General features: G+C 70.9%; 209 protein-coding genes and 13 pseudogenes (1 of these 222 running past the window's edge). 106 read left to right on the forward strand and 116 right to left on the reverse strand.

Features of this window, described 5'->3' with window-relative positions:
* Positions 1-451, forward strand: partial view of an alpha/beta fold hydrolase gene (locus M2266_RS04880; protein WP_277437003.1) — the 3' portion only. 344 nt of this gene lie to the left of the window's left edge; 451 of the gene's 795 nt are visible here — the last part of the coding sequence; the start codon falls outside the window, past its left edge; the stop codon is at positions 449-451.
* A gap of 92 nt (positions 452-543) precedes the next feature.
* Complete coding sequence (locus M2266_RS04885) at positions 544-915, forward strand: antibiotic biosynthesis monooxygenase family protein (protein WP_277437004.1); 372 nt, start codon at positions 544-546, stop codon at positions 913-915.
* A 164-nt stretch (positions 916-1,079) separates the two neighbouring features.
* Here M2266_RS04885 and M2266_RS04890 read toward each other — a convergent pair whose 3' ends face one another.
* From M2266_RS04890 to M2266_RS04915, 6 genes are read right to left on the reverse strand one after another with little or no spacing between them, the layout of a single operon-like run.
* Positions 1,080-2,741 carry a (2,3-dihydroxybenzoyl)adenylate synthase gene (locus tag M2266_RS04890; RefSeq protein WP_277437005.1) on the reverse strand — a complete coding sequence of 554 codons (1,662 nt, stop codon included), beginning with the start codon at positions 2,739-2,741 and terminating at the stop codon, positions 1,080-1,082.
* Positions 2,731-4,788: an acetate--CoA ligase family protein gene (locus tag M2266_RS04895; protein WP_277437006.1), complete on the reverse strand. Its 2,058-nt coding sequence runs from the start codon at positions 4,786-4,788 to the stop codon at positions 2,731-2,733. Before M2266_RS04895 ends, M2266_RS04890 begins: the two co-directional genes overlap by 11 nt.
* On the reverse strand, positions 4,785-6,338 hold the full coding sequence (locus M2266_RS04900; protein ID WP_277437007.1) for an FAD-dependent monooxygenase: 1,554 nt from the start codon (positions 6,336-6,338) through the stop codon (positions 4,785-4,787). Before M2266_RS04900 ends, M2266_RS04895 begins: the two co-directional genes overlap by 4 nt.
* 16 nt (positions 6,339-6,354) lie before the next feature.
* The gene (locus tag M2266_RS04905; protein ID WP_277437008.1) at positions 6,355-7,080 is read right to left on the reverse strand and encodes a maleylpyruvate isomerase family mycothiol-dependent enzyme; all 726 of its coding nucleotides are present in this window, start codon (positions 7,078-7,080) and stop codon (positions 6,355-6,357) included.
* Positions 7,077-7,907 carry a fumarylacetoacetate hydrolase family protein gene (locus M2266_RS04910; RefSeq protein ID WP_277437009.1) on the reverse strand — a complete coding sequence of 277 codons (831 nt, stop codon included), beginning with the start codon at positions 7,905-7,907 and terminating at the stop codon, positions 7,077-7,079. Before M2266_RS04910 ends, M2266_RS04905 begins: the two co-directional genes overlap by 4 nt.
* Positions 7,904-8,980: a cupin domain-containing protein gene (locus tag M2266_RS04915; RefSeq protein WP_277437010.1), complete on the reverse strand. Its 1,077-nt coding sequence runs from the start codon at positions 8,978-8,980 to the stop codon at positions 7,904-7,906. Before M2266_RS04915 ends, M2266_RS04910 begins: the two co-directional genes overlap by 4 nt.
* Before the next feature lie 116 nt (positions 8,981-9,096).
* Between M2266_RS04915 and M2266_RS04920 the strand changes: the two genes are divergently transcribed.
* Positions 9,097-9,870: an IclR family transcriptional regulator gene (locus tag M2266_RS04920; RefSeq protein WP_277437011.1), complete on the forward strand. Its 774-nt coding sequence runs from the start codon at positions 9,097-9,099 to the stop codon at positions 9,868-9,870.
* A 140-nt stretch (positions 9,871-10,010) separates the two neighbouring features.
* Here M2266_RS04920 and M2266_RS04925 read toward each other — a convergent pair whose 3' ends face one another.
* Positions 10,011-11,093: an amidohydrolase family protein gene (locus M2266_RS04925; RefSeq protein ID WP_277437012.1), complete on the reverse strand. Its 1,083-nt coding sequence runs from the start codon at positions 11,091-11,093 to the stop codon at positions 10,011-10,013.
* Positions 11,094-11,716: 623 nt separating this feature from the next.
* Here M2266_RS04925 and M2266_RS04930 point away from each other — a divergent pair.
* Positions 11,717-12,781 (forward strand): zinc-binding dehydrogenase, encoded by a 1,065-nt coding sequence (locus M2266_RS04930; protein WP_277437013.1) that lies wholly within the window; start codon positions 11,717-11,719, stop codon positions 12,779-12,781.
* A 366-nt stretch (positions 12,782-13,147) separates the two neighbouring features.
* On the opposite strand, the gene M2266_RS04935 is transcribed toward M2266_RS04930, so the two are convergent.
* From M2266_RS04935 to M2266_RS04955, 5 genes are all read right to left on the reverse strand, one after another.
* The gene (locus M2266_RS04935) at positions 13,148-13,585 is read right to left on the reverse strand and encodes a hypothetical protein (RefSeq protein WP_277437014.1); all 438 of its coding nucleotides are present in this window, start codon (positions 13,583-13,585) and stop codon (positions 13,148-13,150) included.
* A gap of 23 nt (positions 13,586-13,608) precedes the next feature.
* On the reverse strand, positions 13,609-14,034 hold the full coding sequence (locus M2266_RS04940) for an NAD(P)H-binding protein (protein WP_277437015.1): 426 nt from the start codon (positions 14,032-14,034) through the stop codon (positions 13,609-13,611).
* A gap of 67 nt (positions 14,035-14,101) precedes the next feature.
* The gene (locus M2266_RS04945; protein WP_277437016.1) at positions 14,102-15,205 is read right to left on the reverse strand and encodes an alcohol dehydrogenase catalytic domain-containing protein; all 1,104 of its coding nucleotides are present in this window, start codon (positions 15,203-15,205) and stop codon (positions 14,102-14,104) included.
* Positions 15,205-16,194 carry a hypothetical protein gene (locus M2266_RS04950; RefSeq protein WP_277437017.1) on the reverse strand — a complete coding sequence of 330 codons (990 nt, stop codon included), beginning with the start codon at positions 16,192-16,194 and terminating at the stop codon, positions 15,205-15,207. The genes M2266_RS04945 and M2266_RS04950 overlap by 1 nt, the downstream gene beginning before the upstream one ends.
* Before the next feature lie 96 nt (positions 16,195-16,290).
* The gene (locus M2266_RS04955; RefSeq protein ID WP_277437018.1) at positions 16,291-17,034 is read right to left on the reverse strand and encodes a hypothetical protein; all 744 of its coding nucleotides are present in this window, start codon (positions 17,032-17,034) and stop codon (positions 16,291-16,293) included.
* 490 nt (positions 17,035-17,524) lie between these two features.
* Between M2266_RS04955 and M2266_RS04960 the strand changes: the two genes are divergently transcribed.
* On the forward strand, positions 17,525-19,225 hold the full coding sequence (locus M2266_RS04960; protein ID WP_277437019.1) for an FAD-dependent monooxygenase: 1,701 nt from the start codon (positions 17,525-17,527) through the stop codon (positions 19,223-19,225).
* A gap of 10 nt (positions 19,226-19,235) precedes the next feature.
* Here M2266_RS04960 and M2266_RS04965 read toward each other — a convergent pair whose 3' ends face one another.
* From M2266_RS04965 to M2266_RS05000, 8 genes are all read right to left on the reverse strand, one after another.
* The gene (locus M2266_RS04965) at positions 19,236-19,820 is read right to left on the reverse strand and encodes a TetR/AcrR family transcriptional regulator (RefSeq protein WP_277437020.1); all 585 of its coding nucleotides are present in this window, start codon (positions 19,818-19,820) and stop codon (positions 19,236-19,238) included.
* A 507-nt stretch (positions 19,821-20,327) separates the two neighbouring features.
* Entirely contained in the window at positions 20,328-20,996 is a 669-nt protein-coding gene (locus M2266_RS04970; RefSeq protein WP_277437021.1) for a response regulator transcription factor, read from the reverse strand.
* Positions 20,993-22,276: a histidine kinase gene (locus M2266_RS04975; RefSeq protein ID WP_277437022.1), complete on the reverse strand. Its 1,284-nt coding sequence runs from the start codon at positions 22,274-22,276 to the stop codon at positions 20,993-20,995. The genes M2266_RS04970 and M2266_RS04975 overlap by 4 nt, the downstream gene beginning before the upstream one ends.
* Before the next feature lie 28 nt (positions 22,277-22,304).
* On the reverse strand, positions 22,305-23,144 hold the full coding sequence (locus tag M2266_RS04980; protein WP_277437023.1) for an ABC transporter permease: 840 nt from the start codon (positions 23,142-23,144) through the stop codon (positions 22,305-22,307).
* A complete protein-coding gene (locus M2266_RS04985; RefSeq protein WP_277437024.1) occupies positions 23,141-24,088 on the reverse strand; it encodes an ATP-binding cassette domain-containing protein in 948 nt (315 codons plus the stop codon). The genes M2266_RS04980 and M2266_RS04985 overlap by 4 nt, the downstream gene beginning before the upstream one ends.
* Positions 24,089-24,302: 214 nt before the next feature.
* On the reverse strand, positions 24,303-25,799 hold the full coding sequence (locus tag M2266_RS04990) for an aldehyde dehydrogenase family protein (RefSeq protein WP_277437025.1): 1,497 nt from the start codon (positions 25,797-25,799) through the stop codon (positions 24,303-24,305).
* 429 nt (positions 25,800-26,228) lie between these two features.
* Positions 26,229-27,755: an aldehyde dehydrogenase family protein gene (locus M2266_RS04995; protein WP_277437026.1), complete on the reverse strand. Its 1,527-nt coding sequence runs from the start codon at positions 27,753-27,755 to the stop codon at positions 26,229-26,231.
* 440 nt (positions 27,756-28,195) lie between these two features.
* Positions 28,196-28,987 (reverse strand): SDR family NAD(P)-dependent oxidoreductase, encoded by a 792-nt coding sequence (locus M2266_RS05000; RefSeq protein WP_277437027.1) that lies wholly within the window; start codon positions 28,985-28,987, stop codon positions 28,196-28,198.
* Positions 28,988-29,059: 72 nt separating this feature from the next.
* Here M2266_RS05000 and M2266_RS05005 point away from each other — a divergent pair, with 72 nt between their 5' ends.
* Entirely contained in the window at positions 29,060-29,536 is a 477-nt protein-coding gene (locus tag M2266_RS05005; protein ID WP_277437028.1) for a MarR family transcriptional regulator, read from the forward strand.
* A gap of 59 nt (positions 29,537-29,595) precedes the next feature.
* Positions 29,596-30,051: a MarR family transcriptional regulator gene (locus M2266_RS05010; protein ID WP_277437029.1), complete on the forward strand. Its 456-nt coding sequence runs from the start codon at positions 29,596-29,598 to the stop codon at positions 30,049-30,051.
* 102 nt (positions 30,052-30,153) lie between these two features.
* On the opposite strand, the gene M2266_RS05015 is transcribed toward M2266_RS05010, so the two are convergent.
* From M2266_RS05015 to M2266_RS05030, 4 genes and pseudogenes are all read right to left on the reverse strand, one after another.
* A complete protein-coding gene (locus M2266_RS05015) occupies positions 30,154-31,317 on the reverse strand; it encodes an XdhC/CoxI family protein (RefSeq protein ID WP_277437030.1) in 1,164 nt (387 codons plus the stop codon).
* Positions 31,318-31,439: 122 nt separating this feature from the next.
* Positions 31,440-33,597: pseudogene (locus M2266_RS05020) on the reverse strand (xanthine dehydrogenase family protein molybdopterin-binding subunit).
* Between the two features lie 29 nt (positions 33,598-33,626).
* Positions 33,627-34,608 (reverse strand): annotated as a pseudogene (locus M2266_RS05025) (xanthine dehydrogenase family protein subunit M).
* A 4-nt stretch (positions 34,609-34,612) separates the two neighbouring features.
* Positions 34,613-35,257 (reverse strand): (2Fe-2S)-binding protein, encoded by a 645-nt coding sequence (locus M2266_RS05030; protein ID WP_277437031.1) that lies wholly within the window; start codon positions 35,255-35,257, stop codon positions 34,613-34,615.
* A gap of 784 nt (positions 35,258-36,041) precedes the next feature.
* Between M2266_RS05030 and M2266_RS05035 the strand changes: the two genes are divergently transcribed.
* The 3 genes from M2266_RS05035 to M2266_RS05045 all read left to right on the forward strand — a co-directional run bounded on the left by M2266_RS05035 (position 36,042) and on the right by M2266_RS05045 (position 38,406).
* The gene (locus tag M2266_RS05035; protein WP_277437032.1) at positions 36,042-37,238 is read left to right on the forward strand and encodes a histidine kinase; all 1,197 of its coding nucleotides are present in this window, start codon (positions 36,042-36,044) and stop codon (positions 37,236-37,238) included.
* Complete coding sequence (locus M2266_RS05040; RefSeq protein WP_277437033.1) at positions 37,222-37,914, forward strand: response regulator transcription factor; 693 nt, start codon at positions 37,222-37,224, stop codon at positions 37,912-37,914. Before M2266_RS05035 ends, M2266_RS05040 begins: the two co-directional genes overlap by 17 nt.
* 141 nt (positions 37,915-38,055) lie before the next feature.
* A complete protein-coding gene (locus tag M2266_RS05045; protein ID WP_277437034.1) occupies positions 38,056-38,406 on the forward strand; it encodes a DUF4333 domain-containing protein in 351 nt (116 codons plus the stop codon).
* Between the two features lie 73 nt (positions 38,407-38,479).
* Here the strand turns inward: M2266_RS05045 and M2266_RS05050 are convergent, their stop codons facing one another.
* Positions 38,480-38,965 (reverse strand): MarR family transcriptional regulator, encoded by a 486-nt coding sequence (locus M2266_RS05050; RefSeq protein WP_277437035.1) that lies wholly within the window; start codon positions 38,963-38,965, stop codon positions 38,480-38,482.
* Between the two features lie 83 nt (positions 38,966-39,048).
* Here M2266_RS05050 and M2266_RS05055 point away from each other — a divergent pair, with 83 nt between their 5' ends.
* From M2266_RS05055 to M2266_RS05065, 3 genes are all read left to right on the forward strand, one after another.
* Positions 39,049-40,101, forward strand: a complete 1,053-nt coding sequence (locus tag M2266_RS05055; RefSeq protein ID WP_277437036.1) for an ABC transporter permease — start codon at positions 39,049-39,051, stop codon at positions 40,099-40,101.
* A 58-nt stretch (positions 40,102-40,159) separates the two neighbouring features.
* Entirely contained in the window at positions 40,160-40,621 is a 462-nt protein-coding gene (locus M2266_RS05060) for a MarR family transcriptional regulator (RefSeq protein WP_277437037.1), read from the forward strand.
* Positions 40,622-40,720: 99 nt separating this feature from the next.
* Entirely contained in the window at positions 40,721-41,353 is a 633-nt protein-coding gene (locus M2266_RS05065; RefSeq protein WP_277437038.1) for a TetR/AcrR family transcriptional regulator, read from the forward strand.
* 204 nt (positions 41,354-41,557) lie between these two features.
* On the opposite strand, the pseudogene M2266_RS05070 reads toward M2266_RS05065, so the two are convergent.
* From M2266_RS05070 to M2266_RS05090, 5 genes and pseudogenes are all read right to left on the reverse strand, one after another.
* Positions 41,558-41,737 (reverse strand): annotated as a pseudogene (locus tag M2266_RS05070) (amidohydrolase); the annotation flags it as partial.
* A gap of 117 nt (positions 41,738-41,854) precedes the next feature.
* Positions 41,855-42,787 (reverse strand): NADP-dependent oxidoreductase, encoded by a 933-nt coding sequence (locus tag M2266_RS05075; RefSeq protein WP_277441069.1) that lies wholly within the window; start codon positions 42,785-42,787, stop codon positions 41,855-41,857.
* 307 nt (positions 42,788-43,094) lie between these two features.
* On the reverse strand, positions 43,095-43,337 hold the full coding sequence (locus M2266_RS05080) for a hypothetical protein (RefSeq protein ID WP_277437039.1): 243 nt from the start codon (positions 43,335-43,337) through the stop codon (positions 43,095-43,097).
* Between the two features lie 1,011 nt (positions 43,338-44,348).
* Positions 44,349-44,960, reverse strand: coding sequence for a hypothetical protein (locus M2266_RS05085; protein WP_277437040.1), 612 nt, complete (start codon positions 44,958-44,960; stop codon positions 44,349-44,351).
* A 27-nt stretch (positions 44,961-44,987) separates the two neighbouring features.
* Positions 44,988-45,821: an amidase family protein gene (locus tag M2266_RS05090; RefSeq protein ID WP_277437041.1), complete on the reverse strand. Its 834-nt coding sequence runs from the start codon at positions 45,819-45,821 to the stop codon at positions 44,988-44,990.
* Here M2266_RS05090 and M2266_RS05095 point away from each other — a divergent pair.
* Both M2266_RS05095 and M2266_RS05100 read left to right on the forward strand, forming a co-directional pair.
* Positions 45,790-46,194 (forward strand): hypothetical protein, encoded by a 405-nt coding sequence (locus tag M2266_RS05095; protein WP_277437042.1) that lies wholly within the window; start codon positions 45,790-45,792, stop codon positions 46,192-46,194. The genes M2266_RS05090 and M2266_RS05095 overlap by 32 nt on opposite strands.
* The gene (locus M2266_RS05100) at positions 46,184-47,665 is read left to right on the forward strand and encodes a hypothetical protein (RefSeq protein WP_277437043.1); all 1,482 of its coding nucleotides are present in this window, start codon (positions 46,184-46,186) and stop codon (positions 47,663-47,665) included. The genes M2266_RS05095 and M2266_RS05100 overlap by 11 nt, the downstream gene beginning before the upstream one ends.
* Before the next feature lie 106 nt (positions 47,666-47,771).
* Here M2266_RS05100 and M2266_RS05105 read toward each other — a convergent pair whose 3' ends face one another.
* The 13 genes from M2266_RS05105 to M2266_RS05165 form a co-directional block, all read right to left on the reverse strand.
* Positions 47,772-48,644: a DUF317 domain-containing protein gene (locus M2266_RS05105; protein ID WP_277437044.1), complete on the reverse strand. Its 873-nt coding sequence runs from the start codon at positions 48,642-48,644 to the stop codon at positions 47,772-47,774.
* Complete coding sequence (locus tag M2266_RS05110) at positions 48,641-49,870, reverse strand: ATP-grasp domain-containing protein (RefSeq protein WP_277437045.1); 1,230 nt, start codon at positions 49,868-49,870, stop codon at positions 48,641-48,643. Before M2266_RS05110 ends, M2266_RS05105 begins: the two co-directional genes overlap by 4 nt.
* Before the next feature lie 261 nt (positions 49,871-50,131).
* On the reverse strand, positions 50,132-51,367 hold the full coding sequence (locus M2266_RS05115) for an MFS transporter (protein WP_277437046.1): 1,236 nt from the start codon (positions 51,365-51,367) through the stop codon (positions 50,132-50,134).
* Complete coding sequence (locus M2266_RS05120) at positions 51,364-51,867, reverse strand: regulator (RefSeq protein WP_277437047.1); 504 nt, start codon at positions 51,865-51,867, stop codon at positions 51,364-51,366. Before M2266_RS05120 ends, M2266_RS05115 begins: the two co-directional genes overlap by 4 nt.
* A complete protein-coding gene (locus M2266_RS05125) occupies positions 51,864-52,706 on the reverse strand; it encodes a winged helix-turn-helix transcriptional regulator (RefSeq protein ID WP_277437048.1) in 843 nt (280 codons plus the stop codon). Before M2266_RS05125 ends, M2266_RS05120 begins: the two co-directional genes overlap by 4 nt.
* Before the next feature lie 42 nt (positions 52,707-52,748).
* The gene (locus tag M2266_RS05130) at positions 52,749-53,162 is read right to left on the reverse strand and encodes a hypothetical protein (protein ID WP_277437049.1); all 414 of its coding nucleotides are present in this window, start codon (positions 53,160-53,162) and stop codon (positions 52,749-52,751) included.
* Between the two features lie 10 nt (positions 53,163-53,172).
* Positions 53,173-53,616: a hypothetical protein gene (locus tag M2266_RS05135; RefSeq protein WP_277441070.1), complete on the reverse strand. Its 444-nt coding sequence runs from the start codon at positions 53,614-53,616 to the stop codon at positions 53,173-53,175.
* Positions 53,613-54,095: a hypothetical protein gene (locus M2266_RS05140; RefSeq protein ID WP_277437050.1), complete on the reverse strand. Its 483-nt coding sequence runs from the start codon at positions 54,093-54,095 to the stop codon at positions 53,613-53,615. The genes M2266_RS05135 and M2266_RS05140 overlap by 4 nt, the downstream gene beginning before the upstream one ends.
* Positions 54,096-54,190: 95 nt before the next feature.
* A complete protein-coding gene (locus tag M2266_RS05145; RefSeq protein WP_277437051.1) occupies positions 54,191-54,538 on the reverse strand; it encodes an SH3 domain-containing protein in 348 nt (115 codons plus the stop codon).
* Positions 54,539-54,685: 147 nt separating this feature from the next.
* The gene (locus M2266_RS05150; protein ID WP_277437052.1) at positions 54,686-55,429 is read right to left on the reverse strand and encodes a hypothetical protein; all 744 of its coding nucleotides are present in this window, start codon (positions 55,427-55,429) and stop codon (positions 54,686-54,688) included.
* A 500-nt stretch (positions 55,430-55,929) separates the two neighbouring features.
* Positions 55,930-56,415: a hypothetical protein gene (locus M2266_RS05155; RefSeq protein ID WP_277437053.1), complete on the reverse strand. Its 486-nt coding sequence runs from the start codon at positions 56,413-56,415 to the stop codon at positions 55,930-55,932.
* On the reverse strand, positions 56,412-56,963 hold the full coding sequence (locus M2266_RS05160; protein ID WP_277441071.1) for a DUF4913 domain-containing protein: 552 nt from the start codon (positions 56,961-56,963) through the stop codon (positions 56,412-56,414). Before M2266_RS05160 ends, M2266_RS05155 begins: the two co-directional genes overlap by 4 nt.
* A gap of 250 nt (positions 56,964-57,213) precedes the next feature.
* A complete protein-coding gene (locus M2266_RS05165; RefSeq protein WP_277437054.1) occupies positions 57,214-57,969 on the reverse strand; it encodes a site-specific DNA-methyltransferase in 756 nt (251 codons plus the stop codon).
* Positions 57,970-58,553: 584 nt separating this feature from the next.
* Between M2266_RS05165 and M2266_RS05170 the strand changes: the two genes are divergently transcribed.
* The 7 genes and pseudogenes from M2266_RS05170 to M2266_RS05200 all read left to right on the forward strand — a co-directional run bounded on the left by M2266_RS05170 (position 58,554) and on the right by M2266_RS05200 (position 65,926).
* Entirely contained in the window at positions 58,554-59,690 is a 1,137-nt protein-coding gene (locus M2266_RS05170) for a C40 family peptidase (protein WP_277437055.1), read from the forward strand.
* 137 nt (positions 59,691-59,827) lie between these two features.
* Positions 59,828-60,143, forward strand: a pseudogene (locus M2266_RS05175) (DUF6112 family protein).
* Positions 60,143-60,835 (forward strand): hypothetical protein, encoded by a 693-nt coding sequence (locus M2266_RS05180; protein WP_277437056.1) that lies wholly within the window; start codon positions 60,143-60,145, stop codon positions 60,833-60,835. Before M2266_RS05175 ends, M2266_RS05180 begins: the two are co-directional and overlap by 1 nt.
* Positions 60,836-60,871: 36 nt before the next feature.
* Positions 60,872-62,242 carry an ATP-binding protein gene (locus M2266_RS05185; RefSeq protein WP_277437057.1) on the forward strand — a complete coding sequence of 457 codons (1,371 nt, stop codon included), beginning with the start codon at positions 60,872-60,874 and terminating at the stop codon, positions 62,240-62,242.
* Positions 62,243-62,323: 81 nt separating this feature from the next.
* Positions 62,324-63,796 carry an SCO6880 family protein gene (locus M2266_RS05190; protein ID WP_277437058.1) on the forward strand — a complete coding sequence of 491 codons (1,473 nt, stop codon included), beginning with the start codon at positions 62,324-62,326 and terminating at the stop codon, positions 63,794-63,796.
* Positions 63,797-63,903: 107 nt separating this feature from the next.
* On the forward strand, positions 63,904-64,365 hold the full coding sequence (locus M2266_RS05195) for a DUF6238 family protein (protein ID WP_277437059.1): 462 nt from the start codon (positions 63,904-63,906) through the stop codon (positions 64,363-64,365).
* A gap of 28 nt (positions 64,366-64,393) precedes the next feature.
* Positions 64,394-65,926, forward strand: coding sequence for an ATP-binding protein (locus M2266_RS05200; RefSeq protein ID WP_277437060.1), 1,533 nt, complete (start codon positions 64,394-64,396; stop codon positions 65,924-65,926).
* Between the two features lie 722 nt (positions 65,927-66,648).
* Here M2266_RS05200 and M2266_RS05205 read toward each other — a convergent pair.
* The gene (locus M2266_RS05205; RefSeq protein WP_277437061.1) at positions 66,649-67,203 is read right to left on the reverse strand and encodes an ImmA/IrrE family metallo-endopeptidase; all 555 of its coding nucleotides are present in this window, start codon (positions 67,201-67,203) and stop codon (positions 66,649-66,651) included.
* Between the two features lie 10 nt (positions 67,204-67,213).
* A complete protein-coding gene (locus M2266_RS05210; RefSeq protein WP_277437062.1) occupies positions 67,214-67,585 on the reverse strand; it encodes a helix-turn-helix domain-containing protein in 372 nt (123 codons plus the stop codon).
* 143 nt (positions 67,586-67,728) lie between these two features.
* Between M2266_RS05210 and M2266_RS05215 the strand changes: the two genes are divergently transcribed.
* The 7 genes from M2266_RS05215 to M2266_RS05245 all read left to right on the forward strand — a co-directional run bounded on the left by M2266_RS05215 (position 67,729) and on the right by M2266_RS05245 (position 71,729).
* Positions 67,729-67,893 carry a hypothetical protein gene (locus tag M2266_RS05215; protein ID WP_277437063.1) on the forward strand — a complete coding sequence of 55 codons (165 nt, stop codon included), beginning with the start codon at positions 67,729-67,731 and terminating at the stop codon, positions 67,891-67,893.
* 64 nt (positions 67,894-67,957) lie between these two features.
* Positions 67,958-68,989, forward strand: a complete 1,032-nt coding sequence (locus M2266_RS05220; protein ID WP_277437064.1) for a hypothetical protein — start codon at positions 67,958-67,960, stop codon at positions 68,987-68,989.
* Positions 68,990-69,098: 109 nt separating this feature from the next.
* Positions 69,099-69,527 carry a hypothetical protein gene (locus M2266_RS05225; RefSeq protein WP_277437065.1) on the forward strand — a complete coding sequence of 143 codons (429 nt, stop codon included), beginning with the start codon at positions 69,099-69,101 and terminating at the stop codon, positions 69,525-69,527.
* The gene (locus M2266_RS05230; protein WP_277437066.1) at positions 69,461-69,967 is read left to right on the forward strand and encodes a hypothetical protein; all 507 of its coding nucleotides are present in this window, start codon (positions 69,461-69,463) and stop codon (positions 69,965-69,967) included. Before M2266_RS05225 ends, M2266_RS05230 begins: the two co-directional genes overlap by 67 nt.
* Before the next feature lie 35 nt (positions 69,968-70,002).
* Complete coding sequence (locus tag M2266_RS05235; protein WP_277437067.1) at positions 70,003-70,311, forward strand: hypothetical protein; 309 nt, start codon at positions 70,003-70,005, stop codon at positions 70,309-70,311.
* Positions 70,312-70,706: 395 nt separating this feature from the next.
* Positions 70,707-71,204 (forward strand): hypothetical protein, encoded by a 498-nt coding sequence (locus tag M2266_RS05240; RefSeq protein WP_277437068.1) that lies wholly within the window; start codon positions 70,707-70,709, stop codon positions 71,202-71,204.
* A gap of 99 nt (positions 71,205-71,303) precedes the next feature.
* The gene (locus tag M2266_RS05245) at positions 71,304-71,729 is read left to right on the forward strand and encodes a hypothetical protein (protein WP_277437069.1); all 426 of its coding nucleotides are present in this window, start codon (positions 71,304-71,306) and stop codon (positions 71,727-71,729) included.
* Between the two features lie 255 nt (positions 71,730-71,984).
* On the opposite strand, the gene M2266_RS05255 is transcribed toward M2266_RS05245, so the two are convergent.
* Positions 71,985-72,659, reverse strand: coding sequence for a hypothetical protein (locus tag M2266_RS05255; RefSeq protein ID WP_277437070.1), 675 nt, complete (start codon positions 72,657-72,659; stop codon positions 71,985-71,987).
* A gap of 164 nt (positions 72,660-72,823) precedes the next feature.
* Here M2266_RS05255 and M2266_RS05260 point away from each other — a divergent pair, with 164 nt between their 5' ends.
* From M2266_RS05260 to M2266_RS05335, 17 genes and pseudogenes are all read left to right on the forward strand, one after another.
* Complete coding sequence (locus tag M2266_RS05260) at positions 72,824-73,582, forward strand: hypothetical protein (RefSeq protein WP_277441072.1); 759 nt, start codon at positions 72,824-72,826, stop codon at positions 73,580-73,582.
* Positions 73,583-73,984: 402 nt separating this feature from the next.
* On the forward strand, positions 73,985-74,368 hold the full coding sequence (locus M2266_RS05265) for a hypothetical protein (RefSeq protein ID WP_277437071.1): 384 nt from the start codon (positions 73,985-73,987) through the stop codon (positions 74,366-74,368).
* A complete protein-coding gene (locus tag M2266_RS05270) occupies positions 74,365-75,168 on the forward strand; it encodes a DUF317 domain-containing protein (RefSeq protein ID WP_277437072.1) in 804 nt (267 codons plus the stop codon). The genes M2266_RS05265 and M2266_RS05270 overlap by 4 nt, the downstream gene beginning before the upstream one ends.
* Positions 75,169-75,196: 28 nt before the next feature.
* A complete protein-coding gene (locus M2266_RS05275) occupies positions 75,197-75,544 on the forward strand; it encodes a hypothetical protein (RefSeq protein ID WP_277437073.1) in 348 nt (115 codons plus the stop codon).
* The gene (locus M2266_RS05280) at positions 75,544-76,362 is read left to right on the forward strand and encodes a DUF317 domain-containing protein (protein ID WP_277441073.1); all 819 of its coding nucleotides are present in this window, start codon (positions 75,544-75,546) and stop codon (positions 76,360-76,362) included. Before M2266_RS05275 ends, M2266_RS05280 begins: the two co-directional genes overlap by 1 nt.
* A 19-nt stretch (positions 76,363-76,381) precedes the next feature.
* Positions 76,382-76,948 carry a hypothetical protein gene (locus tag M2266_RS05285; protein WP_277437074.1) on the forward strand — a complete coding sequence of 189 codons (567 nt, stop codon included), beginning with the start codon at positions 76,382-76,384 and terminating at the stop codon, positions 76,946-76,948.
* Between the two features lie 126 nt (positions 76,949-77,074).
* Positions 77,075-77,236 carry a DUF317 domain-containing protein gene (locus tag M2266_RS32285; protein WP_346780869.1) on the forward strand — a complete coding sequence of 54 codons (162 nt, stop codon included), beginning with the start codon at positions 77,075-77,077 and terminating at the stop codon, positions 77,234-77,236.
* Between the two features lie 84 nt (positions 77,237-77,320).
* Positions 77,321-77,563: a hypothetical protein gene (locus M2266_RS32290; protein WP_346780870.1), complete on the forward strand. Its 243-nt coding sequence runs from the start codon at positions 77,321-77,323 to the stop codon at positions 77,561-77,563.
* Positions 77,564-77,566: 3 nt separating this feature from the next.
* Complete coding sequence (locus tag M2266_RS05295) at positions 77,567-79,360, forward strand: type IV secretory system conjugative DNA transfer family protein (protein ID WP_277437075.1); 1,794 nt, start codon at positions 77,567-77,569, stop codon at positions 79,358-79,360.
* Positions 79,357-80,628, forward strand: a complete 1,272-nt coding sequence (locus tag M2266_RS05300; RefSeq protein ID WP_277437076.1) for a DNA cytosine methyltransferase — start codon at positions 79,357-79,359, stop codon at positions 80,626-80,628. The genes M2266_RS05295 and M2266_RS05300 overlap by 4 nt, the downstream gene beginning before the upstream one ends.
* Positions 80,628-81,739: pseudogene (locus tag M2266_RS05305) on the forward strand (DnaB-like helicase N-terminal domain-containing protein). The gene M2266_RS05300 and the pseudogene M2266_RS05305 overlap by 1 nt, the downstream one beginning before the upstream one ends.
* 316 nt (positions 81,740-82,055) lie before the next feature.
* Positions 82,056-83,036 carry a serine/threonine protein kinase gene (locus M2266_RS05310; RefSeq protein WP_277437077.1) on the forward strand — a complete coding sequence of 327 codons (981 nt, stop codon included), beginning with the start codon at positions 82,056-82,058 and terminating at the stop codon, positions 83,034-83,036.
* A 40-nt stretch (positions 83,037-83,076) separates the two neighbouring features.
* Positions 83,077-83,655 carry an ABC-three component system middle component 2 gene (locus tag M2266_RS05315; RefSeq protein WP_277437078.1) on the forward strand — a complete coding sequence of 193 codons (579 nt, stop codon included), beginning with the start codon at positions 83,077-83,079 and terminating at the stop codon, positions 83,653-83,655.
* On the forward strand, positions 83,652-85,667 hold the full coding sequence (locus M2266_RS05320; protein WP_277437079.1) for a DNA recombination protein RecN: 2,016 nt from the start codon (positions 83,652-83,654) through the stop codon (positions 85,665-85,667). The genes M2266_RS05315 and M2266_RS05320 overlap by 4 nt, the downstream gene beginning before the upstream one ends.
* Before the next feature lie 219 nt (positions 85,668-85,886).
* On the forward strand, positions 85,887-88,181 hold the full coding sequence (locus tag M2266_RS05325) for an AAA family ATPase (protein WP_277437080.1): 2,295 nt from the start codon (positions 85,887-85,889) through the stop codon (positions 88,179-88,181).
* Between the two features lie 41 nt (positions 88,182-88,222).
* Positions 88,223-89,415 (forward strand): IS3 family transposase gene (locus M2266_RS05330; RefSeq protein ID WP_277437081.1). Its coding sequence is split into 2 segments (ribosomal slippage): positions 88,223-88,493 and positions 88,493-89,415, totalling 1,194 coding nucleotides; the frame shifts between segments, so codons are not numbered across the junction.
* 122 nt (positions 89,416-89,537) lie between these two features.
* Complete coding sequence (locus tag M2266_RS05335; RefSeq protein ID WP_277437082.1) at positions 89,538-91,019, forward strand: UvrD-helicase domain-containing protein; 1,482 nt, start codon at positions 89,538-89,540, stop codon at positions 91,017-91,019.
* Between the two features lie 445 nt (positions 91,020-91,464).
* Here M2266_RS05335 and M2266_RS05340 read toward each other — a convergent pair whose 3' ends face one another.
* Entirely contained in the window at positions 91,465-92,637 is a 1,173-nt protein-coding gene (locus M2266_RS05340; RefSeq protein ID WP_277437083.1) for a hypothetical protein, read from the reverse strand.
* 1,459 nt (positions 92,638-94,096) lie between these two features.
* On the opposite strand from M2266_RS05340, the gene M2266_RS05345 reads away from it, so the two are divergent.
* Positions 94,097-95,485, forward strand: coding sequence for an MFS transporter (locus M2266_RS05345; protein ID WP_277437084.1), 1,389 nt, complete (start codon positions 94,097-94,099; stop codon positions 95,483-95,485).
* A gap of 45 nt (positions 95,486-95,530) precedes the next feature.
* Here M2266_RS05345 and M2266_RS05350 read toward each other — a convergent pair whose 3' ends face one another.
* The 3 genes from M2266_RS05350 to M2266_RS05360 all read right to left on the reverse strand — a co-directional run bounded on the left by M2266_RS05350 (position 95,531) and on the right by M2266_RS05360 (position 98,851).
* Positions 95,531-97,441 (reverse strand): helix-turn-helix domain-containing protein, encoded by a 1,911-nt coding sequence (locus M2266_RS05350; RefSeq protein WP_277437085.1) that lies wholly within the window; start codon positions 97,439-97,441, stop codon positions 95,531-95,533.
* A gap of 44 nt (positions 97,442-97,485) precedes the next feature.
* A complete protein-coding gene (locus M2266_RS05355; RefSeq protein WP_277437086.1) occupies positions 97,486-98,268 on the reverse strand; it encodes a 3-hydroxybutyrate dehydrogenase in 783 nt (260 codons plus the stop codon).
* 91 nt (positions 98,269-98,359) lie between these two features.
* Positions 98,360-98,851 (reverse strand): NUDIX domain-containing protein, encoded by a 492-nt coding sequence (locus tag M2266_RS05360; protein ID WP_277437087.1) that lies wholly within the window; start codon positions 98,849-98,851, stop codon positions 98,360-98,362.
* 480 nt (positions 98,852-99,331) lie between these two features.
* Here M2266_RS05360 and M2266_RS05365 point away from each other — a divergent pair.
* Positions 99,332-99,883, forward strand: a pseudogene (locus M2266_RS05365) (O-antigen ligase family protein); the annotation flags it as partial.
* A 204-nt stretch (positions 99,884-100,087) separates the two neighbouring features.
* On the opposite strand, the gene M2266_RS05370 reads toward M2266_RS05365, so the two are convergent.
* Both M2266_RS05370 and M2266_RS05375 read right to left on the reverse strand, forming a co-directional pair.
* On the reverse strand, positions 100,088-100,651 hold the full coding sequence (locus M2266_RS05370; protein ID WP_277441074.1) for a hypothetical protein: 564 nt from the start codon (positions 100,649-100,651) through the stop codon (positions 100,088-100,090).
* Positions 100,652-100,724: 73 nt separating this feature from the next.
* Positions 100,725-101,505 (reverse strand): annotated as a pseudogene (locus M2266_RS05375) (aspartate/glutamate racemase family protein).
* 86 nt (positions 101,506-101,591) lie between these two features.
* Between M2266_RS05375 and M2266_RS05380 the strand changes: the two are divergent.
* Complete coding sequence (locus M2266_RS05380) at positions 101,592-102,764, forward strand: glycosyltransferase (protein ID WP_277437088.1); 1,173 nt, start codon at positions 101,592-101,594, stop codon at positions 102,762-102,764.
* Here M2266_RS05380 and M2266_RS05385 read toward each other — a convergent pair.
* Both M2266_RS05385 and M2266_RS05390 read right to left on the reverse strand, forming a co-directional pair.
* Positions 102,737-103,885: a glycosyltransferase gene (locus M2266_RS05385; protein ID WP_277437089.1), complete on the reverse strand. Its 1,149-nt coding sequence runs from the start codon at positions 103,883-103,885 to the stop codon at positions 102,737-102,739. The two genes, M2266_RS05380 and M2266_RS05385, sit on opposite strands and share 28 nt — an antisense overlap.
* 125 nt (positions 103,886-104,010) lie before the next feature.
* The gene (locus M2266_RS05390) at positions 104,011-105,462 is read right to left on the reverse strand and encodes a TerD family protein (protein WP_277441075.1); all 1,452 of its coding nucleotides are present in this window, start codon (positions 105,460-105,462) and stop codon (positions 104,011-104,013) included.
* A 258-nt stretch (positions 105,463-105,720) separates the two neighbouring features.
* Here M2266_RS05390 and M2266_RS05395 point away from each other — a divergent pair, with 258 nt between their 5' ends.
* The 4 genes from M2266_RS05395 to M2266_RS05410 all read left to right on the forward strand — a co-directional run bounded on the left by M2266_RS05395 (position 105,721) and on the right by M2266_RS05410 (position 110,383).
* Entirely contained in the window at positions 105,721-106,317 is a 597-nt protein-coding gene (locus M2266_RS05395) for a DUF6643 family protein (RefSeq protein WP_277437090.1), read from the forward strand.
* Between the two features lie 53 nt (positions 106,318-106,370).
* Complete coding sequence (locus M2266_RS05400; protein WP_277437091.1) at positions 106,371-107,198, forward strand: MOSC N-terminal beta barrel domain-containing protein; 828 nt, start codon at positions 106,371-106,373, stop codon at positions 107,196-107,198.
* 105 nt (positions 107,199-107,303) lie between these two features.
* Positions 107,304-107,906 carry a hypothetical protein gene (locus M2266_RS05405; protein WP_277437092.1) on the forward strand — a complete coding sequence of 201 codons (603 nt, stop codon included), beginning with the start codon at positions 107,304-107,306 and terminating at the stop codon, positions 107,904-107,906.
* 86 nt (positions 107,907-107,992) lie between these two features.
* The gene (locus M2266_RS05410; protein ID WP_277437093.1) at positions 107,993-110,383 is read left to right on the forward strand and encodes a right-handed parallel beta-helix repeat-containing protein; all 2,391 of its coding nucleotides are present in this window, start codon (positions 107,993-107,995) and stop codon (positions 110,381-110,383) included.
* Here the strand turns inward: M2266_RS05410 and M2266_RS05415 are convergent.
* Positions 110,353-112,718, reverse strand: a pseudogene (locus M2266_RS05415) (hypothetical protein). The gene M2266_RS05410 and the pseudogene M2266_RS05415 overlap by 31 nt on opposite strands.
* A 206-nt stretch (positions 112,719-112,924) precedes the next feature.
* Here M2266_RS05415 and M2266_RS05420 point away from each other — a divergent pair.
* Positions 112,925-113,767, forward strand: a complete 843-nt coding sequence (locus M2266_RS05420) for a DeoR/GlpR family DNA-binding transcription regulator (protein ID WP_277437094.1) — start codon at positions 112,925-112,927, stop codon at positions 113,765-113,767.
* 24 nt (positions 113,768-113,791) lie between these two features.
* The gene (locus M2266_RS05425) at positions 113,792-114,280 is read left to right on the forward strand and encodes an SRPBCC family protein (RefSeq protein WP_277437095.1); all 489 of its coding nucleotides are present in this window, start codon (positions 113,792-113,794) and stop codon (positions 114,278-114,280) included.
* A 191-nt stretch (positions 114,281-114,471) separates the two neighbouring features.
* Here the strand turns inward: M2266_RS05425 and M2266_RS05430 are convergent, their stop codons facing one another.
* Positions 114,472-115,029: a DoxX family protein gene (locus tag M2266_RS05430; RefSeq protein WP_277437096.1), complete on the reverse strand. Its 558-nt coding sequence runs from the start codon at positions 115,027-115,029 to the stop codon at positions 114,472-114,474.
* Positions 115,030-115,135: 106 nt separating this feature from the next.
* Between M2266_RS05430 and M2266_RS05435 the strand changes: the two genes are divergently transcribed.
* Positions 115,136-115,603, forward strand: coding sequence for a MarR family transcriptional regulator (locus tag M2266_RS05435; protein ID WP_277437097.1), 468 nt, complete (start codon positions 115,136-115,138; stop codon positions 115,601-115,603).
* 105 nt (positions 115,604-115,708) lie between these two features.
* On the opposite strand, the gene M2266_RS05440 is transcribed toward M2266_RS05435, so the two are convergent.
* The 5 genes from M2266_RS05440 to M2266_RS05460 form a co-directional block, all read right to left on the reverse strand.
* On the reverse strand, positions 115,709-118,762 hold the full coding sequence (locus M2266_RS05440) for a glycoside hydrolase family 38 C-terminal domain-containing protein (RefSeq protein ID WP_277437098.1): 3,054 nt from the start codon (positions 118,760-118,762) through the stop codon (positions 115,709-115,711).
* A 127-nt stretch (positions 118,763-118,889) separates the two neighbouring features.
* Positions 118,890-120,158 carry a glycosyl hydrolase gene (locus M2266_RS05445; protein WP_277437099.1) on the reverse strand — a complete coding sequence of 423 codons (1,269 nt, stop codon included), beginning with the start codon at positions 120,156-120,158 and terminating at the stop codon, positions 118,890-118,892.
* A gap of 41 nt (positions 120,159-120,199) precedes the next feature.
* The gene (locus M2266_RS05450; RefSeq protein WP_346780871.1) at positions 120,200-121,033 is read right to left on the reverse strand and encodes a carbohydrate ABC transporter permease; all 834 of its coding nucleotides are present in this window, start codon (positions 121,031-121,033) and stop codon (positions 120,200-120,202) included.
* Position 121,034: 1 nt separating this feature from the next.
* Complete coding sequence (locus M2266_RS05455; protein ID WP_277437101.1) at positions 121,035-121,910, reverse strand: sugar ABC transporter permease; 876 nt, start codon at positions 121,908-121,910, stop codon at positions 121,035-121,037.
* 15 nt (positions 121,911-121,925) lie between these two features.
* On the reverse strand, positions 121,926-123,233 hold the full coding sequence (locus M2266_RS05460) for an extracellular solute-binding protein (protein ID WP_277437102.1): 1,308 nt from the start codon (positions 123,231-123,233) through the stop codon (positions 121,926-121,928).
* 234 nt (positions 123,234-123,467) lie between these two features.
* On the opposite strand from M2266_RS05460, the gene M2266_RS05465 reads away from it, so the two are divergent.
* Positions 123,468-124,523: a LacI family DNA-binding transcriptional regulator gene (locus M2266_RS05465; protein ID WP_277437103.1), complete on the forward strand. Its 1,056-nt coding sequence runs from the start codon at positions 123,468-123,470 to the stop codon at positions 124,521-124,523.
* 158 nt (positions 124,524-124,681) lie between these two features.
* On the opposite strand, the gene M2266_RS05470 is transcribed toward M2266_RS05465, so the two are convergent.
* The 4 genes from M2266_RS05470 to M2266_RS05485 all read right to left on the reverse strand — a co-directional run bounded on the left by M2266_RS05470 (position 124,682) and on the right by M2266_RS05485 (position 128,477).
* Positions 124,682-126,106: a hypothetical protein gene (locus M2266_RS05470; protein ID WP_277437104.1), complete on the reverse strand. Its 1,425-nt coding sequence runs from the start codon at positions 126,104-126,106 to the stop codon at positions 124,682-124,684.
* A 110-nt stretch (positions 126,107-126,216) separates the two neighbouring features.
* A complete protein-coding gene (locus M2266_RS05475; protein ID WP_277437105.1) occupies positions 126,217-126,870 on the reverse strand; it encodes a cytochrome b/b6 domain-containing protein in 654 nt (217 codons plus the stop codon).
* Positions 126,854-127,612 carry a molybdopterin-dependent oxidoreductase gene (locus M2266_RS05480; protein WP_277437106.1) on the reverse strand — a complete coding sequence of 253 codons (759 nt, stop codon included), beginning with the start codon at positions 127,610-127,612 and terminating at the stop codon, positions 126,854-126,856. Before M2266_RS05480 ends, M2266_RS05475 begins: the two co-directional genes overlap by 17 nt.
* A gap of 52 nt (positions 127,613-127,664) precedes the next feature.
* Entirely contained in the window at positions 127,665-128,477 is an 813-nt protein-coding gene (locus M2266_RS05485) for an alpha/beta fold hydrolase (protein ID WP_277437107.1), read from the reverse strand.
* 139 nt (positions 128,478-128,616) lie between these two features.
* Here M2266_RS05485 and M2266_RS05490 point away from each other — a divergent pair, with 139 nt between their 5' ends.
* A complete protein-coding gene (locus tag M2266_RS05490; RefSeq protein ID WP_277437108.1) occupies positions 128,617-129,954 on the forward strand; it encodes a PLP-dependent aminotransferase family protein in 1,338 nt (445 codons plus the stop codon).
* 12 nt (positions 129,955-129,966) lie between these two features.
* Here M2266_RS05490 and M2266_RS05495 read toward each other — a convergent pair whose 3' ends face one another.
* Positions 129,967-131,100, reverse strand: a complete 1,134-nt coding sequence (locus tag M2266_RS05495) for a PLP-dependent cysteine synthase family protein (protein ID WP_277437109.1) — start codon at positions 131,098-131,100, stop codon at positions 129,967-129,969.
* Between the two features lie 406 nt (positions 131,101-131,506).
* Here M2266_RS05495 and M2266_RS05500 point away from each other — a divergent pair, with 406 nt between their 5' ends.
* Positions 131,507-131,965 carry an ATP-binding protein gene (locus M2266_RS05500; RefSeq protein ID WP_277437110.1) on the forward strand — a complete coding sequence of 153 codons (459 nt, stop codon included), beginning with the start codon at positions 131,507-131,509 and terminating at the stop codon, positions 131,963-131,965.
* 63 nt (positions 131,966-132,028) lie between these two features.
* Here M2266_RS05500 and M2266_RS05505 read toward each other — a convergent pair whose 3' ends face one another.
* Together M2266_RS05505 and M2266_RS05510 are read right to left on the reverse strand one after the other, a co-directional pair.
* Complete coding sequence (locus M2266_RS05505; RefSeq protein ID WP_277437111.1) at positions 132,029-132,388, reverse strand: SHOCT domain-containing protein; 360 nt, start codon at positions 132,386-132,388, stop codon at positions 132,029-132,031.
* Between the two features lie 152 nt (positions 132,389-132,540).
* On the reverse strand, positions 132,541-132,921 hold the full coding sequence (locus M2266_RS05510; RefSeq protein WP_277437112.1) for a PPOX class F420-dependent oxidoreductase: 381 nt from the start codon (positions 132,919-132,921) through the stop codon (positions 132,541-132,543).
* 59 nt (positions 132,922-132,980) lie between these two features.
* Here M2266_RS05510 and M2266_RS05515 point away from each other — a divergent pair, with 59 nt between their 5' ends.
* Positions 132,981-133,880 (forward strand): DUF2797 domain-containing protein, encoded by a 900-nt coding sequence (locus tag M2266_RS05515; RefSeq protein ID WP_277437113.1) that lies wholly within the window; start codon positions 132,981-132,983, stop codon positions 133,878-133,880.
* Positions 133,881-133,899: 19 nt separating this feature from the next.
* On the opposite strand, the gene M2266_RS05520 is transcribed toward M2266_RS05515, so the two are convergent.
* Positions 133,900-135,561, reverse strand: a complete 1,662-nt coding sequence (locus tag M2266_RS05520) for a DUF2142 domain-containing protein (RefSeq protein ID WP_277437114.1) — start codon at positions 135,559-135,561, stop codon at positions 133,900-133,902.
* 450 nt (positions 135,562-136,011) lie between these two features.
* On the reverse strand, positions 136,012-137,235 hold the full coding sequence (locus M2266_RS05525; protein ID WP_277437115.1) for an ROK family protein: 1,224 nt from the start codon (positions 137,233-137,235) through the stop codon (positions 136,012-136,014).
* Positions 137,236-137,276: 41 nt separating this feature from the next.
* Between M2266_RS05525 and M2266_RS05530 the strand changes: the two genes are divergently transcribed.
* Together M2266_RS05530 and M2266_RS05535 are read left to right on the forward strand one after the other, a co-directional pair.
* A complete protein-coding gene (locus M2266_RS05530; RefSeq protein ID WP_277437116.1) occupies positions 137,277-138,485 on the forward strand; it encodes an MFS transporter in 1,209 nt (402 codons plus the stop codon).
* 36 nt (positions 138,486-138,521) lie between these two features.
* Positions 138,522-139,265: a maleylpyruvate isomerase family mycothiol-dependent enzyme gene (locus M2266_RS05535; RefSeq protein ID WP_277437117.1), complete on the forward strand. Its 744-nt coding sequence runs from the start codon at positions 138,522-138,524 to the stop codon at positions 139,263-139,265.
* 41 nt (positions 139,266-139,306) lie between these two features.
* Here M2266_RS05535 and M2266_RS05540 read toward each other — a convergent pair whose 3' ends face one another.
* Together M2266_RS05540 and M2266_RS05545 are read right to left on the reverse strand one after the other, a co-directional pair.
* Positions 139,307-140,677 (reverse strand): deoxyribodipyrimidine photo-lyase, encoded by a 1,371-nt coding sequence (locus tag M2266_RS05540; protein WP_277437118.1) that lies wholly within the window; start codon positions 140,675-140,677, stop codon positions 139,307-139,309.
* A gap of 80 nt (positions 140,678-140,757) precedes the next feature.
* Positions 140,758-141,153 (reverse strand): MarR family transcriptional regulator, encoded by a 396-nt coding sequence (locus tag M2266_RS05545; RefSeq protein ID WP_277437119.1) that lies wholly within the window; start codon positions 141,151-141,153, stop codon positions 140,758-140,760.
* An 86-nt stretch (positions 141,154-141,239) separates the two neighbouring features.
* Here M2266_RS05545 and M2266_RS05550 point away from each other — a divergent pair, with 86 nt between their 5' ends.
* Both M2266_RS05550 and M2266_RS05555 read left to right on the forward strand, forming a co-directional pair.
* Positions 141,240-142,754: an MFS transporter gene (locus tag M2266_RS05550; protein ID WP_277437120.1), complete on the forward strand. Its 1,515-nt coding sequence runs from the start codon at positions 141,240-141,242 to the stop codon at positions 142,752-142,754.
* 144 nt (positions 142,755-142,898) lie between these two features.
* Entirely contained in the window at positions 142,899-143,195 is a 297-nt protein-coding gene (locus M2266_RS05555) for a DUF6332 family protein (RefSeq protein WP_277437121.1), read from the forward strand.
* Positions 143,196-143,555: 360 nt separating this feature from the next.
* Here M2266_RS05555 and M2266_RS05560 read toward each other — a convergent pair whose 3' ends face one another.
* From M2266_RS05560 to M2266_RS05570, 3 genes are read right to left on the reverse strand one after another with little or no spacing between them, the layout of a single operon-like run.
* Positions 143,556-144,221 carry a response regulator transcription factor gene (locus tag M2266_RS05560; protein ID WP_277437122.1) on the reverse strand — a complete coding sequence of 222 codons (666 nt, stop codon included), beginning with the start codon at positions 144,219-144,221 and terminating at the stop codon, positions 143,556-143,558.
* Positions 144,218-145,435 carry a sensor histidine kinase gene (locus tag M2266_RS05565; RefSeq protein ID WP_277437123.1) on the reverse strand — a complete coding sequence of 406 codons (1,218 nt, stop codon included), beginning with the start codon at positions 145,433-145,435 and terminating at the stop codon, positions 144,218-144,220. Before M2266_RS05565 ends, M2266_RS05560 begins: the two co-directional genes overlap by 4 nt.
* A 58-nt stretch (positions 145,436-145,493) precedes the next feature.
* On the reverse strand, positions 145,494-146,228 hold the full coding sequence (locus tag M2266_RS05570) for a TetR/AcrR family transcriptional regulator (RefSeq protein WP_277437124.1): 735 nt from the start codon (positions 146,226-146,228) through the stop codon (positions 145,494-145,496).
* A 132-nt stretch (positions 146,229-146,360) separates the two neighbouring features.
* Here M2266_RS05570 and M2266_RS05575 point away from each other — a divergent pair, with 132 nt between their 5' ends.
* Positions 146,361-146,816 carry a nitroreductase family deazaflavin-dependent oxidoreductase gene (locus M2266_RS05575; RefSeq protein ID WP_277437125.1) on the forward strand — a complete coding sequence of 152 codons (456 nt, stop codon included), beginning with the start codon at positions 146,361-146,363 and terminating at the stop codon, positions 146,814-146,816.
* 63 nt (positions 146,817-146,879) lie between these two features.
* Here M2266_RS05575 and M2266_RS05580 read toward each other — a convergent pair whose 3' ends face one another.
* A complete protein-coding gene (locus tag M2266_RS05580) occupies positions 146,880-147,536 on the reverse strand; it encodes a DUF4230 domain-containing protein (protein WP_277437126.1) in 657 nt (218 codons plus the stop codon).
* Positions 147,537-147,594: 58 nt separating this feature from the next.
* Positions 147,595-148,824 carry a geranylgeranyl reductase family protein gene (locus M2266_RS05585; protein WP_277437127.1) on the reverse strand — a complete coding sequence of 410 codons (1,230 nt, stop codon included), beginning with the start codon at positions 148,822-148,824 and terminating at the stop codon, positions 147,595-147,597.
* Positions 148,825-148,973: 149 nt separating this feature from the next.
* On the opposite strand from M2266_RS05585, the gene M2266_RS05590 reads away from it, so the two are divergent.
* Positions 148,974-150,335 (forward strand): dipeptidase, encoded by a 1,362-nt coding sequence (locus M2266_RS05590; protein WP_277437128.1) that lies wholly within the window; start codon positions 148,974-148,976, stop codon positions 150,333-150,335.
* Between the two features lie 55 nt (positions 150,336-150,390).
* On the opposite strand, the gene M2266_RS05595 is transcribed toward M2266_RS05590, so the two are convergent.
* From M2266_RS05595 to M2266_RS05615, 5 genes are all read right to left on the reverse strand, one after another.
* Positions 150,391-151,437 carry an NUDIX hydrolase gene (locus tag M2266_RS05595; protein ID WP_277437129.1) on the reverse strand — a complete coding sequence of 349 codons (1,047 nt, stop codon included), beginning with the start codon at positions 151,435-151,437 and terminating at the stop codon, positions 150,391-150,393.
* Between the two features lie 136 nt (positions 151,438-151,573).
* Positions 151,574-152,500, reverse strand: a complete 927-nt coding sequence (locus tag M2266_RS05600) for a carbohydrate ABC transporter permease (protein WP_277437130.1) — start codon at positions 152,498-152,500, stop codon at positions 151,574-151,576.
* Positions 152,497-153,411 carry a sugar ABC transporter permease gene (locus M2266_RS05605; RefSeq protein ID WP_277437131.1) on the reverse strand — a complete coding sequence of 305 codons (915 nt, stop codon included), beginning with the start codon at positions 153,409-153,411 and terminating at the stop codon, positions 152,497-152,499. The genes M2266_RS05600 and M2266_RS05605 overlap by 4 nt, the downstream gene beginning before the upstream one ends.
* Before the next feature lie 11 nt (positions 153,412-153,422).
* Positions 153,423-154,691 carry an ABC transporter substrate-binding protein gene (locus M2266_RS05610; protein ID WP_277441076.1) on the reverse strand — a complete coding sequence of 423 codons (1,269 nt, stop codon included), beginning with the start codon at positions 154,689-154,691 and terminating at the stop codon, positions 153,423-153,425.
* A gap of 307 nt (positions 154,692-154,998) precedes the next feature.
* The gene (locus M2266_RS05615) at positions 154,999-155,982 is read right to left on the reverse strand and encodes an ROK family protein (RefSeq protein ID WP_277437132.1); all 984 of its coding nucleotides are present in this window, start codon (positions 155,980-155,982) and stop codon (positions 154,999-155,001) included.
* A gap of 163 nt (positions 155,983-156,145) precedes the next feature.
* Here M2266_RS05615 and M2266_RS05620 point away from each other — a divergent pair, with 163 nt between their 5' ends.
* The gene (locus M2266_RS05620; protein WP_277441077.1) at positions 156,146-157,132 is read left to right on the forward strand and encodes a LacI family DNA-binding transcriptional regulator; all 987 of its coding nucleotides are present in this window, start codon (positions 156,146-156,148) and stop codon (positions 157,130-157,132) included.
* 25 nt (positions 157,133-157,157) lie between these two features.
* On the opposite strand, the gene M2266_RS05625 is transcribed toward M2266_RS05620, so the two are convergent.
* From M2266_RS05625 to M2266_RS05645, 5 genes are all read right to left on the reverse strand, one after another.
* Positions 157,158-158,426, reverse strand: a complete 1,269-nt coding sequence (locus tag M2266_RS05625; RefSeq protein WP_277437133.1) for an aldolase/citrate lyase family protein — start codon at positions 158,424-158,426, stop codon at positions 157,158-157,160.
* 149 nt (positions 158,427-158,575) lie between these two features.
* Positions 158,576-159,538, reverse strand: coding sequence for an electron transfer flavoprotein subunit alpha/FixB family protein (locus M2266_RS05630; protein ID WP_277437134.1), 963 nt, complete (start codon positions 159,536-159,538; stop codon positions 158,576-158,578).
* Positions 159,539-159,590: 52 nt separating this feature from the next.
* Positions 159,591-160,376, reverse strand: a complete 786-nt coding sequence (locus M2266_RS05635) for an electron transfer flavoprotein subunit beta/FixA family protein (RefSeq protein WP_277437135.1) — start codon at positions 160,374-160,376, stop codon at positions 159,591-159,593.
* 186 nt (positions 160,377-160,562) lie between these two features.
* The gene (locus tag M2266_RS05640; RefSeq protein ID WP_277437136.1) at positions 160,563-161,081 is read right to left on the reverse strand and encodes a flavin reductase family protein; all 519 of its coding nucleotides are present in this window, start codon (positions 161,079-161,081) and stop codon (positions 160,563-160,565) included.
* A gap of 252 nt (positions 161,082-161,333) precedes the next feature.
* Positions 161,334-161,747 carry a thioredoxin family protein gene (locus M2266_RS05645; protein WP_277437137.1) on the reverse strand — a complete coding sequence of 138 codons (414 nt, stop codon included), beginning with the start codon at positions 161,745-161,747 and terminating at the stop codon, positions 161,334-161,336.
* 86 nt (positions 161,748-161,833) lie between these two features.
* Between M2266_RS05645 and M2266_RS05650 the strand changes: the two genes are divergently transcribed.
* Positions 161,834-162,274, forward strand: coding sequence for a DUF4395 domain-containing protein (locus M2266_RS05650; RefSeq protein ID WP_277437138.1), 441 nt, complete (start codon positions 161,834-161,836; stop codon positions 162,272-162,274).
* A 143-nt stretch (positions 162,275-162,417) separates the two neighbouring features.
* Complete coding sequence (locus M2266_RS05655) at positions 162,418-163,173, forward strand: lysophospholipid acyltransferase family protein (protein ID WP_277437139.1); 756 nt, start codon at positions 162,418-162,420, stop codon at positions 163,171-163,173.
* Positions 163,174-163,200: 27 nt separating this feature from the next.
* On the opposite strand, the pseudogene M2266_RS05660 reads toward M2266_RS05655, so the two are convergent.
* The 6 genes and pseudogenes from M2266_RS05660 to M2266_RS05685 form a co-directional block, all read right to left on the reverse strand.
* Positions 163,201-163,898 (reverse strand): annotated as a pseudogene (locus tag M2266_RS05660) (phenylalanine--tRNA ligase beta subunit-related protein).
* Between the two features lie 40 nt (positions 163,899-163,938).
* Positions 163,939-164,538 (reverse strand): transglutaminase family protein, encoded by a 600-nt coding sequence (locus tag M2266_RS05665; RefSeq protein ID WP_277437140.1) that lies wholly within the window; start codon positions 164,536-164,538, stop codon positions 163,939-163,941.
* A 69-nt stretch (positions 164,539-164,607) separates the two neighbouring features.
* Positions 164,608-165,003 carry an STAS domain-containing protein gene (locus M2266_RS05670; RefSeq protein WP_277437141.1) on the reverse strand — a complete coding sequence of 132 codons (396 nt, stop codon included), beginning with the start codon at positions 165,001-165,003 and terminating at the stop codon, positions 164,608-164,610.
* A 160-nt stretch (positions 165,004-165,163) separates the two neighbouring features.
* A complete protein-coding gene (locus M2266_RS05675) occupies positions 165,164-166,258 on the reverse strand; it encodes a low specificity L-threonine aldolase (protein ID WP_277437142.1) in 1,095 nt (364 codons plus the stop codon).
* Positions 166,237-166,998: an SDR family NAD(P)-dependent oxidoreductase gene (locus M2266_RS05680; RefSeq protein ID WP_277437143.1), complete on the reverse strand. Its 762-nt coding sequence runs from the start codon at positions 166,996-166,998 to the stop codon at positions 166,237-166,239. The genes M2266_RS05675 and M2266_RS05680 overlap by 22 nt, the downstream gene beginning before the upstream one ends.
* A gap of 23 nt (positions 166,999-167,021) precedes the next feature.
* Positions 167,022-168,413, reverse strand: a complete 1,392-nt coding sequence (locus tag M2266_RS05685) for a DUF6421 family protein (RefSeq protein WP_277437144.1) — start codon at positions 168,411-168,413, stop codon at positions 167,022-167,024.
* A 364-nt stretch (positions 168,414-168,777) separates the two neighbouring features.
* On the opposite strand from M2266_RS05685, the gene M2266_RS05690 reads away from it, so the two are divergent.
* The 5 genes and pseudogenes from M2266_RS05690 to M2266_RS05710 form a co-directional block, all read left to right on the forward strand.
* Positions 168,778-168,903 (forward strand): hypothetical protein, encoded by a 126-nt coding sequence (locus M2266_RS05690; RefSeq protein ID WP_277437145.1) that lies wholly within the window; start codon positions 168,778-168,780, stop codon positions 168,901-168,903.
* A gap of 10 nt (positions 168,904-168,913) precedes the next feature.
* The gene (locus M2266_RS05695; RefSeq protein WP_277437146.1) at positions 168,914-169,636 is read left to right on the forward strand and encodes a glycerophosphodiester phosphodiesterase family protein; all 723 of its coding nucleotides are present in this window, start codon (positions 168,914-168,916) and stop codon (positions 169,634-169,636) included.
* Between the two features lie 124 nt (positions 169,637-169,760).
* Positions 169,761-170,654: an ABC transporter substrate-binding protein gene (locus M2266_RS05700; RefSeq protein WP_277437147.1), complete on the forward strand. Its 894-nt coding sequence runs from the start codon at positions 169,761-169,763 to the stop codon at positions 170,652-170,654.
* 2 nt (positions 170,655-170,656) lie between these two features.
* Positions 170,657-171,523, forward strand: coding sequence for an amino acid ABC transporter permease (locus M2266_RS05705; protein ID WP_277437148.1), 867 nt, complete (start codon positions 170,657-170,659; stop codon positions 171,521-171,523).
* Positions 171,520-172,026, forward strand: a pseudogene (locus M2266_RS05710) (ATP-binding cassette domain-containing protein); the annotation flags it as partial. The gene M2266_RS05705 and the pseudogene M2266_RS05710, both read left to right, overlap by 4 nt.
* A gap of 64 nt (positions 172,027-172,090) precedes the next feature.
* Here M2266_RS05710 and M2266_RS05715 read toward each other — a convergent pair.
* Positions 172,091-172,456 carry a leucine zipper domain-containing protein gene (locus M2266_RS05715; protein ID WP_277441078.1) on the reverse strand — a complete coding sequence of 122 codons (366 nt, stop codon included), beginning with the start codon at positions 172,454-172,456 and terminating at the stop codon, positions 172,091-172,093.
* Between the two features lie 127 nt (positions 172,457-172,583).
* On the reverse strand, positions 172,584-173,144 hold the full coding sequence (locus M2266_RS05720) for a GNAT family N-acetyltransferase (RefSeq protein ID WP_277437149.1): 561 nt from the start codon (positions 173,142-173,144) through the stop codon (positions 172,584-172,586).
* 57 nt (positions 173,145-173,201) lie between these two features.
* Between M2266_RS05720 and M2266_RS05725 the strand changes: the two genes are divergently transcribed.
* Positions 173,202-173,588 (forward strand): VOC family protein, encoded by a 387-nt coding sequence (locus M2266_RS05725; RefSeq protein ID WP_277437150.1) that lies wholly within the window; start codon positions 173,202-173,204, stop codon positions 173,586-173,588.
* Here M2266_RS05725 and M2266_RS05730 read toward each other — a convergent pair.
* Complete coding sequence (locus M2266_RS05730; RefSeq protein ID WP_277437151.1) at positions 173,572-175,002, reverse strand: PLP-dependent aminotransferase family protein; 1,431 nt, start codon at positions 175,000-175,002, stop codon at positions 173,572-173,574. The genes M2266_RS05725 and M2266_RS05730 overlap by 17 nt on opposite strands.
* Here M2266_RS05730 and M2266_RS05735 point away from each other — a divergent pair.
* Both M2266_RS05735 and M2266_RS05740 read left to right on the forward strand, forming a co-directional pair.
* On the forward strand, positions 175,001-175,894 hold the full coding sequence (locus M2266_RS05735; RefSeq protein ID WP_277437152.1) for a DMT family transporter: 894 nt from the start codon (positions 175,001-175,003) through the stop codon (positions 175,892-175,894). The genes M2266_RS05730 and M2266_RS05735 overlap by 2 nt on opposite strands.
* Positions 175,895-176,042: 148 nt before the next feature.
* Positions 176,043-176,570, forward strand: a complete 528-nt coding sequence (locus M2266_RS05740) for a DUF5134 domain-containing protein (protein WP_277437153.1) — start codon at positions 176,043-176,045, stop codon at positions 176,568-176,570.
* Positions 176,571-176,591: 21 nt separating this feature from the next.
* Here the strand turns inward: M2266_RS05740 and M2266_RS05745 are convergent, their stop codons facing one another.
* Positions 176,592-177,710, reverse strand: a complete 1,119-nt coding sequence (locus M2266_RS05745) for a hypothetical protein (RefSeq protein WP_277437154.1) — start codon at positions 177,708-177,710, stop codon at positions 176,592-176,594.
* Between the two features lie 277 nt (positions 177,711-177,987).
* On the opposite strand from M2266_RS05745, the gene M2266_RS05750 reads away from it, so the two are divergent.
* From M2266_RS05750 to M2266_RS05780, 7 genes are all read left to right on the forward strand, one after another.
* A complete protein-coding gene (locus M2266_RS05750) occupies positions 177,988-178,926 on the forward strand; it encodes a M56 family metallopeptidase (protein WP_277437155.1) in 939 nt (312 codons plus the stop codon).
* Positions 178,927-179,249: 323 nt separating this feature from the next.
* Positions 179,250-180,524, forward strand: a complete 1,275-nt coding sequence (locus M2266_RS05755) for an FAD-dependent oxidoreductase (protein ID WP_277437156.1) — start codon at positions 179,250-179,252, stop codon at positions 180,522-180,524.
* Positions 180,521-181,246 (forward strand): DUF1365 domain-containing protein, encoded by a 726-nt coding sequence (locus M2266_RS05760; RefSeq protein ID WP_277437157.1) that lies wholly within the window; start codon positions 180,521-180,523, stop codon positions 181,244-181,246. The genes M2266_RS05755 and M2266_RS05760 overlap by 4 nt, the downstream gene beginning before the upstream one ends.
* Positions 181,247-181,308: 62 nt before the next feature.
* Positions 181,309-182,589 carry a cyclopropane-fatty-acyl-phospholipid synthase family protein gene (locus M2266_RS05765; RefSeq protein ID WP_277441079.1) on the forward strand — a complete coding sequence of 427 codons (1,281 nt, stop codon included), beginning with the start codon at positions 181,309-181,311 and terminating at the stop codon, positions 182,587-182,589.
* Positions 182,586-183,389, forward strand: coding sequence for a DUF1295 domain-containing protein (locus M2266_RS05770; protein ID WP_277437158.1), 804 nt, complete (start codon positions 182,586-182,588; stop codon positions 183,387-183,389). The genes M2266_RS05765 and M2266_RS05770 overlap by 4 nt, the downstream gene beginning before the upstream one ends.
* Before the next feature lie 158 nt (positions 183,390-183,547).
* Complete coding sequence (locus tag M2266_RS05775; RefSeq protein WP_277437159.1) at positions 183,548-184,198, forward strand: TetR/AcrR family transcriptional regulator; 651 nt, start codon at positions 183,548-183,550, stop codon at positions 184,196-184,198.
* Positions 184,199-184,287: 89 nt separating this feature from the next.
* The gene (locus M2266_RS05780) at positions 184,288-185,628 is read left to right on the forward strand and encodes an FAD-dependent oxidoreductase (RefSeq protein WP_277437160.1); all 1,341 of its coding nucleotides are present in this window, start codon (positions 184,288-184,290) and stop codon (positions 185,626-185,628) included.
* Between the two features lie 114 nt (positions 185,629-185,742).
* Here M2266_RS05780 and M2266_RS05785 read toward each other — a convergent pair whose 3' ends face one another.
* A complete protein-coding gene (locus tag M2266_RS05785; protein WP_277437161.1) occupies positions 185,743-186,114 on the reverse strand; it encodes a helix-turn-helix domain-containing protein in 372 nt (123 codons plus the stop codon).
* Between the two features lie 116 nt (positions 186,115-186,230).
* On the opposite strand from M2266_RS05785, the gene M2266_RS05790 reads away from it, so the two are divergent.
* A complete protein-coding gene (locus M2266_RS05790; protein WP_277437162.1) occupies positions 186,231-187,322 on the forward strand; it encodes an NADH:flavin oxidoreductase/NADH oxidase in 1,092 nt (363 codons plus the stop codon).
* 36 nt (positions 187,323-187,358) lie between these two features.
* Here M2266_RS05790 and M2266_RS05795 read toward each other — a convergent pair.
* Positions 187,359-187,502, reverse strand: a pseudogene (locus M2266_RS05795) (oxidoreductase); the annotation flags it as partial.
* 219 nt (positions 187,503-187,721) lie between these two features.
* Between M2266_RS05795 and M2266_RS05800 the strand changes: the two are divergent.
* From M2266_RS05800 to M2266_RS05820, 5 genes are all read left to right on the forward strand, one after another.
* Complete coding sequence (locus M2266_RS05800) at positions 187,722-188,810, forward strand: sialidase family protein (protein WP_277437163.1); 1,089 nt, start codon at positions 187,722-187,724, stop codon at positions 188,808-188,810.
* A gap of 19 nt (positions 188,811-188,829) precedes the next feature.
* Complete coding sequence (locus M2266_RS05805) at positions 188,830-189,507, forward strand: uracil-DNA glycosylase (RefSeq protein ID WP_277437164.1); 678 nt, start codon at positions 188,830-188,832, stop codon at positions 189,505-189,507.
* Positions 189,508-189,532: 25 nt separating this feature from the next.
* Positions 189,533-190,375: a phospholipid scramblase-related protein gene (locus M2266_RS05810; RefSeq protein ID WP_277437165.1), complete on the forward strand. Its 843-nt coding sequence runs from the start codon at positions 189,533-189,535 to the stop codon at positions 190,373-190,375.
* A gap of 4 nt (positions 190,376-190,379) precedes the next feature.
* Positions 190,380-191,396 carry a BadF/BadG/BcrA/BcrD ATPase family protein gene (locus tag M2266_RS05815; protein WP_277437166.1) on the forward strand — a complete coding sequence of 339 codons (1,017 nt, stop codon included), beginning with the start codon at positions 190,380-190,382 and terminating at the stop codon, positions 191,394-191,396.
* A 97-nt stretch (positions 191,397-191,493) separates the two neighbouring features.
* Positions 191,494-192,363, forward strand: coding sequence for a hypothetical protein (locus tag M2266_RS05820; protein WP_277437167.1), 870 nt, complete (start codon positions 191,494-191,496; stop codon positions 192,361-192,363).
* Between the two features lie 66 nt (positions 192,364-192,429).
* Here the strand turns inward: M2266_RS05820 and M2266_RS05825 are convergent, their stop codons facing one another.
* The 3 genes from M2266_RS05825 to M2266_RS05835 form a co-directional block, all read right to left on the reverse strand.
* Positions 192,430-193,473, reverse strand: a complete 1,044-nt coding sequence (locus M2266_RS05825) for a lactonase family protein (protein WP_277437168.1) — start codon at positions 193,471-193,473, stop codon at positions 192,430-192,432.
* A gap of 74 nt (positions 193,474-193,547) precedes the next feature.
* Positions 193,548-194,696: a nitric oxide synthase oxygenase gene (locus M2266_RS05830; RefSeq protein WP_277441080.1), complete on the reverse strand. Its 1,149-nt coding sequence runs from the start codon at positions 194,694-194,696 to the stop codon at positions 193,548-193,550.
* A 233-nt stretch (positions 194,697-194,929) separates the two neighbouring features.
* Complete coding sequence (locus tag M2266_RS05835) at positions 194,930-196,429, reverse strand: FUSC family protein (RefSeq protein ID WP_277441081.1); 1,500 nt, start codon at positions 196,427-196,429, stop codon at positions 194,930-194,932.
* A 205-nt stretch (positions 196,430-196,634) separates the two neighbouring features.
* On the opposite strand from M2266_RS05835, the gene M2266_RS05840 reads away from it, so the two are divergent.
* Complete coding sequence (locus M2266_RS05840; RefSeq protein ID WP_277437169.1) at positions 196,635-197,144, forward strand: Lrp/AsnC family transcriptional regulator; 510 nt, start codon at positions 196,635-196,637, stop codon at positions 197,142-197,144.
* Here M2266_RS05840 and M2266_RS05845 read toward each other — a convergent pair.
* From M2266_RS05845 to M2266_RS05870, 6 genes and pseudogenes are all read right to left on the reverse strand, one after another.
* Positions 197,134-197,316, reverse strand: a pseudogene (locus M2266_RS05845) (DJ-1/PfpI family protein); the annotation flags it as partial. The gene M2266_RS05840 and the pseudogene M2266_RS05845 overlap by 11 nt on opposite strands.
* 181 nt (positions 197,317-197,497) lie before the next feature.
* Positions 197,498-198,862, reverse strand: a complete 1,365-nt coding sequence (locus M2266_RS05850) for an FAD-dependent oxidoreductase (protein WP_277437170.1) — start codon at positions 198,860-198,862, stop codon at positions 197,498-197,500.
* 153 nt (positions 198,863-199,015) lie between these two features.
* On the reverse strand, positions 199,016-200,308 hold the full coding sequence (locus M2266_RS05855; protein ID WP_277437171.1) for a hypothetical protein: 1,293 nt from the start codon (positions 200,306-200,308) through the stop codon (positions 199,016-199,018).
* Positions 200,309-200,485: 177 nt separating this feature from the next.
* Complete coding sequence (locus tag M2266_RS05860; RefSeq protein WP_277437172.1) at positions 200,486-201,322, reverse strand: universal stress protein; 837 nt, start codon at positions 201,320-201,322, stop codon at positions 200,486-200,488.
* A gap of 606 nt (positions 201,323-201,928) precedes the next feature.
* Positions 201,929-202,689, reverse strand: a protein-coding gene (locus tag M2266_RS05865) for an IS5 family transposase (RefSeq protein ID WP_277441082.1) whose coding sequence is annotated in 2 segments (ribosomal slippage) — positions 201,929-202,380 and positions 202,380-202,689 — 762 coding nt in all. Because the reading frame shifts where the segments join, the coding sequence is not laid out codon by codon here.
* Positions 202,690-203,008: 319 nt separating this feature from the next.
* Complete coding sequence (locus M2266_RS05870; protein WP_277437173.1) at positions 203,009-203,986, reverse strand: toll/interleukin-1 receptor domain-containing protein; 978 nt, start codon at positions 203,984-203,986, stop codon at positions 203,009-203,011.
* A 426-nt stretch (positions 203,987-204,412) separates the two neighbouring features.
* Here M2266_RS05870 and M2266_RS05875 point away from each other — a divergent pair, with 426 nt between their 5' ends.
* From M2266_RS05875 to M2266_RS05895, 5 genes are all read left to right on the forward strand, one after another.
* Positions 204,413-204,739: a transposase family protein gene (locus M2266_RS05875; protein WP_277437174.1), complete on the forward strand. Its 327-nt coding sequence runs from the start codon at positions 204,413-204,415 to the stop codon at positions 204,737-204,739.
* Positions 204,740-205,203: 464 nt separating this feature from the next.
* A complete protein-coding gene (locus tag M2266_RS05880; RefSeq protein WP_277437175.1) occupies positions 205,204-205,326 on the forward strand; it encodes a hypothetical protein in 123 nt (40 codons plus the stop codon).
* Positions 205,327-205,936: 610 nt separating this feature from the next.
* Positions 205,937-206,332 carry a hypothetical protein gene (locus M2266_RS05885; protein ID WP_277437176.1) on the forward strand — a complete coding sequence of 132 codons (396 nt, stop codon included), beginning with the start codon at positions 205,937-205,939 and terminating at the stop codon, positions 206,330-206,332.
* A 35-nt stretch (positions 206,333-206,367) separates the two neighbouring features.
* Positions 206,368-206,796 carry a hypothetical protein gene (locus tag M2266_RS05890; protein WP_277437177.1) on the forward strand — a complete coding sequence of 143 codons (429 nt, stop codon included), beginning with the start codon at positions 206,368-206,370 and terminating at the stop codon, positions 206,794-206,796.
* Positions 206,793-207,089, forward strand: coding sequence for a hypothetical protein (locus tag M2266_RS05895; RefSeq protein WP_277437178.1), 297 nt, complete (start codon positions 206,793-206,795; stop codon positions 207,087-207,089). The genes M2266_RS05890 and M2266_RS05895 overlap by 4 nt, the downstream gene beginning before the upstream one ends.
* Positions 207,090-207,438: 349 nt before the next feature.
* On the opposite strand, the gene M2266_RS05900 is transcribed toward M2266_RS05895, so the two are convergent.
* The 3 genes from M2266_RS05900 to M2266_RS05910 form a co-directional block, all read right to left on the reverse strand.
* Complete coding sequence (locus M2266_RS05900) at positions 207,439-207,918, reverse strand: hypothetical protein (protein WP_277437179.1); 480 nt, start codon at positions 207,916-207,918, stop codon at positions 207,439-207,441.
* 465 nt (positions 207,919-208,383) lie between these two features.
* Positions 208,384-209,700, reverse strand: coding sequence for an aspartate--tRNA(Asn) ligase (aspS, locus tag M2266_RS05905; RefSeq protein WP_277437180.1), 1,317 nt, complete (start codon positions 209,698-209,700; stop codon positions 208,384-208,386).
* 684 nt (positions 209,701-210,384) lie between these two features.
* Positions 210,385-210,807 (reverse strand): secondary thiamine-phosphate synthase enzyme YjbQ, encoded by a 423-nt coding sequence (locus M2266_RS05910; RefSeq protein ID WP_277437181.1) that lies wholly within the window; start codon positions 210,805-210,807, stop codon positions 210,385-210,387.
* Positions 210,808-211,128: 321 nt separating this feature from the next.
* Between M2266_RS05910 and M2266_RS05915 the strand changes: the two genes are divergently transcribed.
* The 9 genes and pseudogenes from M2266_RS05915 (at position 211,129) to M2266_RS05955 (ending at position 220,346) form a co-directional block, all read left to right on the forward strand.
* Positions 211,129-211,989 (forward strand): ABC transporter permease, encoded by an 861-nt coding sequence (locus M2266_RS05915; protein ID WP_277437182.1) that lies wholly within the window; start codon positions 211,129-211,131, stop codon positions 211,987-211,989.
* Positions 211,962-212,759, forward strand: coding sequence for an ABC transporter ATP-binding protein (locus tag M2266_RS05920; RefSeq protein WP_277437183.1), 798 nt, complete (start codon positions 211,962-211,964; stop codon positions 212,757-212,759). Before M2266_RS05915 ends, M2266_RS05920 begins: the two co-directional genes overlap by 28 nt.
* Before the next feature lie 28 nt (positions 212,760-212,787).
* Positions 212,788-213,817, forward strand: a pseudogene (locus tag M2266_RS05925) (ABC transporter substrate-binding protein).
* Positions 213,817-215,025, forward strand: a complete 1,209-nt coding sequence (locus tag M2266_RS05930) for an LLM class flavin-dependent oxidoreductase (protein ID WP_277437184.1) — start codon at positions 213,817-213,819, stop codon at positions 215,023-215,025. Before M2266_RS05925 ends, M2266_RS05930 begins: the two are co-directional and overlap by 1 nt.
* Positions 215,026-215,167: 142 nt before the next feature.
* Entirely contained in the window at positions 215,168-216,052 is an 885-nt protein-coding gene (locus M2266_RS05935) for a glycoside hydrolase family 3 N-terminal domain-containing protein (protein WP_277437185.1), read from the forward strand.
* 55 nt (positions 216,053-216,107) lie between these two features.
* Positions 216,108-217,223 (forward strand): NAD(P)-binding domain-containing protein, encoded by a 1,116-nt coding sequence (locus tag M2266_RS05940; RefSeq protein ID WP_277437186.1) that lies wholly within the window; start codon positions 216,108-216,110, stop codon positions 217,221-217,223.
* 188 nt (positions 217,224-217,411) lie between these two features.
* Positions 217,412-218,182, forward strand: coding sequence for a (Fe-S)-binding protein (locus tag M2266_RS05945; protein WP_277437187.1), 771 nt, complete (start codon positions 217,412-217,414; stop codon positions 218,180-218,182).
* Positions 218,179-219,654, forward strand: a complete 1,476-nt coding sequence (locus M2266_RS05950) for a lactate utilization protein B (protein WP_277437188.1) — start codon at positions 218,179-218,181, stop codon at positions 219,652-219,654. Before M2266_RS05945 ends, M2266_RS05950 begins: the two co-directional genes overlap by 4 nt.
* Positions 219,651-220,346 (forward strand): LUD domain-containing protein, encoded by a 696-nt coding sequence (locus M2266_RS05955; protein ID WP_277437189.1) that lies wholly within the window; start codon positions 219,651-219,653, stop codon positions 220,344-220,346. Before M2266_RS05950 ends, M2266_RS05955 begins: the two co-directional genes overlap by 4 nt.
* 32 nt (positions 220,347-220,378) lie before the next feature.
* Here M2266_RS05955 and M2266_RS05960 read toward each other — a convergent pair whose 3' ends face one another.
* The gene (locus M2266_RS05960) at positions 220,379-220,762 is read right to left on the reverse strand and encodes a hypothetical protein (RefSeq protein WP_277437190.1); all 384 of its coding nucleotides are present in this window, start codon (positions 220,760-220,762) and stop codon (positions 220,379-220,381) included.
* 92 nt (positions 220,763-220,854) lie between these two features.
* Positions 220,855-222,672: an ABC transporter ATP-binding protein gene (locus M2266_RS05965; protein ID WP_277437191.1), complete on the reverse strand. Its 1,818-nt coding sequence runs from the start codon at positions 222,670-222,672 to the stop codon at positions 220,855-220,857.
* Between the two features lie 158 nt (positions 222,673-222,830).
* Between M2266_RS05965 and M2266_RS05970 the strand changes: the two genes are divergently transcribed.
* Positions 222,831-223,340 (forward strand): MarR family transcriptional regulator, encoded by a 510-nt coding sequence (locus M2266_RS05970; protein WP_277437192.1) that lies wholly within the window; start codon positions 222,831-222,833, stop codon positions 223,338-223,340.
* Between the two features lie 54 nt (positions 223,341-223,394).
* Here M2266_RS05970 and mscL read toward each other — a convergent pair whose 3' ends face one another.
* From mscL to M2266_RS05985, 3 genes are all read right to left on the reverse strand, one after another.
* The gene (gene mscL / locus M2266_RS05975) at positions 223,395-223,838 is read right to left on the reverse strand and encodes a large conductance mechanosensitive channel protein MscL (protein ID WP_277437193.1); all 444 of its coding nucleotides are present in this window, start codon (positions 223,836-223,838) and stop codon (positions 223,395-223,397) included.
* 74 nt (positions 223,839-223,912) lie between these two features.
* Positions 223,913-225,682, reverse strand: coding sequence for a carbohydrate-binding module family 20 domain-containing protein (locus tag M2266_RS05980; RefSeq protein WP_277437194.1), 1,770 nt, complete (start codon positions 225,680-225,682; stop codon positions 223,913-223,915).
* Positions 225,683-225,836: 154 nt separating this feature from the next.
* The gene (locus tag M2266_RS05985; RefSeq protein WP_277437195.1) at positions 225,837-227,483 is read right to left on the reverse strand and encodes a peptide-N4-asparagine amidase; all 1,647 of its coding nucleotides are present in this window, start codon (positions 227,481-227,483) and stop codon (positions 225,837-225,839) included.
* Positions 227,484-227,571: the final 88 nt, after the last annotated feature.

A 227,571-nucleotide genomic window follows, 5' to 3' on the forward strand; every position in this document is an offset into this window, starting at 1 on the left:
CCTGACCGCCGCCTTCCCGCACCGCGACAACCGGCTCGCTCTCGCCTCCTCGATCCAGAGCAAGATCGCCGCGTCCGGCGACCGCGAGCTGCTCGCCGAGTTCCAGCTCATGGTGGCCCTCGGCACCCAGGCACTGGAGTCGATGCCGGCCGAGCAGCTGCGGCAGACCCTCGGCTACGTCGCCGCCGGTACGGTCGACGGCAGCGCCGACCAGACCGACCTCGTCGGCCGGGTCGACGTCCGGGACGACCTCGCCGGCATCACGGTCCCCACCCTGGTCATCTCGACCACCGACGACCGGCTCGTCTCCAGCGCCCTGCACCGCCGGCTCGCCGAGACCATCCCCGGCGCCCAACTCGCGGAAATCGCCACCGGCCACCTGCCGATGCTGGAGCGGACCGAGGAGTGGCTGCAGCTCATGACCGACTTCCTCGACAAGCACCACGCCTGAACGCACACCACGGGCGATACCACAGGGGCTCGGCCCCTCGCCCGGACCGCTCCTTGATCACAACTCACCACACACGCGTACGCGGAGGAACCATGCTCAAGTTCGGCCAGCTCGACGAGTCCACCAACTTCCACGACCAGCAGAAGGAGGAAGCCGGCCCGGTCACCATCATCAACACCTTTGTCGCCCCGGAGGGCAAGGAGGACGAGGTGGTGGCCGCCTGGAAGGACGACGCGGAGTACATGCAGAGGTCGGGGAGCCTCCTCTCGGTACAGCTGTACCGCGGCATAGCCGGCAGCCGACTCTTCACCAACGTCGCGGTCTGGAAGTCCACCGAGCACCTCCGTACGGCGCTCGGCACGCCGGAGTTCGCCTCACATCTGGCGAGCTACCCTGCCGGCACTGTGGCCTACCCGCACCTCTACCAGAAGTTCGCCGTAGAGGGCGTCTGCGACGGGGAATGACGCCCGCCACCCGATTCCGGACCGCCGTTAGCCACCCGCACGCATGCCGCCGGCCACCGGGACGGCGTACATCCCGCTGCTGGTCCGACGGGTCGGGACACGGGGCCACGGCGACGGCGGTACCTGGAGCTGTTTCCCAGGTACCGCCGGAAGGGCCGGCACCGTCACACCGCCTCGACGGAGTCCGCCTTGTCACGGACGACCTCCCGCAGACGCTTCTTGTCGATCTTGCCGACCTTCGTCAGCGGCAACTCCTCCACGACCAACAGGCCTTCAGGGAGTTTGTAGCGCGCCACCTGCATGGCGGTGAGGGCGGCACGGACCGATTCGAGGCTCAAGCGGGTCCCCGGCTCGACGACCACGACCGCGCACACCCGCTCCCCCAGATCGGGGTCGGCCTTCGCGACGGCCGCGACGCGGGCGACACCGGGCAGGCGGTAGATCAGGTTCTCGACCTCCTCGGCGGAAATCTTCTCGCCGCCCCGGTTGATGAGGTCCTTGTCCCGTCCTTCGACGACGAGATTGCCCGACGGGTGCAGCCGGACGACGTCACCGGTGCGGTACCACCCCTCGGGGGTGAATGCTCGGGCGTTGTGCTCGGCGGCCCGGTAGTAGCCGCGTGGAGTGTACGGGCCACGGGTGAGCAGCGCGCCCATCTCGCCGGGCCCGACCGGCTCGTCGGAGGCATCGACGACGAGGATCTCGTCGTCCGGGCACATAGGGCGCCCCTGTGTCTCGACCTTGATGTCGTCGGGGTCGTCGGGGCGCGTGTAGTTCAACAGTCCCTCTGCCATGCCGAACACCTGCTGGAGCGTGCCACCGAGCACGGGTTCGACGCGGCGGGCGACCTCCGGCGCGAGGCGGGCGCCCCCCACCTGCAACAGCCGTAGTGCGGGCGGGGCGGGGTGGCGGCCGGAGGCCACCGCGTCGATCCAGCGCTGGACGACCGCCGGTACAGCGGCGGTGGCCGTCACTCCCTCGGCGGCCATCAGCGGCAGCACCTTGCCGGGTTCCGGGGTGCGGGCCAGGACGACCCGGCCACCGTTCATGAGGGTGCCCAGGATGCCGGGGCAGGCCAGGGGGAAGTTGTGTCCGGCGGGCAGGGCCACCAGGTAGACGGAGTCGGCGTCGAGGCCGCAGACCTCGGCGCTGCGCCGCGCGTTGTACTCGTAGTCGTCATGGGTGCGGGTGATGAGCTTCGGCAGTCCGGTCGTACCTCCGGAGAGCAGGAAGACGGCGATGTCGCCGCTGTCCGGGGCGATGTCGTCGAGCCGGGCCCGTGCGCCGGCCGGGTCGTCGGCCGGTTCGGCCAGGGCGCGCAGGTCCGTGGCGTCGGTACCAGCCGTGCCACCCGCGACGAGCAACAGCCGTACGCTCGGGGTATCTTCGGCCACCTCCAGCCCCAGGGCCTGGTGGTCGAAGTCGCCGAGTCGGTCCGGTACGGCGATCGATGTCACCTCGGCGTGGGCGGCCAGGTAGCGCAGTTCGTGACCGCGATGCGCGGGCATCGCCATCACGGGAGCGATTCCAGCCCGCAGACAGGCGAGGGTGAGTGTGACGAACTCCCAGCCGTTGGGCAGCTGGACGAGCATCGCGTCCCCGGACCTGAGACCACTGTCCAGCAGGCGGCATGCCAATCCGTCGGCCCTGTTGACGAGTTGACGGTAGGTCAGACGCGTGTCGCCGTCCACCACGGCCACAGTGTCGCCGTAGGTCTCCGCCCATTCGTGAAGGTACGAGCCGAGCGGCCTGCCACGCCAGTACCCGGCCTCGCGGTAGCGGTCGGCCGTCTCCTTGGGCCAGGGTACGAATCCCTCACGCGTCATCGGATCCTCCTTGATCCCGGGGGTCACGCAGCAGCAGTACGGCGTCGAGCGCGACGACGTCGCCGTCGGGCAGGACGCGCAAAGGGTTGATCTCGCACTCGGCCACGGCGTCGGCGGCGGCGAGGGAGGCCAGGGCGAGCAGCACGTGGGTGAGTCGCGCTCGGTCGACGGGGGTGGCGCCGCGCGCGCCGAGGAACAGCTGGCGGGTGGCGAGCTCGTCGAGCATCGTGTGGGCCTCGTTCGCGGACAGGGGCGCGAGGCGCAGGGAGACGTCGCCGAGGATTTCGGCAGCCGTTCCTCCGGCGCCCAGGGCCAGCACGGGGCCGAAGACCGGGTCCCGGCGTACGCCGACGATGAGTTCGGGACCCGCAGGGGCCATCTGTTCCACCAGCAGCGCATGGCTCGCGGGCATACGGGCGAGGGCTTCGTCGAGCTCCTCGTGCGTGCGGATGCCGACCTGGACCCCGCCCACCTCCGTCTTGTGCAGGATGTCCGCGTCGAGGATCTTCACCACGACCGAGCCGCCGAGCTCGTCGAGAGCCGCGTGCGCCGCGGCGGGGTCGGCGCACACACGCCGTACGGGCGTACGGATTCCCAAGTCCGCGAGGACGCCCTTGGCCGTGTGCTCGTCGACCGGCCCCGTCGGGGGCAGCGTGGGGGCGTCGGAGGCGGTGAGGACGGCCTCCAGTCGAGTGCGCGCGGCCGCGTCCTCGACGAGCGCGCGCACCATCGCCGATCCGGAGGCCGGCGTGGCCGCGCAGGGAATGCCGGCTTCGCCCAGTTCACGGCGGGTCCGCCGCGCCTGCTCCACGGGTCCGCCGACGACGGCGACGAGCGGGGTGGCCGTACGGACGGCGGTCAGCGCGGCCGGGAGGTCCACGGTGGTGGGTTCCAGCAGCCCGTAGACGGCGGTGACATCGATACCGGGGTCCTCCGAGACCCGTTCCACGATCTGGGTGATCGTGGGTGAGGGTCGGCCTGTGTCGACGGGATTGTTCTGGTAGGTGAGGGCGGGGAGCAGTTCACGCAGCTCCTTCACCGTGCGTTCGACCAGCGGGGGAACCTGCACTCCGTGGGAGCGCAGGTCGTCGGTGAGCAGCAGACCAGGTCCGGCCTGGGCGGTGACCAGGCCGACGCCCGCACGGGGACGCGCGGGGAGTCGTACGCGGCTGAGCGCGGTGACGGCGTCGACGAGGTCGCGTTCGTCGTCGACGAGGACTGCTCCGGCCTGGCGCAGGGCCGTCCTGGTCACGCGCCAGGAGGTGGCGAGGGCGCCGGTGTGGGAGCGGGCGAAGTCTCCGATGTCGCTGCGGCCCACGACCAGGGCCACCACGGGGACTCGATCGGTCAGACGCCGTACCGCGTCGGTGAGGCGGCGGCCTTCCGCGGCGGTCTCCACGTGCAGGGCGACGGCCCGCAGGCCGTTGTCCTCGGCGAGGTGGCGCAGGACGTCGCCCTGGGTGACGTCCAGGCTGTTGCCGAGGCCGACCCCGAGGCGCAGGCCGACGCCGGCCTCGGCCAGGGCGAACGCCAGCGCGTGGTTCACGCCGCCGCTCGCGGCCACGACCGCCACCGGACCCGGTTCCAGGTCGGGCGCGCCCGGGACGAAACTGGCCGTGAGCCGCAGGTGGGGGACGAGGAAGCCCGAGGTGTTCGGTCCGAGGACCCGGATGCCGGTGTCCCGCACCACCTCGGTCAACGCCTGCTGGTGCAGCACACCGTCACCCCCGGCTTCCGCGAACCCGCCGGCGCACACGAGCGCGGCACGGGCGCCGACCGCTGCCGCCTCGCGCATGGCGTCGGCGGTCACGGCGGCGGGGATGCAGGAGACGACCAGGTCGGGCGTGCTGCCGTAGCTCGCGGCGGCCTCGCCGACGGTGGGGAAGAAGCCCTGATCCAGGTCCGGGCGGCCGGAGTTGACCTTCATCACCGGCCCCGGGAAGGAGGCCAGGGAGTCGGCCATCGCCGCGCCGAGCTTTCCGGGCGTGGCCGATGCGCCGAGCACGGCAATGGCTCGGGGGGCGAACAGCGCTTCCAGGGCGGTCACTTGGTGCCTCCGACGAGGTCGGCCCGGCCGGAGAGGACGAGCGTGGCCGCGGTGTCGTCGTCGTACGCGCCGACGATCGCGGCGGGCAGGCTGTGTGTGAGCCGGGCCTCCTCCGCGACCAGCACGCGGGTCAGCGCCGTACCGCCGCGTACGCCGACGAGCAGGGCGCCCGCCTCCGCCGTCTCGCGCACCTGCTCAAGGGCGAGCGGCAGGCCCTCCTCGGTGTCCGGGGCGTCGATCCACACGCCCACTCCCGACGACCGACCGCTGAAAGGGGCCATCGGGATGCCGGTGCCGTCGGTCCCGGTCAGGACGTCGTCGTCGGCCGTCACACTCCGCGACGGCAGTCGGTACGGCCCACCCCGGAAAGGCGTCCGCAGGGGATCCGCATCGTGACGGCCCCGCCACCATCCGTCGACGCGGTCCACGTACGCCGCGTCGCGCACCGCGATTTTTCCGCGCGGGATGCTGCGGGAGAGGAAGTGAAAGGCGAACTGTGTCGGATCGTCGAGCGTACGGACGTAGCGGCCGAAGTGCTCCCACCAGGACAGGCTGGGCCGCGCCGAGTTCTGGATCTTCTCGACCTTGGGGCGGCGGCGCTCTTCGTAGCTCTCCAGTGCCTCCGGCACGCTGTGGGACGCCTCCCCCAGTGCCTCGGCCAGCGCGACCGCGTCTTCCATGGCCATCTTGGTGCCGGACCCGACGGAGAAGTGCGCGGTGTGCGCGGCGTCGCCCAGCAGCACCCAATTGCCACGTCGCCACGAACGGGCCTTGCGAGTGGCGAAGTTGGCCCAGCGGGAGTTGTTGCCTACCAGCGGGTGCCCGTCGATCTGCTCGCGGAACAGGCCCTCCAGGTATGCCTTGGTCTTCTCGTCGCTCAGGCCCGGCGGGGTCGACGGATCGAAGGCGTCGAGACCGGCCCTGGTCCAGGAGTCCGCGTCGGTCTCGACGATGAAGGTGCTCAGCGAGTCACTGATCGGATAGGCGTGGGCGGCGAAGACACCGTGGGGACCGTCCTGGTGGACGAAAGTGAGCCCGTCGAACGCGTAGGTGGTGCCGAACCAGATGAACTTCGCGCTCGCCACCTCGGCGGTCGGTCCGAGGTCGTCGGCGAACAGGGTGCGGAAGCGGCTGTTGGCGCCGTCGCACACCACTACCAGGTCGAAGTCGCCCAGCTCGGAGGGGTCGTGGACCTCGTGCTGGAAGCGCATCTGCACACCCTCGGCGCGGGCCCGTTCCTGCAGCAGGCTCAGCAGCGTCTTGCGGACCACGGCCGCCATGCCCATACCGCCCACGCGCTCCCGGGCGCCGTGCACACGGACCTCGATGTCGTCCCAGTGCCGGCCGTGCTTCTCCAGCGCCTCGCTGAGGACGGGGTCGGCGGCGTCGATGGCGTCGAGAGTGGCGTCCGAGAAGACCACTCCGAAGCCGAACGTGTCGTCGGGACGGTTGCGTTCGAAGACCACGACCTCGGCGTCGGGCCGGCTCCGCTTGAGCAGTGTGGCGAAGAACAGTCCTCCGGGACCTGCGCCGATGCAGGCAACTTTCATCGTCTTTCCTTCGTGCTCACAGCCACGCGGGCAGCTTCGGCAGGGATCCCCCGCCGGTCGGGTACAGGGGACCGGGCACGGGGCGCCCGGTCACATAGGCGGCCAGGCCGCCCAGATCACCACTGACCACGACCGGCTCGGCGCCGCCCGAGTCGCCCAGAAGCCAGGTGTGGGCGCCGTCCTCGGACCGCAGCCGGACGGAGGGACAATCCGGTCGATCCTGGAAAGACGCCGCCACGTCGTCGACGAGGGCCACGCACACGTCGTGCGGCACGTCGTCGAAGCTGGTGTCGATGTTCAGATCGACGGCGTGGACCCATACCTCGCGCACCCGCATCCAGGGCACCAGAGACACGGGCACCTCACGGCCTCGCGCGGTGCGGACGGTCGCCGCCCAGCACTCGTCGGGCAGCGCGGCGAGCTCCTTGGCGAGACGGCCGTCGGCCGCGAGCAGATCGGCACGCAAATCCTCGGCCGGCCGCCGGGCGCCCTCCTCTATCTCACGCCCACGCTGGTCGCCACTTGCGTACATGGGAGTCTCGACACCGGTACGCGCCCAGATCAGCAGGTTGACGAGTGCGTGGGCGTTGCGGGCGACGTGCGCGACGACGTGGGCGCGGCTCCAGCCCGGCAGGTACGAGGACCTGGTGAATCCCGGATCGGTCAGCCGGTGTACGGCGGCCTCGAAGGCCGCCGTGCCCTTGGCCGCCTGCTCCAGCACCACGGCCGGGCCTGCGCTCACCGTGACTCCCGACGGCAGGTGTTGCGAGTCTCGCCGATCCCCTCGATCCGGGTGACGAGGAGTGTTCCATCCTGCAGATAGCGGGCGGGCTTGCGGGCGTGGCCGACCCCGCCCGGAGTGCCAGTGGCGATCACGTCGCCGGGTACGAGGGTGACGACCTCGGAAAGGTACGCGACCAGCGCGGCCGGGTCGAAGACGAGGTCACCGGTGTCGGCCTTCTGAACCGTGTCGCCGTCGACCTCGCACGTCAGGCTCAGGCCCTGTGCGGAGACCGCGGGGTCGTCGGCGGTCACCAGCCACGGTCCGATGGGCGTGGTGGCCTCGAAGTTCTTGCCCTGGTCCCACTGGGTGGTGCGGTACTGCCAGTCGCGGGCGGTGAGATCGTTGAGCACGGTGTACCCGGCGATAGCGGCCCGCGCCTGCTCCGTGTCGGCGTGTCGGACCTCGGCACCGATGACGACGCCGAGTTCGGCCTCCCAGTCCATCTGCGTGGACGCGGCGGGCAGGATCAGGTCGTCGTACGCGCCGACCAGCACTCGCGCGAACTTGGAGAACAGCGTCGGGTGCGAGGGGAGTTCGCGGCCCATCTCCAGAATGTGGGTGCGGTAGTTGAGACCGACGCACACGACCTTCTCCGGGGCGACGACCACTGGGGCGTAGTCCAGCGGGCCTTCGTACGTCTCACCGTCGGCGTCCGCGGCGCGCGTCGCCCAGTCACTGTGGCGCAGGAAGACCGCCAGGTCGCTCTCGCCCAGGTCCACCGCCTTGTCGTCATCGATGCGGACGGCGCGCGTGGTGCCGTTGACCCGGATGGTGGCGAGCTTCACTTGTGTTCTCCTCGGGAGGTGCGGGCGAGGCCGAGTGCCTCGTAGACGGGCTCGTCGCTGAAGCGGAAGAGGTCGACCTGGGTGCGGGCGGACAGCGAGACCTCGCACCAGGAGGGGACGACGAACAGGTCGCCCTTGGCGATCTCGAAGACCTTGTCGCCGACCTGCGCGACCGCTTCGCCCTCGAACACCTGCCAGACCGCGGAGCCGACCGTGCGCACTGGGGTGGTCCGGGTGCCGGCCCGCAGTCGGCGCATCTCGGTGCGCATCGTGACCAGGGCGTCCCTGCCGGTGGTGGGGTTCGAGAAGCGGACTCCGGCGTGTCCGGGCTCGAGCACGCCGGGGACGCCCTCGTCCTCCAGTTCCAGCTGGGCGGTCAGGGCGGCATCGGTGTGCTCCCAGCGGTACGCGTTCAGCGGGGAGTTGGGCTGGTCGGGCCGGCTGATCGGGCGCAGCCCAGGGTGGCCCCACAGTCGCTGGCCGCGCGAGCGCTCGGGGGTTTCGCGGGTGGAGAGCTCGTCGGGGCCGAACTCGAAGAAGCCGGCGTCCAGCTTGGAGACGAGCGGGATGTCGAGGCCGTCGAGCCAGGCCATCGGCTCATCGGTGACGTTCTGGTGCTCGTGGAAGGCCCAGCTCGGGGTGAGCAGCAGGTCACCCCGCCGCATCGCCACCGCGTCCCCGTCGACGTTGGTCCATACGCCCTCGCCTTCGACCACGAACCGGAAGGCCCCCTGGCTGTGCCGGTGCGAGGGAGCGACCTCGCGCGGCCCCAGGTACTGGATCGCGGTCCACAAGGTCGGGGTGACGTAAGGAAGGCCAGGAAGGCCGGGGTTGGAGAGGGCCATGGCGCGGCGCTCGCCGCCACGGCCCACCGGCACGAGTTCGCCGGAGCGCTGCGCGATGGGCAGCAGCTCCGCCCATCGCCACAGGTGCGGCACCGCGGCAGGCTGCGGCGACATCGGCATCAGGCCGTCCACCTGCGTCCACAGCGGGATCAGACCCGCGTCCTCGAAATCCGCGTACAGCTCGTCGAGCAGCTTGCGCTCGGTCTGTTCGCTGGTGGTGTCGGTCACGGAAACCTCCAGGTCGTGTGTTCGGCGACCGCCGGAAGAAGTGCGGTCCACCGCGCTGTCCTCGACGCTACGTGCCGTTTCCTCTGACAAGAATCCTTGATGGCTATGATTCCTCTATGGAGAATTCAGCGGATCATTCGCCCGGCCCCTCGTATCCGGTGAGCGCCGCCGGCAACGCCCTACGCGTCGTCCGGCTGCTGCACGAGCTCGACGAGCTGCGCGTGATGGACGTCGCCGACCGACTCGGCGTCGCGCGCTCGACCGCGCATCGGGTCCTCGCGATGCTCGTCTTCGAGGGATTCGCCGTGCAGGACCGTCACAAGGTGTACCGGCCCGGGCCGGCTCTGCAGGCGATCCGGGGAAGCCAGGCGCCCCCTCCCCCGGACCTGATCACCATCGCCCACCCTCATCTGCAACGGCTGGCGGACGCCGTCCGGGAGACGACCCACCTGATGGTGCTCGAGGGCAACGGCAGCCGCTTCCTGGACGGCGTCGAGGGCTCCCAGGCGCTGCGCGTCAGCTACCGCACCGGCACGCTCCTGCCCGCGCATGTGACCTCGGGCGGCAAGGCCCTGCTCGCGGCACTGCCGGCGGACCGACTCCGGGCCCTCTACCCCAACGGACTACCCGACGGCCGGGCCAAAGCCCCCAAGGACTTCGAGAGCCTGATGAACGAGTTGGTGTCCGTGCGCCGCCACGGCTACGCCCTCAATTTCCAGGAGAGCGAGCGCGGAGTGCACGCCGTCGGCGCGTGTGTGCGCGACCGCACCGGCGCCGCGGTGGCCGCCGTGGTCGTGGCCGCCCCGTCCGTCCGCTGCACCCGCGCGCGGCTCACCGAACTGTCCCAGCCTCTCCTCACGACAGCGCGGGACATCGGTCAGGGACTGTGAACGGCAGCGGCGCGCGCCACCTCGACCCACAGGGTGGCGCGCGTCGCAGCAGTCCCCGCCCTGCCCTGCTCGCCCGCTGGACGCGACTGCTGGTCATCGACGGGGACGAGACCCCGTCAGAGTTTGAGAACGGTCTTCGGTCACAGCCCGAGAACGCGCTCGGCGTTACCGTGCGCGATGCTCGCGAGGTCGGCCGGCGCATACGGTGCCGAACGCAGGAACCCCACCGCTTCGGCGCTGGATTCGAACGGGTAGTCGATGGAGAACAGCACCCGGTCGACACCCACGGCGTGAACGGCTCCCAGCAGAGCAGCATGCGACATGACTCCGCTGGTCGTGACGTACACGTTGTTCCGCAGGTAGTACGAGGGCAGGTGCTGCAGCCTTCGCTCAGCGGGCACCTGGCCGAAGCGGCTGTCGAGCCGGGCCATCTGGAACGGCAACAGCTCGCCCATGTGGCCCAGCATCACCGACGCGCGCGGGAACTGGTCGAACACACCGCCGTAGATCAGCCGGAGCGCATGGGCACCCGTCGTCGCGGTCCACCCCCACGACGGCCCGACCAGCACGGGGTACCCGTCGAAGACGCGCCAGTTGTCGGCCGGGATGGCGGCCGGGTGCAGATACAACGTCACACCGAGGCGCTCCAGTTCGGCCCATACCGGCCTGAACTGCGGCTCGTCCAGGTAGTGCCCCCGCACATGGTCGTTGTACAGCACGCCTTTGAGCCCGAGTTCCTGCACCGCTCGGCGCAGCTCCACGACCGCGGCCTTGGGGTCCTGCAGCGGAAGGACGGCGAAGCCCGCGAACCGTTTCGGATCTGCGGCGACCGCCTTGGCCAGATGGTCGTTGACCCGCCGCGCGACGGCCACCGCCTCCGCCGGGTCCTCGATCACTTCCAAGCCCGGCGTGGCGTACGAGAGGACCTGGACATCGACGCCGTTGGCATCCATGTCCGCCAAGCGCAGGTCGGTCAGATCGTCCAGACGACGGAACCACTCCTGCTTGATCGCCTCCGGCGCCTCCAAGCGCTGACGGATCACTGCCTCCTGCCGGATGGCTCCAGGGATGGCGAACGCCTCTTCCACGGCCACGATGCGCATCTTTTTCTCCTTTTTGGCGTTCCGATGTCCCTTTGCGCCGGCCGTCGCCGTGGAGGCACGGCTGCCGGACACCGCCTCGGCGGCGAGCGCGGGTTGTCCCGCGGCCAGACCGCCGACCACGGCAGCTCCTCCGGCAGCGGCAGTAGTGGCGATGAATCTTCGCCGGGTGGACTCGGTACGGGGCTCGGGCATGTCGACTCTCCCCTTGGGCGCGCGGGTGATTGCCAGGGTCCTGCCAATGGCTGTTGCGCTCCGCGAGGGTGCGCGTCGTTCGCGATCAGGCCGACGCCCCTTCGAGCCACATCCGTCGAAGGCATGGCGGCAGGCAGGGGGTGGGCCGGCAGTGACCGGCTCGCAGAGTCGACGGGCCGCGTCCGACGGCCGGGTCGTGCTCCAGAGCGTTCCTGGGTGACGTGGGGCGGCTCCCCACTCCCTCTCTTGAACTGGAGCCAAGCTAGTTCTAGGATATTTTCCAGTCAAGGCCAGTGACGTAGCCAGATGGGCTCGAACTCACCTCATGACTCGTAGTCAAGAACCCGAGCGGTCTGTCAATCTGTACCGACCGCCACGGCCAGCCCACACACGGGCTACCCCGGATCGTCAGACTGGTCAGCTCCCTGGTCCGCCCCGCATGAGCCGCGTGGGCAGGGTCTGCTCGCGCAGGGTCTTCCCGGGGCGGGTGAGGTGCCGGCGGCCGTGCCGGGCCTGCGATGAACCGCGCAACGATCTGAAGGAACGTGACAGTGGAACAGACCATGATGGCGGTCCGCCTGTTCGAACATGGCGGGCCCGAGGTGCTCAAGTACATCGAGGCACCGATCCCCGACATCGGCCCCGACGACGTCTTGTTGCGCGTGCACGCCACGGCCGTCAACAGCTGGGACCTGCGCTACCGCTCGGGCAACTTGCCGCAGCCTCTCCCGGGACGGCCGGCCTGGCCCGTGCCGTTCCAGCTCGGCCGTGACGCGGCCGGTGAGATCGTCGCCACCGGCGAGAACGTCACCCGGTGGCGCACCGGCGACAGGGCGGTTCAGCTTCCGCACCCGCCATGCCGCAACTGCGCCCTGTGCGTACGCGGACTCGAAAACCTGTGTGTCGACACCGCCTATCCCGGACATCAGGTCTTCGGCGGATACGCCCAGTACGTCGCGCGCCGCCAGGACGCCGTCCTGCCCATCCCCGACGGCGTCGACTACGAGACGGCCGCGGCCACCATGTGGACCTACACCACCCCGCTCAACTGCGCCCGGCAAGCGCCCGTCGGCCCCGGCGACACGGTGGTCATCACCGGCGCCAGCGGCGGCATGGCGATCGCCTGCGCACAACTGGCCAAGCTGAGCGGGGCCACCGTCATCGGCACCACGACCAAGCCGGACCGCGACGAAGCACTCCGCAAGCTCGGCTACGACCACATCGTGCACTCCACCGATCCCCGGATGCCGGCACGGGTACGGGAGCTGACCCACGGCCTGGGCGCCGACGCCGTCTGGGACTGCGTCGGCGGCAACGACTTCTTCCAGCTCTCCCTTGCCTGCACACGCCTCGGCGGCACGGTCATCGTCCTTGGCACACCGACCGACCAGGGATCCCGCCTCGAACTGGACGCACTCGCCCTCATCGGCCAACAGGTCAAGATCGCCAGCGTGCGCGGCGCCACTCTGCGCGACCAGCAACTGTGCCTGGAACTGCTGGCAGACAAAAAGATCACCCCGATCATCGACCGCGTCTACCCCCTCGAAGAGGCAGCCGAAGCCCACACCTACCTCGAAAGCCAACGCCAGACCGGCAAAGTCATCCTCCTGCCCTGACGCCCGGCCAACCACCGACGGGGTGCGGGTGCGGTCCGGGGCGGCGGTCTTCACGGGCCGCCCGCCGCTGTTCGCTGCGTGACCCCGCCGGGGGCTTCGCGCACACCGTACGTAGCCGGGCCTGAGCGGGACACAGGTCGTCAGGCGCAGGTACGGGGAACTGTACGGGCGTCGACCTGGAACTGACCGTAGACATGCTCGTCGGCACCCTGCTCCACGGCCTACGGCCCGTCGCCTCCCGCGCCGCCACCTGACTCCGGCGCACCGCACCCGGTGGGAGCGCGAACCCGGCATGGTGTTGAAGTCACTGCGCGGGGGGTGTCTCCCCTCCTTCAGGAAGACACCCCCCGACTCCATCAAGAGCGCTCACTCTCGCGCGGCGAACGCCGTGGCCGCTTCCTCAAAAGACGCGGGCTCACGGCCGAGCAGCATCCGCAGGACGTTGCTGTTGCCGCGCAGGCCGTGCCGGTCGTAGTCCTGCCACATGGCACGCATGTCCGAGGCCCGGGACGCGGAGTCGACCACTCCCGGCGGGAGCGGGGCGACCGCCCAGTGCACCGTCCTCGGCTCCAGATCCACTCCTCGTGCACGCCCGGCGAGACGCACCGCCTCGGCAAACGTAAGGGCGGGTCCCGCGAGTTCGTAGGCGGCCGAACCGTGCCCCTGCTCGGAGAGCACCCTGACTGCGGCTTCACCGAGGTCACGCAAGTCGATGAACGAGAACTCGTTGTCGACGTCGAACGGCACCTCGACGGGGCCGGCCGGAGCCCTCCCCCACGTCGACAGGACGATCTGCGCGAACATCGAGGGCTGGAGGACCGTCCAGTTCAGCGGCGAGTCCGCACGGCGGCTTCGGCGTTCGCCTTGCGCAGGTGGTGGCGCAGCCCGGGGGTGTGCGGGTGGAGGACGGACAGATACACGAACCGGCGGGCGCCCGCGTGCTCAGCCGCCTCAAGTGCCGTGATCGCGAGTACGTCTTCCTCCGGGTGGAACGCCGGCGGAATCATGAACACCAAGTCCGCGTTCTTCAGCGCCCGACGGACGGTGTCCGGCCTCTCCAGGTCGGCCTCGACAATGTCGTCCACGCCCAGGGCAGCCACCCGTTCCCGCCCCGCCGGTCCGTGCACCACGGCCCGGACCTGGAACGGAGTTCGCAGCGCGGCCTCCAGCATGTACCGACCGCAGAGTCCGGCCGCCCCGATCACCGCGATCACGGGCGGTTTCTGACTGCGTACGGCGTCTGATTCGGACACCTTTCCTGCCTCCTCTCCCGCTGTTGTGAGGCGGCTCCGTGGAGCCGTGACGTGCTCGTGCGTCGCGTCAGGGGTTGATCACGGTCATCCACATCGGGTCGTCGGCACGTTGTTCCATGGCGTCCATGGCCTTGAGCGCTTCGGTGAGCGGGAACCGATGGGTGATGAGCTCGTCGGCAGTGAGGGTGCCTGTCTCAAGCAGCCGCAGGACATCCGTCGTGTCCTGGCGGGTGCACGCACGAGTGGCGACGAAGCGCCAGCAGTGCATCATCAGCGCGATAGGGGGCAGCGACAGCGGGGCGGAGTTGCCGCCCATGTGCACGAGTGTGCCGCCGGTGGCCATACCGGCCATGACCTGGCTGAGGGCGGGACCGTCCGGGATGAAGTCGATGACGGCATGGGCTCCCGCGGGGGCCAGCTGACGCAGCCTGCGGGTGAGAGCGCCATTCGTCGACCAGTCCTCAGGGAGTTCGTCGAGTGCGACGATGTCGGCCGGTATGCCGCCGGCGAGCCCGGCGACGCGCTGGAGGCGCTCGGTGTCGCGGCCGACGAGGATCAGACGGGCGACTCCGAAGTGCTCCGCGAGTCTGACCGTCGCGGTCCCCATGGTGCCGGTCGCGGCGGTGACCACGAGAGTGGCCCGTTCCGGAAGGTCGGCGCACTTGAGTGCGCGCACGGCGTTGGCCAGGTCCTGGACCTTGGCCGCGACGTCGAAGCTGACGGAGTCCGGCAGGGAGTCGATCAGCCAGTGCGGGACACGGACGTACTCCGCGAGTCCGCCGTCGTGGTACTGCTCGTACAGGGGCATCGGAGCATCACCGAAGCCGGCGTGACCGAGCATGGCCTGCTCGGCGCACATCATGTCCCGGCCGGTACTGCAGTAGTCGCACTCACGGCAGTTCAGCAGGGGATGGACCCGCACCCGGTCGCCCACCGCGTGGCCCGTGACATCGCGGCCGACGGCGGAGACGACTCCTGCGGCCTCGTGGCCGAGAGTGGTGGGCAGGTGCTTGAGCGCTCCCATCCGCAACAGGCGCATGATCCCCGGGGCCAGGCCGGCGGAGGCGACTTTCACGACCACGTCGAGCGGCCCCGGCTCGGGGACGGGCAGCTCCTCCAGGACGAGCGCTTCGGCGCCCTGGTGTGCTCGCAGGGCAAGCATCGTGGCCATCAGCGGACCTCCACTGCGAGGCTCGAAAGCCGTTCGGGCGTACAGGCATCCGCCGTACGCGAGGTCTCGGCGACCTGGGGCAGTTCCTGATGCGAGAGGAGCGTCACGTAGTCACCGGGCTCGGTCACGACGCTAGCGTGGGAGATGCCGAGCGGGATGCGCACGAAGTCGCCCGGCTGAAGGTCGACGATGCCCCGCTGGGTGATCAGCGTGCGGTGGCCGTGGGCCTGGTACTGGATCTCGTCGGCGTCAAGGGTGCGCCGGTAGCGGCGCTGTCCGCCAGGGGTGGTGGTGATCACGCCGAGGCGGATGCCGGCGGTCGCGTACAGCCAGGTGACGTCACGACCGGGATCGGCACGCAGCACCGCCATCCGCTGGTCCTCCTGGTGCACCTGATCGAGCAGGAACTGTTCGTCGACCCCGAAGACGGTGATGTCGTGGCCGAGCGCGGCCATGCACTGGGTGATCGCCTCGTTGGCCTCGCCGGGCTGCCAGCCGGGGAACGGCGGGAGCACGGCCTCGGACTCCCGCTGGGCCGGTGCCAGTTCGGTGACCGGTGCGGGGATGTAGAACAGCAGGTGGCTGTCCTCGCGGCCGTAGTTGTCGTGGGCGACGCCGCGCGGGATACGGGAGAAGTCGCCGGGCTGGAACTCGATCACGCCGAGTTCGGACATCAGCGTCCGCTCGCCGGCGATCTGGTAGGAGATCTCGTCGACATCGCAGTTGCGGTGGTAGAACGGCTGCCGGTAGTCCATTTTCTGCCACTCGACGCGGATCTCGTCGTTCTCGTAGACGCCGCGTGGAGGAGCGAACGCCTCCGGCTCGTACTGCTGCGGGTAGTGCACCACGGTCAGCGGCGGGTGCTCCTGCCACAGTTTGACGGGCGCCTTCGCGGGATGCGGCGGCGAGAGCAGCAGGTCCTCGTCGCGGACGATACTGCGCAGCGGATGGTCGGAGCCCAGGACCATGACGTCTTCAACGACACTCACGGGGACCTCCTTGTCCTTCAGTGAATGGCTGGATCAACTTGGGTGACGGGGAGGGAATGTGTGCCGCCTCCTGCCGGCCGAAGCCGGTGACAGTGGTCACCTCTTTCGGCCCCAGTACATCTCGATGCCCTTCCACTCCATCAGCTGAGGGCTGTCGACCTTGTCACCGAACGCCTCGCGGATCTGCTCTCCGGAGTAGTAGGGGATGTCGTCCACGGGGACGTGCCCGAAGAGTTTGTCGAACCACTGCCGAAGGTGGACGTCGGAGTCGATACGGGAGAAGAACGTCGCTCCCTTCAGGACCGCTTCGGCCAGCACGATACGCCGGCCGGGCTTCATCACCCTCAGTAGGTCCGCGGCCGTCTCAGGCCAGTCGTCACAGTGCTGTGTCGCCTGCAGCACGGCGACGCAGTCGTATGCCTCGTCGTCCACCGAGTCCGTGTACGACCAGCGCCAGCAGCCAACCTGGCCGTTCCGGCCGGGAACCTTGCCCAGGACGGCGTTTCGTCCGTCCTTGATGATCTCCACGGTGTCGATGACGCCCTCCGGTCCCACCAGGGCCCGCATGTCCTCGACCCACCCAGCGGGCGCGATGCCCTCACCGATGAGCAGAACCCGGTCTCCGCGTCGGAGTTCGAGGAGACCGTAGACGATCTCGGAGATCGGCCGGGCCAGCTCCTGCCAGATGTACGGCAGGCCACCGGCGATGGCCATGGCCATTTCCCACTTCGCGCGCAGCTTGACATCGTGGATCTCCGGGCCGAAGCGCTCCTCGTCCCACGGCTGGATGTACCCCCACGGGTCACCGCCACCGAAGCTGTCCTTGGCTTCCGTACTCATGTCGTCATGTCCTCCGTTGACTGCTGGAATCATGTGGTGAGGGCGGCATTTCCCCGGCTGGAACGCCACCGCCGACGCGCCCGGCCCCTAAAGCGCAGATGTTGACCAGGGCGCCGATGCCTTCGACCTCGATACGCACCTCGGTGCCCCCGTCAATCTGTGAGGCGCAACGGACTTGAGGGGCGTCGCGTGATGCGCCACTGGACGCGGTCCGGGACGTAGGCACCGTCGGGCTGCCGCATATGGGCAGTCACGCGGATGGTCTGCCGTCTGCTGACAGGTCGATCCCGGCATCGCCGTGATCTGCGGGAGTCACCATGACACTCCCTCTCTCTTGAACCCAAGACGAGCGTAGCACCGCACACGATCGGTCAAAAGTCTTGTGTTTTTCCAGCTCTTCCATACAACGACATGCGCGTGTAATTCTGACCCGGGTTCAAGAGATGGGACCATGAGTGGTCCGGCCCCTGCTCAGGAAGGCAGATCTTCAATGTCTGACCAGCACGAGAGCGCCGCATCCCGGCGCGTCCTGGTCGTGGGAGCAGGGCCTGTGGGCCTCGCCCTCGCGACCGAGTTGGGGTGGCGTGGTGTACCGGTCACCGTCATCGATCAGGGCGACGGCCACGTGCCCTTTCCCGCAGGTGAAGCGATCTTTTCGCGCACCATGGAACATCTGCGCCGCTGGGGTTGCGCGGAAGAGGCGCGCACGGAGTCCGCACCGCCCCCGGACTACCCGCATCGCACGGTGTTCGCCACCTCCGCCACGGGGCGTGTCCTCACCGCCTTCGACTACGGCGTCACCAACCGGTCTTCGGGCGTGTACACCCAGCTGACGCCGGAGGGTCCCGCGTTCCTGTCCAAGTTCTCCTTCGTGCCGTTGCTCGCGCGCACCGCCGTTGAACTGCCAGGAGTCGAGATCAGGTACGGCACCCGCCTTGAGACAATGGAGCAGGACACCGAGGGAGTCCTGGCCGTGGTGCGCGACGTGGCGAGCGGTGCCACCGAGACGCTGGCCGGCGCGTATCTGGTGGCCTGCGACGGAGGCCGCAGCGGCATCCGTCGGGCACTCGGCATCGAGTTCGAAGGCATGTTCGCCCAGGGTCACAACTTCGCCGTGCACTTCCGTGCGCCACAGCTACTGGACCTGCTGCGGGAACGGCTGGGCGGCCCCGCGGTGCAGATCCACACCCTGTCGTCGGCACGCAGGCCGTACATCACGGTCGTCAACGGCGTGGACGAATGGCGGCTCTCGGTCTATCTGGACGAGGAGCCCCACCCCGATGACGCGGTCGCCTGGATACGCGAGGCCGCCGGTGCGCCGATCGACGTGGAGATCCTCGCAGCGCAGCCCTGGAGCGGACACTGTGTCGTGGCCCGCACCTACCGTGAGGGGCGGGTGTTCCTCGCGGGCGACGCGGCGCATCTGCTGTGGCCCAAGGGGGGCTTCGGAGCCAACACCGGGATCGGTGACGCCGTGGACCTCGGCTGGAAGCTCGCTGCGACACTCCAGGGATGGGGAGGACCGGCGCTCCTGGACAGCTACGAGCAGGAGCGACGGCCGATCGCCGTCCGCAACGTCACCGAAGCCTCCAGCAACTGGAAGGCCGACGCGCAGCTCGTCCCCGATCCGGCGCTCGACCGCATGGACGCAGAAGGCGAACGGCTGCGACGCGAGCTGGGCGAGGAGATCCGCCGGTCCCGGGCCAAGGAGTTCCGCTGCACGGGCGTCCAGCTCGGATACCGCTACAGCGGCTCCCCGATCTGCGTGCCGGACGGCAGTCCGGAGCCGCCCGACGAGCCGGACGAGTACGTTCCGTCGACATGGCCCGGCTGCCGCGCACCGCACGCCTGGCTGCCAGACGGCAGTTCGGTGCTCGACCACTTCGGACGCGGGTTCACGCTCGTGGTATCGGGTTCCGCGGACCCGACGCCTCTGGTGAACGCCGCCCGCCGGTGTGGTGTGCCGTTGACGGTGCTGCGCCTCGCCGACCCGGCCGCCGAGGAGCTGTACGAGCGGCCGTTGGTGCTCGTCCGTCCGGACGGTCACGTCGGCTGGCGGGGCAGGCAGGCTCCCGCGGATCCCGCCGCCGTGCTCGACATGCTGCGCGGGGCGACGCTTTCGCCCCGGGACGCGGAAGCGGCCGGTGCGGGGCGGGTGGTGTCAGCGGGAGTCGGGCCTCACCTCGTCTGAAGTACCGCGTTCAGCGCTTCCGCCCCTTGGCCGCCGAACTCCTGGCCACGACGGACTCCAACAGGAACCGGATCATCTCGTGGGCCGGTCTGTTCCAGTCATTGGGCACGTGCGCCCCTTCGAAGACGGCGATCGCTACATCCCGGACGAGATCGGCATCGATGCCCGAGGAGTCGTCGAGGCCGCGCTCGGCCATGAACTCGTCGACCAGTCCGACGATCCAGTTCAAGAAGGTGTTGTGGGCCTCGCGAACTGCCTCCGAATGGGGAAGCCGGTCGTGCATGGCCTGGTGCATCGGCCGGGAGTAGCGCATGTCGGACAGCCCGCGCACCAAGCGGCTCAGTGGGTCGGCACCAGCCTGCTCCTCGTTCAGGATGCGGATCTCGCGACTGAGCATGCGTGTGATGACGGCGGCGAAGATGTGGTCCTTCGAGTCGAAGTACCAATAGACGTTGCCCCGGGCCACGCCGGCGGCGGCACTGATGTCCGCCATCGTCGTCTTGTCGTAGCCCTTCGCCAGAAAGAGCTCGGTGGCCGCGGCTAGCAGATCACCCGTGCGCTCCTCCCGGGGGATCTGCTGGCGGTTCCGCGGCATCCCGACTCCTCCCGTGAGTTCACCCGTCTCCGGTGAGTCTAGACACCTGGCAGGCCTCCCCCTACGCAGGAGGAAGGAGTGCCGTGCCCATCGGGCCCGGCGGAGAGTTCCTGGAAATCCTTCGCCGAGGAAGAGGCGGCGCGTTCCACGCACGGCGATGGCGGCCATCAGCGCAGCAGCAGGAGGTCGTCCGAGGCAATGTCCACGGGTACTACTCGTCGCGGTGATGGACTCGCTGCATCGGCCGTATCTGGGCCGGCGGGATGCCAGGTGCGCTCATCGTCGATCTCGAAGTCGTCAGGGCCCCGGATACTGGCAGCCCGCCCTGCCGGCCAGGTCGGAGTGTTCGACGGTCTCTCCCGAGAGGGCGCGTTTCGCTGTCCGCCGCCAAGGACCGGACGGCCCGATTGACCAAGGCCAGCGCGGCCGTTCGCCCCTTGTTGCAGGCGGGCCGCCGGCGCACCCTGCCTCTGCCTGAGAACTCCGCATTGGGACCTGCTCGTCGGTTCAGTCCGCGGTGGGCCGGGCGAGGCCGTGGTCGTAGGCGAAGATCACGGCCTGGATGCGGTCACGGGCTCCGATCTTGGCCAGCACCCGCCCGACGTGCGTCTTGACCGTGGACTCGGACAGCACGAACCGGGCGGCGATCTCACCGTTGGTCCAGCCCTTGCCGACAGCCACGAGGATCTCGCGTTCACGGTCGGTCAGGGAGGTGAGCCTCGGGTCCTCGGCCGGGTCAGTTCTGTGGGAGGGGACGTAGCGCGCGTACTCCTCGAGGAGGCGGCGGGTGAAAGCGGGCGCGATGACCGCGTCGCCGACGGCGACCGCGCGGATCCCGGCGAGGAGCTCCTCGGGACGCGCGTCCTTGAGGAGGAACCCGCTCGCGCCGGCCCGCAGGGCGGCGTGGACGTACTCGTCGAGGTCGAACGTCGTGAGCACGAGGACCCGGGAGCGGCCGCCGGCGGCGACGATGCGGCGGGTGGCCTGGATGCCGTCCATGCCGGGCATGCGGACGTCCATCAGGACGACGTCCGGGCGCAGTTCGGACGCCTTGCGCACGGCCTCGGCGCCGTGTCCGGCCTCACCGACGACGTCGGTCTCGGGGACGGAGTCCAGGAGCAGGTGGAAGGCGTAGCGTTGCAGCGGCTGGTCGTCCACGATGAGCACGGTGGTCATCGGTCACCGCCGCTTCCCGGCGTGAGGTCGAGGACGGCCTCGACGCTCCAACCTCCGCCGGCCGTCGGTCCCGCGCTGACATCGCCGCCGTACAGAGCCGCTCTCTCCCGCATGCCCACCAGGCCATGTCCTTCCTCGTTCGGCGGTCCGGGCGATGCGCCCGAGCCGGTGTCCTGGACCCGAATGGTCAGCCGGCTGTCCTCGGCGAGGATCGCCAGACGTACCCGGGCGTCGGGTGCGGCGTGCTTCATGGTGTTGGTGAGGGCTTCCTGGACGATGCGGTACACCGTCAGCTGCACCCCGCCGTCCAGGGCGTCCACGTCGCCGGAGGTCCGGTAGACGACCTCCAGTCCTGCGGCGCGCACCGTGGCGCACAGCGCGCCGAGGTCCAGGATGCCGGGCTGCGGACTGAGCTCGGGCCCACCGGTCGGGCCGCCACCGGCCTCGCGCAGCACGCCGAGCACGCGCCGCAGTTCGCCGAGGGCCTGTCGGCCGGTGTCGCCGATGAGGAGCAGGGCCTCCTTGCCTCGCGCAGGTTGGATGTCCGTGGCGTAGGCGCCTGCGTCGGCGAGCGTGATGATGACGGAGAGGTTGTGGCCGACGATGTCGTGCATCTCGCGGGCGACACGGGTGCGTTCGGTGGCCGTGGCCAGCCTGCTGCGCTGGTCGCGCTCGACCTCCAGCCGGGCGGCCCTCTCACGCAGTCCGGCAAGCTGGGCCCGGCGGATCCGGACCATCATGCCGAGCGCGAGGGCCGCGGTCGCCGTGCTCAGCAGGAAGAAGAGCGCGTCCCCGACGGACACGGCCGAGGACGCGCGGACCGCGACCAGCACCATGGCGACCGCCATGGCCGCACAGGCCCACGGCAGCTGCCGCAGCCGCCCGTGCAGGGCCAGGCTGTACAGAGCGACGAAGAGGGCGATGTCCGCGCGCAGCGCGGCACCCAGGGACCACTGCAGGACGAACACCGCGGCGATGACACCGAAGGCCACCGCGGGCTTGCGCCGCCGCCACAGCAGCGGCAGTACCAGGCCGGCCTGCAGGGCCAGCATTCCCGCCACGGGCAGCTCGGTGAAGGCGAGCCGGAACCGGGGCGGGCTGTCGCCGTCGTCCCAACTGCCGTGGATCAGGTCGGGCAGGCAGAACATCAGGAAGACCAGGACGACGATGGCGGTGTCCAGCACCCAGGGATGCGTCCGGTCGGCCTGCCGCAACCGCTGGCCGCCCCGGGAGAGCCGGGCGACCAGCGGTCCCATCCCGCTGATGTCATCAGTGGTCACGGACGTCACCAGTCCATGGTGCGGGGCGTCAGACGTCACTGCGTACGAGCCGGTACGCCGCGCCGCCCAGCGCCAGCAACGTCCAGCACAGGAAGACCAGCAGTCCCGCGCCCGGCGAGAGGGACGTCGAGTCGTGAGTCAGGGCGAACATCGCCTCACCCGCGTTCGATGGCAGGTAGGGGCTGATGTCGTTCTGCCAGGAGCTCGGCAGCAGTGAGATCAGTCCGGGGATCAGCATCAGGGAAGCGACCAGGACCGAGATCCCGCCGGCCACCGACCGCAGCAGTGCGCCCAGTGCGGCGCCGATCACGCCGACCAGGCCGAGGTAGAGACCGGCGCCCAGCAGGCTCCGCAGGACACCTGCGTGCGAGAGGCTCATGGCCGCGGGCGTGCCCGAGACGATGCCGCTCCCGATCAGGAAGGTGACGAACGCACCCAGCGTCCCCACCACCAGCGCGACCAGCCCGAACACGGCCGCCTTGGACCACAGCACCGGCAGCCGGCGGGGCACCGCCGCCAGCGTCGAGCGGATCATGCCGGTCGAGTACTCCCCCGCCGTGACCAGCACGCCGAGCACACCCAGGGCCAGCTGGGCAAAGTTCGTACCGAACAGGGACAGGCTGACGGTCGTCGAGTCCGCGAAGTCCGAGTCCAGGTTGCCGGAGTCGATTCCCGACTTGTAGCGGCTCGCGGCGATGAGACCGAAGGCCACCAGGAACAGCAGGCCCAGGCCCAAGGTGATCCAGGTCGAGCGCAGGGACCACAACTTGGCCCACTCGGAGGCCAGCACGCGCCGTCCGGTCACCCGGTAGACAGGGCGGGCGGGGGCGGTGCGGGGTTCCTCGGCGGTTGCGGTGAGGGTGCTCACGCGGGCCTCCCTGCGGCCTCGATGGTCTCGATCCCGGTCGTGGTGCCGTGATACTCCACGGCGTCCCTGGTCAGGTCCATGAACGCCTCCTCCAGCGACACGGTCCGTGCACTCAGCTCGAAGAGGGCGATCCCGTGTTCGGCGGCCTTCAGTCCGATCTCGCGGGCGGTCAGACCAGTCACCAGCAGCTCCTCGGAGCCGATCCGGCCGGTGACATCGACACCTGGCCCGGCCAGCACGTCCCGCAGCCGCGCCGGGTCCTGGGTCGTCACCTTCACCGTGTCGCCGCCCGCCTCGCGGATCAGGTCCGCCACGGTCGTGTCGGCCAGCAGCCGCCCGCGCCCGACGACAATCAGGTGGTCCGCGACCAGCGCCATCTCACTCATCAGGTGCGAGGACACGAACACCGTCCGCCCTTCTTCGGCGAGCCCCGTCAGCAGGTTGCGGATCCAGAGCACACCCTCCGGGTCCAGCCCGTTGACCGGCTCGTCCAGCATCACCGTCTGCGGATCGCCCAGCAGCGCCGCGGCGATGCCCAGCCGCTGACCCATTCCGAGGGAAAAGGCGCCGGCCCGCTTCTTCGCCACACTGTCCAGTCCGGCGAGGCCGATGACCTCGTCGACCCGGCTGCCCGGAATTCCGTGAGTCAGCGCGAGTGCCTTGAGGTGGTTGTACGCCGAGCGGCCCGGATGGATCGACTTCGCCTCCAGGAGAGCACCGACCTCCTGCAACGGCGCCTGGTGACGGGCGTAGTGGTGGCCGTTCACGGTGACGGAGCCGCTCGACGGGGCATCCAGGCCGACGATCATGCGCATCGTCGTGGACTTGCCCGCACCGTTGGGCCCCAGGAACCCGGTCACCGTGCCCGGCTTCACGACGAAGTCCAGCCCGTCGACAGCCGTCTTCTCGCCGTACTTCTTGGTCAACTGCCGTGCGTCGATCATGTGCGTTCTTTCTCTCGGGCTCCGGCGCCCATCACTTCGACGCCGCACCGCAACGCTAGGTGCCGAATCACCCCGGTCCGGTGGTACTGAGAGGCTGACCTGCGCCGTACTCGTGGTACCGCGGTACTACGCACCCACGCGGCAGCGTCAACCCATGGGTGCCGCACGCCGTACCTTCGAGGCGGTTACCACGCCGCCTCGAAGGCCGGGTGGTTCATTCCTGGTGTCCGGTCACCTCGAAGGCCGGCGCCCAGCGCGGGATCTCGCTCCTTCCGGAGACCAGGCGGATGTTCTTGCTGTAGCCGTACTCGCGCAGGGTTTCCGCCGCGGTCTCCCGGCCGAAGCCGCTCGCACCGACACCGCCGAACGGCGCGCCCGTGAAGTTCCGGTTGTAGTTGTTCACGAAGACGAACCCGGTGTGCAGGGCGCGGCTGACCCGCAGCGCGCGCTCTGAATTCGGCGTGAACACTGCCGCGACCAGGCCGAAGTCGGTGCCGTTGGCGATCTTGACGGCCTCGTCCTCGTCGCGGAACGGGATCATCGAGATGACCGGGCCGAAGATCTCCTCCTTCGCGATGCGCATGTCCGGGCTGACGCCGGTGAAGAGCGTCGGTGCGACGTAGAAGCCTCCTGCCAGCTCCGGGTCGTCGGGGAGCGGCGCCTGTGCGGCGATCGTGGCCCCCTCCTGGACGCCGATGTCGATGTAGTCGAGCACCCGCTTGCGCTGGGCGGCGGACACCATCGGTCCGATGTGCGTGCCGGGGTCGGCGCCGTTGCCGACGCGCAGCCGCTTCACCGCGTTGCCGTAGCGGCGCGCGACCTCGTCGTAGATGTCGGCGTGTACCAGGACGCGGGACGCCGAAGTGCAGGCCTCCCCCTGGTTGAAGAGACCTCCCTCGATCGCCCACGGGAGCGCGAGGTCGAGGTCCGCGTCCTCGAAGATGATGAACGGGTCCTTGCCGCCGAGCTCCATCAGGGTCGGGGTCAGGTTGTCGGCCGCCGTCTTGATGACGGAGACGCCGGTGGTGGGCGACCCGGTGAACGAGACCTTGCCGACGAGCGGGTGCCCCGCGAGCTGCGACCCGATCGGGCCGGTGCCGGGAATGATGTGCACCACGTCGTCGGGCAGGACGGACTGGATGATCTCCACCATGCGCAGGGCCGACAGCGGGGCCTGCTCCGGCGGCTTGATCACCACTGCGTTGCCGACGGCCAGCGCCGGGGCCAGCTTGCTCGCGGTGTGGATCGGCGGCCAGTTGAACGGCACTATCGCGCCGATGACGCCGTAGGGTTCGAGCACCGTGATGTCCAGCAGACTTCCGCCGTCGTTGACCTGGCCAGGCATGGAGTCGCACAGGCTCGCGAAGTACTCGAAGATCCCGATCGCCGCATTCACGTCCCAGTTGCGCGCCTGGGAAAGGGGTTTGCCGTTGTCACTGCACTCCAGGACCGCGATCTCGTCGGCGTGCTCGCGCACCGCCTGGGCAACCTTCCGCAGCCAGCTGCCGCGTTCGCGGGCGGTGCGGGCCTTCCAGGAGAAGTGCGCGTCGTAGGCCGTCTGAACAGCCTGGTCGACTTCCTTGTCGCCTGCGCCCTGCACGACGGCGAGCGGCGCGCCGGTCGCAGGGTTGTCGACGGTGAACTGATCGGCGGCGTCCTCGGACGACCACCGGGTGCGGATCGCGCCTTCGGGTTGTGACGACCTTGCCATGGTTCTGCTCCGTTCAAGGATTTGCTGCGGGATGACGACTCGCTCGCCGGATGCGGCAGCCGTCGCTTGGTGATGGCCCCACAGGGCCTGAGAACGATCTGGCCGTTCATGTCTCGGCGTTCCAGCGCTCGGAAGCCCTCTCGGAATCCACCGCGCCGGTGGACACCTTCGCCGGGGATCTCCAGCTCCCCGGCGGGGATCAACCCGTCGTCGCCCCCACCGCGCGAACTGGCTACTCCCGCTTCCCGGTTGAGGGCGGACAACAGCGTCGGCGAACTCCCGCAGCACGTCGACGCTCGACGCCGCCGCGCGAATGCCCTCGCCGACGCCCTCTCAGCAGGCCAACCGGTTCGCGCGAGAACCCACTCCGCCCGCGGAGCCCGGAGACGACGACTGTCTCGCCGCCTCCAGGTCAGCTGATCAGTCGGTCTACTGGCCGTCTTCGGCCAGGATCCTGTTGCGTACGCCGGCGAGGGCTCCCGCCATCGCGCCCGCGGGCCTGCCGAAGGTCGTCGCCGAGAACTGGGCGGGGCCGGTCTTGGCCGTGAAGGAGTGCGGGTAGGCAAACTCCCGGAGTCCTTCCTCGCCCTGCTTGCGCCCATAGCCGCTGTCGCCGCGACCGCCGAAGGGCACGGCGGGGTTGATGGAGAACACCAGGGCGTCGTTGATGCTGGTCATTCCGACGCGGAGTTGACGGGCGATGGCTTCGCCGCGGTCGCGGCTGAAGACGGCGCTGCCCAGTCCGTAGCGGCCGGAGTTGATGTGCGCGATGGCTTCCTCGGTGTCGGTGACCTTGACGACTGCGAGCGTGGGCCCGAACGTCTCCTCCGTCACCGCCAGGGCGTCGGGGCTCACGCCGATGAGGATGGTGGGAGTGACATAGCGTTCCCCCACCGCCTCGATGCCACCGACAGTGGCTGTCGCGCCGCGATCGAGAGCGTCCTTGATGTGCTCCCGGATGATCGGGATCTGGGTCGGCAGGGGAACCGGCCCGATCTCCGCGTCCTCGTCGCTGCCGACGCGTACCTGCTTGGCGAGTTCGCTGATCTTCTCGACGAACTCGTCGTGAACCGACTCGGCGACGTAGGCCACTTCGAGGCTGATGCAGCCGTGGCCGGTGTTCTGGATGGCGCCCCAGACCACGTGCCTGGCGGCTTCGTCCAGGTCGGCGTCCTCAGCCACGATGACGCCGTCCTTGCCCCCGAGTTCCAGCAGAACGGGGGTCAGGGTCTGCGCGCACTGGGCGGCCACCGTCTTGCCAGTGGTGACGCTGCCGGTGAACGCGAGCTTGTTCAGACCGGCCTCGATGAGCGCTCCGCCGGTGGCCCCGAACCCGTTGAGGCACTGAAGGACGTTCGGGAAGTCGGGGACCGCACGCTGCCAGGTCCGGACGATCCACTCCCCGACGCCGGGCGTGATCTGGCTGGGCTTGAGGATGGCGGCGTTTCCGGCCGCGATCGCCTCGATCAGGATGGCCCCCGGCGTCAGGAGAGGGAAGTTCCACGGGCCGATGACACCGACGACGCCGTAGGGCTGGTATTCGACCCACGCTCGCTGGTTGGGCACGGTGGGGCTGGCGGGGAGCTCCCGGCGTCCCAGCACGCGCTCGGCGTTATCGATGGCGTACTGCACATGCTCCAGAATCCCGAGCACCTCGACACGGGCGTCGTCCAGAGGCTTGCCGTTCTCGGTGTGGATGAGGGCGGCGCCCTCCTCGCCGCCTACGGCTATCTCCCGCCGCCACGCGCGCAACCGCTCCGCGCGGCCCTCGAATCCGAGGTCCCACCAGGGCCCGGCGGACGAGCGTGCGGCAGCGACAGCCGCGACCGCCTCTTCCTTGCCGGCCACGGGGTACCGGGCGAACTCTGCCCCGGTGGCCTGATCGACGGTGACCACCTGGTCCTCGTTCTGGCCGATGACTCCGTCGCGCGTGATCGTCGGAGTGTTGTTGGTCATGAATTTCCCACTTCCTTGGGACCGCCGGCACCCGAGCAGCACCCTGCGGGTGGTGGCAGATGGGGGGCGCGGTCTTCGGCGCGATGAAGGGCCGCCGCGTGACAGCGGGGGCGGGGGCGCGCCGACATGAATGACTTCAGCGAAGGCTCACGAGCCTGACAAGCACTAGAGTATCAAGCAACCTATTGATGTCAAGCGTTTGATAGGCAGCAAGGCCATTGCGACTCGGCGAGTCCCCAGGAACGCCACAACCCAAACCGCCGCGGTGAACACGCACCGCGGTTTCTCATGCCGGGCACCACCCGGTCCGGGGATTGCCGGTTCAGACCAACAATCCGGAGCACCTCGCCCAGTTCACCGCCAACCGGATCGAGCGGGAAAGGCACCGACCGGCGGGCAGACGGCCGGCGACACTCACCTACCCGCCGACTGCCACTGCCCTAGCCCCGCGGCTCCGTGTAACGAGCCGCGGGTGTCGGCTGGTTACCGCCCCTGACGAAAGCGGCCTCTGCGGCGAGCAAAGCGTCCAGGGCCGACTCCTGACCCTCCAGGCCAGGGGCACAGACGGTCTCTCCGAGGCGCAGCCCGGCCAGGCTGGCCGCTGCGACGTCCTCGGGAGACATCGCCCAAGGGATGCTGCGGCCGGCGCCGCTGTTCCACTCTGTTGCCACAACGCCGGGGCACACCACCTGGACGCGAACCGGGGTGTCGGCGAGCTCACCGGCGAGGGTGCGCGTGAAGCCCAGGATGGCGGCCTTCGCGGCGACGTACAGGGTGCGCCGGGGTGCTCGCGAGTCAGCGAGGCCCGCACTGAAGGCGAGGAGCGAGGCGACGGTGACGATCGCGCCTTCGCCCGCCGCGAGCATTCCGGGGAGTGCGGCGTGGACCAGCCGGACGGGGGCGACGGCGTTGAGGGTGAGCAGGCCGTCGATGTCGGCAGGGTCGACGTCGACGAGCGGGGCATAGCCGCCGGCGCCGGCATTGCTGATCAGCATGCGCACGTCCCCGGCGGCCAGCCGGTCGGTGACAGCGGCGATGCCGTCGTGGGCCATTAGGTCGGCGGGCAGCACCTCGACGGCTGCTCCGTGGGCGCGGAATTCCTGGGCGAGATCGGCGAGCCGGTCGGCGCGTCGCGCGACCAGGACGAGGTCGTGATCGTCCGCCAGGAGACGGGCATAGGCGGCGCCGATTCCGGAGGAGGCACCAGTGATCAAAGCGAGGGGGCGAGTCATGGAACCAAGGTTCATCAACCCATAGGCACATGTCAAACATTTGATGTCCATGAAGTGTCGTATCCTTCTCGCGTGATACGTAATGACGAGGAGCCGGTCGGGCTCGGCGCACTTGACCGGGTGACCTGGGCGCTGCGCCGCGCGGAGCTGGCGGTGCAGAGCCTCAAGGAGCAGCGGCTGCGCCCGCTGGGCATGGTGGCGGCGCACTACACGCTCCTGATCTCCGTGCACGACGAGCCGGGACTGACCGGTGCCGAACTTGCCCGCCGCCTCAACGTGACCCCACAGGCCATCGCCTCATTGGTGGCACGCCTGGAGGGCCGCGGGCAGCTGGAGAGACGTGAGCATGCGCGCCACCGGCACATCCAGGAGCTGCACCTCACCGACGCCGGTCGGGAGGCGTTGCGCGCGGCCGACGCAGTGATCGCCGACATCGAGCGGCAGGTCACCGATGGTCTCGGCTCGGAGACAGCACAACTGCGAGCGCTGCTCGACCAGGTGACAGAGGCGGTTCGCGAGGTCTCGGCTCGCGGACCCGTCGATGAGTGATTCACGCACTTGATGGCAATCAAGTACTTGACAACCACCAGGTGCCGTATTCTCGCCGGGTGACAAAGGATGATGAACGGTCGATCCCTGCCGAGCACCTGACCCGGGTGACCTGGGCCCTGCGGCGGGCGGAGTGGGCCGTGCAGGCCCGCAAAGAACAACGGCTTCGACCGCTGGGCATCGCGGCCGCGCAGTACACCCTGCTGATCTCCGTCCACACCGATCCCGGCCTGACCGGCGCGGAACTGGCTCGCCGTTTGAACGTCACTCCGCAGGCGGTGGCCTCCCAGGTGGCCCGCCTGGAGGAGCGGGGTCAACTGGAACGCCGATCGCACCCGCGCCACCGGCACGTGCAGGAGTTGCACCTCACCGACGCCGGCCGCGACTCCCTGCGGGATGCCGAGGCCGTGATGATGGACATCGAACAGCAGATCGCCGAGAAGCTCGGTGCGAAGAAGACCGCACAGCTGAGGGCGCTGCTGGACGAGGTGGCCGACGTGGTCCGGGAGGCGTGAGACGGTACCGCCGACGACCGTGGTAGCCGCGTGCCTCGTCGCCGGGCGGGCTGGCGCACCGCTACGCAGCGGGAACTTCGGCCGAAGCGCTTGTGCGGGGGGTTACGTCGCCGTCACCAAGCCGGGCTGAGGCTGCGGGGGAACGTGTATGGGACCGGTGCCGCGTGAAAGCGGCCGTCCCGTGCCGCGGTTGGTGTGCGCGATGATCTCCGACGTGATGGAGATCGCTGTCTCCTCGGGCGTCAGGGCTCCGATGTCCAGGCCGATCGGTGAGTGCAGACGCGCCAGTTGGTCCTGGGAGACGCCGACTTCCCGGAGCAGGTCGACGCGACGCTCGTGGGTGCGTCGCGAGCCCATGGCGCCGACATATCCGACGGGGAGGGTCAGTGCCAGAGACAGCAGGGGGATGTCGAACTTGGCGTCGTGGGTGAGGACGCAGACGGCGGTACGGGCGTCGGTCTCGGTGGCCGCGAGGTAGCGGTGGGGCCACTCGGTGACCACCTCGTCGGCGTGCGGGAAGCGGGCCGGGGTGGCGAAGACCGGGCGGGCGTCGCAGACGGTCACCCGGTAGCCGAGGAAGCTCCCCGCCCGGCCGAGAGCGGCGGCGAAGTCGACGGCGCCGAAGATCAGCATGCGGGGGCGGGACGCGTGCACGTGGACGAGGACAGTGAGCTTGCGCGGGCAAGTGCCGTCGTCCGCGTCCTCTGCTTCTCCCTCACCGCCGCCGACCTCGATCGAGGCGGTCCGGCCCGCCCGCAGCAGCGCACGCGCACGCGCCACGACCGCCCGGTCCTCACTCTCGACCCCGAGTGTGCCGTCGTGGGTGCCCTCGGCGGGGATGTGGAGCATACGGCCGACAAGTTCACCGGGACCGTCGACGACGTGGGCGACGGCCGACGGACGCCCCGCGATCACGGCATCGAGGGCGGCGGCGAGATGGGGTTGGGCGCCGGGCTCCACGCGCTGTACCAGGACACCGATCTCTCCGCCGCAGGTCAGCCCCGCGGCGAGGGCATCCGAGTCGGAGTACCCGAAGGCAACGCGTGCGGGGGCGGCGCGGTCTGCCAGCACTTGGCGGGCCAGTTCGTACACCGCTGCTTCGACGCAGCCGCCGGAGACGCCACCGACCGCGTTGCCGTCGGCGTCCACGGCCAGTGCGGTGCCGACCGGCAGGGGTGCACTGCCTCTGACGTCGATGACGGTGGCGAGGGCGAACGGCCGACCCTCGCGGCACCAGTCGTGGAGTGTGTCCGTGATGTTCAGCATGGGGGGCTTTCCGTGAGGTGTGGGTCAACGGGCCGTCGTCGCGCCCTAGGGGAGGAAACCGCGACGACGGCCCTGGTACCCGGGCAGCCGCGTGTTGTGGGGCACACCGGCCGCCCGGGAGCTCAGAGCAGTGCTTCCGCGGTGATGGGCAGTTCGCGGATGCGGCGGCCGGTGGCGTTGAACACCGCGTTGGCGATGGCGGGCGCCACTCCGACGATGACGACCTCACCGAGTCCTTTGACGCCGATGGGGTCTGCTTCGTAGTCCTGCCCGTCGATGAAGATCGCCTTCAGGTCGGGCATGTCGGCGTGGGTCGGCACGAGGTAGTCGGCGAGGTTGGCGTTGACGATCCGGCCATCGCGGTGGTCGGTGACCGTGTGCTCGAGGAGGGCTTGTCCGATCCCGCCCGTCATGGCTCCGATGGCCTGGCTGTCGGCGAGTCTCGGGTTGACGATCCGGGCGGCGTCGTACACGCCGAGCATGCGCCGGACCCGCACCAGGCCGAGCCTGGCGTCGACAGCCACCTCGGCGAAGAGCGCGGCGTAGGCGTAGAGGGAGAACCTCTCCGGCTCCGACGGGCCGGCGTACGAGCCGAGCACTTCGAGATGGGTGCGGTCGTTGCGGTCCAGGAGCCGCTGGTACGTCTCCCCGCGGGTGGGCTCGTCCTTCGCATACAGCCGACCGCCTCGTACGACGATGTCGGCGGCGTCGACGCCGTACAGCGGTGATCCCTCGTCGTTGACCGCGAGCGTGATCGCCTGCCTGCGCAGCTTGTCACAGCCGTCCTGGACGGCGGATCCGACGCTGGCCATGGTCTGCGAACCGGCGTGGACGGGGGCCGGAGGCATGAGGGAGTCACCGAGCCGGAAGGTGACCTGGCGCATCGTCAGGCCGAGGGCGTCGGCGGCGACCTGGGACATGGACGTGGCCGTGCCCGGGCCCATGTCGCTGGTCGCGGACTGCACCAGGGCGGTGCCGTCGGCGTCGAGCCGGACCGAGGCTTGGGCCTCGCTGCGCATGGTGTCGTAGACACCGGCGGCCATGCCCATCCCGATGAGCCAGTCACCGTCACGCGTCGAGCGCGGCTCGGGACTGCGCCGGTGCCAGCCGAACTCACGGGCGCCGGTGCGGTAGCACTCCCGCAGACGGCGGGCGGGTGGAGAACGGCAGTCCGCTGGACTCGTCGTCGGCGGGTTCGTTGCGCAGCCGCAGTTCGATCGGGTCGATGCCCAGCTCGTGGGCGAGTTCGTCCATGGCCGACTCGACGGGGTAGGCACCGCTGGCGTAGCCGGGGCCACGCATGAACCACGGCGTGCTCACGTCCAGCGGGACGTGGTGATACGCCTGGCGGACGTTGGGGGTGCTGTAGAGCATCCGGCCCGGGACGAGAACGCTCTCGCTGTACGTCTCGTAGCGGGAGGACTCGGCGCGGACGTCGTGCGTCGACGCGGTCAGCCGGCCCCGCCGGTCGGCGCCCAGTCGCAGTCCGTACTCGTACGCGGGCCGGTATCCCACGGTGAAGTACATCTGCCTGCGGGTGAGTACGAGTTTCACGGGGCGTTTCACCTCGCGCGCGGCCATGGCCGCGATGACGGAGTGCACCCAGGCGCGGGCCGCGTTGCCGAAGGCGCCGCCGATGAACGGCGAGATGACGCGGATGTGGTCCGGCGGGATGCCGAACTCTCCGGACAGGGTGAACACGGTGCCCAGCACGTACTGGGTCTTCTCCCAGACGGTCAGACGGTCGCCGTCCCAGCGGGCGACGATGCCGGCCGGTTCCATCGGGTTGTGGTGGTTGCGGGCCGTCCGGTACGTCGCCTCCAGCCGGACGGGGGCGGAGCCCAGGGCCCGGTCGGCGTCACCACGCTCATAGGTCTGGGGGTTGCCGGCGGCGTCGGCGACGCTGATGTCGGTCGTGGAGGTCTCGGGATCGTAGGAGACCCTCACCAGGCTCGCCGCGTGCTGCGCGGTCTCCAGCGTGGTCGCCACCGCGACCGCGACGGGCTGTCCGAAGAACTGGACCCGGTCGTCCTGAAAAGCACGCAGCGGTTTGCCCGGCGGGAACCGCCCTTCCACCGGCGGCAGCTTGGGCGCGTTGAGGTGGCTGATCACCTTCAGGACGCCGGGCAGGGCGAGGGCGGCGCGGGTGTCGATGCCGGTGACCCGGCCCCGACCGATTCTGCTTTCCACGATGACCGCGTGCACGACCCCGTCGGGGCTGTTGTCGGCGGCGTACTTGGCTCCCCCTGTCACCCTCAGCCGTGCGTCGACCCGGGGCACGCCCGCACCGACGGCTGCCTGTGGCTGGCTCACTTGGTGCCTCCTACGATGCGCAGCTGGCGTTCGACGGTACGTTTGAGCAGCTCGGCCTTGAAGCCGTTGTGGGCGAGGGGGCGCGCGCCCTCGGCCGCGTGCTCGGCGGCATCCGCCCACAGCCGGTCGGAGGGGCGTTCGCCGATGAGGTGGCGCTCGACGGCGGGCAGTTTCCAGGGCACGGTGCCGACGCCGCCGGCGGCGACCTTCGCCTCTCGGATGACGCCGCCACGGATGTGCAGCGCGACCGCGGCCGACGTGAGCGCGAACTCGTAGGACTGGCGGTCGCGCACTTTCAGGTAGCCGGACCTCAGCGGGCGCGGAAGGGCGGGGATCTCCACAGCAGTGATCAACTCACCCTTGCGGAGGGCCTGTTCGCGGTTCGGGGTGCTGCCGGGCCGCAGCAGGAAGTCGGCGAAGGCCATACGCCGTTCCCCGCCCGGGGCCCAGCACGTGCACCGTCGCCTCCAGTGCCGCGAAGGCCACGGCGACGTCGGAGGGATGGGTGGCCACGCAGTCGTCAGAGGATCCGAGGATCGCGTGGCTGCGGTTGTAGCCGTGCAGCGCCGCGCACCCGGAGCCGGGCTCACGCTTGTTGCAGGCGGCGGTCACGTCCCGGAAGTAAGTGCACCGGGTGCGCTGCATGATGTTGCCACCGATGGTCGCCATGTTCCGTAGCTGGGCCGACGCGCTCAGCTCCAGCGCCTCGGAGATGACGGGGTACAGGACACGCACCTTCGGGTGGGCGGCGGCCTCGGCCATGCGGACCAGGGCGCCGATGCGCAGGCCCCCGCGCTCGGTGACGGTGACCTCGCGCAGCGGCAGGGCGCTGATGTCGACCAGCATGCCGGGACGCTCCACGGTCTCCCGCATCAGGTCGACGAGCGTGGTGCCGCCGGCGAGGTAACGCCCGCCACGCCAACCAGCGTTGAGGGCCTCACGCATGTCCGCGGCCTTGGCGTAGGTGAAGGGATGCATGAGGTCAGCCCTTCCGGCCGGCGGCGGCCTGCTCGACCGCGCGCTCGATCTTCACGTAGCAGCCGCAGCGGCAGAGGTTACCGCTCATCCACTCCCGGATCTCCGCCCTGGAGCCGGTGTGACCCTCCTGGATGCATCCGACGCCCGACACGATCTGGCCCGACGTGCAGAAGCCGCACTGGAAGGCGTCCTGATCGATGAACGCCTGCTGCAGCGGGTGGAGCCGGTCGCCCTTCGCCAGGCCCTCGATCGTGGTTACCTCGGCGCCCTCCAGGCGCACCGCCAGCGTCAGACAGGAGTTGACCCGGCGGCCGTCGACCAGGACCGTACAGGCGCCGCAGGCACCGGCGTTGCAGCCCTTCTTCGAGCCGGTCAGGTCGAGATGCTCGCGCAGGAGGTCCAGCAGCGAGGTCCGGTTGTCGATCGTGACGGTGTGCCGGACGCCGTTGACGGCCAAGGAGACACGGCTGCCGGGCGGCACCTCGTCGGCCACGGCTTCCTCGGCGGCGAGCGCGGGCGGTCCGGCGCACAGGCCGCCCACCACGGCGACTCCTCCCGCAGCGGTCGTCGTGGCGATGAACGTACGCCGGGTGGGCGCGGACGGGGGCTCGACGGGGGAAGTCTCTGATTCTGCGTGTTCGGTGGACATGTCCACTCTCCCTCTATGGGGTGCGGGTGGTGGGTGGGGGGCGTGTCGGTGACCGAACCGTCCACGGAGGTGCGCCATGCCCGTCGCTCCGGCGGGCTGCCGTTCCCCCGGGACGGCGGGAGAGGAGTGGCGGCGTGGCGTGCCAGCAGCCTGACGTCACCGGAGGCCGGACGGTGCACTGCGACCGGGCCGACCGCATCCGGATCGACGGCCGGGTGGTTTCGCCGCCACGCCAACAGGAACACCGGGAGGAGGCCGCGGTCGGCGGCCGAGGGCACGGCACAGGCGACACCGCCGACCGAGGAGTCACCGGTGATCAGAGCCAGGGTTCTGGACACAGACCAAGCATTAACCTCCTGATTCACATCAAACAAGCGTTGGTGCATCAACCATCTTTATAACTCCATGAGTGGATGACCGGACGAGCAGGTTCGGGATAGGAGCCGCTCAGGCGAGGACACAGGGCCGGGACGGACACGTCGACACCGTCCAGGGCCCAGGTCGGGCCGCAGGATTTCTTCGGACCGGCACACACCAGGACGGGGGGCGGTGGCCGTATGGAACGACTTCATCGGGCGGAATCGACGGTGATGAGGGCGCACAGGACGAGGCACAACCCGGCGAGCGCAGCCAGGGCCCATTCGAGAGCGGTGAGGATCTGCATGTCGTCGACGATCCCGTCGGACACACGCGCCCACCCTCGGCCGCCGGGCTGGTCCCAGGCGGCCGGCATCGGCCTGCGGGCCGACCCACTGCCCGGCCGAATCTCCGTACTCTTTGCGGCGTGGAACCTGATACTCCGCTCTCCCCAGTCGTCCGGCGTGCCATCACGGTCCCCCTCTGCGCCGGCCTGGCCCTGACGTGGCTGTTCGACCTGGTGACCTACTACGACCCGCAGGACCGCTGGTCGAACTGGCTGCCCCTGGTTTCCGGACCCCTCGCCGCCGTACTGCTCCTTCCCGCGCGCCGGCCGGGTCCCGAATGGCGTGTCGGCGCCGCCGCGCTGGGCTCCTTGGCCCTGACCCTGGGCCTGGGTGCCTTCGCCCCGCTCACCAGCGGCACGTGGGGCCTGCTGGAAACGGTCGCCCTGCTCGCGCTGCTCCCCCGGACCGCGCGCCGGGTGGAGCGCCCGGCCACCGCCGTGACGCTGTCCGCGGCGCTGGCAGTCGCGGTGATCGTCCTGCCGCTGCGCTATGGCGCGGAGCACAGCTTCTTCAGATACTCCTTCGTGCTGACATTCGCCGTCGGCGCCGCCGTGGGGCTCGGTTGCTATCTGCGCCTCCTGGACGCCCGCCGGGCCCGGGCGGTGGCATCCGTACGCCACAACGAGCGCCTGGAACTCGCACGGGACCTGCACGACTTCGTCGCCCACCACGTCACCGGCATCGTCGTGCACGCCAACGCCGCGCTGATGATCCAGGAGACCACTCCGGAGCAGATCAAGCCGCTGCTGGAGGGCATCTCCCGAGCCGGAGGGGAGACGTTGGACTCCATGCGCCGCCTGGTGCGTGTGCTGCGCGAGGACGATCAGCGCTCCGCCCGCCCGGGTGAGCTACTGACCGAGCTTGACCGCTTGGTCTCCGCGTTCGCCGAGAACGGCACCGCGGCCGCGCTGCACGTCGCGCCCGAGGTGCGCGGGATCCGGCTGGCCCCCGAGGTGGAGACGTCCGTCCACCGCGTGGTGCAGGAGGCGCTGACGAACGTGCGCCGCCACGCCCATGGTTCGGACGTCGCCGTCCGCCTCGAACTGGACTCCCGAGGTCACCTCCGGGTGGAGGCGCGCAACGCGGCGCCGCAGACGCGCGCCGCCGGGCCTATCGGCGGGCGGAGCGGCTTCGGCCTGGTGGGCCTGCGGGAACGCGTGGAGGCCGTGGAGGGGTCGCTGACCAGCGGACGGACAGCGGACGGCGGCTGGTGCGTGAGTGCCGACTTCCCCGGTCTGGCGGCTATGGAAGGATCGCGGTATGAGCGGCGGCAGTGATCGGAACGGGCCACGGACGCGCGTACTGATCGCGGACGACCAGGAGATGGTTCGCACCGGCTTCCGGCTGATTCTCGGCACCCAGCCCGACCTCGAGGTGATCGGCGAAGCCGCCGACGGCGCCGAGTGCGTCGAACTCGCCCGAAGGATGCGTCCCGACGTGTGTCTCGTCGACATCCGTATGCCCAGGCTGGACGGCCTGGAGGTCACCCGGGCCCTGGCCGGGCCAGGTCTCGTCGACCCGATCCGCGTGGTCGTCGTGACCACCTTCGACCAGGAGGACTACGCCTACACCGCCCTGCGCAACGGCGCCTGCGGCTTTCTCCTGAAGGACTCCGGCTCTGCCCTGCTGATCGAGGCCGTGCGTTCCGCCGCCCGTGGGGATGCCCTGATCTCCCCCGCCGTCACCGTCCGGCTGCTCAAGCACCTCGCCGGACAGCAGCCGCCGGAAGCGGTCCGGCATCCGCTCTCCGAGCGGGAACTCGACGTCGTACGCCTGGTGGCGGTGGGCCGCACCAACCAGGAGGTCTGCGGCGAGCTGTTCGTGTCCCTGGGCACGGTCAAGACCCACCTGGCCAACATCAAGGACAAGCTCGGAATCCGCAACCGCGTGGAGATCGCCGCCTGGGCCTGGGACAGCGGGCTCGTGCGCGACCGCCAGACGCCGCCCGCCTGACCTGTGGGTCGGACTTGGGTCGGCCTGCGGGCCGACCCCGGCCACACGCTCTCGGCCGGCGGGCCGAAGCCCGGCCACCGCCAGGTGGGCCACTCTCCCGGTGACAGCTTCACCGCAGCAAGCGCATCGCAGGAGAGAATCATGAAATACGTCGCCGCGTCCCTGGCAACCGCCACCGTCCTGACCCTGGGCGGGTTCGCCATCGTGGCCGTACCCCGGCTGCTGAGCACGGAGTCGACCAGCACCGTCACTTCCACCGGGTCCGTGAGCCGTGCGGAGGTCGAGAAGCAGGTCCGCGAGAACTACTCCGTGCCGCTCGTCCAGGAGAAGCCGAAATCCGTGAGCTGCGCCGGAGGTCTCAAGGCACGCAAACGCGACTCTGTCGAGTGCACGGTGACGTCCGAGAACGGGAAGCAGCAAAAGATCATGGTGTCCGTGACCAAGGCCAACGGGAACAGCGTCTCCTACGACTACGCGGTGCTGGAGGACTAGGAGTGGCATCCGTCTGGCCTCGCCCGGACACGGACGCAGCGCGCTCAGGCCTGCCGGACGCAGCCCACCCAGATCACGCCGCTCCGGAATCCGCGCCGCGCAGATCCAACGGCGGCAAGGCATCCGGATTGAGCTCGGCAAGCACGCGGAGCAGCAAGGAATGAATTGCCGCCTGCTCGGCGGGGGCGAGGACCGCGAGCGCCTCTGTGTCCAGTCGCTCCACCAGTTCCCGCGCCCGGTCGGCGAGCTTCGCGCCGCTGTCGGTGATGGTCAGCTGCACGGTTCTCCGGTTCGAAGGATGCTCGCGGCGCGCCAGAAGGCCGCGGTCGACCAGCGCGTTGACGGCGGCACCCATGGACTGGGGCGTCAAGCCGGTCCGACGCGCGATCTCCGCCGCGGAGGTTCCCGGCGTCCAGCCGACATGCTGCAACGCGTTGTGCTGCGCCGCCGTGAGGTCGAGCGAACGCAACGCTCTCTCGAGCCGCGTTCCCATCACGTGGACCACCTGCCATGCCAGGTAGCCCACGCGCGTGGACGGATCTGCGTACGTGCGGCTCACGAGCGGCTCCGACAGTAAGGTACCTGATATTTCTGTGATACAACTATAAGGTACCTTCTAATTGGCGATGGAGAACCTTCCCCATGTCCACATCACCCACCACTTCCCCCGAGGCGCGCCCTGCACCCCACCACCACGCGATGGACACCGCTCCAGCGCCGCCGGGTGCCACCGGAGCGAAGGGAGTGCTGCTACCGGTCGCGATCGTGCTGGTCATCGGCTCGATCTTCGTCAGCGTGTTCCTGGCCGCCTTCCATGCCCCCCGGCCTCATGACCTTCCGGTCGCCGTCGTCGGGACGACCCAGCAGGTCGAACAGGTCACCGGAGGGCTGGAGCTCGGGCTGTCCGGCGGCTTCGAGGTGAAGCGCTACGCCGACGAGAACACGGCCCGCCACGCGCTGCAGGACCGCAAGGTGTACGCCGCCTATGTCACCGGCCCCGGGAAGTCCGCCACACTGCTGTATGCCGGAGCCAACGGCCCTTCGGTGACCTCGACGGTCACCGGCGCCTTCTCCGGTGTCGCCAAGGCGAACAATGACCGACTGACCGTGCGGGACCTCGTGCCGGCCTCGGCGGGCGACACCCGCGGCCTGTCGGTGTTCTACGCCGCCTTCGGCGTCGTGCTGGCCGGATTCCTGTTCGGCATGATGACCTACCAGATGGCTCCGCGACTGGAGTACCGGTGGCGGTTGGTCAGCCTGGCCTCCTTCAGCATCCTCGCAGGCGTCATCGTGGCGGCGATGGCCGGCAGCCTCGGCTTCGCGGCACTGCCCGGGCCCTTCCTGGGCATCGCGGGGATCATCGCCCTGATGGCCGCGGCCGTCGGCAGCGCGACCATGTTGTTCATGCGCCTCTTCGGCCGCGCCGGGATGTCGCTGGCCGCCGTGGTCCTGCTGACCTTCGGCAACAGCACGAGCGGTGGCACACTGCCCACCCCCTACCTGCCGGACTGGCTGCATCCGCTCTCGGAGGTCCTCCCGGTGGGGGTCGGCGTACGAGCCGTCCAGGGCTTGTCCCACTTCAACAACGACGGCCTCACCGCGGGTATCACCGTCCTGGTGGCATGGATCCTCGTTGCCGCCGTGGTGCTCTTCTGGCTCGATGCCCGTGGACCCCGCCGCGCAGCCTTCGACTGACCCGGCTGCCCGGTAACGCCCCGGCGAGCAACACACCTCGCTCTCGTAGAATGCGGCCGTGACCGACGCCGCGTTCCCCACCACCGGATACCTCGCCTGGCAGTTCTCCCAGATCATCGCCGGACGGCTGGAGCGGGCACTGCGCGCGGAAGACCTCACACTGGCGCAGCACAACGCTCTGCAGCAGGTCCTCTGGACGCCAGGCGTGTCCTCCGCCGAGATCGCGCGCCGCTCGGGCATCACGGCCCAGTCCATGGGAGCCGCAGTGAGTCAGCTCGTCGAGAGAGGGCTACTACGCCGTGAGCCGCATCCGACCAGCCGCCGCAGCGTGCGCCTGTTCGCGACCACCGAGGGAGAGGCGACTGCCGCTCGTGCCGCTTCGATCGCCCGGCGGATCGAACAGGAGACGACCTCACCCCTCTCCCCGGACGACAAGGACAGCATTCACCGTCTGCTCTACCGTTTGGTCGAGGAACTGCATCCCGATGCCCTCGCCATCGACAGTCACCGCTTGAACTAGCCCTGGAGTCCTGGCTGTCCAGTCGATGCCGCTGCCGGCTCCACCGCGTCGATGTGAGCAAGAGACATGGGACATGGAGAGGCTGAACGACGGAGAGCCATGACCCCTCCCAAAAGCCGTCCGCCGTCGAACGGACCCACCCGCGGTCGCCCTCGCAGCGAAGCCGTGGAACAGGCCATCCTGGAGGGAGTGATGCTCCTCCTGGAGGACGGCGTTCCACTGGGCGATCTCTCCATCGAGCGCATCGCCCGCACCGCCGGCGTCGGCAAAGCGGCCATCTACCGCCGCTGGAGCGACAAAGAGGATCTGTTCGTCGACGTCATACGCGCCGCCGAGTCCGCCGAACCCGAACTCCCCGGCACCTCGATGCGGGACGACCTCGTCGTTCTGCTGGAGTCGCTGCGGCAACGCAGTCTGGTCGGCCGATTGTTGGCGATCCTGCGCAACGCGCACGCCCAGACAAGGAGCAGCCCGAAGATATGGGCCGCCTACCATGCCGGCGTGATCACTCCCCGGCGTGACCTCGGACTGGCGATCCTCCGTCAAGGCCGGGCGAACGGGGAACTTCGTGCGGACGTCGACCTGGAATTGGCTGTCGAAATGTTCGTCGGTCCGCTGCTCATTCGCTCGTTCGCCGGCCCCGACCACCCAGACCTCCCTGACGGACTGGCCGAGCAGATCGTCGACACCGTGCTCCACGGCCTGCGGCCCGTCAACTCCCCGAGCGCTTGATCAGGATGGGCGGCCTGAGCGGTGTGGAAGCCTGAGTAGTCGCTGCCGTACATCAGTCGTTCGGGGTCGACCAGGGCAGGGACCTGGCGGGTGAGAGGGGAGAAACCCGCAGTGTCGTAGTACAGCCGACGCAGTTGCGCGATGACGTCCGGAGGGCCGTTGGTAGACCCCCTCGGTGTGGGTCTTGAGGATCACCCCGCCGAACATTCCGAAGCAGCCAAGGTGGTCGCGAACCACCCGGGCTCCCTCCTCGTTGAGGTCGCGGGCGGCGCCGTCGTCGCCGAAGTGCGGACCCGGAGACGACACCGACAGCAGTGCGGTGTCAATGCCCGAGCGGTCCATCCGCTCAAGGTGCGCCTCGACGGACCAGGTGGCCCACCGCATACCGTCGGCCAGGTCATGGCCGGCGGCGCGGGCCTGGGCAACGTAGGGAGCCCGTCACCTAGTCGCCGGTGCTTCGGACAGCGTGATCGATCGTCGGCCGGAGGCACGGGTCCTGGTTTACGGCACCAGGACGATTTTCCCGCTGGTGTGACCTTTCATGATCTCGCGATGGGCGGCAGCGGCTTCGCTGAGCGGGTAGCTGCCGGCGATCAGGACTCGCAGTCGCCCGGCCTCCGCAGCCTCGGTGAGCTGCAGGCGGGCGGCGGCACGGATGTCCGTACCCGGATCCGCGCCGGGACTGCCGCCGAGAAGCTTGATACCGGCCTGGGCCCCGCGCGCGATGCCCGCGATCGTGGCGATGCGGGAACGGTCCGCCACCAGTTCCACGGAGACGTCCACCGCCTCGTCGGTACCCACCAGGTCTGCCGCCGCCTGGACGCCCTCCGGTGCTGCTGCGCGTACCCGGTCGGCCAGACCCGGCCCATATGCCACCGGCACCGCCCCCAGCTCGCGCAACAGGTCGTGCTTGGCCGGGCTTGCGGTTCCCAGGACAGTGGCGCCGCGTGCGACCGCCAGCTGCACGGCCATCAGACCGACTCCGCCGGCAGCGCCATGGATCAACACCGACTCGCCCTTGCCCAGGCCGATCGCCTCGAGAGCGTGCACGGCGGTAACGCCGGCGAGCATCAGCCCGCCGGCCTGCTCCCAGGACAGGTTGGCGGGCTTCGGCACCACCGAGGAGGCCGGGACAACGAGTTCGGCGGCATAGGCGCCGGGCGCACGGTAGGCGATCACCTCGTCGCCGACCTCGACCGGACCTGCGGGGCCGGTCGCATGGTCGCCCGCCGCAGTCACCACTCCTGCCGCCTCAAGACCTAGCCGTAGGGGCAAGTTCCCCGGATCGGTGCCGAAGGCGCCGCTGTACATCCTCTGATCGAAGGGGTTGACGCCTGCGGCACGGACCGCGATGCGCACCTGGCCCGGCCCAGGTTCCGGTACGGCTTGGTCGATCACCGACAGCATCTCAGGACCGCCGTATGCGCTCGCCACTACTACCCGGGCTTCGCTCATGTCAGACGCCAATTCTGTGTCGGAGGGGTTGATCCTGCTCACTGGTGGTCACTTCCTATCCGTGCCGCACTGTGCGTCGTGTGCGTTGGGTCATCGGTGTTTGACACCGGTTCGGGCCAGCGGGGCGAGCGTCGCCGGACAACTCCACGCCGATGGCGGCGGCATTGCTCCACACCTGTTCAGGGCGGGAGAAACCTGGGATCGCGAGGGCGACTTCGCCGCGGCGCAGAGCTGGAGCTTCTCAGGCCCCGTGGTTCCAGGCTCAACCGTTTTCAGGAACAGTGGACTACAGGGCAGGGGTGTCAATGCCCCAGGACCTGACGAAGTTGGGTACTACCTCGATCCAGTTCGGCCCGAACCCCGGCTCCAGAACCTCGCCACCCTCCGTGTGCAGGACGGTCGTCCCCTTGATGAGGATTCCGCGCGGCTGCCACGTCTGCACATCCGGCACGTCGTCGACCACCAACGCCGCCTGCGGATTGACCCCGAGATGGCGAAGGCACAGCCGCTCCTGGCCTTTTCCTTCCATCTAGCGACCTCCAATCTTGATCACCTCGTGCTCAGGATCGAAGTGGTACCGGATGGGCACCACATGCGGCTTGCCCGACTTACCTGTCGTTGCGAGTCGCCCAAGAAATTGCTCTTCCAGGTAACCGACTTCTTGCGCGTTGAACCTACTCATATCAATCTCCATTTGATTGGTTGAATCCGACGCCCCCGAAACTCGTTCTGAACATCTCCGGGTTGCGCAGGGCAACCAGCCGTCGCTGTTTTCCGCAGGCGAGCCCGGCCCGGCCGTCGTTCCCGGGCAGACGGGCCCTCCTCCAGGCCGGAGACGCAGATCGTCTCTCCCGGGCGAAGCCCGGGGAGGCCAGCTCGCGCGACGTCCTCGGCGGCCATGACGGGGACGGCTTGTCCCATGCTCTGGTGAAACTCGGTGGCCACCAGGACGGGGCCGATTACCTGGGTGCGTATCCCGGTGAAGGCAACAGCGGCGGCCTGGCCGCGATGTACAGGGTGCTGCGGGGCCCGTCCGTCCGGCGCCGACAGCGGGCAACGCTCAGACGGTGCCTCACCGTGGCGATGCCCTCGCGGGTGGAAAGGTCCGCGGGAAGGGATTCCACTGCGGCACAGGCCTTACGGGGTTCATCAGCCAGGCCCTGCAACCGGTCGACACGGCGGGCCATCAGGACGACATCCGAGGTGTCTGCCAGGAGGCGGGCATACGCGGCACCAATGCCGGAAGAAGGGCCCGTTGTCAGAGCAAGGGTCCGAGGCATGTCCTCAAAGTATTTCAGGGGACTGTCTCTGGTCAAGCGTTTGATATCTATGAAGGTGCCTTACGCTCGGACCTGGAAGGGGAGGCAGCGATCCACTCCCTGCCGATGGGGATCTATGGCGCGTCCGGACGCACAGGCTCACGGGCAGTATCGGCGCAGGGCCCGAACGTCACGTATGAGGCGTTGCCAGCCGGCAGCGGGTCCTCGGCGCGGATCACGAAGGCTCGGACTCTCGCTCGCTGCAGCCCGAGGCCGGTCAGCTAACCCAGGGCGGCCGATACGAGGGTGGGTGAGTGGTTGGCGGGTTCCGGCAGAATGCGTGTACGTGCGGTGGAGCTGCGGTCGGCGTAGCGCACGGTGGGGGTGAACCCGCCGGCGATCCGGCTCTCGCCGCGGAGACGTTGGCCGATCCGGTCGGCGAGCCCCACGACGGTTCGGTGATGCTGCAGCGGATCGAGGCAGTCCCGTTCCAGCACGAGGTCGGCGACCAGACGCGCTGCCGGTTCCGACGGGACGACCGGGCGAGGGTCGAGGGTCGAGGGTCGAGGTGGGCAACGAACAAAATGGGCACCACCCCGCCACCTCCCCAACCAGGCAGAGCAGTTGAGAAAATCGCCCAGCATTTCGTCGAGGATCTGGGCAACCACCATCCTGTCGGCAGAGCCCGGGGTGGTCGTCGTTCTACGGAGCCACCGCGCCTGCTCCAGTTCGCTCCACGGCAGCGGATCGCGGCCGAGGCGAAGGCTGCGCAAGACTCCAATCGGCAGCCGGACCCGCCCTTGAGAGTCCATGCGTAGTGCGCACTGCACGGCGAGCAGCCGGGCCCCGGCCCCGGTGTGGCTTGGCAGGGCTGCGGCCAGGTAACTGAGCATCTTCCGGACCCGAATATGGCGCAGAGGTCATCCGCTCCATGGTGCGATGACGCCCTCGGCCGTCCCTCCGAGCAGGGGCGCCAAGTGGTCGGCCATCACGAGCAAGGTCCGATCAGCATAGGCCGGCCCTACGAGCTGCACACCGATCGGGAGGCCGTCGTCGCCGTACGCAATAGGCATGACAAGGCTGGGCAGACCGACGTGGCTGGTGAGGTTGGCCCATCCGGTCTGATCGAAGAAGCTCCGTTCGACGCCGTCGACCGTGAGAGAACGGCTCCCGGTCGGGATCGCCGCGGTGGGAGCGGCGGGCGTGATGAGGACGTCGTACTGACCGTCGACGAAGAACAGGTGCCACGTCTGCTGGAGCCGGAGGCGCTCCTCGTTGGCGCGGAGCCAGGCGCGGTGTGTCTGCGTGCGGTGACGGAGGATGGCGGCCCGTGGGCTCGCGTCATCCGTGTGCAGGTCACGGGCGGCGGCGAGTTCGGCCTCGCCGGCGGCGTCGTCGGTGACGGCCGTCGCGGTGGCGTGGAGGAGCTGCTCGAAGAGGCGGAGGGATTCAGCGAAGCCGACCGGCCCCGCGGTGCGGTGGACACTGGCGCCGGCGGATGCCAGTTTCCGTTCGAGGGCGGCGAGGGCGTCGGCGGTGTTGCGGTCGACGGGGCAGCTCCTGTCGTCGGCCCACACCGCCACGCGGAGCTGGCCGATCGGGCACTGCGCCGTGGGCAGCGTGACGCTCCAGGGGTTGTTCTCGTCGGGTGACGGTGTCGTCAGTGCGGCGAGGAGCAGGTCGAGGTCTCGGGGGTGGCGGGCCAGGGGGCCGGGGGTGACCATGTCGCTGCTGGTGACCGGGCGGTCGGACATGCACGTGCTGGCCGTGGCGGTGGCCGGGACAGCGGGGATCGTGCGGGGTCCGGGCCTGTTCACGGTAAGCGCGGTCGCGTACGACCGGCTGTTCACCTTCGCCGAGGAACGGTCCTACCGGGTGCGGGCGATGATCCACTCCCACCCCGAGGAGGCTTTCCTGTCGCGGACCGACCGCGCGTACTCGTTGCGGGTGCCGGGGTTCATCAGCGCTGTTGTCCCGACCTACGCGGCGCCGCCCGCCGACCCGGAGTCGTGGGGGTGGTGGCGTTTCGAGCAGGACTGGGTGCCCTGCACCGCTCCGGTTGTCGACCCGGCGCTGCCCCCGGTGCGCACCGTGGTGTTCGACGAGGAGGGTGTCCGTGAGTACTGACTACAGCCGCAGCGTCCGCCTGGGCGGCCTGGCCGCCGGCGTAAAAGAGGCCACCCTGCGGGAGCGGATGGAGGGCATCCTGATCCACCTGACGGCGGACGGGCACCTGCCTGCGGCCGCCGAGACTCTCGAAGTTCTGGTGGCGGACCTGCGCCGGTGGCCGGTCCGGCTGAGTCTGGACCCCGGCCGCGGACCGGGACGGCTCGACGACGAACTCATCCGCAGGCTGGTGGAAACGGCGAACGGGATCGATCCGGACCGGCCGCTTCGCATCGGCGAGGCCCAGAGCAGGGCGCCGCTGCATCTGCACGTGGGAACCGCACCACCGCTGGGTACTGCGGTGGCCGGTGCACCAGACGGGCACGGTGCCCGTCTGCGGCACACCGGTCATCCTTTCCCCCGGCTCAACGCGCCCGGCACCGGGCTGGGCGCGGTCCTCACGGCGGCGATGCTGGCCGGCGAGGCGTTCAAGGTCGTTGCCGGGCTGCCGGAGGGGAAGTTCCAGGTGACCCCGGTGGTGGACTTCTGCCCCGTCCTCCCCAGTGAGCAACCCGGGATCGCCGTCGTCCCGCTGCCTGCGCTGGAGCAGGTGCTGCTGGGCGGAGGCGGTGCGATCGGCACCGGCATCGCCCTGGTCCTGGACCTGCTGCGGGTCTCCGGCGAGTTGACGGTGGTGGACAGGGAGGTCTTCGAGAAACCGAACGTCACCTCGTACAGCATCGGCACCCTGGCCGACGCGGCTGCAGGCCTGCCGAAGGCGCGGTTGATCGACGCACGCCTACGGCGGATCGAGGTGATCCCGTTCCACGGGACGATCCAGGCTTCCATCGAGGCCGTCGATGCGGGCACCCTGCCGTGGCCCCGGATCGTCCTGGGCGGACTGGACAGCGTCGAGGCCCGGCACGACCTGCAGCGGCTGCAGGTCGATCTCACCCTAGACGGCAGCACCGGCGGCCCGGTCGGCACCACTGTCGCCCTGCACGAGGCACTGCCCACCGGCCCCTGCCTGCGCTGCTACTTCAAGGCCAACCACACCGGGAAGAGCGCGGAGCAACGACTGCATGAACTGACCGGGCTCCCGCTATCCCGAATCGCCCGCGGGCAGGAGCCGCTGACCGAACGGGACCTGGAATGCCTGGACAATCAACAGCGTGAGCTCGTCGGGCAGTTCCTCGGACGGCCGGTGTGCGGGCTGATCAACTCGGCTGAGCTGACCGGTGGAACGGACGACGGGTTCCGTCCTTCGGCCGCGTTCGTGGCCCAGCAGGCCGCCTGCCTGGTCGTCGGCGCCTGGATCGCACGCGGCACGGGCCTGGTCGCCGGGCCTCCACGACGCATCGAGTACGACACCCGCTTTGGCCCCCGGCCCGACCAGATGATCGACCACCGGCTTCCCACCCCCGGGTGTGTGTGCCAGAAGGACGCCGCTCTCATCAACCTCATCCGAGAAGCCCGACGCACCCGGCGTTGACGGTACATGGTGCCTACGGTGGTACCGCTGGGGAAGGACAGGCGGAGTTCGGCGAAGAACTTGACGGCGTGCAAGGACAAGAGGATCTCCGGTCAACTGGGCGGTTTTACCGGCGCGGGCCGGGCAGGGTCAGTCGGCCGGTGGTGCTCCAGCGCGGAACGCTGGCTGCGGGCAGCGCAGCCGGACGGCGGGATGCGACGGCCCGCTGCACGTCGAGCGGAGTGGGAGACGGCGGGCCGGGCGGGAGGATCGGGGTGAGCTGGGCCATCCCCTTGATGTAGCTGGAGGTCACCGCGCGCCACCGGGGAAGGGGTGCCGGGTCGGCGACGCACTCGGTGACGGCGGTAAGCAGAGCGACAGGAGTGTCGGTGCTGGCCGTGGCGTACCAGACAGGCCGGTCGACGGACTTGCCTGCCCACAGCTGCCAGCGGGCGTCCCGTGTGGTCAGTTCGGCTTCCGGATCCAGGTCGCCGGTGGTGAACTCCATGCCGGCGAGCCCGTCCGGGGCCTGGACCGCGAAGACGCCCCAACGCGGACGGTCGATCTCCCAGCCCTGCTTCAGAAGCGGCACGACCGCGAGGAAGGGATCGTGCTCGTCGATGCCGGGGAGCGGCCGGGCAAGGTATGCGTCCGGCCCCTGCTCGTACGCCGTGGCCAGGACGGTGATGAACGCCTGGACAAACTCGGTGGGGACGCGGTCGTTGAAGCAGACGCCCCACGCCGGCTGTCCGAAGGACTCCTTGTAGGCGTTGATGCGCCAGAGTCCGTCGTCCTGGCCTTCGGGCAGGTAGCCCAAGCGTACGCGCCGGTCAGGAGCGCTCACGTACACGTTGGAGTCCTCGTCGTACCGCAGGTCCCAGCCAAGTGCGAGCAGCGGGGCGAGGGCGCGGTCGCCGGTTCCGGTGGTGGAGGCGAGGTGGCGTGGGGAGACGTAGACGTCGCCGTCGATCTCGTGGTGCGAATCGGGCTGTGGGTTCAACGGTCCGCCCTCGTGGTGACGGTGATCTCGTCAGCGGCGGTGTCAAGGCGTCCGGTGACCTCGGCGGTGGTGCGGCCGGTGACGATGTAGAACCCGGCCCGAGCGGTGAACAGGTCGCCATCGGGCGGCAGGACGAGCTGGTCGCCGATCTCGCGGATCCACTGCACCTGGCGCAGCCAGGGGGTGTGGGCGGCGAAGGGCTGGTTGATGTGCCGCGCGGTGAGAGTGCCGGAGGCGTCCGGGTAGAGCATGCGGATGCCCGCAGCCCCGCAGCGGGTCGGGGCAAGGTCCGGCGCTCGGCCGCAGGCGAGATCGGCGGCGGCCCGAGGCAGGTCGATGCCAGTGGCGAGACGGACGAGGTGACCGATCATGTCGCCGCCGAGGCGCGCGTTGACCTCGATCAGCCGCGGACCCCCGTCCACAAGGCGCAGTTCGACGTGCTGCACGCCGTCGGTGATACCCAGGGCCTTGACTGCGGCAGCGGCGGCCGGGGCGACCTGGGCCAGGAGCGGGTCGGAGGCATCGACGGTGTGCCCAGTCTCGTCGAAGTACGGCGCGGGGCCGAGGTGCTTACGGGTCACGGCGACCGCAGTGGTCGTGCCGCGGTGGGTGACACATTCGACCGAGACTTCCGGCCCGTCGAGGTACTCCTCGACCAGGACGCCGGTGTCCTCGCGGCTGCGGCTCGCGCCGGCCGAGGCGAACGCGAACGCGGCGGGCAGCTCTTCGGGCCGGTCGACGCGGATCACGCCGATGCTCCCCGCGAACGCCGCGGGCTTGACGACTGCCGGCAAGCCGAGGGTCATCGTCGCCAGGCCGGCTTCCAACAGGTTCGGCGCCCTCATCGAGGCGGCCGAGGGCACGCCATGGCGGGCGAACAAGGTGCGGGCGGTGGTCTTGTTGCGGCAGGCCCGCATCACCTCAACGGACGTCGCGGACAGACCGAGCGCGCGAGCGAGACGGGCGGTGGGGACGAGGTGCCACTCGTCCCAGGTGACCACGCCGGCAAGGTCGTGGCACTCGGCCAGCGCTCGGCCGCCGGCGAGCAGCGCTGCGGGGTCGCTCAGATCGACGACGGCGTGGGCGACGATGAACGGCTTCTCCCACGACGGCTCGGTGCCGGTGAGCAGGACGACGTCGTACGCGGCGGCCACCTGCTCCAGGCAGTAGCCGCGATAGGTCTCGTCGCCGGGAGAAACGACGAGCAGGAGGGGACGAGCGGACAAGAAGTGGTTCTCCGTATCGGTGGGCGGCAGGACGAGAGAAGAGGGGCGTCTCAGGCAATACGGCGGCGGCCCAGGTCTTGAAGCTCACCCGAGTGGCGCCGGCGGCCAGACGGCGGGTGGCCATACCCTTCTGGGCCCGGTGAACGTACGGGTTGTGGCGTCGAAGGCGGGAACTGCTTCGTGATGGTGCGACCGGGCGCGCGGCGCGATCCGAGGACGGCCATGGACAGAAGTTCCCCACGGGCTGGGAACGCAGCAGGGTCAGGCGCGCAGGGCGGGATCAGTGCGCAGGCGGACGAAGGCGCAGAACAGTCCCAGGGCCTGCAGCGCGGCGCAGACGGTGATGACGCGGCCCAGCGCGTCGGGCGGGGTGAGCGCGGTGAGCACACCGGCGACGGGGAAGGGCAGCAGGAGGATGAGGTTCGTCGCCGACAGGGTGCTGCCGAACCTCTCCGGAGGGATCAGACGCGAGCGCAGGGTGCGCAGGACGACCGTCATGCCGCCTTCGCCCGCCATGAGGACCGCGACCAAGACGAGGTAGGACCGGTAGTCGGGGGCCTGGGCAGCGGCAAGACAGCCGAGCGAGGAGAGGGCGGCGCAGGCGGCGCCAACGGGCCACAGGCCGAGGCGGTCGAGCGCGAACCGGCAGAGGGTGACGCTGAGGAGCGTCGCTGCGGCAGCGGCGGACCAGACCAGGCCGACAGCGGTGGTGGACTGCCCGAAATGCTTGACGACGATCACGGGGCCGGCCGCTTGGAGAAGGCCGGTGGCCAGATTGGACAAGGTCAGTCCGGTCACGAGCCAGCCGAGCGCGGGCAGCGAGCGGATGGTGCGCAACCCGGTGAGCAGTCCGGTGCCGGACTCCCCCTTCGGTGCACGGGCCGGTGCCACGGGCGAGGGCGGAGTGCGCAGGGCCAGCAGCGCGGCAAGCAGCGAGAGCATGGTGATCACCGCGAGCATCGGCGGCGGCCCAGCAAGCAAGAGCACTCCGGCGAGCGCCGGACCGGTCAGGGTCGCCGTCTGGTCGATGCCGAGCAGGGCGGCCTGGACACGGTGGGCCTGCCGTCCGGCTCTGCGTCCGGCGGCGGCGCCCGCGGTCTCGGCCGCGATATAGCTGAACTCGGTGAGCACGCCGGTCGTCGCCGCCAGCACCATCACGGTCGCGCTCGCCACGGTGCCGGACGGATGGAGGTAGAGCAGGACCGCGCCGACGGTCAGTGCCAGCGCCCGGCCCAGGGAGGCCAGCCGGAAGACCACCGAGGCACCGCGCCGGTCGACAGCCGATCCGGCCCACCCGAACGCAATGAGCCGCGGGATCCATTCCAGGGCGAAGGCTGCGCCCGCCAGCGCGGCGGAGCGCGTCGTAGCCAGGACGAGCAGCGGGATGCCGTGGGTGGACATCGCGAACGCCAACGCGTCCGCCGTGCGCGGCAGGTAGATGCTTCGCATCAGCCCGCCGGTGCGGCGTGCGTGCCGGGGGTTGACCGCTGTGCTCACGCGACCGGCTCGGGCTCAGAGACTCTGGTCACCTGGGGGTTTTCGGCCAGCCACTGGATCAGGAGTGTGCGGGGACGGGCCAGGCCTGCCTCGGTTCCGCCGCTGATCAGCGGGGAGGGACGGTCGGCTCGCTCGGCGGTGAGCGATGGTGCCAAAAGGTCGAGGACGTGCCGGATACGGCTGCTGAACTCGCAGACGGGGGCGGGGACGGTGTGCCGCCGGGCCCAGCGGGCCATCGCGTCGTACAGGTCTGCCAACTCCATCCCGGCGTCTGTCAGTTCCAGACCGGCGCCGGGCGCGACCCGGACGAGACCGTGAGCGCGGGCCGTGCCGGAAGCACTCCGCAGTTGGCGCGTGGAGAGGTCGGGCAGGACGCCGGCCAGCCGTCGCGGCGGTACGGCGCCGTTGTCGTCGATCTCGGTGACCAAGCGGACCAGGGGGCGCGAGGCGAGCAGTTCGACAGCGCGGTGCACTTCGGCAGAGGTGTAGAGGGTGCTCATCGGCGCGGGCCTCCCGCCGGCACGGCTGCCTTCGGGCGGGCGGTCGTGGGGTGCGAGAAGAGATCACGGTTGTGCCACGTCAGAGAGGACTGGGGCGGCCGAGCGGGCGGGAGATCCGCGGGGGCCGGCCGTGACTGGCTGCTTACCCACGGCCTCTGCGCGGGCTTCGCCTGCGGGATTCCCCAGACCGGGTGTTGGGACGCCTGGTCGAGGGGCTGCCCGGCGGACCAGGCGGACAGGGTGCCGAGAACGGGGCTCAGGCCGTCGCCTGCTGCGGAGAGCCGGTAGGGCCGGCCGGTGCCCTTGGTGTCGACGAGGCCGTCGGCGACCAACTGCCGAAGCGGCGGGTAGATGTTGGTCCAGTCGCTGCTGGGCATCACGATCCGGGCCAGGGCCCGCCCGCTTACCTCTTGGCGGGACTTGAGCACCCACAGGATGGCGGCGGCGTGACGCCGGGTGAGCAGGGTGAGGCCGTCCTCGATCTGCTCGATCGCGGGCACCGGGCGGGCCGCCTTCTCCAGGTGTTCCTCGGCCCAGGTGACGATCACCGGCAGGACCGGCAGCAGTGCAACACCACGTTTGGTGTGGCCGTAGGTCACGTGTCGTGAGGTGTGTTCGGTGCGCTCGACGAGTCCGGCGTCGCACAGCGCCTTGAGCTTGGGGTGGAGCTGGCCGTTCTGCAGCCAGGACACCTTGGCCGCCAGCTCGCTGTAGCGCAGCGGCGGGCCGGAGAGGGCCAGGAGGATCCTCACGTTCCAGCGCGGGGTGATCATGGCCAGGGCCTCGGTGACCCGGGCGATGTCAGCGTCGGTGTCAGGGTGTAGAGCGGTCATGGCCAAGGCAGGAACTCCTGGGTAAATAAAGGGGGGATGGTCTGCGGGTCAGCGGCTGTGCGCCGGGCTCTGCGCCGCAAGAGGCGGAGCTGGAGCAGGCGTCGAGGAAGCCGGCGGGGCCGGCCTCGGGGCCGGGATCCGTGCCAGGCTTTGCAGGACGGCGGCGACCGATTTGGCCTGGACCTCGCGGACGGCGACGGCTTCGGCGAGGCGGCGTGCACCGTCGAGGAGGTGGGCGACCTCGTGCGGGCCGATCTGCCGCTCGGGGTGTATGAGCCGGGCGATGTGGGCGCGGTGGAGGTCGATCCTGCGCTCGGCGAGGGCGAGATCGTCGTGCATGCCGAGCAGGGCGGAGAGCATGCCGGGCGGCTGGTCCTGGGCGTGCGCTTCGAGGTCGGCGAGCGGTGCGCCGTACAGGTCCTCGATCCGTCCGGCTATGTCGGTGGACTTGGGGTGGGGCAATCGAGGGCTTTCACGGTCGGCGGGCCCGGGCCGCCCCGGCACGCGGGGGTGCCCGGGCGGCAGACAGGGGCAGGGTTGCGGTGGCCCTGAGCTGTGCCGTGCGAACGGGCCGCGCCTGCTGGGCGGGCGGGGGCATGGTGCGCAGCAGCTCGCCGAGGGCAGCGCGGTAGCCGTCGCGGGCCTCCAGTGCGGCTTCCAGCCACTGCGCGTCGAAGCGGAGCTTGTCCGCCGAGAGTTCGCCCATGTCGCGGTCCGGATCCATGTCGGCGTGGACTCGGTCGCGGACGCGGGCGACCTGCTCCTCGGCGAGTGCCAGGAAGGACCGCAGTTCTAGGGCCCGGGCGAGCGCGGGCGAGGCATCGTCCCCGGCGGCCGCCTCGTACAGTTCGGGGACCGGATTACCAAAGCCCTTCTGCAGGTCGGCATCCACGGTGCAGGCCTTGCCCCGGCTCATCGGGTTGCCCTTGCCGATCGCCACGCTGTCGCCGGTGCGGTTGTACCCGCGGGCCGGTTGGGGGCGCTGGTGTGCACCGCCGGGCCGGTGCGGGGTCGGAGGCGGGCGAGGCGCTTTGCGGCGAGGTCCTTCTTCCCCGGGGCGTCCGTGTCGAGGAGCCATCGCACGACCATTGCACGGCCGTCGCGGGCGGTGACGGCCGCGTTCACCCGGTGGGCGAGGTCCATCGTCGGGTCGTCGACCTCACTGGGCTGCGTCTGCAGTGCGACGAGGAGGTCGAATTCCGCGCGCTCCAGCACGGACTGGGCCTCGACGAGAAGGCCGTGCCACTTGACGACGTCTGTGGCGTCAACGTCCGCGGTCGGCGCGGCGGCGACCGCGGCCTTCAACTGGTCCATGCCCACGCCGAAGCGCGCTTCGATCCGTTCGGTGAGGATGCCCACGACATCCGCAGAATCCTCGGATACGCATTCGGACAAGGGGGTCTCCTGTTCTGGGGAGGCCGATGCGTAGGAAAGGTGAGGGGCCCCGTACCGGGCGATCGGGCGCTTGCCCGGGACGTGCTGAAGTCCGGTCAGTCCAGGCACATACGTACGTCGCGGTAGACGTAGGTGCCGGAGACCCAGCCCTTGACGTCGGTTGTCTTGTCTGTGATGTAGACCCAGTTGCCGCTCTTCTTGGAGCCGGTGAACTTGTGGCTCTTGTAGAGCACGCCGAGCGCCGTGGACTTCGAGCTGGCCTTGGACCGGATAGTCACAGCCTTGGCGTGCACTGCGTACGGCAGCGGCGGAAGGGACGAGCAGCCGCTCGCAGGGAGAGCTGAGTCGGCGGTCGGTGCCGCGTTGGCGGTGGTGGCGGACAGCACCGGCAGAGCGAGTGCGCCGAGCATGGCAGCGGATATGGCAATTCGGGTGGAGCGCATGCGGAAGAAACCTCCGTGAAGGCGTGGGGAATGTACGGAAGGGTGCCGCGGGGTTGTCCCGGCGGCTGTATAAGAGTCCGGAGAATCGCCGGTTTGGCTAACCGGCGATCATCGACTATGTTGCGCCGCCCGCCTCGGGCTGAGCGCTCAGCGCGAACGGCTGGGCAGGCGCGGAGCAGGGGCCTTCGCCACACCGGCCGGACGGCTGGCGGCGGCTGCCGGGCGGACCGGCGGGAGAGGGCCGGCCTCGCCAGCGAGCCGGTCGTCGCACCACTGCAGGGCCTCGCCCACCGTGTCGAAGCCGCCCTCGCGCAGGGTGTGCGTCCACGCCCTGGTGTCGACCTCTTCGACCACGACGCGGAACGGCGACGGGGCACGCTCGTCCAGGGCGCGCAGGACCACGACGACGACCATGTCGTCGGGGTCGTCGCTGGTGTAGGAGTAGCCCGTGGCGTAGTGGTCGCCGTCGTCGGCGAGGCGTCGCTCCAGCGCTCGCGTGGCATCGTCCGCCGGCGGCGGCCCCAATTCGAGGTCGAGGCCGATGGCGTCGTGCGGGCAGCCGCGGTGGATGAGCCAGGACTGCGCCATCGCGGGCAGCGGCAGCAAGGCCTGCTCGAAGCTGAACGTCTGCTTCTCGTAGTCTCGTTGCAGATGCACGGCGAGCACCTGGGGCGTGCCGGGATGTCCCCAGGTCGCGGTGCGGTCGAACAGGGCATAGTAGCTGTGCTGCCCGTCGTGGTGTAGGGCGAGTGGGACGAGCATGTCCTCGTGGACGCCGATCCTGCGGTAGAAGTCGAGGTATTTCTCCTCGTCGGCGTCGAGGTCGTCGAGGTCGAAGTCGACTTGGGGGATGGGCTTCCGGACCGGCGCCGGTTCGGTGGGAGACAACAAGGGGCCTTTCGGTGGAGTTCAGCGCCGCTGTGCCGGGGTGGACCGCGATGGGCCGGGGCGAGCTGGGACCTTCGACGTCCGCGTCGTGGGGGTCCTGCAGGCGGCGAACAGCGCGGCAGTGGTCGCTGCCGCGGTTTCGACGGGCTCCAAGGCGGCGAGCACCGACCGGGCGGCGGCGTCCCTCGCGTCGGCAAGCTCTTCCATCCGGTCCACAGTGCGGTCGATGCGCCTGAACAGGGCGCCGTCGACATCGAACTAGCCGGTGGCAAGACGGTTGAGGAAGCGCAGGTAGAAGATGACGCCAGTCTGGGTCTTGGCCAGCTCCCAGTGCCAGTCGACCAGCAGGGCGTGCTGGTCGTCGAGGACGCCACGGTCGCGCTAGGCCATAGGGTGTCGATGTCGTGCCCGGTGGCGGCTTCGAGGCGATGGTCGAGCGGAGAGACCGCAAGCCGGGTGGGTGTCGGCACGGGTTCAGGGGACGTGGACGACGCTCGATGCGTTCATCGGGTGGGATGGTGCGCGGGGCTCGGTGCGGGACGGGGCAGACCCGGCGTCGCGGTGAACGGCGGACCGGGCAGGGGCACGGGCGCGCGGGTGGTCAGCTGCGGGGAACGGGAGCGTGCCGCGTGGGTGCGGGCGCTCAGCGGTCGGCGAGTCATGCCCAGACGGCGGCCGACCTCGTCGTAGACGTCGTTGCCCGCTCGCGGCCGGATCGCGACGACGTGGATCTCCTTGCGGTGGGCGGATTCCGCGGGTGCCGGGCGGACTCCGTAAACGACGCGCCAGTCCCTGCGCGAGTCCACGAACAGCTTCCTGAAACCCTCCAGGTCACCGTCGAGGCGCAACCCGGACCGCTGCCCGTTCACGACTTCCTGCAGGTAGGCGAGGGTCAGGTCGCGTACGTCGCTTGGGGCCTGGAGGAGATCGGTCAGCGCGCGCGGATCGAAGCTCAGTCCAAAGGCAGGCTGTCCCTGTCCCGCGGTCATGACGTCGGCTCGTCCGGCTCCGCGGGCCCTGCGGCTTCCGCCGTGGCCGCCGTCTCCGTGCGTACGGAAGGCGGCGGGCCGGGCAGGAGACGGTGTGCGGGCCGATCGGGAGAGGTCATGCAGGCCGACAGCGGGCCGCCCGGTGCACGGATCGCGGCGACGGCGTGCGTGAGGAAGTCCCGGTGCCACACGAGCAGGCCGGAGAGCCCGGATTCGGGGTCCTTGTGCTGCTGGTAGGCGAGCCACAAGGCATGCAGCCAGGCCACGACGTCGTCGTGCTCCTGCCACTGCAGACACCAGGGCGCCGCGGTGGTGACCTCCGCCCCGTAGACCGGGAGGAAGAAGTCGTCAACCCAGTCGGACAAAGCGTCGAGTTCGTCCTCGCGTTCCTCTCCGTCCAGTTCCAGGATCGGATGGGGCTCCGATAGAGCAGCGGTCGGCGAGCCGCCGAGTCCCGGAATGCCGAACGCGGCGAACGGTGATCCACTCGGCGACGGGGCAGATGCGAGGTGGTCGAGTTGCTGAGCCTGTTGCGCCGACTGCTCCATAAGCCGCCGCACGCTCGCCTCGATTCCCTCCAGCTGCGGATCCGGAAGGCGAATCGGCTCCAACTCTTCGTCGTCGGCGGGTTTTGCGGATTCGGGCATGGAGAAGTTCGGCCTCCTATGAGACGCGGAATGAGGGAAGTGCGGGGCGCTCTCGCGTGCCGCCGCCAGCGGATTGCACGTTGCTTCGGCGGTATTCCACCGAAAGCTGCGCGTGGGAGCTGGTCGCCGTGGCGGCGGGCAAGGGCCCGGCTCAGGCGGTGAGAATCACGTCGTCCTGCGCGAGGGACCGGCGGATCGTCTCGGTGAGCCGGTCGGCCGCGATCGACGCGTAGTGCTCGGTCTTCTCCACTCCGACGAAGTCCCGGCCTTCCAGCAGTGCGGCCACGCCCGTGGAGCCGGAGCCGGCGCAGAAGTCGAGGACCGTGCCGCCCTCGGGGCTGATCTTGACCAGCTCGCGCATCACCTCGACCGGCTTCTGCGTGATGTGCTGGCGCTTCGCGCCAGAGGGCTGCGAAGCCGAGTACATGCCAGGCAGATAGACGGGGTTGCGGGAGCCGTCGATCGGCCCCTTGCTGGCCCAGACGATGAACTCGCAGTTCTGGGTGAACCGGCCCTTCTGGGGCCTGGCCTGCGGCTTGTGCCAGGCCAGGACACCGCGCCACAGCCAACCGGCAGCCTGGATAGCGTCCGTCGTGGTCGGGAGTTGGCGCCAGTCGGTGAACAGCAGGGCGGTCCCGCCGGTCTTCGTGAGGCGGTGGGCTTCGGTCATGATCTGCGTCAGCCAGAAGCCGTAGCTGCGCTGATCCATGTTCTCGCCGGTGAAGTCAGCGAGGTCGTTCTTGGAATCGGCGGAGGTGTATTTCTGCTTCGCGGAGCGCGTGGTGCGCTCCTTCGCGGTCCGGCCCCCGCTGTTGTAGGGCGGGTCAGTGATGACGGAGTCGACGCAGCCGTCCGGAAGGCCGGAGAGTACGGCCAGAGCATCGCCCTGGTGAAAGGAAAAAGGCACAGAGGAACCCCGATTCGGTGCGGAAACGCGGAGGGAAATAGCCGCCTCGCACGGGAGTCCTCGCGGGCGGGACGAGGGCATGCAGATGCCCAGGGCCGCAGACCGAGGAGGGCGAGGGGAGTCCAAAAACTGTAGGGGCGAATCGGCCGACGGCCAAGAAGCGCCCTGTCGAGGTACCGGTTTCCGGTACCTCACGCCAACTTTTTGGTCAACCGCCGATTCACGCCTACTGTTTTTGAACCGCCCGGGCACACCGCCGCTAGCTACTCCACTGCCACATCTCACGGAGGCATCTCTGCCCCGGCACACGTAGCTCGCGGCCCGGCCACACGTAGCGGAGGACGGCTCCGCCGTGGCTGACGGCCCGGGGGCCCGGTCCGTCGCCGTGGCGTGGCCCGGCCACACGGAGCGAGCGGCAACTCGTTCACACCGGCACCCCTTTGATCGCCCACCCCGGCCGCCGCGCCCTTCCGAGATGCTTCGCGCACGCAGCGCGCCGCACACCGCACCCTCAAGGACACGTTCATGACCTCTCGCTACCCACCCATGCCCGAAACCGTTGACCGGCCAGCGGTCCGCTCGGGTTGAAGGGGCTCGCCGCCGGCATCGGCGTCGTCTTCCTCTCCCCGATCCTGATCGCCGGCACCGGCATGATGCTGGCCTCCTCGGCCGACGCCGTGCAGAGCAGCGGCTCCTTCAGCAACTGCCTGACCGACGTCGACAGCAACAAGGTCGCCGAACAGGTCGCCAAGATCCTCGACGGCGCCTCCGCTAAGGACGTGCACGTCGAGGGCCTGGATCTGCCCGCCGAGCAGGTCCCCAACGCCCAGACCATCGTGGCCGCCGGCCTCTCCCTCGACGTTCCCAAGAAAGGACAGATCATCGCGCTCGCCACGGCGATGCAGGAGAGCCGACTGCGCAACCTCTCCTACGGCGACCGCGACTCCCTCGGCCTCTTCCAGCAGCGCCCATCCCAGGGCTGGGGCAGCGCAGAACAGGTCCGCGACCCCACCTACGCAAGCGAGCAGTTCTACAAGCACTTGCTCAAGGTGAGCGGGTGGCAGCAGATGACCGTCACCCAAGCCGCACAAGCCGTGCAGAAGTCCGGCCTGCCGGACGCTTACACGCAGTGGGAGAAGCTGGCCACCGCGCTGCAGGGTGCCATCGCCAAGACCTTCCCCGGTGGCAATGACGCGGACGGCAAGGACACGGACCACGACCAGGACCAGGCCCAGCAGTCGGCCACGCCCCGCTGCGCGCCGGGTCAGGACGGTTCCGGGTTCGGCCGCATCCCCGAGGGGAGCGTCCCGAAGGGTTACTCGACCCCCAAGGACGCAGATCCGAAGGCGCGCAAGGCCATCGCCTGGGCGATGCAGCAGCTCGGCACGCTCTACCAGTGGGGCGGATCCTGCACGAACTCGCACGGCCCCGACCCCATGGGCCGCTGCGACTGCAGCTCGCTGATGCAGCAGGCATACGCCCACGCCGGCGTCACGCTCACTCGCACCACGTACACGCAGGTGGGCGAGGGTAAAGCGGTCTCGCCCGCCCACCTCGAGCCCGGTGACCTGATCTTCAGCCGCGGCAGCGCCGCACGGCCCGAGCACGTCGGCATGTACATGGGCGAGGGCCTCGTCATCGAGGCGCCCCGCACCACCAAGCCGGTCCGGATCACCCCGATCAAGGATTGGACGATCCTCGCCGCCCGCCGCATCCTCTGACGCCGCACCCACCCGGTTTAGCCCAGGGCGGTCCGGCCTTGCGGCCACTTCCCGCCCTTCGCGCACCTCCCCCTCCGCTTTCGCCGTCCCTGCCGGCCCTCGCTGGGCCCGCGTATGCAAGGAGCCCCACCACCCCTATGTCCGTCCCCCTCGCCGACCGCGTCATCCAGCTCGCCTACGACCCAGGAATCTCGCCCAAGGGCGGCGGCCCTGCCCGGCCTGAGCGTGCTGAAGAACGTCGTCAACTCGATCAACATGTTCGGCATCATCGCCGTCGTCGGTGCCCTTGCCATCTCGCTCGGCGTTTGGGCCTGGGGCCACCACACCGGTGGCCACCAGGCCGAGGCCAACGGGAAGAAGGGCGCCGTCGTTGCCGCAGGTGCCGCCCTCGGTCTGGGTGCCGCGAACGGCATTGTTGCCTTCTTCTCCGGCCTGGGCTCGCAGGTCCACTGATGCGGAAACGATCCCCCTCCCACTCACTGTCCTCGTACGGCTCGGGGTGGTCGGCCAACCGACGCGTCGCGATCATCGCCGCCGCCGTCGCCATCCTGCTCGCCATCGCCGGGCTCGTGGCCATGCTGACCGGGGGCGGGACCAGCCACCAAGCTCCGGACACCGCGGCGCCTGCCCAAACCGGCAGCCCGTCGTCCTCCGAGCCCGATCCGAAGCCTTCATCCGGATCCGGGTCGGTGCCCAAGCCGCCACAGATCTCCGAGCCGGTCGCCTACGCCAAGGCAGCGGCCCAGATGCTGTGGTCCTACGACACCCGTGACACCAGCCGCGACAAGCAGCTCGCCGCCATGCGCGCCTGGATGACCACCGAGACCAAGTACGCCGACTGGGCCTCGGTCTCCGGCCAGGTTCCCGACCCGGTCCTGTGGTCGAGGATGGCCGACCAGAACCAGCACGCCATCGCGCACGTGATCGAGGGCCACTATCCCGGCGCGTTCAAGCAGGCGGTGGCCGAGGACCCGTCCGCGATCACCGAGGCGTACATCTACGTCGTCACCGTCAACGGCAAGCAGACGCTCAGCTGGAAGAAGGGCGGCGTCGGGGCCGAAGAACGGGCCGTGACCCTCGCCGTCCAGTGCCGCCCGAACCACGACTGCACCCTCGCCGCCATCGCTCCGAGCGTCACGCAGTGACCCGCACCTGAGACAAGAAAGGAGGAGTAACTCCTCGTGGGTTTCTGTGATTACCCCCTGGCCGACAAGCTGTGCGCGGTCGGTGACGCGGTGGATTTCGCCTCGGACCCCGGCAAGGCCATCGGAGACTGGATGGCGAAGTCCGCCGGTGAACTGGCCGCCGCAGCAGCCGACCTGGCCGCCGAGGCTGTCAACACCACCACGAAGGTGGACCTGAACGCCGGATGGTTCCGTGACAACTACGAGATGCTCCTGCCAATGGGCCTGGTCCTGCTGGTCGCCACGTTCTGCGCACAGCTGGTCCGGGCCGCCATCCGACGCGACGGGCAAGCGCTGACGCAAGCGTTCACCGGCACCATGAGCGGCGTTCTGTTCGCGTTCGGCGCCATCGCCCTGACCACGGTGGCCGTCGAAGTCGTCGACGCCGTCAGCGACGGCCTGTTCAAAACCGCGCACCTGAACATCGAGTCAGCCGTGCGCCGCATCGTGAAGGTCAACCAGATCGGGGGGCTCTCCGCCCTGGGCTGGCTCGTCCCGGTCGTCGCCGGGCTCGGCGCCGCCATCGGAGCCTTCCTCTACTGGTGCGTGATGATGGTCCGCAAAGTCGGCATCCTCGTCATGGTCACCCTTGCCGTGTTCGCATCCGCCGGCGGCGGCTGGGAAGTCGCCCGGCGCTGGCGCAAGGGCTGGATCGAAGCCACCGCCACCCTGGTCGTCTCGAAGCTCCTGATGACCGTGATCTTCGTGCTCGGTATCGCCGCCATGGGCAAGACCGAGGCCAAGGATGGCATCGCCGCCCTCGCCGACGTCATGGCCGGCATCGTGATCATGATCCTGGTGCTGCTGTGCCCGTACGCGGTCTTCAAGTTCGTGCACTGGGCAGCCGACGGCACCGACGGTGAATCCATCCACCGGGCCGGCGGCGCCGGTGCGCAGATCGCGAAGGCCCACGCCGAGAAGGCAGCCCGCAAGGCCGCCGCTGCTGCAGCCACCGCCGGAACCGGTGGCGCTGCCGCCGGCGTGGGTGCCCCACCGCAAGGCCCCGACGGCGGCGGGTTCCCCGGCGACATCGCTGCCAACCCCACCGGCGGAGGCGGCGAGGGCAAGGAGGGTTCGCAGAGCGGCGGAACCGGTGTCTCGCCAGGCGGCGACGCGGTCAAGTCCGGCCTGGAGACGGCCGTTCAACCCCCGCTGACGAGCGTGTCCGACGACACCGGCGGGCAGGTGGGCGGCGGCCCGGGGCCGGGCGGATCCGGCGCGAGTACCGCGTCAGGGCAGAGCGGCGAATGGCAGTCCACCCCGCCCACCACGACCCCGCCGCCGCAGGGCGCACGCCCGTCCTCCGGCACGCAGAACGCCCCGTCCAGGGGCGCGGGCGGATCCCCGCCGCCTCCGACCGGCTTCTGATCCCCTGACCGACTCCCGGGGGCGGGACCTGCACGCTCCCTCCCGTCCCCGGGTTCCAAGCGCGCCTCCAGGACCCGCCCCATGACTGATCTCTCCGTCGCCCCGGTCACGGTGAAGTTCCCGTACCGGTCCCGCCGCGGTATTCTCCTCGGCCTCTCCCTGCCCCAACTCGTCCTCGTCTCCTGCACGCTGACACTGCTGCTGATGACGGTGATCTCCACCGGAGTGCTCGGTGTCATCGCCCTGGCACCGCTGTGGGCCACGTCCGGCGCACTCGTCGCCATCCGCCGACACGGCCGCTCCCTCATCGACTGGGCACCGATCGTCACCCGATACGCGCACCGCCACCGCACCGGCCAGACACTCTGGCTCGCCCGACCCGTCACCCGGCCCCGGCAGGACGGCGTCCTCCACCTGCCCGGCACCGCCGCTTCCCTCAAGGTGGTCACCCCTGGCGACTCCGCCAGCGGCGCCGCGGCTGTGCACGACCCGCACCAGCAGACCCTGACCGCCATCGCCCGCGTCACCAGTCGCGCCTTCGCCCTCCTCGACCCCGCCACCCAGAACCACAATGTGAGCAGCTGGGGACGCGCGCTCGCGGGCATCGCCCGCACCGGGCACGTCGCCACCGTCCAGGTGCTGGAACGCACCGTCCCCGACAGCGGTGACACCCTCAACCGCCACTGGACCCACCACGGGCAGCCCCAGACCCCCGTCGCCGGACAGATCTACGCCGAACTGGTCGCTTCGGCCGGCCCCGCCGCCGCCCCGCACGAGACCTACCTCGCCATCTCCCTCGACCTCAAGGCAGCCCGGCGCCTGATCAACCAGGCCGGCGGAGGGCTGCCCGGTGCGTTCACCGTCATGGAGCAGACCACCGCCTCCATCGCGCAGGCCGCCCGCACCGCCGGGCTCCAGGTCACCGGCTGGCTGAGCGCGCGGGAGATCGCCGCCGTCATCCGCACCGCCTACGACCCGAAGGCGCTCGCAGCCCTCCAGCAGTGGTCCGAGACCGGCCGCGCCGAGGCCGACCCCGCAGCCGCCGGTCCCGTCGTGCAGTTCGAGGAGTACGACCGCCTCGCCACCGACAGCGCGCGGCACGCGACGTACTGGGTGGAGAACTGGCCGAGGACCGAGATGGGAGCCGGGTTCCTGCACGGGCTGATGTTCACGGCCGGCGTGCGCCGCAGCCTCTCCCTTATCTACGTGCCGCAGGGGCTCGAGTCCGCACTGCGGGACGTCCAGCGCAAGAAGGCCGCGATCATCGCCGACGCCAACGAGCGCGCACGCCGCGGACAGGTCGATTCCGAAGAGGACTCCGTCGAGTACGCCGACGTCAAAACCCGCGAACGCCAGCTCATCGCCGGACACGCGGATGTAGCACTGACCGGCCTGGTCACCGTCACCGCCGAGACCGACGCCCTCCTGGACGCCGCCTGCGCACAGATCGAGACCCACGCCGTCACCTCCGGCGTCGACCTTCGTCGGCTCAACTACCAGCAGCCGGACGCCTTCGGCCTCACCGCGCTCCCGCTCGCCCGCACCGCCCTGTGAACCAGCCGTGTGCCCGTGTGCGCCCTGACCCACCGCACGCCGGTTCACCCGCGACCGACAGGACACCCCCGCACTGCCCTGGCTACCGGCAGGAAGGACCACCACCTTTGACCTCTCCTACGCGCCCCGACGACGCGCACCCCTACCTCCGCGCCGCGAGCGCCGGCATCCGCCACCACACACGGACCTTGGCACCGTCGGACGCGGACACGCCCAAGCCCGGAGATCGTCTGCACCTTGACGTGCTGCACGCCCACCTCACCGCTCTGCTCCAGCTTCTGGACCGGCTCGCCGACAACACCCGGCCCCCGCACCCGGCCGCCGGACGTCACCTGGCCACCGCCCACACCAGGCTCTGGCAGGCCACCAGCGAAGTCCACGCCGCCTTCCACCTGCTGCCCGGCACACCTCAGGCCGACGCTGAGACAAGCGCCTGCCAACGAGAGCGGCTCCCCGAGGGCCCGCCTGTGCTGACGATCTGCCAGCGTCACCTGGCCGCCGGCCACGTCGTCCGCCGCAAGACCACCCCCACCGACCTCCACCCGCGTAGCACGGCCTGCGTGCGATGAGCACCACCCGCAGAATCGAGGGCCCCAGATGAGCCACCGGCCCGCCAGTCGCGCACGCCGCGCGTCCGCCAGCCCGCTGTTCACCCCCCACGGCGCCGACCGCGCCAGCCGCAAGGCCGCCCGCCGTCAGCTCGCTGAGGCCACCGCCAAAGCCCGCGCCGAAGCAGGCGCCCACCAGAGCGACAGCGCGCCCGCCATGCACCAGATGCCCGCCTCGCTCTACCCAGCGGGCGGACGCCCCGGGCCCGCCTCCGCGCGCGGGAATCGGCTGCGGCTGGCCGCCCACCGCATGACCACCGCGGTCGCGGCCGGTGCCTATCCCTTCCTTGCCGAAGGCGGCCTGGGCGCCGAGGGCATCTACATCGGCCGCGACGTCCACGCAGAAGCGTCGTTCGTCTTCGACCCGTTCGCTCTGTACGGCAAGGTCGAGGGATTCACCAACCCGAACCTGCTGCTCGCCGGCGTGATCGGCCAGGGTAAGAGCGCCCTCGCGAAGTCCTTCGCGCTACGGTCGGTCGCCTTCGGATACCGCGTCTACGTACCGTGCGACCCGAAAGGCGAGTGGACGCCGGTCGCCGAGGCCCTCGGCGGTCGGTCCGTCGCCCTCGGTCCCGGACTGCCCGGACGCCTGAACCCCCTTGACGCGGCGCCGCGCCCGGAGAGCATGCCCGAGGCCGACTGGGTCGGCGAGATCCGCAAGCGGCGCCTGCTCCTGCTCGGCTCCCTTGCCCGCACCGTCCTGGGCCGGGACCTGATGCCCATGGAGCACACCGTGCTGGACATCGCCCTCGACGCCGTCGTCACCCGCGCCGCCGACACGCACCGCCCCCCGCTTCTCGGCGACGTCGCCGTCGCCCTCAACAACCCCCACGCGCTCGACGAGGCCGCCGGAATGATGTCGGGCCAACTCGGCGACGCCGCCCGCGACCTGGCCCACGCGATGCGGCGCCTGGTCCACGGTGACCTGGCCGGCATGTTCGACGCCCCCTCCACCGTCGCCTTCGACCCGAGCGCGCCGATGCTCACCATCGACCTGTCCCGCCTCGGCGGCTCCGGGGACGACACCGCCCTCGTCCTCGCCATGACCTGCGCGAGCGCCTGGATGGAATCCGCCCTCTCCGACCCGAACGGCGGCCGGCGCTGGATCGTGTACGACGAGGCATGGAGGCTGATGCGACACGTCGGCCTGCTCCAGCGGATGCAAGCCCAGTGGAAGCTCTCCCGTGGGCTCGGCATCGCCAACCTCATGGTGATCCACCGGCTCAGCGACTTGCTCACCGCGGGTGACGCCGGATCACAAGGCCGGGCCCTGGCCGAGGGACTCCTCGCCGACTGCAGCACCCGGATCATCTACCGCCAGGAGACCGACCAACTCCACGCCGCGGCCTCCCTGCTCGGCCTGACCTCCGTCGAGATGGACGCCGTCGCGCACCTCAACCGAGGGCGCGGTTTGTGGAAAGTCGTAGGTCGGAGCTTCATTGTGCAGCACCTCCTGCACAGCCACGAACTGGCGCTCTTCGACACCGACGCCCGTATGCACGGAGGATCAAGAGGCCCGTGAAGCCTGACTTCCAAACGCGACCTGAGACCGAGCGACGAGGTGCTCCAGCTCAATTACGCGCTCAACGTGATGAAGTACCCTGCCCCGGTCTGCCAACCCGACCGACGGGCACCCCTCACAAACCGCATGGTCATCGACCATGCCTCGCCCCACGAGGGCTGGATCGCGACTCGCGAGCACCCGGACGACCAGACCCTGTTCGAGGTCCTCTACGACTCCGCCCCCGGCGCTCGCCAGCGGCCTGAAACCCGCCACGGCGGCAGTACCCCACCCCTGATCGACGCGATCGACCACCGCCTCGCCCTGCTCGGACTGCTCCCGGGGTCCTCCCTCGACTCCCCGCCCGCCATTCGGGCATCCCGCGGAAGGCGGTCCCTGAGCGCACCTGCCGCAGCCCCGGTGAAGGCCGGCACCTGCGGCCCACCACCCGCCGCTAGTTCCACCTCGCCTTCAGGGAGCCTTCCCTGCCCCCGCACACGACGCCCCTGACCACCGTCGTCATCGCCAGCCGCCTGCGCGAAGACCGGCTGGACTACCTGGCCGCCATGCACGCCAGCCTCACCCGGCAGTCCGTGTCGTGGGAGGCCATGATCGCGCTCGCCGGTACATCGCCCGACCGTCTGCCGACCCCGCTCGCACAGGCCTCCGCGTTAGCTGGTGCGGATCGCCTTGGCGCCCAGTTGCTCGGCCGGACGGTCAGAATTCCAGGGAAGAAGGGACGTTCAGCTAGCCGATCGACCACGACGGGCGTTCGCACCGCTCATGTTCATGCGCCACGTGAGCATGCTCTTGCTGACCCCGTACGCGAGCATCGCCTCCTCAGGATTGAGCCCTTTCCTCGCAATGGACCAGGCAGCCTCGTTGGTGATCAGGAGATTTCCCGCCAGCCAATCCGCTTCCTCCTCGATCTCGCCGTCCCAGTGCCTACAACCGAGAGCGTTCAGCGCCGGGCCGGGCGGATGCATCAAGAGCGCATGGGCGATTTCATGATCGGCCGAGCTGTTCTGCCGCCCCGGGTCGTGGGAATCGTTCACCCAGATCTCGCGTCGTGACCCTGCGTGTACCGTCAGGGCGCTCAAGGACTCCCGCTCGGTCGTGAGGAGGCACTCGATGCGGGCGTCATGGGCTATCGCCGAGCTGAAGGTCTTGACCGGGATCGCCAAGTGTTCAGCCAGCTGCGCTGGCGCAAGAGGTGCGGCGGGGTGCAGCCCCAACTCCTTCCGCATCCGCACCGCCAAGCGATTGGCCTCAGCCTTGAAGCCGTGACGCAACGACATGGGAGCTCCCCTACTCCGGCTGATCAGCCACCAACTGCTTGTAGGCAACAGTGATCAGAGCCTCGAGGGCTTCCGCAGCCTCAGGCGTGAGGTTGCGGTCGCCCCGCAGGTGCGTGACCACCTTTGTCAACGTGTCCTGGTTGCGTGGTGCGTCGGCCCGGCGAACAAAGTCATCCGCACTCAGATTGGCCCAGGTGACCAGGGCCGCGAGTCCGTCCACGTCAGGTCTGCGCCCCTGGGCCAACCGCGTCAGCGTCGAGGCACTGACACCGGCTGCCCGGGCTACGTCCTTCCAGAGAAGACCTCGCTCCTGACGCGTGCGATCCAAGGCTGCATGGAACGCAGCCGCGTCAAAACGGCCTGCTGCACTTCGCTCGCTCACGATCTCCTCCTCTCGCCCGCATGCTTACACATCAGGTACCAGTTGCGAAAGTCGAATCGAAGGCCCTACCCTTCCGATTGCAAGATCGGTACCAGTATCGATCTTGCAATCAGGTTGCTCGAGAGATGAATGGTTGTGGCTCCATGGCTACGAACTCCGGCAAGGGCTTCCGTCGCGGCAGCGTCTCCCGACGGAGCCAGGTCCACAATCCCCGCACCGGGGCGTGGACGAAGCGCGGCGAGAACGGCCGCTTCATGGACGGGAAGGCAGACGGCGCACCTTTCAAGGGTGTGCGTCGCGAGAAGTAGGACGTCTCGTGCTGGTGGGGGGACGGATACCTCGTCCCCCCCCACCAGCGGCAAGGAGGTACCGATGGTTCGCAAAGAGACCCTTGCGCAGCTCCTCGACGAGGGGCGACGCAAGATCCAGGTGACCGACGAAGAGCTCGCCGAGGCAAAGCGTCGCCGCCAGCTCCTGGCCGCGTCCGCGCGCCGGGCTTTCCCCAGCTCCACCACTTACTACAACGGGAGCGTTGCGCACGGCGACGCCAACAGCCCCCTGACGGACGTCGACTTGGGCGTCGTCCTCACGAAGAAGGACGCCGAGCCGTACGGTCCCGGCAAGAAGAGCGCCCTGGACCTCATGGAGAAGGTCCGTGAGGTGATTCACGAGGACCTCGACGACGAGTTCGACAAGCTCACCATTGAGGTCGAGGGCCGCCGCCGTGCCGTGCTCGTACGCTTCGGCGACCCGGTCACCCCGGGACAGGACGATTTCACCGCGGACGTGATGACCGCGCTCCCGCACCCCTCGTGCCGCGGGCTGTACATCCCCAACACGAAGATCGCGGACCAGTGGGACCGCGCCGACCCAATCACCCACACGCGGATGGTGCTCCAGGCCATCGAGGACACGAAGGTCGTCTTCGCCCGTGCCGTGCGGCTGCTGAAGCACTGGAACTGCACGCACAGCAAGCCGGTGTGCAGCTGGAACATCAAGGCCCTCTGCCTCGGCTGCCTCGACGAGCCCATGCCTCTGATCAATGCGCTGCAGGTGTTCTTCACGTACGCGGCGGACGAGACCGACAAGGGCGCGACGCCCGACCCGGCCGGTGTGGCCGGCCCGATCCCGCTCAACATGCCGCGCGTCGACGTGCACAAGCGGCTCTGCACCGCCCGGGACTACATCGCCCTGGCCATCGAGCACGAGAAGGCCGGGCGGCCGCTCAGTGCTCAGCACGCGCTGCACCAGGTCCTTCCGGAACTCGTACCGGACGCGGACGGCACACAGGAGGAGGCCAGCCGCCTCGCACAGATCGTCCTCGCGGGCGGTGCGGCCGCATCAGGACTGGGCCTCGTCACCCGGATCACCGCGCCGACCAGGCCCCGGGCCTGGGGAGAATAACATTATGCCCCTCTGGTACGGGGCTCAGCCGGCATGGTGGGCCCCGTTCGAACGAGACGCCCGGCGACACTTCGGCGACGCACTACAACACACATACGACCGCGGGTCGTTGACGTACGACCTCACCGGACTCGACGTCATAGGCGAGCCCGGCCCCATCGCCGTCCGGATCCGCTTCCACGCGGACCCGCCCTATCCCACCTACGGCCAGCGGCCCGAGGACTTCCCTCGCGTCCACGCCAAGCCGGGAGTCCCGTCGAAGCACCGATACAAGGACGACGACGCCCTGTGCCTCTGGTACCCGCTCGACCCAGCAGAACGACGTTGGACGAGTTCGAAAGGGCTGCTGGACCTCATCGAGTTAGTCCGCACACACTTGTTCCTCGAACACTACTGGCGGCTCACCGGCGGTGAGCACGGCGGCCAGTGGCTGGTGGAGGATGCTCCTCACGGCAATCCGGGAAGTGGTGCGTGGCAGTCATCACGGCGGCACAAGCGGCGGACGGCGGCTGGACCTGGGGGCAGACCGCCGCACTGATCGTCCCTTGCATCGCCTTCTTCGGCGCCTTCCTGACGTACGCCCTCAATCAACGGGCCGTACGCAAGGAGCGCCGAGCGAAGACCTTCGCGGAGGCGCTGACGGCGGTCGAGGAGTACTTGGAGATGCCGTACCGCATACGGCGTCGTCCCAAGTCCTCCTCCGCCGTACGGCAGCAGCTCACCGACGAGGTCAGCGGGCTACTGGCTCGGATGGCCTTCCACCAGGCGTGGCTGCAGATCGAGGCATCGGAGGTCGCGGGCCCCTACGCGACCCTCGTGGCCACGGCCCGGGCGGAAGCAGGGGCCCAGATGAGTCTGGCCTGGCAGCAGCCACCCATCACCAGCGACGGCGGCATGAATCTCGGCGTGCCGAATCCCCGTGACCGGTCGAACGCTGCCCGGGCCACGTGTCTTGAGATGATGCGCCGTCATCTCTGAGAAAAAGCACCGATTTTGCGCCAACTATTCCTGTTTTGTGCCACCTAAAAATCCTTGCCACAGCTGCCCGACCCCGCCTTCGGCACGTCGCGCTCGCCCTCGACGCCGGCACCGGCACCGGCACCGGCACCGGCACCGGCACGCAGAGCCTGCGCTACATCGTCGGCCCCCTGCTCGTCGCCGTCCTCGCCTCCGCATACAGCCCCACCGTCGCGCTCACCGTCACCGCCGTCCTCGGCCTGGCCGGCACCAGCGTGGTCGCGCTCGCGTGCGGCGCCCGTAGACGAGTCCACCCAGGAAGCTGCCGGTGGAGAAGCGGCGGCAATGATGCCCCTGGAGTCTGACCACCGCCGACCGACTGATCACCGCCAGCGCCGCGTTCCTCGCCGGGTGGCTCCTGCTCGCAACCCTGCCCGCGCCCTTCGCCGCCATCGCCGCGGTCGCCGTGCCCGATGCGTTCCTGACCGTCGTGGTCGCTTGCGCCTACGTGACCACCGATGCCCTCGCCCCGGTGGGCCCGACCAGCGGGGCGGTACGCGTGGCTGCTCCTCCCGACCGGCGTCGGACAGTCCCCGGGTACCGCCCTGGCCGGACGCCTTGCCGAGCAGCCGCGCACCGACACTCCGTCAAACCGGACAGCTGCCGCACGGCAGCACCGCCGCCCACTCCAAGGCCGGCACAAGACGCCCCGATCAGGGCGCAACCCCCCACCTACTAACCCCTTTGAGGAGACCGACTTATGGCCGTGCGTACGCACTGGACCGTGGAGCACACCTGCTCCCACCGAGTGGATCATGACCTGGCCAATCGCCCTGCCGACAAGCGGGCAGGATTCGCCCGCTGGCTCGCGTCGAAGGACTGCACGGACTGTTGGAAGGCGGCGCGCGACGCCGACTCGGAGTCCAAGGAGGAGTGGCTCTCGACCAAGCGGGCTGAGGAGCAGGAGGCAGCCGTCGCGTGGGCGAAGCAGTTCGACATGCCGCAGTTGGAGGGCCCGGTGAAGGCCCTGGATTGGGGCGAGCGCTCCCGCCACCAGCTGATGACCGCCGCGCACATCGCGTTCGTCATCGAGGGCACTTGGGACGAGGCGGACTGGGCGGAGCTGGAGGACAAGGCCCGCTCCATCACTCATGCCGGATGGTGGATCGACCAGCGCGACGCCGAAGGCACTGACCTGCTCGAACTCCTCGACGCGGCGAGTGAGACGGACCGCGGGACGGAGAACCCGTTCCGCTGACGGCCGGGCAACATAGGCGGAGAACGCCGGTTAGCCAAACCGGCGTTCCTCCGGACTATTGATGCTCCCACCCCGCCAGCAAGCGCGCGGAAGGAACTCATGTCCAAGCCCCCGCCCACCTCAGCGTTCGCACCGATGCCCGACGCGCTCACCCCGGACCGGGACATCACCCACGCCCACTTCCAGGCCGGTGACACCGTCGTCGTCCTGAAGGGGGTGGCCGGCGGAGAACTGTGGGGCGACGCGATGCGCGTCGTCGCCCCGTCCTGGCACACTCCGACCGACGAGGACGGGTGGCGGCTGCGTGATGCGACCGGCGGCGACCAGTCCTACGTCACCGCTCACCCTCGCTACCTTGTGCACCTCTCACGCCGCTGCCCGGACTGCCTGATCTATCTCCGGGCCATGGAGGACACCCTCCTCGCGCGGTTCGCCGACTGCGACGAGCTGATCGACTGCGGCTGGTACACCACCACCGCCCTGGGCCAGCTCGTGCACATCGCCGACATCCGGAGCAGCCGGTAATCCCCCGCGTTCGCGAGCGGAGAGGACCTCCACCTGATCCCTGTCCGATCCGCCCCCTTCGCGGGCCGCCGTCCGCGCGGCGCCCGCGGCGTCGGCCCAGCTCGCGACCATCCTCACGCAGCTCGCCGACGAACAGGCTGGCCCTCTAGCCGCAGTGCGCGGACTCGTCGAGCACACTTCGCACCAGATCGCCCGCCAGCCGGGGGCAGCCAGCGCCGATACGTCGCACCGCCTGGAGCTGATCGCCCGCCGCCTCTACGCCATCCAGCAGAACCTGGACACCACCGCAACCCGCCTGGGCCAGCCCCGGGCCGTCCCGGCCCCGGCCGCCGTCCGGCACAACGCCCAACGATCGCCGTAGGAGAAACGCCTCCCTGCCCCGCACCGACCCCCTTCCTGGACATCCGCCACGACCCTAACTCCGACGAACTCCTCGCCCGCGGCGGCGACTCCGAGGCGCACGGCATCCTCCAGCGCGCGGGCTTCGTCGCCGTCGTCCGCGTCCACGAGACCTACCACCGCGCCCCCACCTGCTTCGCGGAGGACGAGGAGTCCCGTCTCGCCACCGACGCCGTCGCCCGCCTGCGAGCGGCCGGTTACCACGTCGACTGCGACGCGGACTACAACACCGACTCGCGTCCGGCCAGCTACCTGCCGCTGGGCTCCTCCGTCACCCACGTCGCCGAGCGGATTCGCGAGGCCATCACCACGGACGAGGCAGCCGACGCGCTGACCGAGCTGATCGCCGCCCACGACGGCGTCCTCACCGCGCTCGAGGAAGTCCTCACCGCCACCGCCGACTTCCACGACGGACTCGGCCAGACGGCCGACCCTTACATCGCCCGGCGGCTGCGCTGCCTCGCTGACGAGCACCTTCGCGTCATCCGTACCGACCTCTCCGGGACCCGCAACCAGCTCGCCGACCGGCATGCTCCGCACCCCGGCCGCAGCACCTGCACCGGGGAAGTCCCGCCAACCGAGCAAGGGCGCTCCGCCGTGTGCGCCTGACCGCCACCGCCGCGCATCCTCCCGGCAACGCCGCCCCCGATGGCTGCCGGACTGCGACGCTGACTCCCACCTCGCCCAAGGACACCATGCACGACCACGACACCTCCGAGCGCCTCGCCTCCTACGCCGACGTGCTCGTCGGCGGACTCCCCGGCACCTGGACCAGCTCCCACCTGCAGCCGGATGAGAAGGACGACCTCGCCGAACTCGCCGACCGGATCTGGGACCTGGACTTGATCGCCGCCTCCCTCGCCGAGCACCCCCTGCAGCAGGCAGCCGTCCTGAGTCGACAGGACGGTGCGCAGCTCGTCCTTCTGGACCGGCACGACGGGCGCGACGGCTTCCTCATCGCCGCCATCGCCCCGCGGGCCCTGCCCGACGAGGCCTACCACGCCGTTCCCGAGCCCAACGGCATCGCCCTGGCCGATGACCCATTCCTTTGTGCCGAGCAGGTCGCCGGCGACCTGCTCGCCCGCTACGACAGCACCCTCGCCCAGGTCCGCCACAACGCCCTCGGCGGCACCCAGCCCTCCCAGCCGGACCGGGTGGTCCTGATCTGGCAGCCGGACGGCAGCATCGCCACCGCTTCCGCCGACGACCGCGCAGGCGCTGGCCTCTTGGCCCACGACTTCGTCCAGGACCCGCAGAGTGGCATCTACCGTCTGAGTGGCGACGACACCCAGGCCCAAGCCCGCGCCTTGCGCGAGATCGGCCCGCGCCTCGACGCGCTCGGCATCGGCACCGCTCTGCAGCATCCCGCAGGCCGGACCGCGCCCACCGCCGCCGCCCCTCCCGTGCCGCCCGTCCCGGCAAATCCCCGCACGCCGGCCACCCGGTCTCGGTGAAGCAGACGGAACCCGAGGGCCGTGCAGGACCTGCGCACCCGAGCGGGCCGCCCTTACGCGCGGCCACAGGCACCGGTTCGGCTCCGCCCCCCCCCCGACTGCAACCCCGGCCCACCGCACCCCGTAAGGGGCGTGGGCGGTCCCGGCACCGCGCCGGGACCGCCCACCTCACCCCCCGAGACTCGGAGAGATCCGTAGCAACCCGCACACCCCCACCGATCAGTAACCGGCTCAAGCCCCGACTCGCCACGGCCCTCTTCCGCCGCTATCTGCGCGCCTGCATTCCGACCGGGCCCAACCACACCTCCGCGCTGGCCGGCGCCCGCCCGGAGGCCGCCCTTGCCGAGACACAGCGCGTCGAGCACCGCCACCACCACTGACCGTCCACCGCCCCGGAGAACCATGTCCCACCCCACCCCCTACGCGGTGAGACTGGCTGACGAGATCACCCGCCAGCTTGGCCAACTCGCCGACCACCTCTCTCGGCTTCCCCCGCCCCAGGCCGCTCAGGTCATCGCCCACGTGCTCGCCCCGGAGAGCGGAGTGTTCGGCGGCGTCACCCACCTCGTCGCCACCGGCAGCGTGTTCGCCAAGGACCAGGCAGAACGAGGAGCGCTCCCTGCGGAGGTGTGGCTCGCTCTGGGCCGTGCCTCGAACGAACTCGTCGACATCGCCCTCGACCTGGACGAACACAAAGACACCTTCCAGCGCGTCGGCGCCCAGCCCACCGCTACGGCGGCGAAGCCTCCGGCACCCGCACCGCTCGTCGTCCGGCGCCGCCGGTGAAGAAGAAGCAGTGGCAGGGCTGGGAACCCGGCGAGCAGGCCGAGCAGCACTACCTCATCCAGCCCCGCGCCCTGGCCGGCGGCGGCGGCGTCCGGCACGTCTCGGAGTTCCTGCGCGCCTCCGGCTGGCGGGACAGGTCCAAGACGGGCGGCCCCCTGCTCATGCAGAGCCCGGATCGCACCGTCCGCATCACCTACGACCCCTATGTCCTGCCGGGCGGGTGGACCATCCACGGCAGAGGAGGCGGAACGAACGGCGAGTGGACCGCCCACCTGGGCCGGCAAACGCCGGTGGAGATCGTCGCCGGCCTGACCGACGCCCTCACCCGCCCCCGCTCCGCTCACGCCCCAAACGTCTGGGCCCCGTTGCAGGAGCAGAACTGGCACACGCGCTTTGAGGGCCAGGACTACATGGCGACGAGCCCCGACGGCACCGCGTGGATGCAGTACCGGCAGAGCCCCGACGGGGCGCTGATGTGGTGGACCGGAGCGCAGGACAAGCAGGGCAACGGCTGGACGGCCAACTTCACGCCGAACACCCCGATGCACCTGGTGCAAGCCTTCTCCGCCGAACTCGCCAGCCCGGACCCCGTGATGCGCCCGCGCGGACGCGTGCCGCACAGCGCGCAGATCCGTACCTGGTCGGTCTCCGTCAAGCCCTCCCAGCTCAGTGCGTGGCAGCAGGCCCGGATCACGGCCGCCCGCGCCGCCACCTGGGCCCGCAACAGCGCCCGAAGCACCCGGCCGCCCACCGCCGCCCGTCCCTACACCCCGGCCGGCGGCGCACGCACCCACCGCTGACCGCAAAAGTCCCGTCCCGAGGAGCCCGATGCCCGCACTCACCTCGGACACCATCCGTACCCTGCCCGAAACGCTGGCGGACCTCACCGACTACCTGCGCGAGAACCCCGACCCCGCAGAAGCCCTTGCCCTCGTCGAGCCCCTCCTCGACGAGTACACGGGCCTGCCCGTCCAGTTCGCCGACACGCTCCGCGCTCTCGCCCGCGCCGTACAGGAGAACCCGGACACGCCACGCACGGCGCAGGGCGACCGTCTCATCACCGAGCTGCGTACGACTGCGTGGGAACTGGCCGACCAGCACACCCTCCACTACGTGCTGGACGATCTCCGCGATCTGTACGGCAGTTCGCCGAGGAGCGAGCAGGGGTGCTGCTGATGCCGCTGAGCGAACGGCAGCTCGCCGCCTTCGCCGACGAGCACGCCGCGCAGATCCCGTACGACACCAGCCCCCGCCACCTCGCCGGCCCCGGAGACGCTCGCCACGTCACCCACGGTCTGGCCGCCGCCGGATGGAACGCCGTCTCCGATCCCCTGAGCGCCGAGATCATCATGGCAAGCCCTGACCTTCGCCACCGGCTCCAGCTCGCCCCGCAGTCCCACACCTCGGCGTGGTGGCGGCTTCGGGCGGAGCCCGTCGGCACCGATCCCGGCTGGTACGCCGAGTTCGGCGGACTCGTGCCCGCCGAGGTCCTCGCCGCCGTCACCGACGCCCTCGTCGCCCCACCGCCGCAGCGACCGGACCCGTGGCAGCACGTGACCTCGGCAGGATGGCACCACAAGCCGGACGGCGCGCGCTCGCCGGACTCCATGTGTCACATCGAACTCCAGCCATCGAGCGAATTCCACGACCGGTTGTCCTGGCACATCGACACCCACGAGCCCGGCCACGGGGAGTTTCCCGGCCCGCGTATCTGGCACGCCTACCTCGACGAGAACACCCCCGCTCACCTGGTCAGCGCGTTCCTCACTGCGCTGACCGACCGCAGCCCGCTCCAGCGTGGCATGTTCGAGCGCACCGGCCACTGCAGCGCCGTACAGGAGCCCAGCGCGCTGCGCCCGCAGCAGGTGGTCGACGCCCACGCCACGCGCATCAAACACCTCCGCGCCCGGACACACTCCGCCGGCAGCCAGCAGACGAAACCCGCGACAGCCCCGGCGCACGCCAGCACCGCGCAGCCGGCCGCTCGCCGCTGAACCGACAGGACCCCTCCTCATGTCCAAAGACCACCACGCACACCGCGACTTCCTGCGGCACCTCGACCACTACGTGCGGGACAGCCAGAAGATTCTCGACGCCTGGGACGCGTACTCCGACGAGCACACCGACCTCGACGGCTGGCCCTACGACGTCCACGCCTACGGCATGCGCAAGAGCCAGCGCGACACGGACACCGCCGAGGCGTTCGAGACGCTCCGCTACGGCGCCCGGCACCTGCTGGCGACGACCGAGACACAGCTGGCCCAACTGCCGGAGAACACGGTCCAGAGCCGCTGGGTCTACCAACTGGGCGTCCTGCACACGGCCCTCGACCGGCTCGACGAACTAAACGAGCAATGGCTACTCACCCGCGACGCCCTCCCCGCCACCGCAAAGCCCGGCACCGCCGAATTCGACGACGCCCTCGCCGAACATCACGCCGAATCATGGAGCTACCTCGACGACTGGGCCACCCACGGCAAAGCGCTCCGGGAAGTCAACACCGCATCCCTCAACGCCCCTTCACCCTTGGCCCCCACACCGGCCCTCGCACCCACCCGGCGAGCCGCCGCACGGAAGTGACCACGCCCCCGACTCCCGAGACCGTCGAGGTCGACTTCATCACCCCGGGCCACCTCGCCTGCGCCCCCGCCTGGATCACCGTCCCCCTCCACCGTGCCTGCGGATGGAGTTACGGCGGGCCCCCTGATGCCGCGCGTCCTGCTCTCCAGCCCCGACCAGAAGGCCCTCCTGCGCCTCGAGCCCGCCCCCGACGACCAGTGGTGGACCCTCCACCACGCCGCCGAGGCCGCCGAGCCGAACCGGCCCGCCTGGTACGCGAGCTTCGGAGCCCGCCCCCGGTCGAGCTGATCGCCGCAGTCACCGACGCCCTCACCGATCCGGCCCCAGCCACTGACGCGCCTTACAACCCCGGTCACCCTCGGCACGCACCGGATGGTCTGGCAGGCCCGCTTCGGCGCCCAAGCCCCGCCACACCTCGTCGCCGCGTTCACCGTCGCTCGCCGATACGAAGCCGGTGCTCCGCACCCACAGCGGGCGCAGTCTGTCGACGCTCGGCCCGGGCGTCGTCATCCGCCAGACGACCGGCGCCGACAGCCCCGAGCCCCTCGCGGCAGGAGCCGCCCAGGCACGGCCGCAGCCAGCTGGCCCTCCCCTCCCCCGCCCGGAAGCACGTAGCCCTTGCCCTCTTCCTCCCCCAGCAGCAACACCGACGGATACGACCTCGTCCTGCGCCTCCTCCTCGGCGGGCTCGCCGTCGTCGTCCCCCTGTCCCACCTGGCCTGGCTGTCCGGCAACATCACCGCCTACCTCACCGGCACCAACTGGGCCCCCTACCAGCCGACCAACGCCCTGCTCCACCCCGAGCAGGTCTGGTCCGGCGCAGGAGAAACGTCCCTGCTGATCGGCGCCCGCATCGTCCCCGTTCTCCTTCTCCTCGCCCTCGGGGCGGGGGCGGGCTTCCTATGGGCTCGCCACAAAAACCGGAGCAGCGGCAAGAAGACGAAGATCACCGACATGGCCAAGGCCCGGGACATCGAGCCACTGATGGCCAAGGCGGTCACCGACAAAGCCCGCTCCCTGCGCCCCAGCTTGAAGGACAGCAAGCACATCGACGCGAAGGACACCGGCATCCTCCTCGGCAACCTGCAGGACAGCCGCCACGAGGTACGGATGGGGTTCGAGGACGTCGCCGTCGCGATCATGGCGCCCCGTTCCGGTAAGACCACCTCGCTCGCCATCCCCTCCATGCTCGGCGCGCCGGGCCCGGTCCTGCTGACGTCGAACAAGGCCGCCGGCGACGCCTTCACCACCACGTACGAGGCAAGGGCCCAGGCGGGGACGGTGTGGACCATGGACCCGCAGCAGATCGCGCACGCCGCCCGCGAGATGTGGTGGAACCCCCTCGCCAGCGCGAAAACCCTGGACGGGGCGAACCGGCTCGCCGGACACTTCCTCGCCGCCTCGGTGGACGCCTCCCAGCAGGGCGACTTCTGGTCGAAGGCCGGCAGCAACATCCTCTCCCAGCTTCTCCTGGCGGCAGCGCTCGACGAGCGGCCCATCACCGACATCATGCAGTGGCTCGCCTTCCCCGCCGACCGCACTCCGCTGGACATCCTGCGCGACCACGACGTCGCCGCCGTCGCCGCGCAGCTCAAGGGCACCGTCGAGGGGCCCCCGGAAACGAGGGACGGCATCTACGAGACCGCCCGGCAGTACGCCTCCGCCCTCCTGAACGTGGAAATCGCCGCGTGGGTCACCCCGCAGAAGGATGTCCCGGAATTTCGGCCGGAGCAGTTCGTCAGGTCCACCGACACGCTGTTCCTGCTCAGCAAGGACGGCGGCGGCGGAGCCTCGGCGTTGATCGCCGCGTGCGCAGATTCGGTGATGCGGGCCGCGACCGCCCAGGCCGAACGTGCTGGCGGGCGCCTGGATCCGCCCATGCTGGCGATCCTCGACGAGGCCGCCAACGTGTGCAAGATCAGCGACTTGCCAGATCTGTACTCTCACCTCGGCAGCCGCGGGATCATCCCGATCACGATCCTGCAGTCCTACCGTCAGGGCCAGAAGGTCTGGGGAGACACGGGTATGGACGCCATGTGGTCCGCCTCGACCGTCAAGGTGATCGGCAGCGGCATCGACGACCCCGACTTCGCCGACAAGCTCAGCCGCCTGATCGGCGACCACGACGTGCAGACCACGTCCACCTCGCACTCGGAGTCCGGCAAGAGCACGTCAGTGTCGATGCGGCAGGAACGGATCCTGCCTGCCGACGCGATCCGCGCTCTGCCCAAGGGCACCGCGCTCTGCTTCGCCACCGGCATGCGCGCCGCCATGCTCGACCTCCGGCCGTGGTACCGGGAGCCCGGCGCGGAGGAACTGTCCGCGGCGTCCGCCCGCGCGTCGCAAGCGATCACCGCCCGCGCCGTGGCGAAGCACGCGCCGACGCAGGACGACTTCGGGCTGGCCACGTGATACTCGACCTCTTCGCGGGGCCGGGCGGCTGGAGCAGGGCGCTGCACGTCCTCGGCGTGCGCGACATCGGGCTGGAATGGGACGAGTGGGCGTGCAAGACCCGGGCCGCGGCTGGGCAGTTGACCATCCGCACCGACGTGGCAAGGTATCCGACCTGGCCCTTCATCGGCCGCACCCGCGGAATGATCGCTTCCCCTCCGTGCCAGGCATGGAGCATGGCCGGCAAACGCCTCGGCCTGGTGGACCAGCCGCTGGTGCACGCGGCGGTCGAGGACCTGGCCGCCGGACGCGACACTCGCGAGCGCCTCCTCGCCGCATGCCGTGACGAGCGTTCCCTGCTCGCGGCCGAGCCGATGCGCTACCTGCATGCCCTGAACACGGTCGGAGAACCCGACTGGGTCGCCATGGAGGAGGTCCCGGGCGTCCTGCCCTTGTGGAAGCAGTACGCGGCCGTCCTGCGTGGCTGGGGATTCTCGGCCTGGTACGGGATCCTCAACGCCGCCGACTTCGGCGTTCCGCAGACCAGGAAACGGGCGATCCTCCTTGCCTCCCGGGTGCAGACAGCGCAACCTCCCACACCCACGCACTCCCACGTCGCCGAGCCCGAATCGCTGTTCGGTCCGGGTCGCGCCCGCTGGGTCAGCATGGCCGAGGCCCTGGGATGGGGCGCGACCGACCGGCCCGTCCCCACCGTCTGCGCGGGTGGTGGACCCGGCGGCGGGCCGGAACCGTTCCCGTCGGGCTCCCGCAAGACGCTGTCCGACGCCCGGGATCGCGGCACCTGGATGCCCCGACCGGACGGGGTGGTCCTGCAGTCCCGTCGCGAAGGCGCTGGTTGGGCGGCCCGGCACGGCACACGCGAGAACCGGGCCGCCGACGCTCCTGCGCCGACGTTCACCGCCGAGGCCCACCGCTGGTCCTGGTCCCTGCGCAGCAACAACCAGACCAACGCCACAGTCCGTCCGCTGTCCGAGCCAGCTGGCACGCTGTTCTTCGGGCACCGCGCGAACGAGTGCACCCGGGTCGCCGCACCGGCCTCGGCTGGGATCGAGAACACGGATGCGCCAACGGTGCTGGAGCCGATCCGGATCACAGCGCGCGAGGCCGGCCTCCTGCAGACCTTCCCGGCCGACTACCCCTGGGCCGGTAACAAGGGCCAGCAGTTCTCGCAGATCGGCAACGCCGTACCGCCGTTGCTCGCCGGCCACCTTCTCGCCCCGCACCTCGGCCTCGCCCTCACCCCCGACGACTTCACTCTCGCCGCCTGATGCCCCACGCCCCCGAACCTGACGAAGACGGCTTCGACGCAACACCACCCCAGCCGGTGTTCCACGTCGAGCAGGCCCTCCTCGGCGCACTCCTTCTCGAGCCGCACCGTCTCGGCGACGTGACCGGCATCGCCGCTGACTCCTTCTCTACCGCCGCGCACGCCGCCCTGTTCGCCGCAATCAGCACACTGCCTCCGCCCGACCCGGCCGAGCACGCGAAGAACGCCAATTGGCTCGTCCGCGTGCTCGCCACGGGTCAGGAGCAGGCGCGCGGGCTGACCGCCTCGTACCTGCACACCCTCGTCCAGGTCTGTCCATGGCCCCGTCACGCACCGGCTTACGGATGGTCGAGGCCGAACATGCCCGTCGCCGTCTGCAGACAGCCGCCGAACGCCTCGTCCAGACCGTCCACGATGACTCCCTCCCGCACGCCGTGCAGGCGGTGCTCGCCGAGGCCGACGCGCTCGCCGCGGTCGTGGACGACATCGCAGCCAGATTCCCACCGCGCGCAGGCGTGCTGCCCCGCACCGCGGCACCATCGCCGCCAGTCGCGCCCGACTACATGGAGGCGGTCGAGGAGGAGCAGATGCTGCTCGCGACCGCCACCGCCAACCCTGCCGACATCGAATCCGCCCGGTGGCTACTACCCGACGACCTCACCCTGCCCTTGCACGCCGGCCTGTGGCAGTGCCTGACCGCCCTGGCCCGCCGCCGCGAGCCCGTCGACCCAGTCACCGTCCTGTGGGAGGCCCAACAGCGCGGCCTGCTCGACGACGGAAGCGAACCGGGCGAGGTGCTCCACCTGCTGGCCGAACCGGCCGGTTCCGTGGAGCACTGGGGCGAGCGCGCACTGCAACGCTCCCTGCTGGCCACCGCCGATCACACCGGCCGACGCATCGAGGCGTACGCCGGCGACACGGCGAACACGCCGTTCCAGCTCGTCGTCGGCGCCCGCCGTTCCCTCGCCGACATCGGCGCCGTCCGCACCCGCTGGCAGCACGCCACCGGAACGGTCCCGACGCCGCAACCGCGACCGGCGCCCACCACCCGTGCCGGCCCGCCAACCACGACGGTCGCGTACACCGGCCGCGTCGCGCGAGCAACCCGATAGCACCCCGCATACACGCCTGCACGGGCCGGCCGCAGTCCGGCTGCCGCACGCAACGGCGGCGTTTGACCACTGCACGACTACGGACGGATGGTTCGGTAGAGCGCGAGCGGGATGCAGCCCTCTCGCCAAGACGACCTGCACACGCCTGCACCGTGGCCCGCAGGTTTCGCGCGATTGCCGTGCTGCGCGGTGGACTGTATTTGAGATGCCGGTGCGTTCCACTTCTTGATCAGAAGAGTGAACTTTGTATAGGCTCCTCGATACGGTGTGTGACGCCTGGGGAACATCCTGTGTGCAGCCGCCGAGGGGGTGGGTTGTGCCTGACTCGATAGCCGTGCCGACGGGTGTCCAGCCAATCAGCTTCGACGTGCACGCAGTCCGCGGAGGAAGCCCCGGCGGAGCTCGCGACGACTTTGAAACGATGATCGCTCAGCTTGCCGCCGCGACGACCCCAAACGTACGATCCGTCGCTGCCAACCCGGGCGACTGGGGTATCGACGCTTTCGCCGGGAACCTCGGCGGAGCGATCACAGTGTGGCAGTCCAAGTACTTCATGCCGGTCACCACCAAGAAGCACATACAGCAGGTCAAAGACTCGCTCGACAACGTGCTGAAGGCAGCCGTCACGAACGGCCACACCATCGCCAGCTGGATTCTGTGCATCCCATCCAGCATGGACGGCCCCATGACGGCATGGTGGGACACGTGGACGAAGGCGAGGGAGAAGGAACACAACCTCGTCATACAGCTCTGGGACGAGACCGCCCTCCGGAAGAAGCTGCTTAGCCCCGAGGGCGACGACGTGCGTCGCGGCTTCTACGAGACGTACGCTCAGGCCGCCCCCACCCCCGCCCCCGGGGAACAGCTTCGGCTGGTACACGAAGTCGAGGACGACAAGGCAGCCACCCTTGGCTCCGCCTTGTTCATTCGGCAGATGACCGAGGCCGGCCACGTGGAGCTGGACTCGGCCAAGAGGCAGTTCTTCAATGCCGATCTGGTGGCTCGCGAGATCGCGCACAAGGACGTTCCGGCGGAGGTGGCGGCGCTCAGTTCCGCCGATGCGACGCTCCACGGTCTATGGGAGATGCAGTTCAACGAATGCGCGGCCGAGGACGCGCTTCGGGTTCTCCACACCCGTGTCTGGCGGGATGTACGCAACGAGCACGACAAACTGCCGAAGTCGCTCCGCCTCGAGCTGGTGCACAGCTGGGGGCTGGTCCACCGGCTCGTGGACAACCGCAAGGCGGGCTGGGTCAAACACTGGCGGCAGATCGCCGCCGAGCACTCCGACGGCTGACCGCCGTCGCCTGTCCTGCCAGACCTACGAGGAGTTCGCTGTGGAAGCACACCGGCCGGTGATGATGCCGGAGGACGAGGTGACCTTCCGCCTGGCGCAGCTGCTGCTTCTTCTCGACGCCGTCGCCAGACAGGACGCCAAGGGGGCGAGCCTGGAGCGCCTCGGCTACTACGACTTCCTGTCGGCGAACCCCTTCCTCGTCGTCGATTCCGACGGCCGGGAGGGCAACATGCTCAGGCTGGCCGGCTTCGATCCGCAGGTGCTCTCGTACGCGTCCTCCTCACAGCGCTTCACCAGTCGACGCGAGCGCATCCAGCACGACCTCGGACTGCTCGTGGCTTACGGGTGTTGCGAGGTCCACAACCGCAACGGCGCCTTCGCCTATTCGATCAACAACCGCGGTCGGGAACTCGGGGCTCGCTTCACCGCCACCTACGCCGCGTCGTTCACCACTGCGGCGTCCATCGTCGTGCGTCGCCTCCGCAAGCTCAGCGACAAGGCGCTGCGGGAACAGACCGCACGGTGGCTGCGGCCGGATGGCGAGGGCGGCCCTGGTGCCGCGCTCCTCAGCGTGCTGGGACTAGGACCGCAGGCACCTGACATGCCCTGGGAAGGATGACCACCATGCAGCCGCTGCCTGGCATCCGGATCCGGCGCCTGCGCCTTGCTGGCGTCAGCCGGAACTATGACGTCGATTTCACGCAGGACCAGCGGGTGCGGGGCCTGTCCGTGGTGGCCGGGGCATTCAGCTCGGGCAAGACCGCGGTGTTGGAGTTCATCGCCTACGGCCTCGGAGGGAAGCGCCATCCACGGCATCCTGAGGTGCTGCGGAAGGTCCGTTCCTGCCTTCTGGAAGTCGAGCTGTCCGGGGAACCGCACGTCATCGAGCGGCCCGTCGGGGAACCATCGAAGGTCGCCTACGTACGCCGTGGGACGCTGGACAGCCCGCCGCTCTCCAAACCTGAGAGCAGGACCATCGAGCCGGCGGGAGCGCCCGAGAGCCTTTCCGCTCTGCTGCTGGGGCACTGCAAGCTCGAAGGCGTTCAGCTGCGGGAGGCCCCCTCCAGCCGTGAGTCCCGGACCGACCCCCTGAGCATCCGCGACCTCATGAACCTCGCGTTCCTGCCCAACGAGCGCATCGCCTCCAAGAACTTCCTGTTCGAGAACGAGTACATGAAGAAACACAAGCTGAAGCAGGTGGTCGACGTCGTCTTCGGCGTTCACGACGACCGCGCCGTCGAGCTTGGGCAACGCATCAAGGAACTGGGCGCCCGACTCACCCAGGCACGCTCCGAACTCGCCGCAGCACGGGCGTTCGTCGACGAGCAGGACGTTCCCACGGTCGGCGCGCTGATCGCTGAGCAATACGAAGGCGAGCTGCGGGAGCTGACCGAGCAGCTACGGGCCCTCGACGAGGCAGCGCAAGCCGGCACCACCTTCGCCGGGCGTCTGCGCCGCGAGCACCAGCAAGCGGCCCAGCGCGCCCGGCGAGCCGCTGGCGTGGTACGTGACTGCGAGACGCAACTCACCCGGATGATGCCGCTGCGGGCGCAGTACGCGGACGACCTCGTCAAGCTCAACATGCTGGCCGAAGCGCAGCGCCTGTTCGATCCCCTCAGCGTCACGACCTGCCCGGCGTGCCTGAATCGGCTGCCCGCTCCCCCGTCGGTGGAGAACGGCTCGTGCAGTCTGTGCAGCCACGAGCTGCCCCACGACGACAGGCACCTGACGCTCGGCACCGCCACAGCCGAGCACGCGTCGGATGAAGGACGGCTGGATGTCGCGGCGGAGATCAGAGCCACCAAGGCCCGTTTGAAGGAGATCACTGCCTACGTTGAGGGCCTGGACAGCTCGCTCGCCACGTTGAAGCTCCAGGCAGAAAACGCCGCCATCGACGAAGAACGTGCCGCAGCCGCGGTCGACGAAGCCACTTCGCCCACCGTCACCCCGTTCCTCGCCGCTCGCGACAGCCTCCAGCGCCGACGCGAAGAAGTCCTCCGGCATCTCCAGCACGCCGAGAACGCCACGAAGCTTCAGGCTGGCCTGGAGAAGCGCGCCGCGCTCGTCGAACGGCAGGAGACACAGATCGAACGACTGCGGGAGGAACGCGACCGGCTGGGAGATGCCGCACAGGACCGGGACCTGGTCGTCGGCCGAATCAGCGGCCGGTACAGCGAACTCCTGCGGCAGTGGCGCTACCCGAAACTCAGCCAGCCGATGATCGACACGAATCTGGTTCCTCACGTACGCGGCGACTCCTACCGCGAGGCGTCATCCGGCGCCCGGACACTCCTGACCCTGGCCTGGCAGCTGGCCGTCTTCGAGGTGGCCGTCGAAACATCGGCCGCCCACCCCGGCTTCCTCATGATCGACAGCCCGCAGAAGAACCTGGGCCACGGCGGTACCCGGGACGCGGTAATCGCAGACGCGATCGCCATCGACGACTTCTACCGCCACCTGACCAGCTGGCTGACTGAACAAGGGGCGGGTGCCCAGGTGATCATCGTCGACAACAGTCCGCCCGCGCTCGTGGAAGAGAACGTCGTGGTCCGGTACAGCCGCAACGAGGACCGCCCTCCCTACGGGCTGATCGACGACGAGACCACTACAGACGAAGGCAGCCCCGAATAGCCTCGTCACCCCGCCTAAACGGCGTTTGTTCCGATTGCTGGGCAGTTCAGGGGCTGTGTCCGCGTCGTTTGCGGTGGCTGATGCTGGCTTGGTGCTGGCGTCGTCGGCGCCATGTCGACCAGTGCAGGATGTATGACTTGTGGATCGGATCGAACCACCATGTCGATTCTCTGCGAGCCCTTAGGTCGGGGGCACATCAGAGCCTCCACCGATCCCGGAGTGGTTCAGCGCGACACGGAAGGATGTTTTCCCCAACGATCAAAAGAGGCCCGTGCGTGCCTGTCACTGAGCGATGATGTCCACAAGGCCGAGCGGATCGGGGGATCTGTCGTGCATCTGAGCCGAGTTGCGGTGAGCGGTCTGCGCGCGAGCGCAGAGACTCTCATGACGTGCGACCTTCCCGGCAGGTTCAGTGTGCTGATCGGCGCCAACGGCGCCGGCAAGACGACGCTCACGGACGCGCTCTATCTCGCGCACCCTGGAAGCCGGTTTCCCGTGCTTCCAAGACCGACATCAGCCGTACTGGCACCCCCTGATACCGGCGTGGAGCGCAGCATCGGCATCACCTACGCGCTGGGAGAAGACCTCGAAGCGGAAGGGCGGCTTGGCCGCGAGCTTCACACCACTGGCCACCGGCGTCTCGGCGGAGACGCTGAATCCTGGAGAGTCTCACTGCAGCCACAGCTGGGAAGCGTCACCTCCCGGCTGGACATCAACCACGGGCTTGCCCCGAAGCTGGACAACTTCAAACTGATATACCTGCCCGCTTGGCGGCACCCGCTGGACGAACTGGCCCGACGCGAGGCACGCATCCTGGTCGAGTTGCTACGGGCGCGCCAGCAGGAACTCCACGGCAGCCGCAACCTGGTGGCTCTACGAGCCCGCGCCTCCCGGCTGCTGGAGGACCTTGCCAAAGACAGTCTGATCGACGCCGTGGAAGCGCGAATCGGCGAACATCTGGGCAGGCTCTCCGCCGGAGTAAGTCCTCAGTGGCCATACATCCGAGGCCAAGTCATCGACGACACGTACCTTGCGCGTGTCCTGGAGGTCATGCTCGCCGTCGTCGAAGGCCGCTCCGAGGCCCGTCCTCTGGAGGTCTCCGGGCTGGGGTATGTGAACCTGCTTCATATCGCGGTGATGTTGGCAGCGATACCCGATTCTACGGAAGTTCCCGTCACCATTCCGGACCCGTCCGGGGGGCGCGGAGACGGAGAGGTTCTCTCTGAGGAGGAGCAGGCCCGGCAGGCGTCCGAGAACCAGGTCCAAGCACAGGCCGAGGCAGCAGCGGAGGAAGACTCCTTCTTCTCCACGGCCCCCTTCCATGCAACGCTCGTCATCGAAGAGCCCGAAGCGCACCTCCACCCCCAGTTGCAGCACTCGCTGGTCCGCTACCTGCGCAGGACCGTCAAGTCGCGACCTGAACTGCAAGTGATCCTCTCCAGTCATGCGACCGACGTCATCACCGCCTGCGACCCGGAGGAACTCGTGGTCGTACGCCGCACACACCAGGGAAGCATCAGCCGGTGTGTGAAAGACGTCGTCCCTCGCCAGCATCGCGAGGCCACGCTGCGCATGACCAGACTGCACCTCGACGCCAGCCGTTCATCAGCGCTCTTCGCTGAACGGCTGCTCCTGGTGGAGGGGGTGACAGAAGGCGCCGTGGTACGCGAGTTCGGCCGGGCCTGGGCTGCCGACGATGACACGAAGCAAGCCTTCATTGATGCCCTGAGCATCGTACCTATGGGCACCAAGGTCGGTCAGTGGGCTGTCCGTCTCCTGGCTACCTCCGGGGCAGAGCTGTGCACGAAGCTGGCCGTCCTCCGTGACAGCGACAGCGACACGCCCTTCGACAGTGCACGGGACTCGCCCAAGTGGCTTGCCGAGCACGATCCAGCGATCGTCCAAGCCTTCATCAGCCACCCCACGCTGGAGCCGGCCATCACCCCGGGCAATGAGCATCTCATCGCAGCCGCCCAGCAAGCTGTCGACCCGGAGCACCCGCTGGCCGAAGTCACCGTCGAGGCTGTCCGCGCCTACTTCGGGAGCCGGCGGGCGGGCAAGGACGGTGAGGAAAGCCTCAAGGAAGGGCGAGGCGCCCGGCGAAAGGCTGAGTTCGCCCTGACGCTCGCCGCCCTGTTGCGCGACGCCACGGATACCGATCGCCAGTTGGCTGGCGGACTCACATCCGTCCGCGTGCCCGACCACCTCAGGAACCTCTTCGACTTCCTCTACCCAGCTGCCCCAGAGTCTGTTGCTACAGATTTCGCGATCGACGAGGGCGTCACGGAACCGCCCAACTGGCTTGCTCCGGACAGCATCTGGGATGAAATGCCAGAGGATATCGAGTGGCCCGAGCTCGAAGAATCGGCTTTCTGGCAGGACCACGAACCCGAACCGGTGAAGGAAGAGCCCGAGCCGGCAATCGGCGATGCCGAGGAGGCAATGGGCTGGGATGATCTGCTCCTCGCCCGTCCGACGCAGGATGAGCTGCACCCCGTTTCGTGGAGTCCATGAAGCCAGGCTTATGATCCTGGCTCGAAGGAGAACCACGAGCTGTGCCAGCACCACGTAAGTACCCGGACGAGCTCCGCGAGCGGGCCGTCCGCGAGGTCCGCACCTCCGGCCGTCCGATCGCGCATGTCGCGAAGGACCTGGGCATCCACAAGGAGGCCCTGCGTGGCTGGGTCCGCCAAGCCGAGGCGGACACCGGTGAACGCGACGACCGGCTGACCACCGCCGAACAGGAAGAACTGAGGCAACTTCGCCGGGAAAACGCGGAGTTGAGGCGGGCAAACGAGATCCTCAAAGCCGCGAGCGCGTTTTTTGCGGCCGAACTCGACCGTCCCCGGACGAGGCCGACGAGGTGATCGAGCATCTCAGGAACAAGGGCCTCGGGGTCGGGTTCGCCTGCCGGGTGCTGGGGCTGTCGGAGTCGGCGTACTACGCGCGCAAGAAGCGGCCGAAGTCGGCACGCCGGCTGCGCGACGAGCAGGTCATGCCGCTGATCGAACAGGTTCATGCCGAGTCCGGCGGCACCTACGGCGTTCGCCGGATCACCCGCGCGCTCAAGCGCAAGGGTGTGCAGGTGGCCCGCTGCACCGTCGAGCGGCTGATGGACGAGCTGGGCCTGGAGGGCGTCATCCGCGGTCAGCGGCGGCGGACCACTGTGCCGGAGCCGTCGGCACCCAGGCCGCCAGACCTGGTCGACCGCGACTTCACAGCCTCGCGGCCGGATCAGCTGTGGGTGGCGGACATGACGTATGTGCGCACCTGGTCCGGCTGGGCATACGTGGCGTTCGTCCTGGACGTGTACTCGCGGATGATTGTCGGCTGGCAGGTCGCGAATCACATGCGGACCGAACTGCCGTTGGACGCACTGGAGATGGCGTTGTGGAGACGCCGGATCAAGAAGGACTCCGGTCTCATTCATCACAGCGACCGCGGGTCGCAATACGTATCAATTCGGTATACCGAGAGGCTGTCCGAGATCGGGGCTTCAGCCTCGGTCGGCTCGGTCGCGGACAGCTACGACAACGCGATGGCCGAGGCCCTGAACGGCACCTTCAAGGCCGAGCTGATCGAGATGCAAGGACCGTGGCGGGACGTTGACCAGGTGGAGCGGGCGATCTTCCAATGGGTCACCTGGTACAACGAGGAACGGCTCCACTCCGCCCTCGACTACGTACCGCCTGCCGAGTACGAACGCGAGTGGTGGCGACAACAGGAAGCCAACCCGCAGTCCGCCTGAAACAAGATCACCGGACTCTACGAAACTCGGGGCAGCTCAGGAGGATCACGCGGTACGGCGCGATCCTGGAGGATGGCCCACACGAGTGCAGGTACCCGGGCAATGGCCGGGAGCACAGAGCAATGCTTAAGCCGAGGGCGGGAGTCAACGCCCTGACGCCACGACAGCTCATGGCCAGCGGCAGTCCGCACGGCCGCGTGTACGTGGAAGCCGAGCCGGGCTCGGGAAAGACCACGGTGTCGGCCTTCCGCTTCGGACTGCACCGCTTTGCTGGCACCACCGACAGACGGGCCGTCGTAGCTGTCAGCTTCACACGCTCAGCCACCGAGGAGCTCCGGGCCCGCGTCATCCGGCACTGGGGCCTGTCATCAGTGACCTGGCCACACCGCATCGTCACCCTGGACACCCTGCTATGCGACCTTCTCTTCCATCTCCTTCAAAAGGGTGTCCTTCAATGGCCGGGAGGACACACCGACCTTGAGGTCCTGGATACCTGGCGAACGGCCCTCCCCGGGAAACCCGGGCGCATAAGACCCGTTCTGAGAGTCGACAGCGGACAGGTCGTCATCAGAACCATCAACGAGTCTCAGTCCGCGAGCCACCCCTCGGTCACGGACTTCATGACAGCGGTCTCCGCGGGCAGGTGCACACACGATAACGTCCGGGAAGCTCTGCAAGGAGCCCTGGCAACCCGCGTGGGAAGGGAAACCCTCACCTCATATTTGGAGAGCACCGTGCGTTCACTGACAGTGGACGAGGTGTTCGACGCTAACGACCTGGACAGGGACATCTTGTCGCTCGCCGCGTCAGGATGCAGATCACTCACCCTGGTCGGAGACCCCTGGCAAGCCCTCTACCAGTTCAGAGGCGCACGTCCCGCAGCGATGACCACCTACATCAGCGAGAACGGCTTCACCACACATCATCTGGACGAATCATTCCGGTGGGGAAGCGACAGGCAGGCGTCACTCACGAGGCAGCTGCGCCAGCGGATGCCAGTGGAACTGCCGCCAGGTTTCGCTCAGGACGCAGATGTGGTCATTGCGCATAAATGGAAGACACTCTGGGAGGCGGACCCACACGTACTCCCCCTGGCGATCAGGCCTGGCGTAGGGCAAGCCCAGGAAGCGATATGCACACTGCTCCTCAACGAGATCACCCAGCGCGCGCTCGGGTTGCAGGCAGTGTTTCTGCACGACGCCTTGGCCACGCTGGGACTGGAAAAAGAGGATCTAGTGACAACTCTCCACCCCTGCCTGCAGACTGCCATCTTTCATCTGAAGGACGGCGCTCGGCCTCGGCAAGTATGGGAGAGCCTCGCAGACAGCCTGGCCGATCTCATTCCGGCGCTTGCTGCACAACGGTACGCACGCAAACCTCTCCTCGCACTGAACCGTCTACAGCTGCGGCTCGAAGATGACCAACTCGTGCCTGGACTGACATGCCACCAGTCCAAAGGCCGAGAGTGGAACACAGTGGCAATTAAGCTGAGCAGCTCAGACGCTTCGGCCCTGAAGCTCGGCCTCGATCCAACGCAGGCAGACCATCGGGCCCTCTACGTGGCACTCACGCGCGCGCGCCTGGGCACCGTGGCCCTCACATGAAGCACGCCCAGCCAGCTTCGGTGCCCCGCGCTGCTGGCTCATAGGGCACGGGGGGGGGAGTTGATCCGCTGTTGGTTCGCGCCGCAGCGCTGCCCCCGGACACGACCAATGCTGCTGCCGTCAATGCGGTCACGACAGCTCGGTTCATCCTGCACACCATCAGATTTCGGAGCGGTCGCAGTCTAAAGCGCGGCCCGGCGGGCGAATACCCGTCCGCAAGCCACATCCGCCTCCCAGCCATCGGCCCGCGGACGCAGACGACTTCGTGCGCATGCGGCACAGCGTCGGCTGGCCGATCAGGGCGTCCACCCGGTGCACGACGGATGCTCCCCGAATCCGGTCGAGCGGCCTCCCCAGTCCACGCAGAGGCGCGCACCGAACGCTGCGTGCGCATGAGGCGATCTCACCGGGGGTGCCGCTGTCGATACTGAAGGTGCCGCTGACGTCACCTTGGGTCACTCCGGGGGAAGGGGTCGCCGGTCGGCCAGCGTTCCGGCAGACCGAGAGCGGTGTGGACGGAGCGAATCGCGGACCGACGCTCGACCTGGATCCCAGCCAGTTGCGCGGTTGCCCAGGTAGGGAAGGTGGGGGGAGGAAGCGAGGCGGGGTCCGGGCTTTGCCAGAGAACGGGAGTGTTTTTCGTCCAGGTCCAGGGTGCTGGGTTGTTCACGACGAGCACGCCGCTGACACGGCTGTGGGCATGGTCGTAGGTGGCAGTCCAGTAGCCATCGGGCTTTCGGCTGAAGGTCGATCCGCTTTCGTAGGCGTACTCGACGGTACTCCCGTACAGCGCTCTCTCGATGTCCTCATCTTCGGGGAAGTCGGCTGCATGGCCTACCGCCACGATGAATGGCAGCTCCAGGTCACCGTACTTCCCGCCCTTGTGTGTGACGGCGTGGAGCACTCGCTCCGATCCGTCCTCGACCGCCCATGCCGAGGAGTAGACGCCGATTGTCCTGCAAGAGGGATTGCCACGTTTGCCTGGGCTGCGGGGGATCGCTTGAAACGTGAGGCACCAGCCAGCCTCTTGCCAAGAGTGACGGGGAAGCGGCACCTTGCGCTCATGGTCGGCGATGACCTGATCGGGGTCCAAGCTTGCCAGCCATCGCGTCAGCTCGGACTTCAGCCGTCTCTGCGGCGGCGTTGCCGTACCCGCGCTGCGGAGTTCGCACGATACGAAGAAGTTCGGACTCGGCAAGCGATCGATGGCATCGCTCAACTGCGGTGGAAGCGAGTAGGACCCAGCTTCGCGCTTCTGAGCCTTCCAGATCGCCTCGACGACGAACTGCTCGTTGCCGCGAGTAACCAGGAAGTCGGGCCTATAGCCACCTGTTCCCGTTTGCCGCTCAACCTCCACGCTGCAACCGGAACCGCGCAACATCTCGTGCAGATACAACTCCCACAGCGCAGAGTAGACATTCGTGTCGGAGTTTCGATCCCCCAGCCGGCTGAGCAGGCCGGGTTGAGCCTGGCCAGGGAAGCGCAACCACCATTCGTTGATCACATCCCGAACCTGGTCCCAAAACGGACCGGCGACCCTCTCGAAGAACTCGGCCTGTGGCTCGGCCGCCCGCTTCGGCGCCGTATCCGTCCGATTCCGGTTCGCGTATACACCCATGACAGATGATCCTAGTTCGCTCCGCGGGACATTCTCCTTCCTTTTCCACTGCGTCCCGACGACCAAAGGGCTCAACCGGGTCAGCCGTTGTCAACCCTTCCCTGCCCCCGTTGAAGCAATCGAACCGAGGACCTCCCCACAGGCCGCTTTGGCCTCCAACAGGGGCATAGGCGCGACATGCGCGAGGTCTCGGCCCAAGTCCGGCGAGCGCCCTACCGCCAACCGCGTTGACCATCACCTCGCTGGCGAGGCAGACGCGGGTGCCCCAACCAGCAATGCTGGTTGGGCTTTCGCCCGATCCTCATAATAATCGGAGCAGGGAAACCGTCCAATTGCTAGTCACCGAGACCGGTGATTCCTTGGACTGTTGCAGTCCACCGCACCTCCCCGCTTCCTCGCTTCCCGGGAAGCAATCGAACCGGAAGGGCACTGTTGACAGGAACGCCCAGCCAGGGTAGCGAAACGCATCACGGCCCGTTCAGCCCCTAGCACATCCGCGCCACCTGGAATAGGACCGCGAGCGTCGACGACGCCGCCCAGGCGTTCCACGTGTCGGGATCGAAGAGCTACGACCGTGTTGGCCGCGGAGGAATTCCCCTGTGGCGTGCAGCCTCCAGTGCGAGCCCTATTCCGACATGACCAACTCCACGACGACATCCGCCGCAGCAAGCCGGCGGGGCGTCGTCCTATCAGACCCCATCTACGCAGGACCCCCCGCACGGAGCAAGCCGACGGGATCCTCACGAGCCACGAGCGGGTCACCAACCCCGCGGACGTACTCTTGCCACAAGGTCCTGACCTTGACTTACACGCTCACCGTGAACCAACTGGACGCCCGTGGACGGCTTCTACGCCATGTGGCATGTCGTAAGGCGGACTCGCACGCCAACACCACGACCAAGATCCGGACCAGGTGCGGACCAACGCGGCTCAGCAGCAGACGATTCCATCCTTTGCCGCAGGTCAGAGGCGGCGGTGAGCGTGTACCACCAGCAGACGAAGAATCTGCTGGCACGAACGCGCACCACACCCAGGCGCAGCGCTTTGTCCGTGCCCGCAGAGCCGAGCGGCAAAGCCGGGTCGGCCTATCAGTCAGGTCGCCTACCGCGCGACGACCCTGAGCCGATCAGCCCCAAGATGTCCGAGTTCACGGAGCGTAGTCAGCACCAAGTCAGCACGGGACAGGTGAAGACGGGTGATGACGTGGGCTTTTAGTCAGCACCAAACCAGCACGGGAGTCAGCACCACACCGTCAAATCACCCTGAACTACGCATCCCAGACGACACTCATCTCGACCACCATCGATCCCCTGAACCGCCTTTCCACGAGCTGGCATGGTGGCCGCATGCATAGCGAACCCTCGAACTATGTTGCCCCGCCACATGTGCGCCTGACCTGCGGATTCCTACGGTGTGGCGACACGCAAACGTCCCCGTCACACCCCAGGAAGTGGTGCCGATGTCGTCGCCCGCAACCCCTCCACCAGCCCCGAACAACCTCAAGCGCATCGTCGCCGCCAGCCTCATCGGGACCACCATCGAGTGGTACGACTTCTTCCTCTACGGCTCCGCCGCCGCCCTGGTGTTCAACAAGCTGTTCTTCCCGGGCTCCGATCCGCTGGTCGGCACGTTGCTGTCGTTCCTGACCTACGCGATCGGCTTCGCCGCCCGGCCGGTCGGCGCGCTGGTGTTCGGGCACTTCGGCGACCGGCTCGGGCGTAAGAAGCTGCTGGTCATCAGCTTGCTGATGATGGGCGGCGCGACCTTCTGCATCGGCCTGCTGCCGACCCACGCCGCCGTCGGCTCCGCCGCACCGGTGCTGCTGACCGCGCTGCGGCTGGTGCAGGGCTTCGCACTCGGAGGCGAGTGGGGCGGGGCCGTGCTGCTGGTGTCGGAGCACGGGGACGCGAAGCGCCGCGGGTTCTGGGCCTCGTGGGGGCCGCAGACCGGGGCGCCCGCCGGGCAGCTGCTGGCGACGGGGGTGCTCTCCGCGCTGACCGCGCTCCTGTCGGACTCGGCGTTCCTGGCCTGGGGCTGGCGGATACCGTTCCTGCTCTCCGGCCTGCTGGTCATGGTGGGCCTGTGGGTGCGGCTGTCGGTCGACGAGTCGCCGGTCTTCAAGGCGGCGCTGGCCAAGGCCGCGGCAAGGACGTCCGAGGACCCGGTGGAGCGGATGCCGCTGGTCGCCGTGTTCCGTGACCACTGGCGCGATGTGCTGGTCGCGATGGGCGCCCGGATGGCCGAGAACATCAGCTACTACGTCATCACCGCGTTCGTCCTGGTCTACGCGACCACCCACGCGGGGCTCGGCAAACAGACCGCGCTCAACGCCGTCCTCATCGGATCCGCTGTGCACTTCGCGGTGATCCCGGCCTGGGGCGCGCTGTCCGACCGCATCGGCCGCAAGCCGGTGTACCTGCTGGGCGCGGCCGGGGTGGGGCTGTGGGCGTTCCCGTTCTTCATGCTCATCGACCACGAGAACTTCGGATCGCTGGTACTCGCGATCACCGTCGGACTGATCTTCCACGGCGCGATGTACGCCCCTCAGGCGGCCTTCTTCTCGGAGATGTTCTCCACCCGCATGCGGTACTCCGGAGCCTCCATCGGCGCCCAGTTCGCCTCGGTCGCGGCCGGCGCCCCCGCACCGCTCATCGCGACCGCGCTGCTGAAGGACTACGGCAGTTCCACCCCGATCTCCCTGTACGTGGTCTGCGCCGCGGTCGTCACCCTGGTCGCCGTCCTGCTCGCCAAGGAGACCCGCGGCCGGGACCTCGCCGCGGTGGAGCCGGAGCGGGAGCGGACCGCGGGCCCGGCGCCCGCGGTGACCGCCGCGTCCGCCCCGCGCTGACGGAGGGCCGGTCCGCGGCCGGGACGGTCACGGACCGGCCGCGTCTCAGCCCGCGCCGCCCAGCCGGTGCAGGCGCAGGGCCAGTTGGAGTTCGAGGGTGCGCTCCGGGAGCTGCCAGTCGGGCCCGAGCAGGTGGGCGACGCGCTCCAGGCGCTGCGCGACGGTGTTGACGTGGACGTGCAGCTCGTCCTTGGTCCTGGCGGGGCTCATCCCGCTCGCGAAGTAGGCGTCGAGGGTACGGACCAGGTCGGTGCCGCGCCGGCCGTCGTAGTCGATGACCGCGCCGATGGTCCGCCGGACGAAGCCGCCGACGTCGCGGGAGTCGGCCAGCAGCAGGCCCAGGAAGCCGAAGTCCTCGGCGGCGGCGCCCTCGCCGCCGCGGCCGAGCACCCGCAGCGCGTCCACGCAGCGCTGCGCCTCGGCGTACCCCGCGGCGACCGCCTCGGGGTGCGCGGCCGGGGCGGGCACGCGGCCGGACGCGCCGACGGTGACCTCGGCGCCGACGGCCGCGCCCAGTTGCGCGGCCAGCCGGCGGGCGGTGCGGGACGCGTCGACGCCGTCCTCCAGCGGCAGCAGCAACACGGTGCCGCCGTCCCGGGCCGCGGCCAGCCCGTGCCGGGTCGCGGCGAGGTGCGAGGCCGCGGACCACAGGCGCTGACGGTCGACGGTGGCGTCGTCGGCCGGCCGTGCGGCGAGCACGACGTGCGGTACGTCGAGGTCGGCGCGGAGCCGGCCGGCGCGTTCGCGCAGCAGCCGGGGATCGCGGTGCGGCGCGTCCAGCAGGTCGTCCAGCAACTCGCCCCGGAAGCGCTGCTCGGCCTCGCCGGCGGTGCGCCGGGCGAGCAGCAGCAGCGCGGTGACCATGGCGGCGCGCTCCAGGGTGCGCTGGTCGACGGGGTCGAGTCCGGGGTGGCCGCGCAGGACGAGGGCGCCGAGGAGTTCGCCGCCGGCGGTGACGGCCGCCGTCCAGGTGTCCTTCTCGCGCACCGCGTGGCCGTCGGCCCGGGAGCGGGCGACGGCGGCCGCGAGCGCGGCGGGCACCGGCTCGCCGCCGGTGCCGGTACCGGTGACCTGCACCGTTCCGGAGAGGACCTCGGCGACGGCGGCGGCCACGTCGTCGACCCCGCCGCCGCGCAGCACCAGCTCGGTCAGCCGGTCGTGGACCTCGGAGGCCCGTTCCAGGACGGCGCTGTGGGTGCGGATGGTGTCGTTGGCGGCGCTCAGGCCGTCGAGCGCCGAGCGGGTCTCCTCCAGCAGGTTGGCGGTGTCGATGGCCACGGCGGCCAGTGAGGCCAGCGAGGCGAGCAGGGCGATCTGCTCGCGTTCGAAGACCCTGATCCGCCGGTCGGCGGCGAAGAGCACTCCGATGACCCCGCTGCCCAGGGCGAGCGGCACGCCGAGGATCGCGACCAGGCCCTCGTCGCGGACCCCGGAGTCGATGGTGTGAGTGTGCCGGAACCGCTCGTCGTCGAAGTAGCTCTCGGTGACGTACGGCATGGCGGTCTGGGCGACGAGCCCGCCGAGCCCGGCGCCCATCGCGAGCCGCAGGCTCTGGAAGCGGGCGGAGACCGAGCCCTCCGTCACCCGCATGTAGGTGTCCCCGGCCCGGGGGTCGTTGAGGGTGAGGTAGGCGACGTCGGTGCCCAGCAGCGAGCGGGCCCGCTGCACGATGGCCTGCAGCACGGAGTCCAGGTCGCGCAGCCCCGCCAGGTCGCCCGCGGTCGCGAAGAGCGCCGACAGCTCCGCCTCGCGGCGGCGGCGCCCCTCCAGCTCGTCCCGGACCCGCAGGGCCAGCCGTTTGGCGCGTTCGAGCTCCGCCAGCCGGGAACCGGGCGCGCCGTCGGCGCGGGCGAGCAGCACCGGGCGCTCGTACTCCTCGGCGGGCGCGGCCCGGGCGAGGAGCCGCAGGTACGGAGCCTCGGACGGTTCGTCGACTGCCGGGTGATCGCCATTCATGGGCACAGGCATACCGGCCCGGCCGCCCCCGGCGCCAGCGGTGGTCAGTGAGCGGTCCATCCGCCGTCCATGGTCAGGGACGCGCCCGTGATGAAGGAGGCCGGTTCCGTGCAGAGGTAGGCGGCCAGTTCCGCGACCTCCGCCGGCTCCACCAGCCGTTTGACGGCCGAGTCCGCCAGCAGGATCTCGGTCACCACCCGCTCCGCCGGGATGCCGTGCGCGGCGGCCTGGTCGGCGATCTGCCGCTCCACGAGCGGGGTGCGCACATAGCCGGGGCACAGGCAGTTGGAGGTCACGCCGTGCGGCGCGCCTTCCAGGGCGGCGGTCTTGGACAGCCCTTCGAGACCGTGCTTGGCGGAGACGTACGCGGACTTGAACGGCGAGGCCCGCAGCCCGTGCACCGACGAGATGTTGACGATGCGGCCCCAGCCCTGCCCGTACATGTGCGGCAGCGCACCCCGGATCAGCCGGAAGGGGGCCTCCAGCATGACGCGCAGGACGGTGGAGAAGACGTCGGGCGGGAAGTCCTCGATGGGGCGGACGAGTTGCAGCCCGGCGTTGTTGACCAGGATGTCGGTGCCGGCCGCCGCCTGCTCGGCGGCGTCGAGGTCGGTCAGGTCCAGCAGCAGGGTCTCCACGGAGCCTGGCCGGCCCGCGGCCTCCTCGTCCAGCGCGGCGAGCCCTTCGGCATCGCGGTCGACGGCCCGCACCTTGGCCCCGGCGGCGGCCAGCCGCAGGGCGCAGGCCCGGCCGATGCCTCCGGCGGCCCCGGTGACGAGTGCGGTGCGGCCACCGAGGTCCGCGGGCGAGGGCGAGATCAGCGTCATGCTGGGCAGGCTAGACAGCGATCGCCCGCCGACCGATGTCGGCCGCGCCCACACTTCGCCGCCGGCAGGTGTGGCCGGGCGCCATGGGTGCTCAGCGGTCCCCGGGGTCAGGCGCCGGCACGAACCAGGCCGCCGCCTCGTCCTTGAGGGCGAGCGCGACGCGCTCGCGGTGCAGCGGCGCCAGTTCCGGCAGCGCGTCGACGGCGAACCAGCCGACGTCGAGCGACTCGTCGTCGTTGACCTGTGCCGTGCCGCCGACGGCGTGGCACAACAGCACCACGTCCATGTACTGCGCGAGATGGCCGTTGGGGTACTCGATCACCTGGTTGGTGAACACGCCGAGGATCCGCTCGACCACGGCGTCCACCGCGGTCTCCTCCTGGATCTCCCGCACCGCGGCCGCGGCGGGCTGCTCCCCCGGCTCGGGGATGCCGGCGATCAGCGCCCACTGCCCGGAGTCCGAACGGCGGTTCAGCAGCACCCGGCCGTGGTCGTCGAAGACCACCATGACGACGCCCGGCATGAACAGCAGCGTGTTGCCCGCCTTGGCACGGATCGTGCGGATGAACTCGGGGATCGGCATGCTCCGAGGGTATCGACAGCCCGTCGTTCGCCACACCAGCACCAGGGCTACCAAGTGGTGCTTCGTTCCTGCACTACATATCCACAACTCACCGCCTGAGCCGTTACGGTGACCGGGACAGCGCCCACGCGGGGACCCGACGGCGACGGCACCCCGTCGCGTCCGGGTGGCGTCAGGGGGTACCGGGGGATGAGAACGGCGACCGGCGGGGCGTCAGGAGCGATGCGTGCGGACGGCCGGGACAGCCCGGACGTACGGGTCCAGGGCAGCAGGACCGACGCGCTCGGCGTCGCCGTGCTCGTCGGCTGCGCCACCTGGTCGCTGATAGCCGCGGCGGGCCGCCCGGCCCGCCCCGAGGGTCTGCTGCTGGCACTGCTCGCGGTGACCGCCGGCTACGCGACCGGCCGGATCGCCGGAGCCCTGCTGCCCGTCGCCGCCCCGGCGGGCATGGCGCTCGCCATCGTCGTCGCGTCCCTGGTGATGCCCGGCCGGCTGTCCGGGGCCGTCGACACGCCGCCGCTGGGCTATCCGAACGCCGACGCCGCGCTGCTGGTCCTGGCCACCGGCGCCGCCTGCTGCGCCGCCTGGGGCTCGCCGTCCCCGTCGCTACGGCTGACGCTGCGCGCCCTCGGGGCCGGAGCGGGGGCGCTGGCGCTGGCCATCGGTTCGACGGCCGGGTTCGCCGCGTCCGTCGGCGTACTGCTGTGCTCACTGGCCGCCTCGCACATGCGGCGGCGGCTGCTCGCCCTGGTGGGCTTCGCGCTGGCGACCGCGATCGCGGTCGGCGGGACGTACGCGGTGGCGACCGACACCCTGCCGTCCGGCCTGTCGGCCTCCCTCGCCGGACAGCTGACGGCACCCCGGGTCGAGCTGTGGCACGACGCGGTGGGGATGGCCGAGGACCATCCGGTACGCGGTGTCGGTCCCGACCGCTTCCGGGTGGAGAGCGCGGGCGCGCAGACGGCCTCCGAAGGGCCGCCCACTCCGCAGTCGGCCGTCTTCCAGGTCGTCTCGGAACAGGGCCTGCCGGGCCTCGCGCTGCTGGGGGCGGCGTTCGCCTGGGTCCTGTGCACGCTCTGGCGCTCGCCGCGCGGCACACCGGTCGTCCTGACGGCGGGAGCCGCCCTGACGGGCCTCGCCATGCTGGCGACCGTGGACCACGTGCTGAGCTACGCCGTCGTGACAGCGGCGGCGGGGATCGTGGCGGGGCTTGCGGCGGCCCGGGCCGCTGCCGGACTAGGCCGGGTCGGACCTGACCGGTTGCATGCCGGACTTCACCCATTGCCGGATCGCCTGCACGGCGCCCTCCGCGTCGTCCACCGTGAAGGTGAAGACGTGCCCGGTGCCCAGTACCAGCACCACTCCCGGGCCGCGGCGCACGATGACCGCGGTGCCCCTTTCAGGGCGCCAACGGTAGCCCCAGCCGCCCCAGGCGCGGGGGCTGATGTGGGGTTCGAGGTCGGCGGAGGTGACCTGGTCGAGGGGGATGCGGCGACGGGGCACTCCGATGTGGCCGCAGCGTACGTAGAGGCCTTCGCCGTCCACCGTCACGCGCACGTGGGTGAACGCGACCGTGCCGAAGAGCACCAGCAGTCCGACGGCCACGCAGCCCACCACCGACATGATCAGGGCGGCCTGACCTGAGGTGTAGGGGCCGGCCACCGCCAGCTCGATGCCGAGCGCCAAGCAGGCCGCGCCGGCCGCCGCCGGCAGCCACTGCATGCGGTTGCGGGCGTGTCCTGTCCAGACCTGGGGCCAGATCTGGGACGCGGGTGCATCTCCCTGCGGCGCTTCCGTCATGTTTCGCAGCCTACTCAGCCACCGGCGGATCGGCAGCCTCGTGAGCCGTGCGGATGAACGTGGCCGGATGGGCTCAGGCGGACGCGGTCGCGCCGAGGGCGACGCCCTCCGCGTAGGCCAGCGCGGACGCGGGAAGCGCGGCCCGCTGACCGCTGAGGATCACCGTCAGTCCGCCGGACGGATCGGCCGCCGGATCGGCGACCGCGCCGATCCTGCGCAGGGCCTGGGCGGCGACCGCCTCCGCCGATCCGAGCAGGGTGACGGCCGGTCCTCCGGACCGCTGGACGGCGGCGCGGATCCGTTCGCCCACCAGCTCGTAGTGCGTACAGCCCAGGACCACGGCGCGCACGGCGCGCGGCGTCAGGGCCGCCGCGGCCGCGATGGCCGCGTCGATCGCCGCGTCGTCCGCGTGCTGCACCGCTTCCCGCCAGGCCGGGACACGGCACTTCCGTCACCGCCGCGCCGCCGCCGAACTCCTCGATCAGCCGGCGCTGGTAGGCGCTGCCGGTGGTCGCGGGCGTGGCCCAGATGGCCACCACTCCGCCGCCCGCGGCGGCGGGCTTGACCGCGGGTACCGTCCCGATCACCGGCACGCCCGGTTCCAGCTCCGCCCGCAGCGCGGCCAGCGCGTGCACGGAGGCGGTGTTGCACGCGACGATCAGCGCGTCGGGGCGGGTTTCGGCGGCCGCTCGCGCGCAGGCCAGCGCGCGCGCCGTCACGTTGTCCGCGGTGCGGCCCCACGGCATCCCCTCGGGATCCGAGGACAGGACGAGGTCCGCGTCGGGCCGCAGCCGACGCAGCGCGGCGGCCGCCGCCAGGAGGCCGATTCCGGAGTCCAGCAGCGCGATCTTCACTCTGTCACCTTATGCGACGACGCCCGCGGCCCCGGGTCGTGTCGTGACACGCCGCGATGGGGCGGCGTTGCGGCAGACTGCGGCGGGTGACGGTGCTGACGTGGGTCGCCGGGGTGTCGCTGCCGGTGTGGGTGTGGCTGCTGCTGGCGCAGGGGTTCTTCTGGCGGACGGACGTCCGGCTGCCGGGATCCGGGGCCGAACCGCGAGCCTGGCCGACGGTGGCCGTCGTCGTGCCGGCCCGCGACGAGGCGGCCGTGCTGCCGCTGAGCCTGCCCTCGCTGCTGGCGCAGGAGTACCCGGGCCGGGCCGAGGTCTTCCTGATCGACGACGGGAGCTCGGACGGGACCGGTGACGCCGCCCGCTCGCTCGCCGCCCTGCACGGCGGGCTGCCGCTGACGGTGGCCTCGCCCGGTGAGCTGCCGGCCGGCTGGACCGGGAAGCTGTGGGGCGTACGGCACGGCATCGCGCTGGCCACCGAGCGCACGCGCGCCGAGTACCTGCTGCTCACGGACGCGGACATCGCCCACGAGCCGGACTCGCTGCGCGCGCTGGTCGCGGCGGCGTGGGAGGCGGACCTGGACATGGTGTCGCTGATGGCCCGGCTGCGCGTGGAGACGGGCTGGGAACGGCTGATCGTCCCGGCGTTCGTGTACTTCTTCGCGCAGCTCTATCCGTTCCGCCGGATCAACCGTCCGGGGGGCCGGACGGCCGCCGCCGCCGGGGGCTGCGTGCTCATCCGCCGCTCGGCCGTCGAGGCGGCCCGCGTCCCGGAGTCGATCCGGCACGCGGTGATCGACGACGTGGCGCTGGCCCGTGCGGTGAAGGGCGGCGGCGGCCGGATCTGGCTCGGGCTCGCCGACCGGGTGCACAGCGTGCGTCCTTACCCGGACCTGGGTGAGCTGTGGCGGATGGTCTCGCGCAGCGCCTACGCGCAGTTGCGGCACAACCCGGCGGTCCTCGCGGGGACCGTCGCCGGGCTCGCCCTGGTCTACCTGGTGCCGCCGCTGGCTGCGCTGGCCGGGGCGGCGGCGGGCGCCCCCGGGCTGTGCGCCCTGGGCGCGGCCGCGTGGGCGGTGATGGCGGCGACGTACCTGCCGATGCTGCGCTACTACCGGCAGCCGCTCCGGCTCGCGCCGCTGCTTCCCTTCACCGCCGCGCTGTACCTGCTGATGACCGTCGATTCCGCGGTGCAGCACTACCGCGGCCGGGGCGCGGCGTGGAAGGGCAGGACCTACGCGCGCCCCGACGCCTCGGTGTAGACGGTGGCCAGCCGCGCGCCGACGGCCTGCGGTCCGAAGTGCCGCCGGGTCCTGGCCGCGAGCGCCCACGGCTGCCGCAGCGGCAGTTCGGCGGCGGCCTCGACCAGCGCGCGGGCCAGCGCCCGGGGGTCGGAGGGCGGGACGAGGATGCCGCCGTCGCCACCGACGAGTTCGGGCAGCGCGCCGGTCCGCGCGGCGACGACCGGGGTGCCGCAGCACAGCGCGTCGAGCGCCGTCGTGCCGAAGCCGCTGACGTGCCGCGGGTCCGCGAAGAGGTCGGCGTGCGCGAGGGCGTGGAGGATCTCCGCACGGCCGAGCCCACCGGCGAGGACGGCGGCTCCGCCGGCCCCGGAGCGCTGGATGTGTTCGTGGACGGCGCCGCTCCCCGGTCCGTCACCGATGATCCGCAGCCGTAACCGCGCGTCCTGGTCGAGCGCTTCGGCGAAGGCGTCGACCAGGACGTCCCACCCCTCGTTCCCGACGAGCGGTCCCGCGGCCACGATGCGGACCGGGTCCTGGCTGATGCGCACCCGGGCGGGCACGTCCGGCAGCGCGTCGGCGTCCACCGGGTGCGGCACGAGCAGATGGCGGCCGGGGAGCCCGAGTTCACCGATCCGGGCGAGCAGGGCGTCGCTGACGGGCAGGACCGCGGCCGCCTCGCGGTACAGCCGGGCCGCCCGCCGCCGGTCGAGCAGTCCCGGCAGCGGCCGCGACGGGTGCCCGAGCCAGCGGCGGTCGTGCTCCGACAGGACGTACGGGATGCCGGCGGCCTTGGACAACCACGGAAGCTGACCGACCGCGCCCGGGGTGTGGGCGTGCAGGACGTCGATCGCGCCGCCCTCCGCGCCCGCGAACCGCAGGACGGCTTCGACGCGGCCCGCGGTGCTCCGCTGCCCGGTGGATCCGGCCGCCGGACGGCTCCGCTCCCGGTGCGCGGCCTCGATCTCGTACCGACGGGGCCACCGCGGGTCGCGCCCTGCGAACGGCAGTCCCGGCAGCGGTAGCGCACTCAACGACCCGACGACGGCCAGCTCGACGACGTCGGCGACCGTGGCGGCGGCCCGCTGCCATGCGTCCGGCCACCCTGGCCCGTCCGGTCCTGACAGCATGGCGACACGCACGGCCTCACCCCTCGTGACTCGGCACGGAGCGCGGCGGGACCTTCTCCCATGCCGGAATCCACCGCTCCGGTGCGCCACTGTGGCACGTCGGCGCGGCCGTTATGGCCGGTTCGGCACGCTCCGGGTCACTTACGGCCGGGCGTCCAGTTCATGCCCCATCCGTAGGCGTAGTCGACCGTGCGCTGCGGGCTCACGCCGCGCTGCGGCACCAGGTAGCGCGCCTCGCGCTGCACCACCAGGTCACCGCCCTGGTTGGTGATCAGCGCGAGGGCGCAGACGTTCGACGGCACGGTGCACTCGTCGAGCGAGAAGTCGATCGGGGCGCCGTTCAGCGGCTGCAGGGTGACGGTCGCGTGCAGCCCGGCGAAGCTCCGCGCGCCTTCGTAGATCGTCACGAAGATGAGGATCCTGCGGAACGCCTGCTTGTGGTCCAGGTTGATGGTGAGGTTCTCACCGGACTCGGATCCGCCGGTCCTGTCGTCGCCGTCCAGGTGGAGGTACGGCGGCTGGTGGAGGGATCCGAACGCGTTGCCGAGCGCCTGGATCACGCCCTTGCTGCCGTCGGCGAGTTCGAACAGGGCGCACAGGTCGAGGTCGAGGTCGGAGTGGAACGCCGACGGCTTCCCGCTCTTGCGCCCCCAACCCTTGAACTGCTTGTGCACCTGCCAGCTCAGGTTCACCCGCATCGCGCCGGAGGTGCCGCCCTGCTTGGTGAGGGAGACCGACGGCGCCTCCTTCGTCAGCGTCACCTTCGTGAGCCGCACGGGCTGCGGCGCGACCGGAGAAGCGGCCGGCACGGGCGGCGCCTGGTACGGCTGCTGCGGGGGCTGGTACTGCTGCGGCGGAGGCGGGGGTGCCTGGTACGGCTGCGGCGCCGGGGGCGGCGGCTGGTACGGCTGCTGCGGGGGCTGGTAGGTCTGCGGTGCCGGGGGCGGGGGCTGGTAGGTCTGCGGGGGCTGGTAGGTCTGCGGTGCCGGGGGCGGCGGCTGGTAGGTCTGCGGGGCGGGGGGCGGCGGCTGGTAGGTCTGCGGGGCGGGAGTCGGCGCGGGAGCGGCGGTCGGCTCGTCGACCGAGATCCCGAAGTCCGTGGCGAGGCCGCCGAGTCCGCTGTCGTAGCCCTGCCCGACCGCGCGGAACTTCCAGCCGCCCTGGCGGCGGTAGAGCTCGCCGAGCACGAACGCCGTCTCCACGGACGCGTCGGTGCTGTCGAAGCGGGCCAGTTCCGCGCCGCTCGCCGGGTCGCTGAGGCGGATGTGCAGTCCGGGGACCTGCCCGAACGTTCCTCCATCGCTGGAGGCGGCGAGCACGATGGTCTCGATGGCCGGTTCCACCCCACCGAGATCGACGGACAGTGCGTCCGTCACGGCGTCCCCCGCGGTGCGCTTGCCCTCATGGCGTACCGCACCGGACGCGTGCGCCGGCTGGTTGTAGAAGACGAAGTCGGCGTCGGACCTGACCTTGCCCCCCGCCAGCAGCAGGGCGGAGGCGTCCACGTCCGGGACACCGGGCCCCGTACGCCATCCCAGCTCCACGCGGACGGTCGGCACGGACACCGGCACGTTCGTGCCCTTGCGCATCGTCATGCTCTCCCCTTTTGCACACGGTGCCGTCCACCGTAGCCCGGACCCCTGACCGTCGGACATACACTGCGCCGCGACGGGCGGGGCGACCGCCGGTAACGCCCCGCGGGCATGGCTTTTACACGATCTCGCGCTCAATGATGACCGATTTTCATCGATTCGCTCGCATTGAGGGACGACCGTCACTCACAGCACACAAAACAACCTACTAATCGGTCTCCCCAACCAGCACATCGTGGGCTTAACTTAAGTGCCATGAGCTCCCCCCGCGGCACCTATGGTGGCGGCTACTACGCAGCGCCGTCCTTCCCGGACACGCCGATCTACGACAGCCTCGTCGCTGAGCGTGGCACCCCCCAGATCGCCCCGATCAGGGTGCCGTCCGAGTACGCGTACCCGACGTACGAGACCGGCAGGAACCTTCCGGCCCTGCCGGCCGCCCTCCCCGCGCTTCCGTCCGGTTCGTCGCAGTACGCCCCGTACCCGGCCGCGCAGGGCATGTCCAACGGCTACCCGTCGAACGGTTACCAGCCGCAGCCCGCGCCCGTGCAGCACACTCCCGCGCCGTACATCCCGCAGCAGGCCGGCGGTGGGCGCGCGAGCGGCTCCTACAACGGCTTCAACGGGGCGAACGGCTTCTCCGGGGCCAACGGTTACAACCCCGGTTCCACCGGCAGCTATCCGGTGCAGCAGCCGCAGCAGCAGGCCCCCGCGCAGGGCGGTCCCGGCTACGACTCCGCGCGCCAGCCGCAGCGGCCGGCGCCACGCCAGACGCCGAACGGCTATGTGGAGGACCCGTACCAGCAGCGGCGTCCGCTCGGCCAGGGGAACCAGGGCTACTACCAGGGCTGAGCCCGCGCGATACCGGCTGGCCGGGCCGTGACCGGTCCTGGCAGGATGCCGGTATGCCGATGAACGCCCTGCTCAGCGCCTTGCACACCTACCCGGTCAAATCGCTTCGGGGCCTGGCCCACGAAACGGCGGACGTGGAGCCGTGGGGGCTCGCCGGAGACCGCAGATGGATGCTGGTGGACGAGGACGGGCGCGTCATCACGCAGCGGCAGCACGCGGGAACGGCGCTGGTGACCGCGCAGCCGTCGGGGGGCGGCGCGCTGCGGTTCACCGCGCCCGGCCGGGAGACTCTGCGGGTGGCCCCGCCCGGGCACGGGCCGGCGGAACCGGTGCTGATCTTCAGCGACAAGGTCGAGGCCGTGGCGGCGGACGACGCGGCCGCCACGTGGTTCAGCGACTACCTCGGCGTGCCGGCGCGCCTGGTGTACATGCCCGACCCGGCGGTCTGCCGCCCCGTCGACCCGGAGCACTCCCGCCCCGGCGACACGGTCTCGTTCGCCGACGGCTTCCCGCTGCTGCTCACCGCCACCGCGTCGCTCGACACCCTCAACGCCCATGTCGCGCAGGGCCCGCACGCCTCCGAGGGACCGCTGCCGATGAACCGGTTCCGCCCCAACGCGGTCGTGGACGGCACCGAGGCCTGGGCCGAGGACGACTGGCGGCGGATCAGGATCGGCGAGGTCACCTTCCGGGTCGCCAAGCGCTGCGCTCGCTGTGTCGTACCGACCACGGACCAGGAGACGGCCGAGCGTGGCCGGGAACCGATGCGCAGCCTGGCCAAGCACCACCGGATCGACGGAAAGACGATCTTCGGCCAGAACCTGATCCCCGAGCACCCCGGAACCCTGCGGGTCGGCGACCCGTTGACCATCCTGGAGTGACGCGCCAGGGCATCGCTCCTGCGACCACCGCGTGAACGGCTCCGCCCGCCCCGCGCGGGTCCGTGCCGTTCGATGGACGTGAACGGTCGAAAGGGGTGCTGCTCCTTGGGTTCCAGGGTGCTTTGGTGGCGGTGGCGGCGCAATCCGCTGCGCCGGGCGTCGGACCTCGTCGAGGCGTGGATCAGCCTGTTCGCCGTGGTCCTCATGGTCTGCGCCGTGCCCGCGGCCGGCTGGTTCACCGGCCAGACCGCCAACCGCGCCCTGCAGCGCACCGTGCGCCATCAACTGGCGGAGCGGACACTGGTCCCCGCCGCCCCGGCCACCGCCGCGTCCGGGCCGGCGGCGGGGACGGACGCCGACGCGGGCCGGGCGGCGGGGCAGCGGCGGGCCGCCGTGCTCACCTGGAACGCGCCGGACGGCTCGGCGCGCAGCGGCACCGTCCGCGTCGAGAACCAGGAGAGGGTGGACGGCCGCCTGCGCATCTGGATCGATCGCGGCGGCCGGCCGGTGGATCCACCGCTGGACCGCGCCACCGCCAGGGCGCACGCGGCCCTGGCCGGGATCGGCGGAGCGGCCCTGGCGGGCGCTTCACTGCTGGCCGTACGGCAGTTGCTCCTCCGGCGCCTGATGCGCCGGCGGCTGCTCGAATGGGAGCGTGAATGGACCCGCGTCGGGCAGGATTGGGGACGGGCGGGCGCCGGCGGCTGACCGTGACTCGTCATGGAGGGCGCCCCGCGCACGCTACGGTGGATCCCCCGGTGGCGATACGCAAGAGGTGGGGGCAGGGCAGCCCGATGGCACATGGCGTGGTGCAGGTGACCAGCACGAGCAGCTCGCGGTGGCGCCGCCGTTCGGGAGAGTACGAAACCCTGGCCGCCGCCCTGGAAGCGGCCGGCGACGGCGACGTCCTGTCGATCGCGCCGGGCACCTACCGGGAGAACCTCGTCGTGACCCGGGCCGTCACCCTGCGCGCCGCGGAAGGTCTGGGCTCGGTGCGGATCGCCCCGGTGGCCGGCGTGGCGCTGACGTTGCGCGCGGCGGCGCTCGTACAGGACCTGACGGTCGAGGGGCAGGACACCTCGGCGGCCGCGCTGCTCATCGAGGGCTGCGCGCCGGAACTGACGGGCCTGCGGGTCGCGACCAGGTCCGCCGTCGGGATAGAGGTGCGCGACAGCGCGCGCCCCACCGTCCGGCAGTGCACCGTGGACAATCCGGCGGGCCTGGGGATCAGCGTCCTGGAGTCGGCGGGCGGGCTGTTCGAGGACTGCGAGGTGGTCTGCGCGGGCCAGTCGGGCGTCTCGGTGCGCGGGGGCGCCTCGCCCCGGTTCGAGCGCTGCCGCATCCACCACAGCAATGGCGCGGGCCTGGCCGTCACCGGCGAGGGCAGCTCCGCCGAGGCCGTCGGCTGCGAGGTCTACGAGATCAAGGGCACCGGCGTACAGGTAGCCTCGCGCGCCACCGGGCACTTCACGGACTGCCAGGTGCACCGCACCACGGGCGACGGCATCACGCTCGACACCGACGCGGTGCTCACCCTGTCCGACTGCGACATCCACGACATCCCCGAGAACGCGATCGACCTGCGGGCCCGTTCCGTCCTCACCCTCACCCGCTCCGCCGTGCGCCGCTTCGGCCGCAACGGCCTGTCGGTGTGGGACCCGGGCACCCGGGTGGACGCCAACCAGTGCGAGATACACGACAGCACGGGCGACTACCCCGCGGTCTGGGTGAGCGACGGCGCGACCGCCGTGCTGGACTCCTGCCGGGTGCACGACGTGCCCGACGCCCTGTTCGTCCTCGACCGGGGCTCCCGGGCGGATGTCGTGGACAGCGACTTCGCCCAGGTGCGCAACACCGCGGTATCGGTGAGCGACGGCGCGACCGTCCAGCTCGACGACTGCCGGATCCGCGAGGCGGCCACCGGCGCCTGGTTCCGCGACCACGGCAGCGGCGGCACCCTCGCCCAGGTCACCATCGACGACACGGCCACCGGCGTCATCGTCACCAAGGGCGCCGACCCGGTGCTGGACCGCTGCACGGTCACCAACCCCGCGGAGGCCGGGTTCTACGTGTCGGCCGAGGGCCGCGGCACCTTCACCGGCTGCCGGGTCACCGGCAGCCGCGGCTACGGCTTCCACGTCATCGACGGCTGCCGCAGCACCCTGACCCGCTGCCGCACCGAGCGCTGCGAGCGCGGCGGTTACGAGTTCGCGGAACCGGGGCCCGTCACCGAGGACTGCACCAGCGACCGGGCGGCGGAGCAGACCGCGGCCACCGGCGCGCCGGTGGCCGCGGTCGCCGTCCAGTCCTTCGGGCTGCTCGGCGGAGTGCCGCCGCAGGGTTCCGCCGAGCCCCCGGAGCCGGCGCCGGTGGTCCGGGCCTCGGACGACGTACTGGGCGAACTCGACGCGCTCGTCGGCCTGGACAGCGTCAAGCGCGAGGTGCGCACCCTCATCGACCTGATCGCCGTCGGCCGCCGCCGTCAGGAGGCCGGTCTCAAGGCGCCCTCCCTGCGCAGGCACCTGGTCTTCACGGGCTCCCCCGGCACCGGCAAGACCACGGTGGCACGGCTGTACGGCGAGATCCTCGCCTCGCTGGGTGTGCTGCAGCGCGGCCACCTGGTCGAGGTGGCCCGGGTGGACCTGGTCGGCGAGCACATCGGCTCGACCGCGATCCGCACCCAGGAGGCGTTCGACCGGGCGCGTGGCGGTGTGCTGTTCATCGACGAGGCGTACGCGCTGTCGCCCGAGGACTCCGGGCGGGACTTCGGGCGCGAGGCGATCGACACCCTGGTGAAGCTCATGGAGGACCACCGCGACGCGGTGGTGGTCATCGTCGCCGGGTACACCGCCGAGATGGAGCGCTTCCTCGCCTCCAACCCCGGTGTGGCGTCCCGGTTCTCCCGCACCATCACCTTCGGCGACTACACGTCCGAGGAACTGCTGCGGATCGTGGAGGCGCAGGCGATCGAGCACGAGTACCAGCTCGGCGAGGACGCGGGCGACGCGATCCTCAAGTACTTCAACGCCCTCCCCCGGGGTCCGGGTTTCGGCAACGGGCGCACCGCCCGGCAGACCTTCGAGGCGATGGTCGAACGGCACGCGGGACGCCTCGCGCACGTCACCGAGCCGAGCCACGACGAGCTGCAGCTGCTCTACCCGGAGGACCTGCCGGAACTGCCCTGAGCCGGAAGGCCGGCCGGTCCCGGGGCGGGCAGCCGGCGCAGCAGGGCGGCCCGTTCGGCGGCGAAGGCCGGGTCGGACGGGAAGCAGGAGTGGCCCAGCACCGGCTCCGGCAGCGGGTGCCGCGGTGTACGGCCGTACGCGACCGGGTCCTTGAGCGGCCCGCGGTCCACCACGGTGCCCTCGCCGACCCGCACCGGGCCGCCGATCGGATCCGTCCGCCGCCACAGGTTGCGCCACGCGCTCAGCTCCCGGTGCAGGGAGCACAGCTGCGACGGCCCGAAGTGCGCGGGGAACCAACGCCCGTAGAGCCGCTCCAGCGGGCAGCCGTAGGTGAGCAGGGCGACCCTGCGCCGGGTCGCCGGATCCAGCTGCCAGACGGCCGCCGCCGCCAGCACGCTGCCCTGCGAGTGGCCCGACAGGATGATCCGGCCGCCGGTGCGGGCGGTCCAGGTGGACATCCGCCAGGTCAGGTCGGGTACGGCGCGCTCGGCGTAGCAGGGCGGCGCGAACGGGTGGGCGGCGCGCGGCCAGAACGTGCCCACGTCCCACAGGATGCCGACCGTGCGGCGCGCCGAGGCGTCCCGGTAGGCGCGGCGCCCGAGCGCGAGCAGCGCGACGACCCCCGCGCCGACCAGCCAGGAGCCCAAGGACTGCGCGGCCCGCGCCACGTCCGGCAGCGGTCCCGGAGTGCCCCCCGGGCCGCCTCCCCCGGCCCCGACCCGCCGATCCACGCCCCGACGACGGCGCCCGCGCCGAGCACGAACGAGACCCCGCAGACCAGCGCGACCAGTGACGCGACGGAGTCGGTCAGCCCGGCCCGGGCGATCGCCCCGGCGATCTGCCGGGTCCTGGCCGGCTGCCCGGCCTCCCCCGGATACAGCGTGGCCATCTCCTCGCCGACCGCCAGCCGCTCCCGCCACAGCCGCCACGCCGCACCGGCCACCACACCCACCAGCACGACCAGCAGCACCGGGATGATCGACGCCTGCCACGTCAGCAGCGCCGGCGGCCCGCCGTCCCGACCCGGCGCCGCGCCCCGGTCCAGCCAGTCCGCTATCCGCTGGGAGACGCCACCGGTCAGTACCCCGCCCAGGGCGCAGGCGAGCAGCGCGACCGCCGGTCCGCCGAGGCCGCGCAGCACCGCCTGCCCGGCGCGGCCGCCGAAGTGCGGCGCCGCCGCGGACTGCGCCGGGATTTTGAGGGCGTCCGGGGCCGGGTGTGCCGCGCGGTGCATCAACGCGGCCGTCACGGCCAGGGCGGCGATCAGGGCCCCCTGGACGAGGGTGAAGGCGATGAAGGTGGCGTCGGCCGGTAACCGGCCGGTGGAGACCCAGCCGGCACGGTGCCAGCCGGCGTAGACGGCGACGGCAATCAGCACGGCCGGGCCGCCGCACAGCAGCAGCCGGGCGGTGCGGTGGTCCGTGGCGTCGTCCGGTTCCGTCTCGCTGCGCCCGGCCCGGCAGGTCTCCAGGACCGCCACGGCGGACAGCGCGACGATCGCCCCGCCGAGGGCCCAGCCGGTGGCGCCGAGCGCGCGGGTGCCCCGGTCGTGGTCGTGCAGCAGCGCGGGCACCAGCAGCGCCGTCGCGACGGTGAGGAGGCCGGCGGCGGTGTGCGCGGAGCGCAGCCGGGCGACCAGCCGGCGGCCGTACCAGAAGCCGGGCAGCGCGAGCGCGGGACCGTCGTCGTCGCGGGGCCGGTCGTCGGTGGCCGGGCGCTGGGACTCGTAGGCGTACCAGGTGCGGTGCGAGAGCCACCACAGCAGTGCGGTGAGCAGGCCCGGCACCAGGGCCGCCAGAGCGAGTCGGCGGCCCGGCTCGGCCCACCAGCCGCCGTGGTGCGCGGCGGCGAAGCCGAGCCAGTACTTGCCGCGGACGCAGGAGGCGCGGCCCGCGCACTGCCAGCCGACCAGGTCCATGGAGACCTCGCAGACCGCGGCGACCAGCAGCAGGGTCAAGGTGAGCGCGATGAGCCGCACCAGCACGTCATAGGTCCGGTTCAGGCCGCGCCGGTCGGTCGGTGGACGCATCCAGTGGGCGAGATTGACGATCATGAACGGCGTCAGCAGCAGCCACAGCGCGCGGCTGGCGTTGCCCGAGGTCAGATTGCACCAGGTGTAGGCCTCGGGCACCGGCGTGTCCCGGTCACCCTCGGAATGTTCGGCGTCGACGTCCACCGTGCGGCGGTAGAGCCCCGCCGTGTCGTCGCCGGCCACCCGCGCCGTGCGCGGATCGCCCAGCATTCCGTCGGGTGTGGCGCCGCCCACGCCGTGGACGAGCAGTTCGAGTGCCGGCGCCCACGCGTCCGCGGGCCCGGTTCCAGGGTGCCGGTTCACACGTTTCCCGTCTGTCGCGCAGTCCCAGGATCGCCGGCGCGGCGGCCGGACGCGGTCCCCCGTACGGAATGTGCCCCGAAATGGTGACAAGGACGCGCGCCGGAGTCCCGATCACCCCCCGCACGCCCTGATACCCCCCCGCATGGAAGGATGACCGTGGTTCGATGGCGTTCGACGGGACGCATGAAACGAGAGACAGGCCACGGGTGAGCGACAACCAGAATCTCCTCGCCGAGCAGCGACGTGCCCTGATCCTCGACGAGGTCAGGCGGCGCGGCGGCGTACGGGTCAACGAACTCACCCGCAAGCTCAATGTCTCGGACATGACGGTCCGCCGCGACCTGGACGCGCTGGCCCGGCAGGGTGTCGTGGAGAAGGTGCACGGCGGCGCGGTCCCGGTGGTCGAGGCGAGCAGCCACGAGCCGGGCTTCGAGGCGAAATCCGGCCTGGAACTGGGCGCGAAGGAGGCCATCGCGCGGGCCGCCGCCGAGCTGGTGACACCGGGCAGCGCGATCGCCCTGTCGGGCGGTACGACGACGTACTCCCTGGCCCATCGACTCCTCGACGTGCCGGACCTGACCGTGGTGACCAACTCCGTGCGCGTCGCCGACGTCTTCCACACCGCGCAGCGGCGCCCGGGCGCGCAGAGCCGGGACGGCGCGGCGACGGTGGTGCTGACCGGCGGGGTACGGACCCCGTCCGACTCCCTGGTGGGACCGGTCGCGGACCGGGCGATCGGCTCGCTCCACTTCGACATGCTGTTCCTGGGCGTGCACGGGATCTCGGTCGAGGCCGGCCTGTCGACCCCGAACCTCGCGGAGGCGGAGACCAACCGGCAGTTCGTACGCTCGGCCCGCCGGGTCGTGGTGATCGCCGACCACACCAAGTGGGGCACGGTGGGGCTCAGTTCCTTCGCCTCGCTGGAGGACGTGGACACCCTGGTCACGGACGCGGGCATCCCCGAGGTACTGCGCGCGGAGATCTCCGAGTACCTGTCGGACCTGGTCGTCGCGGGCGAAGCGGACTCCCCCTCCCCCGCAGACAGCTGACGACGCGTCACGTAGGGTGCGCCCATGCCCCGCCGACCGCGCTCCCCGCGCCCCCTGCGCCGCGTCGAACCGGACTTCCTCGACACCGCGCCCGTACGCCTGGTCTTCACCCTCGCCATCACGGCGTCCCCCAAGGCGGTCCACCACGCCCTGGCCGTGGACACGGAGGCCTGGCCGGCCTGGTTCCACGCCGTGAAGTCCGCGCGCCGCACCTCGGTCGGCCGGGACGTCGCCCTGGCGGGCGGTGTGCGCTTCGAGGAGACGGTGCTGGTCGACGAAGCGCCGTCGCGCTACGTGTACCGGGCCGACACGTGCAACGTGCCCGGCCTGCGGGCCCTGGTGGAGGAGTGGCGCGTCGAGTCGACGGGCGCCGGCAGCCTCGTCCAATGGATCTTCGCGATGGACGGGCCGGCGCCGCTGCGCTTTTTGATGCGGGTGTCGCGGCCGGGGTTGGGGCGGGCGTTTCGCGCCGCGGTGCTTTCGCTCGACCGGCGGCTGGCGGAAGCGGGGTAATCCGCAGGTCCGCTGGGGGTGCGGGCGCCGGGCCCTCCGGGGCAGGGCTTCGAAATCGTATGTTCACGATCCCCCAACCTCCGGCCGGGGGTGCCTCCAGCGGCCCACACACAGCTCGGCGGCCTGTCGAAACCCCACCCCTGCGGACCCGTCCCCCTCACGTCACGGCAGGTCGGCACGGGCTGCGCGTTCTATTTCCTCAGCAGGAGGATGACACCCGCTATGGCGACGCCCAGTGCGACCGCCGATGCGCCGTAGGCGAGGCGGTGGGAGCGGAGGACGGGGAGGTAGCGGTCGGCGGCGAGTCGGCCGGGGCCGGTCAGGGCCAGGGCGGCGGCCGCGGCGGTCAGCAGCAGTTCGTACTCGACGCCCTTGGGTGCAAAGAAGCCGCCGCCCCACTTCACGGCCAGCGCGTTGACCATGGTGCCGACCACCGCGGCGCCCGCCAGCGGGGTGAGCAGGCCGACCGCCAGGCCGAGGCCGCCCAGGGTCTCGCTGAGACCGGCCACCACGGCCATCGCCTTGCCCGACGGGTAGCCGCTCATGGTGAAGAACTGACCGGTGCCGTCGATGCCACCACCGTCGAACCAGCCGAACAGCTTCTGGCTGCCGTGCGCGGCCATGGTGAGGCCTACCGCGAGCCGGAGGAGGAGCAGCCCCGCGTCATACGCGTGTGGAGTGGCCGCCGCGGTCGCCGGGGCGGCCGTCTGGATCGCGGGCGATGTGAGTTCGGTGGTGGGGGACGGCATAGGGCGGATCTCCTGGAGTGGGGGACGGGACGTGGTTCAAATTCAAACCATCGAGCTCGACCGTATCGGCTAATTCGAATTTGAACAACAGCGCTACGATGACCCCATGGACAACACACGGTGGCTCGACGAGCAGGAGATGGCGGCCTGGACGGGCTTCCTGGCGGCCAGCAGCCTGCTCGGCCGCCGGGTGGAACAACAGCTCAAGGACGACGCCGACCTCTCGCACCCGCAGTACGAGATCCTCACCCGGCTCTCCGCGGCCCCCTGCGGCGAACTCCGGATGACCGAGCTGGCCGACGCCCTCCTCACCTCCAAGAGCGGGCTGACCTACCAGGTCACGCAGTTGGAGAAGACCGGCCTCGTCCGCCGCCGCTCCTTCCCGGGCGACGTGCGCGGCGTCGTCGCCTGCCTCACGGATGAGGGATGGACCAAGGTCCGCGAGACCGCCCCCGGCCACGTCGAGCTGGTCCGCGAGCTCCTGATCGACGTCCTCACCCGCGACCAGCTTGCCGCGATCGCGGAGGGCCTGGGCGAGGTGAGCCGCCGCTTGCGGGCATCGAACGTCCGATGAGTCGCGCCGGCGGATGCGTATACGTCCGCACCAGCGGACAGGTCGTGCCGTGAGGGAGCCGGGTCCGCTGGTGGGGGTCCGGCCCCCCACCAGCCGGATCAGAGGTCAGCCGTCACCCCGAGCCAACCGCAGGGTACGGATCTCGAACGGCCGCAGCGACAACTCGACGCCGGCGGACCCACCGGACACCGCCCCACCCACCGGCCGCTCCAGCAGGTCGCACACCGTCACCGACCCCAGCGCGAACCCCGTCGTCAGTCGCGCCCGAGCCCGGCCGCCGGCCGACTCGTACAGCCGCACCACCACATCCCCGCTCCCGTCATCGGCGAGCTTCACCGCCGTCACGACCACCGCGTCCTGGCCGACGGAGACCAGCGGTGACACCGCCGTGTCGCCCGGAACCCGCCGTTCCGGAAGGTTGATGCGGTAGCCCTCCCGGACCGCGTCCCCGATCGAGGCGCCCGGGACCAGCGCGTAGCGGAACCGGTGCGTGCCCTGGTCGGTGTGCGGGTCGGGGAAGCGCGGAGCGCGGAGCAGGGAGAGCCGGACGGTGGTGGTGGTACCGCCGGTGAGCGAGGTGAACGCGTCGGGCCGTACGGTGCGGGTCACGTCGTAGCCGTACGTCGAGTCGTTGACGACGGCGACACCCCAGCCCGGCTCCTCCAGATGCACGAACCGGTGGGCGCACGCCTCGAACTTCGCCGCGTCCCAACTGGTGTTGGTGTGCGTGGCGCGGTAGAGGTGGCCGAACTGGGTCTCGGCGGCCGTGCGGTCGGCGTGCAGGTCGAGCGGGAACGCCGCCTTGAGGAACTTCTCGGTCTCGTGCCAGTCCACCTCGGTGGCGATGTCGAGTCGGCACTCCCCCGCGCTCAGGGCCAGCACTTGCGACACCCGCGAGGAGCCGAAGCTCCGGGTCACCCGGACCGACGCGACACCGCCGCCGACAGCGTCCAGTTCCAGCGTGTCGACGCCGGTGAGGTCGGTGACCGTGTTGCGGTAGAACGTGTCGACGTCCCAGGCGTCCCAGCGGTTGGGGAAGTCGGGGTGCAGCTGCAGGAGGTTCGCGGCGGCGCCCGGGGCGACCGTCTCCCGGCCGGCTTCGAGGTCGTAGACGGAGACGACGAGCCCGCGCGCGTCGATCGCCACCCGCAGCAGCCCGTTGGCGAGGACGAACCCGCCGCCCTCGCGCGGTGTGGCGGTGACCGGCGCGCCGGTGTACGGCGACGCGACGGCGGCGCCCCCCGCGGCGACGCCGGAACGGGCGTGCGGCGCCGCGTTGAACAGTACGGAGGTCCCGTCGGCGGGGCTGCCCGCGAGGGCGACCTGCGCGTCGGTGATGATCTGTTCCAGCTCCGCGCCCACGGCCGCGTACTTCGCCTCCGCCTCGCGGTGCACCCAGGCGATGGACGAGCCGGGGAGGATGTCGTGGAACTGCAGCAGCAGTACCGTCTTCCAGATCCGGTCCAGCTCCTCGTACGGGTAGGGGAAGCCGGTGCGAACGGCCGCGGTCGCGGCCCACAGCTCGGCCTCGCGCAGCAGGTGTTCGCTGCGGCGGTTGCCCTGTTTCGTGCGGGCCTGGCTGGTGAGCGTGGCGCGGTGCAGTTCGAGGTACAGCTCGCCCACCCAGACGGGGGCGTCCGGGTACTCGGCGTGGGCCTTCTCGAAGAACGCCGCGGGCTTCTCGAAGACGACCTTCGCCGAGCCCTCCAGGTCCGCCAGCCGCTTGCCGTGCGCGAGCATCTCGCGGGTGGTGCCGCCACCGCCGTCGCCCCAGCCGGTCGGGGCCAGCGACCGGGTCGCGGAGCCCTTCTCCTGGAAGTTGCGGACGGCGTGGGCGACCTCCTTGCCCGACAGCTGGGCGTTGTAGGTGTCGATCGGCGGGAAGTGGGTGAAGACCCGGGTGCCGTCCAGGCCCTCCCACCAGAAGGTGTGGTGCGGGAACTTGTTGGTCTCGCTCCAGGAGATCTTCTGGGTCAGGAACCACTTCGCACCGGCCTGCTTGACGATCTGCGGGAGCGCGGCCGAGTAGCCGAACGTGTCGGGCAGCCACACCTCCTCGGTGTCGATGCCGAACTCCTCGAGGAAGAACCGCTTGCCGTGCACGAACTGCCGCGCCAGCGCCTCGGATCCCGGCATGTTGGTGTCGGACTCCACCCACATGCCGCCCACCGGCACGAACCGCCCGTCCGCGACGGCCTTCTTGACCCGGGCGTACACCTCGGGCCGGTGCTCCTTGATCCAGGCGTACTGCTGCGCCTGCGACATGGCGTAGACGAACTCCGGGTTCTCCTCCAGCAGGGCCGTCATGTTGGAGGTGGTGCGCGCGACCTTGCGGACGGTCTCGCGCAGCGGCCAGAGCCAGGCGGAGTCGATGTGCGCGTGGCCCACCGCGCTGATGCGGTGCGCGGAGCGGTGCGCGGGCGCGGCCAGCACCCCGGCCAGCAGCTCGCGGGCGGTGGCGGCCGACCCGCCGACGTCCTGCAGGTCCACGGCGTCCAGCGACCGTTCCACCGCGCGCAGGATCTCCCAGCGGCGCGGTGAGTCGGTGGACAGCTCCGCCATCAGACCGCCGAGCACCTCCAGGTCCTGCACCAGCTCCCACACCGTCTCGTCGAAAACCGCGAGGTCCATCCGGGCGAGCTTGTACTGCGGCTCGCCGCCCGCGGTCTCCTTGTCACCGAGGTCGGTGGGCAGGAAGGGGTGGTAGTCGAGCAGGACCGGGTTCGACGAGGCCTCGATGTGCAGTTCCACCCGCTCGCCGCCGGCGACGGGGGCCCCGATCCGGATCCACTGGTTGCGCGGGTTGAGCCCCTTCACCGGTGAGCCGTCGGACCGGTAGACCAGGCCCTCGCACTGGAAGCCGGGCATGTTCTCGTCGAAGCCGAGGTCCAGCAGCGCCTCGACGGTCCGCCCGGCCCATTCGTCCGGCACGACGCCGGTCACGGTGATCCAGCTGGTGCCCCACGGCGGACCCCAGGGCTCACCGGTCTCGATGGGGGTGCGGGGCGCGGCCAGGCCCTCGGCCACCGGGACGGGCTCGCCGGGGGCGTTCCAGATGCCGATGTCCAGCGGCACCGACTGCGGGTGGACGGCGGGGCGGATGCGTTCGTCGAGGACCCGCTTGAGCCGGTCCTCGGTGACGGTTCGGTTGCTGTGCATGAGGGTCTCCTAGATCCGGGTGACGGCGGCGGACGGCGGGGTGGAGGCGGCGGACGACCGGGTCATGGCCTCTCCATCTGTACGCCGCGGAGCGGGCGAGCGGTAGCGGCGCGGCCGCGGTGGCCGGTCATCGGTGTGCTCCGCCGGGAAGGCCGACCTGGTCGACGGTGAGGACCTCGGTGATGCCGCGGGCCGCCAGATGGGCCGCGTCGCCCACCAGTTCGGCGAGTACGGCGGTGGGCCGCACCCCGTCGGCGGCCAGTCGCGCCCACGCCTCGAAGAAGACCCCGCCGGGCGCGCACACGGACCGGGCCGGCGCGCTCACGCGGTCGCCCGCGTCCACCACCAGCGCGGTGGTGCGCGGCGCCGGGCGGTGTTCGCGCCCGCGCCACCGCTCGACGGCGCGGGCGACGGCGGCGCCGGCGGGCTTGACCGCGCGGTCGGTGGTGAGCAGTCCCAAGCTGTACTCCAACTCGGGGAAGTCCGCGAGCGCGCGGTCCACGTCGTGGGAGCACCACCACGTGATGCCCCACACGTCCGGGCAGTCCAGGGCGGCGGCGATGGTGGCCTCGGTGAACTCCGCGGCGTGTTCGGCGGGGATGTGCGGGGCGGGCGCCCCCACTTCCTGCAGCCACACCGGCCGGTGCGGGTCGGCGGCCCAGGCCTTCGACAGCTCGATCAGGTAGGCGGCGTGCTGCTCGGTGGCGGTGCCGGTACGTCCGTGGCGCTGCGCGGTGCCGTTGAACACCCAGGAGTGGACGGCGGTCGCGGCGCCCAGCAGGGCGGAGTGGCCGGGGGTGAAGGGGTGGTCGTCCTGGTACCAGGCGGCGTCGTAGGACGCGTGCAGATGGAACTTGCCGGGCGCGCCCTCCTCGCACGCTCCCAGCACCCGCCGCAGCCAGGACTCGGCCTGGCCGGGGGTGATCCGGTCGGGGTCGGGGTGCGGGCCCGAGGAGAACTGGTTGATCTCGTTGCCGATGGTCATGCCCAGGAAGCCGGGCCGGTCGGCGAGCGCGGTCGCGAGGGTGCGCAGGTACGCGGCCTCGCCGTCGATGACGTCGGGGTCGGTGAAGAGGTTCCGGCGGTGCCAGGTGGAGGTCCAGGAGGGGAGGAAGTCGAAGCTGGACAGGTGGCCCTGGAGGCCGTCCACCGCGGTGTCGAGCCCGCGCTCGGCCGCCGCGTCGACCAGCTGGACGAGCTGCTCGACGGCACGCGGCCTGATCAGGGTGCGGTTCGGCTGGAAGACCGGCCAGAGCGGGAACACCCGGATGTGGTCGAGGCCGAGGGCGGCGATGGAGTCCAGGTCGGCACGGACCTCGTCGAGGTCGAAGTCGAGCCAGTGGTGGAACCAGCCGCGCGTGGGCGTGTAGTTGACGCCGAAGCGCATGGTGTTCATCCGGTGCGGTGTCCTCAGTGCGGGGAGGGGGAGCGGGAGGCTCAGCCCTTGACGGCGCCTTCGCCCACGCCGCGGAAGAAGTACCGCTGCAGGCAGGCGAACATGACGATGAGCGGGGCTACGGCGATGATGGTCCCGGCGGCGACGAGCCTGGGGTTGTCGGCGAACGTCCCGTGCAGGAAGTTCAGCCCGACGGTCAGCGTGTACTTGTCCGGGTCGGACAGCACGATCAGCGGCCAGAGGAAGTCGTCCCAGGCGCCCATGAAGGAGAAGATCGCCACCACCGCCAGCGTGCCCTTGACGGAGGGCAACGCGATCCGGGTGAAGCGCTGCCAGACGTTGGCGCCGTCGATGACGGCGGCCTCCTCGATCTCGTAGGGGAGGTGGCTGAACGCGTTCCGCATCAGCAGCACGTTCATCGCGCCGATGCAGCCGGGCAGTACAACGGCGATCAGGGTGTTGTTCAGCTGCAGGTCGCGCAGGGTGGTGAACTGCGCGATGAAGATGGACTCGAACGGCACCAGCAGCGCCATGACGAAGGCGGTGGTCGCGAGCTTACGGCCGCGGAAGCGCAGCCGGGCGAGCGCGTAGCCGGCCAGGGCGGAGCCCACGCAGTTGGTGACGACGCTCGCCGCCGCGACCTTGAGGGAGTTCCAGGCGTACTCCCAGACCGGGATGATGTCCGCGACACCCGAGTAGTTGTCCAGCGTCGGGTGCTCGGGGAGCAGCTTCGGCGGGTAGCTGTACATGTCCTCGGTCGGGCCCTTGAGCGAGGTGCTCAACTGCCACAGGAACGGGCCGATCGTGACGGCCAGGACGGTGAGCAGCAGGGCGTAGCGCAGGACCAGCTGCCAACGGGACATACGGCCGCCCATGTCACTCACCGTCCTTGCGGTCGGCGCGCAGCACCAGCAGCATCAGTCCGAGGGTGACCACGAAGATCACCACGGAGAGCGCCGAGGCGTAGCCGGTGCGCCCCGACAGCCCGGTGCCGACCCGCTGGACGAGCATGACGATGGTGGTGTCCTCACCGGCCGGCCCGCCGGTGGGGCCGGCCATCAGGTAGACCTCGGTGAAGACCTTGAAGGCCGCCACCGACGACAGCGCGCCGACCAGCACCATCGTGGAGCGCATCGCCGGGACGGTGATGCTGACGAAGCGCCGGAACGCCCCGGCACCGTCCACGGCGGCCGCCTCGTGCAGTTCCTTCGGCACGTTGGCCAGCGCCGCCAGGTAAATGATCATGTAGTAGCCGAGGCCCTTCCAGACCGTCAGCGCCATCGCGCTGAACAGCAGCAACCACTGGTCGCCGAGGAACTCCACCGGGCCGGTCCCGAAGTACCCGAGGATCCCGTTGACCAGCCCGCGGTCGTCCAGCATCCACACCCAGATCAGCGCGACCACGACGACCGACGCGACGACCGGGGTGTAGAAGGAGGAGCGGAAGAACGCGATGCCGGGGACCTGCTTCTGCACGAGCAGGGCCAGCAGGAGCGGCAGCAGCACGGTGCACGGCACCACGAGCAGCACATAGAGCGTGCTGTTGCGCAGCCCGGTCCAGAACTGCTCGTCGTCCAGCATGTCCTGGAAGTTCCGCAGCCCCACCCAGTGGCCGGGGGTCAGGGTGCGGGCGTCGGTGAAGGCCGTGCCGACGGTGCTGATGAACGGGTAGAGGCTGAACGCGGCGATGATCACCAGGCCGGGCAGCAGGAACAGCCAGGGGCTGGCGGCCCGGTGGGTCCTTGCACTCATGTCGGATCCGCCCGCTCAGCTCTGCTTCAGCAGCTTGTCGCTCTGGGCGACCGCGGCGTCCAGAGCCTGCTGCGGCGACTTCTTGCCCTGCAGCGCCTTCGCCACCTCGTTCTTGAGGATGGTCTTCATCTCGTCGGTCATCACGACGGGCGTGTAGTTCACCGCGCCCTTGAGCAGCCGCGCGGAGGCGACCCGGACACGGCCCTCGTCGGTGCCGTCGTCCGTGGTCCAGTAGGGCTGGTCCAGCGAGCCCGCGGTGCTCGGGAAGATCGCGACCTTGTGCGCGAAGGACTCCTGGTTCTGCTTGTCGGTGATGAAGTGCGCGAAGGCGATGGCCGCGGCCTTGTGCTTGCTGTGGCTGTTCACCGCCATGCCCATCACGTACATGTTGGGGTGGCCGGTGTTGTTGGGCGCGTCCGTGATGCCGAGGTTCTTGTACAGCTCCGGCGCGTTCTGCTTGAAGGTGCCCAGGTCGTGCGCGCTGCCCGGATTCATCGCGACCTTCTGCTGCAGGAACTTCTGCCCGACGGCGTCAGGGCCGCTGGTCAGCGCCTGCGAGTCCAGACCGCCGTTCTTGAACAGCTCCAGGTACTTGGTGAGCAGCTCGGTGCCCTTGGCGTCGTTGTACGTGAACTTGGTCGCGTCCGCGTTCATCAGCGGGACGCCGTAGCGGCCGAAGTCCTCGATGGACGGCGTGCCTGCGAGGGTGGCGGTCTTCCCGCCGGACTTCACCGCGATGGCGTTGGCGGCCGTGAAGAGCTCGTCGTAGGTCTTCGGCGGCTTGGCGGGGTCGAGGCCGGCCTGCCGGAACAGCGTCTTGTTGTAGAACAGCGGGCCGGTGTTGAGGTACCAGGGGAAGGCGTACGAGCCTTCGAGGCCCGGCAGTTCATTGCCCTTCCACGCCTCGGGCGTGTAGTCGGCCTTGAACCTGGCGGCCACGGGCTCCTTGTCCAGACTCATGATCATGCCCGCCTTGGCCAGCGGGTACGACAGGTCGGGCGAGACGTTGACGACGTCGGGGAGCGTGCCGCCGGCGGCGTCCGCGCTGAGCTTGTCCGCGTAGTTCTCGGCGGGCTGGTCGAGCCACTTCACGTGGACGCCGGGGTTCTGCTTCTCGAACTCCGCGGCCAGGCCCTCGAAGTAGTCCTTGTAGTTCGCCCGCAGGTTCCAGGTCTGGAAGCTGATGTCGCCCTCGATCTTGCCGTCGGCACTGCTGCCGGCGTCGTCCCCGCCGGAGCCGCAGGCGGTCAGCGTCAGCGCGGACAGCAGCAGGGGCAGGACGACGACAGCTGTTCTGCGGGTTCTTCCACCGGTTACGGGCATGGCTGACAAGCTCCTTCGCTCGGGCCAGGAGGGTGTGGGTGAGGCGGCGGGGTAAGGCTGCACCCGCGTCGGGAGCATCGTCAACGGTTAACTCCCGATGAATTCACGACATCTGGCATATGTGCAGGTGAGAGCAGTTTTGCTAATCAAAACTAATGCGCTTTAGTTCCATTGGACTCAAGCGCATTAGTAGACGGACGCACTCCGCGTCCCGGAGTAGGACATAATCCAGCCATGGATCCCGTGCGCCGCACTCCGGCCCGCCGACCGACGATGAAGGACATCGCGCAGCGCGCGGGCGTCTCCGAGAGCGCCGTGTCCTTCGCGCTCAACGACCGGCCCGGTGTCTCCCCCGCGACCCGCGACCGGGTCCGCCGGGTCGCGGAACAGCTGGGCTGGCGCCCCAGCACCGCCGCCCGCGCGCTGTCCGGCGAGGGCGCCGCCACCGTCGGCCTGGTACTGGCCCGGCCCGCGCACACGCTCGGCGTCGAGTCGTTCTTCCTGCAACTCGTCTCGGGCATCCAGGTGGTGCTGGCGCGACGCCACCTCGGACTGCTCTTCCAGGTCGTGGAGGACCTCGGAGAGGAGTGCGCGATCTACCGCCGCTGGTGGGCCGAGCGCCGGGTCGACGGGCTGCTCGTCGTCGACCCCCGGCTCGACGACCCCCGGCCCGCGCTGCTCGACGAACTCGGCCTGCCCGCCGTCGTCATCGGCGCGCTCGCGCCGGGCGCGCCCGGGCACTGCGGCATCTCCACCGTGTGGGCCGACGACGCGGGCGCCATGGCCTCGATCGTCGACCATCTGCACGGGCTCGGGCACCGCAGGATCCTGCACATCGCCGGTCTGCCGCACCTCGCCCACACCCAGCGCCGGATCCGCTCGCTGCGGGCGGAGGCCGCCCGCCGCGGGCTGCCCGACGTCCACTCGATCAGCACCGACTACTCGGACACCGAGGGAGCCGAGGCCACCCGCCGCGCCCTGGCCCAGCCCCGGCCGCCGACCGCGATCGTCTACGACAACGACGTGCTGGCCGTGGCCGGCCTCGCCGTCGCCAACGAGCGCGGCCTCTCGGTACCCGGCGATCTGTCCGTCGTGGCCTGGGACGACTCCGTGCTCTGCCGCAGCGCGCACCCCGCGCTGACCGCGCTCGTCCGCGACACCGGCAGCTTCGGCCGCCACGCGGCTGAGCAGCTGCTCAGCCTCCTCGACGGGAACCCCGCCGAGGAGATCCAGGACGACCTGCCACGCCTCATGGCCCGCGCGAGCACGGGTCCGCCTCCCGCGGGCTAGTGCTCTGGCCGGAAAGGCTTCACCGGTTGTCGGGGCTCGTCCACGTAACCCGGTACGTGGCCGCCCCTCCGCCTTGCGACACACCGCGCCGGACGCCGCGGGACGCGCGCTCGGGGCGAGCGAGCGCCCACACGTCAGGCACGGCCGGCGCCGACGATTCAGCGGTACTCGGCCAGTCGGGGGCGGACGCCCAGCATGACGAGGACCGCCGCGGCGGTCAGCGCGCCGGCGGGGACGGCCGGCCAGCCCGCGAGGGCCGAGCGGGCGCGGCCGGTGTGCCGGTCGAAGTCGGAGCGCTGGTGGTCCGCGAGGGCGTCCAGGGTGGTGGCGAAGTCCCAGAAGTCGAAGGCGACCTGGCCGCGACCGACTTCGGTGAGGACCGTGACCGCCTCGTCGAGCCGGCCGGCGGCGCGCAGCGCGCGCAGCTTCCGGTCGTCGGCGCGGAAGTGGCCGTAGCGGGTGAGGACGTCCTGGTAGGCGGGGCCTTCCGCGGTGGACGACCCGGGGGCGAGGAGGACGTCGAGCCTGCGGGTGAGCGTGTCGAAGCGCTCGCGCTGGAAGCCGGCCGAGGCGGCGTCGTGGACCAGCCACCGGCTCTGCGTGGCGGCGGCGTCGGCGGCCACCGCGCGGGCCTCGGCCAGCCGGGACCAGGGACGCAGCCCCTCCCGTCCGGCGGCCTCGACCTCGGACGCCGCCGAGACGAAGGAGAGCGCGCCCGTCAGGGTGACCACCAGCGCCGCGGCCGTGGCGGCGACCAGCGCCGGGTTGAAGACCCGCTGGTAGCGGCGGGAGAGGTCCCGCTGCCACCACAGGAGGCAGCCGAGGGCGAGGACACCGAGCACCCCGACGAGCGCCGCCGACCAGGACGCACTCCCCCGCGCGGCGGACTCCCGGTGCGCGGCCTGCTGGGCGTAGGTCTCCGACAGCGCCGCCGCGACGGGCAGCAGTTCGTTGCGCAGCACGTCGGCGGCCTCGGAGGACAGGGCGACGGCGGCGTGCGGCGGTACGCCCGCCGGGCGGTCGGGGTTGGTCTCGTCCACGTAGGACGAGCGCGCGCCGGCGTCGTCGTAGCGGCCGAGCGCGTCGAGCAGGGAGCGGACCCGGTCGCCCTGATCCGGATCGGCGCCGAGCTGCCGCAGCAGGTCGCTGACCTCGGCGCGGCGCTGCTGCGCGGTGATCAGTGCGAGCAGCCGGTTGCCGACCTCCACGTCCGGCTGGAGTGCCGAGTGGCCGGGGATCAGGGAGTTGGCCCGCTGGGCGTCGAGGTCCGCGAGCGCGAACCGCAGTTCGGCGGCGACGGCGGCCCGCTGCGTGACGGCCGTGTCCAGGTCGGAGACGTCGCCCCGGACGTCGATCGCGCCGAGTACGGCGGCCGCGCACAGGGCGGCGAGCGCCGCCAGGGCGAGCGCGGCCGACACGACGAGCCGCACGGGGCCGTCGAGCGGCGGCCTCGAACGCGGCTTCGGTGCGCGCCGGACCTGCGGCGGCGGGGCGGGCGGCAGGGCCGGCGCTCCGGCCGGCGCGGCCTGCGGCGCCTCGGGCGCGGACTCCCGCCGCGCCGTGGGCGCCTGAGAGGTCGTCATGTCACGACGCTAGGCGCACGCCGGAAAGGGACGGTGTCCTACCGGCGGACTCCGGGTGACCGGCCCGTAACGGAATCGAACGGACGCCCGCCCTCCGCCACCCGGCCCGCTCAGTCCTTGTCGTCCGGCTTCCACAGCGAGTGTTCGCGACGCGCCCACCACGGTGCCACACTCCCGGTCCGCATCCCCAATCGCGCCTCGGGGTCCTTGGCGGCCATCCAGACGTGTCCGGTGATGCCGGCGGCGAGCAGCAGCGCGAGCCAGTCGTGGACGAAGGTGGCGCCCGTCCGCCAGATCACCGGAGCGAGGTGGGTGAACCACATCAGCAGTCCGGTGCCGATCATCACCAGCACCGCTCCCGCGATGAACGACGCGTAGAGCTTCTGCCCCGCGTTGAACTTGCCCGCGGGTACGCCGTCCTTGCTGCGCGTGCGCAGTACGGTGCGCAGCCAGTGCCGGTCGTGCCGGCCGAAGCGGTTGAGCCTGCCCAGGTCGGCACGGAGCGCGCGGAAGAACACGCCCGCCAGCAGCGGCACCGGCAGCACCAGCCCCGACCACTCGTGCACGGTCACCACCAGCCGCCGCCTGCCGACGAGTTCGGACAGCGGAGGCAGGTAGAGGCAGGCGGCGGTGAAGACGCAGACGCCCATCAGCCAGGCGGTGGCGCGGTGCACCCAGCGCTCCGCGCGGCTGAAGCGGCGCACCCGCCGTTCGGGACGCCGTACGCCGGCCGGAGTGGTCGTGCCGTCAGGAAGTGGGGTCATCGGACCGTCCGTTCGACTTTCCGACCCAGGCGTCGACGTCGTAGCCTAGCTTCTCCCAGTAACCGGGTTCGACGCTCTTGGTGACGGTGATCCCCGAGAGCCACTTCGCCGACTTGTAGAAGTACATCGGCGCCGCGTAGAGCCGGACGGGGCCTCCGTGGGCGTGGGTGACCGGCTTGTCCTGCATCGACAGCGCGACCAGGACGTCGTTCCGGCGGGCCTGCTGCAACGTGAGGCTCTCGGTGTAGGCGCCGTCGAAGCAGTCGAACCGGATGGCGGTCGCCTCCGGCCGCACCCCCGACGCGGCCAGGAGCGCGGAGAGCCGCACCCCGGCGAAGGCGGTCTTCGGCACCCGCCAGCCGGTCACGCACTGCACGTCGTGCACCAGCCGCTGCTGCGGCATGGCCTGCAGGTCGGCCAGCCGGTACGTCGCGGGACGGTCGACGAGCCCGCCGACGGTGAGCCGGTAGTTCTCCGCGTTGCGCTTGGGTACCGACGAGGTCACCGAGTAGTAGCGGAAGCCCCCGCCGCCGGGCAGCAGTCCCGTCACCCCGGTGGGGTCCTTGGCGCTCACCTCGGCGAGCAGCGCGTCGATGCGGTCCTGGACGTGGCCGCCCAGCGCGACCCCCGCGGCGCCCAGCCCCAGCATGCCGAGCACGACGCGCCGCCCGACCGGCGCACCGCGCCGTTCGTCCTCTTCCCCCGGGTCGTCGGGGGTGTCGTCCACGCGGGGTTCGTCCATGACCCGATTCGAGCACGTACGACGGCCGAGGGCCAGGGGCGGCGCCCTGACGTCAGGCTTTCGTCATAACTCGGGCGAGGAAGCGGTCGAGCGCCGCGTTGAACTCCTCCGGGCGTTCGAGGTTCGGCAGATGCGCGGCGCCTTCGATCACGACCAGCTCGGATCCGGCGATCCGCCGGTGCATGTCCTCCGCGTCGGCGACCGGGGTGTACTCGTCCTCCCGGCCGACCACGACGAGGGCGGGCACGGCGATCCCGTCCAGCAGTTCCCGGTAGTCGGGCCGTTCGGCGCGCCCGCGCAGCGCGGCGGCCGCGCCCTCCGGCGGCGCGCCGTACATCATGCGGCGCACGTGGTCGGCGACGGCGGGTAGTGCCGCGAGGTTGTGGGGCGCGACCATCTTGGACAGCACCTCGTCGGTGTACCCCTTCAGCCCCTCGCGCACCAGCCGTACCGCCAGGTCGCGCCGGACCCGCTTGCCGTCCTCGGTCTCGGCCGCCGGGAAGGTGTCGGCGAGCAGCACGCCGCGGACCCGGTCGGGGAAGAGCCGGCAGAACTCCATGACGATCTGGCCGCCCATCGACAGCCCGCCGATGACGACCCGGTCCAGGCCGAGGTGGTCGAGCAGCGCCGCGAGGTCGCGGGCGAAGGTCTCCAGCGGCGTCGTGCCGGGGACGACGGTGGTCCCGCCGTAGCCGCGCAGGTCCGGGGCGACGACGCGCACGCCCCGGGCCGCGAATGCACCGAGCTGCGGTGCCCACATCGAGCGGTCGAAGGGGTGTCCGTGGACCAGCAGGAGCGGGTCGCCCGCACCCGTGTCCTCGTACCCGACGGTGATGCCGTTCAGTTCCGCTGTTGCCGCCGTCATCGCGCTGACCACCTGTGCTTCCCGTTCATGAATCCGGTCCGACCGGTCGGACCGGTCCCCGGCCCGATGCTAGGGGTGCGATGCGATGAGTGCAATGTCTGTATTGTTCTCGGTGCAATCATGGACGGGTGGAGGTCTGATGGAGGACTACCGGGCGGTCGCCGACGCGGTCGCGGCGGACATCGGGGCCGGTCGGCTGCGGCCGGGCGACCGGCTCGCCACGCAGCGGGCGTTCGCCCGCGAACGCGGCATCGCCGACTCGACGGCGAACCGGGTCTACCGCGAGCTGGCCCGGCGCGGCCTGGTCGTCGGTGAGGTCGGACGCGGCACGTTCGTCCGGGCCGCTCCCCGGACGCCGGGTCCGGCGCTCGCCGAGCCGGCCGCCGCGCCGGTCGATCTGGAGCTGAACTACCCGGTGGTGGAGGGGCAGACCGCACTGCTGGGCGAGGGACTGGGCCGACTGCTGCGGACCGATGTGCTGGCGGACGCCCTGCGGCCGGTCGGCCCGGCCGGCACTCCGCCGGCGCGCGAGGCGGCCGCCGCCCTGCTCGGCGGGGCCGGCTGGTCCCCCGATCCGGCGCGGGTGCTCTTCGCGGGCAACGGCCGGCAGGCGATCGCCGCCGCGGTGGCCGCACTGGTGCCCACCGGCGGCCGGCTCGGGGTCGAGGCACTCACGTACCCGGTGGTGAAGGCCATCGCCGCCCGGCTCGGCGTCACCCTCGTCCCGCTCGCCCAGGACGAGGACGGGCTGCTGCCCGACGCCCTGCTGGCGGCCCACCGCAGTGCCCCGCTGGCCGCCGTCTACCTCCAGCCGACGCTGCACAATCCGCTGGCGACGACGATGCCGGAGCGCCGCCGCGCCGAACTCGCCGAGGTGCTGCGCCGCACCGGCGTGCACGCGGTGGAGGACACCATCTGGGCGTTCCTGTGCGAGGGGCCGCTCCCGCTGGCCGCCTGGGCGCCGGAGCACACCGTCGTCGTCGACAGCCTGTCCAAACGGCTCGCCCCGGGCCTCACCACCGGTTTCGCCGTGACGCCACCCGGCCTCACCGACCGGATCGCGACCGCGTTGCGCTCCGGCGCCTGGACGTCCGCCGGGTTCGCCCTCGACGCGGCGACCGGCTGGATGACGGACGGCACGGTGACGGCCGTCGGCCGCGCCAAGCGTGCGGACGTGACGCTGCGCCAGGAGATCGCGCACCGGCACCTCGCGGGCTTCTCGGTGCGCACGGCTCCGGGCTGCTACTTCGTCTGGTGGGAGCTGCCCGAGCCCTGGCGCGCGGAGACATTCGTCGCCGCGGCGGCCCGGCGCGGCATCGCGGTCACTCCGGGCGCGGCGTTCGCGGTGGGCGCGCACAGCGCCCCCACCGCGGTCCGGATCGCGCTCGCCTCGCCGCCGCCCGGCACACTCTCCGCGGCGCTCGCCACCCTGGCGGCGATCGCCGCGGGCTCCCCGGACGACGCGATGGTCGGTTGAGCCCCTCCGGGGTCAGCGCGGCCAGGCGCCGGTGGCGAGGAAGTGCGCGATGGCGGACGTGTACGGGGCGATGTCCAGGTGCTGCTCGGCGACCCAGGCGTCGGAGTAGTACTTGTCGAGGTAGCGGTCGCCCGGGTCGCAGATCAGGGTGACGACGCTGCCGGTCTCCCCGGCCGCGACCATCTCCGCGATGATCTTGAAGGCGCTCCACAGCCCGGTCCCCGTCGAGCCGCCGGCCTTACGGCCGATCGCGCCGTCCAGCGCCCGCACCGCCGCGACCGACGCGGCGTCCGGCACCTTCATCATCCGGTCGATGGCGCCGGGCACGAAGCTCGGCTCCATGCGCGGCCGTCCGATGCCCTCGATGCGGGAGGCGGCGTCGCTGGTCACGCCCTGGTCGCCGCCGACCCACCCGTCGAAGAAGCAGGAGTTCTCCGGATCCGGGACACAGAGCCGGGTGTCGCGCTGGGTGTAGTGGACGTAGCGGGCGATGGTGGCGGAGGTGCCGCCGGTCCCCGCGGTGGCGACGATCCAGGCCGGTTCCGGATACCGCTCCAGCCGCATCTGCTCGAACATCGACTCGGCGATGTTGTTGTTGCCGCGCCAGTCGGTGGCCCGCTCGGCGTAGGTGAACTGGTCCATGTAGTGTCCGCCGGACTCGGCGGCGAGCCGGGCGGAGACGTCGTACACGGTGCGCGGGTCGTCCACCACATGGCACCGTCCGCCGTGGAACTCGATCAGCCGCTGCTTCTCCCGGCTGGTCGTGCGCGGGATCACCGCGATGAACGGGACCCCGATGAGGGTGGCGAAGTACGCCTCGGAGACCGCCGTCGACCCGCTGGACGCCTCGATCACCGGCTTGCCCGGCCGGATCCAGCCATTGCAGAGCCCGTACAGGAAGAGGGAACGGGCCAGCCGGTGCTTGAGGGAGCCCGTCGGATGCGTCGACTCGTCCTTCAGGTACAGGTCGATGCCCCATTCGAGCGACAGCGGGAAACGCAGCAGATGGGTGTCGGCCGAACGGTTGGAGTCCGCCTGGACCTTGCGAACGGCCTCCTTGAGCCACTGCCGGTATCCGTGGTCCGTCCGGTCCACGTCCCCGGTGCGCGTACAACCGCTGTTCCCCGTCTGCCCGATCGTGCCCACCGCGCCAGCCTCCGCTCGTGCCGGTCCCCGGCGTCAGGCCGGGCCGTTTCGGATCATAACGACCCAATCCTCCCCTTGTCGCACACCGGCTCCCCGACATTCCCCCGCCGGCGAACCCGCTCGAATGCGCCCTGTCGGACCGTCGTGGATCGGGGCAGACTGACCGCCGTACGAGGCCGTGAAAGCCGCAGTTCTGGCCGACGGGCAGCGGTTGCGACGGCCCCGCGAGAGGCGCACGGCACCATGCGGGTTGCGGATCCCGCCACGCGGGGTGACCCTGAAGTCACATCACGGAGTACTGCAGCAGTCACTCTACGCATTTTCGCTCAGGTGTTCTCATTCCGAGCGGTCCAGGACACGGCTTCCGACACGGCGGCCGGCCCTCGCCGCGGAGGGAGTCGCAGCCGTGATCATGCAAGCCGATCGACAGTGCACTCTGGAACTCGAAGCACTGCCGCCCCGTATCCAGCAGATACGCAGAATCGTCGCGGCCCAGTTGCGTTACTGGCATCTCGACCCGCTGCTCGATCCCGCCCTGCTGGGCATCACAGAACTGCTGGCGAACGTTCACCGGCACGCCGTGGCCGACAAGCACTGCTCGGTGCAACTGACCGTTGTCTCGGGCAGGCTGACGGTATCCGTCCTGGACAGCGACCCCCAGCTGCCCGAGGTCCGGGCACCGGAACCGCTGGCCACCGGTGGCCGGGGGCTGGCCATGGTGGCGGCGCTCAGCGACAGCTGGGGAGCCGAACCGGTGGCGGGCGGCGGCAAAAGGGTCTGGTTCAGCCTGCATGTCGAGGCTCCCGCCCCGGCTCCGCGCAGGCGGCCCGCGGCCCGGCGGATCACCGTCGTCGCCGCAGCCTGACCCCCGACGGCCACGGCCGCCGCGTCCCCCCGTGTGGGCGCGGCGGCCGTGGCCTGCGGGCGGTCATCGGGGACCGTCCCCGGTGCCGGGCTTGCTCGACGTGCCGGGCTTGCTCGACGTGCCGGGCGTGCTCGACGTGCTCGACGTGCCGAACGGTCCGTACTGCTCGTTCAGCACCGCGAGCCGGCTGCGGTACTCGTCCTCGTCGATCTCGCCCGCGGCGTAGCGGCGGCCGAGCAGCGCCACCGGGGCGTGCTCACCGTTCGCGGCCCGCCACTGCCACGGTCCGCGGCCGCAGCCCCGGCCGCGCCCGACGGTGCGGCGCAGCACCAGGACGACGCCGACCACGACGAGCGCCCAGACGAGCGGGAAGAACAGGATCCACGGGCCGGGCCCGCCGTCGTGCCATGCCAGGACGTTCATCGCAAGCGTCTCCTCGGTGCCGGTGGGATGCGGTGCATCCCGACACCACCGAGACTGGTCCGAAACCGCGGCCGGGTCGTCGTACGGCCGGCGGCACCGCGCGTACCGCGCGGGGAGTACGCGCGCCGGGCGCGACTACGTCCGACGCCGTGTCAGAAAGTGACGGCGATCCCGACCTGCGGCCGCTTGCCGAGCCGGAGCATGGTGCCGCCCACGTCCAGCACCCGGAAGCGCAGGCCGTACTTGCCCGCCATGGCCTTGCGGACCCGGTCGAGCTGCGACGCGTCCAGCAGCCGCGCGGTCCCCTCGGCGGTCGGCGCTCCGGGCGCGATCCTGCCCCGGGCGTCGCACGCGGTGACGGTCACCCGGCCGCTGTTGCGGATCCGCTTGACCTTGCCGGTGTCGTTCTTGGTCCAGATGAGCAGCTCGTCCCCGTCGCGGACCGCCCACACCGGGGTGGGCACCGCGGCACCGCTGCGGCGGTAGGTGGTCAGGCTGATGTAGGGACTGCGGGCGATCTCGTCGGTCACCATGGAACGGGAGGGTACTCCGCGGGCACGGGGACCACCACGCGCCGCCTACCATCGGGGTGGTGGAGACGTGGCGATGCACCGGACTGCGCTGGAAGGGCGGCCCCGCCTCCTGGGAGCCCTGCTGGCAGTGGTCGCACCCCCGGTACGGCGAGCGCAGCAGCCCGGTCCCCGTGAGCGGCCCGCTGGCGCTGGCCGTGGGCCCGGACGCGGTACGGCGCTGTACGGGTGTGCGGCGGGCCGGCCGTCATCTCGTGTGCCCGCGCGCCGCGGAGCTGGGCCCCACCGCGCGGCGGGACCTGTGCGACGACTGCGCGGCTCTGGACCGGCTCTCCTCCGTCGCCGCCGACACGATGGCCGACGATCCGCGGCCGTACTCCGTCTATCTCGCGTACTTCGGTACCGGCCTGACCAAGGTCGGCATCACCGCCGCGGAGCGCGGCGCGGCCCGGCTGGTGGAACAGGCCGCCGTCTGCTTCAGCTTCCTCGGTCGCGGTCCGCTGATGGCCGCCCGGCGCACGGAGGCCTCGCTGGGCGCCGCGCTGGGCATCCCGGACCGCGTGTCGGCCGGCGCCAAGCGGACGGCGCGGTGGGCACTGCCGCCCGCCGGCGAGCGGGCCGCCGAACTGCGCGCCCGGTACGAGGCGGTGACCGGGTTGCCGGACACCCTGGAGCGGGTGCCCTACGCCCTGGTCGACCACGCGGCGCTGTTCGGGCTGGAGCCGAATCCGCCCCGGCCGGTGGCCCGGATCACCGCACTGGCGCCGGGCACGTCCGTCACCGGCACTGTCCGGGCGGTGGCCGGAGGCGACCTGTACCTCGACACGCCGGACGGCTGCCTGCTGCTCGACTCCCGGCTGGTCTCCGGCTGGCCGCTCACCACGCCCGCTCCCGGACCGCCGGTCCCGGCTCCCACGACTCCCGTGCTCCGGCCGCGCGACGTTCCGGAACCGCTCTTCTGAACGCGGTGGGCCGGACGCGTCAACCGCGGCTGGGCTCCTGTTCCCTGGCGGCCTGTCCGTTGCTCAGCGCCGACGGCCCGGACGTCTGCCCGGCAGCCGGAGCGGAGGGCGGCACGGTCCCGGCCGTATCGCCGACCGTCGGCCGTCCCGTCCTGATCGCCAGCAGGACCAGCAGGAAGCCCGACAGCAGCAGCAGGCAGAGCGCGGCGGACCAGCCCACGACGGGCGGCTGCCACTGCACCGCGCCGCCGGAGAACTGGTGCCTGCGGCCGAACGTGTAGCGCAGCGCCGCCCAGACGAACGCGCCGCCCTGGGCCAGCGCCCAGGAGCCGATCAGCAGCAGGGGCAGCCGGCTCCGCAGCGTCGCGGGGAGGGCGACCCAGTTCCTTCCGGCGACCACGGCCGCCAGCACCGGGACCCCGACGGCCAGCGCCAGCAGATAACGGCCCTGCCAGATGAGTCCCAGATGGGCGGCCTTCGGGGCCATCAGTACCAGCGGGCCGAAGGCGGTGCCCGCCATCAGTGCCACCAGGACGAGGTTCTCGCGCGCCCGTCCCGTCGCCAGCGCGAACATCACCAGGCAGCCGACCAGCACCCACCAGAGCACGTGCGTGAGTTCCGGAGCGGCGACGTTCAGCGAACCGAAGATCGCCACCATCTGGTGGAGGTAGTTCGGGAGGAGGTCGAAGACCGCCTTCAGCGCGGAGCTCAGCGGTGAGTACTGCTCCAGGGTCTGGGTGGGCAGCGCGAGGGTGTCGGCCGTCGTGGTCCATGCCACGGCGGCCAGCCCCGCGGCCGCCGCCACTCCCAGGCACACCCACACCGGGCGCAGCCGCGCCAACTGCCGCAGCCGCCCCGGCCGCGCCAGGATCAGGCCTCCGGCCAGCACCAGCGCGATCCACAGCGGACCCAGCGCCCGCATGGACGCGAGCAGGACGCAGGCGGCGCCGAGCCGCACCAGCCGCCGGCGCAGCAGCGGCAGGCCGTCCTGGTCGGTCGCCAGTCGGACGACGACGGCCCAGGCCAGCACGGCCGCCGCGACCTCGGGCCCATTGGGGTTGACGACCCCGCCGAGGTAGACGGCCGTCGGTGTGGCCGCGGTCAGCACCCCGATCAGGGCGACGCGTCCGCTGTACCCCTTGGCCGCTCCCTCCACCACCGTCACCACGGCGCTCGCCAGCAGCGCGGCGCACAGCAGCGCGCTCAGCAGCCGCATCGCGTACAGGCCGGCTTCGCCGGTGAGGAACAGGCTCGGCCAGCCGACCAGCAGGTAGTAGCCCGGACCGTACGTGCCGGCGCTGGTGATGACGCTCGCGGTGTCGTCGGAGGAGGCGACGGTGCCGCGGCAGGCGACGGAGAGCTTGTCGTCGTCGCGGAAGCACCGGTAGGCGCCGTTGGTGACGTCCAGGTCGCGGTATCCGGCGGGCACCCGCACCGCCGTGAACCCGACCTCGACCTCGACCCCGACGTGGTGCGACTCGATGACCCGCTGCTCGCCGCCGAACTCACCGCGGGCGACGGCGGCGGCCTTGACCATGTGGGCGGCCTCGTCCGGAGGCGCGGTGACGGGTGTGGCCAGCGACCACGCGGTCATGAGCGTGACGAACGTGGCGAAGGCCAGCGTCCAGACCGTACGGGCGGCGGCCCACGCCGACACCCGTTCCCGCAGCCAACCGGCCACCGTATGGCTCCACTTCTCACGCCGCCGGCGCCGCCACCGACGGCCGGTCCCGCTGACGGTCGCGCCGTCGATTTGAGGCGCACCATATACGCGCGAGCTGACGGCGGGGTTCCGCCGGCCGATACCCCTGCGGGTCCTCCGGCGGCACCCCTGCCGCTCGGAATCGTCCCTGCTCAGATGGGTCTTGTCCCGGGCACCGGACACTCCCGGCCGGCCGTCGCGCGGCCCGCCCGACGGCGCGCCACCGCCGTGAATTCCCCCACCCGCCCCGCACTGTTCAGCGCGGCGTCACCCTTTCGCGGGCCACCGCCCATCGATCGGCGGGGCCCGCCCCGACCGGGCCCGGGCCTCACGGATGCGCGGGCCCCGGCCGGGACACGCCGATGGCCCCGACGCTCGGGGCGGTTCGCCGCGATGGCCGGGCGAGGAACCAGCCGGGCACGGCCCGGCTCAGCCGCCGAGTGCCGCCGGCGGGTCGTCGAGCACCGGCTGCCAGGCCAGCTCGGCGGCGCCGACCAGACTGTTGTGGTCCAGCGCGCAGGCGAGCAGCGGCACGCTGCCGCTGCGCCCCCACAGGCTGCGGTCGGCCACGACGGCCCGCAGCCGCTCCGGGTCGGCGTCCAGGAGGTGGCGGTGCAGGCCGCCGAGGAGGATGCGATCGGGGTTGAGGACGTTGACGAGGCCGGCGAGACCGAGCCCGAGCCGGTCGATGAGGGTGTGCGCGGCGGCGCGGACGGCCGGGTCCCCGTACTCGTCCCGGAGCAGGTCACCGGCTTGTTCGAGGAGGGAGACCGCCGGTCCCGGCGGGCGGCCCGCGGCTTCGAGGAAGGCCAGCGGGTCCACCTCTACGTCGAGGCAGCCGCGGCTGCCGCAGTGGCAGGGCCGGCCCACCGGATTGACCGTCAGGTGGCCGACCTCCAACGCGAGACCCGAACTCCCGGTGTGCAGCCGCCCGCCGAGCACGAGCGCTCCGCCGACGCCGCGGTGACCGGTGGCGACGACCAGCAGTTGGCCGGCGCCGCGCCCGGCGCCGTGCCGGTGCTCGGCGAGCGCGGCGACGTTGACGTCGTTGCCCAGGAAGGAGGGCATCGGGGCGCCGCCCGGTCCGGTGATGCCGGCCCGGGCGATCTGCTCGGCGAAGACCTGGCGCACCGGGGAGCCCGCGGGCCAGGCGACGTGCAGCGGATTCAGGGCGGTGCCCTCGGGTTCCGCGACGGCGGACGGTACGGCGAGCCCCGCGCCCAGGCAGGTGCGCCCCGAGGACCGCAGCAGTTCCGCGCCGGCCTCGACCACCGCTCCCAGGACGTGCGCCGGATCGGCGGGGACGGTCATGCAGCCGGGCGCGGTGGCGACGATCCGCCCACCGAGCCCGACCAGCGCGGCACGGAAACCGTCGGAGTGCACCTGGGCGGCGAGGACCACCGGCCCCGCGGGGTCGAGGTGGAGTCCGTGCGAGGGCCTGCCCTGGGCCCCGGAGGCACCGTTCGGCCGGGTGTCCACCCGGATGAACCCGAGCGCCTCCAGCTCCGCGGCGACCGCGCCCGCGGTCGCGCGGGTCACGCCGAGTTCCGAGGTGAGCAGGGCGCGGGTCGGCGCGCGGCCGGTGTGCACGAGTGCGAGGGCCGGGCCGAGTGCTCCTCGGCCCCGCTCGAGCCTTGTCCGAATCTGGGTCACCCCCCTATTCTGACTTTGTGCCGACGCTAAACAAAATAGGGATGGCCCTGACGGGCTCCCGCCGCTCCCCGACCGACCCCTCCCTCACCCGGCTGCGCGTCGCCCTCACCACCTTCTTCGCCCTCGACGGCTTCATCTTCGCGGGCTGGGTGGTTCGCATCCCGGCCATCAAAGCGCAAGTGGGCGCCTCCGCAAGCGAGCTGGGGCTCGCGCTGCTCGGTGTCTCGGCGGGCGCCGTGGCCACGATGGTGCTGACCGGAGGCCTCTGCCGGCGCTTCGGCAGCCGCCGGATCACGGTCGTGACCGGTGTGCTGATGTCCCTGAGCATCGCGCTGCCACCCCTCACCCATTCGGCCCTCACCCTCGGCCTGGTGCTGCTGGCGTTCGGCGCCGCCTATGGCGGGATGAACGTCGCCATCAACAGCGTCGCCGTCGATCTGGTGGCCGCGCTGCGCCGTCCGGTGATGTCCGGATTCCATGCCGCGTACAGCCTCGGCGGCCTGCTCGGGGCCGCCGTCGGCGGAGTGCTGGCACCGCACCTGTCGCCCACCACCCATCTGCTGCTGCTCACCCCGATCGGTCTGCTGGTCGCCGCCGTCGCCGGTCGTACGCTCCTCGGCCGACGGATCACCTCGCCGCCGGACGACCGGCGGGTCCCGGGCGCGGGCACCGCTGCCGGAGGGACCGCGCCGGCCGTGCGCAGGACCGGTCTGCTGGTGGCGGTCTTCGGGCTGATCGCGCTCTGCACCGCCTACGGCGAGGGCGCGCTCGCGGAATGGGGTCCGCTGCACATCCAGGAGGACCTCGGGGGCGGCCAGGGCATCGCCGCGGCCGGATACGCGGCCGTCGCGCTCGCGATGGCGCTCGGCCGACTGTCCGGCACGGCGCTGCTGGAGCGCCTCGGCCAGACCAGGGCGCTGGTGCTCGGCGGGCTGACCGCCGCCGCGGGCATGCTCCTCGGCGCACTCGCCCCGTCCGTCTGGATGGCCCTCGCCGGCTTCGCCGTGACCGGCCTCGGGCTGGCCAACCTGTTCCCGGTCGCCATCGCCCGCGCGGGCGAACTCGCCGGACCCGGCGGCGTCGCGGCGGCCTCCACCCTCGGCTACGGCGGGATGCTCCTCGGCCCGCCCTCCATCGGTTTCCTGGCCGACGCCTTCGGGCTGCCGACCGCGCTGACCACGGTGGCCCTGCTGGCCGCGACCGCGTCGGCCATCGCCTATGCCGTACGGAACATCCGTCCCTCCCCCTGAGGGCCCAATTCCGGAACGGGATGTCACAATCCCGCCATGAAGATGGCCGAATTCATCGAAATCCTGCGCCACGACGGAACACGGCTCGCCGACGCGGCGGGCCAGGCCGGCCTGGACGCGCCAGTCCCGACCTGCCCTGACTGGCGGGTTCGCGACCTCGTGCAGCACACCGGCACCGTCCACCGCTGGGCGACCGGATTCGTCGTCGAGGGGCGGGAGCAACCGGCGCCGATAGGGGGCAAGGTGCCGGACGACAGCGCGCTCCTGGACTGGTACCGCGAGGCGCACGCCGACCTGGTGGCCGCCCTCACCGCCGCCCCGGTGGATCTGCGGTGCTGGCACTTCCTCGCCGCCCCGTCCCCGTTGGAGTTCTGGGCGCGCCGTCAGGCGCACGAGACGGCCGTCCACCGGGTGGACGCCGAGGCCGCGCTGGGCACCGACCCCTCCCCTGCGACCACGGACTTCGCCGCCGACGGCGTGGACGAACTGCTGGCCGGCTTCCACACCCGTCCCCGCAGCAAGGTGCGGAGCGAACTGCCGCGCACGCTTCGCGTCCAGGCCGTCGACACCCCCGCCGGCACCGGCGACTGGCTGGTGCACCTCTCGCAGAAGGCCCCGCGGGTGGAGCGCGGGGCGCCGGGTGCGGCCGACTGCACGGTGAGCGGGCCCGCCGCCGACCTCTACCTCGCACTGTGGAACCGCGGACCGTACGACGGGCTCGATGTCTCCGGGGACACGAAGCTGCTGGAGCTGTGGCGGCGGGCCTCCCCCATCGGGTGACGGCGCGCCGCGGCCCGGTGGTTCAGCCGTCGATCCCCGGGTCAGTCGTCGATCCCCCGGGCCTGCCGGAAGCGTGCGGCGGCCTCGTCGAGGTCGACGATCGGCTCCGGGTACTCCAGGGCCGCGCGTTGGGCGGCGGGCAGCCGCCAGGGCCGGTGGACGGCGCCGCCGGGGACGCCCGTCAGCTCCGGGACCCAGCGGCGTACGTAGCTGCCGTCCGGGTCGAACCGCTTGGCCTGGGAGAGCGGGTTGAGCACGCGGTTGGGGCGGGTGTCGGTGCCGGTGCCGGCCGCCCACTGCCAGTTGAGCTGGTTGTTGGCCATGTCCCCGTCGACCAGCAGCTCCAGGAAGTGGGCGGCGCCGATCCGCCAGTCGGCGTAGAGCGTCTTGGTGAGGAAGCTCGCCGCCAGCAGCCGCGCCCGGTTGTGCATCCACCCCTCGTGCCGGAGCTGACGCATCGCGGCGTCGACGATCGGATAGCCGGTGCGGCCCGCGCGCCAGGCGTCGATCGCGTCCGTCTCGGTGCGCCAGCGGTCGCCCTTGGTCCGGTAGTCGCGGTGCGCGGCGGCGGGGCGGGCGGCCAGCACCTGGTAGTGGAAGTCCCGCCAGGCCAGCTGCCGCACGAAGGACTCCGCGCCCTCACCGTCGACGGCCGCCGTCCGGTGCACCAGCTCGGCGGCCGACAGGCAGCCGAAGTGCAGATACGGCGAGAGCCGCGAGGTGAGGTCCCCCGGCATGTCGTCGTGGTGGTCCGCGTACCCCTCCAGCGGCCCGTCCAACCAGCGGTCGAGCAGCCGGCGGCCCGCCGTCTCGCCGCCTTCCGGGAGCGCGGGCGACGGTGTGCCGCCGGCCAGCGAGGCGGGGGTCGGCAGCGGGTCGTACCGGACCGGGGCGCCGGAGATCCGCTGCGGCGCGGACAGCGGTTCACGGACGCCGCGCTCGGTCCAGCGCCTGAGGTACGGGGTGAAGACCGCGTAGTGGTCCTTGCCGATCGGCGTCAGGGCGCCGGGGGCGACGGCGGTCGCCACCGCGTCGTGCACCACGAGGACCCGGCCGTCGAGCTCCAGCGCGCCGCGCAGCCGCTCCTCGCGGCGCTGGGCGTAGCCGCTGACGCCGGCCGCGATGTGCACCTCCCGCGCCCCCGCCTCCGCGGCCACCGCGCGGACCTGCTCGACGACGTCGCCGGTGCGCACCGCCAAGCGGGCGCCGGTGCGGCGCAGTCGGGCGTCGAGGTCGGCGAGACAGCCGGCCAGGAAGGCGGCGCGGTTGGGGACGCAGAAGCCGGCGGCGCGGATCGCGTGGTCCACGACGAAGAGCGGGACGATCCGGTCGGCCGAGCCCAACGCGCCGCGGAGCGACGGGTTGTCGTGCAGCCGGAGGTCGCTGGTGAACAGCGCGATGGAGACGGACATACGCCAACAGCTACCGACCCCGGCGGGCCGCCGCCGTGCGACACGCGGAAGGCGAGGTCACCCGGTACTCGAAGGAGGCGTCAGGCGTCGCCGAGCATGCGCTCCAGCACGGCGCGCTGGCCGGGCTTCGCCACGTCGTAGCGGGTGCGCCCCAGGTCTGTGATCCCGACCCGCACGCCGCGTCGGTCCTCGTCGCAGATCCCGCGGTTGACCAGGCCGTCCTTCTCGAGCCGGGCCACCAGCCGGGACAGCGCGCTCTGGCTCAGATGGACCCGGTCGGCCAGCTCCTGGACGCGGAAGGTGCAGCCGCCGTCCGCCGGATCCCCGCCGGCGAGCACGTCGAGGACCTCGAAGTCGCTGGCTCCCAGACCGTGCTGATGCAGCTCACGGTCGAGTTCACACGCCGTACGCGCGTGGACGGCGAGGATCGCCCGCCATTCCTCCACGAGCGTCCGCTCACTTTTGGTCCCGGTCATATCTGCACGGTAGCAGAGAAATCCGGCTTCATGCGCAAGCATTAAATGCACTTGCATTGGATGCATGCGCATGTAGTCTGCTCCGCATGACCTCTCCGTCCTCCACCGTCCCCGGTAACGAAGCGCGTTGGAGCGCCCGGCAGTGGGGCACCCTTCTGGTGCTCTGCGCGGCGCTCTTCCTCGACGCGCTCGACGTGTCCATGGTGGGCGTCGCCCTCCCCTCCATCGCCCACGACCTCGACCTCACCACCGCCTCGCTCCAGTGGATCGTCAGCGGCTACATCCTCGGCTACGGCGGCCTGCTGCTGCTCGGCGGCCGCGCCGCCGACCTGCTCGGACGCCGCCGCGTCTTCCTGATCGCGCTCGGCGTCTTCGCCGGCGCCTCGCTGCTCGCCGGCGTCGTCGACTCCGGTGAGCTGCTCATCGCCACCCGGTTCATCAAGGGCCTGAGCGCCGCGTTCACCGCTCCCGCCGGTCTGTCGATCATCACGACCTCGTTCGCCGAGGGCCCGATCCGCAACCGAGCGCTCACCATCTACGCCTCCTGCGGCGCGACGGGCTTCTCGATGGGCCTGGTGCTCTCCGGCCTGCTCACCGAGGTGGGATGGCGCTGGACGATGCTGCTGCCCGCGCCGGTCGCCCTGATCGCCCTCGTCGTCGGCCTCAAGCTCATCCCCAGGAGTCCCCGCGAGACCGGCGCCGGGCGCGGCTACGACCTGCCCGGCGCGCTGACCGGCACCGCCGCGATGCTGCTGCTGGTCTACACCGTCGTCGAGGCCGGGCAGACCGGCTGGGGCTCGGCCCGCACCCTGGTGTCGTTCGCCGTCGTCGCCGTCCTGCTGGCCGGCTTCATCGCGATCGAACGGCGCTCCGCGCACCCGCTGATCCGGCTCGGCATCCTGCGCTCCCCCAACCAGATCCGCGCCAACCTGGGCGGTGCCACCTTCATGGGGTCGTACATCGGCTTCCAGTTCCTCGTCACCCAGTACATGCAGTCCCTACTCGGCTGGTCGGCGCTGCACACCGCGCTCGCCTTCCTGCCGGCCGGCGCGCTGGTGGCCATCGCCTCGCCCCGGATGGGGCCGGTGGTCGACCGCTTCGGCACCCCTCGGGTGATCACGGCGGGCTTCGCGTCACTCGTCCTCGGCTACGTGCTCTTCCTGCGCGTCGACCTGTCACCGAACTACGGTCTCGACATCCTGCCGTCGATGCTGCTGCTCGGCACCGCCTTCACGCTCGCCTACTCGTCGCTCAACATCCAGGCCACCAACGGGGTCCGCGACCATGAGCAGGGCATGGTCTCCGGCCTCCTCAACAGCTCCTTCCAGGTGGGCGGGGCGATCTTCCTGGCCATCGTGACCGCGGTGGTGACCGCGAGCGGCACCGGCTCCCCGAGCACACCGCAGGCGGTCCTGGACACCTACCGCCCCGGGCTCGTGGTCGTCACCCTCATCGGGGTGGCGGGGCTGCTGATCACCGTCACCGGGCTGCGCACGCGCCGTCCGGCCCGCGAGATCATCGTCGCGGGGTCCGTCCCGTCTGCGCCGTCCACTGCGCTGGTGGCGGAGGCCGAGGCGCAGCCGGTGGCGGTGCGCGACTGACCGGGCGGCCGTACCACCCGGGATCCGACCAGCCGTCCGGTCCCGCGCCACGAGGGAGGGCGCGGGGCCGGACGGCTCCCGTGCTGGGTGCCGCAGGCCGGACCGGCGGGAGTACTACGGGTCCCTCCGGGGGAGAGTGGTTCTATGCGTGGTACTCGTACACAGGCCGAACGGGACGCGGCCACCGTGGAGATGATGTACGCGGCGGCTGCCGGAACCCTCTTCGCTGCGATCGTGTTCGCCCTGGTGGTGAGCCCGGTGCTCGCGGGGCGGGTCCACGGGGACGCCCGGCACAGCTGGGTGACCGCGGCCGTCGCGGTGGCGATGGTGACCTTCTGCGGCGCGGTCGCCGGGATCCTGCAGCGCCATGAGAGCCGGAGGCGTGCGGCCCGGGACGTACAGGGCGGCGGGGAACCCCCACTGAGCCGGTCGATCCGGTAGGGGCGCGGGCCGTCGGTTGCCGCGGCGGTCGGAGCGCGGGCCGGCCGGTTGCTGCGGCGGCCGGGGCGTGGGCCGTTGGTTGCCGCGGCGGTCGGGGTGGGCCGGCCGTTGCCGCGGCGGTCGGGGCGCGGGCCGGCTGTTTGCTGCGGCGGTCGGGGCGCGGGCCGGCTGTTTGCTGCGGCGGCCGGGGCGCGGGCTGTCCGGTCGGGGCGCGGGCCGTTGGTTGCCGCGGCGGTCGGAGCGCGGGCCGGCCGGTTGCTGCGACGGCCGGGGCGCGGGCCGTCCGTCGGGGCGCGGGCCGTCGGTTGCCGCGGCGGCCGGGGTGCGGGCCGTCGGTTGCCGCGGTGGGCCGGCCGTTGCTCAGCCGAGCCAGCCGGGGCGTACCAGCCCGGACTCGTAGGCCAGCACGACGAGTTGCGCGCGGTCACGGGCACCGAGCTTGATCATGGCGCGGCTGACATGGGTCTTGGCGGTGAGCGGGCTGACGACGAGCCTGCGGGCGATCTCCTCGTTCGACAGGCCGATGCCCACCAGCGCCATCACCTCGCGCTCGCGGTCGGTGAGGTGTTCCAGTCCCGCGACGGTCGCCGGCTCCTTCGACCGGGCCGCGAACTCCGCGATCAGCCGGCGGGTCACGCCGGGCGACAGGAGGGCGTCGCCCTCCACCACCGCCCGGACGGCACGCAGCAGCTCGGCCGGCTCGGTGTCCTTGACCAGGAAGCCGGAGGCTCCGGCGCGGATCGCCTCGAAGACGTACTCGTCCAGCTCGAACGTGGTCAGGATGACCACCTTGACGCCGGTCAGCGCCGGATCCGCGGTGATCTGCCGAGTGGCCGCCAGGCCGTCCATACGCGGCATGCGGATGTCCATCAGGACGGCGTCCGGGGTGAGTTCGCGCACCAGGCGCAGCGCCGCCTCCCCGTCGTCGGCCTCGCCGACCACCTCGATGTCGCTCTGGGCGTCGAGCAGCGCGCGGAAGCCGGCCCGCACCAGGACCTGGTCGTCGGCGAGCAGTACGCGGATCATCGGCCCTCTTCCTCGGTGGGGCCCGCCACGGTACCGGCCGCGCCGGACGGCAGCCTCGCCAGGACGCGGAAGCCTCCACCCGGGCGCGGTCCGGCCTCGACCGTGCCGCCCAGTGCCGCCGCCCGTTCGCGCATGCCGACCAGGCCGTTGCCGCCGCTGTCCGGGCCCTCCGGCCGCGGCGACGAGGGTCCGTCGTCGTCCACGCTCAGTTCGACCCCCTCCGGCCCGAAGCCCAGCCGGACGCGGGCGGTGCGGGAGCCGGAGTGCCGGACGATGTTGGTGAGCGCCTCCTGGATGATGCGGAAGGCCGCGAGGTCCACGCCGGGCGGCAGCGGGAAACGGGTTCCGGCGGTGGCGAGGTCCACCTCCAGGCCGGCGCCGGCCGCCTGCTCCGCGAGTTCGGGCAGCCGGTCGAGGCCGGGAGCGGGCGAGCGCGGCGCCTCACCCGGCGCCCGCAGCGTGCTGAGCACCTGCCTGACCTCGCCCAGCGCCTCCTTGCTCGCGGCCTTGATGGTGGTCAGCGCCGTGCGGGCCTGCTCGGGGTGCTCGTCCATCAGCGCGAGGGCGACACCCGCCTGCACGTTGATCACCGAGATGCTGTGCGCCAGGACGTCGTGCAACTCCCGCGCGATCCGCAGCCGTTCCTCGCCGGCGCGCCGGCTCTCCGCCTCCTCGCGCTCGCGCCGCTCACGCGCGATCCGCTCGCTGCGCGACCGGAACAGCTCGGCCCCGGCCAGGATCGCCAGCAGCCAGGCGGCGATCCCGGACGCGGCCACCCAGGACGAGGGCCCGTCGCCGTGCGGCGGCAGCCAGCGGTACAGCCACTGGCCGACGAGCAGCTCCGCGGCGAAGACCACGCCCGCGATGATCAGCACGGCGCGGCGGTGGCCCGCGCAGACGGCGGCGAAGAAGGCGACGATCATGCTGAGGAAGACCGGCCCGTACGGGTAGCCGAGGGCGAGGTAGGCGGCGGCCACGGCGGTGGTGCCCGCGGCGACGAGCACCGGCAGGCGGTGGCGCAGCGGCAGCATCGCCGGTCCCGCCAGCAGCAGGACGTACGCCGGCACGTCCAGGTGCACCCGGCCCGTCTGGTTCCTCGCCGCCCCGTTGGATCCGACAAGCTGAGCGACGGCGACGGCGACCGGGGTGATCCAGGGGTGGCGGGCGGCGAGGCCCCGGGCCTGGGGTGTCCGGGGCGGCTCCTGGTCGGTCATGCCGCAACGCTAGTCCGGCGGACCGGTGGCCGTCGTCCGTCGCCCGTGGTCATCGGCACTACTCCTGCGGGAGTACGGGCGGGGGCACGGAGGGGGGCGACAGCCCGACCTGACCGGCGAGGGCGCCGACGGCCTGGTCGAAGAACTCGTCGCGGGCCTCCAGCATGCGGTTGAACTGGCCGAAGAGCTCGAAGCTCAGCAGCCCGAAGAACTGGGCCCATGTGCTGACCAGCGCCGCGATGACGGGAATGGGGAGCTCGGGGGCCAGCTCCGCCGCCAGGCGCGCGGCGTCCGCCCTGACCGGCGCGGCCAGCGGCGATCCGGGGGGCGGGGCCAGGACGCCGGCCGCGTGCGCCTGCCGCAACACGGCGACCAGCGTGAGCGGGAAGCGGGAGGCGGGTCCCACCGTGTCCAGCGGCGCGCTGTAGCCGGGCACCGGCGAGCCGTAGATGAGGGCGTACTCGTGCGGGCGTGCCAGCGCCCACTCGCGCACCGAGCGGCAGACCGCGACCCACCGAACGTACGGGGCGTCGTCGTCCGCGGTGCGGGCGAGGGCGGCCTCGGCCTCCGCTCCCATGCCGTCGTACGCGTCGATGATGAGCGCGGTGAGCAGGTCGTCACGGCTCGGGAAGTAGCGGTAGAGGGCGGAGGAGACCATGCCCAGCTCGCGCGCCACCGCGCGCAGCGAGAGGCGGGCCGGTCCCTCGGCGGCCAGCTGCCGTCCCGCTTCTTCCTTTATGGCGGCGGTTACTTCGATTCGGGCCCGTTCCCTGGCTCCACGGATCACACTCATGTCGTTCAGTCTGCCAGCTTCCGGAGCATTGGCCAAGAACGAGAGCACCGCTCTTGATTTTATCCGGCGACGGTGTCACGCTGATCTCAAGCGAGAGCACCGCTCTCATCTCTCCCTCAGGGGGCACCGATCATGTCCGACCGCGACCACGTCAAGAAGCCCGGCTGGTTCACCGTCAACGTGCTCAACCGCACGGTCGCTTGGCTGACCCGGCGCGGGCTGAGCATCTGGGGCTCGCGGGTGCTGGCTGTGAAGGGGCGCAAGAGTGGCGAGTGGCGCCGCACCCCGGTCAACCTGCTGACGGTCGGCGAGGAGCGCTACCTCGTCGCCCCGCGCGGCCACGTCCAGTGGACGCACAACATGCGGGCCGCCGGCGGCGGGCAGCTGATCCTTGGCCGCAAGACCGAGGAGTTCACCGCGACCGAGATTGCCGACGATGACAAGCCGGTGCTGCTGCGCGCCTACCTCAAGCGGTGGAAGGCCGAGGTCGGGGTGTTCTTCGGCGGTGTCGGGCCCGATTCGACCGACGAGGAGCTGCGCGCGATAGCGCACAAGCACCCCGTCTTCCGGGTCACGACGTCGGGCTGACCGCGCCACCGGCGGCTGCGGGGCCGACCGGCGGCGCGGGTGCGCCGCTACGCGGGTGCACGGCTACGTGACGAAGGTCACCTCGACCTTGGTGAACCCGAGCGACGTGAGCAGCCGCTGGAGCATCGACTGGGTGTTGGCCTCCGCGCGCTTGCCCAGCTCGGTCGACTTGGCCGCGTCCTGGATCTTCTGCGCGGCCAGTTCGTTCAGCTGCTTCTCGTTACCGGGGTTGTTGCCCAGGAAGTCGCCGAGCCGGTCGAAGAAGCCCCGCTGCTGGGAGACGACGTAGGAGTTCTTCGGGTCGAGGGACGTGCGCTCCAGCTCGGCGTGGGGCAGCCGGATGGTCGCGGCGGTGCGGTCGGCGGACACCGTGACCGCGTCCTTGCCGACCTTGCCGAGGTCGACGTAGGAGTCGACGCTGCCCGCGCCGACGTACAGCGTCCGCTTGCCCTTCACCGAGTCGGGAAGGAAGTTCGCGTCCTTCTGCAGGTCGACGACGACCTGGAAATTCCCGCTCGCGCCCTGGAAGCGGCTCATGTCCTGGATCGACTTCAGTACCACGGGACCGCTGCGGTCCTTGGTCTTCTCGCCGAACGGATTGGGGATTCCGGGTAGCAGGTTCGCTTTGGCGAACAGAAAGAAGAGAGCGGTCAAAGCCACCACCGTGGCGGCCAGCTTCGCCCACCACGGCATCCTGCCCGCATTGTCGCGCAACACCATGTTGACGGCACCTCCTGGGAAGTCACCTTCCCCGCAAGTGCCGTTCCATGGGCGGCCGTCAGGAGCGGTCCATCGCCCACAGCGCGCGGCGGGCGAGCGGGTGGTTGCGGACCAGATCCGCCAGGGTGCCCTTGCCGCGGGTGATCCCCGCGAAGGCGTGCCAGGCGGGCGGGAAGGTGGTGAGGGCGGCGTGCAGCAGACCGGGGCGCTTCTCGAACAGGGCCAGCATCCGCCGTCCCACGCCCATCTCCACCCCGAGCCCGGCCTTCACGGCGAAGGCGTAGTTCAGCGCCTGCCGGCGGGCGTCGACCGCGTCGTGCGCCTCGGAGATCCGGACCGCCCACTCCCCCGCCAGCCGTCCGGAGCGCAGGGCGAACGAGATGCCCTCGCGGGTCCACGGCTCCAGCAGCCCCGCCGCGTCACCGCAGACCAGGACCCGGCCGCGGGACAGCGGGGAGTCGTCGGTGCGGCAGCGGGTGAGGTGGCCGGAGGAGATGCTCGGCTCGAAGCCCGCCAGCCCGAGCCGGGCGATGAAGTCCTCGAGGTACCGCTTGGTGGCGTTGCCCTCGCCGCGCGCGGAGATCACCCCGACGGTGAGGGTGTCGCCCTTGGGGAAGACCCAGCCGTAACTGCCGGGCATCGGCCCCCAGTCGATCAGGACCCGGCCGGCCCAGTCCTCGGCCACCGCGGCCGGTACCGGGATCTCGGCCTCCAGACCGAGGTCGACCTGGTCCAGCTTGACCCCGACGTGGGCTCCTATCCGGCTGGCACTGCCGTCGGCGCCGACCACGGCGCGGGCCAGCACGGTCGCTCCGTCGCTGAGCACGACGACGACCGTCCGCCGGTCGGGCACGGCCGGGCCGTGCTGCTCCACGCGGGAGACGGCCACCCCGGTCCGCAGCACGGCTCCGGCCTCCTGCGCCGCCCGCACCAGGGCTTCGTCGAACTCGGGGCGGTTGATCAGGCCGAACAGCATCTGCCGTGAACGCTTGGTGCGGGTCAGCTTGCCGTTGAGGCTGAAGGTGACCGCGTGCACGCGGTCCCGCAGCGGAAGCTCGAAGCCGGGCGGCAGCGAGTCGCGGGAGGGGCCGATGATGCCGCCGCCGCACGTCTTGTACCGCGGGAGTTCGGACTTCTCCAGCAGCAGCACCCTGCGGCCGGCGGTGGCCGCCGCATGGGCGGCCGAGGCGCCTCCGGGGCCGGCACCGACCACCACGACATCCCAGACCGTTTCGTCCGCCCCGTCGTCCGCCGAACCGCTGCCCTGCGCCGCTTGCTCGCTGCTCACGTGTGATTCCGCTCCCGCTCGACCCGCCGACTCTCGTCGCCCCTGCTCAGCCGCATCCTATGGCGAGAACCCGGCCGCGGCCGCTGTGGCACCATCGGCAACGTCCACTTGTGCGCACGAACACACCATCACACCCGCAAGGAGCGCCCATGCAGGCCGTCCCGCTCTCCGAAACCGTCGCCTCGCTCATGCCGCGCGCCCGCGCGGAACTCGCCGAGCTCGTGTCGTTCGCGTCGGTCGCCGACGAACGCCAGTTCCCGAAGAGCGGCTGCGAGAAGGCGGCCGAGTGGGTCGCCGACGCACTGCGGGCCGACGGCTTCCAGGACGTGGCACTGCTCGACACCCCGGACGGCACCCAGTCGGTCTACGGCTTCCTCCCCGGACCGCAGGGCGCGCCGACGGTGCTGCTGTACGCGCACTACGACGTGCAGCCGCCGCTGGACGAAGCCGCGTGGATCTCCCCCCCGTTCGAGCTGACCGAGCGCGACGGCCGCTGGTACGGGCGCGGCGCCGCGGACTGCAAGGGCGGACTCCTGATGCACCTCACGGCGCTGCGTGCCCTGCACGAGCACGGCGGGTCGCCGGTGAGCGTCAAGGTCATCGTCGAAGGTTCCGAGGAGCAGGGCACCGGCGGTCTGGAGCGCTACGTCGAGGCGCACCCCGACCTGCTGACGGCCGACGCGATCGTGATCGGCGACACCGGCAACTTCCGGGTCGGGCTGCCGACGGTCACCGCGACGCTGCGCGGCATGGCCATGGTCGACGTGCGGGTCGAGACCCTCGGCGGCAACCTGCACTCGGGCCAGTTCGGCGGCGCGGCCCCGGACGCGCTCGCCGCGCTCATCCACATGCTCGGCACCCTGCGCGACGCGAACGGCGCCACCACCGTCGACGGGCTGGAGGCCGGCGGCAGCTGGGAGGGGCTGCAGTACCCCGAGGAGGACTTCCGCAAGGACGCCAAGGTGCTGGACGGTGTCGGTCTCGTCGGCACGGGCACGGTCTCGGACCGGATCTGGGCTCGGCCGTCCGTGACCGTGCTGGGGATCGACTGCCCGCCGATGGTGGGCGCGACCCCCTCCGTCCAGGCGAGCGCCGGAGCGGTGGTCAGCCTCCGGGTGCCGCCGGGTATGGACGCGCAGGAGGCCGCCGACGCGCTCATCGCGCATCTGCGGGCGGCCGCCCCTTGGGGCGCCCGGGTCGAGGTCACCCAGCGCGGCAGCGGCCAGCCGTTCCGCGCCGACACCACCAGCCCGGCGTACACCGCGATGGCCGACGCCATGCGCACCGCGTACGGGCAGGAGCTGGAGATCGCCGGTCAGGGCGGATCCATCCCGCTGTGCAACACCCTGGCCACGCTGTACCCCGAGGCGGAGATCCTGCTGATCGGCCTGAGCGAGCCCGACGCCCAGATCCACGCGGTGAACGAGAGCGTCTCCCCGCAGGAGCTGGAACGCCTGTCGCTGGCCGAGGCGCTGTTCCTGGGCCAGTACGCAGCGTCCAAGTCCGTGTGACCCGGTGGGGTCCCTCCCCCGATCACCCCTGGGGGAGGGACCCCACCGGAGCCGTTCACTCGAGGGGCCGGCCGGCCTCCAGGTTGATCGGGACGCCGCGTTCGCGGGCGCGCAGCGCCCAGCGCAGCCGGTCCAGACGGACCGGCGGGAGCAGCGCCGGGGCCTCATCCTCGGTGACGAAGCGCCAGCCGCGCAGTTCGGCGCCGGGCAGCAGCAGCCGGGCGGCGTCGGCGGCGGGTATGCGGCCGCCGTCGAAGAGCAGCCGCATCCCGCCGAATCCCGGAGGCGACGGAGGTTCCCAGTCGACGACCAGCAGCTTCGGCACCACGGCGAGTTCGATGCCCAGTTCCTCGGCGACCTCACGCAGTCCCGCCTGCGCCGGTGCCTCACCGCGCTCGACGACGCCGCCGGGGAACTCCCAGCCCGGTTTGTAGGTCGGATCGACGAGCAGCACCCGGTCCTGCTCGTCGAAGAGCAGCACCCCGGAGGCGACGGTCTCCGCCGTGGGTTCCGGGGTCTGCACGATGTCGCAGCGCCCCACTCCCTGGCGCAGCGCCTCGGCGATCCGCTCCGCGGTCTGCCGGGGCGTCAGCCTCGTCGTCCTGATGACGTACGCGTCGAGGCTGAGCCAGGACAGCGCGTCCAGGTACGCCGGAAGGCTGTTCGCCGACCAGCGGCGCCCCTGCGCGCCGGCCAACCCCTCGCCGGGTTCCGCCGCCGCCTGCTTTTCCTTGCGGGCGAGACGCTCCCGCAGGATCGTTTCTCCTGGATCGAGGAGCACATGCCGCACCACGATTCCGCGCGACGCCAGGCCGCCGAACATCTCGTCGCGGTACTCCTGCCGCAGCAGCGTCGACGGGACGACCAGCACTCCCCCGACCTCCTGGAGCAGCGCGGCGGCGGTGTCGACCACCAGCCGCCGCCAGATCTGCAGGTCCTGGAAGTCGATCACCTCCTGGAGCCGCTTCTCCGACAGCAGTTGGCCGAGTCCCGTACCGACGACCTCCGGATCGTAGAGAGTGCTGCCCGGTAGTAGGTCCAGCAGTTCGCGTGCGGCGCTGGTCTTGCCCGCGCCGGACGCCCCGTTCACCCAGACGATCACGGTGCCCCCTTATCCGTAGCCCCCTACGAATTGCCCGGATCATCGCCATCGGCAAACGCGCAGTACCGGCCATCAGCCCGCACCGGCTCCCGGCAGGCCCCTTCCACCCCCTTCCGGCCCTCACACCCCACGCGCGTCATCCCTTGCTCGCGCCGAGGGTGAGGCCCGCGATGAACTGCCGCTGAAGGATCATGAAGACCAGGATCGTGGGCAGCGCGACCAGGACCGAACCGGCCGCCAGCAGGTTGTAGTCGGTGAAGAACTGTCCGCGCAGGTTGTTGAGCGCCGAGGTGATCGGCAGTTTGTCGCCGGAGGACATGAAGACCAGCGCCCACAGGAAGTCGTTGTACATCCAGGTGAACTGCAGCGTGGCGAGCGCGGCGAGCGCCGGCCGGCACAGCGGCAGCGTGATGCGCCAGTACTGCGTCCACACGCCCGCGCCGTCGACGATGGCCGCCTCGATGATCTCCATGGGCAGGGTGCGCATGAAATTGGCGAGAACGAATACGCAGAACCCGGTCTGAAAGGCCACCTGGACGGCGACGACGGCCCAGTAGGAGTCGTACATCGTCATCGAGTCGGACATCCAGTACGGCAGCGGAACCCGGTTGAACAGCGCGTACAGCGGGGTCACTATCACCTGCTGGGGCAGCAGGTTGCCCGCCGTGAACATCACCAGCAGGAAGACCCGGCCCCTGAGCTGGATCCGCGACACCGAGAAGGCGACGAACGACGCGAAGAACAGCGTCAGCAGCAGCGCCGGCACCGCGATGATCAGGGAGTTGACGAAGTACTTGCTCATCTCCCCTTCGGTGAAAGCCTGCTTGTAGTAGTCGAACGACAGATGCCGCGGGAGGGAGAAGTACCCGTACTTCGCGGTCTCCTGGTAGGGCCGCAGCGAGGCGTAGACGGCGAGCAGCAGCGGGGCGAGGAAGGCCAGCGACACGACCCCCAGGAACGCGTGGAGCCCCAGGCGCGCGGGGCGCACCCGCCGCCGTCCCCGCGGCTCGTCGGTGGTGGCCCGGGCGTGCCGGGAGGGCCGGGCGGCAACGGCGGACGTCATGACTTCTTCTCCTCGCGCATCTCCTGGACCAGGTACGTCACGATGAATCCCAGCGAGATGGTGAGCAGCACCACCGCGATCGCCGAGCCGAAACCGATCCTGCTGGCCTCGCCGATGATGTTGTCCGTGACCAGCACACTGAGCAGTTCGAGCCCGTTGCGCCCGTGGTTGACGGCGTAGACGATGTCGAACGCCCGGAGCGCCTCGATGACGGTGATCACCGCGACGATGACGTTCACCGGCCGGAGGGTGGGCAGCACGACCCGGAAGAACGCCTGCACCTCGCTCGCCCCGTCGATGGCCGCGGCCTCCTTGAGGGCCGGGTCCACGGACTTCAGCCCAGCCAGGAAGAGGATCATCACGTAGCCGGTGTGCCGCCAGGCCGCCGCGAGCAGGATCGCCCAGATGTTCAGCGAAGGATCGCCCAGCCAGTCGGTCGGGTCGTCGGTGTTCGCCAGGACGGCGTTCAGGGCGCCCTGGTCACGGGAGAAGACCAGCTGCGCGATGAAGCCCACCACCGCCAGCGAGAGCACCACCGGCATGTACAGGGTGCTCTGGTAGAAGCGGCTGAAGCGGATGTTCTTGTCCAGCATCACCGCGAGCAGGAGCCCGAACGGGGTGGCGACCAGCCCCAGGAACCCCAGCCAGAGCAGGTTGTTGCGGGCCGCCCGCCAGAACGGCGGATAGTTCGTGAACAGGTCGTGGTAGTTGCGGGTGCCGACCCAGTGGATGCTGCCGACACCGTCCCAACTGGTGAACGACAGCCCGATGGACGCGAGGGTGGGGCCCCAGATGAGGCCGATCTCCAGCAGGACGGGGATACCGAGCAGCACACCGAGGACGGCGAGGTCGCGAGGGGTGAACCTCCGCGCGCCCCGCCGTCCGGCGCGCCGCGTGATGATCTGCGGCACAGCCTGTACTCCTAGTCCGCGGCGAAGATGGACTTCTTCTGCCTCTCGATGCTGTTGACCAGCCCGTCGACGTCGTCCGGCTTGTTGATGAACGTCTGCAGCGCCGGGATGACGACGGTCGATGCGAAGTCCGGGCGGGTGTCGCGGTCCAGGAACTGGGAGATGTGCTTGGCTCCGGCGACCAGGGCCGCCGACTTCTTCTGCAGCTCAGTGTATTTGGCGGTGGAGGCCGCTGAGTTGACACCGACGTTGTTCGGGTCGCCGGCGAGGTAGGAGTCCTCGGCGGCCGGCGTGGCCAGGTACTTCAGGAAGTCCCGCGCCGCGTCCTTGTTCTTGGCCTTCTTCGCCATCAGGAAGCCGTCGATGGGTGCTTCCACGGAGTCCTGGCCGTGCGCCGGGTCGATCTCCGGGAAGGGGAAGAAGTCCAGGTCCGCGTGTTCGGCCTCGGGGAACTGGGTGCCGGGGTGCGGCAGACCGAAGACCGCCATGCCGGTCTTGCGCTGCTGCAGGCTCTGCCCCGCCTCCTCCCAGGTCCGCCCGTTGGCGCCCTTCTGGTGGTAGGGCATCAGGCTGCGCCACAGGTCGAAGACGTGCTTGACCTTGGGGTCGGTCCAGGACTCCTTGCCCGCCATGAGCGAGGCGTGGAAGTCGTAGCCGTTGGCCCGCATGTTGATGTAGTCGAACGTGCCCATGGCGGGCCAGCCGTCCTTGTCGCCGAAGGCGATCGGGGTCAGCCCGTCCTTCTGCATCTGCTTGGCGAGCGCGGTGTACTGGTCGAACGTCTTCGGCGCCTCGTAGCCGTGCTGCTGGAAGAGGCTCTTCCGGTGGAAGACGGCCCAGGGGTAGTAGTAGTACGGCACGAAGTACTGCTTGCCGTCATGGCCGGTGGACTGGGCCTTGAGGGCGTCGGAGAAGCCCTTGAACCCCGACCACAGGTCACTGATGTCGGTCAGCAGCCCCTTCTCCGCGAAGAACTGCATCCGGTTGCCGGCGAACCACATGAAGACGTCGTCCGGGCTGCCCTGCAGATAGCGGTTGATGTTCTCCTGAAAGGTGTTGTGGTCGACGGTGTTGACCTTCACCGTCTTGCCCGACTGTTTCTGGTAGGCGTCGAACGCCGACTGGAACGCCGCTTTCGGCACGGCATCCGACGCGTTGGAACCGAGAGTGACCGTTTTGCTGTCCCCGGAGGGACCACTGCTGCAGGCGGCGAGCAGCGAGGGAAGGGTCACCGCTCCCGCACTGATCGCCGCACCTCGCAGCAGACTTCGGCGGGAGATCCGATGTCCGACCGCTTCCCTGACGATGGGCCGTTCTCCGAACGATGACTGCGCCATGTCCCCCTCCTCAAGGGTGGAACTGAACACAACCGAACGCAAGCGGTGCGATCTCATCGCCAGGCGGGGGCCATGTCAAGGGTTCTGACGCGATAACGAACAACAGTTACCGGATCGCTCGCAACAAGCTTCAACAGCTTCTAACGAAAACGACCGTCGCCCTCGGCGGGGCAACGCAGAGTGATTCCCATGGGGGCTGCACGCTCCGACGATCGGCAGCGCGGCGCGCGGCCAGTCGTCGGAGCGCTGGTCAGGACTCGAGGGCGAACTCCGCGGAGAACTCCGTCAGTCCCAGGGCCTGGGCGGCGGCGGCCGCGGCGCCGACCAGGCCCGCGTCGGTGCCCAGCAGCGCCGGCACCACCTCGATCCCGGCGGTGAACGACAGCGTCGCGTAGCGCGCCAGATGCGCGCGCAGCGGGCCGAAGAGCACGTCCCCCGCGCCCGCCACCCCGCCGCCGATCACCACGACCCGCACCTCGGCCAGCGTCGCGGTGGCGGCGATCCCGGCGGCCAGCGCCTGGGCGGCCCGATCGAAGGAGGCCAGGGCGACCGGGTGGCCGGCGCGCGCGGACTGCGCCACGGCCGCCGCGGTCGGCTCGGCGCCGTCCGCCGGCAGCCAGCCGTTCTCCAGGGCGCGGCGGACGATGTTCGGTCCGCTGGCCAGCCGCTCCACACAGCCGCGCGATCCGCACGGGCAGGGATCGCCGTCGAGGTCGACGCTGATGTGGCCGATGTGGCCGGCGTTCCCCGTGGGACCCGGCAGCAGCGTGCCGCCCAGCACGAGCCCGCCGCCGACGCCGGTGGAGACGACCATGCACAGCGCGTCGTCGTAACCGCGGGCCGCGCCCAGCCAGTGCTCGGCCGCGGTCATCGCGACGCCGTCGCCCGTCAGGACGACCGGAAGCCCGTCCGCCGTCCGCGCCACCCGCTCGACCAGCGGGAAGTCCCGCCAGCCGGGGACGTTCACCGGGCTGACCGTCCCCCGTGAGGCGTCCACCGGTCCCGCGCTGCCGATGCCGACGGCCACCACCCGCCGCCATTCGGCGTCCTGGCGCAACTCACCGAGGACCTCACCGACGGCGCGCATCACCGTTTCACCGTCCTGCTGGGCGGGGGTCGGACGCAGCGCGCGCACGAGCAGCCGGCCGCTCGCGTCGACCAGAGCGCCGGCGATCTTCGTTCCGCCGATGTCCAGTGCGGCGATCAGCGAGCCTGCGGCGCGGTCGGTGTGCATCGGGTTCCGTTCTCCCTCTCATTGATCCGGCTCATTGTCCGGATACCCGCACGTGGCGCGGGGTTAGGAGTAGTGTTTCTTCCGCTGACAACGTTGTCCATTCATTGCGGCAAGGAATATGGCGACCGTGACCCACACCCCGGGGCATGCCCCCCGCCCCACCATGAAGGACGTCGCGGCGCGGGCCGGAGTCGGGCTCAAGACGGTCTCCCGGGTGGTCAACGAGGAACCGGGCGTCACCCCGGACACCATCCAGCGGGTACGGGAGGCGATCGATGCCCTCGGTTTCCGGCGCAACGACAGCGCGCGACTGCTGCGCACCGGCCGGACCGCCAGCATAGGGCTGGTGCTGGAGGACCTCGCCGATCCCTTCTACTCGCCGCTGAGCCGGGCCGTCGAAGAGGTCGCCCGCGCGCACTCGACACTGCTGTTCACCGGCTCCAGCGCCGAGAACGCCGCACGCGAGCAGGAACTGGTCCTCGCGTTCTGCGCCCGCCGGGTGGACGGCCTGGTCGTGGTGCCCGCCAGCGACGACCACCGCTATCTGGAACCGGAGATCGACGCCGGCGTCGCGACCGTCTTCGTCGACCGGCCGGCCGGCCGCATCGACGCCGACGTCGTCCTGACCGACAGCGCGGGCGGCACCCGCGAGGGCGTCGCCCACCTGATCGCGCACGGCCACCGCCGGATCGGCTTCATCGGCGACCAGCCGCGGATCCACACCGCGACCGAGCGGCTGCGCGGCTACCGCGAGGCGATGGCCGCCGCGGGGCTGCCGGTGAACGAGGAGTGGGTCTCGATGGGCCCCACCGCGCCCGACCGGGTCCGCGCCGCGCTGACGGCGATGCTGTCGGGACCGGAACCGGTCACGGCCCTGTTCGCGGGCAACAACCGGGTCACCGTCACCGCGGTGCGGATACTCGCCGGCGAGGTGCGGCCGGTCGCCCTCGTGGGCTTCGACGACTTCGAACTCGCCGACCTGCTGCGCCCGGCGATCACCGTGATCGCGCAGGACGCAGTCGGTCTCGGGCGGGCGGCGGCCAAGCTGCTCTTCCGCCGGCTGGACGGCGGATCGGACGAGCCGCGCCGGATCGAGCTGCCCGCCCGGCTGATCGTGCGCGGCTCGGGCGAGATCCCGCCGGCGCCGTGATCACGGAGCCGCGCCCCGACCGGGTTCAGCGGCCGGCCAGGGCGTCCAGCTCCGCGCGGCCGAGCGCGGTGCGGGCGGTGACCTCCTCGAGGTCGACGGCACCGCAGTCCAGGCCGCGCAGGAGGTAGCCGCTGAGCGCCTTGGCGGTGGCGGGCTCGTCCATCACGTCGCCGCCCGTCTTCGCCACGTACGCCGCGAGCCGGGCCGCGGCGGTGTCCAGACCCTCACGGTAGAACGCGTAGACGGCGGCGTAGCGGGTGGGCAGGTGGCCGGGGTGCATGTCCCAGCCCTGGTAGTAGGCGCGGGCGAGTGAGCGGCGGACCAGCCCGTGGTGCAGCCGCCAGGCGTCGTGCACCTGGGCGGTGGGTCCGACCGGCAGCACGTTCGTGGAGCCGTCGGAGAGCCGGACGCCGGTGCCCGCCGCCGCGACCTGCATGACGGCCTTGGCGTAGTCGGCGACCGGGTGGTCCATCGACTGGTAGGCGGCGCTGACCCCGCAGGAGGCGCTGTAGTCGAAGGTGCCGTAGTGCAGTCCGGTGGCGCGACCCCCGGCGGCTTCGATGAGGCGGGGCACGGTGGCGGTTCCGTCGGGGCCCAGGATCGACTGGGTCGTCTCGATCTGGATCTCGAAGCCGATGCGGCCGGGCGTCAGGCCGTGCGCCGTCTCGAACGCCTCGCAGAGCCGGACCATCGCGGCGACCTGCTGTGGGAACGTCACCTTCGGCAGCGTCAGCACCAGACCGTCCGGCAGGCCGCCGGATGCCATCAGGGTGCTGAGGAAGAGGTCCAGGGTGCGGATGCCGCGGTCGCGGACCGCCGCCTCCATGCACTTCATGCGGATGCCGATGTACGGCGGCGCGGAACCGTCCTCGACGGCGGCGGCGACGATCCGGGCGGCCGCCACGGCCGCCGCGTCCTCCTCGGCGTCCGGGCGCTGCCCGTAGCCGTCCTCGAAGTCGATCCGGAGGTCTTCCACGGGCTCGCGCTCCAGCTTGGCGCGCACCCGGTCGTGGACCGGCCCGGCGAGGTCGTCGCTCAGGCCCAGCACCCGCGCGAACGCGTTCGCATCCGGGGCGTGCTCGTCGAGCGCGGCCAGCGCCTGCCGCCCCCAGTCGCCCGCGGTGGCGGCGGTGAAGGCGTCGGCGGGGACGTAGACGGTGTGCACCGGTTGCCGGGTGCCCGGGTCCCCGGGGTAGCGGCGGGCCAGCTCCGCGTCGGTCGCGGCGAGCGAGGCGCCGACGCCCTCCCGTACGGCGTCCGCCAACGTCGTGCGGACCGTCTCACCCTGCGCCATGTGCCAGCCTCCGAACTTCAACAAATCGTTGAAGGGAAGCTATCCGCGCCGTCGGACCAGGTCAACCCCCACCCGACGGGGTTCGGCCGGACGCACGACGGCCCCCGCACGCGCCAGGCGTGCGGGGGCCGTCGAAAACGCTCCGCGGATCAGCCCTTGCGGGCGGTGATCACCTCGGTCAGCTGCGGGACGACCTGGAACAGGTCGCCGACCACGCCGTAGTCGACCAGGTCGAAGATCGGCGCCTCGGCGTCCTTGTTGACCGCCACGATCGTCTTCGAGGTCTGCATGCCGGCCCGGTGCTGGATGGCGCCGGAGATGCCGTTGGCGACGTAGAGCTGCGGCGAGACCGACTTGCCGGTCTGACCGACCTGGTTGGTGTGCGGGTACCAGCCGGCGTCCACCGCGGCGCGGGACGCGCCGACGGCCGCACCGAGCGAGTCGGCGAGCGCCTCGATGATGTGGAAGTTCTCGGCGCCGTTGACACCGCGTCCACCCGAGACCACGATCGCGGCCTCGGTCAGTTCCGGGCGGCCGGTGGACTCCCGCGGAGTGCGCGTGAGCACCTTGGTGCCCGTGGCCAGCTCGCCGAAGGAGACGGCGAGCTGCTCGACCGTGCCGGCGGCCGGGGCGGCCTCCGGGGCGGCGGAGTTCGGCTTGACGGTGATGACCGGCACGCCGGTGGTGATGCGCGACTTGGTGGTGAACGACGCGGCGAACACCGCCTGCGTGGCGACCGGGCCGTCGTCGCCGGGCTCGACGTCGGTGGCGTCGGTGATGATGCCGGAGTTGAGGCGCAGCGCGAGGCGGGCCGCGACCTCCTTGCCCTCCGCGGAGGACGGCACCAAGACGGCGACCGGCTGCACGGACGCGGCGGCGGCCTGCAGCGCGTCCACCTTCGGCACGACGAGGTAGTCGGCGAACTCGGCCGCGTCGGCGGCCAGCACCTTGACCGCGCCGTACTCGGCGAGCACGGGGGCGGCGGTGTCGACGCCGGTGCCGAGGAAGACGGCGACGGGGTCGCCGATCCGGCGGGCCAGCGTCAGCAGTTCGAGGGTCGGCTTGCGGACGGCACCGTCCACGTGGTCGACGAGGACGAGGACTTCACCCATGGGAATGGTCTCCTGCGAGAACTAGAGGTCGGGGGGCAGCGGGGCTCGCGGCTCAGATGAACTTCTGGCCGGCCAGGAACTCGGCAAGCTGCTTGCCGCCCTCGCCCTCGTCCTTGACGATCGTGCCGGCGGTGCGTGCCGGACGCTGCGTGGCCTCGTCCACCGCGGACCAGGCGCCGGCGAGGCCGACGGTGGCCTCGTCGATGTCCAGGTCGGACAGGTCCAGGGACTCCACCGGCTTCTTCTTGGCGGCCATGATGCCCTTGAACGACGGGTAGCGGGCCTCGCCCGACTGGTCGGTCACGGAGATCAGGGCGGGGAGGGACGCCTCGAGCTGCTCGCTCGCCGCGTCGCCGTCACGGCGGCCGGTCACCTTGCCGTCGGCGACCGACACCTCGGACAGCAGGGTCACCTGCGGGACGCCGAGGCGCTCCGCGAGGATCGCCGGCAGGACGCCCATGGTGCCGTCGGTGGAGGCCATGCCGCACACGACCAGGTCGAACCCGGCGTGCTCCACGGCCTTGGCGAGCACCAGCGAGGTACCGAACACGTCGGTGCCGTGCAGTGCGTCGTCCTCCACGTGGATGGCCTTGTGGGCGCCCATCGACAGCGCCTTGCGCAGCGCGTCCTTGGCGTCCTCGGGACCGACGGTAAGCACCGTGATCTCGGCATCGTCGGCGGCGTCGGCGATCTGCAGCGCTTGCTCGACCGCGTACTCGTCGAGCTCGGACAGCAGACCGTCGACGGCGTCGCGGTCAGTGGTCAGGTCCTCGGCGAAGTGACGGTCGCCCGTGGCGTCGGGCACGTACTTCACACAGACAACGATCCTCAAGCTCACGCCTGCTCTCCTACTGCTTAGTCTCGTCAACTGCCCTTGCAGGCAGCATAGGCGTCTTGGCGGGGCGTCCCCCCACCGGCACGCGCCAGCGTTCCAGCAGAAGGTTACTCGTCAGTACACCCAGCTGGTGCCCCGCAGGCAAGGGGGATGAACTGTGACGTTGACGACCCGGAGGCCAGGAACGGCTCAGTCGCGCAGCCCGTTGAAGCCGCCCTGATGGTAGAGGAGCGGGCCGCCGGGTCCCGTCGGGTCGCCCGCGACGGCCTGTGCCACCACGATGCGGTGGTCGCCCGCCGGTACGCGGGCCAGCACACGGCAGACCAGCCAGGCGGAGACCCCGCCGAGCAGGGGCACGCCGTGCGGCCCCTCGTGCCAGTCCGTGGCCGGTCCGAAGCGGTCGGCGCCGCTGCGCGCGAAGGTCGCGGCCAGCGGTTCCTGGTGCTCGGCGAGCACGTGGACGCCGACGAAGGGTGCTTCGGAGAGCGTGGGCCAACTGGAGGATCCGGTGCTGATGCCGAACGAGAGCAGCGGCGGTTCGGCCGACACGGAGGTGAGCGAGGTGGCCGTGAAACCCACCGGCCGGTCGCCGGGCGCGGTGATCACGGCGACACCGGCCGCGTGGCGGCGGAACACCGAGCGGAAGACGGCCGGGTCGAAGCCGGCGGCGGTGCCGGAGTACGTGCCGAGGTCGGTCAGGGCAGTCATGGAGTTGTCCTTCTGGAGCGGTCGGGCCGGAGGCGAATGGTCGTCTGGGGCGCTCAACAACTCGGACAGCGCGCACTCGAATGGCGACCGAAGTCGACATCCGCGCGCGTGTGAAGAAGGGGGTCTCGCGACATAACGTCAGAGTGACGATGACGGGCGGGCCCCGTCAAGAGCCGTTCGCGATATGGGATCCCCGTCACAAGATCACCTATCCGGGTCCGCGGTCCGGATCACCGGCCCGGCGGCCGGTCCTCATACCGCCGCGCCCAGTGCCGCGATCACATCCGCCTTACGCGGCTGGCCGGCCGCGCGGCGCACCACCGTTCCGCCCGCGTCGAGCACGAGGACCGTCGGGGTCTTGAGGATCGCCAGCCTGCGGACGAGTTCCAGCCGGGCCTCCGCGTCGATCTCGACGTGGGTCACCCCTTCGACCATGGCCGCGATCTCACCGAGGGTCCGCCGGGTGGCCCGGCACGGGGCGCAGAAGGAGCTGGAGAACTGCACCAGCGTGGCGCGGGCGCCGAGCGGCCCGCCGATCTCGTCGGCCGTCAGCCGCTCCTGACCGTCCTTCGTCCGCACGCGAATCCTCCCGTTCCGGCGCTGGTGCACCAGGCCGAACGCGCTCGCCGCCGCGAGCACGGCGAGGCACACCATCAATCCGGTCATCTTTCCTCCTGCTGCGGTGCAGCGTTCACGGGACCGCAATGATTCCCGGGGGGCCGGTCGCCCCCCGGTCCGGAATCATCTGCTCCATGAACGCCACGAACCCCTTGAACGCCGCTCCCGCCGGCCTCGATGTCCGGGGGCCGCGCTTCGGCGCCGTCCTCACCACGGTCGTACTGGCCGCCGTCCTGGTCACGGGGAGCGGCCGGCTGCTGGCCGCGCAGGCGGTGGTCTTCGCGGTCGGCGCCGCCGCCGGCGTGCGGCGCTCCCCGTACGGTTGGCTCTTCGCCACCCTCGTCCGCCCCCGGCTCGGCCCGACGGTGGAGACCGAGGACCCGGCGCCGCCGCGCTTCGCACAGGCCGTCGGACTCGCCTTCGCGATCATCGGCCTGATCGGCTACTTCGCGGGACCGCTGTGGCTGGCCATGGCGGCGACCGGCTGCGCACTGGCCGCGGCGTTTCTCAACGCGGCCTTCGGGTACTGCTTGGGATGCGAGATGTACCTGCTGTTCCGGCGCGCGACCCGGTGACGTGACGAGAATCTCGCGGGATCGTGGGCACGCAAGGTGACACGGGGCACGTTGTCGGTGCACGATCCATCAGCGACCGGAACCTACGGACGCGTAACTTTTCCGCCGGGAGAGCCGGCCCCGGAGAGAGCAGGTACCCGGACATGGCTGAACTCGTCTATCCCCCGGTCATCGGCGCGGCCCGCGCGATGTTCCGCGTGCAGGGACTGCGCTTCGACATCCGCGGCACGGAGAACGTCCCGCGCAAGGGCGGAGCGCTCCTGGTCTCCAACCACATCGGTTACCTGGACTTCGTCTTCGCCGGTCTGACGGCGCTGCCGAACAAGCGGCTGGTCCGCTTCATGGCGAAGGAATCGGTCTTCCGGCACAAGGTGTCCGGTCCGCTGATGCGGGCCATGAAACACATTCCGGTGGACCGCTCGGAAGGCATGCACGCGTACGCGCACGCGCTGGACGCGCTGCGGGCCGGAGAGATCATCGGCGTCTTCCCCGAGGCCACCATCTCGCAGTCGTTCACCTTGAAGTCCTTCAAGTCGGGCGCGGCGCGGCTCGCCGAGGAAGCCGGCGTCCCGCTGCTCCCGATGGCGCTGTGGGGCACCCAGCGGCTGTGGACCAAGGGGCACCCGCGGCATCTGGGCCGCAACAAGTTCCCCATCAGCATGCGGGTCGGCGAGCCGATGCGGGCGAACGAGGGCGAGAAGCCGGGCGCGCTGACCCGGCGGCTGCGGATGCGCGTCCAGGAGCTGTTGGAGGACGCGCAGCGGGCCTACCCGGGCAAGCCCAGCGGCCCCGACGACCGCTGGTGGCTGCCCAGCCACCTCGGCGGCACGGCTCCCACGCCGGAGGAGGCCGCCGAGCTGGACCGCGCGGACCGCGACGAGCGGGCCGCCAAGCGCTGACCCACGTCCCGGGGCGCCCGGCCGGGCTCAGTCCGCCGCGCGGACCGTCACCTGGGCCCCGGGACTCAGCAGGCGCAGGCCGTCGGCGAGTTCGTCGGCGGCGGTGCGCAGTTCGTCGAGCGGCATCGGCGCGAGGCGCTCCAGCAGGAAGACGGCGTTGACGGAGTCCTCCGTCAGCCGGGTGCGGACGCCCTGGCGCCAGTTCCAGCGGCGGCAGGTGATGCCGGCGTCGTCCTGCCAGACGACCTCGCCGGGCTCGGGGTGCTCGACGACGGGCGCGCCACCCGCCGCGGTCTCGAACCTCTCGTCGCCGCCGGCCCGCACCAGCCGCATGCACCCCAGGATGTGGTCGGTGTCCTCGCCGCCGACCGGGACGAGGTGGGCCACGCTGACGGCGTTGTAGAGGTCCACGAGGCGGTTGATCCTCGGCAGGGCCGCCGTCGGCGACCGCGCGCCTGGCCAGCGCCTCGGCGGAGTTGCGGGTCCGGGACGGCTTCGCGCCGAAGGCCGTGTACGCCGCCCGCCAGGCCGCGATGTGCGGGTCCTCGTGCGGGGGCCAGCCGTCCGGTGAGCCGGCGTACCGCGTCGTCGAGCAGCGCGGAGCTCCGGTCGTCGCTCGGCCCGTTGGCGAGACCGCGGGCCTCGACGACGAGGGGGACGAAACCGGGTGCGAGGTCGTGCACCTCGGGGGCCACGGTGATGTTCAGGGGCTGGGCGGTGTTCATCGGGGGCATCGCAGACCTTGGTTCGTTGACGGGACGGCGTTCACAGCGCGGTGGGCAGCAGCCGCCACAGGTGCTGCCGGTCCGTGGCGTGCCGCAGTGATTCCAGCACGGCCCTTGCCGGCGCCGCGTACAGCACCGGGTAGTCGACCTCGCCGAACTCGGGGCGGACCCGCCAGGCCAGCCGTTCCCGCTCCACCGAGAAGTGCGCGTCCACACCCGGCTTGTTGCCCCGCGCGTCCTGGCGCGCCCAGCGTGTGCTCCCGGGCAGCAGGACGGCGACGAGGCCGTGCAGCATCGGCGCGGAACCGTCCTCGTCGGCCAGCCGCTGGTAGCAGAGCCCCGCGGGGATGCCCTCGGCCCGCAGCAGCGCGGTGAGCGCGTGGGACTTGGCGTGGCAGATACCGGTGCGCAGCCGCAGGACGTCCGAGGCGCGCCAGGTCACCCGGGGGTCGTCGGCGTCGCCGGAGTGCGGGATGGTGTCGCGGACGAATTCGAAGGCCGCCCGCGTGTAGTCGTGGGGGCTGTCGGCGCCGGCGCGCAGCCGTTCCGCGGTCTCGCGGACCAGGGGGTGGCGGTGGTCGATGACGTCGTCGGCCGCGAGGTAGGCCGCGTGACCGGGCGTGTCCTGGAGGAGTTCCATGCCCGGAACCCTAGGCAGGATCGCGCTATGGATCAATCGAAATACGACCTGGCGCATATATATTCAGCGTCAGGCGATCGCGCCCTTCGTCGCGCCCGGCCCCGAGTCGCCCGTGTGCCGGGTCAACGCCGACGCCAGGTCGACGTGGACCTCGAAGACCCGCGCCAGCCGGGTGAGCCGCAGCAGCCTCACGAAGGACGGATCGGCGCTGACGATACGGACGTCGCTGCCCCGCTCGATGGCCCGCGACCGGAACCGGCAGAGCAGCGACAGGCCGCTGCAGTCGACGAACGTCACGGCCCGCAGGTCCAGGATGAAGTCGGAGCCCGCGACCCGGGCGAGGGCGTCGAAGCACGGGGTGAGCCCCGTCGAGGCGAGGAGGTCCAGTTCACCCCAGAGCTCGACCACCGTGGACCCGGCCACCGATCGCCGGCCGGCGCCGAAGGCGGGTTGATCGTCGTCCATCGAAGCCCCCCACTCCCGGTGATGAGGCGTGCGCCGCTGCGCATGTGTACGTGTCATACCCGCGCGTCGGCATTGAAGTCAACGGTTGCGACAGCAGCGGAAGTTGGCCGGTTCCGTGCCGTGGCCGGGTCCCGACGGTCGGGACCCGGCCAGGGCCGGTCTACCGTCCGGCCAGCTCCGCGGCGACGGCCGCCGCGAACGAGTCGACATCGTCCGGCGTGGTGTCGAAGGAGCACATCCAGCGGACCTCGCCGGTGTTCTCGTCCCAGAAGTAGAAGCGGTAGCGCTTCTGCAGCCGCTCGCTGACCTCGCGCGGCAGGATGGCGAAGACGGCGTTGGACTGCACCGGGCGGACGATCGTCACCCCGTCGACCCCCCGCACCGCGGCCTCCAGCCGCTGCGCCATCGCGTTGGCGTGCCGCGCGCCGCGCAGCCACAGGTCGCCGGCGAGCAGCGCCTCGAACTGCACGGACACGAAGCGCATCTTGGAGGCGAGCTGCATCGACAGCTTGCGCAGGTGCTTCATGGCGCGCACCCGCTCGGGGGTGAGCACCACGATGCACTCCCCCATCAGCAGGCCGTTCTTGGTGCCGCCGAAGGAGAGGATGTCGACCCCGGCGTCGGTGGTGAACGCCGCGAGCGGCACGTCGAGCGTCGCGGCGGCGTTGGATATCCGCGCCCCGTCCAGGTGGACGGCCATGCCGTGCTGATGGGCGTGGTCGCAGATCGCCCGGATCTCGTCGGGGGTGTAGCAGGTGCCCAGCTCGGTGGTCTGGGTGATCGAGACGACCTGCGGCTGCGCCCGGTGCTCGTCCTCGAAGCCGAACGCCTGGAGGTCGATCAGTTCCGGGGTGAGCTTGCCGTCCGGCGTCGGGACGGTCAGCAGCTTGAGGCCGCCCATGCGCTCCGGCGCTCCGCCCTCGTCCACGTTGATGTGCGCGGACTCCGCGCAGATCACCGCGCCCCAGCGCTCGGTGACGGCCTGCAGCGCCGTGACGTTGGCGCCGGTGCCGTTGAAGACCGGGAAGACCTCCGCGCGCGGGCCGAAGTGACCGCGGAAGACGTCCTGCAGGTGGACGGTGTAGTCGTCCTCGCCGTACGCGACCTGGTGGCCGCCGTTGGCGAGGGCGAGGGCGGTGAGCACCTCGGGATGCACGCCGGCGTAGTTGTCGCTGGCGAAACCCCGTACCTCCGGGTCGTGGCGCCGGACGGCGTCGGTGGCGAGCTGCTCGGTCACGGTTGGGGCGTCAGCCACAGTCGGGTTCCGTTCACTTCCTCGGCGGGCCGGTTCCAGATGTCCGTCACGGCCTCGGCGAGGTCCGTCACGTCGGTGAAGCCGGCGAACTTGGCGTTCGGGCGCTGCGCCCGCATCTCATCGTGCACCAGCGCCTTGATGACGACGACGCTGGCCGCCGTGGTGAGCGGGTCCGCGCCCGACAGCTTGCGGAAGGAGTCCCCCATCGCGAGCGTCCAGGCCTCGGCGGCGGCCTTCGACGCGGCGTAGGCGGCGTTGCCGGCCGTCGGGCTGCTCGCGCCGGCGGCACTGACCAGGACGTACCGGCCGCGCGTGCTGCGCCGCAGCGGGTCGTGGAACGCCAGCGAGGTGTGCTGGACGGTGCGGATCAGCAGCCGGTGCAGGAAGTCCCAGTCGGCGAGGTCGGTCTCGGTGAACGACGCGGAACCGCGCCAGCCGCCGACCAGGTGGACCAGGCCGTCGACCGGACCGTGGTCCTTCTCGATCCGCGCCGCCCAGTCGCGGGTCGCGGCGGGGTCGAGCAGGTCCACGATCTCGCCGGTGATGTCCGCGCCGCCGGCGTCGTAACGGGCCTGGTCGACCGCCTGCGCGAGCCGTTCGGGGTTCGCGTCGGCGGCGACGACATGGGCGCCGGCCTTCGCGAGTCGCTGCAGCATGGCGCGGCCGGCCGGCCCGCCGGCCCCCGCCACCGCGATGACCGCTCCGTCGAGCGGTCCCTGGCCATTGGTTGCGTTCGTCATCTCCGCCTCCTCGGCAGCGCCGCTCACGCCGCGGTCCGTGCGACGCCGGTGATGCCCCGGGTCGACGCGATCACGTCGCGCAGCTTCTTCGCGAGTGCCTCGTAGAACATGCTCAGCGGGAACTCGTCGACGAGCACCTCGTCCACCAGCTTGCGCGGCGGCAGCGACAGGTCGAGGGCGTCCGGGCCCTTGGCCCACACCGATCCGGGGTGGGGCGCGAGGTACGTCGCGACCAGGTCGTACGCGGCGAACCAGTGCACGAGCTTCGGGCGGTCGATGCCGTCGCGGTACAGCTTCTCGATGTCGGCACAGAGCTGGTTGGTGACCTGGGGGGCCAGCTCCCAGTCGATGTGCAGGGTGTTGTCCGTCCAGCGTACGGCGTCGTGCTTGTGCAGGTACGAGAAGAGCAGCTGGCCGCCCAGGCCGTCGTAGTTGCGGACGCGATCGCCGGTGACCGGGAAGCGGAAGAGGCGGTCGAAGAGGATCGCGTACTGCACGCCCAGGCCCATCGGGTGGCCCTCGGCCTGCAGCTTCACGGCCTCCTTGAACGTCGTGAGGTCGCAGCGCAGCTCTTCGAGACCGTACATCCAGAACGGCGCGCGCTGCTTGATCATGAAGGGGTCGAACGGCAGGTCGCCATGGCTGTGGGTGCGGTCGTGGATCATGTCCCACAGGACGAACGTCTGCTGGGAGAGCTCCTGGTCCTCGATGAGCCGGACTGCCTCGCCGGGCAGCTCCAGGCCGAGGGTGTCCACGGCGGCGGCGGTCACGGCACGGAAGCGCGCGGCCTCGCGGTCGCAGAAGATCCCGCCCCACGTCCAGCGCTCGGGCGCCTGGCGGACGGCCACGGTCTCCGGGAAGAGCACCGCGGAGTTGGTGTCGTAGCCGGGCGTGAAATCCTGGAACGTGATCGGCACGAACAACGGGTTGTCGTAGCGGGTGCGCTCCAGCTCGGCGAGCCACTCGGGCCACACGACGCGCAGGGCGACGGCCTCCAGGTTGCGGTCCGGGTTGCCGTTCTGCGTGTACATCGGGAAGACGACCAGGTGCTGCAGGCCGTCGCGCCGGTCGGCGGCGGGCTGGAAGGCCAGCAGCGAGTCCAGGAAGTCCGGGACGCCGAAACCGCCGTCGGCCCAGCGGCGCAGGTCCACGACGAGCGCCCGGTGGTACGCCGCGTCGTGCGGCACCAGCGGAGAGAGCTGCTCGATCGCGTCGATGACGCGTTCCAGGGTGTGCTCCACCTCGGCGAGCGGCGGTACGACCTCGGCGGAGAAGTCGATCGAGCCGTCCTTCTGCTGCCAGGGCCTGATGGCGACGACGGCTTGCTTCAGTTCGGCCCACGCCGGATGCGAGGCGATGCCCTCGCCGGATATACCGGTCCCGTCAGCCACTACAGCCGAAAGATTTTCACTCATGACCCCTCCTTCACAGAAGAAACGCGCTTGATCCGCCACGGAAGCGTATCTATACGAGCTTCCTCCGTTCAAGGGGGGTCGGAGCAAATTATCCTGTGCGACCCCCAGTGAGGCCGACTATTTTCCTGTCATGCGCCGTTCTCGCGATGACTTCTGTTAGTTGCGTCATGTCGGCAGCGGAGCTTGGTGGGACATTCACGACCGAATGCCGCAAACCGGCTCCGCTCCAGTCTCACCCAGCTTTCCGGCGTGCGCGATCCCCGCACCGGATCCCGCGGCCCCCGTGGCAACCCGGGCGGGCGGCACGCCCTCGCACGAGTGACGGAACCGGCCCGCCGGGTCCGGCGGCGGTAGGAGAGGGGCCATGAGCACCCGCGCTGTCCTCGTCGCCGCCCTGATCACCGGGTTCGTCCTCGGTACGGCGGGTGTCCGCTCCCAGCACTCCGCGCCGTCACACCACGTTCCGCCGGTGGTCACCGTCCGTCGCTAGGGTGTCGGCCATGAACTTCCTCACCGTCGGTCACCGGGGTCTCATGGGCGTGGAACCCGAGAACACCGTGCGCTCGTTCCTCCGCGCCGAGGGCGAGGGGCTGGACCAGATCGAGCTCGACCTGCACCTGAGCAAGGACGGCGCGCTCGTCGTCATGCACGACGCCGAGGTCGACCGCACCACGGACGGCACCGGCCGGATCGGCGATCTCACCCTCGACGCGCTGCGGGAGCTGGACGCGGGGCAGGGCGAGCGGGTGCCCGTCCTCGAAGAGGTGCTCAACGCGGTCACCGGACCGATCCAGGCCGAGATCAAGGACGTCGCCGCCGCCCGGGTGCTCGCCGAGTTGCTGCGCGAGCGCGACGAGGTGGGCCGGGTGAGCGTGATCTCCTTCCACGACGAGGCGCTGCGCGCGGTCCACGAGCTGCTGCCGCAGTCGCACCGCGTGCTGGTCGCCGGCGAGCTCGGCCGGGACCTGGTTCCGCGCGCGCTGGCGGTGGGCGCCCGGATGGTCAGCCTGGAACTTCCGCACCTCAGCCTCGACGTGGTCCTGCGGTGCCGGGACGCGGGGCTCGCCGTGATCGCGTGGACGGTGAACACGCCGCAGGAGCTGGAACTCGCGCACGCGCTGCGGCTGGACGGGATCGTGACGGACGTGCCGTCGATCGGGGCGGGCGGGCGATGCGTCAGATCGCCGGACGGGCCTGACGGGGGTCCTGACGGGGGGTCCTGACGGGAGGTCCTGACGGGAGGCGACCTGGCGCCGCGCGGCAACACCGCGGACACAAACGTCCGGCATTCGGACGTACGTGCCTTCTGCCTGGACAGATTCACCCGGCCGGTGCCAATGTCCGGCCATGCGTTCCGCGAACCCGCTGTCCCCGCGCCGTGCCGCCATCGCCGCGGCCGCCCTGCTCACCCTCGCCGCCGCCGGCTGCGCACCCCAGGAGGACTCCTCCGCGGGCAGCACCACCCCGCCCGCGGGAACGTCCGCCGCGAGCTGTGCCCCGGCTGATCTGTCCACCCGCACCGCGGGCAAGCTGACGGTGGGCACGGACACGCCCGCCTACGACCCCTGGTTCACCGAGGACAAGCCCGCCAACGGCAAGGGCTTCGAGTCGGCGGTCACCTACGCGGTCGCCAAGCAGCTCGGCTACGCCCAGGCCGACGTCGTCTGGCAGACCGTCGCCTTCAACAACGCCTTCGCCCCCGGCGCGAAGGCCTTCGACTTCGACATCAACCAGGTCTCCATCAGCGAGGACCGCAAGAAGGCCGTCGACTTCTCGTCCGGCTACTACGACGTGCGCCAGGCCGTCATCACGCTGAAGACCTCGAAGATCGCGAACGCGAAGTCCCTCGCCGATCTGCGGGGGGCCAAGCTCGGCGCCCAGGTCGGCACCACCAGCCTCGACGTGCTGAACGACGTCATCAAGCCGACCCAGCCGCCCGCCGTCTACCAGAAGAACGACCTCGCCAAGAGCGCGCTGAAGAACGGCCAGGTGGACGGCATCGTGGTCGACCTGCCCACCGCCTTCTACATCACCGGCGCCGAGGTGCCGGAGGCCAAGGTCGTCGGCCAGTTCGAGGCCGGCGGCGCGCAGAAGGAGCAGTTCGGCCTCGTCCTGGACAAGGGCAGCAAGCTCACCTCCTGCGTCAGCACGGCGGTCGACGCGCTGCGCAAGGACGGGACCCTCGCCGGTCTGGAGAAGCGCTGGCTGTCCGAGGCCGTCGACGCGCCGGTGCTGAAGTGACGGTGGAGGACGTCCGACCGGACACCTACCGGCCGTCCGAGCGGCGGATCGAGCGGGAGCGCTACCGGCGCGCCCGTACCCGGCGCGCGGTGACGATCGGCGCCGTCAGCTCCCTCGCCACCGCCGGACTGCTCGTCGGGCTCGTCGTCAGTTCCCCCGGCTGGCAGCGCACCCGCGAGACGTTCTTCAACGCGCACGACGCCCGCGCGTCGCTGCCGAAGATCCTCGACGGGCTCTGGCTCAACCTGCAGCTGATGGTGGTGTGCGGGGCGGTCGTGCTGGTCCTCGGGCTGCTGCTCGCCGTCACCCGCACCCTGCGCGGACCGGTCTTCTTCCCACTGCGCGCGCTCGCCACCGCCTATGTCGACTTCTTCCGTGGGCTGCCGCTGATCATCTGCCTGCTCGGCGTGGTCTTCGGCGTCCCCGCGCTGCGGCTGCAGGGCGTCACCACCGATCCGGTGGTGCTGGGCGGCACGGCACTGGTCCTCACCTACTCGGCGTACGTCGCCGAGGTCTTCCGGGCAGGCATCGACACGGTCCACCCCAGCCAGCGCGCGGCCGCCCGCTCACTCGGGTTGAGCAGCGCGCGGACCATGCGCCACGTGGTGCTGCCACAGGCCGTCCGGCGGGTCGTGCCGCCGCTGCTGAACGACCTGGTCTCGCTGCAGAAGGACACCGGCCTGGTGTCGATCGCCGGCGCGGTCGACGCGGTGTACGCCGCGCAGATCTACGCGGGCAAGACCTTCAACTACACCTCGTACGTCGTGGCCGGCCTGATCTTCGTCGCGCTCACCATCCCGATGACGCGCTTCACCGACTGGATCACCGCCCGGATGAACCGCCGCCAGTCGCAGGGAGGGACCGTATGAAGGACGACGTGAGTGCCACCCCCGTGCTGCGGCTGGAGTCGGTGCGCAAGACGTTCGGCTCGACCGTGGTGCTGCGCGACATCGATCTCACGGTGCCGCCGCACACCGTCACCGCGCTGATCGGCGCCTCCGGCTCCGGCAAGTCGACACTGCTGCGCTGCGCCAACCTGCTGGAGGACATCGACGACGGGGCGATCTTCCTGGACGGCGAGGACATCACCGATCCGCGCGTCGACCCCGACTCGGTACGCCGCCGGATCGGAGTCGTCTTTCAGGCGTACAACCTCTTCCCGCATATGACGGTCCTCGACAACATCACCCTCGCGCCGCGCCGGGTGCACAAGGTCGCGCGCGCCGAGGCGGCCGAGCGGGCCCGTGAACTGCTCGAACGGCTCGGCCTCGGCGACAAGGCCGGCGAGTACCCGGACCGGCTCAGCGGCGGCCAGCAGCAGCGCGTCGCGATCGTCCGCGCGCTCGCCGGGAAGCCGCGGCTGCTGCTCCTCGACGAGATCACCGCGGCGCTCGACCCGGAACTGGTCGGCGAGGTACTGGGGGTCGTCCGCGATCTCAAGGAGCAGGGCATGACGATGGTGATCGCCACGCACGAGATGGGCTTCGCCCGTGAGGTCGCCGACCAGGTCTGCTTCCTCGACGCCGGCGTGGTACTGGAGCGCGGCACGCCGAAGCAGGTGTTCGGGGCGCCGGCGCGGGAGCGCACGCAGCGCTTCCTGCGGCGCTTCGCGGAGGCCGGGCGGCTCTAAGGGGTGTTGTGAAAGTCCCGCCTGGCCCGCGACGCCCGGCCCACCGCTGGGCGGTGGTGGGCGAGACCTGGAAGCGTTCGGCGGCCCGGCGCAAAGTCCAGCCGTCGTCCACGACGCAGCGGGCCAGGCGTAGGCGTCCGGTCTCGGTCAGGGGTGCATCACGGTGGGGCACGAGGGCCTTTCTGTTGGTGTGGACGTCGCAATCCACACCGAACAGGAAGGCCATCACCCGTTCAAGATCCCCCTTGCCGAGACCTGAATCACCCGTCCGCAACCTCCCGAGACAGAACAGCTAGCGGTCAGCCGGTGGCCGCGGTCGCGAGGTCCTTCACCAGCAGTTCGAACTCCAGGTCGTCGCGCTGCGGCAGCCCGAAGCGCTCGTCCCCGTAGGGGAAGGGATGCGTCTGACCGGTCCGGGTGTAACCGCGGCGCTCGTACCAGGCGATGAGGTCCACGCGCGCCGTGATGACCGTCATCTGCATCTGCGCCACGTCCCACTCCTCGGCCGCGAAGCGCTCGGCCTCCGCGAGGACCGTCTTCCCGAGGCCGCCTCCCTGCGCCGACGGCCGGACCGCGAACATTCCGAAGTAGGCGTGGTTCCCGCGCCGTTCGAGGTGGCAGCACCCGATCAGCTCGCCCGCGCGCTCCACCAGGACGAGTCGGCTGCCCGGCTTCTCGATCACCTCGACGACACCGGCCGGATCCGTCCGCTGCCCCTCCAGGATGTCCGCCTCCGTCGTCCACCCGGCCCGGCTCGCGTCCCCCCGGTACGCCGACTCGACGAGTGCGACGACGGCGGGGGCGTCGGCCGGCGTGGCCGTGCGGAAGGTCGGCTGCACTGTGCGCTCGCTGGTGTCCATGGGGCCGAGGCTACCGGCAGACGCATCCGGGGTGCGGGGGGCGGGTAGCTACAGCGCATGGTGAATGTGGTGAGCAGCCGGATCCTGTTGCAACCGGCCGACCTGGAACGATCCCGCGCCTTCTACCGGGACGATCTCGGGCTGGCGATCTACCGGGAGTTCGGCAGCGGTCCCGAGCGCGGCACGGTGTTCTTCCTGGGCGGCGGCTACCTGGAGCTCTCCGGGCGCTCCGGGGCGCCGATGAGTTCGGCGCTGCGCGTCTGGCTGCAGGTCCCGGACATCGCCGCGGCCCACACCGAGCTGGCCGACCGCGGGGTCCCCGTGCTGCGGCCTCCGCTGAAGGAGCCGTGGGGGCTGTTCGAGATGTGGATCGCGGATCCGGACGGACTGGAGATCGTCCTGGTGGAGGTGCCGGCCGACCACCCGATCAGATACCGGCCCTGACTTCGGCGAAGGCGGTCGCGAGCCGGCGGATCCCCTCGTCGATCTCCTCGCTGCCGCTGGTGTCGGCGAAGCTGACGCGGATGTACGGCGCCGGGGCCTCCGCGGCGAAGTAGGCGCGTCCGGCCGCGACCGCGACCGAGGCGCGCAGCGCCGCCGTGCACAGCGCCGTCTCGTCGGTGCCCTCGGGCAGCCGCAGCCACAACAGGTAGCCGCCGGCCGGGACCCGGTCGGGGACCAGTTCCGGCAGGTCGCGGCGGAGCGCGGCCAGCATCGCGTCGCGCCGCTCGCGCAGGCCCGCCGCGACGGTCCGCAGGTGGCGCGGCCAGGCGGGCGCGCCGACGAGTTCCAGGGTCGCCTCCTGGAACGGGCGGGGGACGAAGAAGCTGTCGACGACCTGGATGGCGCGCAGCCGTTCCACCACCGGCCCGCGGGCGATGAGCGCGCCCACCCGCAGACTGGGCGAGGTGGGCTTGGTCAGTGACGTCACATGGACGACGGTGCCGTGCGGGTCGTCGGCGACCAGCGGCGCGGGCAGCGGGCCGCCGTGGCCCAACCGCCGGGCGAAGTCGTCCTCGATCACGAATGCGCCGGCCGCGCGGGCGATCGCCGTGACCCGCTCCCGCCGCGCCGGGGCGAGGACCGCGCCCGTCGGATTCTGGAAGAGCGGCTGGCAGAAGAACACCCGCGCACCGGTGGCGTCGAAGGCTTCCTCGAGCAGGTCCGGCCGTACGCCGTCGGCGTCGGTCGGCACCGGGACCGGCCGCAGTCCGGCCGCGCGGGCCACCGCGAGCACACCGGGGTACGTCGGGGACTCGACCAGCAGCGCGGAGCCGGGCGGGGCGAGCGCGCGCAGCGCGGTGGTGAGCGCGGCCTGGCCGCCCGCCGTGACCAGCACCTGGGCGGGTCCGACGCCGGCCTCCCGCGCGAACCAGGCGCGCAGCGCCGTCAGCCCCTCCACCGGCGGCCGGTCCCACGCTCCGGGCCGGCGGGCCGCGCGCGCGAGCGCGGCGCCGAGGGCTTGCTGCGGCTGGAGGTCCGCGTGCAGATAGCCGCCGTTGAGCGGGATCACGCCGGGCGGCGGAGCGGCGAGGGTGGCGAGCACGCCGGAGGCGTCGACGACGCGGGGCGCGGGCTCGGCGTGCTGGTCCCCGGCGGTCAGGGCGACCTGCTGCCATGAGGTGTCGGCCAGGGCGGCGGGGGGCGCCGCCTGCGACCGGTACGTGCCGGAACCGGGGCGGGTCTCCACCAGACCCTCGGCCGCGAGCGCGGCCAGCGCTCGGGAAACGGTCACGGGGCTGACGCCGAACCGGTCGACGAGCGAACGACTCGACGGCAGTTTCGCTCCCGGCGAGAAGCGCTTCAGCTCCCCCCGCAGCACGTCTGCCAAGGAAGCCGAACTGCTACTGTCATTCATGACAGCACACAATAGCGCTATCGCTCTCCGGCCGATAGCGGTGAACGGCACCGCCCTCGCCGCCCTCGGCGTCGCGATCTTCTCCTTCACCTTCCCCGCGACCCACTGGGCGCTCGGCGGCTTCGGGCCGTGGACCACGGTCGCGGTACGCGGCGTACTGGCCGCGGTCATCGCGGGTGCCTGTCTGCTCGCCGGACGGGCACCGGTCCCCGCGCGGAAGCACTGGCCGGGGCTGCTGGTCGTCGGGCTCGGGGTCGTCGTCGGGTTCCCGCTGCTCACGACCCTGGCGCTGACGACCACCAACACCTCGCACGCCGCCGTCGTCATCGGCGCCCTGCCGCTGGCGACCGCCATCGTGGCCGCCGCCCGGGAGGGGAACCGCCCGTCGCGGACCTTCTGGGCCGCCGCCGTCGCGGGCGCCGGCGTGGTCACCGTCTTCACCCTCGCGCAGAGCGGCGGGGCACCGACCGCCGGTGACCTCTACCTTTTCGGCGCGCTGGCGGTGTGCGCGGCGGGCTACGCCGAGGGCGGCCGGCTGGCGCGGGTAATGCCCGGGCTGCGGGTCATCTCCTGGGCGCTGCTCGCGATGCTGCCGTTCACCCTGGTCGGCTCGCTCCTCGCCCTGACCTTCGAGCCGGTGCACCTCAGCGGCCGGCCGCTGCTGGGGCTGGCGTACCTCGCGGCCGTCTCCCAGGTCCTCGGCCTCATGGTCTGGTACCGGGGCATGGCCGCCATCGGCGTCGCCCGCGCCAGCCAGCTGCAACTCGCGCAGCCGCTGCTGACGCTGGTGTGGTCGGCGGCGCTGCTCGGCGAGAACCTGGGCGCCGCCACCCCGCTCGCGGCGGTCGCCGTGCTGGTCTGTGTGGCGGTCACCCAGCGCGCCCGGACGTGACCGCGACCCGACCGTAGCGGGCGCCCCCCGGGTACGTCCGTGCGCTCGGGTGTGCGCCCTCGTGGCTGGGCAACTCTCCAGCGGACCGCCGTCGCCGACGGACGCGGGGCGGCCGGTGGGCGGGAACGCCGCGAACGGGAGGCCGGTCATGCACGGACCACCGCTGGTGGGGTGGCTGCTGGTCGTACTCAGCGCCGCGACGGGGCTGTCGTGCCTGCTGCGGCACGCCGCGCGCGACGAGGCCCTGATGGGGGCCGGCATGGCGGTGATGGCCGTACCGCTGTCCGTACTCGACCCCAGGCCCTGGGTGACGCTGCTGCTCGCGGTGGTCTTCGCCGCCGCGGCCGTCCGGGCCCTGCTGCTCGCCCGGCGCCCCGGTCACCATCTGCACCACGCCCTGGGCGCCGCCGCGATGGTCTACATGGCGGCGGCGATGGGCACGTCGGCCCCCGCCGGCGGCCACGCCGGGCACCCCGCGGCGGGCGCTCCGCTGCTGACCGGGGCGCTGCTGCTGTACTTCGCCGGGTACGTCCTGGCGGCCGGGGCCCGGCTGGTGACGGTGCCGGCCGTCGCCCCGGCGGGCGGTCCGCCGGCCGGGGCGCCGATCGCGCCGGAACTGGCGGCGTGCCGGGTCTCCATGGCGCTGGGCATGTTCGCCATGCTGCTGGCGCTGTGACCCCGGTCGTCCCGGGGCGCGTCAGCAGGCGAGGGCGAGCGGCGGGTGCCAGACCTGGCCGTCGCCGGGGGTGCCGGACGGCGGGGTGGAGTTGAGCGGTACGAACCGCATCCGCGCTCCGGCCTCGTTCCGGTCGCCGGTCCACAGGTCGATGGACTGCCAGGCCTGCCCGTCGACGACCGACACGGTGCGGGCCTGTCCGCCGCAGCTGTTGGCGGAGATGAGACGGCGGCCGTTCGCGGGCTGGCCGAACCCGAGGTTGGGGGGCGCGACCCAGCTCCCGTACAGGTTGGTGGTGGTGGCGTAGCCGGTACCGGTACCGGTGCAGTAGCCGCAGCCGGGATCCGAGTAGGTGAGGAAGTACTGCCCGCTGGAGCGGTCGTACCAGCCGCCGGGGCTCTCGATGTTCTTCAGTCCGGCGACGCTCAGTCCGCCCACGCCGGACCCACCGACGCCGTACACGTTGAGCTCCTCGATGGAGAGGGAGAGCGCGCCGCCCATCGTGCACACCAGCGCCGGCGCGGCGCCCGGGGTGACGGAGTCGATGAAGCCCATGTCCCCGTTCCCGGTGCAGAACTTCAGGCTGGGCTTGGCGTACGAGCCGTACGGCGGACCGGCGGAGGGACCGCAGGGGCCGGCGGGTCCGTTGCAGCCCATCGCGTTGTAGGCGTGGGTCTTGTCGCGGGCGAAGTCGGCCGGGGAGTTGAACCACAGGATCCACACCCCGTCGTCGCTGCCCCAGCCCCTGCGCTGGATCATCCGGGCGTTGAAACAGCCCGCCCCGGTACCTCCGCACTCCACCTGCCAGGACGTTCCGGTGAACGGATCGGTCTCGTTCGGGCCGAACAGCAGGGTCGGTGTGGACCACGGGCCCAGGAGCGAGGGCGCGGTGGACACCTTGAACCCGCAGAACGGCGTGTTGGCCGTCCCCCACTGGAACCCGCAGCCGTACGCGGTGCCGTACGCGTAGTAGGTGCCGCCGAACTGCTGGACGGTGCCGTCATGCAGGTCGAGCGAGGCGGGCAGCGTGAACGCCGCTGGTCCCCCGGGCGCCGGGTCGGCGTGGGAGACGGACGCGCTCCCGAGGAGCGCGACGCAGGAGAGGACAAGGGCGGCGAGCAGAGCACCGATACGGCACACCACGCCTCCAGTTCGGTGAGGTCCTCGCGGACGAGGTCGCGGGCGAGTCGTTCCGATGATCGGCTCGCATCACGCAGCGTAGGGGGAGGGTTCCGGTACGTGGCGCGACGCGGCGGAGCGCCGCCCGACGTCACCCATAGCGACGAAGCGAAGTGCGGCGTGCAAGGGTCGGCGTGCGGGACGGGTGAGGCGTGAGGGGCGAGGGGTGTGTGAGGCGTGCATCACTTAGTGCGGCGGACCGTACCCGCGGATCCACCCGCCTCCTAGGCTGGGCGCCATGACGGTCCCGTTCGTGCTGCTGGTGGTCGGCGCACTGGCGGCGGCGATGACGCCGCGCCTGCTGTCCCGTGCCGCCTGGCCGGAGCGCGAACCCGTGCTGGCCCTGTGGGTCTGGCAGTGCGTCGTCGGCGCCGTCCTGCTCTGCTGTGTCCTGGCGATGGCGCTCAGCGCCGCGGCGGCCTCGGCCGCGGTGCGCTGGCACCTGTTCGGCTTCGCCCCGCACGGTGTCGTGGACGCGTACGGTCTGCCCGGCTACGGGCGCTGGGCCGGATCGCTGGCGATCCTGCTGGCCTGCGGCGGCGTGTGGACCGCCGCGATGCTCACCCGCGAGGTGCGCGGGGCACGCGCACGACGCCGGCAGCGGCGCGCGGAACTGCTCGTCCGCTCCCCCCGGCTGCCCGGCGAGGAGCCGCCGGCCGGTGACCGGCTGGTGGTGCTGGAGGGCGACCGGCCCGACGCCTGGTGGCTGTCGGGCGCGCAGCCGCAGCTGGTCGTCACCACGGCCGCGCTGCGCCGGCTCAAGGGCCGCCAGCTCGACGCCGTACTCGCCCACGAACAGGGCCACGTCCGTGCCCGGCACGATGTACTGCTGCACTGCGCGGGTGCGCTGGCCTCGGGCTTCCCGCAGGTCCCGGTCTTCGCCGGGTTCCGCGACCAGGTGCACCGGCTGATCGAACTGGCTGCCGACGACACCGCCTCCCGCCGCTTCGGCCGGCTCACCACGGCACTGGCGCTGGTCGAGCTCAACGAGGACCGCGGGGTCTTCGGCCCCTGCCCGACCCCGCTCGCCGAACTGCCGCGCCGGGTGCACCGCCTCCTGGACCCGGCCCCGCGACTGGCCCCGGTACGCCGCGCGAGCCTGACCGCCACCGCCCTCCTCGTCCCGGCCGTCCCCCTGCTGATCGCCTTCGTCCCGGGCCTCAACGCGCTCACCTAGTGCTCTGGCCGGAAGGGTTTGCCTGCTTCGCGGCGTCCGGCGGGGTGCGTCGCACGGCGGAGGATCGTCCTCGCACCGGTACTCGGACGACTCCGACAACGCAGCGAAGTGCCCTGCCGGACGCCGCGAACCGGTGAACCTTTCCAGCCAGAGCTCTAGGCCGGCCCAAGGGCGTGTCGTGTCGCGGGCCAGGCGGGACTTTCACCACACGCCCCAGCCCGCCGGAACCGCGGAAGATCCTCAGTCTTCCGCGGTCGCACCAATCCGCGCCCGCCGCCGTTCCGAATACCCGACAGGACATGCGGGTGCGAGGAGGGCGGGCTGTGATGACGGAACGACGTCGGGTCGCGATCATCGGGAGCGGGATCGCCGGACTCAGCGCCGCGCACGTCCTGGGCGGGACGCACGACGTCTCGCTCTTCGAGGCGGACGCCCGGCTCGGCGGTCACGCCGACACCCATGAGGTGGTGGCCGCGGACGGCGGCCGGGCGTTCGCCGTCGACACCGGATTCATCGTGCACAACCGCCGTACGTACCCGCTGCTGACGCGGCTCTTCGCCGAACTGGGCGTGGCCACCCAGGAGACCGACATGAGCATGTCGGTGCGCTGCGACGGCTGCGGCCTGGAGTACGCGGGCGCCCGTGGCGCGGCGGGACTCTTCCCGCGCCCGGGCAACGCGGCCAACGGCCGCTATCTGCGGCTGCTCGCCCAGGTACCGCGCTTCCACCGGGCCGCCCGCGAACTGCTGGCACGGCCGGCGGACGGCCCGGAGCCGACCCTCGGCGCGTTCCTCGCCGAACGGCGGTTCCCGCCCTACTTCGTCTCGCACTTCATGACGCCGCTGGTCTCCGCCGTCTGGTCCTGCGGCGCGGAGCAGGCCGCCGGCTATCCCGCCCGATACCTCTTCCGCTTCCTGGACAACCACGGGATGCTCGCGGTGACCGGCGCCCCGGCCTGGCGGACCGTCACCGGCGGCTCGCACGAGTACGTCCGCCGGATCGCCAAGCAGCTGACCACCGTGCACACCTCCGCCCCGGTCCACGCGCTCACCCGGCACCCCGGCGGCGTGCGGCTGCGGACCCGCGACGGCGCCGAGCACACCGCGGACGCCGTGGTCGTCGCCGTCCATCCCGACCAGGCGCTGCGGCTGCTCGCCGACCCGACGCCCGCCGAGGCCGAGGTGCTGGGCGCGTTCTCCTACTCCCGCAATCCCGCGCTGCTGCACACCGACGCCTCCGTGCTGCCGCGGGCCCGCGGCGCGCGAGGCTCCTGGAATTACCTGCTGCCCTCGTGCGAAGCCACCCCCGACCGGGTCCTGGTCAGCTACGACATGACGCGTCTGCAACGGCTGGGCACCCCGCGGGAGTACGTCGTGACCCTCGGCGGCGAGCGGCTCGTCGACCCGGCCCTGGTCCTGGACCGCATGGACTACGCGCACCCGGTCTTCACCACGCGCTCGGTCGCCGCGCAACGCCGGCTGCCGGAGCTGAACGGCTCCGTCACCACGTTCGCCGGGGCTTACCACGGCTGGGGATTCCACGAGGACGGCTGCCGCTCCGGGGTCGCAGCGGCGGCTGCGCTGGGGGTGCGGTGGTGACCGCGGCACTGTACGAGTGCGTCGTGGCGCATGTGCGCACCGCACCGCTGCGGCACGCCTTCCGGCACCGTACGTACCTGTGGCTGGTCGACGTGGACGCGCTGCCCCGACTGCCGCGCCCACTGCGTCCGCTGGCCCGTTTCGAGGCGCGCGACCACTTCGGCGGCGGGGCGCCGAGCATCCGGGCGGGGCTCGACCGCTTCCTCGCGGCGAACGGGGTGGAGCGGCCCGGCGGGCGGGTGCTGATGCTCACCGCGGCGCGGGTGTTCGGCCATGTCTTCAACCCGTTGACCGTCTACTGGTGCCACCGCTCCGACGGTTCGACGGAGTGCGTCGTCGCCGAGGTGCACAACACCTACGGCGAACGCCACTGCTACCTGCTGCGGCCCGATGCCGAGGGCCGGGCGGGTACCGCGAAGGAGTTCTACGTCTCGCCGTTCTTCCCGGTGGACGGCGCGTACCGCATGCGGCTGCCGGAGCCCGGCGCGCGGCTCGACCTGACGGTCCATCTGGAACGCTCCGGCACCCGGCCGTTCACCGCGACGCTGCGGGGTGAACGGCGCCCCGCGACCACCGCGGGCCTGCTGCGGACGGCCCTGCGGCACCCGTGGCCGACCGCGGCCGTCTCCGTGCTCATCCGGCTGCACGGCGTCCTGTTGTACCTGCGCGGCCTGCCCGTGCGGCCCCGTATCCCGCACCGACCCCAGGAGGGTGTGCAGTGACTGCGCCCGTCTTTCGTCCGACCGCCGCCCGTACGACCGTTCCCCGTCCGCCGACGGCCCGCGTGCCCGCGGCCCGCGGTCTGCCGGTGGACGCGGAACGGTGGCCCGACATCGTCCGGGTGCCCGGCGCTCCGGTCCGCGCGGCCGTCGCCGAGCGCCTGGTACGGCGGGCGCTGGCCGGCCTGCCGCTGCGCCTTGGCCTGCCGGGCCGCGCCCCCGAGGGGTCACCGGACGCGGACACCCCGCTGCTGCGGGTGCACCGGCCCGGCCCCTTCTTCGCCCGGATAGGCGCATCAGGACTCGTCGGTTTCGGCGAGTCGTACATGGCGGGCGAATGGGACTCCGACGACCTGGTCGGGGTGCTCACCGTGCTCGCCTCGCACGTCGGGTCCCTCGTCCCGGCCCCGCTGCAGCGGCTGCGCGGCGCCTGGGCGCTGCGCAAGCCGTCGGCCCAGCGCAACACGGTCGCGGGGGCGCGCGGCAACATCAGCCGCCACTACGACCTGTCGAACGACCTGTTCGCACTCTTCCTGGACAGGACCATGACGTATTCGGCGGCCCTGTTCCCACCGGACGGAGCACCCGCCGACGCCCGGTCCCCCGAGGGGGACGAGCCGCTGACCGTGGCCCAGCACCGCAAGATCGACCGGCTGCTGGACCTCGCTTCCGTCGGACCCGGCACCCGGCTGCTGGAGATCGGCACCGGGTGGGGCGAGCTGGCGCTGCGGGCGGCGCGACGCGGCGCGGAGGTGGTGACGGTGACCCTGTCGCGGGAGCAGCGCGAGCTGGCCCGGCTGCGGATCCGCGAGGCGGGGTACGAGGACCGGGTGACAGTACTGCTGCTGGACTACCGGCAGGTCCACGGCGAGTACGACGCCGTGGTCAGCGTGGAGATGGTCGAGGCGGTCGGCGAGGAGTTCTGGCCGGTGTACTTCCGCGCGCTGGAACGGCTGCTGGCCCCCGGTGGGCGGATCGCACTGCAGGCCATCACCATGCCGCACGAACGGCTGCTGGCCTCCCGGCGCACCTTCACCTGGATCCAGAAGTACATCTTCCCCGGCGGTCTGCTGCCCTCGGTCACCGCCGTCGAGCAGGTCCTGGCCCGCCACACGGGGTTGCGGATCACCCAGGACACCGGGTTCGGGCCGCACTACGCCCGGACGCTGCAGCTGTGGCGCGAGCGCTTCACCGAGCGGGCCGCCGAGGTGACGGACCTGGGGTTCGACGAGACCTTCCGGCGGATGTGGACCTTCTACCTGGCCTACTCCGAGGCCGGGTTCCGGTCCGGCTACCTGGATGTGCGCCAGCTGCTGCTGACGCGCGGCGCGGAAGGCATCCGATGAACGAATTCCCATGGGGCGACTTCGCCACCGGCCTCGCGGCCTCGGCCGGCGCGGCGCTGGCGGTGCTCCTCACGGCCTTCGCCGTCGGCGCGGCGAAGGGCCTGCACCGCGTCGTGGACGTGGCCTGGGGGACGGCCTTCGCCGCGGTGGCGGCCGTCTCGTACGCGCTGTCCGCGGGCCACGGGGACGAGGCCCGGCGGCTGCTGGTCCTGATCGCGACGACTGCCTGGGGGCTGCGGCTGTCCGTGCACATCGGCGTGCGCGGCTGGGGCCACGGCGAGGATCCGCGCTACGGGCGGATGCTGTCGCGCGCGCCCGGTAGCCGCAACCTGTACGCGCTGCGCATGGTCTACCTGCTGCAGGCGGTACTGGTGTGGGTGGTCGCCCTCCCCGTCCAGTTCGCCATGTACGTGCCCGGCGCGCTCAACGGGTTCGCGTCGGTGGGCGTGGCGCTGTGGCTGGTGGGGTTCTTCTTCGAATCCGTCGGCGACTTCCAGCTCGCCCGCTTCAAGCGGGATCCGGCCCACCGCGGCGCGATCATGGACCGCGGGCTGTGGAGCTGGACGCGGCACCCCAACTACTTCGGCGACTTCTGTGTCTGGTGGGGACTGTTCCTGCTCGCCTGCTCGACCCCGCTCGCGGCCGTCACGCTGGTGTCGCCGCTGGTCATGAGCTTCCTGTTGATCCGCGGGAGCGGCAAGCCGACGCTGGAGCGACATATGGCGCGCCGTCCGGGATTCGCCGAGTACACCACCCGGACCAGTGGTTTCTTCCCCCGGCCGCCACGTCACCGCTCCTGAGCGGCTTCGGCCGCCCGCGCGCTGTGACCGGGTCGACGCCCGGCGGTCCCCCGCGCCGCCGGGCGCCGATCCAGGCCCCCGTTCCCCGCGTAGCCGCGTAGGCTCGCGGGGGTGCGTTGAGTATATTGGCTGTGAGCCAGTCAACGCAGGAGTAAAGCATGTCTCCCCGAAGCGCATCGGTCAATGAAGAGATGCGGCGGCGTTCCCGGGAACGGCTCCTGCAGGCGACGGTGGAGCTGATCGAGGAACGCGGCTACGAGGCCACCACCCTCGCCGACATCGCCGACCGGGCGGGTTCCGCCCGCGGTCTGGTGTCGTACTACTTTCCGGGAAAGCGCCAGCTCGTGCAGTCCGCGGTGCACCGCCTGATGCATCTGGAGCTGGCCGCCGCGCTGGAGCGGGAGCCGCGCACCGAGGACGGCCGGGAGCGGATGGCGCGGGCCATCGACGCGATCCTGGGCCTCACCCAGACACACACGAAATTGATGCGCACGCATATGGCGTCGATCCTCGAGGGCGAGGGCTTCATCCAGTGTGCCGAGCAGCAGCGGCTCGCGGCACTGTTGGAGAACACGGTCGTCCGCTGGGGCGCGGAGGATCCGGGGGCGGAGTACCCGATGCTGCGCGCGCTGCTGATGGGCGCGGTGGTCGCGCTCCTGGTGCCGGGCGTGCCGATGCCGCTGCCCCGGCTGCGGGCCGAGCTGTTCACGCGGTACGGGCTGGACTGGGAGCTGGGCGTTCCCCCGCCCGTCGACGGTCCCGGGGCAACGGCGGTCGGCCGCCGCCCGGTGCGCTCACCGCGGCACTGAGGCGGCGCCCGCGGCTCCGGGGACGGCGCGCGCCCTCCCGCAACGCGATGCGATGGCGCATGCTGGGCGTAGGCGGAAGGAGCCAGCTTGTGCTTCGTGTCGCAGTAGTCGGTTCAGGTCCCAGTGGTGTGTACGTGGCCGAGGCGCTCACCCGGCAGACCTCCGTGCCCGATGTGGCGGTGGACGTCCTCGACCGGCTGCCGTGCCCGTACGGCCTGGTGCGCTACGGAGTGGCGCCGGACCACGAGAAGATCAAGTCTCTGCAGGGCAATCTGCGGCAGGTGCTGGAGGACCCGCGGGTGCGCTTCCTCGGCAACGTCGAGGTGGGCCCCGGGCTCGGCCCGGAGCAACTCGGCGAGCTGTACCACGCGGTGGTCTACTGCTTCGGCGCCGCCGCCGACCGGCGGCTGGGCGTCCCGGGCGAGGATCTGCCCGGCAGTTACTCCGCCACCCGGTTCGTCTCCTGGTACAGCGCCCATCCGGACGAGCCGCCGGAGGGGTTCGCGCTGCTCGCCCGGTCCGCCGTGGTGATCGGGGTCGGCAATGTCGCGGTCGACGTGGCCCGCGTCCTGGCGCGCGGCGCGGACGAGTTGCGGCACACCGACATCCCGCAGTCGGCGCTCACGGCCCTGGACTCCAGCCAGGTCACCGATGTGCACATGGTGGGGCGGCGCGGTCCCTCGCAGGCGAAGTTCACCACCAAGGAGCTGCGCGAGCTGGGCGGACTGTCCGGCGCCGATGTCATCGTGCACGCCGACGAGTTGGCACTCGATCCCGGGTACGCCGATCCCTCCGGGCTGTCGACCGCGGCCCGGCGCAATGTCGAGGTGCTGCGGGAGTGGACGACGCGGGTCCCGCAGGGCCGGCCGCGCCGGATCCACCTGCGGTTCTTCCTGCGCCCGGCCGAACTCCTCGGCGACGGGCGGGTGTCGGGCGTCCGTTTCGAGCGGACGGTCCCCGACGGGCTCGGCGGCGTGCGCGGGACGGGGCAGCTGGAGGAGATCGGGGCGCAGCTCGTTCTGCGGTCGGTGGGGTACCAGGGCGTGCCGCTGCCGGGCCTGCCGTTCGACGAGCGGCAGGCGGTGGTGCCGAACGACGGCGGTCGGGTGCTGCGGGACGGGGTGCCGTCACCCGGCGAGTACGTCGCCGGGTGGATCAAGCGCGGGCCGACCGGGGTGATCGGCACCAACCGGCCCTGCGCCAAGCAGACCGTGGCGGCGCTCCTCGAGGACGCGCCGCGGCTGCTGGCCAGATCACTTCCCCGCGATCCGCTGGAGGCGCTGCGGTCGGGCGGCGGAGATCCGGTGGCGTGGCCGGGCTGGTTGTCGATCGAGGCCGCAGAGATGGCGCTCGGCCGGTCGCTCGACCGGGGCACCGTCAAGATCCAGGCCTGGGAGCGGCTACTGGCCGCCGCGCGGCCGGCCGGCTGAGCCTTCCGTCGTCCTCAGCGGTGGGCGGCTTTCCTCAGCGGTGGGCGGCTTTCCTCAGCGGTGGGCGGCTTTCCTCACCGGTGATCGGCTTTCTTCACCGGTGATCGGCTTTCTTCACCGGTGGGCGGCCGGGCCCCCGCCGAGCCGCGCGCACTGCCCGTCGAGCGCGGCCAGCACGGTGTCCAGGAGACCGGGGAAGAGCGCGTCCAGATCCTCGCGGCGCAGGCCGCTCATCTTGGACGTGCCCCGGTAGTTCTGCTCGATGACACCGGCCTCGCGCAGCACCCGGAAGTGGTGCGTGGTGGTGGACTTGCTGACCGGCAGCACGACCTCGGAGCAGGCCAGCTCCGTCTCGGCGACGGCCAGGGTGTGCACCACGTGCAGTCGCATGGGGTCGGAGAGCGCGTGCAGCACGCCCTCGAGGCGGATGGCCGCGCGCTCCGGGTGCTCCAACGCGCGGACGGTGGGGGCGGTCTGCGGTGTCATGGCTCCATAGTACGAGGCCTCTCGTAGTTTGACATCAACCGTAGTACGATGCCTATCGTAGAAGGCGGCCGGTGAAGCGATCCGGCGACCCCCACGACTATGACGAGGAGAGCGTCGTGAGCGCACTGTTCGAGCCCTACACCCTGCGGTCCCTGACGATCCCGAACCGCGTGTGGATGGCGCCGATGTGCCAATACAGCGCACCGGTCGACGGCCCGGAGCAGGGCGTGCCGCAGGACTGGCACTTCGCGCACCTCGCCGCACGGGCGACCGGCGGCACCGGCCTGATCCTCACCGAGGCGACGGCCGTCAGCCCGGAGGGCCGGATCAGCCCGGCCGACCTCGGCCTGTGGAACGACCGGCAGCAGGAGGCGTTCGGCCGCATCACCACCTTCCTCAAGGAGCAGGGGACCGTCCCCGGGATCCAGCTCGCCCATGCCGGTCGGAAAGCATCGACGGACCGGCCCTGGCGCGGCGGCGGCCCCGTCGGCACGGAGGACCACGGCTGGCAGCCCGCCGGCCCGAGCCCAGCGCCGTTCGCCGACGGGTACTCCGTACCCCGGGAGCTGACGACCGGGCAGATCGCGGAGATCATCGCCGCGTTCGCGGACTCGGCCCGGCGGGCGCTCGCGGCCGGCTTCCAGGTCGTCGAGGTGCACGGCGCCCACGGCTACCTGATCCACGAGTTCCTCTCCCCGCACAGCAACCACCGCACCGACGAGTACGGCGGCAGCTTCGAGAACCGGATCCGCCTCGCGCTGGAGGTCGTCGACGCGGTGCGCGCGGTGTGGCCGGCGGACCTGCCGGTCTTCTTCCGGGTCTCCGCGACCGACTGGCTGACGGAGAACGGCGAGGGCGAGGGCTGGACCGCCGACGAGACCGTCCGACTGGCGAAGGAGCTGCGCTCCCACGGCGTCGACCTGCTCGACGTCTCGACCGGCGGCAACGTCCCCAAGGCCCGGATCCCGACCGGCCCCGGCTACCAGGTGTCCTTCGCCGAGCGGGTCAGGACCGAGACCGACCTGCCGGTGGCCGCGGTCGGCATGATCACCGATGCCGCACAGGCCGAGGAGATCGTCGCAACCGGCCGCGCGGACGCCGTCCTGCTCGGCCGCGAACTGCTGCGCGACCCGCACTGGGCGCTGCGCGCGGCGCGGGAACTGGGCGCGGACTCCCGTGTCCCCGACCAGTACGGATGGGCAATCTGAGAGCTGCGCCGAAGCGGCTCGGGGGCTGGGGCGGCGCTACGGGACGACCGGGTCCACGGAGCCGCCGCCGACCCGGAGCGCGCCGCCGGTGGTGGCGGACGCCTGCGGCGAGCCGAGGTAGACGACCATGTTGGCTGTCTCCTCGGGCAGGCCCCGGCGCGCGCCGGCCCGGTCGCGATGACCGCCCCGATGCCCCGCGTCGACCCCGTTGCCAGGGCGGCCTTTCCGGTGCGGTCGATGCGCACGACGCGGGCCCGTTCGGTAGATCGCCGGGATGGATCGCCCGGTAGATCACCGAAGCCCGGGAAGGGGGCGCGGGACGCGGCGCGGGGGCCATTGTCAGTGGCGGGGTGTTGAATCTGTGACGTCGGACACATTCCATCCTGGAGGCGGCGTGCCATGAACGACGTACTGCTCGCGGTGGGCACTCAGAAGGGCCTGTTCCTCGGGCGCGGGAACGGCCGCGGGGGGTGGGAGTTCAGCGGCCCGCACTTCCCCATGCAGGCGGTGTACTCCATCGGCATCGACACCCGCCGCGACGCCCCCCGCCTGCTGGTCGGGGCGGACAGCTCGCACTGGGGGCCCTCGGTCTTCCGCTCCGACGACCTGGGGGCGAGCTGGCACGAGCCCGCCAGGCCCGCCGTGAAATTCCCCGCGGACACCGGCACGTCCCTGGAGCGCGTGTGGCAGCTGCATCCGGCCGGGCCCGCCGCTCCCGACGTGGTGTACGCGGGCACCCAGCCGGGCGCGCTGTTCCGCTCCGAGGACGGCGGGGAGAGTTTCGCCTTCGTCCGCAGCCTGTGGGAGCACCCGCAACGGGCCGAGTGGAACGCGGGGTTCGGCGGCCAGGCGGTGCACACCGTGGTGACGGATCCGCGCAACGCCGACGCGGTGACCGTCGCGGTGTCCACCGGCGGGGTCTACCGCTCGCTGGACGGCGGGGCGAGCTGGACACCGTCCAACACCGGGGTGCAGTGCACCTTCCAGCCCGACCGGTTCCCGGAGTTCGGCCAGTGCGTGCACAAGATCGCGCAGGACGCCGAGGACCCGGACCGGCTCTACCTGCAGAACCACGGCGGGGTCTACCGCAGTGACGACGCGGGTGCGAAGTGGTCGGCGATCGACGCCGGCCTGCCCGCCGACTTCGGCTTCACCATCGCCACCCATCCGCGCCGCGGCGGCGTCGCCTACGTCTTCCCGCTCACCGCGGACGCCCACCGACTGCCGCCCGACCTCCGCTGTCGGGTCTTCAGGACCGAGGACGCGGGCGGGACGTGGGCCCCGCTGTCCGAGGGGCTGCCGCAGGAGCCGCACTACGGCGCCGTGCTGCGGGACGCGCTGTGTCTGGACGACGCGGATCCGGCAGGCGTGTACTTCGGCAACCGCAACGGCGAGGTGTACGCCAGCGCGGACGAGGGCGACAGCTGGCAGCTCGCCGTCTCCCATCTGCCCGACGTCCTCTGCGTGCGTGCGGCCGTCCTCGGTTGAGCCACTAGAGTGACGGATCGTGACAGCGCGACCGTTGAACGAAATCGTCGAGGCCGGCTGGGCGAAGGCCCTGGAGCCGGTAGCCGGGCAGATCGGCGCGATGGGAGACTTCCTGCGCGCCGAGATCGCCCAGGGGCGCACCTACCTTCCGTCCGGGGCCAACGTGCTGCGCGCGTTCCAGCAGCCGTTCGACGAGGTGCGGGTGCTGATCGTGGGTCAGGACCCGTACCCGACGCCCGGTCACGCGGTGGGGCTGAGCTTCTCCGTGGCCCCGGACGTGCGCCCGCTGCCCGGCAGCCTGGAGAACATCTACCGGGAGCTCGGCACCGACCTCGGCGTGCCCCGGCCGTCCGACGGAGACCTGACGCCGTGGACACGCCAGGGCGTGCTGCTGCTCAACAGGGCGCTCACGACGGCGCCCCGCAAGCCCGCGGCACACCGCGGCAAGGGCTGGGAAGCCATCACCGAGCAGGCCATCCGGGCGCTGGTGGCGCGCCGCACCCCGCTGGTGTCAATCCTGTGGGGCCGTGACGCCCGCAATCTGCGCCCGCTCCTCGGCGACCTGCCCGCGCTCGAAGCGGCCCACCCGTCACCGATGTCGGCGGACCGCGGTTTCTTCGGCTCCCGGCCGTTCAGCCGGGCCAACGCCCTGCTGACAGGACTCGGAGCCGATCCTGTGGACTGGCGCCTGCCCTGACGGACCCGGACTGTACGCTGCCCGGGTGACCACGCATTCGAATACTCCTGCGGGCTGGTACGCGGACCCGCAAGGCACCCCGAACCTGCTCCGCTACTGGGACGGATCCCAGTGGACCGAGCACACGAACACCGGCCAGGCGGGCCAGGTGCCGCAACAGCCGGCGAACAACGCCTGGGAGCTGAACGTCGACGGCGGCCACGACCCGTCCAAGGTGCAGCGCCAGGTGCAGCACCAGGCGGGCGTCGCGCCGACCGGCGGTGGCGGCGGCACCCTGTTCAGCGAGCCGATCCTGGTGGTGAACCAGAAGGCCAAGCTCATCGAGTTGAACAACGAGTACAGCGTCTTCGACCAGCAGGGCCGTTCGCTGGGCTCGGTGAGCCAGGTCGGCCAGAGCACGGCGCGCAAGGTACTGCGCTTCGTCTCCAGCGTGGACCAGTTCCTCTCGGTCAAGCTGGAGGTGCGCGACGCCCACGGGCAGCCGCAACTGCTGCTCACCCGCCCGGCGAAGTTCATCAAGTCCAAGGTGATCGTGCAGCGTCCGGACGGACAGACGCTCGGCGAGATCGTCCAGCAGAACGCCATCGGTAAGATCAACTTCTCGTTCGAGGTCAACGGGCAGAAGATCGGCGCCATCAAGGCCGAGAACTGGCGCGCCTGGAACTTCGCGATCGTCGACCACACCGAGACCGAGGTCGCCCGCATCACCAAGACGTGGGAGGGCCTGGCCAAGACCATGTTCACCACGGCGGACAACTACGTCCTGCAGATCCACCGGCCGCTCTCCGAGCCGCTGCTGAGCATGGTGGTCGCCTCCGCGCTCACGGTGGACACCGCGCTCAAGCAGGACTCCCGCGGGCTCGGCTGACCCGATGGCCGCTTCCGGCGGTTGGGTCCTCGGTGTGGACTCCGGCGGCTCCGGGGTGCGGGTGGCACTGGCCCGCGCCGACGGCACCGCCAGGTCCGCGCCGGCCTCCTCGAAACGGCCCGCCGTGGTCGGCGAGCGGGGAATCGACGCCGGCAGCCTGCTCGACGAGGTACTCCCCGCCGCCCGTGAGTTGATGCGGGCGGCGGGCACGGAGACGCTCGCCGCCGCCGCGGTCGGCGCCGCCGGCATGGCCACCCTCGGCGACGACCTGCGCGCCGCGCTGCCCGGTGCGCTGCGCGAGGCCTTCGGGGTGCGGTCGCTCGCGCTCGCGGCGGACGCCGTGACGGCCTACGCGGGCGCCCTCGGCATGCGCCCCGGCGTCGTGGTCGCCGCGGGCACCGGCATGATCGCCCTCGGCACCGGGCTCGACGGCTCCGGCTGGCGCCGCGCCGACGGTTGGGGCCATCTCCTCGGCGACGCCGGCGGCGGCGCCTGGATCGGCCGCGCCGGGCTGGAGGCCGCCCTGCGCGCCCACGACGGCCGGGCGGGCGGCTCCGCCGCGCTCCTGGAACGTGCGGAAGCGCTCTTCGGCCCGGTCGACGACCTGCCGGCACAGCTGTACCCGCGGCCCGACCGTCCGGCCGTACTCGCCTCGTTCGCCCCCGCGGTGGCCCGCTGCGCGGCCGCCGACCCGGTGGCGGCGGACATCCTGCGCCAGGCCGCACGGCACATCCTGGAGACGGCCGCGGCCGTCCGTCCGACCGCCGGAGCCGCCGGCACCGGCTCCTGCCGGACCGCACTGACCGGTGGTCTGTTCACGATGGGCGAGCCGCTACTGGGACCGCTGCGCGAGCTGGCTCCCGAGGTGTTCCCCGAGGCGGAGTTCGTGCCCGCCGATGGAGATCCACTGCTCGGAGCCCTGCGCATCGCCGGGGCGCTCGCCTCGGGCGCGCTGTCGCTGCCGGAGGACCCGGCATTGCTGCACATCCGGATGCACGTGCATCCGCACAACCAAATGTGACCAAACGTGAAGGAAATTCGGACGGATCGGGACAGGTCCCCCCTAGGACGTACCCACCCGAACACCCGCGCACCACGAGGCATTAGCATGCGACGCCATGAGCACTGCCACTGGCCCCGCACCCGGCCTCCCCGTTCGAATGCCGCGTCCCCGCCAGCCGGGACGCCACCGCCGACCGGAGCCCCTGGCCGCGCCCGAGGGCGCGCCGGTGCTGGTTCTCGCTGTTCCCGGCACCCCGACCCCCGCCGTGCGCAGCCTGGCGGAAGAGGTCCTGAGCATCGCCCGTTCCGAGCTGTCGGGCCTCGACCCGCGCATCGGCTACCTCGAAGGGGACGACACCGAGTTCCCGACGCTGGAGGCCGTGCTGACGCAGGCCGCCGCCGACCGCGCCGACGACTCCCCCGCCGCTGTCGTGGTCCCGCTGCTGGCCGGGCCCGACGCCTCGGTGGTCCGCCGGATACGCCAGGCCGTGACGGACAGCCGCTGCGGCACCGAGGTGACCGACGTCCTCGGCCCGCACCCGCTGCTCGCCGAGGCGCTGCACGTGCGGCTCTCCGAGGCCGGTCTGGCCCGCGCCGACCGCGCCCGGCTCTTCACCGTGGCGACGGCGGCCGACGGCATCATCCTGGCCACCGTGGGCGGCGAGGAGGCCGTCCAGGCGGCCGGTGTCACCGGTCTGCTGCTCGCGGCCCGCCTCGCGGTGCCGGTCCTGGCCGCGGCGCTGGACGTGGACGGGTCGATCGCCCGCGCCGCCGAGCAGTTGCGGTCCTCCGGCTCCACCAACCTCGCCCTCGCACCGTGCCTGATCGGTCCCGAGGTCGCCGCCCAGCTGCTGCACTCCGCCGCCGAGGAGGCGGGCTGCGCCGGCGCGGACGCGCTCGGCCCCTACCCGGCGGTCGGCAAGCTCGTGGTCGCCAAATACACGACCGCGCTCGGTATCGCCCCGCAGGGCGCCCCGGTGCACTGACGTTCCGAAAAGACGGTGCGGGCGGCGCTTTCCGCGCCGCCCGCACCGTCTTTCGTTCGGAACCGCTCAGCGCAGCAGCACGCAGGACGCGGCCGGCACGTCCACCGAGCCGGCCTGCTGGGGAATACCGGTCTCCTGGTCGATGTCGAACCAGGTCACGTCGCCGGACCGCTCGTTGGCCGCGTACAGCCGGCGGCCTGACGGGTCGGCGGTGAGGTGGCGCGGCCAGTCCCCGCCGCAGGGGACGGTGTCCAGCAGCTCCGTGCTCTCCCCCGACGCGTCGAGGGAGAGCACGGCGATGCTGTTGTGGCCGCGGTTGGCCGCCCAGGCGAAGCGGCCGTCGGGCGAGACGACCAGCTCCGACGGGTAGTTGGGCTCCTCCGGGCCGGCCGCGCCCTCGGGCAGCACCGACACCTCCGTCACCGGCCGCAGCGATCCGACAGCCGCGTCCCACCGGCAGACGGTGACGACGGACCGCAGCTCGTTCATCACGTACGCCCGGTCGCCGCGCGGGTGGAAGGTCATGTGCCGCGGCCCGGCCCCGGAGCGCAGCCCCAGCTCCCGCTCGATCTCCAGCACACCGGTGGCCGCGTCCAGCTCGCACACCCGCACCGAGTCGGTGCCGAGGTCGACACTGAGCAGCCAGCGGCCCGAGGGGTCCGGCAGGACCATATGGGCGTGCGGACCGGTCTGGCGGTCCTGGTCCGGCCCCTCACCCTCGTGCTCCAGCACGCTGCGCACCGCGTCGAGTCCGCCCGCCGCGTCGAGGGCCAGGACGCTGACGCCGCCCGACGTGTAGTTGGCGGTGAACAGGTGCCCTCCGTGCAGGCACAGGTGCGTGGGCGCGCTGCCGCGTACCGGCACGGTGCGGCCGGACTGCCGCGGCGCGGTGGGGTCCGCCAGCGAGAAGGCGGCGACGCCGCCCTCCCGCGTCTCGCTCACCGCGTACAGCACCTCGCGGTCGGCGGAGAGTGCCAGGAAGGACGGGTCGGCCACCTCAGCCGCCGACCCCAGCACGGTGAGCGCACCGGTCCCGGGGTCGACGGCGGCCGTGGTGAGACCGTGGCCGCCCGCCGACGTGAACGATCCGATGTATGCGTGCGCCGCCACCACTGCTCCTGTCGCTCCAGCTACGTGTGCTGCGGTGACATTAGTGGGCGGCGCGGCCGGCCGCGCGGGCGGGGCTACGCGGGCGCCGTCCTGGGACACGTGCCGGGGTCCGTCCGGGGCGTGGCGGAGCGGTGCACGTACGCCGGGGTGCGGTCCCCCGTCGCGTAGTAGCGGTGGAACACCTCCGTGGCCGAGCCGGAGATCGGCGGCACGATCCACGACCAGTCGGCCGGCACGCTGCGCCCCTTGCTCTCCTCGCGGTCGACGTGGGCGAGGAAGCGCCGGGACTCGGTGTGGTGGTCGGTGACGGTGGCGCCGGCCCGGTCGAAGGAGTGCAGGACGGCCCGGTTGAGTTCGACCAGGGCGCGGTCCTTCCACAGCGACCGGTCGCTGCTGGTGTCCAGGCCCAACCGCCGGGCGAACCGCGGCAGCAGGTTGTAGCGGTCGGTGTCGGCGAGGTTGCGGGCCCCGATCTCGGTGCCCATGTACCAGCCGTTGAAGGGCGCTGCCGGGTAGCGGATCCCGCCGATCTCCAGGCTCATGTCGGAGATCGCCGGGACCGCGTGCCAGCGCAGTCCCCATTCGGCGAGCCACTCCAGTTCCGGGTGGACGATCGGGATCTCGAAGAGCGCGTCGGCCGGAAGGGTGAACAGACGCGGCGCCTCGCCGCGGCCCTGCACGATCAGCGGGAGGACGTCGAAGGCGGTGCCCGGTCCGCGCGGCCAGCCCAGCCGCTCGGCCGCGTCGGTGAGGCCGACGTTGCGCGGATCGCCCGTCACCCCGCCGTCCGCGCGCCGGTAGCCCGCGTACCTGATCAGCTGCTCGTTGTGGATCCGGGGTCCGGGCAGGCCCGGTGCGTCGGGCGCGAAGACGGTGATGACCGGCCGGATCCGACCGCCGTTGGACGCCGCGCGCAGATGGGCGGCCGACTCCTCGGCGACCCCGGCGGCGTCGGAGATCCGGCGCCGGTCGCGGATCCGCAGGGAGTTCCAGTACAGCCGCCCTATGCAGCGGTTGTTGTTGCGCCAGGCGACCCGGGCGCCGAAGACCAGTTCCTGTCTCGTGTGCCGGTAGGTGCCGGTGGCGTCGATCTCGGCCCGCACCCGCGTCAGGCGGGCGTCGAGACCGTCGGCGTCGGCCTCCTCGCGGTGCAACTGCCGCAGGAACTCCCTGGCCAGCGGCCAGACCTCGCTCTGCGCTCCCCGCTGCTCCGGAGGTCGCACCACCGGGCGTGGGGCGGTCGCCTCCGCTGTCCGTTCCTGACGCGCCCCGACGTCGGTCCTTCGTAAAAAGTTCAGCACGCCGCGCGCTCCCCAAGGTGTCCGGCTCCCGGACCGCATCCCGCTGCGGCCCGCGGAATTCCGATGCGCAGGGTCTTACCCGAGGAGTGGCTGATCCATCCTGTTCGTGGCCGATGCACATGCCTCGGACCTGGTCCCCGCGTCCACGTCGCAGGTCAGGCGGCCAAAGGGGCGCGCGGAGTCGCACGAAGGGGTGCGACCAGTTCGATGAGCGCCCCTTCCAGTGCGTGCAGGTGCGCCAGCGCGTGTTCCGCGTGCGGGTGCTCAGCGGCCTCGGCGGCCACGGTGAGCGGTGCCGGGACGTGCGGCACGCCCGGGGCCACGAGGCGGGTGACGGCCTCCTCGACGCGACGGCAGGCGGCGAGCAGCCGCTCGTCGTGACCGGCGTCCGGGTCGGCCACCACGGCGGCGAGGCCCCGTACCCGGTCCGCGCACTCGTCCAGCAGCGCCAGCACCTGGCGCGCCCGAGCCCTGCGGGCCCGTAGCGGGCTGAAGGGGTGGACGAGCGGGGCGACGGTGGTCCTGACCCGGCCCAGTACGACGTCGAGTTCCCTCGCCCGCTGCGCGAGGTCCTCGCCGGGGCCGCCGGCCAGGTGGTGCGCGGCCTGGGTGGTGAAGTCGCGCACGCCGTGCAGCGCGTGCCGGATCCAGGCGTCGGTGGCGGAGTGCGTGCTGATCGGCAGGACGACGGCCACGGCCAGTGCCGCGGCGAGCGCCCCGACGGCGGTCTCCTCGAGACGCAGCCACAGCAGACCGGGGTGGAGGATGCCCAGCAGGCCGTAGAGCGAGCCCGCCATGACGGTGACGAAGAACATCATCCAGCTGTACGACACGGGCGCGGTGTAGAAGATCCCGAAGACGCAGACCGCGAGCAGCAGCGCGGTCGGCGCCCCTGCGCCGTGCAGCGGCAGGGCCAGCGCCAGACCGGCCGCGATGCCCGTCACGGTGCCCAGCACCCGGCGGAACCCGCGGACCAGCGTCTCTCCCCGGTGGGCGGTGTTGACGAAGATCCACCACGCGGTGCCGACCGCCCAGTACCAGCGGTCCTCGGAGAGCGCCTGACCGAGCGCGAGGGCGCAGCCGGACGCGGCGGCGGCCTGGAAGGCCTGGCGGGTGGTGGTCCTGCGCAGCCCGCGCGCCTGCGGCAGCGCGACGACGGCCGGCGGGAGGGTCCGGCGCTCGTAGCACCAGAGGCCGAAGCGGACGAGCGCGGCGGAGCCGAGCCCCAGACCGACGGCCGCGCACAGCTCGGGGAGCGCGGCCGGGGCGGCGTGCAGGAACTGGGAGATGAAGAACATCATGAACGCGAACACGCCGAGCGCGTGCCCGCGCGGCCCCCAGCGGCGGGCGTAGACGCCGGCGAAGACCACGGCCACGAAGACCGCGTCACGGGCGTACGGGACGCCGTGCAGCCAGGCGGCGGCGACGAGGACCGGGAGGCCCACGACGGGCATCAGCGCGGTGGTGACCGCCTGCCGGCCGACCCGGGCGTCCGTGACGACGAAGAGCGCGAGCAGCGCGGCGAGCCCGCCGGCCGCCACGGCCGGCATCGGGAGCCCGGCCAGGAGGGCGGAGGTGACGGCCGTCCCGATGCCCAGGACCGCGCGGGACGCGGTGCGCAGCCGCACGCGCCCCGGGTCCGGAGCGATGAACATCCTCTTCACGTCGGTGGTTCCCGCCCCTTGCTCAGCGTCGTTCGATCGACGGACAGACACAGCGAAGGCGTTGCGGAGGACCGCAACGCCATCGTCACGCCAAGGAAAACATCATCAGGGGCAATGGCTCAAATCGAGCGGCCAGCTATGAGCCATTGGTACAGTGAAAAGCCGTATCCACCGACCAGAAGGAGACCAGTGGCCCATGGCCGTCGACGCGCTGGACGCCCGCATCCTGCGGCTGATGCTGGAACAGCCGCGCACCAGCGTGCGGGAGTACGCCCGCGTCCTGGGCGTGGCCCGCGGCACGCTCCAGGCCAGGATCGACCGGCTGGAGCGCGACGGAGTGATCACCGGCTTCGGTCCGCGGCTGTCGCCCGCCGCGCTCGGCCACCCGGTGCTCGCCTTCGTGCACATCGAGGTGACCCAGGGGCATTTGGACGACGTCGGTGACGCGCTGGCCGCCGTGCCCGAGATCATCGAGGCGGTCTCCGTCACCGGCGGCGGCGATCTGCTGACCCGCGTCGTCGCCCGCGACAACGCGCACCTGGAGGACGTCGTCCAGCGCCTGATCAGCACCCCCGGGGTGGTCCGCACCCGCACCGAGGTGGCGTTGCGGGTGCGGGTCCCGCACCGGGTGCTGCCGCTGGTCGAGGCGGTGGGGAGGGGCGCCGCGGCTGCCGGTGGCGTCCGGGGCGCCGGTCCTACCGGTTGAGGCCCGCCTTGAGGAGGTCCTTGGCGGCCCGCGGCGCCTTCGCGAGCGAACCGGCGTCGAAGGGCGGCTGCGGGTCGTACTCGATCATCAGCTGGATCGCCTCGGCGGTGGTCCGACCGGCGATCCGCCCGACGAGGGCGAGTGCCATGTCGATCCCCGAGGAGACCTGGGCGATCCGGTCCGCACGCCGGGCGGCCGCGGCGAACCGCCCGACGACCTCCGCGTCGTGGATCGCCCGCCGGATGCCGGGATGGCGGCAGGGACAGGCTTGTGACGATTCCCGCCACCCACGCGGAGGGACGGACCGGGCACGAGCCCGGACCGTCCCTCCGCGTCCTGCGGGCGTGCGGGTCTTACGCGCCGCTGGCGTCCAGCATCTCCTCGCGTTCGACGATCTTCACGCGCTCACGGCCCTGCGGTTCGCCCAGCGCCTTCTCCGCGGCGTCCAGCCGGTACCAGCCCTCCCACGTGGTGAAGCGGACGTTCCGCTCGCCGAGGAACGCGTCCACGTCCTCCGGGGCGGGCGACGCGGGTGTGTGCAGCCGCCCGTTCGCGTGGTCGTCCAGCAGACTGGCGACCGTCTCGTTGGCGTCGCCCTTGGTGTGGCCGATCAGCCCCACGGGACCGCGCCGGATCCATCCGGTGACGTAGGTCGACCGCAGGTGCTCGCCAGTCTCCTCGATCACCCGGCCGCCCTGGTCCGGCACCGTGCCCGACGCGACGTCCCAGGGCAGCTTGGGCAGCTCGTCGGACAGGTACCCCACCGCGCGGTAGACCGCGCTGACGTCCCAGTCCTTGAAGGTGCCGGTGCCCTTGACGTTGCCGGTGCCGTCGAGGGCGGTGCGCTCGGTGCGCAGGCCGACCACCTTCCCGTCCTCGCCGAGGATCTCCGCGGGCGACTCGAAGAAGTGCAGGAACAGCTTGTGCGGGCGCTCGCCGACGTCACGGATCGCCCAGTTCTCCAGCGTCTTGGCCACCATGTCGGCCTGCTTGTTGCCGCGCCGGGTCGCGATCGAGCCGTCGTCGTAGTCGATGTCCTCGGGGTTGACGATGACCTCGATGTTCGGGGAGTGGTCCAGCTCCCGCAGTTCCATCGGGCTGAACTTCGCCTGCGCCGGACCACGGCGGCCGAAGACGTGCACCTCCAGCGCCTTGTTGGCCTTGAGGCCCTCGTGCACGTTCGGCGGGATCTCGGTCGACAGCAGCTCGTCCGCGGTCTTGGCGAGGATGCGCGCCACGTCGAGTGCGACGTTGCCGACACCGAGGACGGCGACCTTCTCCGCATCGAGCGGCCAACTGCGCGGTACGTCCGGGTGCCCGTCGTACCAGGAGACGAAGTCCGCCGCGCCGTACGAGCCGTCGAGGTCGCTGCCGGGGATGTCGAGCGCCCGGTCCGCGGTCGCTCCCGTGGAGAAGATCACCGCGTCGTAGAACGTCCGCAGATCGTCCAGGCTGATGTCGTTCGGATAGTCCACGTTGCCGAAGAGGCGGACTTGCGGCTTGTCGAGCACCTGGTGCAGGGCCGTGACGATGCCCTTGATCCGCGGGTGGTCGGGGGCGACGCCGTAGCGGATCAGGCCGAACGGCGCCGGCATCCGCTCGAACAGGTCGATGGAGACACCGGGCGTGACGGCCGCCGGGGACTTCAGCAGCGCGTCGGCGGCGTAGATCCCGGCGGGGCCGGCTCCGACTATTGCTACCCGCACAGGGCGAAGCATGATCAGGTTCCCTTCGAGCGGTGGCACGCGGACTCCCGGGAAGCCTAAACTAAGGCAAACCTAACTCAGTAGTCGGGTTCGACCTATGACCTCATAAGGCAGCCTTATGGGTCCTCCAAGGCAAGTCGTGCACCATCGGTCGGACCGCATCCGTCATCCCGAGTAGTAGCTCCAGCGGGCGCGACCGTCCTTGCCCATGTAGCACTTGGCGGGGCGCCCGTCGGCGGTCGTCGCGGTGCCTCCGACGGGAGAGCAGAACTGCCCGAACCGGACGCCGCCCCGGCTGCTGCCGCCGCCTCCCCCCGAAGTGCCGTACGAGGGCGCGGGATCGGCTTGGGGCTTCGGTTTCGGCTGCGGCTTCGGCTCGGGACCGGCGCTGCCGGCACTGGGACTGGGTGCGGTGCACGGGTCGCCGGAGCCGATCAGCCACAAGGAGACCTGCGCCCTCGTCGAGACCTCGGCACCGGCCCCCGGCTGCTGCCGGCACACCTGCCACGTGGCATGGTCGCTCGCTCCGCCGTCCAGTCGCCTGCCGGTAAGGGCGTGGAAGAGGACCGTGCGGGCGAGGCCGAGATCGCCCAGGACGCCCGCGGCGGCGTCGAACCGTTCGCCGACGAGATCCGGCATCACGATCCGGCCTGCGCCGAACAGCTGCTCCGGGCACGTCTCCCGGTCCGGCACCGCATAGAGCGTCAGCGTGGTGAGGGACGGAAGGGCCGTCTCGCCCCGAGCGGGTATCTGGAAGCAGACCCGCCACCCCGCCTCGGTGCCCGTCACCGTCCGGAAGGCGGACGACGCGTCGGCCGCCGAGACGTGCACCCACGGCTGGGCACCGGCCGTCGCCTTTGCCTCCCGCAGCGAGAACCCTTGGAACGCGGGGACGGCCACGGCATACTCCACGCGCGCCCGCGGGGCGGCCTTCTCCTCATCAGCGGACCCCGCGTTCGCAAGACCGTTCACGCCCGTCCGGAGGACGATCAGCAGGGCCACCACGAGGAACGTCAGTACAGGGTGCTGACGCACCCACGCCCGGGACCGCGCACCGCGCCCGGGAGGCGCGGAGAAGCCGGAAGGCAGAAGCTCCCCCGCGGATTCGAGAAGCCGCCCCTTCGGGTCGAGCTTCGAGCCCCACAGCCGGTGCCGCTTCCCGTCGACAAGGATCGTGACGGAACCGAACACGCCCTGCGCACCACGAACGATCCCCAGCGGCTGGTACACCCGGATCCCCCCGCCCCCCGCCATGCCCGGAAGCAGGATGACGCCGTTCCCCGTCAGCGCGGCGTATCCCCAGCCGTCGCGGTACACGGCCAGAACCGTCTCCCCGTCCGCAAGGACCCGCAGCAGAGCCTCCGCTGCAAGTACCGGCAGCTGCGCGGCCTCATGCGCAGCCACCCGCACGGTTCGTGGATCGTTTCGCAGCAGGCGCTGCGCGGGAGTCTCCGACATGCGGGGATGCTAGCGCTCTGGCCGCGCCATCCCACCCCGAAGCAGCCAGGTCAGCCCAAGACCGACAACCACACCTGGCGCCGGGGGTCGTCCCCGTCGGTGTCGATTCACCGCGGACCAGATCGGCCGGCCGGGGTTCGGAGTCCCGCCCGAACAGGTCGGGGTCTCACGTCCAGATCAGGCGTAGGGAACGATAGCGACCGGGCACACCGCGTGGTGGACCGCCGAGTGGCCCACTGGTCCCAGGCGGGATGTCGATGTCTCTCGGCGGCTATGGCGGCCGATCACCAGTAGCTCGGCACCTTCCTCTGCGCTCACCACGATATGACCGGGGCTGCCCGTCTCGACTCTCGTCGTGACCTCAACGTCCGGAAATTTTTCGCACCATGGAGTCACCGCATCGTCCAATGCGCCCTGTGCCGCGGGATCAGCGTGGTCAGTCTTGTGGTGAAGGTGAACATGCCTGCCTTCGACGCTCAGCACGACAAGGGGCACGCCGTGCAGCGATGCGGAATCAAAGGCGAACGCCAGCACCTCGCCACAAGGACGATCCGGGTTCATGGCGACGACTACGGGACCTTCGAGCGTTTTTGGTGCGTTCTCGCCGACATGTGCACCGCGAAAGAGTGCCACTGGCCGCTTGGCATGGCCGATCACATGATAGCTGGCATCCCCCAAAAAGAAGTTCCCCGTGGCCCCCATCCCTTTCGATCCCAGTGCCAGCAAGGTAGACCTACCGGAAACTTCAAGCAGCGCATCCGAGGGGTCCTTGGCAGCCAGTTCCACAGACACAGGCAAATCCGGATACAATTCACCTATCATCTTTCTCGTGTCATCAAGAAGACGTCGGGACCAGTAGTTCTGATCGTCTTCAATGGAATCCGCTTTGAGCATTATCCATGCATGCATCATATGCAGCGGAAGATTTCTCAGGTGCGCCTCACGCGCCGCCCAGTGTGCTGCAGCAACACTCGTCGGCGAACCGTCGAGGCCCACCGAGATGACGGAATTCATGTCGAGACCTCCCTCGAGCCGTATGGGCATCCATCGCGGCAGGCCACCCGGATAAAGAGGGCCGGAAAGGTCGAACGGCGCCCGCGGCTTGGCGGTGCAAGCTCTTCATCAACCAGGATGTCACGCCCAGACCCGCGGCGCCCGTCGCGCGTTCAGGGCCCCCGGCACATCCCCGGGATCGCGGCCCGCACCCCCGGTCATCGTCTCTCCGCGACGTGACTGCCCTGTCTGGAGCTGCCGGACATCAAACCTACAGTCGTCACGCTTCGGCCCTCAGCCCCGGAAGGACAGCCGCACCTGGCGCCGGGGGTTGTTTGGGCATCTGCCACAAGGACCATGGGCCGGCGCCTGCCCCGCCTGCCACCGCGACATACCCACCGGACAACAGACCTGACCAAGCCCTACTGGTGCGTTGTCCGTGACTGTCGGCCGGTTGGGGTGTGACGGCTGGGCTCGGCGGCGAGACGCCGGGGCGTGTTGCCCTGCTCTCGGGAGGAGTCCTGTCATGGCCAAGCCGGTGCACGCCCGTCGATTGACGGACGATGAGGGGCAGACCCTGCTGCGGATCGTGCGGCGGGGCCGGCACGGCACGATTAAGAGGTCGTCTCATTTGGTGAGTCTGCGATAGCAGATCAGTGTGCAGGCGATGCTGGTGAAGGCGAGGAAGTGTTCGGCTGTGCGTTCGTACCTGCGGTGCAGTCGGCGGCAGCCGGCGAGCCACGCCATGGTGCGTTCGATGGTCCATCGGTGACGGCCCAGCCGCTGGGAGGACTCGATGCCTTTGCGGGCGATCCGTGGGGTGATGTTGCGGGATCGGAGCCATTGCCGCAGGTGGCGGTTGTCGTACGCCTTGTCCGCGTGCAGCTTTCCAGGCTTGCGGCGGCGTGGTCCGCGGCGCGAGCGGATCGGCGGTATCCCGCGGACGAGCGGCTCCAGGGCCTGGCTGTCGTGAAGGTTCGCCCCCGAGATCCCGATCGACAGGGGTAAACCGGTGCGGCCGGTGATCAAGTGGATCTTCGAGCCGTTCTTGCCCCGATCCACAGGATTCGGACCTGTCAGGTCCCCCCTTTCAGGGCCCGCATGTTCACCGAGTCGATCGCGCACCGAGACCAGTCCAGGTCACCGCGCGAGCCAAGTTCGTCGAGCACCAAGCGGTGCAGCTTGGCCCAGACCCTGGCCTTGGACCACTCCGTGAGACGACGGTGCGCCGTAGGTCCGGACGGCCCAAAAACCCCAGGTAGTTGCCGCCAGGTGCAACCGGAGGTGGCCACGAACACGATCGCAGCCAGCACCTCGCGGTCCCCGTACCGCCGCCGACCGCCACCTTGCGGCCGCGTCGGAGCCGACGGCACCACCCGCTGAAACATCACCCACAACTCGTCCGGCACCAGCCGCTCGACAATATCCACACCGGCAGAATACCAACCACGCCTAATGAGACGACCTCTAAGGTACGCCGCGCGATGATGGTGCCGGCCTCGGCGTCGGGAACACCAACGAGGCGATTGCCGCGCTGGTGGCCGCCGACCCCGACACCGGTAAGGGGGCGGAACAGCTGACTCGTCGCGTACGCTCGAGACCAAGGAGTTGGCGTACAAATTATCTGGCCTAAACGGTCCCTCGGAATGTGACGACGGATAAACCACTATCCATCGCCTGTTTCTCCATGACCCAATTGACCCCCTCTCACACCTCACGTTTCCTGTTCCGCCACGCGTGAATTCCTGGCAGCAGAGAAGAGTCCTCACCGACTCCTCGCCCTTCTAGCACACCTTCGACATTGTCAAAGAAACCCACGGCGAAGCGGCGTTCCCAACCCCACAGAGCTGGGCCGACAAGTAGGGACCACCCGCCTGTCGAATACGCGAGCGCAAGCGAACCAGCGGCTACGATTCCATTCTTTACCGTGGGAAACTTCAGCACGACCATGGAACTACCCGGATCGGCGTCAACTACTTCCCCGGTAATCACGCCACCGCGGCGGGCGTTGAAAACCACGCGGGCAGCTTCGGGACTCACTTCAACCACCGGGTAGTGCAACATTTCAACTGCACCTGCAAGCGCGTCAAACGCTCGACGGCGAGACGCTTTGACCGTCCGCTCATATCGCCTGAGCTTGGTGACCTTTACCTCGGCTGTTTCGTTTCCCTTCGCGTCGCGGATAGGGAGCACCGCATGGCGCTCCAGCGTCTCTAAGAGGCGACCAAAGTCGTAGGGCCAGTCGTCATCAGAAAGCCTAACGGCTTGCAGGCGGGCGAGGGTGCCGAGCGGGCGTGGCATTTCACTGCCAGACGGCATTGTCGCCCCTCCGACGAGTACCGGCACGAGGGCGATACCGTTCTTAAGGGCGGTTTCGATCTCCAGACGCACCAGGTCGCTCGCATCGTCGAGCCGTCGCTGCCCGTTGCCGTCCGAGCTGTTAAGCCAGTCGGGCCCAATAAGCGCAACTACGGCACGAGAGCCGAGCAGGGCTCGCTCCAGTTGAATAATATAGTCTTGCGCTGATCGGTTCGAGTCCAAGTCGAAATAGACGCGTTCTTTTCCGAAGTAAGTCCGCAGATCAGCAACGAGCCGCCCGGACCAGGGTTTTGAGTCCATGCGCCGGTAGGATACAAAGATCGCTCGTGGTTCCTTCTCGACCTTCTCAACTCGCGAGTCTTGCATGGCCCCTCCTACCCGCGTTTTTCGCCCAGCGTCTCGCAGCCCGAGACCTTGCACCGGGGCATTCCCAGCATTCACTGAGGTGCCAGGGGCGTACAAGAGCGCATCCTGACGGCGCACGAGGCGTAAGCCACGCGGTCACTGGTCGAAAACACTCCCAGGGGGCATTGCATAGTCGCGATCGGTCCGGTTCATCTGCCTCATGCGTGACGTGGCGTCATGTCCCGGCCTGGTCTGGGATGTCCCCCCGGGAATGCAGAGCAGGCACGGTGCCGATGATCATGTGGTTGTCGAAAACCCATGAGAACCGAGCGAGACCGTGCCTGCCCGAACATCATCGCCCATGCCCGCCGGGCTGGGGAATTGGCCCTCCCGAACCTCTGCGCCGCTACGCAGGACGCTGCTGACCTGAGACGCTTCCTTGTCTGAGTGTCCGATCCGCGTGGCCTGCGGGGACGACGGTATCCACTGCTCCCCCTGTTGTGCGCGCCCGCGGCAGCCGTCCTGACCGGAACCCGGTCCCTCATGGCGAGCGGTGAATGGATCGGCGATGCTCCGGAGGCCGTCCTGGGTGTCCTCGGCTTCCCGGCCGACCCGTTCACCGGCATCCGGCCGGCGCCGCACGCCGCCACCGTCCGTCGCCTGCTGCGACGCATCGACGGTGACGCGCTGGATGTGGCCATCGGCGCCTACCGCCAGGCCAGAACGGCACGGCCGGAAGAGTCCGAGCCGCCGCCGAAGCCGGCTCTGCGGTGATCGCGGTCGACGGCAAAACAGTCCGCGACTCCCGCACCGTCACGACCGCCGCGGTCCAGCTGCCGGCCGCGATGGACCACCACGCCACTGGGGCATCGAGAACCTCCCGCACCACGTCCGCGACCGCACCTTTCGCGAGGATGACTCCAAGGTCCGCACCGGCCGGCTGTCCCGCGCCATGGCCGGTCTGCGCAACCTCGCCATCAGCGTCTTCCGCCAGAACGGCGAGACCAATATCGCCGCCGCCCTCCGCTCCTTCCGAGTTGCTACATAGTCAACGGTGGGGTTGTTTACGAATCGCTGCGCCTAGTACCTCAACTCCTGGAAAACGGTTTCGTTGGCGTTGCACTGCAGGAGAGTTCGCCCAACCGCCCTGGGTAAGTCCTGCCCAATTGTTGGCGGTGTTCCCGTGGATGCCGAAGAGATCGCTGATGATGATCGGCGGCAACTCAGAGGAGTCTCACGTGGCAGTTTGCCAAGCGAAGGAAGGCTCCCGGGTGGTGGGCGAACGCTGCCTGCTGCACGGTTCCGCGGACATGAAGGTCGGCCCGGTGGATGAGCTGGTCGGCGGCTTGCGTCTGGCCTGAGGGGCAGGTGGCGGCTGCCCCGGTGAGGAAATCCCCGGCCAGGGTCGCGGCCAGCGCCAGCCCGGCCACCGCGGTCACCGCGGTCACCGCGGTCACCGCGGTCACCGACGCCAGCGGGCGTAGCGCGGGGCGATGCCCCGCCCCTGTCGCCGCCGCAGTCCGCGAGAGCCCGTGGCACCGGGCGGGAAGTGCGGGCCGGCCTCTTCGTGTGGTGGCGTTCTGCTCGGCTGTCCGGCGGGCGCGGTGCGGGAGTTCGTCGGCCTCGTGCCGGGCCTTGGGCGCGTACGCGTGTGGCCTCGGTCTCCGCGCTGGTGCGGAGCTCCACTCGCCCGGCGGGGGAGCTGCTCCGACGAACAGGCCACGGAGCTACTCGCGGTCATCCCCTGCCGCCGTGGCCGCGCTCCTGAAGCAGCGGCGGCAGCATGAGCCCCGGTCCAACCCTGCAGGCCTGCGGGAAATCTGAGCACCCGCCAGGAGAAGCAGCAAATCAAGGGCCGGGGGCCGAGCGTCGGGAGTCAGGTCCACTGCCCGGGTTCCGTATGCCGCTGACCACTGTCAGTAGCTGCACTTACGATGCGTACAGGCACCTCCACTGAGCGTAAGGAGTCTCATGCCCCAGCGTGCGTTCGTCAGCTTCGACTACGACTACGACTACGACTACGACAAGACCCCCAAGGACTTCCTCATCGGGCAGGCCAAGAACCCTGACTCACCCTTCGCGGTCCATGACTGGTCAATCAAGGAAGCGTCTCCCCACTGGAAAGCAAAGGCTCGCGCCAGGATTCGGGCATCGGATGTCGTCATCGTCATCTGCGGGGAACACACGGACGCCGCAGTGGGAGTGGCACTCGAGCTCAAGATCACTCAGGAAGAGCAGATCGACTACTTCCTGCTGAACGGGTACCCGGGCAAGACCGGTAAGAAGCCGACAACGGCGAAGGCCACCGACAAGATCTACAAGTGGGAGTGGGACAACCTCAAGACGCTCGTTGGAGGAGGACGGTGACAACACCATCTGAACCAAACGTGCGGCCAGAAATATTGGAGCTCTACCAGCTCGCCGTGGAGATGGCTGACCGGGTCTCCGCGCGCCGGGGGACGGCCAACGCTTTCTTCCTGTCAGTGCAGTCCGCACTGGTCACCCTGGTGGGTTTCGGCATACCCAAGCTCTCCGAGTCCCCGTGGTGGGTGCCTTTGGCCGTTGCCCTGGCCGGCGTCACCCTGTCTGCCGCCTGGTGGATGCAACTTCGCAGTTACCGGGACCTCAACACGGCGAAGTTTGCGGTCATCATCAAGCTGGAGGACCGTCTCCCCGTCAAGCTCTTCGCTGACGAATGGGAGACCCTGAAAAGGGATCCGATCCCCGGCTGGCGCAAGCGCTACGCGGAGCTGGGCACGTCCGAACGCATCGTGCCCGTGGTGTTCGCCGTAGCGCACCTGATCCTGTTTGTTGGCACACTGTCCGCGTGACCTACCTCGATCACCTCGCCGATCTGATCCGGTCCTGTCTCTCCCCGAGCGCGGAGCCGCCCGCAGACTCTGACGACCTGTTCCGCATTTACGCGGTGCTGCTGCAAGCCAAGGGAGAGCAGGTCACCGACGAAGACGTCCACAACGCCTGGTCCGCGTGGATGCAGTCAGTGGACAGCACCCACGCCGCACTGGTTCCGTTCCAAGCTCTTGACCTGGAGACGCGCGCCTTCGACGCCCCGTACGCCGAGGCCATCCGCTCAGCAGCCCGCCGAACGGAAGGCGACAAATAGGCATTCCTGCAGCCGCCGATCAACACCCGCCCATGACGTATCGGCCGGGCGCCCTGCGAATCTGTGGTGGCTATATCACCGGCGCGGCCCGGCTCGACTGACTTCGCGAGATGCTGCCGTCACGCTTCGGCGCCACTACATGACCGGCGAAAATGCTCCGGTCCTTCCAAACGGTGGGAAGCTTCAACCGAGTCTGCGCGTACGCCTTGGGCAGCCGGTCGGCCTGCTCCTGGTCGCACTCCACCCAGGCGAGACGGAGCTGCCCTCCGGCCGTCCCCAGAGCCGTGAGACGCCATCACAACGGCCCTCCGAGCCTACGTCGAGTAATAGTCAAGACCTGTGGATCAAGTCAGCTCGGCTGTCGGGGGTGTTGTAGGCCGCGGGTGGCTGCGTTGCGAACGCGGCGGGTTCGTCCGTGTTCGGCGAGCAGGATAAGGGCCTCGGGCGAGGTGGCGAGCTGACCGGTCGCCGCCGTGCGCTGGCACCAGTCGGATGCGCTGGTCAGTTCCTCGGAGGCCCAGGTTTCCCCCAGGGCGATCGCTCTGAGCAGGGTCCACTCCTGCAGGCGGCGGGTGAGGAAGTCGCGTTCGGCGATGACGCCGGTCAGGGTGTGGGCCCAGGTCGTGAATCGGGGGTCGGTCAGCAGCCGGGCTGCCCGTTGGTCGATGTGACGGACCACCGCGCTCTGGGCCATGGTCGCGTCCGCGTCCCGCAGGACGGCGGCAACCAGCTTGGCCTCGTCTGTCTCGGTGACGGTGTCCAGGGCCGTGAGGTAGCGGGTGAAGCGCCGGTGCTCGGCTGGGTCCTCGGCGATGTGGGAGTCAGTCATGCGGCTCGCCCTTCCGGTCGATCGACGGGTTGCCCGCGTTCGTAGCGGGCTCCGGCGCGGACGAGGGCAACCAGATGCGGTGCGTTCAAGTCGTGGAACGCCGGCAGATCGTCCTCGTCGTCGACGATCTTCTTGACGGCCGGGGCGTGCCTTCCCGACCGACGCGCCAACGTCGGCCTACTCGATACCAGTCGATCGATCACTCGGGAAGGTACGCCCTCCCGAGCCGATCCACAGGATCTGAGCATTGCTCACCGCCGAGAGCCCGCCGCTCCATGATGCTGTCACGATCCAGTCCGTACGCATGGAGCCGGGAGACCTGCTCCGGAGCCACATCCTCACACCCCATCGGGTCACCAGCGGGTCGGCCCGAGCATGAGCATCAACCTCTCCCACGACGGCCTGTGCCACCACGGACGCTGCGCGGACCGTGAGATTGCGGTCCGCGAGCACTGACGAAGCCCCTTACGGGGTGAGCCGGTTCGGTCCGCGGAACAGGAAGGTGGCCTCGCGGATCGATTCCAGGCCGAGCATCACCATCAGTACCCGGCCCAGCCCCATACCCAGGCCGCCGTGTGGCGGGCACCCGAACCGGAACGCGTTGAGATAGTCCTGCAGCGGCTCGGTGCCCATGCCCTTCTCCGCAGCCTGTTTGAGCAGCACGTCGTAGCGGTGCTCGCGCTGCGCCCCGGTGGTGATTTCCAGCCCCTTCCACAGCAGGTCGAAACTCAGCGTCACGTCCGGCCTGTCGGCGGGTCGCATGTGGTAGAAGGGCCGGATGCTCGTCGGGTAGTGCGTGATGAACACGAAATCGTGCCCCACCTGCTCCCTCATGTGCGCGGCGATGCCCCGCTCGCCCTCCGGGTCCAGGTCCTCCTTCAAGCCCTCCGGGTCCCAGCCCTTCGCCCGCAGGAACGCCTGGGCCTCGGCCATGGTGATCCGAGGGAACGGCGTGATCGGCACCACGACCTCGACGCCGTATGTCTCCCGGATCGCCTCCCCGTGGACCTCAGCGACCTTTCCGATGGCGTGGGCGAGCATCTGCTCCTCGAACGCCATCACGTCCTCGACGTCCGTGATCCATGCGAGTTCGACGTCCACCCCCGTGAACTCGGTCGCGTGCCGGGATGTGAACGACGGCTCCGCTCGGAAAACCGGGCCGATCTCGAAGACCCGGTCGACGCCGGCCGAGATCGCCATTTGCTTGAAGAACTGAGGTGACTGCGCCAGGTAGGCGGAGCGGTCGAAGTAGCCGAGCTTGAAGACCTCAGCGCCGGACTCCGAGGCGGTGCCCATCAGTTTCGGGGTGTGCATCTCGGTGCAGCCGTGGGCGTACGCGTACTCGCGCATCCCTTGCTCAAGTGTGGTCTGTACAGCGAACAGCAGCTGCGCTGTCGATCGCCTGCGTACATCGAGGAACCGCCAGTCAAGGCGCTGCTCCAGGCCGGTGTGCTCGTCGATCGGCAGCGGGGCCTCGGCGCGGTTCAGAACTTCGACGGACTCCGGAATGATCTCCAGGCCGCCGAGCTTCACCACCGGGTTGTCGACCACCCGGCCCGTGATCCGTACGGCGGACTCGGTGGTCAGATGCTCCAGCTCGGCCTCGATGGCGTCACCGCCCCGCTTGTGGGTGACCTGGGCGGTGCCGGTGTGGTCCCGGACGAGGATGAACTGCATCGTGCGCTGCAGGCGGTGCGTGTTCACCCAGCCCGAGATCGAAACAGTTTGACCGACGTGTTGCCGCAGTTCAGCGACCAGTACGCGGCTCGTAGCGTGGATCATCGCAGCCCTCCGGGGGCGTCGTCATGATCCCTTGGGAGCGTGGGCGAGAAGGGTACTCGCGGTGCCACCACGCCTTTGCCACCGCCAGAAAGCGACGGCCTCATTCGGGCCCGGTCACGGGGGCCAGTCGGCGGGGCATCGGACCGGGTGGATCGGCCGTTTCTCCCCGCGCTCGGGAGGGTCTTCACGTCGGGCGCGAGACTGCCTTCACAGCTACCAGCAGTTCTCTCTGCTCGTGGATCCCGACGCTACTTGTCTCCTTCGACGCGTTGGTCCTGAGCATAGCGGGCCGGGAACGCAGAGCGGCAAGATTTCCCAGCAGGCCATCAGCGGCTGACCTCGGCCGTCGAGGCGCCCCGCGTAGCCGCGGCCGGGTAGGTCGACCGGTGTGCAGAAGGAGGCCACCCTGATCCGGCCTGCGGCCATCGGGTCACGCCTGCCATGGAGACGCGGGTGCCGGCCGGGGTTTCCCGGAACGTGACTCGGCCGTGGGCAATGCGCGTGTCGGCCCACGAGCCGACGTCTGCCGAGGCAGTACCTCTGATGTCCGCGTCGAACTCTTGTTATCAGCACATGAGTTGATCGCGATCCTGCTGGCCCGCGACCCTCGCAATGTCTTCCCCCGTTCCGCGCGCACTGTAAGGAGAATCGGCGGCCACGCCTGGACGATCTTGATCTGCCCGATCAGGCCAGGAAACTCAACCGAACCTGACGGTTGTGATTGGAGACGTTCGTGTCCACCAGGACGACGGACTGCCATGTGCCCAGTTCCAGGTGACCGTTGATTACCGGGAGGGTGGCGTGTGGGGGGACCAGGGCGGGGAGGACGTGGTCGCGGCCGTGGCCCGGGGTGCCGTGGCGGTGGCGCCAGCGGTTGTCGGCGGGGAGCAGGTCGTGCAGGGCGGCCAGCAGGTCGTCGTCGCTGCCGGCGCCCGTTTCCATGACGGCGATGCCCGCGGTGGCGTGCGGGACGAAGACGTTGAGCAGCCCGTCACGGCCGCGCGCGGCGTCGTCGAGGAAGGCGGCGCAGGCCGCGGTGAGGTCGTGGACCGTCTCGCTGGAGCCGGTCGCGATGTCGAGGGTTCGGGTGGTAAACGTGTCGGCCATGCCTCCATGGTCGCGCAACGTCACCGGATCCGCGTTTGAGACGTCCGTCCGCGTGGCGAGACGACATTGACCGGGCTCGGGGCGGCTCGCTAGGTTCTCCCGCATGTTGCGTCCCGTTCTGCTCACCACGCGCGGTCACATCGACCTGCTGCGGGTGGCCTCCGCCGCGTGTCCTCGCGGCTGCTGACGCCTTCTCACTCGCTCGACCTTCTTCTCGCCTCGCTCTTCAGCGCGCTCCCGGGCTGATCCCGTAGGGATCCAATCCGCCTGGAGGCTGCGCGCCGAGGCGTGCTTCCCTCTGCCTTCCGTCGTGGAGCCGCCATGCCCAGCACCGCATCACCGCCGGACATATCCGTAATTCCTGAATTGAGCCCCATCCTGGAGCTCGAACCGCTCATCTCGGCAGCCTCCCGGCGCCGTCATGTGCCCCGTTGGCTGCGCCGTACCGCCGGGCCGCTGCTCCTGCTGGCCCTGTGGCAGGTGCTGAGTGCCACCGGGGTCCTGGAGCCCGACATCCTCGCCTCTCCCGGCACGATCGCACGGGCCGGGAAGGAGCTGATCGCGGACGGGACGCTGCCGTCAGCGATGCTGGTCTCGCTCCAACGTGTCGCTCTGGGACTGCTGTTCGGCGTTCTGGCGGGCACCGCGCTCGCCCTGGTCTCCGGGCTGTCCCGACTCGGCGAGGACCTCGTCGACGCGAGTGTGCAGATGCTGCGCACCGTGCCCTGGGTCGGTCTGATCCCGCTGTTCATCATCTGGCTCGGCATCGGCGAGGCGCCCAAGATCGCGTTGATCTCGCTGGGTGTCGCCTTCCACCTCTATCTGAACGTCTACGCGGGCATCCGCGGCGTCGACGAGCAGCTCATCGAGGCCGGTACCTCGCTCGGACTGTCCCGCTGGGGCCTGGTGCGGCACGTCGTCCTGCCCGGCGCGCTGCCGGGGGCGATGACCGGGCTGCGCTACTCCCTGGCGACCGCCTGGCTCGCGCTGGTGTTCAGCGAGCAGATCAACGCGGACGACGGCATCGGCTTCGTCATGAACCAGGCTCGCGAGTTCTTCAGGACCGACGTGATCGTGGTCTGCCTCGTCGTGTACGCCTTCCTCGGCCTGACCGCCGACATCGTCGTCCGCACTCTCGAAAGGCTGCTGCTGCAATGGCGACCGACCTTCACCGGCAAGTGACCCGCCCCAAGGACCGCAAGGCCGAGCACCCGGAGGACCGCAGGACGGAGCGTCCGGCGACCGCGGTCCGCGTCGAGGGCCTGACCCGTGCCTTCGACGGGCGCGCGGTGATCGACCGGCTCGATCTGGACATCAGGCCCGGCGAGTTCACCGCCCTGCTCGGGCGCAGCGGCTGCGGCAAGAGCACGCTGCTGCGCGTGCTGGCCGGTCTCGACCGGGAGGTCGAGGGTTCGGTGCTGGTGCCGCGGCGGCGCGCGGTCGCCTTCCAGTCGCCGCGCCTGATGCCGTGGAAGCGGGTGTGGCGCAACGTCCTGCTCGGGCTGCCCGGCCACCCCGACCGGGCGGTCGCGGAACAGGCGTTGGAGGAGGTCGGGCTCGGCCACCGGTCCGGCGCCTGGCCCAAGACGCTCTCCGGCGGCGAGGCCCAGCGCGCCTCGCTGGCCCGCGCCCTGGTGCGGGAGCCGGATCTTCTGCTGCTCGACGAGCCGTTCGGCGCGCTGGACGCGCTGACCCGGATCACCGCCCAGCGGCTGGTCGGCGAACTGTGGCAGCGGCGCGGGTGCGCGGTGCTGCTCGTCACCCATGACGTGGACGAGGCGCTGCTGCTCGCCGACCGCGCGCTGGTGATGGAGAACGGCGTGATCGCCCACGACAACCCCGTCGCCCTGCCGCGCCCCCGCGACCCGGGCGACCCCCGGTTCGCCGAACTGCGCTCCCGTCTGCTCGATCAACTCGGGGTGGAGAACCACCCGTCCGCGCAAGCGGCCTGACGACCACTCCTGAACGGAAGAAACGACCATGAAACGCTTCGCCCCCGCCCTCCTGCTCCCGCTCGCCCTCCTGCTGACCGCATGCGGCGGGTCGTCCGCCGCCGATGACGCCTCGGGCTCGTCGGACGGCGGCCTGGGTGGCGTCACGCTCAACGTCGGTGACCAGAAAGGCGGCTCCGAGGCGATCCTGCGAGCCGCCGGGGAACTCGACAAGGTCCCGTACAGAATCACCTGGTCGACCTTCACCTCCGGGCCACCGTTGCTGGAAGCGGTCAACGCGAAGGCGGTGGACATCGGCGGGGTCGGCAACACCCCCGCCGGTGTTCGCGGCCGGCGCCCGCTCGAAGATCACGGTGGTGGGCGCCTCGCACGGCTCGTCCGCCGGTGAGGTGATCGCGGTGCCCAAGGACTCGGACCTGAAGTCGGTGGCCGACCTCAGGGGCAAGTCGGTGGCGGTCGCGCAGGGCAGTTCCGCGCACTTCCAGTTGGTGTCCTCGCTCGCGAAGGCGGGTCTGAAGCTCAGCGACGTCAAGGTCAGCTATCTGCAGCCGGCCGACGCGCTGGCGGCGTTCAGCCGGGGCCGTGTCGATGCCTGGGCCATCTGGGACCCGTACACCTCCCAGGTCCTGCGCAACGGCGCCAGGGTGCTGACCACCGGCGAAGGCGTCGTCAACGGGCTGGGCTTCCAGGTCGCCGCGCCCGCGGCGCTCAAGGACAGGAACAAGGCCCAGGCGATCGGCGACTACCTCACCCGGCTGCGCCGCGCGCAGGACTGGGCACACGGCCACCCCGAGGAGTGGGCGAAGGTCTGGTCGAAGGAGACCGGACTGCCGTACGAGGTCGCGCTGGACGCGGTGAAGCGCAGCAGCGGCACCCGGGTGGCGGTGGCCGTGGACGACGCCGCGATCGCCTCCGAGCAGAAGATCGCCGACACCTTCGCCGACCTCAAGCTCATCCCGAAGCACTTCGCGTTCGAGGACTTCGTCGACAAGCGCTTCAACGCCGAGCTGCCGGCATCCACCGCCCCGGCACACTCCTATGGAAAGGCCTCCTCCTGATGTCCGTGCACCTGCACTGGTTCCTGCCCACGGGCGGAGACGGCCGGACGCTCGTCGACCGCCACGCCTACACCGACGGCGGCATCAAGCGCTCGCGGATCACTCCGATCAGCGGCGTCCGCGCGCCCGACATCGACTACCTGGCGCAGATCGCCCGGGCCGCCGACCAGTTGGGCTTCGAGGCCGTACTGACGCCGACCGGCACCTGGTGCGAGGACGCCTGGCTGACGACGGTGGCGCTGTCGCAGCACACCGACCGGCTGAAGTTCCTGGTGGCGTTCCGGCCCGGCGTCATCTCGCCGGTGCTGGCGGCGCAGATGGCGGCCACCTACCAGCGCATCACCCGGGGCCGGCTGATGCTGAACGTCGTGACCGGCGGTGACTCCACCGAGCAGAAGCGCTTCGGCGACCACCTGGACCACGACAACCGCTACGCCAGGACCGACGAGTTCCTGACGGTGGTGCGCGGGGCCTGGGAGGGCAAGCCCTTCGACTTCCAGGGCGAGCACTACCAGGTGGAGGGCGGGCTGGTGGCGCTGCCGCCCGAGCCGCGGCCGCCGATCTTCTTCGGCGGCTCGTCGCCGGCCGCGGGACCGGTCGCGGCCCGCAACGCGGACGTCTATCTGACCTGGGGGGAGCCGCCGGAGCAGGTCAAGCAGAAGATCGACTGGATCCGCGGGCTCGCTGAGGCGGAGGGCCGCACGGTCCGGTTCGGCATCCGGATGCACGTCATCTCGCGCGACTCCTCCAAGGACGCCTGGGCGACCGCGAACCGGCTGCTGGACGACCTCGACGACGACACCGTCGCCGCCGCCCAGCAGGCGCTGGGCAAGAGCGAGTCGGTGGGCCAGCAGCGGATGCTGGCCCTGCACGGCGGCTCCCGCGACAAGCTGGAGATCTCCCCCAACCTCTGGGCCGGGGTCGGCCTGGTGCGCGGCGGCGCGGGTACGGCGCTGGTGGGCAACCACGCCGAGGTCGCGGACCGGATCGAGGAGTACCACGCCCTGGGCGTCGAACACTTCGTGCTCTCCGGGTACCCGCACCTGGAGGAGGCGTACTGGTTCGGCGAGGGGGTGACACCCGAGCTGGCGGCACGCGGTCTGCTCGACACCGTCCCCGGCTCCCGGCCGGCGGGGGTTCCGGCGGTCAACGGGCGTCCGGCGTCCGCGCCGGGCGGCGCGCCGCTGCTGCTCGCCGGGGGGCGTTGAGCGGCAGCGGAGTATGAGGTAGCCCGTCCGGCCGGGAGACCGTTCCGGCCGGACGGGCAGCCGCTCCCTGATTGGTCTGGACCATTTGGACGCTCTCGGGATACCCTCCCACTGCCGCCGCGCGCCAAAGGGGGACAGCGACGTGAACACCCTGCACCGTATCGCCGCATTGGTCGACGCCTGCCTGCTCCCCTCCTGCCGCACCGAGCGGCTGCCGGAGTGGATCCGTCTCGGGCTCGACCGGGGAATGCCGGGAGTGGTCGTCCGCGCGAGCACTCCCGACGCCTCGCGCCGGATCACGGCCGCGCTGCACGAGCGGCTTCCCGACGGCCTCACCGGGCGGCCGGGCCGGACCCGGAGCCCGCGCGGCCGGAACGGAAACGATTCCGGAAGCCGTGCCAGCGGCAGTTCCGCGGCCGCCGAACTGGTGGCCCTGGGAGCCAACCTGCACCTCGGCGTCCGGCCCGCGCTGCGCGCCGACGAGACCCGCGTCTTCGTCACCGATCTGCAGGCGCACGGGGTCGCCGCGGCCCTCGGCCCCTTCACCGGCGAGGGCCCGCTGCGGCCGTTCGCCGAGGGGGCGGCCGCCGGAGTACGCGCGATCACCGCCGGGCGGACGCCGGTACCGGGCGGCGAGGGCCTGCCGGCCACCCTCAGCAGCCGGGCCGTGACGGGCGTGCTGCGCGGCGACCTCGGCTACGGCGGAGTGGTGGTCAGCGACACCCTCGACGCGCCGTCGATCGTCAACGGCTGGGGCGTGCCGGGCGCGGCCGTACTGGCCTGGATCGCCGGCGTCGACCTCGTCCAGCTCGGCCCGGCGTGCGGCGCGGGCGTCCACGAGGCGATCCACACCGCCGCCGCCCGGGCGGTGGGCGACGGGGACCTCCCACCCGCCCGGCTGGAGGAGGCCGCGGAGCGGGTGGCGCGGCTGCGGCGCTGGGCCTCGGAGCCGCGGATGCCCGCGGCGCCGGTCCCGGCCCCCGTTCCCGCTCCGGTGCCGGCGCGCACTTCGGTCATCCCGCGCTGAGGTGGCGCGCGGGAAGCTTTCCGCGCCGGCCCGGGTTGGTAGAACCGTGAACGACTTGAGCGGAGCGCACGAGGGCCATGAGGTCGATGTAGCCGTCATCGGGGCCGGGCAGGCGGGCCTGTCGGGCGCGTACTTCCTCACCCGCGCCGGGCTCCGCCCCGACGAGGGCTTCGCCGTCCTGGACCACTCCCCCGGCCCCGGCGGCGCGTGGCAGTTCCGCTGGCCCTCGCTCACCTACGCCAAGGCCCACGGTGTCCATGACCTGCCCGGCCTCCCACTCGAGGGCGCCGAGCCGGCGCGGCCCTCCGCCGAGGTGGTCTCCGGGTACTTCGACCGTTACGAGCGCGCCTTCGACCTGCGCGTGCACCGACCGGTGAACGTGTCGGCGGTCCGCGAGGCGGGCGGCGGCCGGCTGCTCGTCGAGACGGACGCCGGAGCGTGGTCCGCCCGCGCGCTGATCAACGCGTCCGGCACGTGGGACCGCCCCTTCGTCCCGCACTACCCCGGCCAGGAGACCTTCCGCGGCCGCCAGCTGCACACCGCCGGCTACCGGGGCGCGGCGGAGTTCGCCGGCCGCCGGGTGGTCGTCGTCGGCGGCGGGACCTCGGCCGTGCAACTGCTGATGGAACTCGCGGAGGTCGCCGACACCACGTGGGTCACCCGCCGTCCACCGCTCTTCCGCGACCAGCCGTTCGACGAGGACTGGGGCCGGGCCGCGATAGCCCTCGTCGAGGAGCGGGTCAGGGCCGGGCTGCCGCCGCAGAGCGTGGTCAGCGTCACCGGACTGGCGGCCACCGAGGCGGTGCGCGCCGCGCGGGCGCGCGGCATCCTCGACCCGCAGCCGATGTTCGACCGCGTCACCGAGGACGGTGTCGCCTGGAACGACGGCCGTGAGCTGGAGGCGGATGTCATCCTGTGGGCCACCGGCTTCCGCGCCGCCCTCGACCACCTCGCGCCGCTGCGGCTGCGCGAGCCGGGCGGCGGCATCCGGTTGGAGGGCACCACCCGCGTCGCCAAGGACCCCCGCGTCCACCTCCTCGGCTACGGACCCTCGGCCAGCACCATCGGCGCCAACCGGGCGGGGCGCACCGCCGTCCGCGAGATCCGCGAACTCCTCGCGCGGGCACCGGAGGACGCCGCGCCCGTACGGTCTGCCGCGTTGACGCACTGAACGCCCGGCCGCGGGGGCGCTAACCTTCCGCCCATGGTCACCTCGCGCTCCCGGCGGGAGTTCCCCGCCTCTTCCCGCGCCGTCGGCGCGCCCTCTCGTGCGGCGCTACGCGGCCGCTGGAGCACGGCACCCGAGAAAACATCCGATGTCTGCTTCCCAGTGATCTCGCGCTACGGCAGTATGAGCCCATGCGCGTAGCCCTCTTCGTCACCTGTGTGAACGACACGCTCTACCCGGACACCGGGCGGGCCACCGTGGCGCTGCTCGAACGACTGGGCGTGGACGTCGACTTTCCGCCGGCGCAGACCTGTTGCGGACAGCCCCAGTTCAACACCGGCTACCGGCACGAGACCGAACCGCTGGTGCGCCGGTACGCCGCCGCGTTCGAGGGATACGACTACATCGTGACCCCGTCCGGGTCCTGTGCGGCGATGGTCCGTGAGAACTATCCGCGGATCGGGGCGAAGGCCGCCGCCGAGGGGCGCGGCGACGCTCTCGCGGAAGCGGCCGCGTCGGTGGTGCCCAGGACGTACGAATTGACGGAGTTCCTGGTGGACGTGTTGGAGGTGACCGACGTCGGGGCGTACTTCCCGCACACGGTCGCCTACCACCCCACCTGCCACGGGCTGCGGGTGCTGGGGCTCGGGCGGCGTCCGCTCGCGCTGCTGGAGAAGGTCCGGGGTCTGGAGCTGCGGGAGTTGGAGGGCGCGGAGGAGTGTTGCGGCTTCGGCGGCACCTTCGCCGTCAAGAACCCGGCGGTGTCCGGCGCGATGGGCGCGGACAAGACCCGGCACATCACCGCGACGGGGGCCGCCACCGTCTGCACCGTCGACAACTCCTGCCTGATGCACATCGGCGGCACGCTGGCCCGGGAGGGCTCGCCGGTCCGGCCCGTGCACATCGCCGAGATCCTCGCCGCGACGCAGGAGCACCCGTACCGGAGGGAAGAGGTCCGATGAGCGGCACGTACGTGGGGATGCCGACCTTCCCGCAAGCGGCGGAGAAGTCCACCCAGGACACCCAGCTGCGGGGCAATCTGCGGCACGCGACGCACACCATCCGCGCCAAACGCGCGGTGGCGGTCGCCGAGCTGGACGACTGGGCGCAGCTGCGGGCCGCCGGCGCCGCCGTCAAGGACCGCACGCTGCGCCATCTCGACCACTACCTGGAGCAGTTGGAAGCGGCGGTCACGGCCGCGGGCGGCGTGGTGCACTGGGCGGCCGACGCCGACGAGGCCAACCGGATCGTGACGGAGCTCGTCCGCGCCACCGGCGAGACCGAGGTCGTCAAGGTCAAGTCGATGGCGACCCAGGAGATCGGGCTCAACGAGGCCCTCGCCGAGGCCGGTATCCATGCCTACGAGACGGACCTCGCCGAACTGATCGTCCAGCTCGGTGACGACCTCCCGTCGCACATCCTGGTCCCCGCCATCCACAAGAACCGGTCCGAGATCCGCGACATCTTCACCGAGCGGATGGGCGACTGGGGCCGGGCGGCGCCCGACGGGCTGTCCGACGAACCGGCCGACCTCGCCGACGCGGCCCGGCTCCACCTGCGGGAGAAGTTCCTGCGGGCCAAGGTCGCCGTCTCCGGCGCGAACTTCATGGTGGCCGAGACCGGCACCCTCGTCGTCCTGGAGTCAGAGGGGAACGGCCGGATGTGCCTGACCCTGCCCGAGACCCTGATCTCGGTCGTCGGCATCGAGAAGACCATCCCCACCTGGCAGGACCTGGAGATCTACCTCCAGACGCTGCCCCGCTCCTCGACCGCCGAGCGGATGAACCCGTACACCACGACCTGGACCGGCATCACGCCGGGCGACGGGCCGCAGGCGTTCCACCTGGTGCTGCTCGACAACGGCCGCACCGACACCCTCGCCGACACAGTGGGGCGCCAGGCGCTGCGCTGCATCCGCTGCTCCGCCTGCCTCAACGTCTGCCCGGTCTACGAGCGGGCCGGCGGCCACGCGTACGGCTCCGCGTACCCCGGTCCGATCGGCGCCATCCTCACCCCGCAACTGCGCGGTACCGCCTCGGCGCTGGACGCCTCGCTGCCGTACGCGTCGACGCTGTGCGGCGCCTGCTACGAGGTCTGCCCGGTCGCGATCGACATCCCCGAAGTCCTGGTCCACCTGCGGGAACGGGTGGTCGAGGGCGGAGCGGTGACGCTGCGCGGCACCCGGGCCGTCATCAGACCGGCCAAGGGGCACGCCGCCGAGCGGGCCGCGATGCGCGCCGCCCGCTGGGCGCTCGACCATCCGGCCGCGCTCCGCGCCGGCCAGCGGCTGGCCGCCCGCACCCGGCGGCTGCACCCGGCGCGGCTGCCAGGGCCCGGACGTGCCTGGTCCGCCACCCGCGAACTGCCGGCCGTGCCCGCCGAATCGTTCCGTGACTGGTGGCAGCGCACCCGGGGAGAGGGAAAGACCACATGAGCGACCCGAGTCCCGAACACGGAGTCCCGATCCACCCGGGCGGCGCGAGCAGCCGGGAGCGGGTTCTCTTCCGGATCCGCCGCGCACTGGCCGACGTGCCGCGCGACGAGCTGCCCGGCGGCGCGCCGCCGGCGCGCGACTACCTGCACGTGCACGGGACCCGAACGCCGGCGGAAACCGCCGACCTGCTGGCCGTCCACCTCGCGGACTACCGCGCGCTGGTCCACCGGTGCCCGGCCGACGGACTCCCGGCGCTGATCGCCACCCTGCTCGCCGAGCGCGGTGCCCGCTCCGCGGTCGTCCCCGACGGTTTGCCCGACGGCTGGCTCTCCGCCGTCAGCGGAGTGGAGCTCGTCGCGGACACCCTCGCCCTGACGGCGCGTGAACTCGACGCGGTGGACAGTGTGGTGACCGGCTGCGCGGTGGCCGTCGCCGAGACCGGCACCATCGTGCTGGACGGTTCGCAGGGCCAGGGTCGGCGCCGCATCACCCTCGTGCCGGACCACCACATCTGCGTGGTCCTGGCGCCCGGCCAGATCGTCGATTCGATCCCCCAGGCGATGCCGCGCCTCGATCCCACCCGCCCGCTGACCTGGATCTCCGGCCCCTCGGCCACCAGCGACATCGAGCTCGACCGGGTCGAGGGCGTGCACGGTCCGCGGACGCTGGAAGTGATCCTGGTCGACGCGTGACAGGGGCGGCCGAGACGCGTCTTCGACCAGGATCAGGCCTGGCGGCGCGTCTCGTGGCGGCTGACCCGCAGCGCCCACAGCACCAGCGGAACCTGGACCGGCAGCCGCACCAGGGCCGCGGTCCGCAGCGGCGCCGGGCGGTGGCGCCAGTCGTAGGCCATCTTCACGTTGGCGGGAAAGACGGCGGTGAGCAGCCCCGCCGCGAGCAGACCGCCGACCCGGCGGGTGGCGGGGACCGCGACGGCTCCGGCCACCGCGAGTTCCACCGCCGCGCTGCCGTAGGTCCAGGCGCGCGGCGTGCCCGGCAGGGCGCGCGGAACCATCGCGTCGAACACCTTGGGGAGCAGGAGGTGCGCCGCGGCGCCGCCGGCGAGGAGCCCGACGAGGAGTCGTGCGGAGCGCTCGTGGGAAGCCAACGCGGGTACCTCCGGAGGATGGGCGACAGGTCCCCGCCGGGCGGGTCCGCGCCACCTTACCCGGGAGTCAGTTCCGGTGGGAGCCCCCTTCGTCACACGGACTTGGCGAGTTCGGCGGTGGACAGCCGCTCGTCCCGGCGGACCAGCGCCGCGTAGCGGCCGTCGTACGCCAGCAGCTCGTCGTGGTTGCCGCGTTCGACGATCCGGCCCGCGTCGAGGACCACGATCTCGTCGGCGTCGCGGACGGTGGAGAGCCGGTGGGCGATGGTGATGGTGGTGCGGCCGGCCGACAGCGCGTCGATCGCCTCCTGGACGGCCTGTTCCGTGCGGGTGTCGAGTGCGCTGGTGGCCTCGTCGAGGACGAGGACGGGCGGGTCGCGCAGAATGGTGCGCGCGATGGCCAGCCGCTGCTTCTCGCCGCCGGAGAAGCGGTAGCCGCGTTCGCCGACGAGGGTGTCGTACCCGTCAGGGAGACCGGCGATGTGGTCGTGGATCTGGGCGGCCTTCGCCGCGGCGACGATGTCCTCGTCGGTGGCGTCGGGCTTGGCGAAGCGCAGGTTCTCGGCGACCGAGGCGTGGAAGAGGTAGGTCTCCTGGGCGACGACGCCGACCGTTTCGGCGAGCGTGTCGAAGGCGAGGTCGCGGACGTCGACGCCGTCGATCGTCACGCGGCCGCCCGTCACGTCGTACAGCCGGGGCACCAGGTAGCTGAGCGTGCTCTTGCCCGAACCCGTCGACCCGACGATGGCCAGGCTGCCGCCGGCCGGCACGGCGAGGTCGATGCCGTGCAGCGTGCGGGGTGCGCCGGAGGGGTCGTACGAGAAGTCGACGTGCTCGAAGCGGACGTCGCCGCGGGCGCGGTCCATGCGCACCGGGTCGGCGCGCTCGGTGATGTCGACGGGCAGGTCGAGGTATTCGAAGATGCGCTGGAAGAGCGCGAGCGAGGTCTGCACCTGGACGCCGGTCGACAGCAGGCTGACGGTCGGGCGGAACAGGCCCTGCTGGAGCGAGACGAAGGCGACGAGGGTGCCGATGGAGAGGGCCGGCCCGCCGTTGCTCATGGTCACTCCCGCGGCCCAGTACAGCAGCGCCGGCATGGCGGCCATGACGATGCCGATGGTGGACATCCGCCACCGCCCGGCCATGTTGGAGCGCACCTCGAGGTCGACCAGTCGCTCGGACTCCTCGGAGAAGGAGCGTGTCAGCGAGTCGGAGCGGCCCATGGTGCGGCCGAGCAGGATGCCGCTGACGGACAGCGACTCGGTGACGATGGCCGACATGGACGCCATCTGCTTCTGCCGCCGGGTGGTGATCTTCTTGCGCTCACGGCCGACCCTGCGGCTGATCCACACGAAGACCGGGAGCAGCAGCAGCGAGACGATCGTCAGCCGCCAGTCCAGCGCGAGCATCGCGACCACGGAGGCGATGACGGCGGTGAGGTTGGAGACCAGCGAGGTCGCGGTGGACGTCACGGTGGCCTGCATGCCGCCGATGTCGTTGGCGATACGGGACTGCACCTCGCCGGTGCGGGTCCTGGTGAAGAAGGCGAGCGACATGCGCTGCAGCTGCTCGTAGACCGAGGTGCGCAGATCGTGCATGACGCGCTGGCCGACGGTGGTCGATATGAGGGTCTGCAGGACGCCGAAGACGCTGGTGACGACGGCGGTGGCGATCATGCCGAGGGCGAGCAGGCTGAGCAGCCCGGTGCGGCCCTGCGGGATCGCGGTGTCCAGGATCGCCTTCAGCAGGAAGGGCGAGGCGACGGAGACGAGGGAGGAGAGCGCGACCAGCACGCCCACGATGGCGAGCCTGCCGCGATAGGGGCGGAAGAGCCGCACGATGCGGCGTACGTCGGTGGGGTTGTCCGGATCTTTGGGCGGTGGCGTCCACCGGGTGTTGTCGGGGTGCAAAGGGCTCCTCGGAGAGGTTGCTGAGGGCGTTCGGCCGCCGGTACGGCCGGCGGTGTCGGGGCAGTGCCCGCACAGGACCGCCGGGCCGGGCCGACTTTAGGAGTGTAGGTCATTGTTACCTATGTTCACAATGACTTACATCCTGATATCCTTGGGCCATGGATCCCCGCACCACCACCGCGACCGAGCCCGTGACCGACGCAGCCGCCGACTCCGCGGCGGAGTCCGCCGCCGAGACCACCGGCCGCCTCGCCGATCAGCTGCTGCAGCTGACCAAGCGGCTGCACCGCGCCCAGCGCCGGCACCTCGAACCGCTCGGCATCACCCCGGCCCAATCCCGGCTGCTGCGGACCGTCGCGCACAGCGAGGAACCGCCGCGGATGGCGGACCTGGCCCAGCGGCTCGACGTCGTGCCGCGCGCGGTGACCACGCTGGTCGACGCACTGGAAGCGCACGACCTGGTGCGCAGGATCCCCGATCCCGCCAGCCGCCGGGTGATCCGCATCGAGCTGACCGAGGCCGGCGGCGCGACGCTGCACCGCCTGCGGCTGGCCCGCCGGGCCGCGGCCGAGGATCTCCTCGCCCCGCTGGACACCCCGCAGCGCGAGGCGCTGACCGCGCTGCTCGCGGCCCTGGACGCGGCGGCGCCCCCTCGGCAGCGCTGCTGAAGCGCGCCCGAGGGGGCGTCGTGGTGGCACCTTCCGGCGCCCGGCCGGCGTTCCCTACTGCGAGGTCGTCACGCGGTGCGCGCCGTTCTCGGAGGGCGCCTGCTGAACCTGCGCGGTGCACGCGCTGCACCGGCGGGCGGCCTGGGGTATCGGGGTCAGGCACTCCGGGCACTCACGCATCGGAGCCGCGGCGGCCTTCGGGAAGAACCGCTCCTGCATCCGGTTCATCGGGAGGATGACCAGGAAGTAGATCACCGAGGCGACGATCACGAAGCTGATCGACGCGTCGATGAAGGCGCCGTACGGGAAGGTCACTCCCGAGACGGTGAACGCCTTGCGGGAGTAGTCGCCGGAGGCTCCCGACATGAGCCCGACGATCGGGGTCAGGAACGCCTTGACGAAACCGCTGACCAGCGCGGTGAAGGCCGCACCGACCACGATGCCGACCGCGAGTTCGACGACGTTGCCGCGCAGCAGGAACGTACGAAAACCCTTCATAACTCAGGTAACTCCCTCTGTGAGCACGAACTGGAATGTGCCAGTCTCCCCTGCTCCCGGCCTCCCGCTCACCATCACCCGCGCCAGTTGTCGGCGAGTGACACCTTTCCGCTCGCGGGCACCGTGGCGGTGCGATTGGCCCCGGTCTCCCAGGTCGCGTTCCCGGCACTGTCCTTGCGTATGTACTTGTACTCGAACGACGTGCCGGCGCCCAGCGCGACGTCCAGCTTCCACAACGGGTAGGCGGCCGACGAGAGCAGCAGCGCCTTGCCCGTGTCCCAGTTGCCGAGAGTCGCGGTGTTGCCGGTGACGTAGATGTTCTGGCCATTCGTGGTCGTGGCGTTCACCGCGAAGGACGCGCCGGAGGCCGGGGTGGTCCCCCCGCCGCCGGCGCAGCTCGCCCCCGCGTACAGCGCCACCGCGTCGTTGGAGCCGATCGTGGCCGTGAACGTTCCGTCGGCGCTGACGGTGTAGCGGGTGCCGGAGTGCTGGACGTCGCAGTAGCTGCCCGCCGGCAGCGAGGTGGCGTACGTCCGCGTGAGCGCGCCGCCCTCGTGGTTGATCGCGACGAAGCCCTTGCCGCCGCGGCCGAACGCGATGGCGTTGCCGCCGTTGGACCACCAGTTGGTCACCGCCGTACCGGAGACGGCGTTGCGGAAGCCGACCATGCCGGCGATCTGCGGCCAGGCGTGCTGGCACTTCCACCCGTCGGCGTAGCAGGCGTTGACGGTGCCGCCGTTGGGCGGGCCGGAGTCGTTGTCCGAGAACTCGTAACCGGAGTAGACGTTCGGCGATCCGTAGGGCCAGGCCAACAGGTAGACGTTGGCGAGGGTGTAGGTGGCGCCCGCCTTGTAGTTGAGGGTCGAGCCGTTGCGCTCGGTGTCCCAGTTGTCGGTGAAGGTCCGGGCGTTGGCGCTGGGCAGGTAGCCCCAGGAGGCGCCCCAGTTGCTCAGGTACGACAGCTTCTCGCTGGTGAAGATCCGCTTGAGGTCGGTGGCGGCGCGGAACTCGTCCACGTCCCCGGTGCCGGTGTACTCGCCGGGCTGCACCGCCTCGCCGGACCCGTAGATGACCTCCTGCGCCCAGTAGACGCCCGGGTTGCTGAGCTTGGACTTGATGGCGGCGAGGTCGCCCGCCGCGATGTGCTTCGCCGCGTCGATCCGGAAGCCGTCGGCACCCAGCGAGAGCAGGTTGTTGAGATAGCCGGCAATCGTGGAACGGACGTAGTCGCTGCCGGTGTTCAGGTCCGCGAGCCCGACGAGCTCGCAGTTCTGGACGTTGTTCCGGTCGGCGTAGTTGGTGATGTTGCTGCGGCAGGAGTGGAAGTCCTGGTCCTGGTAGTAGCCGGGGTAGTTGTACTTCGAGTAGTTGGTGCCGCCGGTCCCGGTGCCGGAGCCGGCCGCCATGTGGTTGATCACCGCGTCGGCGATGACCTTGACGCCCGCGCCGTGGCAGGTGTCCACCATGTGCTTGAACGCGGTGCTGTCCCCGAGCCGACCGGCGATCTTGTAGCTGACCGGCTGGTACGAGGTCCACCACTGGCCGCCCTGGATCTGCTCCTGGGCCGGGGAGACCTCGACGAAGCCGTAGCCGGCGGGACCGAGCGTGTCGGTACACGCCTTGGCGACGGAGTCGAAACGCCACTCGAAGAGGGTGGCGGTGACGTCCTTGCCGCCCGGCGTCGTCGCCCGCGCCGGCTGCTGGGCGGCGAGGGTGAGGCCGGTCGCGGCGAGGAGTACGGCGAGCGCGCTGTGCAGGGCCCGGGAGCCACGGGAGGGCCGGGAACCGCCGGATGTTCGAGTGCTGCGCGGCGTTCGACGTGTTGGGGATGTGCGGGATCGCATGAGCGGCTCCTCGAGTGCGGGCACAGCTGTGCCCTCGAAGGCAGCCCGCGCCAAGCCGCCGGGTGGGGGGTGCGGAACCCCGCGTCCCACGGGGTTCCGCCGAGGAGCTTCCCGCTGTGGCCGTGAGCACGTCAAGAGATCAGTAGGAAGAATTTCAACTACTTGCTGAAAACTCTTCCACCGTGCGGTCCCGCGTCAGCGCGCCCTGCGCGGTCGCGATCCATCGGTCGTAGCGGACACCGGGACCACGTATCCGGTAGCGCTCGGACGACGTACCGGTGGCATGCCGCTGCTCGCGCGGCACGTTGAGGGTGAACGACGCGTCACCCCGGTAGACGTCGTCCAGCAGCGACCGGCTCACGGTCCGGCCACCGCGGGCGACGGCGGTGTCGGCGCGGTCGCCGAGCAGCATCACCGTACGCAGCCGGTCGGCCGTGCCGACCGAGGTGCGGCCGTCCATGGTGTAGGCGCGGCGCACCGTCGTGGCGGTGGCCGGGCCGCGGCCGGCCGTGGTCACCGTCGCGTCGTCGGTCCACCGGGCGGTGAGCGCGTCGGTGCTCTCGTCGGCGTTCCACCGGTGGGTGGACGTGGCGGACAGCGCGCGACGGACGGTGGTGGCGACCCGGCCGTGCGACGTGTCGACGTAGCCGGAGACCGTCAACTCATGGCTGCCGGTGGCGTCCAGGGCGCGTTCGTCCCCCGGCCGGTAGGAGGTCGAGGTGGCCGGGGTGCTCTCCCGGTGCCCGGTCAGCGCGCCGGGGACCTGCCCGCGGTGCGCGTCCTGCCAGACCAGCACGTTCGTCGGCACGCTCCACCCGCTCTGTCCTTCGGGCACACCCAGCACCGACACCTCGACGCGGTGCGCCTTCCCGTCGTTGAGCAGGCCGGCGTACGGCGTCAGGTCGTACTCGACCGGTCTGACGTCGAAGGCCTGCGGCCCCGGGATCACGTACCAGAGGAAGGGGTTGGACCAGCCGCCGGTCCACACGGTCGGGAACGGCGCGGCGATGCCGGCCAGCCGGCCGTCCACCCGCAGTTGCACCTCCCGGTAGGGGCCGCCTGCCTGGCAGGAGTACGGCACGTCGGCGGGGACCGCCAGGTACCAGAACTCCTCGCAGCCGCCACCCGACCCGGTGGCGTACACCTCGGCGACGATCCGCTCGCTGTTGCGCGGCGTGGTGAGGTCGCCGACCAGCGCCGTTCCCTCGCTGTGCGCGCCGGCCAGGGTCAGCACCCGGTCCGGCCCGGCTCCCGCAGGACCGCCGCCGCCCGCTCCGCGCGCCGGGTGGAACGTGAGCGAGACCTTGACGTCGATCACGCCGGTGTACGTGTCGTTGACGACGTTGCCGATGAGCATCTCGACCGGCTGCGGTCCGCGCAGCGTGGCCGCGTACCGCGTGACGTCCTTCTCGACCTTCCAGGCGATCCCCTCGGGCGACGGTTCGGGCGTCGAGGTGGCCAGTACCTCCACCCCGCCGATCCGCAGGTATCCGAGCCGGTCGTACTGCCGCCCCGCGACCTTGCCGTCCAGCCGCAGGACGACCTTGCTCCAGCGGTCGCCGCAGCCGCGCGGCGGCGTGTACGTGCTCGTGTACGGCGTGAAGTCCCTGAACTGCGCCGCCACGATCTGCGTGGTGCAGGAAGGACCGCCGGGGGTCGCGACGGGCGGGGCGGCTGTCAGGGGGTCGTGCCAGTCGGTGCCGAACTCGGCCGGGGGCGCGGTGGTGGCCGCGGCGGCCGGGCCCGCCAGAAGCGCGAACCCCACTGCCGCGGCGAGCGCCGCGAGTATCCGTCTTCCCACGCGGTGGTGCCTCCTTGTCGTGCGATGGCCATGGATCACGCCGCACAGCTTGGCCCGGTCGCACGCCGGGCGACAGACCGCCTCGTGC

Origin of the sequence: Streptomyces sp. SPB162, from assembly GCF_029504575.1 — a bacterium.
GTDB lineage: Bacteria > Actinomycetota > Actinomycetes > Streptomycetales > Streptomycetaceae > Actinacidiphila.

Excerpts from the sequence above, each read along its gene's own strand:
- M2266_RS04885 (WP_277437004.1), top strand. The coding sequence starts at position 544 with ATGCTCAAGTTCGGCCAGCTCGACGAGTCCACCAACTTCCACGACCAG.
- M2266_RS04890 (WP_277437005.1), bottom strand. The coding sequence starts at position 2,741 with ATGACGCGTGAGGGATTCGTACCCTGGCCCAAGGAGACGGCCGACCGC.
- M2266_RS04900 (WP_277437007.1), bottom strand. The coding sequence starts at position 6,338 with ATGAAAGTTGCCTGCATCGGCGCAGGTCCCGGAGGACTGTTCTTCGCC.
- M2266_RS04920 (WP_277437011.1), top strand. The coding sequence starts at position 9,097 with ATGGAGAATTCAGCGGATCATTCGCCCGGCCCCTCGTATCCGGTGAGC.
- M2266_RS04935 (WP_277437014.1), bottom strand. The coding sequence starts at position 13,585 with ATGTTCGCGCAGATCGTCCTGTCGACGTGGGGGAGGGCTCCGGCCGGC.
- M2266_RS04945 (WP_277437016.1), bottom strand. The coding sequence starts at position 15,205 with ATGGCCACGATGCTTGCCCTGCGAGCACACCAGGGCGCCGAAGCGCTC.
- M2266_RS04955 (WP_277437018.1), bottom strand. The coding sequence starts at position 17,034 with ATGAGTACGGAAGCCAAGGACAGCTTCGGTGGCGGTGACCCGTGGGGG.
- M2266_RS04960 (WP_277437019.1), top strand. The coding sequence starts at position 17,525 with ATGTCTGACCAGCACGAGAGCGCCGCATCCCGGCGCGTCCTGGTCGTG.
- M2266_RS04965 (WP_277437020.1), bottom strand. The coding sequence starts at position 19,820 with ATGCCGCGGAACCGCCAGCAGATCCCCCGGGAGGAGCGCACGGGTGAT.
- M2266_RS04970 (WP_277437021.1), bottom strand. The coding sequence starts at position 20,996 with ATGACCACCGTGCTCATCGTGGACGACCAGCCGCTGCAACGCTACGCC.
- M2266_RS04985 (WP_277437024.1), bottom strand. The coding sequence starts at position 24,088 with ATGATCGACGCACGGCAGTTGACCAAGAAGTACGGCGAGAAGACGGCT.
- M2266_RS04990 (WP_277437025.1), bottom strand. The coding sequence starts at position 25,799 with ATGGCAAGGTCGTCACAACCCGAAGGCGCGATCCGCACCCGGTGGTCG.
- M2266_RS04995 (WP_277437026.1), bottom strand. The coding sequence starts at position 27,755 with ATGACCAACAACACTCCGACGATCACGCGCGACGGAGTCATCGGCCAG.
- M2266_RS05000 (WP_277437027.1), bottom strand. The coding sequence starts at position 28,987 with ATGACTCGCCCCCTCGCTTTGATCACTGGTGCCTCCTCCGGAATCGGC.
- M2266_RS05015 (WP_277437030.1), bottom strand. The coding sequence starts at position 31,317 with ATGCTGAACATCACGGACACACTCCACGACTGGTGCCGCGAGGGTCGG.
- M2266_RS05030 (WP_277437031.1), bottom strand. The coding sequence starts at position 35,257 with ATGTCCACCGAACACGCAGAATCAGAGACTTCCCCCGTCGAGCCCCCG.
- M2266_RS05040 (WP_277437033.1), top strand. The coding sequence starts at position 37,222 with ATGAGCGGCGGCAGTGATCGGAACGGGCCACGGACGCGCGTACTGATC.
- M2266_RS05045 (WP_277437034.1), top strand. The coding sequence starts at position 38,056 with ATGAAATACGTCGCCGCGTCCCTGGCAACCGCCACCGTCCTGACCCTG.
- M2266_RS05055 (WP_277437036.1), top strand. The coding sequence starts at position 39,049 with ATGTCCACATCACCCACCACTTCCCCCGAGGCGCGCCCTGCACCCCAC.
- M2266_RS05065 (WP_277437038.1), top strand. The coding sequence starts at position 40,721 with ATGACCCCTCCCAAAAGCCGTCCGCCGTCGAACGGACCCACCCGCGGT.
- M2266_RS05080 (WP_277437039.1), bottom strand. The coding sequence starts at position 43,337 with ATGGAAGGAAAAGGCCAGGAGCGGCTGTGCCTTCGCCATCTCGGGGTC.
- M2266_RS05085 (WP_277437040.1), bottom strand. The coding sequence starts at position 44,960 with ATGCTCAGTTACCTGGCCGCAGCCCTGCCAAGCCACACCGGGGCCGGG.
- M2266_RS05095 (WP_277437042.1), top strand. The coding sequence starts at position 45,790 with ATGTCGCTGCTGGTGACCGGGCGGTCGGACATGCACGTGCTGGCCGTG.
- M2266_RS05090 (WP_277437041.1), bottom strand. The coding sequence starts at position 45,821 with ATGTCCGACCGCCCGGTCACCAGCAGCGACATGGTCACCCCCGGCCCC.
- M2266_RS05120 (WP_277437047.1), bottom strand. The coding sequence starts at position 51,867 with ATGAGCACCCTCTACACCTCTGCCGAAGTGCACCGCGCTGTCGAACTG.
- M2266_RS05135 (WP_277441070.1), bottom strand. The coding sequence starts at position 53,616 with ATGAGCCGGGGCAAGGCCTGCACCGTGGATGCCGACCTGCAGAAGGGC.
- M2266_RS05145 (WP_277437051.1), bottom strand. The coding sequence starts at position 54,538 with ATGCGCTCCACCCGAATTGCCATATCCGCTGCCATGCTCGGCGCACTC.
- M2266_RS05155 (WP_277437053.1), bottom strand. The coding sequence starts at position 56,415 with ATGACCGCGGGACAGGGACAGCCTGCCTTTGGACTGAGCTTCGATCCG.
- M2266_RS05160 (WP_277441071.1), bottom strand. The coding sequence starts at position 56,963 with ATGGAGCAGTCGGCGCAACAGGCTCAGCAACTCGACCACCTCGCATCT.
- M2266_RS05180 (WP_277437056.1), top strand. The coding sequence starts at position 60,143 with ATGCGGAAACGATCCCCCTCCCACTCACTGTCCTCGTACGGCTCGGGG.
- M2266_RS05190 (WP_277437058.1), top strand. The coding sequence starts at position 62,324 with ATGACTGATCTCTCCGTCGCCCCGGTCACGGTGAAGTTCCCGTACCGG.
- M2266_RS05200 (WP_277437060.1), top strand. The coding sequence starts at position 64,394 with ATGAGCCACCGGCCCGCCAGTCGCGCACGCCGCGCGTCCGCCAGCCCG.
- M2266_RS05205 (WP_277437061.1), bottom strand. The coding sequence starts at position 67,203 with ATGTCGTTGCGTCACGGCTTCAAGGCTGAGGCCAATCGCTTGGCGGTG.
- M2266_RS05215 (WP_277437063.1), top strand. The coding sequence starts at position 67,729 with ATGGCTACGAACTCCGGCAAGGGCTTCCGTCGCGGCAGCGTCTCCCGA.
- M2266_RS05220 (WP_277437064.1), top strand. The coding sequence starts at position 67,958 with ATGGTTCGCAAAGAGACCCTTGCGCAGCTCCTCGACGAGGGGCGACGC.
- M2266_RS05240 (WP_277437068.1), top strand. The coding sequence starts at position 70,707 with ATGGCCGTGCGTACGCACTGGACCGTGGAGCACACCTGCTCCCACCGA.
- M2266_RS05245 (WP_277437069.1), top strand. The coding sequence starts at position 71,304 with ATGTCCAAGCCCCCGCCCACCTCAGCGTTCGCACCGATGCCCGACGCG.
- M2266_RS05255 (WP_277437070.1), bottom strand. The coding sequence starts at position 72,659 with ATGCCGGTCGGCGAGCTGGTTGCGGGTCCCGGAGAGGTCGGTACGGAT.
- M2266_RS05260 (WP_277441072.1), top strand. The coding sequence starts at position 72,824 with ATGCACGACCACGACACCTCCGAGCGCCTCGCCTCCTACGCCGACGTG.
- M2266_RS05265 (WP_277437071.1), top strand. The coding sequence starts at position 73,985 with ATGTCCCACCCCACCCCCTACGCGGTGAGACTGGCTGACGAGATCACC.
- M2266_RS05275 (WP_277437073.1), top strand. The coding sequence starts at position 75,197 with ATGCCCGCACTCACCTCGGACACCATCCGTACCCTGCCCGAAACGCTG.
- M2266_RS05280 (WP_277441073.1), top strand. The coding sequence starts at position 75,544 with ATGCCGCTGAGCGAACGGCAGCTCGCCGCCTTCGCCGACGAGCACGCC.
- M2266_RS05285 (WP_277437074.1), top strand. The coding sequence starts at position 76,382 with ATGTCCAAAGACCACCACGCACACCGCGACTTCCTGCGGCACCTCGAC.
- M2266_RS32285 (WP_346780869.1), top strand. The coding sequence starts at position 77,075 with ATGCCGCGCGTCCTGCTCTCCAGCCCCGACCAGAAGGCCCTCCTGCGC.
- M2266_RS32290 (WP_346780870.1), top strand. The coding sequence starts at position 77,321 with ATGGTCTGGCAGGCCCGCTTCGGCGCCCAAGCCCCGCCACACCTCGTC.
- M2266_RS05320 (WP_277437079.1), top strand. The coding sequence starts at position 83,652 with ATGACCACCATGCAGCCGCTGCCTGGCATCCGGATCCGGCGCCTGCGC.
- M2266_RS05335 (WP_277437082.1), top strand. The coding sequence starts at position 89,538 with ATGCTTAAGCCGAGGGCGGGAGTCAACGCCCTGACGCCACGACAGCTC.
- M2266_RS05340 (WP_277437083.1), bottom strand. The coding sequence starts at position 92,637 with ATGGGTGTATACGCGAACCGGAATCGGACGGATACGGCGCCGAAGCGG.
- M2266_RS05345 (WP_277437084.1), top strand. The coding sequence starts at position 94,097 with ATGTCGTCGCCCGCAACCCCTCCACCAGCCCCGAACAACCTCAAGCGC.
- M2266_RS05350 (WP_277437085.1), bottom strand. The coding sequence starts at position 97,441 with ATGAATGGCGATCACCCGGCAGTCGACGAACCGTCCGAGGCTCCGTAC.
- M2266_RS05355 (WP_277437086.1), bottom strand. The coding sequence starts at position 98,268 with ATGACGCTGATCTCGCCCTCGCCCGCGGACCTCGGTGGCCGCACCGCA.
- M2266_RS05360 (WP_277437087.1), bottom strand. The coding sequence starts at position 98,851 with ATGCCGATCCCCGAGTTCATCCGCACGATCCGTGCCAAGGCGGGCAAC.
- M2266_RS05370 (WP_277441074.1), bottom strand. The coding sequence starts at position 100,651 with ATGACGGAAGCGCCGCAGGGAGATGCACCCGCGTCCCAGATCTGGCCC.
- M2266_RS05390 (WP_277441075.1), bottom strand. The coding sequence starts at position 105,462 with ATGCGCAAGGGCACGAACGTGCCGGTGTCCGTGCCGACCGTCCGCGTG.
- M2266_RS05395 (WP_277437090.1), top strand. The coding sequence starts at position 105,721 with ATGAGCTCCCCCCGCGGCACCTATGGTGGCGGCTACTACGCAGCGCCG.
- M2266_RS05400 (WP_277437091.1), top strand. The coding sequence starts at position 106,371 with ATGCCGATGAACGCCCTGCTCAGCGCCTTGCACACCTACCCGGTCAAA.
- M2266_RS05410 (WP_277437093.1), top strand. The coding sequence starts at position 107,993 with ATGGCACATGGCGTGGTGCAGGTGACCAGCACGAGCAGCTCGCGGTGG.
- M2266_RS05425 (WP_277437095.1), top strand. The coding sequence starts at position 113,792 with ATGCCCCGCCGACCGCGCTCCCCGCGCCCCCTGCGCCGCGTCGAACCG.
- M2266_RS05430 (WP_277437096.1), bottom strand. The coding sequence starts at position 115,029 with ATGCCGTCCCCCACCACCGAACTCACATCGCCCGCGATCCAGACGGCC.
- M2266_RS05435 (WP_277437097.1), top strand. The coding sequence starts at position 115,136 with ATGGACAACACACGGTGGCTCGACGAGCAGGAGATGGCGGCCTGGACG.
- M2266_RS05440 (WP_277437098.1), bottom strand. The coding sequence starts at position 118,762 with ATGCACAGCAACCGAACCGTCACCGAGGACCGGCTCAAGCGGGTCCTC.
- M2266_RS05445 (WP_277437099.1), bottom strand. The coding sequence starts at position 120,158 with ATGAACACCATGCGCTTCGGCGTCAACTACACGCCCACGCGCGGCTGG.
- M2266_RS05450 (WP_346780871.1), bottom strand. The coding sequence starts at position 121,033 with ATGGGCGGCCGTATGTCCCGTTGGCAGCTGGTCCTGCGCTACGCCCTG.
- M2266_RS05455 (WP_277437101.1), bottom strand. The coding sequence starts at position 121,910 with ATGAGTGCAAGGACCCACCGGGCCGCCAGCCCCTGGCTGTTCCTGCTG.
- M2266_RS05460 (WP_277437102.1), bottom strand. The coding sequence starts at position 123,233 with ATGCCCGTAACCGGTGGAAGAACCCGCAGAACAGCTGTCGTCGTCCTG.
- M2266_RS05465 (WP_277437103.1), top strand. The coding sequence starts at position 123,468 with ATGGATCCCGTGCGCCGCACTCCGGCCCGCCGACCGACGATGAAGGAC.
- M2266_RS05470 (WP_277437104.1), bottom strand. The coding sequence starts at position 126,106 with ATGACGACCTCTCAGGCGCCCACGGCGCGGCGGGAGTCCGCGCCCGAG.
- M2266_RS05475 (WP_277437105.1), bottom strand. The coding sequence starts at position 126,870 with ATGACCCCACTTCCTGACGGCACGACCACTCCGGCCGGCGTACGGCGT.
- M2266_RS05480 (WP_277437106.1), bottom strand. The coding sequence starts at position 127,612 with ATGGACGAACCCCGCGTGGACGACACCCCCGACGACCCGGGGGAAGAG.
- M2266_RS05485 (WP_277437107.1), bottom strand. The coding sequence starts at position 128,477 with ATGACGGCGGCAACAGCGGAACTGAACGGCATCACCGTCGGGTACGAG.
- M2266_RS05490 (WP_277437108.1), top strand. The coding sequence starts at position 128,617 with ATGGAGGACTACCGGGCGGTCGCCGACGCGGTCGCGGCGGACATCGGG.
- M2266_RS05505 (WP_277437111.1), bottom strand. The coding sequence starts at position 132,388 with ATGAACGTCCTGGCATGGCACGACGGCGGGCCCGGCCCGTGGATCCTG.
- M2266_RS05510 (WP_277437112.1), bottom strand. The coding sequence starts at position 132,921 with ATGGTGACCGACGAGATCGCCCGCAGTCCCTACATCAGCCTGACCACC.
- M2266_RS05530 (WP_277437116.1), top strand. The coding sequence starts at position 137,277 with ATGGCCCTGACGGGCTCCCGCCGCTCCCCGACCGACCCCTCCCTCACC.
- M2266_RS05535 (WP_277437117.1), top strand. The coding sequence starts at position 138,522 with ATGAAGATGGCCGAATTCATCGAAATCCTGCGCCACGACGGAACACGG.
- M2266_RS05540 (WP_277437118.1), bottom strand. The coding sequence starts at position 140,677 with ATGTCCGTCTCCATCGCGCTGTTCACCAGCGACCTCCGGCTGCACGAC.
- M2266_RS05545 (WP_277437119.1), bottom strand. The coding sequence starts at position 141,153 with ATGACCGGGACCAAAAGTGAGCGGACGCTCGTGGAGGAATGGCGGGCG.
- M2266_RS05550 (WP_277437120.1), top strand. The coding sequence starts at position 141,240 with ATGACCTCTCCGTCCTCCACCGTCCCCGGTAACGAAGCGCGTTGGAGC.
- M2266_RS05555 (WP_277437121.1), top strand. The coding sequence starts at position 142,899 with ATGCGTGGTACTCGTACACAGGCCGAACGGGACGCGGCCACCGTGGAG.
- M2266_RS05560 (WP_277437122.1), bottom strand. The coding sequence starts at position 144,221 with ATGATCCGCGTACTGCTCGCCGACGACCAGGTCCTGGTGCGGGCCGGC.
- M2266_RS05565 (WP_277437123.1), bottom strand. The coding sequence starts at position 145,435 with ATGACCGACCAGGAGCCGCCCCGGACACCCCAGGCCCGGGGCCTCGCC.
- M2266_RS05570 (WP_277437124.1), bottom strand. The coding sequence starts at position 146,228 with ATGAGTGTGATCCGTGGAGCCAGGGAACGGGCCCGAATCGAAGTAACC.
- M2266_RS05575 (WP_277437125.1), top strand. The coding sequence starts at position 146,361 with ATGTCCGACCGCGACCACGTCAAGAAGCCCGGCTGGTTCACCGTCAAC.
- M2266_RS05580 (WP_277437126.1), bottom strand. The coding sequence starts at position 147,536 with ATGGTGTTGCGCGACAATGCGGGCAGGATGCCGTGGTGGGCGAAGCTG.
- M2266_RS05590 (WP_277437128.1), top strand. The coding sequence starts at position 148,974 with ATGCAGGCCGTCCCGCTCTCCGAAACCGTCGCCTCGCTCATGCCGCGC.
- M2266_RS05600 (WP_277437130.1), bottom strand. The coding sequence starts at position 152,500 with ATGACGTCCGCCGTTGCCGCCCGGCCCTCCCGGCACGCCCGGGCCACC.
- M2266_RS05615 (WP_277437132.1), bottom strand. The coding sequence starts at position 155,982 with ATGCACACCGACCGCGCCGCAGGCTCGCTGATCGCCGCACTGGACATC.
- M2266_RS05620 (WP_277441077.1), top strand. The coding sequence starts at position 156,146 with ATGAAGGACGTCGCGGCGCGGGCCGGAGTCGGGCTCAAGACGGTCTCC.
- M2266_RS05625 (WP_277437133.1), bottom strand. The coding sequence starts at position 158,426 with ATGGCGCAGGGTGAGACGGTCCGCACGACGTTGGCGGACGCCGTACGG.
- M2266_RS05630 (WP_277437134.1), bottom strand. The coding sequence starts at position 159,538 with ATGGGTGAAGTCCTCGTCCTCGTCGACCACGTGGACGGTGCCGTCCGC.
- M2266_RS05640 (WP_277437136.1), bottom strand. The coding sequence starts at position 161,081 with ATGACTGCCCTGACCGACCTCGGCACGTACTCCGGCACCGCCGCCGGC.
- M2266_RS05645 (WP_277437137.1), bottom strand. The coding sequence starts at position 161,747 with ATGACCGGATTGATGGTGTGCCTCGCCGTGCTCGCGGCGGCGAGCGCG.
- M2266_RS05650 (WP_277437138.1), top strand. The coding sequence starts at position 161,834 with ATGAACGCCACGAACCCCTTGAACGCCGCTCCCGCCGGCCTCGATGTC.
- M2266_RS05655 (WP_277437139.1), top strand. The coding sequence starts at position 162,418 with ATGGCTGAACTCGTCTATCCCCCGGTCATCGGCGCGGCCCGCGCGATG.
- M2266_RS05665 (WP_277437140.1), bottom strand. The coding sequence starts at position 164,538 with ATGGAACTCCTCCAGGACACGCCCGGTCACGCGGCCTACCTCGCGGCC.
- M2266_RS05670 (WP_277437141.1), bottom strand. The coding sequence starts at position 165,003 with ATGGACGACGATCAACCCGCCTTCGGCGCCGGCCGGCGATCGGTGGCC.
- M2266_RS05680 (WP_277437143.1), bottom strand. The coding sequence starts at position 166,998 with ATGACGAACGCAACCAATGGCCAGGGACCGCTCGACGGAGCGGTCATC.
- M2266_RS05685 (WP_277437144.1), bottom strand. The coding sequence starts at position 168,413 with ATGAGTGAAAATCTTTCGGCTGTAGTGGCTGACGGGACCGGTATATCC.
- M2266_RS05690 (WP_277437145.1), top strand. The coding sequence starts at position 168,778 with ATGAGCACCCGCGCTGTCCTCGTCGCCGCCCTGATCACCGGGTTCGTC.
- M2266_RS05695 (WP_277437146.1), top strand. The coding sequence starts at position 168,914 with ATGAACTTCCTCACCGTCGGTCACCGGGGTCTCATGGGCGTGGAACCC.
- M2266_RS05700 (WP_277437147.1), top strand. The coding sequence starts at position 169,761 with ATGCGTTCCGCGAACCCGCTGTCCCCGCGCCGTGCCGCCATCGCCGCG.
- M2266_RS05720 (WP_277437149.1), bottom strand. The coding sequence starts at position 173,144 with ATGGACACCAGCGAGCGCACAGTGCAGCCGACCTTCCGCACGGCCACG.
- M2266_RS05725 (WP_277437150.1), top strand. The coding sequence starts at position 173,202 with ATGGTGAATGTGGTGAGCAGCCGGATCCTGTTGCAACCGGCCGACCTG.
- M2266_RS05735 (WP_277437152.1), top strand. The coding sequence starts at position 175,001 with ATGACAGCACACAATAGCGCTATCGCTCTCCGGCCGATAGCGGTGAAC.
- M2266_RS05730 (WP_277437151.1), bottom strand. The coding sequence starts at position 175,002 with ATGAATGACAGTAGCAGTTCGGCTTCCTTGGCAGACGTGCTGCGGGGG.
- M2266_RS05740 (WP_277437153.1), top strand. The coding sequence starts at position 176,043 with ATGCACGGACCACCGCTGGTGGGGTGGCTGCTGGTCGTACTCAGCGCC.
- M2266_RS05750 (WP_277437155.1), top strand. The coding sequence starts at position 177,988 with ATGACGGTCCCGTTCGTGCTGCTGGTGGTCGGCGCACTGGCGGCGGCG.
- M2266_RS05770 (WP_277437158.1), top strand. The coding sequence starts at position 182,586 with ATGAACGAATTCCCATGGGGCGACTTCGCCACCGGCCTCGCGGCCTCG.
- M2266_RS05775 (WP_277437159.1), top strand. The coding sequence starts at position 183,548 with ATGTCTCCCCGAAGCGCATCGGTCAATGAAGAGATGCGGCGGCGTTCC.
- M2266_RS05785 (WP_277437161.1), bottom strand. The coding sequence starts at position 186,114 with ATGACACCGCAGACCGCCCCCACCGTCCGCGCGTTGGAGCACCCGGAG.
- M2266_RS05800 (WP_277437163.1), top strand. The coding sequence starts at position 187,722 with ATGAACGACGTACTGCTCGCGGTGGGCACTCAGAAGGGCCTGTTCCTC.
- M2266_RS05815 (WP_277437166.1), top strand. The coding sequence starts at position 190,380 with ATGGCCGCTTCCGGCGGTTGGGTCCTCGGTGTGGACTCCGGCGGCTCC.
- M2266_RS05820 (WP_277437167.1), top strand. The coding sequence starts at position 191,494 with ATGAGCACTGCCACTGGCCCCGCACCCGGCCTCCCCGTTCGAATGCCG.
- M2266_RS05835 (WP_277441081.1), bottom strand. The coding sequence starts at position 196,429 with ATGTTCATCGCTCCGGACCCGGGGCGCGTGCGGCTGCGCACCGCGTCC.
- M2266_RS05840 (WP_277437169.1), top strand. The coding sequence starts at position 196,635 with ATGGCCGTCGACGCGCTGGACGCCCGCATCCTGCGGCTGATGCTGGAA.
- M2266_RS05850 (WP_277437170.1), bottom strand. The coding sequence starts at position 198,862 with ATGCTTCGCCCTGTGCGGGTAGCAATAGTCGGAGCCGGCCCCGCCGGG.
- M2266_RS05855 (WP_277437171.1), bottom strand. The coding sequence starts at position 200,308 with ATGTCGGAGACTCCCGCGCAGCGCCTGCTGCGAAACGATCCACGAACC.
- M2266_RS05860 (WP_277437172.1), bottom strand. The coding sequence starts at position 201,322 with ATGAATTCCGTCATCTCGGTGGGCCTCGACGGTTCGCCGACGAGTGTT.
- M2266_RS05870 (WP_277437173.1), bottom strand. The coding sequence starts at position 203,986 with ATGCAAGACTCGCGAGTTGAGAAGGTCGAGAAGGAACCACGAGCGATC.
- M2266_RS05885 (WP_277437176.1), top strand. The coding sequence starts at position 205,937 with ATGCCCCAGCGTGCGTTCGTCAGCTTCGACTACGACTACGACTACGAC.
- M2266_RS05900 (WP_277437179.1), bottom strand. The coding sequence starts at position 207,918 with ATGACTGACTCCCACATCGCCGAGGACCCAGCCGAGCACCGGCGCTTC.
- aspS (WP_277437180.1), bottom strand. The coding sequence starts at position 209,700 with ATGATCCACGCTACGAGCCGCGTACTGGTCGCTGAACTGCGGCAACAC.
- M2266_RS05910 (WP_277437181.1), bottom strand. The coding sequence starts at position 210,807 with ATGGCCGACACGTTTACCACCCGAACCCTCGACATCGCGACCGGCTCC.
- M2266_RS05915 (WP_277437182.1), top strand. The coding sequence starts at position 211,129 with ATGCCCAGCACCGCATCACCGCCGGACATATCCGTAATTCCTGAATTG.
- M2266_RS05920 (WP_277437183.1), top strand. The coding sequence starts at position 211,962 with ATGGCGACCGACCTTCACCGGCAAGTGACCCGCCCCAAGGACCGCAAG.
- M2266_RS05930 (WP_277437184.1), top strand. The coding sequence starts at position 213,817 with ATGTCCGTGCACCTGCACTGGTTCCTGCCCACGGGCGGAGACGGCCGG.
- M2266_RS05945 (WP_277437187.1), top strand. The coding sequence starts at position 217,412 with ATGCGCGTAGCCCTCTTCGTCACCTGTGTGAACGACACGCTCTACCCG.
- M2266_RS05950 (WP_277437188.1), top strand. The coding sequence starts at position 218,179 with ATGAGCGGCACGTACGTGGGGATGCCGACCTTCCCGCAAGCGGCGGAG.
- M2266_RS05955 (WP_277437189.1), top strand. The coding sequence starts at position 219,651 with ATGAGCGACCCGAGTCCCGAACACGGAGTCCCGATCCACCCGGGCGGC.
- M2266_RS05970 (WP_277437192.1), top strand. The coding sequence starts at position 222,831 with ATGGATCCCCGCACCACCACCGCGACCGAGCCCGTGACCGACGCAGCC.
- mscL (WP_277437193.1), bottom strand. The coding sequence starts at position 223,838 with ATGAAGGGTTTTCGTACGTTCCTGCTGCGCGGCAACGTCGTCGAACTC.
- M2266_RS05980 (WP_277437194.1), bottom strand. The coding sequence starts at position 225,682 with ATGCGATCCCGCACATCCCCAACACGTCGAACGCCGCGCAGCACTCGA.